A 227712-nucleotide genomic window follows, 5' to 3' on the forward strand; every position below is an offset into this window, starting at 1 on the left:
GATGATCGCCTGGTTGCCGCCGAGGACGCTGTCGGTGCCGTCGGTTTCGACGTCGCCGATCGAGCCGCTGGTGGTGCCGCCGGTGGTGGTGGCGTCTTCGGTGTGGCTGTCGCCGATCACGGAGACGGCGTTGCCGCCAATGGTGACCGGAACCTCGACCGGCGCGACGACCTGGTTGCCGCCCGCGACGCTGTCGGTGCCGTCCGTGGTCGCCCCCGGCGTCTCCTCGACGTACACCGGCATGGTGTGCAGCTCGGGAGCGGCCTCCGGAGCGGGCTCCGGCGCCGCCTCGGGCGCGGGCGTCGAGGTGTCGGCATCCTCGCTGTGGCTGTCTCCGATCACCGAGACGGCGTTGCCGCCGACGGTGACGGGCACGTCGATCGAGATGATGCCCTGGTTTCCCGAGGCCACTCCGTCGCTGCCGTCGGTGGTGGCCACCGGGGCGGCATCCGGCGCGGGGGCCGAGGTGTCGGCATCCTCGCTGTGGCTGTCTCCGATGAGCGAGACGGCGTTGCCGCCGACGGTGACGGGCAGGTCGACCGAGATCGCCGCCTGGTCGCCCGCGAGCAGACCGTCTGCCCCCGAGGTCTCCGCGGCATTGGCGATGCCGCATCCGAGGACGGCCAAGCCGCCCCCGACGAGCGCGCCCAGCAGGGCACGCGAGTAGAACTTGCGCATGAGAGTTTCTCCTGTGTGTGAATGAGGGTGCGCGAACGCGCGGGGTCGTCTGCCGTGCGGGGCGCGGCGCGACCGTCCTCAGTCAGGAGAGACGTCGGTGGCGAAGACGGGGCTCCCCGGCAGGTCGTCGTCGACGCCGCGGTGGAGAGCGAGCAGCAGCAGCCCGGCGCCGAGTACGGCGTCGGCGGGCGTTGCGAAGGGTGTGGCGGCCGTCGGAGTGCTCCCGGATGCCGATGACGAGGCCGGAACACCCGAGACGACGTCTGCGCCGGGAGGCGCGGGTGCGTCGGCGGGAGTCGCGGGGGATGCCGGAGCCGCGGCGGCCTGCGCCGACGGTGCGGAGTGCGCGGCCGCGGTGAAGAACGCGGCGGTCTCGCGCGCCTGCGCGGTGAGCGCACCGGCGGGGGCGGCCGGGGAAGCCGTGGCCGATGCGCTCACCGGCGTCGGGGGCGCGGTGTCGGCGGCGGGAGTCGCGGCCGGGGGAGCGACGTCTCCGCCGAGGTCGACCGGCTCGACCGGGAACGACGGCGCGGGGACGACCGGGACGACGGGGTCGACCGAGGGTAGCTCGCCCACGATGACGGGGACCGTCCCGTCGACGGCGTCTCCGACGTCGGTGACGACCTCGCCGAGGCCCGTGTCGCCCACGACGGGTCCGACCACCGGGAGCGATTCGACGGTGTCGACGATCGGCTCGACGATCGTGCCGACGACGCCGGAGTCGATGACGTCGGAGACGCCCTGCGTCGTGTCGGCGACGACGGTGTCGACCGTGTCGAGGGCCCCTCCGGTCACGTCGTCCACGGTGTCGGCGACGGAGCCGGCCGTGTCGGTGACGGTGTCGGTCACCGTGTCGGTGATCTCGGCGACCGGGGCCGCCACGGGCTCGGGCAGAGCCTCTGAGACGGTGTCGGTGACGGATGCCGCAGTGTCGGCGACGTGATCGGTGACCGGTTCGACGACGTCGGTGATCGGCTGGGCGACCTTCTCGACCGTGTCGGTCGCGTCATCGACCGTCGAGGCGATGCCTCCGAGGAGTCCTGATCCGCTGCCGTCATCGGCGGAAGCCGACGACACCGACAGGGCGAGCGAGAGGAACGCGAGGGCGAATGCCGCGCAGGCGCCGAGGAGGAGCAGTCGCAGCGTGTGCGACACCCCTCGCTTCGCCATGGCATCCATCGATGCACCCCCAAGAGAATCGTCGGCGATTCTGCGCGGGCCACGGTACGCCTGCGGTCGCGGCTCCGAAAGAGGTCGGGTGAAATCCCAGTAGTCGGAGGGTTGCCGCGCGGTGACGGGCGACACGCCGGATGGAAAAAAAGATTTGACAGCGGGGGGCTCGGATCGGTAGTGCTCCGGCGAGTTATCCCCCGAGTTGTGCACATGTGGAGTCCCTAGCGCAGAACCTTCAAGGCGAAGTTCACGCAGGTTTTACGCAGGAAACCTGTGGACAGAGATTGTCCAGATCAACGTTAGTTTTCGGCTCCAAATTGGCATCCATCCACCGAGTTCTCCACAGTAGTTGTGCACAGACGTGGCGGCGTTTCCCGCAAACTCTCCACAGAGTTATCCACAGGCCTGTTTGCATGTGGGGACCGTGGTATCTAGCGTGGGTCCAGCCCGTCGGGCATCCCGCTCACCAGCCGCGCGCGTCGATGTCGGAACTCCCTGATTCCATGCTGACGAGGTCGTCCCACCCGCAGTGTTTCCGATCCCCCTCACGCGCGCGCGTGGGGCGGTGACGGGGCGTCCGAGCACAGAAGGAGAGCACGTGGCCATCGCCGACATCGCCGAAGACCGTCTCGGAAAAGCACCGCGTCCCGAGCGCACGCCGCCGCACGACATGCTGGCCGAGCAGAGCGCACTGGGCGGCATGCTGCTGTCGAAAGACGCCGTCGCCGATGTGATCGAGACCCTCCGCGGCCCCGACTTCTACGTGCCGAAGCACGAGCTGATCTTCGAGGCCATCCTCACGCTCTATTCGCACGGCGAGCCCACCGACGTCGTCGCCGTGACCGACGAGCTCATCAAGACCGGCGAGCTGCAGCGCGCGGGGGGTGCGGACTACCTCCACACGCTCACCTCGATCGTGCCCACGGCGGCCAACGCCGGCTACTACGCCTCGATCGTCTCGGAGCGCGCCATGCTGCGCCGCCTCGTCGAGGCCGGCACGCGCATCGTGCAGATGGGTTACGCCGGCGAGGGCGACCCGGTCGAGCTCGTGAACAGCGCGCAGGCCGAGATCTACAACGTCTCAGGCGACGACAGCGCCGAGGACTACATCCCCCTGACGGTGGCGGTGGATGCCGCGGTCGACGAGATCGAGGCCGCTCGCGGCCGCGACGGGTCGATGACCGGCATCCCCACCGGCTTCGCCGGACTCGACCAACTCACCAACGGCCTGCACCCCGGCCAGATGATCGTGCTCGCCGCGCGTCCCGCGATGGGTAAGTCGACGCTCGCGCTCGACTTCGCCCGCGCCGCCGCGATCAAGTCGAACGCCCCGTGCATCTTCTTCTCGCTCGAGATGGGGCGCAGCGAGATCGCCATGCGTCTGCTGAGCGCCGAGGGGGCCATCCCGCTGCAGAGCATGCGCAAGGGAACCCTCGACTCCCGCGACTGGACGACCGTCGCCGCCACCCGTGGCCGCATCAACGATGCTCCCCTCTACATCGACGACAGCCCGAACATGACGCTGGTCGAGATCCGCGCGAAGTGCCGTCGCCTCAAGCAGCGCGAGGGTCTGAAGATGGTCGTCATCGACTACCTGCAGCTGCTCACGAGCGGTAAGCGCGTCGAGTCGCGCCAGCAGGAGGTCAGTGAGTTCTCGCGTGCCCTGAAGCTGATGGCGAAGGAGCTGCAGGTTCCCGTCATCGCCCTCTCGCAGCTGAACCGTGGTGCCGAGCAGCGCGCCGACAAGAAGCCGGCCCTGTCCGACCTCCGCGAGTCGGGCTCGATCGAGCAGGATGCCGACATGGTGGTGCTGCTGCACCGCGAGGCGGCCTACGAGAAGGACTCCCCGCGCGCCGGCGAGGCCGACCTCATCGTCGCGAAGCACCGTAACGGTCCGACCGACACGATCACGGTGGCGTTCCAGGGTCACTACTCACGCTTCGCCGACATGGCGCCGGGGATGTGAGACCCCACCACGGGTCATTGTAGCCAGGCTTGCTGCCGATCTGTCGATCCGCACCACGAGGAATCGACCTCTCGGCAGACCACCCGCACACGACGCCGACGTACTGTCTCCCTTGCGCCCGCCGGCGCCGAACGGAGGAGAACAGCATGGTCAGTGAGTCGCTCGTCGACGTCGCGGTGGTTTCGCACTGGATCGATGGCGCGGAGCGCCCCTCGACCTCGGGACGCACCGCGCCCGTGTACAACCCCGCCACCGGCGCCGTCCAAGCGGAGGTCGCTCTGGCCGACCAGGCCGAGATCGACGAGGCCATCGCCTCGGCGGAGCGCGGCTTCCGCGAGTGGTCGCAGTACTCGATCGCGAAGCGGCAGTCGGTGCTGTTCGCGTTCCGTGAGCTGCTGAACGCCCGCAAACCCGAGCTCGCCCGCCTCGTCACCAGCGAGCACGGCAAGGTCGTCTCCGACGCGATGGGCGAGATCCTGCGCGGCCAGGAGGTCGTCGAGCTCGCGACCGGTTTCCCGCACCTCATCAAGGGCGCGTACAGCGAGAACGCCTCCACCGGTGTCGACGTCTACTCCCTCAAGCAGCCGCTCGGCGTGGTCGGGGTCATCTCCCCGTTCAACTTCCCGGTGATGGTGCCGCTGTGGTTCGTGCCGATCGCGCTGGCCGCCGGCAACGCGGTCGTGCTCAAGCCGAGCGAGAAGGACCCGTCCGCGGCGCTGTGGATGGCGAAGCTCTGGAAGGAAGCCGGTCTCCCCGACGGCGCCTTCACCGTGCTGCAGGGCGACAAGCTCGCCGTCGACGGTCTGCTCACCAGCCCCGTCGTGCAGTCCATCTCGTTCGTGGGCTCGACGCCCATCGCGCAGTACATCTACGAGACCGCCTCGAAGCACGGCAAGCGCGTGCAGGCGCTGGGTGGCGCGAAGAACCACATGCTCGTCCTCCCGGATGCCGACCTCGACCTCGTGGCCGACTCGGCCGTCAACGCCGGATACGGCGCGGCGGGCGAGCGCTGCATGGCCATCAGCGTCGTGCTCGCGGTCGAGCCCGTCGCCGACGACCTCGTCGCGAAGATCAGTGAGCGCATCGCGAAGCTCCGCATCGGCAACGGCGCCGGGACCGACGGCGCGGAGCCCGACATGGGTCCGCTCATCACCGACGTGCACCGCGACAAGGTGTCGTCGTACGTCGACATCGCCGAGGCCGACGGGGCGAAGATCGTCGTCGACGGCCGCGGCTTCACCGTCGACGGGCACGAGGACGGCTTCTTCTTCGGACCGACCCTCATCGACGGCATGCCCACGACCTCGCGCGCCTACACGGAGGAGATCTTCGGACCCGTCCTCTCGATCGTGCGCGTCTCGTCGTACGAAGAGGGTCTCGAGCTCATCAACAGTGGAGAGTTCGGCAACGGCACCGCGATCTTCACCAACGACGGGGGAGCCGCGCGGCGGTTCCAGAACGAAGTGCAGGTCGGCATGATCGGCATCAACGTGCCCATCCCCGTCCCCGTGGCCTACCACTCGTTCGGCGGGTGGAAGAAGTCGCTCTTCGGCGACGCGAAGGCCTACGGCGTGCACGGCTTCGACTTCTTCACGCGCGAGAAGGCCGTCACGAGCCGCTGGCTCGACCCGGCAACCCACGGCGGCATCAACCTGGGCTTCCCGCAGAACAGCTGAGCTCCCTCTCCTCCCGTGTGAGGGGTCAGAATTCGTCGCCTGGGACGCGCCAGAGCGACAGATCTTGACCCCTCACGCACGAGGGTGTCCGAGTGAACGGCCGCGGCATCCGTCACTCCGCCGTGAGGCGCAGGGCGTTCCAGAGCTCGGAGCGTCCCCCGAAGGTGTCGAGGTCGAGACCGAGGCGGTGCGCCGCCCCGTCGACGCGGTGCCGCAGGGTGTGGCGATGGATGCCGAGGGCCCCCGCCGCCGTTCCCCACGAGCCGTTGTGCTCGAGCCAGACCTCCAGCATGCGCCGCAGTTCGGGGTCGTCGTCGAGGGGGAGCAGCATGCGGCGCGCGACGTCGTGGGCGCGCGTCTGCTCGAGATGGCCGAGGATGCCCGATCCGGCGAGCTCGTCGAAGAAGACGATGGGCTGTCGGGCCGACGCCCGCTCCTGCGCCCGCCGTGCTTCGCCGAGCGCCGCGGCGATCTGGTCCCAGCCCACGCGCGACGACACGCCTCCCGTCGGGCGATGAGGGGCCGCGGCGGCGAACAGTCCCGCGTCATCGCCGTCGGTGTACACCGCGACGACGTGGTCGCCCTGCTGCGCGAAGAAGAGCGCTCCGGGCCGCTTCTCGGCGAGCACCTCGAGGGCGGGAATCAGCGGGTGGGAGTCGAGGGTCCGCTCCGAATCGCGCACGTCGAGCCGGGCGACGCGGAGCGGGGCCGGAGGGAGCCGACCCCAGAGGTGCTTGACCGTGTCGCCGGCGACGTCGGTGTCGCCGGCGGCGAGGAGCTCCAGGATGCCGCTGCGCAGGCGTCGACGCGCGCTGTCGAGGGTGCTGCTCTGCTCGAGTGAGATGCTCGCGAGCGCGATGACGCTGTCGACGAGGTCTTGTCGGGCGCGGTCGAAGGGGCCGTTCGAGATGCCGACGGCCAGCACGCCGCGGAGGGTGCCGTGCTGCCCGAGGGTCTGCAGGGTGACCTCGCCCACCCCGCCGAGGCTCACGCGGGCCGCGGCGGCGCGTCGTCCGGCGAGGGCGGCGGCGACCGCCTCGCGCACCGGCTCGTCGAGCGCGGCGGGGATCCCCGTGGTCTCGGGGACGAGCACGAGGGCACCGGAGGCGTCGAAAAGGGCGACCCAGGTCTCCAGGGCGCGTTCGAGTTCGCGCAGGATGGCGCTGAGCCCGTCGGGTCGGAGCGCGGCGCGCGCGACCCGGCGTTGCGCGAGCAGCGAGCGTTCCAGGCGTGCCCGCTCGTCGGCCGCGGTCGCGTCGGAGACGGCCTTGATCAGGCCCATGAAGGGCGTCTGGCGCGAGACCTCGATCAGCGGCATCCCGAGCCGATCGCACGCGGTGACCAGCTCGGGCGGCACCCGCTCGAGAAGGATGCCGACCGAGACGCCCAGGGCGCGCACGCCGAGGGCGACGAGGCGCTCGACGTAGTCGTCGACCGGGGCATTGTGCGGCGGGAGGAACGGGGCGCCGTCGGTGAGCAGCAGGCCGCCGGGTTCGAGCCAGGGGGTGGGGTCGGGGAGGTCGGAGTTGTGCGCCCACCGCAGGGGCGCGTCGAGGGCGGCGTCGTCGACGGCGGCCAGGGGCGTCAGCCGGAACGACGGCTCGGCCATGAGGGAACGCAGGTCGGCGGGCACGCGAGGCCTTCCTCTCGGGATGCGGTTCGGGATGCCGGATGGTCGAAGAAGCAGTCCTGCGAACGACATACCGGCATCCCATGTTCGCACTCCCGTCGTGATGATGGAGGCAGCCGCATCCGATCACCGGAGGACCCATGACGTTCGTCGCCGACTCCCTCACCGCTCGCAGCAACGCCGACATCTCGCAGGCCGACCGCAGCCGCGTCTTCCACTCGTGGTCGGCGCAGGGGGCGCTCGCGCCGATGCCGATCGTCTCGGGGTCCGGGTCGGTCGTGTGGGACGCCGAGGGCAACGAGTACCTCGACTTCTCGAGCCAGCTCGTGAACGTCAACATCGGTCATCAGCACCCCAAGGTCGTCGCGGCGATCCGCGAGCAGGCCGAGCTGCTCACCACCGTGGCCCCCGCGCACGCCAACGCGACGCGCGCCCGCGCGGCGGAGATGATCTGCGAGCTCGCGCCCGAGGGCTTCGAGAAGGTCTTCTTCACGAACGGCGGGGCGGATGCCAACGAGAACGCGATCCGCATGGCCCGCCTGGTCACCGGTCGAGACAAGGTCATCTCGCGCTACCGCTCCTACCACGGCAACACCGGAGCGGCGATCGTCGCGACGGGCGACTGGCGCCGCATCCCGAACGAGTACGCGCGCGGCCACGTGCACGTGTTCGGCCCCTACCTCTACCGCTCGGAGTTCTGGGCGACCACCGAAGAGGAGGAGTGCGCCCGCGCGCTGCACCACCTCGAGCGCGTCATCCAGGCCGAGGGTGCCTCGACGATCGCGGCGATCCTGCTCGAGACCGTGCCCGGCACGGCGGGCATCATGACGCCGCCGAAGGGCTACCTCGCCGGCGTGCGCGAGATCTGCGACCGGTACGGCATCGTCATGATCCTCGACGAGGTCATGGCCGGATTCGGCCGCACGGGGGAGTGGTTCGCGTTCCACGCGCACGACGTCACGCCCGACCTCATCACCTTCGCCAAGGGCGTCAACTCCGGGTACGTGCCGGTGGGCGGCGTGATCATCTCGGATGCCATCGCCCACCACTTCGACGACACGGTGTTCCCCGGGGGTCTGACGTACTCGGGTCACCCGCTCGCCGCGGCGAGCATCGTCGCCGCCCTCGGCGCGATGCGCGAGGAGGGCATCGTCGACAACGCCAAGCGCATCGGCGCCGAGGTCATCGGACCGCGTCTCGCCGAGCTCGCCGAGCGCCACGAGATCGTCGGAGAGGTGCGCGGCAGCGGCGTGTTCTGGGCGATCGAGCTGGTCTCCGACCGCGAGGCCCGCACCCCCGTCACGCCCGCGACGATGGGCGCCATCAAAGCCGCCCTGCTGAGCCGCGGCCTGCTGCCCTTCATCGCCGACAACCGCATCCACGTGGTGCCGCCGTGCGTGGTGAGTGACGACGAGGCGCGGCGGGGGCTCGAGGTCATTGATGCGGTGCTTGCGGAGGTTGCGTGTGGGTGAGGTGGGAGTGACATTGGGCTGAGCCCTCCGCGCGGTTGGCTCCTTCAGTCATTCTTCGGGCGCGCAGTCGCCGACGTGGCACACCGGTGCAACCCGATGAGTCCCAGAGTGAGGGTCTCGAGATGGTCGTCATCGACTACCTGCAGCTGCTCACGAGCGGTAAGCGCGTCGAGTCGCGCCAGCAGGAGGTCAGTGAGTTCTCGCGCGCGCTGAAGCTGATGGCGAAGGAGCTGCATTTTCCCGTCATGCGCTGTCGCAGCTGAACCGTGGCGCCGAGCAGCGCGCCGACAAGAAGCCGGCGCTGAGCGACCTGCGTGAGTCGGGCTCGATCGAGCAGGATGCCGACATGGTGGTGCTGCTGCACCGCGAGGCGGCCTACGAGAAGGACTCCCCGCGCGCCGGCGAGGCCGACCTCATCGTCGCGAAGCACCGAAACGGGCCGACGGACACGATCACGGTGGCGTTCCAGGGGCACTAGTCGCGATTCGCGGATATGGCGCCGGGATGTAGCTCGGGTTTCACTGTCCCGTGGAACCCCGGGGCGGCGTTCTTTGAGGCGCGGAGGTGAGCATTGCGCAGTCTCGCATCTCGCGACTGTCAGCGGTGGTGACCCCGAAGCACCTGCTGGAATTCCGAGCTGCGACCTGCGGGTGTGCTCGGGGCCCGGGGAATGACACCGCTCGCTCCCAGCGGCTCGTCGAGGGCGAAGAGAGCAGCTGCGAGCGCAAATCCTTCGAGCACGATTCTCGGCAAGTAATCCTGGGCTCGGCGAAGCCGTTTCCGTCCCAGGAGAGCGTGCCTGTACGCGCTGATCCCGAGGGCGAGGACCACTGGAATGAGCGTCCATAGGAGCGTCCACAACACCGACACGAAGTTGGACCCGGACTGAACACTCACGGCCATAGCGAGGACACTTACAACGACTAGACCCGCGCTGCGTTGAGCTTTCGCAAGGCATGTGGCGCAGAGAGCCGCAACAACGGTGAGAAGTCCGTCAGCCCACGCGTGCGCGGACTCCGCCAACCATTCTGGAATTTCTCTGAGCCACTCCGGGACATCGGCCCCGAGACTCATGATTCCCCGGATGAGCCAGTCGCTTGGACCCTCATCGAAGGTGGCGTTCTGGCCAAATACATGCGACGGTACAGTCTTGTGAATCTATCCGGTCGCGGCGTCCTATATGCGCAAGGGCGGACCTCCGACGCAGCCGCGTCGACGGTTTGGGCGGCGGCGAGTGAATGAGCATCAGAGTCGCCCGCGTCCACGGAGCAGGGTCTCGTGCCAGCTCGGAGATAGCTGGAGAGCGGTGGGCCCTGACGCTAGAGGACGAGGAGGGGCTAGCGCCGGCTCCCGAGCTGCCGAGGGGGAAGGCGCGAGCTCCCGTCGCGTGCCGCCGCCGCCTCGACCTACGACTCGAGGGGTAACGGCGGGGTATGACGCCGACGTCGGTGGTCGCACTTACCATCGGTCTATGACGAAATCCCTCCGCATGATTGACCTTTTCGCCGGTTGCGGAGGCATGACAGTCGGGTTCGCGGTCGAGGGGTTCCGTTCAGTGCTGGCGGTTGAGTGGGATCGAGCTGCGGCGGCCACATATGCGGCGAACTTCGGCGAAGAGCATGTGATCGCGGGCGACATCGCAGGCGTACCCAACGAGGCCATCCCTGAGGCCGACATCATCATCGGTGGTCCACCGTGCCAGGGATTCTCGAACCTCGGGCTGAAGGATATCAACGACCCTCGGAATCAGCTCTGGCGCGAGTTCATGCGGTTCGTGAAGCACTCGCGCCCCAAGGTCTTCGTCATCGAGAACGTCGATCGCTTTGCCAAGTCGCCGGAGTTCGCGATGCTGCTGGCGGAGGCCCATCATGGCGCTCTGGCCGAGTACGAACTTCAGCACGCAGTGCTCAATGCTGCAGACTACGGCGTCGCTCAGCGCCGCAAGCGGACCATTGTGATCGGCTCGCGGATCGGTCGAATCGATCTACCCAACGCTACTCACACGAAGGATCCCGCCGAGGGGTCGGGCCTGAAGCCCTGGCGGACGGTGCGGGATGTGATCGGCGCGATCCCTCCGCATCCTTTGACGACGGAGCTTCCGGACACCAGGTCCGCTTTCTTCGGAGAGACGATGCCTGGAGTCTTCCGCGGGCTCGACCTCCACATCCGGCGCACACCGACGAGCAAGAGCCTCGACCGATACAGCTTTATACCACCAGGCGGCGGACGGTTCGACCTTCCGCATGCGCTGCTTCCTAACTGCTGGGCCAACAAGCCGACCGGCACCACGGACGTCATGGGCCGGCTCCGTTGGGACATGCCATCGGTGACGATCCGGACAGAGTTCTTCAAGCCGGAGAAGGGGCAGTACCTGCACCCGCAGTGGGAGGCTGGCGAGTGGGTGGAGGAGTACGGCAAGCATCGCAGCGACCCGGTTCGCTCGGTTGACCGCGTCATCAGCCACTTCGAGGCATCGCTGATCCAGGATTTCCCGGCTGACTATCGATGGGTGGGCACCAAGATCCAAATCGCACGACAGATCGGGAACGCGGTGCCCTCAGGTCTGGCGCAAGCCATCGCACAGCAGATCAAGCCGCACCTAGTCGCCGCACGGATCGCGGACGAACAAGACCTCGACCTCGCCGTCGCCTAACTGCCCGCGCCAGGTATTTGCGGGTCCCACTCGATCTCAAGCTGAGCAGGCGTCACGTCGACGCGGTCGTGAGCCTTTGCAGGACTCACGGCCACCCAGGCATCATCACCTAGATCGAACCCGAGCTCCTTCGCCCGCAGCCGATCGGTGAGCCAGGTCCCGACAAGCACCTCCAGGCCCGACGCGGCGAGAACAGCATCCTTCGCCTGGCGTGCCCGGCGCATCGGATCCTTGTTTCCGAAACACACCGTTTCGATCGAGGACCGAGGAATCACCGTGTCTGGCAGGAACCCGAAGAGCGAAGCCAGCCGAGAGGTCTGACCGACTCTTGGCGCGAAGACGACAGCGAGTTGTGCTGCCGTGAGCTGGATCAATGGCTCCGCGGGAAGCGAGGTCCAATCGATCAGGAGAAGTGAGAACTGCGCGAGCGCATCCGCTGCGACGCCACGCTTTCCGTCCTTGTTGGCACCGTCGTTCAGCCACACCCGGTGGACCCGCATCAGGAACGCCCGGTGACGTCGCCTCGCGACATCCACCTGGATGAGGACGCTGATCTCACATTGGCCCTCTGTCGGGATCATCCAGTTCGACCGGATCGTGGCCTTGAGCTCGACCGGGATCCCGAGGATCAAGGTGTCTAGCGGGGGCTCTTTGTAGAGACCCAGCTCATTCAGCACGCGGTACTGAAGCTTCGTGCCCACCGAGGCTCGCTCGTCGGAATCGACCTCAGGACTCAGCAGGTCGAACCGTCCCGTCCGAGCTCCATCGAGGACGTACTTCACGGCATCGTCGACCGCTCGCGTCAGCTGGACGGGCAGCGGGCGGGCGACAAGCCATGACCACACCTTCTGGAGCTCAGTATCGTCGTCCACCCCATGGACCACGTGGGGAGCGGAGGTGCGCCCGCGTCGCTCGTCGGGTAGGCACAAACTGCCTGGCAACGGGGCCGTCTTTCTCATCGTCGAGACGCTATCGCACGCCCGGCGGGCGGGACGACTGTCGCAGGTCGGCCTCGCCGAACATCCTTCGTTTCTCGTTCACCGCGTCGATGACGCGTGCGGAGGCGGCAGCGACCGATTCGTGCTCCCAGACACGAATGACCGCCCAGCCGTCGGCTTCCAGCGCCCGGGTTGTCTCCACGTCGCGAAGCCGGTTCCGCTCCAGCTTCGGCACCCAGTAGTCGGCGTTCGTCTTAGGCACCGTTCCGTGGACCGGGCATGAGTGCCAGAAGCACCCGTCGACGAAGATCGCGATGCGCAGTCTGGTGAAAACGATGTCTGCGCGTCGGCGCCGATCGGGGCCGGGGGCAAAGTCGACTCTGTATCTGTAACCAGCCGCGTGCAACTCCTTACGAAGTGCACGCTCAGGGCTCGTGTCGCGACCGCGGTTGGAGCGCATCGATCTCGCGACGCCCGGACTGCTCGCCCAGGACGGATTGGAACGGGGTGGGTTCCGTTCAGGGCGAGGTTCAGAGATGTCAACCGCCACTTCCTCGAGTTTCGCTAGCAGGGCTACGGTCTTAGTTTGTGCCCTCTTTCGAAGGAGCGCAGGGGCTGTTTCGCCAACGAAGTGTTCCTGCATCTCGAGACGTCATTGAGGCTCGTTCATGGTTAGGCCGCAGATGTTCTGACTTCCTCCAAAACCCCTTCGAGTAGGCCGGGAACGCTACGACCGCCGAACACGAGCTGACGGTCCAAGAGCCTATTCCCTGACTCGCAGGAGGTCTCGCTAACAAGTGAGCAGCCGTGGCATGCGGACAGATTCAGACTCGAGGAACCCTGGCTGTCGCTTTCAATACACACCGGGTCGTTAGAGCAGACGTCGGCGTCGTCGAGTGCGGCCAGCAGCAGCGGGACCAGCTTGTCCGGCGCTCCGAGGCGGACGAGGCCGCCGAGGGTGCCTTGCGCGTCTCCGGCAGCAGTGTAGATGAGCACGCCCGCCGTCCTGTCTGGTCTTTCGGAGCTGGCGTAGATCCGCTCCTGCAGGGAGGCCGAAGCGTAACCGCTCGCGTATGCGAGTCGCCGGACCAACAGATGAGCAATCGTGTGCAGGGCGATGAATCTTGGTTCCGGGGTTGGTAGCCGGTGAGCCCATTCGGTAGCGTTTCGGCGGCCGATTAGTACATCAGCGCGCGCGAGCACCTCGGGGTGCCGCTCCCACTCAGCCAGGACAGCTTCATTGAATCGCAGGAAAATACCCTCACCGAACATCTCGATCGCTGGGTACACCGGCTTCCGTCGTTGATCAGGTCCGAGGTCTGCCATGATGCGCTCCGCATTCCCGTCGTGGCGTCGAAATCCGAGGAGCGCGCGCACCTCCCTGACACGACGGACTTGACCGATGGAGTCGATGCGGCCTGTCAGCGTGCTCGGCCAGTCGGGACGCGGTGAGAGATCCCACCCGTCGACGACGAAATCCGATCCGCTGTCGTCTCGCCCGCTTCGCTCGAGCTTCTTGACGAATGCCGCCCACTCTCCGTCCTTCAAGTCCATGAGTGGTTCATCGAGATCGGTCCCGTCTTGGCCGGCCACTGCGAGGACGACGTCTTTCGTGGTGTTCAGCTCGGCCGCGATCCATTCGGACACCATGTCGGACTGCGGGCCGCCGTTGTCCGCCACGAGTTTGTCGAAATAGACGTGTCCGCGAATCTTGTCCGCGAGCTGGACGGATGCCGGGCGCTCCTCCGGGATGTCGAGCGCAGAGAGTCGCTCGGCGATGTAGTTGCTTGTCGCTCCGCGCTGAACCGCAGCGAGAGCGTGATCGCATACGGCCGCTGTAGTCGGATCCTGCCACGGCTGTCGACCGCTGCAACGAAGACCGTCGCGACCCAGCGCCGACTTGGCGACGAGGTCCGACAGGGATCGAGATCGTTTGCAACCCCCGCACTCGACTCGCAACGACTTCAGACCTTCACCGGACTTCGCCGATCGTACGAACCTCAGTTCCTTGTACGCGCGACAGAATCTCACAGCGTCGGTTATCCCCGAATCACTTCCGCGATGTGCCCACGTGAACCAGGGAATGTCCTGGGTGTGGCTTCCCTTTTCGCAGACCGCGATGTAGCGCATTGGCACGAGGATGCCTCCGCAGGCGCACTTATTGGTCCACTTGCCTTTATCCTTGCCCGATCGATCCGAAAGCTTCGTGCAGCGTTCGCAAAACCGCCACTCGGGGAATCGCCAGTAGAGGAGGCTGGGGGTGCCTTTCGCAACTCTCCCCGAATGCGTGGGTGGCTCGCGAAGCTCGCCTGCGCCAATACGCTGTAGTAGGCGCTCGCAATGAATCTCGGGCGAGTGCTTCTTGTCCCACCACGACGTATCCGCTGCGATCAGCGACTCCCCTCTCACATCAACAATCGCGCCGACGCCGAAGGGTGAAATGATCTCCGACAGACGGAGATCATGCTTGATTCGTTCCACTTGTCACCTCTTCTCTGGGCTCAACGACTTCGACCGCCACATTCGGTTCGACGGACCTCATGGAGTCGGCCACTAGAAATCCCTCACCGCCTTGACCGAACCGCTTGAGGAGTGACTCATCCTCGGACTTCGCGCGGTCATAGCGGAGAGAGAGTCCAGCCGACCGCGCATCGGACGCGCGCCGATCCCATTCCCTGAGGAGAGCCCAGACCGCGCTCTCCGTATCCGCGGCTTCCATTGGTTCTGACCGCGTGACCGCATCGACGAAGTCCGCGATGAGCGCCTCAAGGGAGGACCGCATCTGAAGGTCCGCAAGATTCAAGTTCCCCGCTGAGTCATTGCTCGCGAGAGCGGGGATCGTGTTCCTCGCTAGCGCGACAAGAGCACCGGCCAAAGAGCGCTCCCTCGACGAAAGCGACCACGGTGTAACGCTCGTAGGCTCGACGCTTCTGTACAACGCCTCGTGATAACTGCGGAATGACTCGAAATGCGATCGGTCGCGAGCGCGATTGGATCGGAACAGCGTCGTGACGATGCCGCTATTGCTGCCTCGGCCGACACGACTCGTCGCCTGGATGTACTCCGCGGTGGTTTTCGGCTGCCCCACCATCAGCATCAGGGCGAGTCGCGGGATGTCAATCCCAACCGACAGCATGTTGGAGGAGAGGACCACGTCCACGGCCTGATCTGAGGTATCCGCGCTACGAGACAACTCGCGAAGGTCGTTCGGGAGCTCCTCAGGTCCTCTTCGGGAAGTCAGTTCGAGGACTTTGTCCGCACGCACTTGGCGCAACGCGAGTCCGAGACGCTCTGCCCGTGTCTCCAGTCGGCCGTTGATGTCGTCAACGACAAGGGTGCCCGTCCGACCAAGCTCGCGAAGGCTGTTGTGGTACATCACGGCGGTCCAATAAGAATCGCGCGTCGCGCCCGATGCAGGATCGTGTTCAAGGATCGCGGGAATCTCTAGGAGCGGCGACGCCGCCGCGATGACGCCCGATGCCTGCGACAAAGATTGCGGCATCAGACCGACGAAGAGCCGGCCCATACCCGACTTTGCAGGTTGTGAGAAGAAGGTTCGATCGTCGTCGAGACCTGCGGGAGGGTAGAGCCCCACCGGCCTACCGTAGAGACCTCTGACCTGATCGTCGGATGCGCGGATGGTGGCAGTCGAAGCGATGATCTTGGGTACGCCTCCCGCATGGCGAAGCAGCAGCCGGATCACGGCATCGAATACGGCCACTGTTGTGCCGAGCGGCCCGGACAGGAGGTGCAGCTCGTCCTGAATAACGATGGAGGGCGGGCGGAAGATCGTGCCCAGTCCTAGTAGCCTTCCAGCCTCGGGTCGAAACTGGATCCGCGCGAATTTGTCGACCGTCGCGAGCAAGATGGTCGGTGGTTCCGCGTAGATCTCATCGTCGACGACCAACACGGGTAGAGAGCTGGAGAACTCACATTCGGCGTTGGTGCAATGAATGTTGAGATCGTTGCCCGAGAACTCGAATCCGTATCGGCTGCGGTTGGTGTCCTTTCGTTCAGGAAGAAGCGATGTGCGACACCACGGACAGCTCTCGACCTGAAATTGGTTTGCTTCTTCGGGACGCGCAGCATTATGCAAACGGCTTAGCGCGTCCTTGGCCTCGCTCTTCGTGCCGGGGGTGACTTCGTTTCCGACCCACAGGCCAATCGTGAACGGCGACATGAGACTTGCTCGAGGATCAGCGTGCGGCCCACCTCGCCGCAGCAGTTCCATGGCGCAAACCAATGCGGCTGTCCGCTGGAACTGTTGTGTGGTGAGAAGCCTCAAGGTGTACCGGGTGAGAATTGCCGTCCCGCCACCCTCGGGCCCATCGGCTATGCGCCGGCGAAAGATCTCGATCGCTGACAAGCCGAGGTATGCCTCTGTCTTGCCGCCACCCGTCGGGAACCAGATCAGGTCGACCAGGTCGCGGTCTTCATGAAGTTCGTCCACGGTCGAGGCGAGAGCGACAAGAATGAACCCGAGTTGGAACGGTCGCCATTTTGGTTCCGGAAGTGGCCACTCAGTCGCAACTTGGTGAGCCGCGGTCTGTCTCATCTGTAGGCGCATGGCGGCCATGCCGAGGGAGAAGGCGGCGCGCAGATCCTTCTTCGTCGGAGAACTGAGAAGCTCGATGCTTTGTCGCATTCGCTCGACGGCGGCCCTCGACCTGGCGACTATCCTGGCGGCGACGTGCGACTCAGTGCCGAAGGTGAGCACCCGACCTTCTTGTGTACCAACCCACTGCTCGAAGGCGTTCACGAACGCATTCAGGTTCGCAGCTACGCCAGATGTGTCTGTGTCGATCTGAGCGAGCCTGCTTAGCTGCAGAGCCTGCGACTCCGGCGCGCCCGGGGCGAATCCCGTGGTTTCTATACCGACAACGACGAGGCTCGGAACCGGTTCGAGAAATACTCGAGTTACTGCGCCGTCGTCGATCTCCCAGTCCGCTGCCATCCCATGACCGACGGCGTAGACCTTTCGGTCGCGATAGCGGAGTCGGATTTCAGCCGACTCCGAATCCACATCGAAGGAGCGTGCTGGGTCGTATTCGAGGAACGCCCCGGCCTCCAGTGGCGTGACGCTCAGCCCGGCTTGGAAGAGCGTGAGGGGGATGTCGAGTCGGTCGTCTCCCGTGCTCTTCGCGAGGACGCGGACATGCACCGTCACTAGGAATGCGGAGCCGTACTGCCTCCACCTTGATCCCACCTCGACCGGAATCCCACCGACACTCAGCTGCCGCATTTTGGCCGTGCTTGATAGATCGAGGACTCCCGACGAGAAGTCCGTTCGCTGCCACCTAGGCGGCCCATCGTCAACGACGCGTTCGTAGGTGCCGCCTGTCAACTGGCAGTGCACGTGCGGAATGCTCGAAACGAACGACAGCGCAACGGATGATGGGCGCCAGTCCTCCGCGACGGGCCCGGTCGCTCCGTCCTCGTCGACGTCTCCGGACTGAACATCTGCATCTTCAACGGGGTAGCTGTCTTCGAGCGACCCAGTGGCATCGGTGGCCTCGGATGGATAGAGCATTCCGACCGAATACTGCCTATTCGGCGGGTTGGTCATCAGTTCGCCCGGTCCTGCTTCCGGCCCGACATACGCGGCGCGGAGGTGGCGAAGGGCAAGACGCTGCGCTGACGTGTATGTCACTTCTCCTCCAGGCGGCTCTTGAGGAGGACTTGCAGACGTCGCTTGTCCGCCGCAGACGCGACGATGGTCAGCGAAACCCGAGCACGCGTGACGGCGACGTAGAACGCGGCCAAGCCGGGTACGTCATACTCAGCTGGGAGGCAGCACACGACGACATGCTCTGCCTCCAGTCCTTTCGCGAAGCGTGGGCTTGTGATCGTGAATCCGCCGGCAGTGAGCGCGGGAGGATCCACTGAATCCGCTCTGATGATCCAGACGCCCGAGCGGCTCGCACCATCCGACACGAGCTCTGATGCCGCGGACTCGCCCTCCTCAACGCCCCCTGAGCCGGTTGGTGTGTGCCACCGCACTTTCTCCCCATGCACTATGCCGGGGTCCCCAACGTCTGCGCCGAGGTACTCCTGCACCACGTGGACGATTGCTCGAGTGTTGCGAACGTTCAGATCCAGATCCAGCGATGTCGCCTCGGCCGCGATGAGCTCTAGCACATCTCCATCAAACGCACCGTCGATGTGAGCCTGGTTATTCGGGTCGAGGAACATTCGCCATCGGCCGCCCGTGCGACCACCCACGAGGAGCGCGTCGATAGCGTCCATTCCGTCCGCTCTCATGAGGTCTTGTGCTTCATCGACGAACACCACGTCATATCTCGTCCCCTGAACAAGGGAATGGAACGGTATGACGTCAACGTCTCTGCCCGCGACTCGGGGCGCGAAGAAGTCGACAAGGCCAGGGGATCCGAACGTGATGAGGACGCGTCGACCTTGGTCTGATTCCTGCTTGGCGCCCTCCGCCAGGACGACGGACTTCCCGGTGCCAGCCCCTCCCTGCACCAGTACTCGTGGATTGCGCGCGAGCGATGCTAATACACGCGCTTGACCCTCGGTTGCGCGATTCTGTTCCTCGAGCACTGCGCCTCGCTGTGCGTCGATCACTGGGACACGGGTGAACTCGCCAAAAAGCCGGGCCCTCAAGTCAGTGATGCGGGCGAGCTTCTGATTCACGGGGGCACTTCGCGCGGCACTTACAACGTCTTGCAGCGCGTGCGCGACGCCATCGACGCTCATCCGGTCTTTCGCAACCCAATGTGTGGGACGCCACTCAACGGAGTGGGGCGGCGAGTCGATGTCCGGAGTCACGACAATGGCTTCATGGGCGAACCAGCCGAGCCCCTCATCCTTCAGGATGTCTCGAAGAGCAAATGCCGCGGACTGCGCCTGCTCCATCGGGGAGGTCGCAAGTTTGTGCCAGTCACCGCGGCGATCGACTGAGTACCAAACACCATCATGCTTCCTCACGCCGCCGCCCTTAACTTCGACGACGACGACGACACCGTGGAAGAGGATGACGAAGTCGGCCTCCGCTTGTTGCTTGTAGGCGTGAGAGCGAAGCCGCACCGAGTAGAACGCCACAGCGTCTGGATCTGAGTCGACTTGTCGGAGGAGCCGCGCGAGTCGGCGTTCGGCGTCGCTGTTAGCGACTCGTTCAATATCAGCGAGGTCTGGAACGAGGATCATGCGCTCTGCTCTTCCCACAGATCTTCGTAGTCCCTGTAGCCGAGGAAGTCATTCATCGCACCCCAGTTGTCGGCAACGTCAACAATCAGACACTCCTCCTTGCCGCCGTTCTCTTTTCCGCGCAACCCTCGACCAGCCATCTGAATGTAGGCGCTTGGGCTGAATGTTGGGCGTGCGATGTAGAGAGCGCGTACACCAGGGGCATCGAAACCCTGTACGAGCAGATCACAGTTGGCGAGTACGCGAATTTTGCCCTCTTGGAACTTCTGGATCACATCTCGTCGCTCCTGGCGGCCGGTCTGTCCACTGACCGAAGCCGCTTCTATGCCGCGGTAGCGCAAGGAGGCCGCGAGTACCTGTGCTGAGAGAACGCTCGGTGTAAAGACCAATATCGGCCAATCGGGGTGCGAGCCGAGGACGCTCAGGATGTGATCGACGAGCACCCGCATTCGCTGCTCGTTGCGTCCGATCCGCTCATAGAGATTGCGGTCGATCAGACGATTTGTCTGCAACGTGGTCTGCTCGGGCTCGCTCAGTTCCACGTTGATGCCGGAGGGGAGTACCTCGTGCCGGACCTTGGCAAGCACCCCCAAAGCGACCAATTGCCGGTAGGCATCCGACTCGAAGGCCGTTAGCCGATTCGATCCGAAACGGGCGACAAGTTCTCTGGTGCCGCTCGAATCGTCCGCGCTTCCCTTGAACGGTGTTGCCGACAGACCGACGAGAGGGCGTTCCCAGCTGCGCCCGTCGACGCCGAGCCAGCTCAGGATCTTCCTGTAGCGTCCCGATCCCCCGGCGCGATGTGCCTCGTCGATGAATACGGCGGCGGGCGTGCTCAACCATGCGTAATCGTCGCGGTCCATGATGGTCGCTATCTTGGCGTCCGTTGCGACGATCACGGCGAACTCGGTGTCCGGCTCGTGGACCATGTTGGTGTCCCAGAGTCGGCCGATAGTCAGCGGACGTTCGTCGCCTAGATAGCGCCACACAGATTGGAAAGTCTGAACGGCCTGCTCGCAAAGCTCGGCAGACTGTGCGATCCAGAGGATAGTGCCGCTAAGTACTTCGTCGACGAACAGTCTCAGAACGGTTTCCGTTGCGACGCGCGTCTTGCCCGCACCGGTCGGCAGTTCGACCATTCCCTTTTGCGAGGGGCCTGCCGCCGACGGCTGGGTGAGGACCGTACGCAGGTCCTCGCTGATTTTCTTCTGAAAGGTATGAAGCTTGTTCAGCCGAACTGCACCCGCGACGACGAATTCTTCGGGGCGGGGCTGATTTCGCTGACCCGCATACGACGACGCGAATCCCATCTTCCGCACCCACGAGATCGCCGCTGGTGAGCCCGCCCAGGTGTCGGGGACGTCTGAGTAACCCTCTTCCCGGAAACGGTCCGCAAGGGTTTTCAGGGAGTCCGACCCGTACACCGTCAGAAAGAGCTCGGACCCGGACGTGTGTTCGCCAACAAGACCCTGCGCTTCGAGCGCGGTCCATAGGCCGGTGGGTAGGGCGTCTTTCAAGTCATCTGGGCCGATGTAGAGATCCAAACGGTCGGCATCCGACTCGATCGTTCGTGCTTGCTGGCGTAGCACTTCGAGCCGATGGTCCTGACCGGCCTGAAGAATGGCGCTCAACTGCGCGTTGTTCAGTCGCAGCTCGAACGCCTCGCTCAAGAGCGACAAGACTCGTCGCTCGTCCGCATCGGCACGGACGACGAGATCGTGACCATCAAGATGCCAGTCCAACGGCTGGTCCTCGACGCCGTCCTCGGTTGTCACACGTTTAGCGATGTGGAGCGCCCTTGCGAATCGAACGCCAGCGAGTCGTACCGAGAACTCTGTGCGTAATCCGGGATACGCGTCGAGGATCCTTTGAAGGTCCTGCTGGCCCTCGATAACCATCGAGAACGAAAAGCTCTCCTCGAATCGTCGGCAACCGACGTCGGCGACGAATTGATCTGCCTGATCCGGTGACACACGTAGGTATGGCCGCTGCTTCGCACGCAGGAACGACTCCTGCTCGTCTGTGGTGGCGAGATACACCGCCCCAGGTGGTCGAGACTCGATCGCGCGGTGCACCCGTGACGGTATAGAGGCGAGCGGTGCCTCGTTCTGGACGATCCTTGCTGCGATGAGAATGAACTCGGCGAGGATGTCGTCCTTCAGTGTGGCGGGATACAGATCCTGCCCCAGGGCGGTTCTCGCGACCTCGAAGGACATGGATTCGAGGTCCTCGGGAAGCCCGAGCGACTCTTCCATTGATCGCGGACCACGGAACAGAGGGACGAGGCCGTCGTACCTCACCAGAGATGCAGAGACGGCCTGTCGGGGCGCGAGATATCCGCGGCTGGAGTTCACGATTCCCACAGCGTCCACTGCCCACCTGACCGGCGACGGAACGGCATACGAGGCTCCGGTGTCGATGTCCTCGCAGTCCCACGCGCTGTCGCCAAACTCCATGAGTCGTCGCGTCCAGAGCTCGCGAGAAGGCGCGCTCGCATCTGAATCGGCGAGCATGAGGAGGACGGAGAACGGTCCCGGCGATGAGTCACGCCTCGGGTAGAGAGTGATGCGTTCGATCGGACGATCGTCGGGGGTAAGGCGCGAGTTCAGCTCCCGCAGCACCCATTTCTCATAATCGGTGGCGGCGAACTCATCCTCGAACGGGTAGTCCGCCTGAGGCGCACGGACGACACCGAGTGCATGTGCGACCGCCGGAAAGCAACGCTCGTGATCGAGCAGCAGGTTGCCATCTGCACCGGGGAGAGTCTCATCGAGGTCGAATGTTTGTTGCGGCCATGCCCACCCGCCGCCCCTCGTGGGCACAAGAATGACTGCTTGCGGGTGAGCTGAGATGACCTTCATCGCGTCGCGAGCGTTTACACCGAGTGCGGCGTCCCAGAACTTGCCCTGTAGAGATGTATCGGCGTTCGAGGTGAGCACCGCGGTGCGAGCGTTGAGGATCGCGATTGGATCTAGATCACGGAATCCACATTCGCGGAGCAGCTTCTCCATCTCGGCATGCGCGAGAAAGTCGGGGTCGACGAAGACGGCACCCTCGATCTCGAGGTCCGCCACCTGGTGCAGGAACACCAGATCCTTATCCTTGAGGGCCTTGCCGCCGCTCGATGTGGGAATGACTTTAGCTTCGATGACGGTCGGATTCGTCCGCCGGTCGAAACAGAAGCGCAATGCGTTGGCGGTGGAAATCAGGTGCGTTCCCTCCGCCCACTCTCGAAGCCAGGACAACATCCCGCGCTTGGGTAGAGATCTGAGAGCCATCTCGATACGGCGCGCCCGCGGCCCGGCGTCCTCGTAGAACAGGTCGGGATCGCTGCTCGCAGCGAAGACCTCGCTAAGACGGAGTACTCGCTGACTGGAGCTATAACACTTCCAGTGAGGGACATCGCCGCCGGTGTTGGGCGATTCGATCCATGCTTTGTGAACCGACTCATCGATTCTCAGATCGTCGATGACGGCGAAGTCAAGCGGAACCAGCTCAGCCGCTGACAGGAGCGTCCCCGCACTGTCGGGTACTAATCCGCCTTGGCCAGCGAGGCGCGGCACGTCTGCGCACAGGATCGAGTCACCGTACGACCGTTCCTCCCGACCGCGAGCAGGGAGGTAGTCGAGGTGAGCCGCCGGATCCTCGGCAGTCCGGACTTGCGGCACAAGCTCGAGGAAGACTTCCGCCATCGTGGCGAGAATCTCTCGGTTGTACTCATTGCGCAGCAATGTCGTGCGATCGTCATTGACACTCCAGGGCGCATTGAAGAAACCGGTGGCTGAGGTGTTGTCCTGCAGCGGAAAATAGCTCCAGAACTGCCCAACCTGCGTACCGCGATCGTCCTTCTCCCTTAGGCCGGCTCGGCGCGGACGCAAAGGTACAGCGACGCTGATCTTGATCTCGTCTCTCGAGACCGCCTCTCCCACCTCTCGGCGTGCCGAAGGCGACGGTGCGTGCATCCGGTCTCCTACGATCCACTCGTCGCCGCTGCCATCGGGTCTTTCGATCTTGAAGCGCCCGAGTCCCATGTCGCGAGAGACATGGCTCGTTTCGAAGCCTTGGTCGCCAAGGACACGGAGGTGGATCTCTCTCACGGCGCCCACGAACAGTAGAAACTCCGAAGCGAAGGTCCTCATCTCGGCCTGAATGCGGTCGACGTGAAGGATGCCGGGAAGTCTGATCACCGTGGTTGCCCAGCTCGCGAGCTCCCCCAGCGTGGCATCGCGCGCGATGGATTCGCCAGCGTCAAGTAACGTTGCCGTTCTCAGCACCGGCAGGCGCCGAGCGCCTGATCCAACCTCTCGAATCGCAGTCTTCGCAATGGGCGAGTTGTACTCGAAAGACACACTCCGGCTCAGCACCTGCGGGGAGTCGGTCAGGGCGAGGACGGACTTGAATCCGAGACCAAATCGCCCGATCTCATCGCCCCGCTTCGCGCTCAAGTAGGCGTGGGCCATCGCTTCAAGCCCTTGCTTCGAAAACCCTCGCCCAGAATTGGCGCAGTACAGGGTCTTCGAGCTTGGGTCGAGCACGATCTCTACGCGACCCAGCTCGTCCGAACCGGGTGTAGTGCCAGCCATCGCATCAGCCGCGTTTTGAACCAGCTCCAGCAGGGTGCGATTCGCGTAGCCCCCAACTCGGATTGACTCCTCGAGGTTCGCGTGCTCGACGATGAGCTTTGGGTCTGCGTGATACGAACCGATGGCTCGCTCGAATTGCTCTTCGATTTCGCGGATGAGAATCGGTTCAGGCGTCCATGCCTGAGCAGTGTCGGTCACCACTTACCCCCAATAAACGGCAGTCTAGACAGCACGCTATCCGGTCAGATCCAGACTCCGGTCGAGGGCCAGCGATTTCCCCGTCGACGTGTCGAGAGCTCGCATAGCTCCCCAGCGGCGCAAGTGCAGAAACAGGTTGTCGACCAGGGCCATAGAGTCGCCTCACGCCCGCAAGTAGATGACGAAGAAGACGACGAAGACGACGAAGACGACGAAGACGAGACAATCCACGAGGAACAGGAAGCAATGCACGCAGGCACCATGGGTGAGTGACGCCCTTTAGCGGCACTCGCCTAGCCACACCTGCACGCCGAGAAAATACCTGGATAAGAGGGAGAACGCACCCTATCCTGAGGGCATGCGCGGAGGCCTCGAGCGATGGAAGCGAGGTGTCGAGTCCAGAGGGGTTCGACAGGCAATCGGCTACGTGCTCAAGGGCACCTGCGATGCTCACCTAGAGCACTCCCCCGGCTTTGACGCGCTCGACGCGTACAGTGCCGCCTCCCGTTCGACCGTCTCGCGGTTCATCGTGGCGAACGGCGTCATCACCTCCGACGAGCTCTCTGCCGGCGGCCTTCGTGTCTGGCTCACCGGCCACGACCCAGTCACCGGGAAGAGCGCGGCCATCGGCGGCTGAGCCCCGACGCCGACCTGCTGCTCGACGGAACGCTCAACCACCCGAAGTCGTACAGCATCGCCGCGGTGCTGCATCCCGAACTAGCCACAGAATTCGAGGCTCTCAAAGACCGGCTGCGTTAACGCATCCTGCTCGCGTGGCAGACGGAGCTCAACGCGCGTCGTTCCGAAGCCAGGTCGGTCTCGAGCTGGTGGAGTGATGGAAGTGCGATGGGGTGCCGCGGTGCAACGGTGCTTGAGTTGTGAGTTAGATATGAATCGGGTGAGCGTTTCCTCATAGACTATGGGGGCTCGTTGGCAGACCGCGAGCGCTCAGATTAGAGGTCACGAATCCAACGTGGCCCTTTCCGTGGGGGAAACAATTTGTCTGACTCGATCACGCCAGCCGCGCCCGCAGGCTGGTTCCCGGCGGGCGTCGAAGGCCAGGAGCGCTACTGGGACGGCGCCGCGTGGACCGATCACGTTCGTCCTGCAGGCACCGAACCGGGCCAGGGCGACGTCGTCGCCGCCGGGCCGACGGCTCCCGAGCCGGAGAAGGGGCCTCGCAACGTGCTCGGAATTGTGGCAGTCGCTCTGGCGGCCGTGGGATTCATCTTCGCGTGCATCCCCGGGGCCCTCATCGTCGGGTGGATTCTGCTGCCGATCTCCTTCATCCTCGGCATCGTGGCGCTCTTCCAGAAAGACAAGCCGAAGTGGCAGGGTGTCACCGCAATCATCGTGTCGGTCGTTGGCACGATCATCGGGGTCATCGTCTTTCTCGTCGTCGCTGCCACGGCCTTCGACAACGCGTTCAGCGACACGGTCACCGGAGAGGTGGGCACTTCCGGCATCGTCGAGGAGGACGCGCCCGCGACCGCTGACGAGCCGGCTCTGGCAGCCGCGCAGGAGCTGGTGCTGGGCGAGACCGCCTTCGGCGTGGACACCGAGAGCGGCATGGGCTGGTACGCCGTACAGTTGACCAACCCGAACGAGAACTACGTCTTCGGCAACGCTGCCATCAAAGTAGAGGCCTACGATGCGAACGGCGTGCTGCTCGACACCGGCATGGACTACAGCACCATCCTCTCGGGCGGTTCATGGTTCGTGGGCCGGTTCTTGCAGGTGGGATCGGCGCAGATCGCCCGCATCGAGGTGCGCGGGCCGACCGCTGACGCAGCGACGTACTCGCCCGCCGCGGAGACCGGATCGTTCACGCTGGGTGAGGTGACCACCGGCTCGGAGTACGACTGGATGACGGTCAACGGCACCGTCACCAGCAACTTCACCGAGGACCAGGACATGGTTCGCATCGACGTGATCGCTCGTGACGGCGGCGGCAAGATCGTGGGCGTCGACTCGGCGTACACGGACCGCGTGCCCGCCGGCGGCACGGCGGCGTGGAACGTGCCGCTCTGGCAGGTGCCGCTGGATAGCAAGGTCGAGGCGTTCCCTCACCTCTGAGGTCTGACCGCTCCACCACTTCGAGGGCCACAGGGGGCCGTCTTTCGGGCGCTCCCTCGTGGCCCTCGCTCGTGTAGTCGGGGGCCTGGCATCCGCCGACATGAGACGCATCGCTCGACGGGGACGCGACGTCACCGCGGGTGATGTGGTCTCCCGCGACCGTGTAGCGCTACGTGCCGGCATGAGAGAAGGGCCTCGCGCGGCGAACGCGCGGGGCCCTTCAGAAATGCGTCAGTCCTGAAGGAACGGGTAGTCCGTGTACCCGCGCTCATCCGGGCCGTAGACCGAGGCCTGGTCGACCTCGTTCTCCTCGGCTCCCTGCTCCCATCTCGTCACCAGGTCGGGGTTGGCGATCGCGGGGCGGCCGACGGCGACCAGATCGGCGATGTTTTCGTCGACGGCGGTGATGGCCTCGTCGCGCGTGGTCATCTTCGAGAAGCCGGAGTTGACGATGAAGGTTCCGCCGAAGGCGCGGCGCAGATCCTGGATGAGGTCGCTCGCGGGGTCGGCGTGCAGCACGCTCAGGTAGGCGAGGCCCAGCGGGGCGAGGCCGGCGATGAGGGCCTCGTAGGTGGCGCGGGTCTCGGCGTCGTCCTTCTCCCAGACGTCCTGGATGTTGTGGGCGGGGGAGATGCGGATGCCGACGCGGTCGGCGCCGACCTCGGCGACGACGGCCTGGGCGACCTCGATGACGAAGCGGGCGCGGGCCTCGGGCGATCCGCCGTAGCCGTCGGTGCGCTGGTTGGAGGCGGGGGAGAGGAACTCGTGCAGCAGGTATCCGTTCGCCGAGTGCAGCTCGACGCCGTCGATGCCGGCATCCACGGCTCGACGGGCGGCCTTCACGAACTCGTCGCGGACGGTCGCGAGCTCCTCGGTCTCGAGGGCGTGGGGCACGGGGTACGCGACCTTCGAGCCGTCGGCGAGGCGGGTGTCGCCCTCGATCGCGATCGCCGAGGGGGCGACGATGCGGTCGGTGCCGGTGATGTCGGTGTGGGTGACGCGTCCGCCGTTCATCAGCTGCATGAACACCACTCCGCCTTCGGCGTGCACGGCATCCGCGACCTTCGCCCAGCCGGCGGCCTGCTCGTCGGTGACGATTCCGGGCTGGCCGGGGTACGCCTTCGACTCCGCGCTCGGGAACACGCCCTCGGTGACGAGGAGTCCGATGCCGGCGCGCTGCTCGTAGTACTTCGCGACGATCGGTCCGGGAACGCCGTCGGCGCTCGCGCGCAGGCGGGTCATGGGGGCGAGCGACACGCGGTTGCGCACGCCGATGCTGCCGACGGTGGTGGGGCTGAACAGGCTCACGGGAGTCCTTTCGTGGGGTCACAGGGCCACGCGAAGGTAACGGAGCGCGGCGACGACCTATTCCACGGGATGCACATCTGTGCAGCGGTGGGTTGACGTCGGCTGCCGCCAGGTGCTGGCATCCACACGTGGGGCTGGCTAGCGTGGCCTTTCGTCCATGGAGCAGCGCCGGGGGAACGGATGCTGATGTCGACCGGGATCGCACGAGTCGGAGCAGAGCAGTGATGGCGCGCGCGCCCTGGAACCGTCCGGGCGAATCCGCCCAGACCCGCCGCCTGCGCATCGCGATGTTCTGGACCGCGGTGGTGCTCGTGGCGGCCGTGGTGGCGACGCTCGTGTACTTCGTCGTGCGGTCGGCGGGGATCGCCGGGCTCTGATTTCGACGACTTCGCACAGCCGTCTCTTGCGGAACGACTCGCGCACGCGTCCGAGCGCGAATCGTCCCGCGCGGAGATCGGTCCGCGGCCGGACTCGGCGCGCATACGATGGTGCCCCCAGCGACGCTTCGGAGGACCGCGCGATGACCGAGAACCCCCTCGCCCACCGCCTCGACTACACGCTCGACGAGCTCGATGACGCCGCGCTGACGGCATCCCCTCTCGCGCTCTTCCAGCGGTGGCTCACGGATGCCGCGGACCTCCCCGAACCGAACGCGATGGTCGTCTCGACGGTGGATGCCGAGCACCGGCCGACCTCGCGGACCGTACTGCTGCGCGGGGTCGACGACGACGGTGCGCTGTGGTTCTTCACCAACCGGGAATCGCGGAAGGGGCAGGCGCTGGCGGGGAACGCGGCGGTGTCGATCCTGTTCCCCTGGTACGCACTCCAGCGGCAGGTGATCGTTCTCGGCACGGCCACGCCCCTCCCCGCTGAGCGGGACGACGCCTACTTCGCGTCACGGCCGCGCAGATCGCAACTGTCGGCCTGGGCGAGCCACCAGTCGGAGCCCGTGGCATCCCGTGCCGCGCTCGAGGAGCAGATGGCGGAGGTGTCGGCCCGCTTCGGCGACGACCAGCCCGTGCCGAGGCCGCCGCACTGGGGCGGGTATCGGGTGGAGCCGCGCGAGATCGAATTCTGGCAGGGGCGTCCGTCGCGGTTGCACGACCGGATCGTGTTCGTGCGGGATGCCGCGGGCGAGTGGAGCGCGGTGCGACGGCAGCCGTGAGCGCCTCGAGCTGCAGGTCGTTCGCCGTGTCAAGCTCTGGCATCCAGGCGGGAGCTGAGATGGTCTGGTGCTCATGGGGATGTCGAGCTTCGAGCTGAAGCGGATTGTTCTGCTCGCGTTTCCGGTGCCGATTCTTCTGGTGTTCCCGGCCGCGTTCGCCTTTCGCGGCTTGTGGGTACCGGCTCTTGCGTGCTCGCTGGGAGCGGCGGTGTACATCGTGCTCATCTGGCGATGGCAACGCGTCCGAGAAGCGGACGAAGCCCTCGCGCGTGCCGCGCTGCACGATGCGGCCGGGGCCGAGGAGAAGGAGGTGCACGTGCAGACCGCTCCTTCCACGGCCTCCGGGCCCGCACAAGGGCCACCCGCTGAAAGCTCCCCCCGCCGCCCCGCCCCGTAGATTCGATCCCATCCGCATCCGCGGGTCGCGAACTGAGTCACCACCCGGGGAGGCGAGACCATGGCGAAGAAGAACACCGACGCGCGGCCGCTCGACGAGAAAGCCTTCGTCGAGGCGACGTCGGAGGCGAAGTCGCGGTACGGCCGGTTCAACCTCGCGATCGTCGGCGCGTCGGGCGTCGGCAAGTCGTCGCTGGTCAACGCGGTGTTCGGGCGCGACTGGGCGAAGGTCGGGCGGGGGCTCCCCGTCACGCGGGGCGTGCACTTCTATAGCGACGACTCGCTCGGCATCTGGGACGTCGAGGGGTTCGAGATCGGCTCGCCCGTTCCGCCGGATCAGCAGCTGCGCAACCACCTGGATGCCATCGCCGCCCACCCCGGCAACCATCAGATCTCCGTCGTCTGGTACTGCGTGCGGGCCGCCGACGACCGTCTCACTCCGGCCGACATCGCCATGATCCGCGAGCTCGACGCGCGGGGGCTGCCGGTGATCCTCGTGCTGACGAAGGTCGACTGGATCAAGAACCCGATCACCGGGCACCAGGGCGTCGCGAAAGACCTGCAGGCGTTCGTCGACTGGCTCAACGACCCCGTCGACCCGTCGACGGGCGAGCGCATCCGCATCCCGTACCGACAGGTCATCCTCACCTCCACCCGCGACCGGCACGGGAAGGGGAAGGGGCACGGCCTCGGTGACCTTGTCACGGAGACCCTCGAACTCGCCCCCGACCGCGACAAGGACGCCTTTCGCATCGCACAGCGACTCAACCTCCCGTGGAAGAGGGAGATGGCGCGGCCGATCATCGCCGCGGCGTCCGCAGCGGCCGCGGGGGCGGCATCCGTTCCGCTTCCTGTGTCGGATGCTGTCACGCTGGCGCCGATCCAGCTGACGATGATGGGACGCATCGCCGCCATCTACGACCTCGAGGTCAAGACGATGCTCTCGGCGGGGGCCCTCGCGCAGTTCGGCGTGCAGGTGGCCGGGCGCGCGCTCGCGACGAGCTTCCTCAAGCTCATCCCGGGCGCGGGGATCGTCGTGAACGCGGCCGTGGCGGCGGCGCTGACGGCAGCGACGGGCGAGAGCTGGCTGAAGATCTGCGAGCTGCTGCACACCGGCAAGATCGACGTGCGCAAACTCGATCAGGAGTGGGCGAAGTACGCCCCGAGCTTCATGGACGTCGCGCGGAAGCTGGTCGAGCGGCGGGTGGGGCGCAAGTAGATCACCGGGGCGGCACGCGGAGCACGCAGCGAGTGGATGCCGGTAGGCCGACGTTCCGCGCATCCCGGTCGGTCACGGCATCCGTCTGACGACCCTCGCCGCCACGGGGCGTGAAACCCTGGAACCACGATGACCGACACCACCCCCGCCGACCGCCTGCGCGCGGCGCTCGCGCACTCCGACGCCTCGGCGCGCCTGCAAGCGGCGCTCGCCGCGGGGACGCGGCCCGACGACAGCTACATCGCCGAACTCGTGGCCCGGTGCGCGGTCGAGCCCGACTTCTTCGTGCGCGACATGCTCACGTGGGCGCTCACGCGTCACGACGCGACCCGGACCGTCGCGGAGCTGCTGCCCGAGGTGGCATCCGAGGTCCCGCAGGCGCGGAGCCAGGCCCTGCACACGCTGTCCAAGATCGGCGACCCCGCTGCGTTCGCCGTGATCACGCCGGTGGTGCTGCGCGATCGGCATCCCGAGGTGGCGCGGGCGGCGTGGCGCACGGCATCCGGGCTCGTTCCCGACGACGCCCACGAGTCGCTCGCCGACGAGCTCGCGACCCAATTCGGACGCGGCGACCACGACACTCAGCGGAGCCTGAGCCGCGCGTTCGCGGCCATCGGGTACCGCGCCGAAGCCGCCGTCGAGCGCGCGGCGGCCTCGCCCTACGACGTCGTGAGCGCGCACGCGCGGGCGACGGCGATCGTCATGGACGACCCCGACACCGAGTTCGCCGAAGCGGTGGTCGAGGCGCGGCGCGTGGTGGCGCAGCGGGCGCTGCCCGAGGAGGACTGACCCGGGTCAGCCCCGGTGCACCTCGACCGCTCTCGAGAACAGGTGGACGAGGAACGCCCCGATCAGCAGGACCGGCGCGACACCGATCATCGACACCAGCGGTGACCCGGTGTCGGTCGACGACGTCGCGAACGCCACGACGAAGCCCACGACCACGCCGAGCGCGGCCACGGCGAGAGCGATCGCGCGCGTCGCGGGGGAGGCGCGGTGGACGGCGACGATCATCAGGATCGCCAGGGCGAACATCGTCGCCGCGGCGACGAGGAAGAGCGGGGATCCGCCGCTGATCGCGAGGAAGCCGGCGCCGCCGACCACGAACAGAACGCCCACCACGTACGCGAAGATCCGTGCGCGCCGCACGCGCGTCTCGGGTGGGAGGTTCCGCAGGGAGCCTGTCGTCATCCGTGTCTCCCGATCGTCATGGAAGCGCCAGGCTACCGGGACGGATGCGGGGCGGGGAAGGGCGGTGCCGGCCCGCATCGGATGCCGGGGGAGGGGGCGGGCGCCGGTCCTCGCGGGCGAACGATCGGCCCCCGCCCGCCGGGGAGGGTGGCCATTTCGTCCCGTGATTCCGCGGAAACCCGCCGCGAGACTTTCCGTCAAGCCCCCACCCCTCTCAGGGATCTCCACAACCCGGTCCAGTACCGTCTCACCCGGTCTGCGCGACTCCACGTGCTCAGGTCGACCCAACGACGTCGTCGACGAGCGCCCGTATCGCGCGCCGGACGAACGACGACGAGACGGGAGGCGACGGCATGACCACGATGGCGACCCCTCGCGTCCAGGCCGTGCCGTCGGCATCCGCTGCTCCGACGGCGGCGCGCCACCTTCCCTCGCTCACGGGCCTTCGCTGGGCGACCGCGATGCTCATCTTCGGTCACCACCTCATGGCGGTCGAGTACTTCGGCGGAACAGCCGGCGACGTGTGGGCCTTCGTCTTCGAGGCCGGAAAGACCGGCGTCACGCTCTTCTTCATCCTCTCGGGGTTCGTGCTGGCCTGGGGCTTCAAGCCGCAGCAGAGCGCGGGCTCGTTCTGGTGGCACCGCTTCGCGCGCATCTACCCGCTGCACCTCGTGGGCGTCGGTCTCGCGCTCGTCGCCGCCGCGACCCTCGTGCCCGAGATCCGCACCGACGGCGCCGCCCCGCTCGCGGCGAATGTGCTGCTGATCAACGGGTGGGTGCCCGACTGGTGGCAGGCCGGCAACCCCGCCAGCTGGTCGCTCGTGTGCGAGGCGTTCTTCTACCTCAGCTTCCCGTTCCTCATCCGCCCGCTCGTGCGGCTCTCCGCCCGTTCCCAGACGATCACCGTCGGCATCGCACTCGCGCTCGTCGCGCTGGCCCCGCAGATCGCCGCGCTCTCGCCGGTGCCGATGTCGGCGGCATCCACTCCCCTCCTGCGGCTGCCGGAGTTCGTCGTCGGCGTCACCCTCGCGCTGCTCGTGAAGCGCGGGGCGTGGATGCCACCTCGGGTGCGCTTCGTGCTGCCGCTCGCGGTCGTCGGCTACGCCCTGTCGGAGGCGCCGACGCTGCCCGGCACCGACGTGCACCCCGGTCTCGCGGTGACCGTCGGGGCCTTCGCTCTGCTCGTGGCCTCGCTGGCCTCGGCCGATGCGCACCGCTCGTCGACGTTCCTCGCGCGTCCGCTCTGGCAGGAACTCGGGCGCGTGTCGTTCGCCTTCTACCTCGTGCATCTGCTGGTGATCGCGTCGGTGTCGTCTGCTTGGCCCGACGGGCACCCGCAGCTGCCGTGGCGCCGTGCGGTTCTGCTCGCGCTCGCCGCGTTCGGGATCGCGCTCGCCCTGGCGTTCGTGATGCACAAGCTGGTCGAGGTGCCCGCGCAGCGGTGGCTGCTGACCTACGACCGATCGAAGAGGAATCACGTAGCCGCGGCCGCGGCCGTTCGCTAGGCTCGCCGGATGTTCGGAGCCCACGCCCTCATCCTTCTGCTCGTGTGGGGTGTCGGCCTCGTCGTCATCGGGGCGGCCCTGTATTTCGTCGTGCGCCTCGCCGTGCTGCACGCGCTGAAGGCGCACACGCGGTGGGTCGACGGGGGGAAGCTGTAGCGCGTCTGCGTGCACACGCCCGGACAGGGGATCGCGGTGGAACGGGGCCGGACCGTCCTGTCCTCGCACGATCGCCTGTTCTCGCGAGGCGCGGGGTCGCGCGCGGGCCCGCAGCGCCCGGCCCACGACACGCCCGGGCCCACCGGTCGTTCAGCAAGGCCTCGATACACTGCCCCGTGCCCGAAACACTGCTGGACCCCGACCGCGATGCCGCGCGGTCGACCACCATCGACCCGTACGAGCTCGAGATCGCGCTGCGCGTCATCGACGCCGCCTCCTCGCTCGACCACGACGACCCCGCCTACATCGCCCTGCGCCGTCAGACCGGCAAGCTCTACAAGGACGTCAAGCGGCAGTCGCGCAAGGAGAAGCGCCAGCGCATCGCCGACGCCGACCGCGCGGTCGTGGCCGCCACCGCCACCGGCGCTCCCGATCGCATCGACGACGAGACCCGTGGCATCCCGCTGCAGGCCCGCACCGAGATGCCGTTCGCGGGCGAGCTGATCAAGGCGCGCGCCTGCTACATCTGCAAAGAGGACTACACCCTCGTCGACGCGTTCTATCACCAGCTCTGCCCCGACTGCGCGTCGATGAGCCACGAGAAGCGCGACGCCCGCACCGACCTCACCGGGCGTCGGGCCCTGCTGACCGGCGGTCGCGCCAAGATCGGCATGTACATCGCCCTGCGCTTGCTGCGCGACGGCGCGCACACGACCATCACCACGCGCTTCCCGCGCGATGCGGTGCGCCGGTTCTCGTCGCTGCCCGACAGTGCGGACTGGCTGCACCGCCTCAAGGTGGTCGGCATCGACCTGCGCGACCCGGCGCAGGTGATCGGGCTCGCCGAGTCGGTGGCATCCGATGGTCCGCTCGACATCCTCATCAACAACGCCGCTCAAACCGTGCGGCGCTCGCCGGGAGCCTACAAACCCCTGGTGGATGCCGAACTGGCACCGCTCCCCGACGGACCGCTGCCCGAGCTCGTCACCTTCGGCCACACGAACGACGCCCACCCGCTCGCGCTCGCGCAGTCGGTGTCGGCGCACCCGATCCTCGCGTCTGCCGCCCGCACGGCCGACGAGCTGACCGCCGAGGCGATGGCGGCGGGCTCGTCGTCGCTCGAGCGGCTGATGACCGGGACGGCGATCGACGCGGGCGGCCTCATCCCGGACGAGGACCGCATCAACAGCTGGACGCAGCACGTCGACCAGGTCGAGCCCCTCGAGATGCTCGAGGTGCAGCTGGCGAACATGACCGCGCCGTTCCTGCTGGTCAGTCGCCTGCGGCCCGCGATGGCGGCATCCACGTTCGACCGAAAGTACATCGTCAACGTCTCGGCGATGGAGGGCGTGTTCGGTCGCGGCTACAAGGGCCCCGGCCACCCGCACACGAACATGGCCAAGGCCGCGCTGAACATGCTCACGCGTACGAGTGCCCGCGAGATGTTCGAGAACGACCGCATCCTGATGACCGCGGTCGACACCGGCTGGATCACCGACGAGCGCCCGCACTTCACCAAGGTGCGCCTGGCCGAGGAGGGCTTCCACGCCCCGCTCGACCTCGTCGACGGCGCGGCGCGCGTGTACGACCCGATCGTGCGCGGCGAGGCCGGCGAAGACCTGTTCGGCATCTTCCTGAAGGACTACAGCAAGAGCAGCTGGTGAGTCGCCGGGCGAACGCCGCGGCGTGAGGACCCTGGGCCTGTCGACGGGACCGGTACGCCCGCGGCGTCAGGCCGGCAGGAAGTACTCCCGCGCGAGCGGGGCGATCTCGATCTCGGATGCCGTCGCGGCGGTGACCCAGCGGAGCTCGGCGATCTCGGCATCCGGGGTCGGCTGCTGGGAGCCGATGTCGACGCGGAACACGTCGGCGACCACCTCGAAGCCGGGCTCGTTGGCCGCGGAGGCGCTGAACTCTCCGAGCGGCTCGAGGGCGTCGGGGGCGACGCGCACGCCGATCTCCTCGGCGAGCTCGCGCACGAGCGTTTCGGCCGGGTTCTCGCCCGGCTCGGGCTTGCCGCCGGGCTGCATGAATGCGGTCGTGCCGGCCTTGCGCACGACGAGCAGGCGACCGTCGGCGTCGGTGATCACCGCGGCCGAGACGCGGATACGGCGTGGGGCGGGGGCATCCGGAAGCACTCCCGCACGGTAGCAGTCGCGCCGGGGGTTCCTCGGTGGGGCCGGGCGTCGAACCGGCGCGGCCGCGGCCGCGCGGGCGCAGCGAGTGTCCACCAAACCCGGGCGCCGGAGAATCCCGTCCGGGTGTCGTGGACACTCGGCGGGATGCCGGGGCCGAGGCGGGTGGCGCGGCCGCACGCCTCGACAGCGGTCCGCCGCGATGTGACCCGCTGCGTCGGCGGACGCCCCGGGCCCACCGAGTGTCCGAGAAACCCGGACGTTCTGAAAACCCGCCCGGGTGTCGTGGACACTCGGCGGGATGTTGGGACTCGTTGCCGGCGCGGCAGAAGCGCCCGCGGCGGGCGGCGACGCACGCGCGGCGGGCGGCGACCCCAACGCGCGGGCGCGCGGCGGCGGGAGGCGCGCGGCTCGGGTCAGTGCGTCGAGCGCGGGACCGCCATCGACGGGATCGCTTCGGCGTCGGGGATGCCGTACGAGGCGATCACGCGCTCGAGGTAGCGGGTGATGACGTCCTGCTCCTCGTCGCTGAACTCGTCGAGCACGGCGTCGACGCTCGCGATCATCGGCATCAGGTGCCCCATCGCGCGGGCCATCGAGGTGTCGGTGGGCACCACGAGGACGCTCCGGCGGTCGGTGGGGTGCGGGGTGCGCGTGACGTGTCCGAGGTCGACGAGGCGGTCGATCGCGGCGGTGGTGGCGGCCGTCGTGAGGTCGAGGCGTCGCGAGAGCTCCCCCGGAGAGAGGGGGCCCGACATGACGAGGTGGCCCATGGCATCCAGGCCCGTCGGATTGACGGCGAGTTCACGCTGCAGCGCTTTCTCGAAGAGCGATCCGGCGGTGAAGAGGTCGCGCACGAGCGCGGTCGGGCGCCGCGTGGGCGGCACGGCGACGCCGCCGACGACGGGGGGTGGGGAGGAAGGGTTCGGCTCTTCCATGACTGGCACTCTACGCGTGATTGGGCTACCTTTCTCGTATCTCGATAATCGAGATACTCCAAAATCTAGCGAAGGCCCCCCATGACCGGCTTCCTCCGTTTCCTCACCTCGGCCCGCACCTCGTGGATCGTGCTCGTCGTGGCGTTCGCGGGCGTCGCGGCGCTGTTCGCCCTCGGCTCGGGCGCGACGAGCGACACGGCACCGGCCACGGGTCTGCCCGACACGGCCGAGTCCGCGCGGGTGCAGAAGGTGCTCGACACCTTCCCCGATGCCGACACCACCTCGGCGCTGGTCGTGTTCGCCTCCGACGACGGCGAGGCTCTCCCCGCCGAGACGGTCGCCGCCATCCAGCAGAAGGCGTTCGGAGACCTCGTCGACCTGACGCCCGAGGGTTTCATTCCGCCGCCGCAGGTGTCGGAAGACGGCACCGTCGCCCTGCTGGTCGTGCCCCTCGCTCCCGAGGCCGACGTCGAGGCCCAGGCCGAGCGCGCCGCTGAGATCCGCACGCTCGCCGCCGACGGCCTCGACGGGGTGCGCACGTACCTCACCGGCCCCGAGGGCTTCGAGGTCGACATCGCCGCGGTGTTCGACGGCGCCGACTTCACCCTCCTGCTGACCACCGTCATCGTCGTCGCCGTCCTGCTGCTCATCACCTACCGCAGCCCGTGGCTCTGGCTCGTTCCGCTCATCGTCATCGGCACCGCCGACGCGTCGGCCGGCATCGTCGCGCGCCGCGTCGCGGCCGCGGTGGGGGTGCAGCTCGACGCGTCGATCACCGGCATCCTGTCGGTGCTCGTGTTCGGCGCGGGCACCAACTACGCCCTTCTGCTCATCGCCCGCTACCGTGACGAGCTGCGATCGGCCGAAGACCGGCGCGAGGCCATGCGTCGCGCCGTCCGCGGCGCCGGCCCGGCGATCATCGCCAGCGGTTCCACGGTGGCGCTGGCCCTCGCAACGCTGCTGCTCGGCGAGCTGTCGGGCAACCGCGCGCTCGGACTGGCGTGCGCGGTCGGCATCATCGTGGCGATGGCGTTCGCCCTGCTCGTGCTGCCGGCCGCCCTCGTGCTGTTCGGTCGCTGGTTGTTCTGGCCCTACGTCCCGCGCTTCGGCTCGCCGGATGCCATCTCGCGCAGCCCGTGGGGGAAGCTCGGTCGCGGGGTCTCGCGTCGCCCTGTCGTGGTCGCGCTGAGCGGGGCGGTCGTGCTCGGAGCGCTCGCGAGCGGACTGTTCTTCGTGCAGACGGGTCTGTCGCAGAACGACCGCTTCCTGCAGAAGCCCGACGCCGTGACGGGTCAGGAGGTGCTCGCGGAGGCGTTCTCGGCCGGCGCCACCTCCCCGGCGACCGTGGTCGCGCCCGTCGTCGATGCCGACGCGGTCGTGGCGGCGGCGAGCGGGATCGAGGGCGTCGACTCCGCCCGCCTCGCCGAGGAGAACGGCGACTGGGCCCGCGTCGACGTCACGCTCTCGTCGTCGGCCGAGACCCCCGAGGCCTTCGCGACCATCGAACGACTGCGCGCCGACCTCGACACGGTCGGCTCCGGCGAGGCGCTCGTCGGCGGGCTCGACGCCCAGGCCCTCGATGTCGCCGGAGCCCAGCAGCGCGATCAAGACCTGATCATCCCGCTGATCCTCGTGTTGGTCTTCATCGTGCTGGTGATCCTGCTGCGCGCCCTCCTGGCGCCGATCCTGCTGCTCCTCGCCGTCGTCGCGAGCTTCTTCTCGGCGGTGGGGGCGGCGTGGTGGCTGTTCCAGACGCCGCTGTTCGGCTTCCCCGCGATCGACACGAACGTGCTGCTGTTCAGCTTCCTGTTCCTGGTCGCCCTCGGCGTCGACTACAGCATCTTCCTCGTCACCCGCGCGCAGGAGGAGAGCCGCACGCTCGGCACCACGCAGGGCATGATCCGCGCGCTCGCCGCGACCGGCGCGGTGATCACGAGCGCCGGCATCCTGCTCGCCGCGGTGTTCGCGGTGCTGGGCGTGCTGCCGCTCATCACGCTCACGCAGATCGGCATCATCGTCTGCATCGGCGTGTTGATCGACACGCTGCTCGTGCGCACGGTCATCGTGCCGGCCATGGCATTCATCGCCGGCGACCGGTTCTGGTGGCCCCGCAAGCCGAAGGTGACGGATGCCGAAGCCGCGGCCGCGCAGACCACAGACGCGCCCGAGAAGGTCGCCGCGCCCGTGACCCGCGCCGAACGCCGGAAGGGCGTCGGCGTTCGATGAGACCCGCGGGCCGGGAGGAGCCCCCAACATACCCTCCCGGTCCGCGGCCTCGCCCGCCCGCTCGCGTGTGCGGCGGGCGGGGGTCTTCGGGCTCAGACCGTCTCGCGGCGGATGCCGTCGACGATCGGCCGGGTCGAGGCCAGCGCCGCGCGCACCAGCGCGAAGCCGCCGGCGAAGGTCGCGACGATGGTCAGCACCGACAGGGGCGCGACGATCAGGCTGATCCCCACGATCGGGAACGCCATCATCAGCCCGAGCGCGGCACCGCCTCCCGCGGCCCACCGCAACGGCACCATGACCGTGAGTCGACGTGCGCGCCGCAGCTCGGCATCCGGGATGCCGAGACGATCGAGCCCGACGATCAGCTCGCGCTCCTCGAGCACCGACGCCGCCTGCGTCACCCCCACGGCGCAGGCGAGCAGGAGGAACGCGATGCCGAGCGTGACCAGCACTCCCGTGCGGATGTCGGTCATCAGCGTCGTCGGTCCGGCGTCGCCCGCGACGTCGACGATCGACAGTCCGCACCCGGCCACGACCGCGATGAAGGCGACGATGGCCATCCCCGACACGCGCCGCCAGGCCGGGCCCGCGTGCGCGGCGAGCTCGCGCCCCGCGATGAGCTCGGACGCGGTGCGCGCGCGACGCGCCAGCGATCGTCCCCGCGCGGCGACGATCGGCGCGCCGATGAGATTGAGCAGGGCGAGCGCGCCCGCGAAGACGCCCAGCAGTAGGGCGATCCCCACAGCCGGGCCGAGCAGCTGCGCGACGACCGAGAAGTTCGACACCAGCAGTACGACGGCGACGATCAGCACCCCACCGACCACCAGGGCGGCCGTGCGCGACGGGGGAGCGGCGCTGCGGGTCCGCACCCCGAGCGGGGTGACGGCGACCCGGCGCAGGCTCGCGGCAGCGCTCGCCGCGCCGACCACGATGACACCGCCGAGCACACCGAGGCCGAGCAGTGGGTCGATCGCCACGGCGGCGACGCCGACGGGAGCGCCGAAGAACGGCAGGAGCCCCACGAGCGGAAGGAGCGCCGCATAGATCGCGACCCCGACGACGGCGCCGACGGCGGCCACGGCCGTCGCCTCGAGGACGGTGAGCGCCCACAGCTCGCGCGTGCTCGCGCCCAGCAGCCGCAGGGTCGCGAGGCGGTCGTTGCGGCGCCGGCTCGTGAGGCGGGCGGCCGCGGCGCCGAGCGTGACGAGCGGGACGGCGAGCAGCAGCAGGGCGAGCACCGCGAGGATGCCGTAGAGGCCGTTCCCGTCCGCGGTGCGCGGGTCGACGAGGAACATCCGCGCTCCTCCGGCGACCACGAGCAGCAGTGAGGTCGTGACGGCGAACGCGACGATCGGCAGCGCGACGGCGGCTCGACCTTGCCGCGCGGGACGCGTGAGCTGCCGCGCCAGGGGCAGGACGACGCTCATCGCGCGCCCCCGGCCGACGCGACCGCGCCGGTGTCGCTGACGACGCGCCCGTCGCTCACCCGCACCGTGCGCGAGCACCGGCGGGCGACGTCGGCGTCGTGCGTGACGACGACGAGCGTGCGCCCCTGACCCGTCGTGGCGTGCAGCAGGGCGTCGAGAACCTCGGCCGAGGTCGCCGAGTCGAGAGCCCCGGTCGGTTCGTCGGCGAAGACGACCGGCGCTCCCGTCACCTGGGCGCGGGCGATCGCGACGCGCTGCGCCTGACCGCCCGACAGCTGGCCGATACGGCGCTCCTCGAGCCCGGCCAGTCCGAGCGCGGCCAGCCACACGGCGGCGTGTCGTTCGGCATCCTGTCGTTTCGTGCCCGTCAGCAGCAGCGGCAGGGCCGCGTTCTCGACCGCGGTCAGTTCGGGCAGCAGCAGGTGCTGCTGGAACACGAAGCCCAGGGCCTCGCGGCGCACGCGGGCGCGCTCGCCCTCCGACAGCCCGACCAGCTCGCGCGAAGCCGCGCCGGGGGCGGACAGCACGATCGAGCCGGAGTCGGGGGCGATGACCGACGCGAGACAGTGCAACAGCGTCGTCTTGCCCGATCCCGACGGACCCATCACGGCGACGGACTCACCGGCGTGGATGGTCAGCGAGACGTCGTCGAGGGCACGCAGGTCTCCGTAGCTCTTGACGAGCCCGTGGGCGGTGAGCACAGCAGAAGAAGTCATGCCTCCATCACAGCGAGCGGCGCCCCGCGCGTCGTCGGCCGGGGGAGGTATCCCCGTCGTCCGAGCGGACGATTCTCCGGGCCGGGACGCTCCACGCGCCCCGGCCCGCCTCCCTCACAATCGCGACAGGTGCGCCTGCGCCAGGATCTCGGCCTTGGGCCGCTCGTTCGCCGCGAGGGCGAGCCACGTCTCGACGACCGTGTCGGGGTTCAGCGACAGCGACTGGATGCCGCGCGCCACGAGCCACTGCGCGAAGTCGGGGTGGTCGCTCGGTCCCTGCCCGCAGATGCCGACGTACTTGCCCTGCCGCCGACACGCGTCGATCGCCAGTCCCAGCAGGTGCAGCACCGCCGGGTCGCGCTCGTCGAAGGCGGATGCCATGAGCGCCGAGTCGCGGTCGAGGCCCAGGGTCAGCTGGGTCATGTCGTTCGAGCCGATCGAGAAGCCGTCGAAGTGCTCGAGGAAGCGCTCCGCGAGGATCGCGTTGGCCGGCAGCTCGCACATCATGACGACCTTCAGGCCGTTCTCGCCGCGGCGCAGACCGTTCTGCGCGAGGAGGTCGACGACGGCCTTCGCTTCGCCGACCGTGCGGACGAAGGGCACCATGATCTGCACGTTGGTCAGGCCCATCTCGTCGCGCACGCGTCGCAGCGCCTCGCACTCCATGTCGAAGCACGCCCGGAACTCCGGCGAGACGTACCGCGCCGCCCCGCGGTACCCGAGCATGGGGTTCTCCTCGTCGGGTTCGTACAGCGTGCCGCCGAGCAGGTTGGCGTACTCGTTCGACTTGAAGTCCGACAGACGCACGATCACGGGTTCGGGAGCGAAGGCCGCGGCGATCATCGAGACGCCCTCGGCGACCCGCCGGATGAAGTACTCCTCGGGCGAGGGGTAGGCCGCGATGCGCGCGCGGATCTCGTCGGCGAGGGCCCCGTCGAGGCGGTCGAGCTCGAGCAGCGCCCGCGGGTGGATCCCGATCTGACGGTTGATGATGAACTCGAGCCGCGCGAGCCCGACGCCCGCGTGCGGCAGCCGCGAGAACGCGAAGGCCTGGTCGGGGGTGCCGACGTTCATCATCATCTTCACGGGGGCGGCCGGCATCCGGTCGAGCTCGGTCTGCTCCTCGGCGAAGTCCAGGATGCCGTCGTACACGAGGCCGTCGTCGCCCTCGGCGCACGAGACGGTGACCTCCTGGCCGTCCGTCAGCGCGTGCGTGGCGACGCCCGTGCCGACGACGGCGGGAATGCCGAGCTCGCGCGCGATGATCGCCGCGTGGCAGGTGCGTCCGCCGCGGTCGGTGACGATCGCCGAGGCGCGCTTCATGATCGGCTCCCAGTCCGGGTCGGTCATGTCGGCCACGAGCACGTCGCCGTGCGCGAAGTCGGCCATCTGATCGATCGAGCTGAGCACACGCACGCGGCCTGCGCCGATGCGCTGGCCGATCGCGCGACCCTCGACGAGCACCGCGCTGCGCTCGGCCAGCACGAAACGGCTCAGGACGTTCGCCGACCGCCGCGACACCACAGTCTCCGGTCGGGCCTGCAGCACGTACACCTGTCCGTCGATTCCGTCCTTGCCCCACTCGATGTCCATCGGGCGGCCGTAGTGCTCCTCGATGACGAGGGCGATGCGGCCGAGCTCCTCGACCTCCGCGTCGGTGATCGAGAAGCGCGTGCGGTCATCGGCATCCACCTCGACGAAGGCCGTGCTGCCGTCGACGTGCTGTCCGTCGGAGTACCGCATCGCGATCGCCTTCTCCCCCACGCTGCGCTTGAGGATCGCGGGGCGGCCGGCGGCCAGGCCCGGCTTGTAGACGTAGAACTCGTCGGGGTTCACCGCGCCCTGCACGACCGCTTCGCCGAGGCCGTAGGAGCTGGTCACGAAGACCGCGTCGTCGAAGCCCGATTCGGTGTCGAGGGTGAACATCACGCCCGAGGCGCCGACATCGGAGCGCACCATGCGCTGCACCCCGGCCGAGAGGGCGACCTCGTGGTGGTCGAAGCCGTGGTGCGCGCGGTACGCGATCGCGCGGTCGTTGTAGAGCGAGGCGTAGACCCGGCGGATCGCCTGGAGGATGTTCTCGATCCCGCCGATGTTGAGGAAGGTCTCCTGCTGCCCCGCGAACGACGCGTCGGGCAGATCCTCCGCGGTGGCGCTGGAGCGGACCGCCCAGGTCACGGCATCCGGGTCGGTCTCGTTCGCGACGAGAGCGGCGTAGGCGGCGCGGATGTCGGCGTCGAGGTCGTCGGGGAAGGGCTGCTCCTCGATCCACGCGCGCACGCGGGCGCCGAGTTGGGCGAGGGCTGCTACATCGTCGACGTCGATGCCCTCGACGGCGGCGCGGATGCGGGCGTCGAGCCCGCCCTCCGCGAGGAACCGTGCGAAGGCGTCGGAGGTGGTCGCGAACCCCGGGGGAACACGGATGCCGGCGGATGCCAGGTGCGACACCATCTCGCCGAGCGAGGCGTTCTTGCCGCCGACCTGGGCGAGGTCGCTCATGCCGATCTCGTCGAAGCGCAGGATGTTGGTCATGGGGTGGGCCTTTCTCGGGGTCGGTCCCGCAGGTTCATGGACTGCAGGATCACGGCGGACATCTCCTCGACGCTCCGGGTCGCGGAGCTGAGGAACGGGATGTGGGTGCGGCGGTAGAGGTCTTCGGCCCGGCGGATCTCGAGGGTGCACTGGGCGAGGCTGGCGTAGGTCGAGTGCGGGCGGCGTTCGTGCCGCACCTGACTGAGACGCAGGGCGGTCGTGGTCAGCCCGAAGCAGCGCTCGGCGTGAGGCGCGACGATGCGGGGCAGCCCGTCGGTCGGGAAGTCGTCGTCGGTGAGCGGGTAGTTCGCCACGAGCAGCCCGTAGTGCAGGGCGAGGTACATCGTGGTGGGGGTCTTCCCGCACCGCGAGGGGGCGACGATGATCACGTCGGCGCTCGCGAGGTCGCGCCCGCTCTGTCCGTCGTCGTGCTCGATCGCGAACTCCACGGCCCGCATGCGGCGGAAGTACTGCTCCAGATCTCCCAGGCCGTGATACTGCCCCGCGCGGGTCTCGGCGGTCGCACCGAGCTCCGCCTCGAGCTCGGTGAGGTGCCCGGCCAGCAGGTCGATGACCACGGCGCCCGCGTCGGCGAGACGTCCCCGGATGCCGGCATCCTTCACCGTCGCGAAGACGATCGGCGCATCGCCCGTCCCCTGGGCCGCGGAACGGGCGAGCCGCGCGACGACCGCGTCGACGGCGGTGACGCTGCCGAGGAAGGGGATGGTGTGCCTCTCGAAGCGCGCCCCCGGGAAGTTCGCGAGCAGGGCGCTGCCGAGCGTCTCGGCGGTGATACCCGTGCTGTCCGACACGAAGAACACGGCGCGCGTGCCGGCGACGAGGCCGGGCTCGGTGCGCTCGCCGGGTGAAGTCGCGGGCGGTGTCATCGCGGCGGAGGGCGCGGCCGTCGCGTCGAAAGGGGGGACCATGCGATGACGCTAGGGGCGTCCGCGCGCATTTTTGCGACCGTTATGAATGAAAGAAGACGCATTCTTGCTGCTGCGCTAAGGGACCGGTTGTGGTCCGACCACCCTCCCGCTTGGAACCCTTTTCGCCCGGCGTTCTCCGGCCGGTCGGTCGGGAAGGGACCGGCGTCCACGTCGACCCGCCACCGTGACAGACGGAAAGGACACCATCATGGTCGTCACGTTCGCGATCGCGCTGACCCTCGCCGGCGCCGGCGCGCCCACCCCGGCCCCCGAGGGCGGTGCGCCGGGGGACTCCCAGATCATCGTCGTCGAGGTCCCCGACGCCGCCCGCGCGACACCGACGGGCGGGCCGACCGATGCGCCGACCTCGCCTCCTCCCGGGCGCCCGTCGCCTTCCGCGACGCCCGACGGGTCCCTTCCCGAGACCGGATGGGATGCCGCGGGTCTCGCCGCCGCGGCCGTCATCGGCTCCGGGGCGCTGGCCGCCGGCATCCTGATCTCCCGTTCGCGTCGTCGCGCGCGCTGAGGTGTCGAGCGGGAGCTGCGCGCCGCCCGAGCCTCGCGCCGGGGCCTCGCCCCCGGGCGTCGCGCCGCCGCCTCGCGCCCTAGCCGCGCCCGCGCCTCGCGCCCTACCCGCGTCTCGTGCGGGGGAGCGCCCGGGCCGTCACTGCATCCAGAGCACGATGCCGCGCTGCCCCGTGAGCACCGACGCCACCCCGGCGCGCACCGCCGCGGCCGCGCGCTCCGGGGTGAACGACGCGGGATCGTAGGCCGCCGCCGTGCCCAGGCCTTCGCCGCGATAGGCGGCTCCGGTCCAGTCGGCCGCGGTGACGTTCTCGGTGGGTTCGGCGAGCTCCGCGCCGACGATGAGGAACTGCCGGTCGAGATGGTTCGCCGTCACCGTGGCCAGCGGGTCGACCAGGGCATCGCCCGCGCTGATGATGAGATCGGGGTTCATCCGCATGGCCGCCACCGCCCCGTCGATCATGTCGTCGTCGGCATGCACGATCTCCAGGTCGGCGCGGGTCTCGTCGGCCCACTCCCTCACCGCGTCGACCAGGACGGCGGTGGGGGCGTCGTCGCCGACGGTCAGCAGAACGACGCGGTACCCCGCGGGCGCGCGCACGCCGCCCCACGACCCGGGCTCGGGGTTCAGCGTCGATTCGGGCGCCGGAGGGGTGAGGGGGAAGAAGCCCTCCGCGGGAGTGCCGATCGGCGCGGGTGCCGCTCGCATCTCGCTCCACCCGGGCTCCGAGCTGCAGCCGGTCAGCATCGCCAGCAGCACGAGCGCCGCCGCGGCCGTCATCCTTCGCTTCACGGTGACACCCTGCGCGACGCGGGTGACCCGCGGGCGAACACCGGGCGCACGTTCCCTTTCCGTTCGCCCCGCCGCGTCCGACCGTTCACGCCGGCGGGACACCCTCGGCGACGGAAGGGACCCCATGTCAGAAACGATCCGCCGCGTGCTCCGCCCCCTGTTCGTCGCAGCGACCGCCGTCGCCCTCCTCGCCGTCGCTGCTCCGGCATCGGCGCACGGCATCCGGTCGGTGGTCTACGCCGACCTGTCGAGCGGGGGACCGGGCGTCGTGCACGCGCAGCTGCAGGTCGAGTACGACCTGCTCGTCGTGTCCGCGGCCGATGCCGCGAAGGACGACGCCCTGTTCCGGGCCGGGACCGACGCCTTCGACGCCCGGGATGCCGACGCGCAGGTCGCCGCCCTCCAGGCGCACCGCAATGACGTGTCGTCGTACGTGGCCGGGAGGTTCCGCGTCGCCGGAGCGGCGGCGTGCACCCCGACCATTGCCGACGACATCGCCATGACGCAGCAGGAGGGCGTGCCCTACGCCGTGCTCGAGGTCGACTACGCCTGCCCGCCGTCCGAGAACGGGCACGAGGTCGTCTCGTCGCTCTTCCCCGACGACGAGGGCTTCGTCACCGACACGAAGACGATCCTCACCTACGCGCTCGACCTGCACGAGGGCAGCACGGTGCTGGATGCCGAGCATCCGTCGTTCTCGACGGCGCAGTCGCCGCTCGAGCGCTTCTGGGAGTTCTTCCGCCTCGGCGCCGAGCATCTGCTGACGGGGATCGACCACATCCTGTTCCTGCTCGCGCTCATCGTCGGGTCACGACGTCTGCGCGAGGTGGTCGTCGCCGCCACCACCTTCACCGTGGCGCACTCGGTCACGTTCATCCTCGCGGCGACGGGCGTCGTCGCCGCTCCTCCTGCGATCGTGGAGCCCACGATCGCCCTGTCGATCGCGGTGGTCGGCGCCTGGTACCTCTGGCGCCTCTGGCGCCGGGGTGAGGTCGATCAGGATCTGTCGCGTGCCCACGGCTTCCTGCGTCTCGATCGCGCGGGGTGGCTGCGCGTCGGCGTGGTCTTCCTGTTCGGACTCGTGCACGGACTCGGCTTCGCGTCGGCGCTCGGGATCGACGAACCGTGGTCGTGGACGCTGCTGTGGTCGCTGCTGGTGTTCAACATCGGCATCGAGGCGGTGCAGATCGGCCTCATCGTCGTCGTCTTCCCGGTGCTCGTGCTGCTGCGCCGGCGGTTCCCCCGCGTCGGGATGTGGGCGAGCGGCCTTCTCGCGGTGGTCGTCACCGTCGCCGGTCTCGTGTGGTTCGTCCAACGCATCCTCGGCGTCGAGTGATGGGCGTTGCTCGACTCGATGGCTGTGCTGCGTCCGCCATTCACGCGCTCGTCACCGAGCGGGCGGAGCGTGGGAACACCCGCCCGATCGCGGGTCCCCACAGAGAGAAACGGATCATCATGCTCCTTTCCGCATCGACGTCGCACGGGACGCGCACGCGTCGCCGCGCCGCGTGGATCGCAACGGCCGCCGTCGGCGTCTCGCTCGTGCTCTCGGGCGCGACGACGGCACCGGCCGCCCTCGCCGACACCACGGCGACGCTCTCCGGCGTCATCCTGGGCGTCGGGGCCGACGAAGCGCAGCGCATCGTCACCTGGTACTCCTCGGCCGACACCGCGCAGTCGGTGCAGGTCGCGCCGACCTCGTCGCTGGTGAACGGCCGGTTCCCGGCGTCGGCCACGACCTTCTCGGCATCCGGTACCGCCAACATCGCCGGCAGCGGCGGCTACAACCGCCACGCGACGATCACGGGTCTCGCCGAGAACACCGCGTATTCGTACCGTGTCGGCTCGGACGGCAACTGGTCGCCGACCGCCGCCTTCTCGACGCAGTCGTTCGACGGGGACTACGACTTCCTGTTCTTCGGCGACCCGCAGATCGGCTCGTCGGGCGACATCGCGAAAGACCAGGCGGGCTGGCAGGACACGATGAACGTCGCCGTCAACGCCAACCCGAAGGCCGAGATGCTCGTCTCGGGCGGCGACCAGGTCGACGCCGCCAACCGCGAGGACCAGTGGAGCGCGTTCCTTGCACCCGACCAGCTGCGACAGATCCCGTGGGTCGCGACGATCGGAAACCACGACGTGGGCGGCAAGGCCTACGAGCAGCACCTCTACACGCCCAACACCGACCGCACCGGCGCGTACTACCGCAAGGGAGCCGCGAGCATCGGCACCGAGTCGGGCGGCGACTACTGGTTCATCTACAAGGACACGCTGTTCATCGACCTCAACAGCAACAGCTACGCCACCTCCCAGGGCGGCGGCGGCGACGACGCGCACGTGGCGTACGTCACCGACGTCGTGAACAAGCACGGCGCCGAGGCGAAGTACACCGTGCTCGTCTACCACCACGCGATCTACTCGCCGGCCGATCACGCGAAGGATGCCGACAACAAGGTGCGCCGCGTGGACTTCCCGACCACCTTCTCCAAGCTCGGCGTCGACCTCGTGCTCCAGGGTCATGACCACAGCTACTCGCGCTCGTACGAGATCAAGAACGGTGCGAAGGCGAACGCCGACGAGAAGCCCGGTCAGGACGAGGTCTTCGAGGGCCCCGGCGGTGTCGTCTACGTCACCGCGAACTCGGCATCCGGATCGAAGTACTACGACATCACCGCTCCCGACAGCAGCGGCACGAGCGGAGCCGGGAACGGCGCCGACCCGCTGAACCCGGCGAACTACTGGTACAACTCCGTGCAGAACCAGGAGCACGTCCGCACCTACGTCAAGGTCCAGGTCAAGAAGGACCAGCTCGTCGTGCAGAACATCCGCTCCGGCGACTGCTCGGCCCCGAACGCGGCCGTGGAGCTGAACAAGGTGCTGTGGTGCGGTCCTGAGAACGGCACCAAGCCGGCCGAGGCCGTGGGGTCGATCCAGGACGAGGTGACCATCCACCCCAACCACGGCGACGGTCAGGACATCCAGGTCGACGTGCCCTCGGGCGCCCCCGGCGAGTTCGGCTGGACGATCAACGGGCACAACGGACTGGTCGACCTCGGCACCGCCGAGGAGAAGAACCTCCAGTACTTCGAGGCGACCGGTCAGATCAATCCGATCTCCGTCACCGACACCCGCGCGAGCAAGGCCGCGTGGTCGGTCTCGGCGTCCGTGGGTGACTTCGTCGACGGTGACAAGACCTTCCAGGGCACGTACCTCGGATGGACGCCGAAGGTCGTCACCCCGGGTGCGGGCGCGGTCGCGGGTGCGGCCGTCGGCTCGGGCTACGACGGCGGTGCCGGCCTGTCGACCTCGCAGGTGCTCAGCTCCGCGCCGATGGGTCACGACCGCGGCGCCGGCGTCGTGGGCGCCGACCTCGACCTGAAGATCCCGAACACCATCAACAAGGGAAGCTACCGCGCGACCCTGACCCTCACCGCGTTGGCCGGCTGACCAGCGATCCGGGCCGGCGGGGAGCACTCCTCCCCGCCGGCCTCTCCCGAAGGACCCTCATGAACCTGTCCCCCCGTCTGCTCGCCCTGACCCTCGCAGCGCTGACGACCGCGTCCGCGCTGCTCGGGGCGTCTCCCGCCTCGGCCGCGACCGACGACGTCAGCTGGACCGTGCGCACCGCCTCGAACGCCCTGGGCGCCGATCGCACGAACTTCTCGTACGCGCTCAACCCCGGCGCGCACCTCGACGACGGTCTCGTGGTCGCCAATCGCGGCACCGAAGCGGTCGAGCTCGACGTCTACGCCGCCGACGGATACACCACGTCGACGGGAGCGGTCGATCTCCGGCTCGCCGCGGAGCAGCCCACCGGGGTGGGCAAGTGGATCGTCGTCCCCCAACGGCACGTGACCGTGCCCGCCGGACAGACCGTCGAGGTGCCCTTCACCGTCGACGTGCCCGCCGACGCGACCCCGGGCGACTACGCCGGCGGTGTCGTGACCTCGCTGACCGTGACCGACCACTCCGCGAACGTCAACGTCGACCGTCGTCTCGGCATCCGTGCCGGCATCCGGGTGGGCGGCGACCTCGTGCCCGCGCTCTCGGTCGACGACGTGCGCGTGGACTGGGACGGCGGCGTCGTCCCGTTCCTGTTCGGCGACGCCACGGTGCATTACGGCCTGCACAACACCGGCAACGTGTCGCTCACCGCCGACGACGGCGCCGCCGTCGCGGGGCCCTTCGACCTCGGACGCATCGAGGCGGCACCGGATGCCGCAGCCCCGGTGATCCTGCCCGGGGAGACGTGGCCGCGCGACGTCCGCGTGTCCGGCGTGGCGGCCATGGGCCTGCTGTGGGCCTCGGTGACGGCGACGCCCACGGTCACCGACGCGTCGGGCTCGATCACCGCCCTCGATCCCGTCGAGGCCTCCGCGGTCGGCGTGGCCGTGCCCTGGCCTCTGCTCGTCCTGCTGGCGCTGGTCGTGCTGGCGGCGGTCTTCGCGCCGCGCTGGCTGCGCGCGCGTCGTCGGCGCCGCCAGGAGGCCGAGGACGCCCGTGTCGCCGAGGCCGTCGCACGCTCGCTGGCGGAGAAGGACGACGCCCTGTCGCACGCGGGGTGAGCGGTCGATATCTCGACGTCGGCGCACACGGAGGCCGCTCAGCCCCCGAGGAATAGACTGGATGCCAACGTCTTTCGCCCGTCGGGAACCCTCCGTGACCACTCCTCCTGCTGAACGCGCCTTCGACCTGCGCCATCTGCAGCTCGCGCGCGCCCTCTTCGCCGCCCTCGCGGCCGCGATGATCACGTTCTCGTCGGACCACTCCGCTGTGCTCGGCCTGAGCGTCTTCAGCGGCTTCGTGCTGGCGACCGGACTCACGCTGGCGCTGTCGGCGTGGCTCGTCTTCCCGGCCGGGCAGCGCGCCGTCCCGGTGACGCTCGCGGCCGTGTCGTTCGCCGCGGGTCTCGTCGCGAGCGTCGGGGTGTGGCGCACCACCGGCATGTTCTTCGGCGTGGTCATCACGTGGGCGATCGTGTCGGGCGTCATCGAGCTCGTCGGCGCGCTCCGCGACCGCTCGGCGGGTCGCACCGCCGGCGTGCGCGACGGCATGCTCATCGGCATCCTGGGCATCGTCCTGGGAGCCGTCCTGCTGCTCACCCCGATGCAGTACGCGCTCGACTACAGCATCACCGGCGCGGGGTCGTTCACCCTCACCGGGATCACCATCGCCGTGGGCCTCTTCGGTGGATACGCGGCGGTCGTCGCCGTGTTCCTCGCGATCGCGGGCTTCTCGCCCCGCCGCACCGAGCCCGTTCCGGCCGTACCCTCCGAGGAGGCCGCGTCATGACCGACAAGCCCACCACCCGCAAAGACCTCATGAAGCCCGTTCAGCTGCTCGGGCTGGCGTTCGTCGCCGCCCTCTTCGCCGGCTTCGTCACGCTCATGTCGATGGGGTTCTTCCAGACGCGCCCCGCCGACCAGATCCAGCGGGCTCTCATCGTGGCCCTCGTGGCGGCCGGAGCGACCTTCATCATCGTGCTCGTGAGCGTCGCGCTCATGCTGCTCGCCGTCGACCCGTCGAAGGTCACCGCGACGGTGGACCGTCCGCTGCTCCTCCCCAAGGACGCTCCGGATGCCACCCCCGCCGCCTCCGCCGAGCCCGAGGCTCCGCGTGCCGCGGACTCCGCGCCGCGGTCGGAGGGCGCCACCCCGCCGCATTCCACCGACGACGGCACCGCTCCCCGCGCCTGACCCCCGGCCCCGTCGCCGTCGCGTCGCCGCGGTCATCGGCCGGCGCCTTGTCGGTCCTCTCGCCCCACCTGCGGCGGTGCGTGTCGCCCTTCTGGTGGGCATGGGCGCCGCGGACCGGCCATGACCGGGACAGGGATGCCGCGCCCCGAGCGCGACCGCGCAGGGCTCAGGCGCGCCGCGGGTCGATCATCGTCATGCCGGCCGGGGAGGCGGCATCCATCCCCGGTAGCAGCGTCGCCGCCTCGCCGAGGCCGATCACGCGCTCGATGAGCTCCTGAGGACGCAGGGCGCCGCTGTCGATGAGCGAGAGCATCTCGGGGTAGTCGACCGCGGCCATGCCGTGGCTGCCGAGCAGGTCGAGCTCCCACGCGATCGCGCGGGCCATCGGCATGGCGGTCATTCCGTCGTCGGTGGGCAGCAGGCCGATCTGCACGTGTCGGCCGCGGCGTCGGAGGCTCAGCACCGCGTCGCGCGCGGTCTGGGCGCTGCCCACGGCGTCGACCGACACGTGACTGCCCCCGCCGGTGATCTCGTGCACCGCCGCGGCGATGTCGGTGTCTCCCGCGGTGAGCGTGTGCTCCGCGCCGAGCCGGCGGGCGGCGTCGAGCGCGGCGGGCGTGCGGTCGACGACGATCACGCGCGCCCCCAGGGCGACGCCGATCATCACGGCGCTCAGCCCCACCCCGCCGGCGCCGACGACCGTGACCCACTCGCCCGCCTGCACGCGGGCGCGGCCGGTGAGGGCGCGATAGGCGGTGGCGAAGCGGCATCCGAGGGCCGCCGCCGCCTCGAACGAGACGCCGTCGGGAATGCGCACCACGTTGGTGTCGGCGGCGCGCAGCACCACGCGCTCGGCGAAGCTGCCCCACTGCGTGAAGCCCGGCTGCTGCTGGTCGGGGCACACCTGCGCGTTCCCGCCGAGGCACCACTCGCACGCGCCGCAGCCCATGACGAAGGGCACCGTCACGCGATCGCCGATGCTCCAGCGCTGCACGCCCTCGCCCACCTCCACGATGACGCCGGCCAGCTCGTGTCCCGGCACGTGGGGGAGGGTGACGTCGTCATGACCCACCCAGGCGTGCCAGTCGCTCTTGCACAGACCGGTCGCGTGCACCTCGACCACCACGCCCCCGGCGGGGGCCGACGGCGCGGCCACCTCGCGCACCTCGAGGGGTTCGGCCAGGGCGTCCATGATCATCGCGCGCATGGCATCCATCTTCTCAAGCGACCGCGGGTGCGGCCCGTGACGACGCCGGGCACGCGATCGCCCCGGGCGCCGTCGAACGGTCCCGGGGCGATCGCGACGCGTCAGGCGCGGCGACGCCGCACGTGCATCATTGCGGCGCCCGCGATCAGCGCAGCGACGGCGAGAACGGTCACGGCGATCGGCGCCTCCGTTCCGGTGAGCGCGAGACCGCCGGTGCCAGTGCCACCCGGCGTCGTGCCCGCGCCGGCGCCGCTCCCGCCTGGCGTCGCGCCCGGGTCGACTCCGCCGGGCGTGGTGCCCGGGTCGGTCCCGCCCTGGGCGGTGACCGTCACCTCGGCGGAGCGGATCTCCTCGACGTTGCCCGCGACATCGGTCGACCGGAACGACAGCGTGTACGTCCCCACCACCGTGAGCGGGATCTCCGTCCCGGTCGTCCACGTCGCGCCCGCATCGAGCGAGTACTCCGTGGAGGCCACACCCGACGCGGCATCGGTCGACACCAGCGTGACCACTTTGCCGCCGGCGATGACCGGAGCCGCGACATCGGGCAGGGCCAGCGCGCGGCTCATCGACGCCGTATCCGAGACATCCGCCCCGGTCACCGGTGCCGTCGTGTCGATACGCACGGTCAGCGACCCGGAGACGCCCTCCTGCTCGACGCCGTCGAGCAGGGCGCGGTAGTCGACGACGTGGGCGCCGTCGCCGGTGACCTCGAACCCCGTGCCGTCGGCCCACTCCCCGCCGTCGATGCGGTGCTGCACGACCACGCCGGCGGAACCGTCGTGCTGCAGCGCCACCGACACCGCAGCGGTGTGCCACCCGGCGGCGTTCGGCTCGGAGTCGAGGACGGGCGTGATGACGCTGATCCCCGCGGCCTCGGGCACCGCGATCTCCGGGATCTTCAGGTACGAGCCCGGCGTGGCGAAGGTCAGGCGCAGGCCCGTGGAGAGCACGGGCGCGAACGACAGCGTCGTCTCGGTTCCGTTGCTGACGGTCGGGGCGGCCCCGGTCGGTGCGACGGGCAGCCAGGTGCCGGACGCGTCGCGATACTCGGCCGTCACCCCCGCGATGGACCCTTCGATGTTCGTGAACGCGACCTGGTTCACGCGGTGGGTGCCGGTGGTCTCGATCGTGAAGGTCGCGGCATCCTTGTATCCCGCGTCGGTCCAGGTCGACCACTGCGTGTCCTGCTTGCCGTCGCACGCGTTCCCGGCGGGCATCGTGGCCCACTTGGTCTGGTGGAAGGATGCCGACACCGTGGCGTCGTCGCCGCGGCACACGTTGGGGATCGAGGCGTTGCCCCACACCGCGACCTCCGCGATCGACTGCCAGGTGTTCGCCTCGCTCGTCAGCCGCAGGCGCAGCGCGCTCGCCGCCGGGAGGGAGCGGGCGTCGATCACGGCCACGGGCGCCGGCTGCGTGGCATCCTGCGACAGGGTCGCCTCCACCTCGGTGTCGACCCAGGCGCCCGAGGCGTCGCGGTACTGCGCCTGGATGCGCGAGGGCCACGTCGCCCTCGATCCGTCCTTGTAGGTGTGCACGACGATGGAGTCGAACGTGCGGGTCACGCCCCAGTCGAACTGCAGCCAGCTGTCGCGCGGGTAGCCGTTGCCGGTCCAGTCGTCCCAGCCCTTGCCGGTGGGGTTGCCGTCGACGATCGTGCCGACGAGGTCGTTGCGGCTGGATGCCGACACCGTCGCCTCGGGGGCGATGTTCGCGATGCCGGGCTCGGTGACGGTGATCGTGCGGTGGAAGGTGCGGCCGACGGTGAAGTCCGCGTCCGCCGCGAGTGTTCCGGTCACGGTCTGCGGTCCGAGCACGCTGGTGTCCAGCGTCGACCACGTCACGCCGACGGGCGCGGAGGTTCCGTCGACATCGACGCTCACCGAGGTGGGCAGCGTCGGCACGGTCCCGCGGCGCACCGTCGTCGGGACGGCGCCGTCGGCGACCTTCCACGTGCCGTGGCCGAAACCCTTGTCATCCCAGTACGAGGCGTCCCAGCCGTCGCCGTAGCGCGCGGGGTCCTCGGCGGCGGGGTTGTGCATCTCGAGGCGGCCGTTCTCGCCGACCGTCAGCGGCAGCCACACGTACGTCGAGTTCGATTCGCCCTCGTTCCAGCGGTCGCCCATGTAGACGAATTTGCCGGGCTCGAGCTCGAAGACGTTGGTGGCCTGCGAGCCGAAGGTCGAACGGTTCGTGTCGCCTACCGAGAGGAGGCCGTCGGCTCCGTCGGGGATGCTGGCGTACCAGGTGTTCTCGTTCGCGTCGCCTGCCTGCACGCCGCGGATCCAGGTGCCCATGAGGCTCTGCGCGGTGTAGTAGGTCTGCGGGTTCGGAGCCCACCCGGTGGCTCCGGAGGCGATGGCGGTATACGTGCCGTCGCGCTCGAAGAGGGCGGGCGCCTCGAGGTAGCCGCACTCCTTGACGATCTGGAAGTCCTGTCCGCGCACCGGCGCGTCGGCCGTGCCGTCGGCGAAGACATACGGGTAGCGGCCGTCCTCGGAGTACTGGTGGACGTCGAGGGTGTCGGAGCCGGTCGTCTTCACGACGTTGGTGTAGCTGTCGTCGAGCTCGGCGATGTAGAGCGAGGAGTTCTCCTCGGACGAGTACGAGATGTACGCCGTGCCGTCGTGGTCCTGGAAGACGGTCATGTCGCGGGCCTGGCCCGGGACGGCGTACTGCGAGCAGCCCTTGTAGTCGGTGCGGTTGGGCATGCGGTAGGCGCCCACCATGCGGAAGGGGCCGGCGGGCGAGTCCGAGACGGCGACCGCGGCCATCGAGCGGGCGTAGGTGCTGCCGCCGGGTTCGGTGCGCCCGTCGGCGTGCCACCACATGACCCACTGACCGGTCTTGTCGTTGTGCAGCACCTTCGGACGCTCGAAGATCGCGGTGTAGTCCGCCGACCGCTGCGAGTCGAGGTGGTACGCGAGCGCGTCGATCTTGTCGGTGCGCGGCTGGCCGTTGTCATCGACCGTGTCGTACAGGTTCTCGAAGTAGGGCGTCAGCAGGTCGTCGCGCGTCGTGATGCTGCGCAGGGCGTCGCCCAGATTGGTCCAGTTCATCGCATCCGTCGAGCGGTACACCGCCACGCCGGGGCTGTTCCAGTACCCGTTCGTGCGGTCTTCGCCGTACCAGTAGTAGACGGTCTGTCCGTCCTCCTGGGTCGTCACGACCTGCCCGCCGTGCGCCTGGATGTGCCGGCCGTCGGTGTCGTACCACTTCGGCTGGAAATAGTCGGCGGAACCGCGTCCCGGATCGGCGAGCGGCTCGAACCTCGCGTAGGCGACCGGAGGGTCGACGCGGGGGACCCCGTCGTTCGGGTCGGTGGGCACGCCCGTCGCCGCGGCCGCGAGGGGGGATGCCAGCGCCCCGGCGAGCACGGCCGCGGTGGCCGCCGCGAGCAGGCGTCGAAGGGGGAGGGGGTGTCGATGCGTCATCGCGTCTGTTCCGTTCCGTGCCGCGACGGTGCGGCACACGTCGGCCGAGGCCGAGGGGGGATGTTGACGTCAACACCCTAGGCGCACGATGCCGCGACGTCCACCGTTTTGCCGTCATCCCGTCGTGCCTTCACCCGGCGCCGTGCCGAGTTCCGGCGCTCTCGCACCCCGCAAAACCCGTCGAGTGTCCACGACATGCCGCGTCGAGGAGCCGCCTGCGGCGTGTCCTGGACCCGTGACGGGGATGCGGGCACCCGCCCTGCGGGGGCGAGCGCGGGCGGCTCGCGACGGGGACGCCGCGGGCCGGCGGCGCTGTGCGACCTGGCGCCGCGCCGCCCCGGCGTGACCGCGGTGCTTACAGCGAGTCGACCACCTGCGACGCGAGACCCGCGTAGGCGGCGGGGGTGAGCGCGAGCAGGCGCTCCTTCGCGGCGTCGCCGATGTCGAGTCCGCGGACGAACTCCGCGAGCTCGGGACCGCCGACGCGGCGTCCGCGCGTGAGGTCCTTGAGCAGCGCGTAGGGGTCGGTGATCTGCGAGCGACCCGCGGCGATCTCGGCGCGCACGACCGTCTGGATCGCCTCGGCGAGCACTTCCCAGTTCGTGTCGAGGTCGGCGAGCAGCACGTCCTCCGCGAGCGAGATCTCGGTGAGGCCGCGCTGCAGGTTGTCGAGCGCGAGCAGCGAGTGCCCGAAGGCGACGCCGATGTTGCGCTGGGTGGTGGAGTCGGTGAGGTCGCGCTGCATGCGGCTCGTGACGAGCGTGGATGCCAAGGTGGCGAACAGTCCGCCGGCGATCTCGAGATTGGCCTCGGCGTTCTCGAAGCGGATCGGGTTGATCTTGTGCGGCATCGTCGACGACCCGGTCGCGCCCGCGACGGGGATCTGCGTGAAGTAGCCGAGCGAGATGTACGTCCAGATGTCCGTCGCCAGGTTGTGCAGGATGCCGCCCGCGTGGCGCGCACGGTCGTACAGCTCGACCTGCCAGTCGTGCGACTCGATCTGCGTCGTGACCGGGTTGAAGCCCAGGCCGAGCGACTCGATGAACGAGCGGGTCAGCTCCGGCCAGTCGACGTCGGGCTCGGCCGCGACGTGCGCCGACCAGGTGCCGGTGGCTCCGGAGAACTTCGCGAGGTACTCCCCGGCATCCAGCTGACGGATGACGCGCTCGAGGCGCCACGCGAAGACGCCGATCTCCTTGCCCATCGTGGTTGGCGTGGCGGGCTGGCCGTGCGTGCGCGAGAGCATCGCGGCGTCGCGGTGCCGCACCGCGAGCTCGGCGAGCGCGGAGGTGACCGAGCGGAGCTTCGGCAGCCACACGCGCTCCACCGCGCGCTGCACGGTGAGCGCGTAGGCGGTGGAGTTGATGTCCTCGCTGGTGCACGCGAAGTGCGTCAGCTCGGCGAGGGCGGTGAGGCCGAGGGTGTCGAGGCGGTCGCGCACGAGGTACTCGACGGCCTTGACGTCGTGGCGCGTCACGGCCTCCTTGTCGGCGAGCCAGGCGATCTCGTCGGCGCCGAACTCCTCGTAGAGCGCGCGGAGCTTCGCGCGGTCGGCGTCCGACACGGGCGAGGTGCCGAAGAGCGAGCGATCGGTGAGGGCGAGGAGCCACTCGACCTCGACCTCGACGCGGGCGCGGTTCAGGCCCGCCTCCGACAGGTAGTCGCCGAGTTCGGACACGGCGCCGAAGTAGCGGCCGTCGAGCGGGCTGAGGGGCTGCGGAGGCAGAGCGGACACGGGTCTCCCGGGGGTCGCGCGAAAGGGTCAGCCCGCGGAACGGATGGCGGGCTCGAGCTGCCGGAACAGGGCGCGGCTGGCGCGTTCGATCATACCGAGCACCTCGTCGAACATCGGCGGTCCGGCGTAGTACGGGTCGGGCACGTCGAGGGTCTCGGCATCGGACAGGAACGACTGCAGCAGAGCGATCTTGTCGGCGTCGTCGTCACTGCGCGCCCACCCGCGCAGCACGCGCTCGTGGCTGCGGTCGAGGGCGACGACGAGGTCGTTGCGGTCGAAGTCGGCGAAGGAGAACTGCCGCGCGCGGTGCGCGGATCCGTCGTAGCCGAGGCGCTCGAGCGCGTGCAGCGTGCGGTGGTCGGCGCGTTCGCCGACGTGCCAGTCGCCCGTGCCGGCCGAACTCGACGACACGCGGGTGCTCAGCCCCGACGTCTCGGCGATGCGCCGGAAGACCACATCGGCCATCGGCGACCGGCAGATGTTGCCGCTGCAGACGAACACGACGCGGAAGGGCGCGTCGGCACTCGCGGTCATCCCTCCATCATGGCGGGGAAGCGGCGCGCGCGCATCAGTGTGCTGCGTGCGACGGCCCTCAGTTTCGCGCCCGATCGTCGCGGCGCGGACGCAGGATGCCGCCGAGCACGGCGTTGATGATGCCGATGAGCAGCGCGGCGACCACCGTCAGCCAGAACTCGCCCGTGCGCAGGCCCCAGTCCCAGTTCTCGGTGATGACGCCCGTCAGCCACAGCAGGAAGCCGTTGATGATCAGCGAGATCAACCCGAGGGTGAGGATGTACAGAGGGATCGCGATGATCTTCACGATGGTGCCGACGACGCTGTTGACGATCGCGAAGATGAGGCCCACCAGGAGCAGGGTCAGCAGCACCTGCAGCCACTCGCCGGGGGCGAACGGGATGAGGCGCACCTGCAGCGCGGGCAGCAGGGTGACGATCCAGAGGGCGAAGGCGTTGACGGCGACGCGGACGACGAAGCGCATGCCCTCATCGTGGCACGCGGGGTCGTGTCGCGGCAGGGATCCCTCCACCGAGGGAGAAGTGGGGTCTGACGCGCGGCGACGTCTCGCGGTTAGGCTCGCGATGTGAGCGAAGACCCGGTCCTGCCCCGTATCCGTCCCGAGATCGCCGCCCTGCCCGCATATCGACAGGGCAAGCAGGCGAGTCCCGACGCGTTCAAGCTGTCGAGCAACGAGAACCCCTTCGAGCCGCTTCCCGGCGTCCTCGACGCGGTCCGGGCGGCCGGGGCCTTCAACCGCTATCCGGATGCCACGGCGGCGCGGCTGCGCGAACGCCTCGCCGCGCGGTACGGCGTCTCGGCCGACGAGGTGCACGTCGCCGCCGGCAGCGTCTCGATCCTCGCCCAGCTGCTGCTGGCCACCTCGGGCCCGGGCGACGAGGTCGTCTACGCCTGGCGCTCGTTCGAGGCGTACCCCTCGCTGGTCGCCGTCGCGGGCGCGACGAGCGTGCAGGTTCCGCTGACCGCCGACTTCCGCCACGACCTGCCCGCGATGGCCGATGCGGTCACCGAGCGCACGCGTCTGGTGATCGTGTGCAGCCCCAACAACCCCACCGGCCCCACGGTCGGTTACGACGAGTTCGTCGCCTTCGTCGACCGGGTGCCGCGCGACGTGCTGGTCGTGCTCGACGAGGCCTACGCCGAGTTCGTCACCGACACCTCCTCGGTCGAAGGCGGTCGCGTGCGTGCCGTGCTGGCGCGCCCGAACGTCGTCGTCCTCCGCACGTTCTCCAAGGCCTACGGCCTCGCGGGCCTTCGCGTCGGCTACGCCGTCGGCCACACCGGCGTGCTCGACGCCGCCCGCAGCACCGCGATCCCGCTGTCAGTCACGGCTGCCGGTGAAGCCGCCGCGTTGGCGAGCCTCGATGCCGAGAGCGAGCTGCTGCACCGCGTCGGGGTCATCGCCGAGCGTCGTGACCGTCTCGTCGCGCGCCTGCGCGAGACCGGGTGGGACGTGCCCGACGCCCAGGGCAATTTCGTGTGGTTCGCGGCCGGAGAGCGCACGGCCGAGGTCGCGGCCGCGTTCGAGGAGGCCGGGCTGATCGTGCGCCCGTTCCCCGGCGACGGCATCCGCGTGTCGATCGGCGAAGAGGAGTCCCTCGATCGCGTCGTCGAGGTCGCCGCAGCCACCGCCCCGCGCTGACGCGCGGCGCCGGCTCGGGCGCAAGGCACGGCGTCCGTTTGTCCCACTTCCACGCCGAATCGCGGCATCCGTTGTGCACCTCATGCGGTCTCGCGCATGGGCCGCGCGTTAGCGTGGGTGCATGACCCCGCTCGACGACCCCGCTCTCGTGCGCGTTCTGGCAGCCGACGGCACGCTGGCCCCCACGCCGGCCGCCGAGCGCTACCTGCCGCTCATCGACGCCCTCACCGACGCCGAGCTCGAGACCTTCTACCGCGACATGGTCTCGATCCGCGCATTCGACGTGCAGGCCACCAACCTGCAGCGCCAGGGCCAGCTCGCCCTCTGGCCGCCGTCCTTCGGGCAGGAGGCCGCCCAGGTCGGCTCCGCCCGTGCCGCGCGCGCGCAGGACCACATCTTCCCCTCGTACCGCGAGCACGTGGTCACCCGTATCCGCGGGGTCGACCCGATCGACATCATCCGGCTGATGCGCGGCCTCACCCACGGCGGGTGGGACCCGACCGACCCGAAGAACGGCAACACGCACATCTACACGCTCGTGCTCGGCGCGCAGACGCTGCACGCCACGGGCCTCGCCATGGGGCTGGTGTTCGACGGCAAGAGCGGAACGGGCGACCCCGAGCGCGACGAGGCCGTCATCGTCTACTACGGCGACGGTGCCTCCAGCCAGGGCGACGTGCACGAGGCGATGGTCTTCGCCGCGAGCTTCCAGACCCCCGAGGTCTTCTTCCTGCAGAACAACCAGTGGGCGATCTCGGTCCCCGTCGCGACGCAGTCGCGCTCGCCGCTGTACAAGCGCGGCGAGGGATACGGCATCCCGAGCCTGCAGGTCGACGGCAACGACGTGCTCGCCAGCTACGCCGTGTCGAAGACCGCCCTCGACGAGGCGCGGGCAGGCTTCGGACCGCGCGCGATCGAGGCCATGACCTACCGCATGGGCGCGCACACGACCAGCGACGACCCCACGAAGTACCGCACCTCCGACGAAGAGAAGGCGTGGGCCGGGCGCGACCCGATCGCCCGCATGCGCGCGTACCTCGAGGGCCGCGGCGCCTCGCAGCAGTTCTTCGACGACGCGGATGCCGAGGGTACCGCCCTCGCCGACGACGTGCGCGTGCGCACGAACGAGCTCGGCACCATCCCGCGGGTGCACATGTTCGAGAGCGTGTACTCCGAGGCGCACGCGTTGATCCAGGAGGAGCAGCGCTGGCTCGACGACTACGAGGCGTCGATGGAAGGGGGAGCGCAGTGACCGAGAACCTGCCCATCAGCCGGGCTCTGAACGCGGGCCTCCGCCGGGCCCTCGAGACGAACGACCGCGTCCTGCTCATGGGCGAGGACATCGGCCCGCTCGGCGGCGTCTTCCGCGTGACCGAGGGTCTGCAGAAGGACTTCGGCCCGCGCCGGGTCATCGACTCCCCGCTCGCGGAGTCGGGCATCGTCGGCACCGCGATCGGTCTCGCCATGGGCGGGTTCCGTCCGGTGCTCGAGATCCAGTTCGACGGCTTCGTCTTCCCCGCGTTCGACCAGATCACCTCGCAGCTGGCGAAGATCACGAACCGTCACGAGGGCGCGGTGCGCATGCCCGTCGTCATCCGCATCCCCTACGGCGGGCACATCGGCGCGGTGGAGCACCACCAGGAGAGCCCCGAGGCGTATTTCACGCACACCGCGGGTCTGCGGGTCGTCAGCCCCTCGAACGCGAACGACGCGTACTGGATGATCCAGCAGGCGATCGATTCGCCCGACCCCGTCGTTTTCCTCGAGCCGAAGGCCAAGTACTGGCAGAAGGGCGAGGTCGACCTCGAGGCCCCGGCGCTTCCGCTGCACGCGAGCCGCATCGTCCGCCGCGGCACCGACGTCACGCTCGTCGGCCATGGCGCGATGGTCACGACGCTGCTGCAGGCGGCCGCGCTCGCCGAGAGCGAGGGCACGAGCTGCGAGGTCATCGACCTGCGTTCGCTCTCACCCGTCGACTACGGCCCGCTGCTCGACTCGGTACGCCGCACCGGACGCCTGGTCTACGCGCAGGAGGCGCCGGGCTTCACGTCCCTCGGCTCCGAGATCGCCGCGACCGTCATGGAGAAGGCGTTCTTCGCTCTCGAGGCGCCCGTGCTGCGCGTGTCGGGCTTCGACGTGCCCTTCCCGCCCGCGAAGCTCGAAGGCACCTACCTGCCCGACGCCGACCGCATCCTCGAGGCCGTCGACCGGTCTCTCGCGTACTGACCCTCCCTCCGGCCGTCAGGCCCTCCCGCCGCCGGAACATTCCGTTGCGGCATCGCCGGTGGCAAGCTGGCTCCCGAGCAAAGGACACACCGTGACCGAGCAGACCTTCGTCCTTCCCGACGTCGGGGAAGGCCTCACCGAGGCCGAGATCGTGCAGTGGCGCGTCGCCCCGGGCGACACCGTCGCCGTCAATGACGTGATCGTCGAGATCGAGACGGCCAAGTCGCTCGTCGAGCTCCCGTCGCCGTACTCCGGCACGGTCGGCGAGCTGCTGGCATCCGAGGGTTCCACCGTCGAGGTCGGTGCGCCGATCATCACGATCGGGGCTGCGGATGCCGGCACTCCGGCGCCCGCGGCCCCCGCCACGGTTCCCGAGCCCAGCGACCCCGGCGGAGCGGTGCTCGTCGGCTACGGCACGGGCGGTGCGGTGTCGTCGCGTCGGCGCAAGCCCGCGGAGCGCCCCGTGAAGGCCTCCGTCGGTGTCGTCGCGAAGCCCCCGATCCGTAAGCTCGCGCGCGACCTCGGCGTCGACCTCTCGGCCGTGACCCCCAGCGGCCCCGCGGGCGAGGTCACCCGCGACGACGTCGTGAAGCACGCCGAGCAGGCGAGCGTGTTCCGCAACATCGAGACGCCCGCGTGGGGCGAGGTGCGCGAGGAGACGATCCCGGTCGCCGCCCCCGTCGCGCCCGCGCCAGCGGCATCCACCCCCGTTGACGACGCCCGCGAGGAGTCGATCCCCGTCCGCGGCGTGCGCAAGGCCACCGCCAACGCGATGACCTCGAGCGCCTACTCGGCCCCGCACGTCTCGGTGTGGGTCGACGTCGACGCCTCGCGCACGATGGAGCTCGTCAAGCGCCTCAAGGCTTCGCCCGACTTCGCCGACGTCAAGATCTCGCCGCTGCTGATCATGGCCCGCGCGGTGATCTGGGCGCTGCGTCGCACGCCGATGATCAACGCCGCCTGGGTCGACACCGAAGACGGCGCGCAGATCCGCGTGCGCCACTACGTCAACCTCGGCATCGCCGCCGCGACCCCCCGCGGCCTGCTCGTTCCGAACATCAAAGACGCGCAGGCGATGAAGACGCGAGAGCTCGCCAAGGCGCTCGAGAACCTCACGCTCACCGCGCGCGAGGGCAGGACGAGCCCCGCTGATCAGACCGGCGGCACGTTCACGATCACCAACATCGGCGTCTTCGGAGTGGATGCCGGAACTCCGATCATCAATCCCGGTGAGGCCGGCATCATCGCCCTGGGCGCCATCCGGCAGAAGCCGTGGGTCGTCGACGGCGAGGTGCGCCCGCGCTGGGTGACCACGGTGTCGGGCTCGTTCGATCACCGCGTGGTCGACGGGGACGGGATCTCGCGGTTCATCGCGGATGTGGCATCCGTTCTGGAGGAGCCGGCGCTGCTGCTGGACTGATGCGGGCCGCGTAGCGTGGACTTCATGGAGCCTGACGCCGAGAGCCCGGAGGAACGGGCCCTGCGTGCGCTGCGCGCGATCGACGAGGGTGCCGACATCGGCGCCGAGGCCCTCGCCTTGTCGAACGAGTTCACCGACCGCCACACCGCGCGTCTGTCGGCGTGGCTTCGACGCAGACGGCGCGCGTCCCGCGACGACTAATCGGGCAGCGATGACCGCTCGGCGCGCGGTGCCGGCCGCGTCGGGATGAGCAGCGCCAGCACGAGCGCGACCGCAGCCGCCCCGATGCCCAGCAGGAACGACACCTGGAACGCCTGCGCCGTCGGCACACGGGTCTCGCCGTCGCCGGTCGAGAGCGTCGCGAGCACCACGCCGACGATCGCGGCGGCCGTGCTGGTTCCGAGGGAGCGCGCGAGGGCGTTCAGGCCGTTGGACGCCCCCGTCTCGGTCGGTGGCACGGCGCGCATGATGAGCATCGGCATGGCCGCGTACCCGAAGCCGATGCCGAAACCGATCAGGACGTTGGCGACGACGAAGTGCCACACCTCGGTCGAGAAGATCAGACTGAATCCGTACGCGAGGATGAGCGAGATCGACCCGGCGACGAGAAGCACCCGCGGCCCGATCGTGCGCGCGAGCGTGCCCGAGATGGGCGAGAGCACCATCATCACCAGCCCCGACGGCATGACGACCAGGCTCGCGGCCAGCAGCGACAGCCCGAGTCCCACTCCGGTCGCCACCGGCAGCTCGAGCATCTGCGGGTAGGCGACGTTCGAGGTGAACAGCGCGAAGCCCATGGCGATGGATGCCAGGTTCGTGAGCAGCACGGGGCGGCGCGCGGCGACCCGCAGGTCGAGCAGTGGGTTCTCGATGCGGAGCTCGAACCAGCCCCACAGCAGCAGCACGACGACTCCACCGATCGCGAGCGACAGCGTGAGCGGTGACGTCCAGCCCCACGTGTTCCCGCGGGAGACGGCCAGCAGCACGCCGATCAGGCCGACCGCCAGGCCCACCGCGCCGAGATAGTCGAAGCGTCCGGCGGTGCGCAGCACGCTGACCGGGACGATCCAGAGGATCAGCCCGAAGACCACCGCGCCGAGTGCTCCGGCGATCCAGAACAGCCAGTGCCAGTCGGTGTTCTCGGCGACCAGAGCGCTGATCGGCAGGCCCAGTGCGCCGCCGACCCCGAGGGTCGCGCTCATCAGCGCGATGGCGCTGTCGACGCGGTTCTCGTGCAGCACGTCGCGCATGATCGAGATGCCCAGAGGGACGACGCCGACGATGGCGCCCTGCAGAGCGCGACCGATGATCATGCCGATGATCCCGGTCGACAAGGCGGCAACGACCGAGCCGAGGATCATGACGACCAGCAGCACGAGCACGATGCGCCGCTTGCCGTACATGTCGCCGAGCCGGCCGGCGATGGGCGTGATCACGGCCGCCGCCAGCAGGGTCGAGGTCACGACCCAGGCGGTGTCGTCTCGGGAGGCGTTCAGCAGCTGCGGAAGCTGCGACTGGATCGGCACCACCAGGGTGAACATGAACGAGGAGCACAGCCCCGCCAGTGCCAGAACCAGGACGACGAGCCCCTGCGGGCTGTTCCGGGAGAGTCTTCTTCGCGCGTTCTCATCCCGTGACATCGTTCTCCAGGCTATCCGTCGTCCGACGCTGCCGGGGTCGGCCTCGGGCCGTTGCTCACCGTGGAAGGAGGATCATCGAGCTGCAACCGCGGACGCCGTCGCGCTGGACCGCCGGGCGCGCAGGACCGGATCCGTCTGGCGGTGGACGGGTCGTGTGCGCCCCGAGATGCGTTCGAGAACGAGGGAGGCGGCGAGAAAACCCATCTTCTCCCCGAATTGGTCGATGGTGGTGAGACCGATCAAGGGGTGGGAGGCGATCGGCACGTCGTCGTAGCCGACCACCGAGAACCGGTCGGGACCGAGGCCGTGCTCCGCACTGGCGCGGAGAGCTCCGAGAGCCAGCTCATCGTGTCCCGCGAAGAGCGCTGTCGGGGGCTCGGGAAGTGCCAGAAGAGCGAGCGTCTCCGCATACGCCGCGTCTTCGGTGAGGGGGATCGCCCGCGTGTCGACCGAGTAGCCGCGTTTTTTCATCATCGCGTCGTAGACGCGCGTGCGAGCGAGGTGGGGATCCGCCGGCGGATCGGAGAGTGCTCGCTGGTCGACGGTGAAGTGCGCGATCCGGCGATGACCGTGATCGAAGAGATGGGTCATGACCAAGCGAGCACCTTCTTCGTCGTCCCCCGTCACGACGTCGTAGTGCTCGGGATCGTCGTGCTGACCGATCTGCACGAGGGGGACGCGAAGACCGAGTTGCTCCAGCCAGGTCTGGTTCACCGCCGGTGCAACGGCGATGATGCCGTCGACCTGCCGGTCGACCAGGCTCTCGAGCGCGGCTTTACCGTTGGCGGCATGCGTCATCGGCGCCAGGATCGTCTGGTACCCGGTCCCTTCCAGATGGTCGAAGACGCCGACCAGGATCCGGGCGAAGAACGAGTTGTCGACCCGAGGGAGCTGCACGCCCACTGTCCGGCTCGACCCGCGCATGGCGCGCGCCGCGACGCGGGGTCGGTAGCCGAGGTCGGCAATGGCCGCCGTGACCCGCTCGCGCATCGCGTCGCTCACGCCGTATGCGTCGCGGATCACTTTCGACACGGCTGCGCGCGACACTCCCGCGGTGCGCGCGACGTCGTCGATGGTCGCCCGCGTGGGCGTGCTGTCGCCTGTTCGGGAAACGTCGTGCGGGGAGGGTGGCGTATCGGCAGTGGTCAAAAGGTCTCCGTCGTCGATGACTGGGTGACCTCAGTGTAGACCGGTTGACATTTTCCCGGAAGCGGGTCTAGCTTGAGCGCGGCGGGAACCTTCACCCGATGTGTAGATCAATCTACAAAGCCCGCTGTCCTGACCCTTACAGAGAGGTAAGTCATGTTGTCCCGCAGCAACACGCTCCGCACGAGCGCCGCCCTCACCGGAACCGTCCTCATGGCAGCGTCCCTCGCCGCCTGCGCCTCGGCCAGCGGCGAGAGCGGCGGTAACGTCGAAGTCACGGTCTCCGTCTACAACGAGGCTGCCGTCGTCAAGACGGTGACGGCTCTGGCCGAGGCCTTCCAGAAGGAGAATCCGAACGTCACCGTCACCGTCAACCCGCGCCCCACGGGGACCGAGGGCGACAACCTCGTCAAGACGCAGCTGTCGACCGGGGAGATGGACAGCGTCCTGCTCTACAACAGCGGCTCCCTGTTCCAGGCGCTCAACCCCGACCAGACCCTCACGGATCTTTCCGACCAGTCGTGGGCCGCGGATGTGGCGAGCGGGTTCAAGCCCGTGGTCTCCACGGACTCCGGCTTCTACGGCGCTCCCCTCGGCACCTCCTACGCGGGGGCGGTGGTGTACAACAAGAAGGTCTTCGCCGACCTCGGCATCGACGTTCCCAAGGATTGGGCCTCCTTCAAGGCGGCCGCGGAGAAGATCAAGGCCGCCGGCATCACGCCCGTCGAGCAGACCTATGGCGACTCGTGGACCTCGCAGCTCTTCGTGCTCGGCGACTTCGGCAACATCCTGACGCAGGACCCGCAGTGGGCCGAGGACTACACCGCGAACAAGGCGAAGTACGCCGATGAGCCGGCTCTGAGCAGCTTCCAGCACCTCCAGGACGCCTTCGACGCGGGGATGTTCAACCAGGATTTCGCCAGCGCCACTCTGGCCGACGGTATCGCCGCGCTCGGTAGCGGCAAGGCGGCCATGTACCCGATGCTGACGCAGGTCGTTCTCGGCCAGCTGGCGCAGGACGCGCCCGATCAGATCGCCGACCTCGGTGTCTTCCCGTTCCCGGCAGACGCGGCCGCCGACACGACGCTGACCGTCTGGCAGCCGTCGGCCATGTACATCCCCAAGACCACCGAGGGCGCTGAGCTGGACGCGGCGAAGAACTTCGTCGCCTTCGCGAACTCCTCCGCGGGATGCGACATCCAGAACGACAACGGGAACGCCGCGGGTCCGTACGTCATCGACACCTGCAAGGTTCCCAGCGACGCCGCGCCGCTCGTCGCGGACATCGCGTCTTACGTGGACGGGGGCGCGTCCGCCTCCGCGCTCGAGTTCCTCTCTCCCATCAAGGGACCGAACCTCGAGAACATCTCCGTCGAGGTCGGATCGGGCATCCGCTCGGCCGCAGACGGTGCCGCGGCCTACGACGAGGACGTGAAGAAGCAGGCGCAGCAGCTCGGCATCGAGGGATGGTGACGCGCCTCACGCGCGCTTTCCACTCGTGACGTACCGGGGAGTCGGCTGCGCCCCCTCGACTCTCGCAGCCGGCTCCCCACCCATCTAGGAGAAAACCCATGGCAAGCACGATGGCGCAGGTCGTTCCCGACCTCGAACGCCGCAGCCGCCGTCGCAGGCGCAGAACCGGCACCGACCCCTTCGCCAGGCGGACGTACCCCCTCTGGTTCCACCTGCCGGCATCCCTGCTCTATGTCGTCCTCTTCGCTGTCCCCACCTTCGCGTCGCTCTACTTCAGCCTCACGCGGTGGACTCTGTTCGACGTCACCTTCATCGGCTTCGACAACTTCGTGCAGTTCTTCCAGGACCCGCAACTGTCGCAGTCGCTGGTCCACACCCTGATCTACGCGGTCGTCACCAGCGGGGCGAAAGTCGTGCTCGGCTTCGCGCTGGCCCTGCTGCTGACCAGCAATCTCATCGGTCGCGGATACCTCCGTGCGGTGACCTTCTTCCCCGTCCTCGTCTCCACCATCGGCGTCGGACTCACCTTCAAGGTCCTCCTCGACCCGTTCGACGGCGTGGTGAACAAGGCGCTGGCGGTTCTCGGCATCACCGGTCCCGGGTGGCTGACCGACCCGAACCTCGCCCTCTTCTCGGTCGCCCTCGTCGACGTGTGGAAGGGCCTCGGCATCGCCACCCTCATCTACATCGCGGGCATCGTCGCCATCCCGCAGGAATACTTCGAGGCGGCCCGGGTCGACGGAGCGGGCGCGTCGACGGTCTTCCGCAACATCATCTTCCCCCTGTCGTGGCCCGCCACCGGAACCGTGATCATCCTCTCCCTCATCGGGGGGCTCCGATCCTTCGACCTCATCTGGGCGATGACCAAGGGCGGGCCGGGCTTCAGCTCCGATGTCGTCGCCTCCGTCATCTACAAGCAGTACCAAGCGGGCTTCTATGGACTCTCGACAGCGGGCAACGTCGTCCTCTTCGTCATCGTGGCGGCGATCATGATCCCCCTCGCCTCGTACATCGGCCGTCGGGGGGTGGAGTCATGAGGGCGGCTCAGCTTCGCCGGTGGATCGTCGGCACCATCGCGATCATCGTCTCGGTGGTCGTCTTCCTGGTGCCGTTCGCCTTCATCCTCATCACGGCCTCGAAGACCACCCAGGGCGCCTCGCTCCTCGGCTTCTCGCTCCCCGAGAAGTGGGTGCTGTGGGACAACATCGTCACCGTCCTGACCGACCGCAACGGCTTGCTCGTGCGGGCTTTCGTCAACAGCATCGTGCTGACGGTGGCGAGCGTGACGGTCATGGTCGTGCTCGCGGCGATGGTCGGGTACATCCTGTCGCGCCGTCAGTCGCGTTGGAACGGCGTCATCAATTTCTTCGTACTGGCCGGGCTCATCGTTCCGCCCGCGGTCGTCCCGACCATCTGGGTGCTTCAGGGCCTCGGCCTCTTCAAGACGTTGCCGGGACTGGTGCTGATCGAGGCCACGTTCGGACTGTCGTTCTGCATCCTGCTCTTCCGTGCGTTCGTGGCGACGATTCCGCGCGAGTTGGATGAGGCGGCGGTCATCGACGGCGCCGGCCCCATCCGACTGTTCTTCCGCGTCGTGCTGCCGCTGTTGAAGCCGGTGATCGTCACGTTGATCGTGGTGCAGTCAGTGGCCGTCTTCAACGACTTCGCCAATCCGCTTTACTTCCTGCCCGGCGATCAGAACGCGACCGTGCAACTGACCCTGTACAACTACGCCGGCGGCATGGCGGCGAACCAGTACAACCTCCTCTTCGCCGACATCCTCCTCATCACGATTCCTCCCCTCATCATGTACATCTTCTTCAACCGTCAGATCGTCGCCGGGATGACCAGTGGGGCGGTGAAGGGATGACCGGGTCGCCGTTCTCCGTCGCTTCTCTGATCGCCCCCGGCGCGCCGCTCGGGTCCGTGCCCGTCCTCCGCGCGCGTGTCCCCATCGCCTCCAACAGCCCCGTCGAGTCAGCCGTCCTCCGGTACTCCGCGCTGGGGATCGTGGAGGCCCGCATCGACGGCGCCGCCATCTCGGAGGACGTCTTGACCCCCGGGTGGTCCAGCTATGAGTGGCGCATCCGGGTCGCGCAGACCGACGTGACCGAGATGGTGCGCGACCGCGGCGACGTCGAGATCGAGCTCGAGCTGGGCAACGGGTGGTACCGCGGCAATCTCACCTGGATGGGAGCTTCCGCGGTCTACGGCGACGAGATCGCCGGCATCGCCGAGCTCGAGGTGCGCTACGAGGACGGCAGCGTCCGCACCCTCGGGACGGATGCCGGGTGGACCGCCCGCGGAAACGCCACGGTCAGTGACGACCTCTACCGCGGCCAGATGATCGACGCGCGGCTCCGCGAGGCCCCGGGGGCCTCCGTTGCCGTGCGCGTCCTCGAGGACGACTTGTCCCGTTTCGAGCCCTACGTCGGCCCGCCCGTCCGTCGGCAGGGGGACGTGTCGCCCAAGGCGACATGGACCTCGCCGTCGGGCGCCCTCATCGTCGACTTCGGACAGAACCTCGTGGGGTGGGTGAGGTGCGAACTGCGGGGCGAACGCGGCTCCGAGATCGTCCTGCGCCATGCCGAGGTGCTCGAGGAGGGCGAGCTGGCGCTCCGCCCGCTGCGTTCGGCGGAGGCGACCGACAGGTTCGTCCTGTCCGGTGGTCGCGACGTCTTCGAACCCACCTTCACCTTCCACGGCTTCCGATACGTGCAGGTCGACGGATGGCCCGGCGGGATCGAGGCCTTCGATCCGTCCGCGCTGACCGCGGTCGTGGTGAGCTCGGAGATGCAGCGGATCGGGACGTTCCAGAGCTCGAACGAAGCGCTCAACGCCCTCCATCGCAACGTCGTCTGGAGTACCCGGGGCAACTTCCTCGACATCCCGTCGGATTGTCCGCAGCGCGACGAGAGGTTGGGATGGACAGGCGACATCGCGGTCTTCGCGCCGACGGCGGCGTTCCTCTTCGACGTCCGCGACTTCCTGCGGGATTGGCTGCGCGACCTCCGTGCAGAACAGCGCCACCAGGACGGGTTGGTTCCGTACGTCGTCCCCGACGTCCTGAAGCACGCCGGCATGCCTGCGGAGTTCACCCCCATGGATTCGACAGCCATCTGGAGCGACGCGGCGGTCTGGGTCCCGTGGGCGGTGTGGCACGCGTCCGGTGATCTCCGGGTCCTCGAGGAATCGTTCGACTCCATGCGGGCCCACGTGCGACGGGTCGAATCGCTGCTCTCGCCCTCCGGGTTGTGGGACGAGGGTTTCCAGTTCGGAGACTGGCTCGATCCGGACGCTCCGCCGGAGTCCCCGGAGAAGGCGAAGGCCGATACGGGTCTGGTCGCCACCGCGAGCTTCTACCGCACGGTCGTTCTGGCGGCGCGCAGCGCATCGCTGCTCGAGCGGCCCGACGACCGCGACGCGCTCGACGCGCTCGCCGGGCGCGTTCGTGACGCCTATCGCGCCGCGTACGTCGATGCATCGCTCGAGCGGCTGCGGAACGACTGCACCACCGCGTACGCCTTGAGCATCGTCTTCGGCCTCCTCGACGAGGAGGAGCGGCACTGGGCGGGAGCGCGTCTGGCAGAACTCGTCGCGGAGAGCGACTACCGGATCTCGACCGGCTTCGCAGGCACCCCGTTCATCCTCGACGCCCTCAGCTCCACGGGCCAGGTGCCGACGGCCGGCCGGTTGCTCCTCCAGCGCGAATGCCCATCGTGGCTCTATCCCGTTCGGATGGGGGCGACGACCATCTGGGAGCGGTGGGATTCGATGCTGCCCGATGGCAGCGTGAACCCGGGGGAGATGACCTCCTTCAACCACTACGCCCTCGGTGCTGTCGCGGACTGGATGCATCGCGTGCTCGGAGGGCTCGCTCCGGCGTCGCCGGGCTACCGGGAGATCCTCGTCGCCCCTCGGCCCGTGGACGGCGTGGACTGGGTCGAGACCGAGGTCGTCACACCCTTTGGGCCCGCTGCCGTGAAGTGGACCCGCGAAGCAGACGGCATCCGGCTCGACGTCGTCGTCCCGGAGGGAGCTGAGGCGCAGGTGGACCTGTTCGACCTCGACGCCAGGGTCGGGGCGGGCACTCATCTCTTCCACGCGGCGTATCCCGCATCGGCCCCGGCGCTGCGCCGATAGGCGGACGACCCGGAGCCGCGACATCGTGCTCTCCGTCCGGTGCATGCCGGGCGGAGAGCCCCTCGCCGGACACACACTGCACATCGATAAAGGAGTCGAAATGACATTGTCGTCATCCATCACGACCGGTCGGGAACGGCCACTCTTCTGGCGCGCGATCATCGCTTTCGGGACGCTGGTGCTCGTGCTCGCGGGATTGATCGCGGCACCGCCCGCGAATGCTCTCAGCGGCGAAACCCGGCTTCACGACCCCTCACTCTTGACCGTGGGCTCGTGCACCTACGCGTACTCCACGGGCTTCGAGAACGACCCGAACAACGCAGCCGGTTCGGTGATGGTGTATCGCACGTGCGATTCGCCCGCGACCTCGAACTGGGTCAAGGTCGGCAACACGTGGTCGAGCACACCCGCGTGGATCACGCAGAAGCTCGGCAAAACCCCTCCCAACATCTGGGCTCCCGACATCAACTACCTGAACGGGAAGTACTACCTCTACTACGGCGCATCCGTGTGGGGGACCTCCTCGGCCGTGATGGGTCTGCTCACGGCGACCGACCCGGCGGGGCCGTGGACGGACGAGGGCATGGTGACGGATGTCAACTACCCGATCGATCCGGACGTCGTCCGGGGCGGAGATGACCGCCTGTACGTGTCCTGGGGTTCCTGGACGGGTGGCGCGGTCTACATGCACGTGTTGGATGAGACCACCGGCAAGCTGTCGACGACCGACAACAATCTCTGGAAGATCGCCACGGGCGTGGAGGGCGTCTCCATCCACCGCAACGGCGACTACTTCTACCTCTACGGGTCGAAGGGCCTGTGCTGCTCGGGGACGAACAGCAACTACTACACCACCGTCGCCCGCTCGACCTCGGTCACCGGGCCGTACACCGACACGAGCGGCAAGACGATGGTCGACGGCGGAGGAACCGTCGTCCTGAAGGGCACCTACCCGCGCGTCGCGGCGGGCGGGGGCGACGTCTTCACGAACGGTTCATCCGCGTTCTTCGGCTACCACTACTACGACGCGGCCAACAGCGGTCGGGAGAGCCTGGACATCCGCCCCCTCTCCTACGCCGACGGCTGGCCCGTTTTCGGCGCACCTCTCGGAAAGACCGAGCTGGCGCTCCAGGTCGCCCATAGCTCGCAATGCCTCGACGTATGGGGTCTGAGCACGAGCGAGGCCGCGCCGGTCAACCAGGGTTCGTGCAACGGGGGCGCGAACCAGCGATGGACGCTGCAGGCCGCGGGGTCGTCGTACAAGATCGTCAACGTCAACAGCGGCAAGTGTCTCGCTCCCAAGGATGCCAGCACGTCGGCCGGAGCGGTGATGGTGCAGTCGACGTGCTCCGACGTCTCCGTGCAGAAGTGGAACATCACGTCGGCCACGGGCGGCTACAAAGCGATCGCCAACGCCGCCAGCGGTCTCTGCCTCGAGGTGTACGGCAACAACACCGGCAACGGCACCGCTGCAAACCTCTGGTGGTGCAACGGAGGCGACAACCAGCGCTGGCTCGAGGGCTGAGCCGGAGACGGAGCGGAGAACCCTCCGTGCGACTCCGCCCGAATCACTTGCTCGCGCAGGGCCGCGGCGAGTCCCGCCTTCTCGCGACGTTCATGACGAAGTGACGACCGGGGCAGGTCGACCGCGACGACGGTCGACCTGTCCCCCCCCCCCCCGGAACGGCGAGCTCGCCACCGGATTCTCGATGAAGAGGAGATGCGACGTGTCCATCAGAAGAAACGCGGCCGTCGGCGCCGTGATCGGCGCCCTGGTGCTGGCGGGGGCGTCCGCGCCGCCCGCGGCGGCGGCCAGTTCCGTCACGTTCACCGCCACATACGGCACCGATGCGGGCCAGCAGCTCGACGACGCCCGGCTGCTCAACGGCTCTCAGGGCGGCTATGCCGTCACGAAGAACCTGCACCTGCTTCCCGAGACGCTCGGTCAGGTCAACTCGACCGGAGTGCGTTCGGTACGCATCGACCACATCTTCGACGACGACTTCTACGGGCTCGTCTCCCGCAACGCGTCGGGAGCGCTGACGTTCGATTTCACCAAGCTCGACGCGGTGGTGCTGCCCCTGTTCGACCAGGGCATGGTCCCGTGGTTCACCCTCAGTTACATGCCCGGGGCGCTGGCGAAGGACAAGTTCACCGCTCCCTCCAGTTACGCCGACTGGTCGACGGTGGTCTCGACCACCGTCAAGCACTATGCCGATCTGGGGCACACCGGACTCAATTGGGAAGTCTGGAACGAGCCCGACTTCGACTTCTGGAAGTCGGGGGCCACCGCGTTCAACGACCTCTACGCCGCGTCGGCGAGCGCCGTGAAGAGCGCCGATTCGACGGCCCAGATCGGCGGGCCCGCGGTCTACAACATCCAAGCGCCCATCATGGGCTCGTTCCTCGACTACATCGCGGCCAACCCGACGGTGGCCTTCGACTTCGTCAGCTGGCACGACTACGGCGGCAACGACTTCTCGAAGTCCGCGACCGTGGCGGGGATGCTGTCGTCGCGCAAGATCCCCGCGAAGAAGCAGTACGTCACCGAGTGGCACACCACGGCGGCGTTCGGCTCCACCCCCGGTGGCGACGCGGACACGAACGTCCTCGCCTCCTACGCGGCCCGTCGCCTGACCTCGGCGCTGCTGGAGCCCACCCTGAACGGGGTGTTCTTCTTCAGCCCGGTCGAGGGGTGGAACCCCACCGCGGACTTCTCCACCGACCTCGGCCTGCTGACCGTGGAAGGACACCGCAAGGCGGTCGGCAACGTCTTCGAGATGGTCGACCTCATGCCGTCCACGGTGCTGACGTCCACCACGTCCGGAGCGCCGACCGATCGATCGGTCGGCGCGATCGCCACGGGCGACACCGGCAGCAAGACGACCGCGTTCCTCGCGTGGAACGACGGCACCGACGCCTCCACCGTGTCGCTGTCGGCGAGCGCGCTGCCGTTCGCGTCGTCGAACTTTTCGGTCACCCGCTACGACGTGAACGCCACGGCGGGCAACTATTACGCCGACTGGTCCGCCGGCACCCGCAACCGCACGACCGGTCCCAACGAGCTGCTGCGGCCGTCCAGCGTGAAGGTCTCCGCGCCGGCATCCACGTGGTCCTCGCAGGTCAGCATGCCCGCGAAGTCCGTGTCGCTGTTCGTCCTCAGCCCCTCGACGCAGGCTGCGGGTGCCGTCTCGCTGAGCACGCCGACCTCGTCGACGAACGTGGCGCGGGCGAGCACTGTGACCAGCTCGAGCAGCTACACCGGTGGCGGTTGGGGCGGAGCGAAGCTCGTCGACGGTCGGCGTCACACGTACAACGCCTCCGACACGGGCGGGATCTCGCAGGGCTTCACCTCGGATGCCACGACGACGGCGCAGGCGACGCAGTGGGTGCAGCTCGACCTCGGCGGCGCCAAGTCTTTCGACACGGCGACCCTCTGGCCGCGCGACGATCAGGATGCCGATGGCTCGAGCTTCCCCGTCGACTTCTCGCTCGCCGGCTCGAACGACGGCTCGACCTGGACCTCGCTGGTGACCAAGACGGGCTACAAGGCGGGACAGAAGGTCGCGGGACCGCAGGTGTTCTCGACCGGGAAGGCGTCGTACCGCTACGTCCGTCTCACGGCGACGAAGCAGGGCCTCCCGGTCGCCGAGGGGACGTCGCAGGTCTACCGTCTGCAGCTCGCGGAGCTGGAGCTCACCAATGCCGGGCTCTCCAACACCGGCTTCGAGACGGGCGACCTGAGCTCGTGGTCGATCGAGGGAGCGGCATCCGTGGTGTCGATGAACGTCTATGACGGTCGCTACGCCGCGACCTTCACCGGTGCGGGCAAGGGTGTGTACCAGGTGGTGTCGGGGCTGACCCCGAACACGACCTACACGTTCAGCGGATTCGCCAAGTCGGCTGCAGGCGAACCCGTCTACATCGGTGCGAAGAACTTCGGGGGCGCCGAGGTCTCGACGCCGGTGACCACCAGTCATTGGAAGCAGGCGTCGGTCACCTTCACCACCGGATCGTCGGCGACGTCGGCGCTGCTGTACTTCTACAAGAACAGCGGCACGGCTCAGGCCTGGGTCGACGGGGCGGTACTCGTCGCACAGTGATCGGTTGTATCAGCCCCTCCGCTCCCGTCTCGGGCGGAGGGGCTGATCCATGTTCTCCCGGACTTCGGGATGCCACCCAGTGCGCCATCCGTCGAATCGATGACGCCGTATGACGACCGGTTACGGGCCGTAACGGTCCGGTTTGAGCCTCGCGCGGGGGCATGTTGACGTGGTGTCATGACTTCGCACCGCAGCCCGCGCCTGGCCACGATCCTCGGCGCCTCCACCGCAGCCCTCCTCCTCGCCCTCACCGGGTGCGCCGGGGGAGCGGCATCCTCCGACGACTCCTCCCGCATCGTGCTGGGCGCCGACGACGGCAACGAGGCGCACTGGACGGTGCTGAAGCAGAAGCTCGCAGGCGAAGGCATCGACCTCGAGGTGCGCACGATCAACGACGGCGTGCAGCTCAACCAGGGCGTGCAGGACGGCGAGCTCGACGTGAACCTCTTCCAGCACCTCATCTACCTCTCGCAGTTCAACGTCGAGAACAACGGCTCGCTCGTGCCGGTCGGCGCCACCGCGGTGTACCCGCTCGCTCTGTACTCGGAGCAGTACACCGACGTGAAAGACCTGCCCGAGGGCGCCAAGGTCGCGATCCCGAACAACCCGACGAACCTCGCTCGCGGTCTGCTCAACCTGCAGACGGCGGGGCTGCTCACGCTGAAGGACGGCGGGACGGCCCTCTCGACCCCGGCCGACATCGTCACCTCCAAGGTCGAACTGCTGCCCGTCGACACGAACCAGACCGTCACCGCGCTCAAGGACGGCAGCGCGCAGGCCGCGATCGTCAACAACACGCAGGCGCAGAAGGGCGGGCTCGGCGACGAGCTCATCATCTTCAAGGAAGACCTGAACAACCCGCAGCTCGCGCCCTACATCAACGCCTTCGTCACCCGCGACGACAAGAAGGACGACCCGCGCTGGGAGAAGCTCGTCGCCGCGTACCACTCGCCCGAGGTCGAGGCGGCGGTCACCGAGCTGAACCAGGGCAACCTGCAGTTCAAGACCGAGTGGACGGGCGCGCAGCTGCAGGACGAGCTCACCAGCCTCGAAGACGCCCTCAAGGCACAGAAGGGATGACCTCGGTCATCGAGCTGCGGGGCGTCACGAAGAGTTTCCGCACCGATCGCCGCTCCTCCACGAACGCCGTCGACGACGTCACGGTGAGCGTGGAGGAGGGGTCGATCGTCGGGGTCATCGGATACTCCGGCGCGGGCAAGTCGACGCTCGTGCGTCTGCTGAACGGTCTCGAGAAGCCCACCTCGGGCACCGTCGAGGTGCTGGGCGTGAACGTCGGGGATGCCACCGAGGCGAAGCTGCGCGACCTGCGGCGCCGCGTGGGCATGATCTTCCAGCAGTTCAACCTCTTCACCTCGCGCACGGTCGCGGCGAACGTCGCCTACCCGCTCAAGGTCGCCGGCTGGAAGAAGGCCGACCGCGACGAGCGCGTGGCCGAGCTGCTCGACTTCGTGGGCATCGGCGACAAGGCGAAGCAGTACCCGCGACGCCTGTCGGGCGGGCAGAAGCAGCGCGTGGGCATCGCGCGCGCGATCGCGACGAACCCGCAGATCCTGCTCGCCGACGAGGCCACGAGCGCCCTCGACCCGCAGACCACGGCCGAGGTGCTCGATCTGTTGCGCGAGATCAACCGGCGCCTGGGCATCACGATCGTCGTCATCACGCATCAGATCTCGATCGTCCACGAGTTGTGCGACCAGGTCATCGTGATGGACGGCGGCCGCGTCGTCGACAGCGGCGACACCTACCGCGTCTTCGCGCACCCCCGCGCCGACCTGACCAAGCGCTTCGTCGCCGCGGTGACGCAGGGCGTGCCGAGCGGAGAGGCCCTGTCCGCGCTCGCCGCGGGAGGCGGCGCGCTCGTGAGCGTCGAGGTCAACGAGTTTTCGAGCGAGGACGTCTCGGCCGTGTTCCACCGCCACGGCGCGCGTCATTCCGTCGTCTACGGCGGGGTCACCGACGTGCTCGGCAAGCAGCTCGGCACCCTCACCTATCGCGTGCACGCCGAGGATCTCGCACCCGTCGTCGCCGAGCTGCGCGCGCACACCGACGTCGTCCTTCCCGCGGCGGAGGTATCCGCATGAACAAGTGGGACACCCTCACCCCGGTGCTGCTGCAGTCGATCGGCGAGACCGTCTACATGGTCGCGGTGTCGCTGCTCATCGCGGGCGTCGCGGGACTCGTCATCGGTGCGCTCCTGTACGCCACGCGGCCGGGCAACCTGTTCGAGAACCGCGTCGTCTTCTTCGTCGCGAATCTCGTGATCAACCTCATCCGTCCGATCCCGTTCATCATCTTCCTCACCGCGGTGGCTCCGGTCACGCGCGCGGTGACGGGCACGACCCTGGGGACGGATGCCGCGATCGTCCCGATCACGATCATGGCGACCGTCGTGATCGCCCGCGTCGTCGAGCAGAACCTCGTCGCGGTCGATCCCGGAACCGTCGAGGCGGCGCGCGCCGTGGGTGCGCGCCGGATCGGCGTCCTGTTTGGGGTCGTCATCCCCGAGGCGCTCGCCCCGCTCATCCTCGGGTACACCTTCATGTTCATCGCGGTCGTCGACATGTCGGCCATGGCGGGGTACATCGGCGGCGGCGGCCTCGGCAACTTCGCGATCATCTACGGCTATCAGCAGTTCAACCAGCAGGCGACCTGGGTGACCGTGGCGATCATCGTCGTGATCGTGCAGGCCGGCCAGCTGCTCGGCAACACCCTGGCCCAGCGCATCCTGCGGCGCTGACGCGGGCGCCAGCGAAGCCCCGACAGCCCCTCACCCTGTCGAGTGTCCAGAAAACGCCGGTGGTACGCCCCGTGCGCGGCATGTCTCGGACACTCAACAGGGGGGAGCGGCCGCGGCGGGTGGTGAGCACGGCGAACCCGGGCACGCCTACCCTCGACAGATGAGCCTGACCCGCACCCTCGCCCGCTGGCTGCTCGGTGCGGCACTCGTGTTCGCCGGCACCGCGCACCTCACGTTCGCGCGCGACGAGTTAGTCGCCCAGGTGCCGTCCTGGCTGCCGCTCCCGGTCGACGTCACGGTCGTGGCATCCGGGATCGTCGAGATCGCGCTCGGACTCGCCCTCGCGATCCTCCGCCGTCGGCGCGTCGCCGTCGGCTGGATCGTGGCAGCCTTCTTCGTCGCGATCTTCCCGGGCAACATCGAGCAGTTCGTCCGCGGTACCGATGCCTTCGGCCTCGACACCGACCTGGCCCGCGGCATCCGACTCCTCTTCCAGCCCCTGCTGGTGATCTGGGCTCTGTGGTCGACCGGGGCGTGGCGGGCCTGGCGGGAGCGCAGGACCCGCGGCCGCTGAGGCGCCCGGGCCGGCCCGGTGCGCGTCGGCCCCGCGCCGCCTCGGCCGGCAGCACCTCGGCCCGCAGCGCTTCGGTCTGCACCTCGGCCCGCAGGTCCGAGACCGCGGTGGGCGCCGCGTCGCCGATCGCGGCGGGTGAGGCGACGTGGCTGCGGTTCTCGGTGGAAGCCGAGCGGGCCCTCTTCGAGCACCGCCGCCGTGGTCTCGCCGACGCGGTTCCTGAAAAGCCGCTATGGCCTGGCCCCTGAGTTTGAGAACGATTATCAGCAGCGATACGGTGTCTTCATGACCCGTCGTCTTCTCGCCCCCGTCGTCCTCGGCGCGGCGTCCGTGCTCGCCCTCGCCGGTTGCGCCGGCACCTCGACCTCGACCGGCTCGACCGCCGACTCCGGCGGCAAGGTCACCGTCGTGGCATCCACCGACGTCTACGGCTCGATCGCCGAGGCCGTCGGCGGCGACTTCGTCGACGTGCAGTCGATCATCACCTCGTCGTCGCAGGACCCCCACGAGTACGAGGCGAGTGCGCAAGACCAGCTCACGCTGAAGAACGCGGGGCTCGTGATCGAGAACGGTGCGGGCTACGACGCCTTCATGGAGTCGCTCATCGAGGCCAGCGGCACCTCGGCTCCCGTGCTCACGGCGGTCGAGTACAACCACGACTACCCCGGCGCCGACGGGCACGACGACAGCGCGACCCCGGCGCCGAGCGAGAGCGCCGACGACCACGCGCACGATGAGGGCGACGGCCACGACCACATCGAGGGCTTCAACGAGCACGTCTGGTACGACCCGCACACGATCGAAGACCTCACCGCGGCCATCGCGGAAGAGCTCGGTACGCTCGCGCCCGACCACGTCGCCGACTTCACCGCCAACGCCCAGGCGTTCACCCAGCAGATCGCCGGGCTCGAGGACTCCCTCTCCCAGATCGAGGCGAAGGATGCCGGGGCGAAGGTGTTCGTGACCGAGCCGGTGCCGGTCTACCTCATCGAGGCGGCGGGGCTCGACAACGCGACCCCGAACGAGTTCAGCGAGTCGGTCGAGGAGGGCCAGGACGTCCCCCGGCGACGCTCCTGGAATCGCTGCAGCTGATCGATTCGGGTGAGGTCCGCGTGATGATCGTCAACCCGCAGACCGGCGGCGCCGAGACGACGCAGGTCGAGGACGAGGCGAAGGCGAAGAACATCCCGGTGATCGAATTCACGGAAACGCTCCCGGAGGGTCAGACTTACATCTCGTGGATGCAGAGCAACATCACGGCGCTGAGCGACGCGCTGGGCGCGTGAGCGCAGCGGCCCCACTGCGCATCCACGGCGCCGCCCTCGAGAGGGGCGGACGCGAGCTCTGGGCCGGGCTCGATCTCGAGGTCGAGCCCGGCGAGCTCGTCGCCGTCCTCGGGCCCAGCGGCTCGGGCAAGACCACCCTGCTGCGCGCGATCCTCGGACTCGAGCGGCTGAGCGCCGGCTCGATCGAGGCGCTGGGCGCGCCGGTGCGCCGCGCCGGCAACCGTCGCATCGGCTACATCCCCCAGCAGCGGCCGCTCCCGCGCGAGACGCCGCTGCGCGGGCGCGACATCGTGGGTCTCGGCGTCGACGGACACCGGCTCGGCCTGCCGCTGTCGCGCAAGAAGGACCGTGCCCGCGTCGACGAGCTGCTCGAAGCCGTCGGGGCGACCGCGTTCGCCGACCGCCCGGTCGGGCTGCTCTCCGGCGGCGAGCAGCAACGGCTGCGCGTGGGCCAGGCCCTCGCCGACGACCCCGCCCTGCTGCTGTGCGATGAGCCGCTCACGAGTCTCGACCTCGCCAACCAGCAGGCCGTCGTCCGCCTCATCGACCGTCACCGACGCGAACGCGACGCCGCCGTGCTCCTGGTCACCCACGACATCAATCCGGTGCTGTCGAGGGTCGACCGCATCCTCTACATCGCCCACGGTCGCTTCACGCTCGGCACCCCCGACGAGGTGCTCACGACCGAGACGCTGAGCGCGCTCTACGGCGCCCCGGTCTACGTGGTGCGGGCGGGCGACCAGCTCATCGTCGTCGGAGCTCCGGATGCCGACGACTCCCACCACCATCACCACGACGAGGACGACGCATGAACTGGTCCGACGTCGGCGACGCCCTGTTCGGCGGGGTGAGCCAGTACGGCGCGATCCTCGAGCTCGTGCAGAACTCCGTCTACGCCGGTGCCGTCCTGGGCCTCGTGGGCGGACTCATCGGCGTCTTCGTGATGCAGCGCGACATGGCCTTCGCCGTGCACGGCATCAGCGAGCTCTCCTTCGCCGGCGCCGCGGTGGCGCTGCTGATCGGCGTCGACGTCGTGTCGGGGTCGATCGTCGGCTCCCTGATCGCTGCTGCGCTCATCGGCCTGCTCGGGGCCCGCGCGCGCGACCGCAACTCGATCATCGGCGTGCTCATGCCGTTCGGCCTGGGCGTCGGCATCCTGTGCCTGTCGCTCTACAACGGGCGAAGCGCGACGCGGTTCAGCCTGCTGACCGGCCAGATCGTGTCGGTGCAGAGCGGACAGCTCGGGTGGCTGGTCGTCATCGGCGTCGCGGTGCTGGTCGCGCTGCTGCTGATCTGGCGCCCGCTGCGCTTCGACTCGCTCGACCCGCAATCGGCCGCCGCCCGCGGCGTCCCCACGACCGCCGTGTCGCTGGGATTCATGCTGCTGCTCGGGTTGATCGTCGCCGTCGCGGTGCACATCATCGGCGCCCTGCTCGTGATGGCGCTGCTGGTCACCCCGGCCGCGGCCGCCATGCGGGTGGCATCCGGGCCCCTGTCGGTGCCGGTGCTCGCGGCGCTGTTCGGATTCGTCTCGGCGGTGGGCGGGGTGCTGCTCGCGGTCGCGGGCACCTTGCCGGTGAGCCCGTACATCACCACCATCTCGTTCGCGATCTACCTCGTGTGCCGCGTGATCGGCGCGCGCCGCGATCGCACAACCCGTGCGCTGTAGCACCCAGCCGATTCACCGAACCCCTCGCTAGACTCGCCGGCATGGTCCAGCGCAACACGTGGCAGCGCGAGCGCGTGCGCGAAGCCCTCTCCGGAGCCGGCGGCTTCGTCAGCGCGCAGTCGCTGCACGCGACCCTGCGCGACGAGAACACCGGCATCGGACTGGCCACCGTCTACCGCACCCTCGCCGGCCTCGCCGCCCGGGGCGACGCGGACTCGCTGCAGAGTCCCGACGGCGAGAACCTGTTCCGCGCGTGCGAGACCCGCGGTCACCACCATCACCTCATCTGCCGATCGTGCGGCAAGGCCGTCGAGATCGCGGCGACCGACGTCGAGGAGTGGGCCCAGCGCACGGCCGCCCAGCACGGCTTCAGCGAGGCCGAGCACGTCGTCGACATCTTCGGCATCTGCACCGACTGCGCCCGCGCCCGGGCTCGTGAGCGTGGCGACGAGTAGTCGCACCGCGCCGTCGACCCGTCGGCGCTCCGCCGCCCCCCGCTCGGGCGGCTCCCGCACCCTCGTCGCGCTCGGCCTGGGTGTCGTCGTGGTCACCGCGCTGTTCCTCGTCGACGCGCTCGCGCCCACCTTCTTCTCGCAGCCCCTGCCCACCCGCGCGCAGGACGGCCTGACCCTCGCGCTGAGCGTGCTCATCGAGTCGCTGCCGTTCGTCATCCTGGGCGTGGTGCTCTCGATCATCGTCCAGGTCTGGGTGCCGCCGGGGGCGATCGAGAGATGGATGCCGCGCGCGCCGTGGGCGCGCCGGGCGGTGCTGTCGCTGCTGGGCATGTTCATCCCCGTGTGCGAGTGCGGCAACGTGCCCTTCGCCCGCGGACTGCTCATGCGCGGCTTCGGGGTGAGTGACACCCTCACCTTCCTCGTGGCGGCGCCGATCGTGAACCCGATCGTGATCATCTCCACGCACGCCGCGTTCGGCTTCAGCGACGGCATCCTCGTCGCGCGCCTCATCGGCGGATACCTCGTCGCCAACCTCATCGGGTGGCTGTACAGCCGGCATCCGGATCCCGACAAGCTGCTCACGGAGCGGTTCCTCGAAACGTGCGAGATCGTCGTGCAGGAGCGCGGCGATCGCGGACGTCGCACGCTCGCCCAGTTCGTCGTCGAGCTGCGGTCGGTCATGCCGGCGCTCATCATCGGGTCGCTCCTCGCCGGGGCGGTGCAGGTGCTCGTGCCGCGGAGCGCGCTGCTGGCCATCGGCTCCGACCCCGCCCTGTCGATCGCCGCGATGATGGTGCTCGCCCTCGTCGTGTCGCTGTGCTCGAACGTCGACGCGTTCTTCGCGCTCTCGTTCGCCTCGACGTTCACCCCGGGGTCGATCGTGGCCTTCCTCGTGGTCGGCCCGATCATCGACCTGAAGATGATGGCGCTGCTGCGCACGACCTTCACCACCCGCGTCCTGGCGGGGATGACGGTGGTCGTCGTGCTCTTCGCCTTCGCGCTCGGAACGGTGGTGAACCTCCTTGTCTAGAACCGGCGCTCTCGCGACCCGCTGGCTCGGCGTGGGCCTGACCGCGTGCCTGTCGGTCACCACCATCACGCTCTGGGTCACCGGCCGCATGTCGCTGTACATCAATCCGGATTCGGCCTGGTTCGCCGTCGGGATGTCGATCGTGGCCCTCGTCGGCGCGATCGCCTCGTTCGCGCTGCCGCTCGGCGCCGAAGCCGACCACGGCCACGACCACGAGCACGGGCACGCGCCGGCGGCCGCCTCCGCGCGCCGCGAGGCCTTCGCGCACGCCGACCACGAGCACAGCGACGCCCTGGACGATCACGACCACGCCGCGCACGACCACCTCGCCGCGCGCCCCCGCCTGACCCCGAGCGGGATCGCCGCGTTCACGGGAGGCGTCCTCGCCTCGGGCGCGGTGATCGCCGTGCTGCTGACCCCGGCCGCGTCTCTGTCGGCCGAGCTCGCCGTCTCGCGCGACGTGGGGGCCCCTCCGCTGTTCGCCGGTTCCGACGTCGTGACCCTCGCCGCCTCGGGGGACACGTCGAAATTCGGCATCGGCGACTGGTCGGCGGTCTTCGCACACGCGACGAACCCGGAGACCTTCGACGGAAAGCCGGTCACCCTCACCGGCTTCATCACCCCGGGCGGCGACGGCGCCACCTTCGACCTCACGCGCCTGGTCATCACGCACTGCGTGATCGACGCGCAGACCGCCCGCCTGCCGATCGCCGCGGCGGTCGACGCGCCCTCGACCGGGCAGTGGGTCACGGTCACGGGCACCGTCCGCTCGAGCGGCGACGGCACGCTCGAGGTGCACGCCGACGAGGTCGCCGCGATCGACGAGCCGGCGGACCCGTATGAGTACTGACGCCCGGCGGGCGGGGGAGTCCCGACGTTCGCGTGCCCGCACGCGCCGGGGCCGCAGGTTCGCGGTCGCCTTCGCGGCGGTGCTGGTGGGCCTGGTCGTGGTCGGCGGGGTGGGCGGGATCTTCGCCGTGGCGCAGGGGCCGCGCGTCACCGACGTGCAGGTGGACCCGGCCGCTGCGGTGGCTGCCTCGGGGTCGCGCGTCATCCTCACCACGACCCAGTCGCTCGAGACGGTCGACCCCTCGCAGGTCGAGGTCGAGCCGGCGACGCCCTTCACCGTCGACACCTCGGGGCGCAGCGTGGGTGTGCGCTTCACGCTCCCGTTGCGCGACGACACCGATTACCGCATCACCGTCAACGGGGTGAACGGACTGGGAGCCGGGCCCGCCTCGACCCTCACCGAGACCTTCCGCACGCCGCCGCTGCAGGCCTACCTGATGCAGCGCGGCACTCCCGAGGGCGACACGATCTTCCGCACCGACCTGGAGGGCGAGGCCGGGCTCCCCGTCTTCGTCCACCCGCACATCGAGGACTTCCGCGCCACCGCCAACCATCTCGTGATCTCGGTGCGCGACGGTGACACCGCCCGGGTGATCGTGACCGATCCCGACGGGAAGAACGAGCGCGACATCGCCCTGCCGGGGCCGGGCTTCGTCACGAACCTGCAGTCGGCCGACCGGGGCGAGCGCATCGGCTTCACCTTCTCGGATGCCGACTTGAGTGCGGCGGGAGGACGCGAGAGCCGCCTGTTCACGGCGTCGGCCGCCGAGGACTCCCCGCCCACCGAGGTGGGGCTGAACGGCGGCGACGTGCGCATCGCCGACTACCGGTTCGTCCCCGACACCGACAGCATGCTCGTGCTCACCTTCGACTCGCGCCTCCTGCTCACCGACGCCCAGGGTGGGAACGCGGCCCCTCTCGGCAGCGCCGTGTCGATCGACGGCATCGCGCGCGGATCGTCGGTGGCGGTCGTCGAGCGGCTCGAGGGCATCCGCGAGATCAACCTCACCGACGGCTCCGAGCAGGGGCTCGTCGACCCCGTCGACCCGCCGGGTCTCGCGGGTCGGGCCACCCCCGTGCCGGGTGCCGGCGCGGGGACCATCCGCTCCTTCGCCGACATCAGCTCCGACGGCGTCTCGCGGTCGACCATCGTGGCGCACGTCGACACCGACGGCGCCGTGCGGCAGCTGCTGGACGTGCCGGGCACCGACACCGTGCTGCAGACCTGCGTCTCGCCGAGCGGGCGCTATGCCGCCGTGCTCATCGCCCCCCGGGCGGTCGACAACCCCTTCGACCGCTACCAGCTGCCGCTCCCGCAGCGTCTTCTCACGCACCTCGTCGAGGTCGACACCGGCCAGGAGGTCGTGGCCCTGCAGGGCTTCGAGTTGTCGTGGTGCCAGGTCCCGCCGCAGTGATGCGTGCGGCGACCCGCGCCGATCTCACCGCCCTGCCGGCCGAGGTCGCTCCGCGGCTGCTCGACGCACGGCTGGAGACCGTCGTCGCGGGGGAGCGGGTCGTCGTGCGTCTCACCGAGGTCGAGGCTTATCACGGACGGGGAACGGGCGACCGTCCCGATCCGGGGTCCCACGCGCGGATGGGGCCCACGCCGCGCAACGCCACCATGTGGGGAGAGCCCGGTCATCTCTACGTCTACCTCAGTCACGGCATCCATTCCTGCGTCAACGTGGTGTGCGGGCCCGACGGTGTGGCCGGTGGAGTGCTGCTGCGCGGCGGCGAGATCGTCGAGGGTGCGGACATCGCCGAGCGGCGCCGTCTCGAACGTCGGGGCGCGGTGCGCACGCCCCGCGACCTCGCGCGGGGTCCCGGTCGTCTCGGCGACGCCGTGGGGCTCCGGCATCCCCTCCACGACGGCATCGACGCGGTCACGGGGCAGGAGCGCGCCGGGGCGCGGGCGCGTCTGTACCTGCCCGAGACCCCGCCGGTGGCCGTGGCGACCGGACCGCGCGTGGGCGTGGCCGGCATCGCCGGTACCGCCGCGTTCCCCTGGCGCTTCTGGATCGAGGGGGATGCCACCGTCTCGGCCTTCCGCTGGGGACGGGGAGCCGCCGAGGCCGCCGCCGGAGGGGGCTGAGAGAGCCGGCGCCCTGTCCGGTCCCTTCGGCGGGCTCAGGGACCTGGGTGGGGCGGGCAGGGGGTCCGGTCGCTGAGACGGGCTCAGGGACCCGGTGAGGTGGCTGAGCCTGTCGAGCCACGGCCCCGCTTCGATGACCGGATCAGGTCAAGGCGACACGCCGTGCTAGACTGACCCCTTGTCTGCGCGCACTCCAGCACGCAGTTCGCATCCCTCCTTCTGATCCCGGCCTTCCGTCGTGTTCAGACGGGGTGCAGACAAGGGATCTTGGGTGGCACCGTCCGGTGTCACGGTACAGAAGGAGACATCACCATGGCAGCAGTGTGCCAGGTGACTGGAGCGGTTCCCGGCTTCGGTCACAACATCTCGCACTCGCACCGCCGGACGAAGCGCCGCTTCGACCCGAACGTGCAGAAGAAGACCTACTTCGTTCCGTCGCTGGGTCGCAACATCAAGCTCAACGTTTCGGCGAAGGGCATCAAGGTCATCGACGCTCGCGGCATCGAGTCCGTCGTCCGTGACCTGCAGGCGAAGGGCGTGAAGCTGTAATGGCGAAGAAGGCTCAGGACGTTCGTCCGATCATCAAGCTGCGTTCGACCGCCGGCACGGGGTACACCTACGTGACGCGCAAGAACCGCCGCAACAACCCCGACCGCATCGTGCTCAAGAAGTACGACCCCGTGGTCCGCAAGCACGTCGACTTCCGAGAGGAGCGCTAAGCACATGGCTAAGAAGAGCAAGATCGCGCGCAACGAGCAGCGCAAGGTCGTCGTCGAGCGCTACGCCGCGAAGCGCGCCGAGCTGAAGAAGACCCTGGTCGACCCCAACGCGACCGACGAGGCCCGCGAGGCCGCCCGCGTGGGTCTGCAGAAGCTGCCCCGCAACGCGTCGCCCGCGCGCGTGCGCAGCCGCGACGTCATCGACGGCCGCCCCCGCGGTGTCCTCACGAAGTTCGGCGTCTCGCGCGTCCGCTTCCGTGACATGGCGCACCGTGGCGAGCTGCCCGGCGTGACCAAGTCGTCCTGGTAAGCACCAGACACACGAACGAAGGGCGGGGTTCCGAGAGGAGCCCCGCCCTTCGTCGTTCTCATGCCAGGATGCGCCGCAGTTCGACGACGGCGGCGCTGCGCGCGCCCACGCCGAGCTTGACGTAGATCGACCGCACCTGGCTCTTCACCGTGTTCAACGACACCCCGCGCGTGCGGGCGATGTCGGCGAGGCCGGCAGGCGTCAGCAGCAGCTCCGCGAGCGCGCGTTCGGTGGGAGTGAAGCCGTGCAGGTGGTCCGCCAACCGGGGCGCCTCGACCGGGGCGCCGACCGAGGCCAGGGCCGTGCGGATGTACGCGGCGGTCTCGGCGAGTTCGGGGTGCGTGCAGACCGCGGCGTCGACGAGCGCGGCGCATTCCTCCGGGGGGAGCATGATGAACGGGGTCATCGAATTCCCCGTGTGCGCGATGAGCAGGAGAGCCGATTCCATGCTCTGGGCGGCGCGGCGGTCGTCACCGAGGCGATGGAACGCGATGGCCCTCCGCAGCAACAGCGGTGTCAGCGTCCGCAGGCAGTGGTCGGAGTCGGAGGCCGCGCACGCTTCGGTCTCCGCGAGCATCTCCCGCTCTCGGCCGAGAAGCAGCAGTGCGCCGCCGCGCTGCATGGCGAAGCAGATACCGTGCCCCTCCGGGCTCTCCGCGGTGGAGAGCGAGGCGAGCGACTCGGCGTACTGCCCCTGCGCGAGCATGATGTCGGAGCGGATGCAGAGCAGGAAGTCGCGGATGAAGCGGTGGCTCATGCTGCGTTCGCTCCCGTGCAGCAGCTGCTGGCAGGCGGCGAGACCGGCGGCGTGCTCGCCGTGGATGAGCCGGCCCATCGCGTCGATCGCCCGGGCCGAGTATCGCGAGTACGGGTCCGTCGGGTGCACGCGCTCGAGCTCTCGTGCCACCCCGCGCAACCGCAGATGGTCCATGCGGGCGGCCGCCACCAGCGAGTCGGCGAGCAGCAGAAGGTACGACGACTCCTCCTCGGCCCATCCGCCTGTTCGGAACAGCGCGGAGGCGGCATCCATGACGGGGTCGGCGGAGGTGTACTCCCCATTGAGGGCGAACCCCAGCGCCGTCACCGTGAGAGCGTAGAAGCGCGTCGCGTCGCTGTCGGCGAAGAGCTGAGCCTCACGGCCGAAGCGCACCGCGACCTGCGGCAGCCCGACGGCGCACAGGTACTCGCCGGCGCCGGCCAGGAGGACCGCGCGCGCCTCCATCGACAGCGAGGCCGGTCGGATCAGCCGGGTGCCGTCGAAGTAGCGCCAGACGAGGGCGGCGCCGTCGCCGAGGGCGTCGCGCCGGGCGCGGGCCGCGAACATGGCCGACAGCGCGCGAGCGCTCGAATCGGCCCAGACGCGGGGAGACGCCGGGGCTTCGACCTCCGACAGGAGGGAGAGGTGGCGCGGATCGGGGAGACCGTGCCCCGGTGCGAGGCGCAACGCGGTGGCGTTCACGGCGGCGCGCAGTGCGGCGCGCGCGTCGATGGACGTCTGCGTGCTCGGCATCCCCACACCCCCGGGCTCAGCTCACCCGACATCTTCATCCGATCGCGCGGTGGCTTCCGCGAATTGGGTCGCTGACATCGTACTTCGCACGTTCCACAGCGAATCCGGGTGACTCGTGAGCGCTCGGGGCGGGCCCGATCGTTCGCACTACAGTTCACCCGAGAAGGTCGGCGGGGTCGCCTCGTCCGTGACGGGGACGGCCTGGCCGCGGCATCGACCGGCTGCGCTCGACGTCGTCGACCGGCCTCCCGCCGTCGGTCGGGAGCCGAACGACGGCGACACGCCGCGCAGATCGGGGCGAAATCCGACAGAATCCGCGTAATTCCGCGGTTCGGTTGATACTGTCGAGGCGGTCTCCCGACCACCGAGGAGGATTCCTCCTCGTCCGCGTAACGAGAGGCGACATCCGTCGTCGCCTGGAGGACAAACCACATGGCCGACAAGTCCATCACCAAGACCGAGCTCGTCGCGAGCATCGCCAGCGCGACCGGGCAGAGCCAGTCCGCCGTGTCGGGCGTGCTCGACTCCCTCTTCTCCACCGTCTCCGAGGCGGTCGCCAAGGGCAGCAAGGTCTCGATCCCCGGCTGGATCGCCTTCGAGCAGGTCGCCACGTCGGCTCGCACGGGCCGCAACCCGCAGACGGGCGAGGAGATCTCCATCCCCGCCGGCAAGCGCGTCAAGGTCACCGCGGGCTCGAAGCTCAAGGCCGCCGTCAAGTAAGACGACACCGAACCATCGAAGGGGGGATGCCAGCGGCATCCCCCCTTCGTCGTCCCCGCGCGACGTAGGCTGGCAAGGTGAATCCCCGACTGCTGCGCGTGGCGGGACCCGTCATCCTGATCGTGGTCTCGCTGATCGCCGTCGTCGTCGGCCTCGCGTACGGCGGGGGAGCGGCGGCACCCCAGCTCGCCGATCCCGGTCCGGTCGTGCGGTGGGGGCTCCCCATCGCCACGGTCGCCGTCAACCTCGCGGCCGCGACCATGGTCGGCTCGCTCGTGCTCGCGCTGTTCGCCCTCAAGGCCGGAGAGCGTCCTTTCGAGATCGCCCTCGACACGGCCTCGATCGGCGCCGCGGTGTTCACGGTCGCGGCCGCCGCGACCGGATACCTGACGTTCCTCAACGTCCTGAACGCCAAGCCCACGCTCGATGCGGTGTTCGGCCAGCAGCTGGGGCGCTTCCTCGTCGAGAGCCCCGTGGGGCAGGCGTGGCTCATCACCACCATCGCCGGTGCGGTGCTCACGGTGCTGACCTTCGCCGTGCGTTCCTGGATCCCGACGATGCTCGTGGCGATCGCCGCGCTCGCGTCGCTCATCCCCATGGGCACGCAGGGCCACACCGGCGCCGAGACGAGCCACGACGCGGCGGTCACCTCCCTCGTGCTGCACATCGTCGCCGCCGCCGTCTGGCTCGGCGGCCTCGTGCTCCTCGTCGTGCTGCGTCCCGCGATGACGCGGCCGCAGCTGCAGACGACGCTGCTGCGCTATTCGTCGCTCGCCCTCGTCGCGTTCATCGTCGTCGCGATCTCGGGCACCGTCCGCGCCTCGATCGGTCTCCAGGGCCTGCAGAACCTGTGGTCGGCGTACGGCGTCCTCGTGCTGGTGAAGGTGGGTGCCCTGATCGCGATGGGCGTGCTCGGCGCGTGGTACCGCCGTCGCCTCATCGCGCGCATGGCCGACGAGCCCGGTTCGCGGCGCTTCTGGGGCGTCGTCTCTCTCGAGCTGGTGTTCATGGGCGTCGCCAGCGGCGTCGCCGCCGCCCTGGCCCGCACCCCTCCTCCCGGGGAGGCGTCGCTGGTCGGCACCTCGCCCGCCGAGGTGCTGACTGGCAGTCCGCTGCCGCCCGACCTGACCCTCGAGCGCTGGTTCACCGCGTACAACGTCGACCTGCTGTGGACGCTCGTCGTGGTGGGCGGGTTGTTCTTCTACCTCGCCGGCGTCTGGCGGCTCCTGCGGCGCGGCGACTCGTGGCCGATCTACCGCACGGTGCTGTGGTGCCTGGGCATGTTCGGGGTGTTCTGGGTGACCTCGGGACCGGTGAACGTCTACCAGGACTACCTGTTCAGCATGCACATGATCGGGCACATGCTGCTGTCGATGGCGATCCCGCTCATGCTGGTCGCCGGGGCGCCGGTCTCGCTGGCGGCTCGCGCCATCCGCAAGCGCGACGACGGCACCCGCGGCGGCCGCGAGTGGATCCTGTGGGCCGTGCACAACCCGGTCGCGACGGTGCTGACCAACCCCTACGTGGCGGCAGGCCTGTTCATCGGGTCGCTGTGGGCGTTCTACTACACCGACCTCTTCCGCTGGTCGCTCTACGACCACGTCGGGCACATCTGGATGGTCGCGCACTTCCTGGTGGTCGGGTACCTCTTCGTGCTCAGCCTCATCGGCATCGACCCCGTCCCCTACCGGCTGCCCTACCCGATGCGTCTGCTCGTGCTCATCGCCGTCATGGCCATGCACGCTTTCTTCGGCATCGCCATCATGATGAACTCCGGCCTCATGGTCGCGGAGTGGTTCGGCGCGATGGGACGCACGTGGGGAGCGACCCCGTTGCAGGACCAGTACGTCGGGGGCGGCGTCGCCTGGTCGGTCGGGGAGATCCCGACGCTGATCCTCGCGATCGCGGTGGCCATCCAGTGGAGTCGCAGCGACGAGCGCCAGCAGCGGCGTCGCGACCGTCACGTCGATCGCGTGGGTGACCTGGAACTCGACGCCTACAACGAAGAGCTCGCCCGCCTCGCGGAGCGCGACGCGCGGGTCGCCGCGCGCGGCGGCAACTGATCCGCACCCGCGGGGTCGGCTCCGCGCGGAGGGTAATCGGTCCGCCTCAGTCGGCGGAGCCGCCGACGAGGATCGACGCGGTGCCGTCGGGGAGCACGGTGATCTGACCGTCGACGCGGAACGGCACGTCCTCCTCCACCGTGCGGACGCTGCCGTCGAAGATCGAGCGGATTTCGACGTCGATGTGTGCGACCGCCTTGGCCGAGGGGATCCGCCATCCGGCACCGTCGGGAACCACGGTCACGACCGGCTGCTCGACGATCGACCACGTCGGCGCCCCGTCGATGCGGTTGCGCACGGTGAAACCGAAGGGGCACCCGGTGGGCTGCAGCACCTTCTGCTCGGCGCAGGCGGTGAGGAATCCTTCGACGCGGTCCTGAACGACGCCGATGAACTCCTCCGTCGGTTCGGCCTGCACCTCGACCGGGATGCCGACGAGCGGCGCGTCGGCGAGCACGGCGACCCCCGGGGTCGCCGAGATCGCGGTGTCGACGGCGACGGAGTAGAGACCGGGTGAGAACACCAGCAGGGGCACGTCGGCGGACGGGTCGGCATCCGCCCCGTCGATGGAGACCTGCCGCTTGTCGACCTCGAAGCCGTTCACCGAGAAGCGCATCGACCCCCCGACGTTCAGTTCCATGACCGACAGGGGACTGCGGGCGAACCGCCAGCGGGGGAGCACGCCTTCGCCGGGGTCGTGCTCGATCGCGAACGTCGTCGTGCCGGAGTACCCGCCGGTCGTGTAGGACACCGTGACCCGCGCCTGGTCTCCATCGACCGTCTCGTCGGTGACGGTGGCATCCGTCACGGTCGTCAGGGCCTCGGGGCGCAGCAGCGCCTCGGATGCGGTGGCCGGGAGTCCGCGCGCCTCCAGTTCGGCGGAGTCCACGGCGACACCCGGCACGGCCAACGCCTCGGCCGTGCGGTGCTCCTGCAGCAGCTCGAGGTAGTGCAGCACGAAGGCGCGTGGGCTGTAGAACTCCCGATAGAGCGAGGCGGCCCCCGCGCCGAGGGCGGCGATCAGGAGGACGGCGACCAGGATCATCGCGGGGATCTCACGGCGCAGGCGCGTGCGCGCGCCGCTGACGCCCCTGGGCGTCGCGGGGCCCCCGCCTGCGTTGTCCACGCCTCCAGTGTAGGAAGCGCGCCTGGGCAGGTGCCGCGCGCGTTACAGTGCGACCCGCGATTGCACCACGGCGACCGCCGCGAGCTGCCCTCCGGCGATCGCCGCCGCCAGCGAGAACAGGGGCCCGGGCAGATGGTCGGGCTGCGCGATGTCGCCCACGGCGTACACGCCCTCGACGCTCGTGCGGCCGAACGGGTCGGTGCGGACGGCGCCGGAGTCCTGGCGCTGCACGCCGATCCGTTCGAGGAGATCACCGCGCGGCCGCCAGGTCGGGGCGACGAACGCCCCCGCGACCTCGAGGGCAGAGCCGTCGTCCAGGTCGAGCCGCAGGCCCCCGGGTCGTCCGACGACCTCGCGCACGGCGGCGGGGTCGACGACGTGGACCTCGGATGCCACGGGCTCGAGCATGCGGGCGAGAGCCGACGCGTGGTCGGACCCGTTCACGACGGCGACCGGGCGCCCCGCGAACTCGTGGCCGTGGCAGAACGGGCAGCTGGCGACGGTGTCGCCCCAGTGCTCCGCGAGTCCCGGGATCGCGGGGAGCTCGTCGGCGACCCCCGTCGCGACGATGACGGCGTGCGTCCGGTGCTCTTCGCCGTCGACGACGACCCGCAGGGCGCCCTCGACCGAGGCGACGTCGGTGGCCACGGCATCCCTCGTCTCGACCGTGTCGTAGGCGGCGATCTCGGCGCGGGCGAGGCGCCGGAGCTCGGCCGGGTCGCGGCCGTCGTTGGTGAGCAGGTTGTGGGCGTGGCGCACGGTGGCGTTGCGATACTCGCCCGAGTCCAGCAGCAGGGTGCGGCGGTGCATGCGCCCCAGGGTCAGAGCCGCCTGCAGTCCCGCGGGGCCGCCTCCGATGATGATCGCGTCGTACACGATGAGCTCCTTCCGCTTGCATTCGGATCCATCGTGTGACTTCATGTCGACATGAAGTCAAGTGGCGAATCCATCGGTGACACGGCGGCGCGGTTCGGGCTCGACACCCACGTGCTCCGCCACTGGGAGGACGAGCGCCTGCTCGAACCCGCGCGCGACGCAGCGGGACGGCGCCGCTTCGACGAGGACGACATCGTGCGCATCGCCGTGATCCTGCGCAACAAGGCGGCGGGGCTCTCGCTCGAGCAGATCCGGGTGCTGCTCGACGAGGGAGCGCCCGACCGGCACCGGGTGCTCGAGGAGCACATCGCCGAGCTCGACCGTCGCGCCGCCGACATCGCCCAGGCGCGCGCGATGACCGAGCACGCTCTGCGGTGCCGTTCGCACGACATCACGCAGTGCCCCCGGTTCCGCAGTCACGTCGGCGACGTGCTGTCGGGACAGGCGCGCTGGCTCCTCGGCCGAACGGAGCCGATGGGCGGGCCCGTCGGCCGCACCGAGCCCGCGGGCGGCCCGGTCGGCGACGCCGGGCCCGCGGGCGGCCCGGTCGCCGTGGCATCCGGATCCGCTCCGGCGTGAACGCGGCGGACGCGCGGGGGTGGGACGGCCGCGTTCCACACCGCGCCCGCCGCCGCGCGCGGCGCGAACTAGCATGAACCGGTGACCACGCCGCCCCTCTCCGCCGAGCAGCAGGCGCTGTTCCGGCTGATCGAGGACACCCGCGAGCACGTCTTCGTCACCGGTCGCGCCGGCACCGGCAAGTCGACGCTGCTGCAGCACCTGGCGTGGAACACCAAGAAGCAGATCGCGGTCTGCGCGCCCACCGGGGTGGCGGCGCTGAACGTCGAGGGCCAGACCATCCACTCGCTCTTCCGCCTGCCGATCGGTCTCATCGCGAACGGCGACATCGACCAGAATGACGCGACCCGCAAGATCCTCAACGCGATCGACACACTCGTCATCGATGAGATCTCGATGGTCAACGCCGACCTGATGGATGCCATCGACCGCTCGCTCCGGCAAGCTCGCGGTCGTCGATCGGAGCCGTTCGGGGGCACGCAGATCGTCATGTTCGGCGATCCCTACCAGCTGGCGCCCGTGCCGCCGCGGGGCGATGAGGCGCGTTACATCCAGGACCACTACCGCTCGTTCTGGTTCTTCGACGCCAAGGTCTGGTCCGGCGAGGCCGCCACCGACGGGCTGATCGACATCGGCCGGCACGGTGCCGACCTGCACGTCAACGAGCTCGTCGAGATCCACCGGCAGTCCGACCCCGGGTTCAAGCAGCTGCTCAACGCCGTGCGCTACGGACGCGTGACGGCCGAGATGGCCGGCATCCTGAACACCGCCGGTGCCCGCACGCCGCCGCACCCGGCCGACGGCGAGCACCCGATCATCACGCTCGCCACCCGCAACGACCGCGTCAACACCATCAACCGCAAGCACCTCGACGAGCTCATCGGGCGCACGCAGACCGCGAACGCCGAGATCTCGGGCGACTTCGGCCGCGGCGAGGCGAACTATCCCGCCGAGATGGAGCTCACGCTCAAGGTCGGGGCTCAGGTGATGTTCCTGCGCAACGACGGTGCGCAGTTCGGCGAGGCCCCCCGGTGGGTCAACGGCACGATCGGCACCGTGACCCGCATCGCGGGCGACAGTGTGCGCGTCGAGGTCGACGGCGTCGAGCACGACGTCGAGCCCGCGGTCTGGGAGAGGTACCGCTATGCGTACGACCCGGGCACCAAGAACCTCTCGCGGGAGATCGTCGCGGAGTTCACGCAGTTCCCGCTGCGTCTCGCCTGGGCCGTGACCATCCACAAGTCCCAGGGCAAGACGTACGACCGGGCCGTCGTCGATCTGGGCGCCGGCGCGTTCGCTCCCGGGCAGACCTACGTCGCCCTCAGCCGCCTCACCTCGCTCGACGGGCTCTACCTGTCGCGGTCGCTGCGCCCGAGCGACATCCGCGTCGACGAAGACGTCCGTCGGTTCATGAAGCAGGCGTGGTTGTCGCGCCAGGAGGCGGCGAAGGCGTGAGCCTCAGGCGACGTGCGCGCTCTTGGCGCGCGTGAGGTCGGCGAAGAGCTCCGTCGTGAACCGATAGGCGACCAGCACCTCGGCGATCACCCGCTCCTTCTCGTCGTCGTCCCAGGGGGCGGTGTCGAGCTGTTCGCGGTAGACGCTCTTGAAGGCGCGCGGGTCGGCGATGTCGCCGAAGAGCAGGAATCCGATGCCGTTGGTCTCGAAGCCGAAGCGGCGCTGCATGAGACGGCCGATCGATGGTCCGCCCGAGAGGTCGCCGAGCAGGCGCGTGTAGTGATGCGCCACGAAACCGCCCGGCCAGGTCGCGGCGACGCGGCGGATGCGCGACACGTAGGCCTGCGTCGTCGGCAGGGGGCGGATGCTCTCGCGCCACTCCGGTCCGATGAGGAACGCCAGATCCGCCTCGAGCGCGGGCAGTCGCGAGGTGCGATCGCGGAGGAAGACGGATGCCACCGGGTCGAGGCGCATGCGCACGGCTGCGTCTTCGAGGGCCGCGTAGATGAACCAGTGCTGGGCGATGAGGGTGATGTAGTCGTCGCGGGTGCCGGCACCGGTGAGCAGGTCGGTCATGAACCCATCGCACTCGCTCGAGGAGTGCGCGCTGCTGGAGCGTTCGCGCAGGGCGAGGGAGAACGGGACCACGGCGTTCATGCGGCCATCATACGCATTCACTTAGGCTGACCTAACCCCTGAGGCGGCCCGAGTTCCGATCAGACCACGCAGTCGTGATGCAGACGTGACGGGCGGGCGGTGCAAGGGGCGATTGCGCTCAGGTGCCGTGTGTTTGAATCGAGGGAGCGTACGCGTGTCCGCGTGCGGAAGTGCTGGGGGTATCCACATGGCCAGATGGCGTCGTTCCGCGGCCATCGCGATCGCGAGCGCGGGAGCACTGGCACTCGCGCTGAGTGGCTGCACGGCGCAGCAGTCGGTGTCGATCGACGTCCCGGCGCAGGTCGACGCGCCTCTGCCCGAGGCTACGGTCGCAGAACTGCAGGATGCCGTCACTTCGGCGATGACCGCGACGGGCTCGACCGGAGCGATCGTCGGGGTGTGGGCGCCGTGGAGCGGCACGTGGGTCTCGGGCGTGGGAACGCAGGGCCCCGGGGGCGCGGAGGTCACCAGCGATCTCTCCTTCCGTGCCACCGAAGTGACCGGCGCGATGACCTGCGACATTCTGTACGGTCTCGCGGCCGACGGGACCGTCGCGATGAGCGACCCGATCAACAAGTGGGTCAGCAATCTCCCCGGCTACGACGACATCACCCTGCGCGAGCTGTGCGACGGAACGTCGGGGCTCGCTTCGTACACCGCCACTCTGGAGGCGACGGTGCTCGCCAACCCCGACCGCGTGTGGAACCCGCGCGAACTCCTGGCCTACGGCATCGCGCGCCCGCGCCTGAACGCGCCCGGAGACGCCTACGGAACCTCGGCGACCAACTACCTCATCGCCGGTCTCGCAGCCGAGCGGGCGACGAACGAGACGCTCTCCACCCTGATCGCGGAGCGTGTGACGCAGCCGCTCGGCCTCTCGTCGACGTCGCTGCCGGCGCCCGCCCCGGCGACCCCCGGCCCGTCCTCGCTGCCGGGGTACTGGTCGCAGCCGAATGCCGAGGGCGCGTGGAACTGCACCGACCCGGCCGAGTTCACCGAGATGTCGTCGAGCTACGGTGGCGCGGCCGCCGGGGCCGTCACCTCCATCGGCGATCTCGGTCGATACGCCCAGGCGCTCGCCACCAAGGCTCTCCTGCCCGCCGACAGCGACCGCTTCGCCGCCCCCGTGCCCGTGGGCCCCGACCAGCCGTCGTGGTTCACCGCCGCCGGCGGCACGTTCCAGGCGGGTTCGCTCATCGGGCAGTTCGGGTGGACGCCGGGCTACATGACTGCCGCCTTCGCCGATCCCCAGACCGGCATGTCGGTCGCGGTGGTGCTGAACAACTCGGGTGGCAACAAGCTCACCAGCGCGTGGCTGGCGTGGGAACTCGCGGCGATCGCCTCGAAGGCGCCCGCCGCGCAGGGACAGACGTTGCCCGAGGCGGGCCTGCCGTGGACCGCCGAGCAGATGCGCGACAGCATCGCCCAGAACGCGATCTGCGCACCTCCCGCCTCGTGACCGAACGATGAGCGCGCGCGGCGGACAGGGCTCGGCCGCCGCTCTCGTGTTCGTCGGCCTGGCCTGCCAGGAGGTGGGTGCGTCGTTCGCGGTGATGCTCTTCCCCCAGACCGGGCCGCTCGGCATCGTCATGCTGCGCCTGGTCTTCTCGGCGCTGCTGCTGCTCGCGATCGCGCGCCCGCGCCTGCGGGGGCACACGGGCGTCGCCTGGCGGTCGGTGGTGGTGTTCGGCGTGGTGCTGGCATCGATGAACGGGCTGTTCTACCTCGCCCTCGAGAGGCTCCCGCTGGGTGTCACCGTGACGATCGAGGTGCTCGGGCCGCTCACCCTCTCGATCCTCACCGCGACGGGGGCGGCCCGCTGGCTGTGGGCGGGGCTCGCCCTGGCCGGAGTGGTCGCGCTCGGCGCCGGCGGATGGGACCGCCTCGACGCCCTCGGCGTGGTCTTCGCTCTCGGCGCGGCCGTCAGCTGGGCCCTGTACATCCTGTCGTCGGCGCGCGTGGGGCGACAGTTCCCGCGTCTGGACGGCCTCGCGCTCGCGATGGCGGTCGGCGCGTGCCTGGCGCTGCCTTTCGGTCTCTGGCAGGCGGGGCCCGCGCTGCTGCGCGTGGACATCCTCGCCCTCGGGGCCGCCGTCGCGCTGCTGTCGTCGACCATCCCCTACGCGCTCGAACTCGTCGCCCTGCGCCGCCTGCCGGCGTCGGCGTTCGCGATCATGATGAGCCTCGGCCCCGCGACGGCTTCGATCGCCGGCTTCGCGCTGCTCGGGCAGAAGCTGTCGCTGCTCGAGGTGGCCGGTATCGCCCTGGTCATCGCGGCCAGCATCGGCGCGGTGCTCGCCGCCGCGCGGCGCGGCGCGGGGTCGCGGCATCCCGGGCCCGACGCCGAGGAGCCGCTCAGCGAGCCCGTCGGCTGACCGGGCGAAGGGGATGCCATGGCCCCGCCATCGGCGCAAGGGGGCCGTCGCGCGCCCGGGCGCTGGCCAGGATGACGACATGAGCGACGACGACGACCAGACCCGCAGCGACTTCGATGACGCGGTCAACATGACCGCGAGCGAGCTGAAGAAGTGGCTCGACACCGACGAGTCGAAGTCCGTGGGGCAGAAGAAGGACGGCGGCGAATCGACCGGTCACGAGAGCGGCCGCCACATCGTGCGCGTCCTCGAGAAGAAGAAGGCCGACCTCACCGACGACGACCTCGCCCACATGCGCAAGGTCGTCGGCTACGTCAAGCGGCACAGTGCGCAGAAGCCGAAGGGCGACGTGACCGACACCGATTGGCGCTACTCGCTGATGAACTGGGGCCACGACCCGAAGAAGTGACCCGCGGCGGGTCGGAGAGGCGGGAGGGCTTCGACGCTATGGTGCAGCTGTGAACCGTGGAAATCTCGCACCCGTGCTCGGCTGGGCTCTCGTCGTCATCGGTCTGTTCAATCTGGTGCTGGCCGTCGTCGACATCTCGTCGGGCGCGAGCGTCGGCAACAACGTGCTGTCGGCCGCTCTGGGCGTCATCCTCGTGATCGCGGGTGTGCTGCAACTCACCACCAAGGGGCGCACGCGGCGGTAGGACGCCGGCGCCGCGGTCAGCGTCATCCCTCGTCCACCTGAGAGGGGTAGAACGGTAGACATGCCCATCATCGACAGCGCGGTCTACGTCGACGGTCACCGCATCGAGAACCCCTCGAGCCTCGACCAGACCTTCGAGTACATGGAGGCGCACGGCGGGATGGCCTGGATCGGCCTGCTGCGCCCGTCTCCCGAAGAACTCGAGCGCGTGGCCATGGAGTTCTCCCTGCATCCGCTCGCCGTCGAGGACGCGCTGACCGGTCACCAGCGCGCGAAGCTCGAGCGCTACGGGCAGAACCTGTTCACGGTGCTGCGTCCCGCGCGCTACATCGACGAGACCGAGACCGTCGAGTTCGGCGAGCTGCACGTGTTCATCGGCGCGGACTTCGTGGTGACCGTGCGCCACGCCGAGGTCCCCGACCTGGCGCGGGTACGCCGGCGCCTCGAGAAGAACCCCGATCTGCTCGCGCGCGGCCCCGAGGCGGTGCTGTACGCGATCCTCGACGAGGTCGTCGACCAGTACGACCCGGTCGCCCGGGGGCTCCAGAACGACGTCGACGAGATCGAGGACGGCCTGTTCAGCGAGGGCGGCGCCGACCTCACCCAGCGCATCTACCAGCTCGCGCGCGAGGTCATCCACTTCCAGCGTGCGGTCGAACCGCTCCGCGACATGCTCGAGGCTCTGCTGCGCGGCGCCGACAAGTACGGCGTCGACATCGAACTGCAGCGCTCGCTGCGCGACGTGCTCGACCACGTGCTGCGTCAGGGCGAGAAGCTCACGGCGCTGCGCGCGATCCTCGACAACGCCCTCACCGTCAACGCGACGCTCGTGACGCAGCGTCAGACCGAGACCTCGCTCGAGCAGAACGACCAGGTGAAGAAGATCTCGGGGTGGGCGGCGATCCTCTTCGGCCCGTCCCTGGTGGGCGCGATCTACGGCATGAACTTCCGGAACATGCCGGAGCTCGACTGGACCTTCGGCTACCCGATGGCGCTCGGCCTCATGGCGGCGACCTCCTTCGGGCTCTGGTTGACGTTCAAGCGCAAGCACTGGCTCTGATCCGGGGCGGGCGCAGACGGCTGCGGATGCCGCGCTTGGCGGCGCGCTTCCTGGACAGTCGCTGCGCGAATCGCACGATGGATAGGTGACTGACACCACCCCGGGCTCCGGCGACGCGGCCGCACCGATCCACACCTCGACCGTGCAGCTCGAGGACAGCGGCTACCACAAGCGACTGACCTCTCGTCAGGTGCAGATGATCGCCATCGGCGGCGCCATCGGCACGGGACTCTTCCTCGGCGCCGGCGGCCGTCTCGCCCAGGCGGGACCCGCGATCGTTCTGTCGTACGCGGTCTGCGGTCTGTTCGCGTTCTTCATCCTGCGCGCGCTCGGGGAGCTCGTGCTCCACCGGCCGACCTCGGGCTCGTTTGTCTCGTACGCGCGCGAGTTCTTCGGAGAGAAGGCCGCATTCGTCTCGGGCTGGTTCTACTGGATCAACTGGGCCACGACCACGATGGTCGACATCACCGCGGCCGCGCTGTACATGAACTTCTTCGGCAAGTACGTGCCGTGGATCGCCGCGGTCCCGCAATGGGTGTGGGCGCTGGCCGCGCTCGTCACCGTGCTCGCCGTCAACCTCGTCTCGGTGAAGGTGTTCGGAGAGCTCGAGTTCTGGTTCGCGCTCATCAAGGTCGCCGCCCTCGTGGCGTTCCTGCTCGTCGGCATCTACTTCGTCGTCTTCGGAACCCCCACGGGCGCGCCCACCGGCTTCTCGTTGATCTCCGACAACGGCGGTTTCTTCCCCAACGGCATCCTTCCCGCGATCATCCTCATGCAGGGCGTCGTCTTCGCGTACGCATCGATCGAGCTCATCGGCACCGCCGCAGGCGAGACGAAGAACCCCGAGAAGGTCATGCCGCGCGCGATCAACTCGGTGATCATCCGCGTCGCGGTGTTCTACGTCGGTTCGGTGCTGCTGCTGTCGCTGCTGCTGCCGTTCACCGCGTACTCGAAGGACGAGAGCCCGTTCGTGACGTTCTTCGCCTCGATCGGCGTACCCGGGGTCGACGTCATCATGAACCTCGTCGTGCTGACGGCGGCGCTGTCGTCGCTGAACGCCGGTCTCTACTCCACCGGACGCATCCTGCGCTCCATGGCGGTCGCGGGGTCGGCGCCGAAGTTCGCCGCCCGCATGAACAAGGCGGGCGTGCCCTACGGCGGCATCGCCATCACCGCGTTCGTGGCCCTCTTCGGCGTGGTGATCAACTACGTCAATCCGAGCGACGCGTTCGAGACGGTGCTGAACGTGGCCGCGGTCGGCATCCTGGTCACCTGGGCGACCATCATCGTGTGCCAGATGCGTCTGAAGCAGCTCGCAGACCGGGGCGAGCTCGTACGCCCCTCGTTCCGGCTGTTCTGGGCGCCGTACACGGGATACCTGACCCTGGTGTTCCTGGCCGTGGTGCTCGTGCTGGTGTTCATCGATTCGCCGGCGACGCTCGTCGTGGCCGTCGTCGCGAGCCTGCTGATCACCGCGGGCTGGTTCGCGTGCCGCAAGCGCATCGCCGAGCTCGCCGCCGAGCGCGAGGGCTACACGGGCACGGTGCCGGTGGTGCCGAGCCCGTTCCCGCAGCCGCGCGACACGAAGGACTGAGCCGGCCGCTCTCCCTCCTCGGCTCGTGGGTACGCGCCTCAGCCCGAGCGGCATCGCCGGGTGCGTTCCGCGGGCTGAGCCGCGGCATCCGTGTCGTGAGGACAGGGGATGCCACCGCGACAGGCCGTCTCGCCGCTGATCGCCCTGTTCTCGCGGTGCAGCCTGTCCCCGTGACGAGTCAGCCCCGGTGGAACGGGCAGCCCGACGGCGCGTCCGCGCGGCGCACGCGACCGCCGGAGCGCGGCTTCGTCGGCATCCGTCGCCGGTTCACGTCGAGACCGCGGCCCGAGATGCGCAGGCGCGGGTCGCTGAGCACCGCGATGGATGCCGCGAGCCCGGCGATCGCGAGCTTCTCGCCCGGGCATCGGTGGCCGGTGCGCACTTCGGCACCGCCGTGGGGGACGAAAGCGCGGATGGCTTCGTAATCGTCGACACCGACGAAGCGCTCCGGGTCGAAGGAGGAGGGGCGCTCCCACTCGCGGGTGTCGGTGTCGGTGCCGAGGATGTCGAGCACGACCCGACCGCCCTTCGCCACGCGCTGCCCGTCGAGCTCGACATCGGTCTCGGCCCACGCCGGCAGCATCGGCACGAAGGGCGCGGTGCGGCGGATCTCCTGCGCGAAGGCCGTCGCCAGCTCCCCGCCGACGAGCGATCCGCGCTCCGCGGTCTCGGCGGCGATGCGCTCGCGCCACTCCGGGCGGTCGTGCAGCTCCTTCGCGGCGAACGCGACGAAGCGCGAGACCGCGATCATCGGGCGGAAGCTGTTCTGCAGCTCGACGCCGGCGCGCTTCGCGGGCAGCAGGTCGCCCGAGCGGTCGCGGTGCCACGCCCAGGCGTGCAGGGCGGTGCCCTCGGCGGGGTCGAGCGTCCCCTCGCGCACGGCGTCGATGAGCGCCGCAGCATGGCGGTCGGACCAGCGGCGGTTGGCCAGGGCCAGCAGGAACTCGGGTGAGTACGGCACACCGAAGCCGTCGACGATCTGCGCCTGACGCTTCGCCCACCGCGTCTGCGCCGCCGCTGTGCCCGGGATGCCGGCCCACCGCATGATCGCGCGCCCCAGTGCTCCCACGGCGGCGTCGTACGCCGACCGGTCGCCACCGCCGACCCAGGCGTCGAGTTCGCCCTGCCACTGCCGCTCGAGCTCGGGGAGCAGGCGCGCGACCTCGACGTCGTCGTAGAGCACGTCGACGAACGTCGCCTTGCGGTGGCGGTGCTCGTCGCCGTCGAGGCTGTGCACCGAGCCGTGGCCGAACAGCGACTCCTGGATGAACGCGGGCATCGCCCCGTGCCGGCGGGTGCGGGACTCGTCGTAGAAGAGCGCCACGCCCTCCTCGCCCCGCACGAAGAGCGCCTCGCGCCCGAGCAGGCGGAACGGGACGGCACGGGCGCCGCGGTCGGCACGCCGCCAGAGGTGCGCGCCGAAACCGTAGCCGCGCACGAGGAGCGAGAGCGAGTCGTCGCGGAGAAGGGCGAGGGGGGATGCCATGTCCCCACGGTTCCATGCCGGCGGGGAGATCGTGGAGGGGGCGGCGTGCGCCCGGTCGGTGTGTTAGTCGTGCCGCGCGCGGCGATGCCCTCCACCTCTGCACGCCCGACGTCGCGGCCGTCGCGGGCCGGTGAGAGGTGGCCGCCACCGATAATGGACCGATGGAACCGTGGGAGATGCGGGAGTGGTTCGCCGACTTCCTCGACGCGCTGAACCGCCACGACATCGAGCGGGTCCGTGAGTTCCTGCACCCGAGCGTGCGACGTGCGCACCTGCCCGCGGGGGCCGACGCGTGGATCGCCGACTACGCGCACCTGCTGCACGGTTTTCCCGACTGGCAGTGGAAGCGCGTTCAGCTCCTCGTCGAGGACGACCGGCTGGCCGTGCATCTGCGGGGCGGGGGGAGTCACACCGGTGCGTACGCGTTCGTCGCGCCGACGCGTACGCGCGTGAGCATCGCGTCGTTCGCGATGTACCGGGTGCAGCACGGATTGATCGTCGAGGCCACCGGCACCGACGACGCCGCGCAGATCCGCTCCGCGATCGCCTGAGCGCGGCCCGGGGAGGGGTCCTTACTGCGACAGCTCTCGATCGAGGCGGTCCAGCAGGGATTCGAGCGAGACTTCGAACTCCTCCTCGGCGCGATCTTCGCTGAGCAGAGCCCGCAGGTGGCGGACGGTGGGGGCGTCGGCGAGCGTGGCGTCGCCGTCGTGGGCCGGGATGTCGGCGTTCCCCTCGTCGAGCGGCTCCTCCACGGGCCCCGTCTCCGCGCCGCGGACGGCGGACTCCAGAAGCAGCTGGCCGAGGAGGAAGCTGCTGAACGCCCGGTAGGCGCTCACGGCCTGGTCGTCGGTGAAACCCTGAGCGAGGAGCGTCGAGAGGAAGATCTCCACGACCTCGACGCTGCGCAGCGGAGGCCGCAGCCAGGGGGCGGCCGGATGCCGCGTGGCGACGAGCGGGAAGGCCCGCGGGTGTTCGACGGCGATGCGCCGCACCTCGTGCGCGGTGATCTGCAGGAAGCCCTGCCACTGCTGCGTCGAGGCGTCCTGGAGGGCCGTCATGAGGTCGCGCATCAGGAGGCGCACGATCGCCTCGAGCAGGTCTTCCTTGCCGTTGACGTAGCGGTAGAGCGACATCGCCTCGACGTCGAGCTCCTGCGCCAAAGTGCGCATCGACAGGCCCGTCGCGCCCCGACCGTCGATCTGCGCGAGAGCGGTGGTGACGATGAGGTCGCGGCTGAGTCGGCGCACGCTCGAACGCGGCACGTTCCGCGCATCTTGGGTCATCGCATCCACCTCCGGGGGTTCAGTTTGACACCCCGGACCGTCCCGGGATGCCGCCGAGGGCGCCGCGACGAGCGGGTGTCGCGGGCTTACGGCGTAAGGGTTTTCCCCCGATCCGCGGCGTTTTCCCTTCCCAGCCAGGACCGGAGCGATGATCGGCGTCCGCTCGCCCGGGCCCCCGGCGGAAGGGGCGGAGCCGCGTGGCTCGATCTGTCAAGGGCGGACGGGTGTCGGAGGGCCCGGGTACGGTCGCTGGTGCCCGGCGCGTCATCCCGGGCGGAAGGAGCGGTGAGCATGGTGTCTCCCGACCGCCCCGGTGCCGGCGTCATCTGGGCCCGCGTCGAAGAGGGCTTCCATGTCGGCAGCCGAAAGGGCATGTTCCTCGGCTACATCGACCGTCAGGCCGACGGGGGCTACCTCGCTTTCGACGGCTCGTCGCGCGTCGTCGGCCGATTCCGCACCCTCACGGCGGCGATGGCCGCGGTGACCAACGGCCAACCCCCGCAGGACGAGGTCATCACCCTTCAGCAGGTCCGCGTCCCGGCGCCCCGCGCCGTCGAGGAGGACACCGCATGAGCGCTCCGCTGGCCGCCGTGTCATACGTCAGTCGGGCCGTCGACACCTTCGATGACGCCCGTCTCGCCGAACTCCTCGCCCAGAGTCGCCGCTCGAACCACGAGCGCGACCTGTCGGGCATGCTGCTCTACCGCCGCGGGCGGTTCTTCCAGGTGCTGGAGGGGCCGAAGGACGCCGTGGACGAGCTGATGGCGAAGATCCGTCGCGATCCGCGCCACGACGAGATTCGGGTGCTGCTGACCGAGGAGATCGAGGAGCGCCGCTTCGAGGAATGGACGATGGGGTACGAACCCATCACCGCGCCCGCGACGCCGGCGCCCGAGGGGTTCCGTGACACGTTCGACGACCTGGAGTCCGACGACGACGAGGCGAGCATCCGCGCGGTCCGCGAACTGACCGTCTGGTTCCGCGCCCGCACGGCCGCGCCCGCCTGAGCTCCCCGAGGGGCGGCCCCGCGCTTGGCGGCCCGAGACCCCGGTTCGGGGCCGCATTCCGGCGTTCGGGGCGTGAATCGCCCGCCCCGAACGGAAGATCGCGCCCCGAAGCTCGGTGATCAGAGCGGCGGATCGAGGGCGCGGAGCGCGGCATCCATCCGCTCCGCCATGACGGCGTAGCCGATGTCGTTCGGGTGCAGACCGTCGCCCGCCATCCAGCTGACCTGCGCGGTGGCATCGTGCCCCTCGAGCCAGCGGCTCGCACCGCTGACGTGATCGGCGCCGATGCGTGCCGCAGCGTCTTCGACCCATCCGGCGATGACGTCGACCGAGGCCGGCCTGTCGTCGGTGTACCAGAACGGCTCGACGACGACGATGCGTGCGTCGGGCAGTCCCTCGCGCAGACGGGTCAGGTCGCTGTCGATCGTCGCGCGGATGTCGTCGGCGCGCGTGTCGTAGCTGAAGTTGTCGTTGAGGCCCATGGTCACGAACACGATGTCGGGGTCGTCAGCGATCACGAGTGCGGGGATGTCGTCGAGTCCTCCGAGCATCGAGTCGCGGCGGTTCACGAAGCCGAGGCCGTTCTCGCTGCGGTTGATCTCCTGCCACCCCCGTTCGGCCGACACGATCGTCGACCAGCGCTTCTCCGACGAGCTCGCGCCGGTACCGCGCGTGTACGAGTCGCCGTAGAACGACACCACCGGCCCGTCGGCCGCACCGGCGGCGGATGACGTGGTCGGGCCCGGGCTCGGGTCGGAGCAGGCGACGAGGCCGAGGAACAGGGATGCCGCGAGCCCGACACCGAGAGACCGTCGCGCGCGCACGGGGTCAGTATTCCCCGGGTGCGGGTCGCTCCGTCGGCTCCGCCGGCTCCGCGGCGAGAGATGCGACGTGGCGAGCGATCCGGGCCGCGCGCGCGGCGTCGGTCGTGGCCGTGACGACCGGGTGCAGCACGGAGTAGCGCTCCGCCTTGGTGAGCGCGGCGAACGCGCGAGCGGCCGCCGGCACGGCATCCAAGGCCGCCTGCAGATCGGCGGGCACCTCGATCGTGGCGGATCCGGCGTAGGCGCGATCCCAGCGTCCGTCCGCCTGGGCGCGGGCGATCTCGTCGGCGCCGCGCGGTCGCATCCGGCCCTCTTCGCTCAGGCGCGCCACGATGTCGACGTTGCGCGCCGACCACATCGACCGCGCTCGCCGAGGGGTGAAGTGCTGGCGGAAGGTCGCGGCATCCCTCGACTGCTTGCGCCCGTCGATCCACCCGCTGCACAGCGCCTCGTCGAGGGCCTGGGCGTAGGTGAGGGTGGTGGGCGAGGTCGTGCCCTTCTTGGCGAGCACGAGCCACACCCCGTCGCTCTCGCTCTCGTGAGCGCCGAGCCAGGCGCGCCAGGCGGCGACGTCGTCGACGGTCAGCTCGGGTGCGTCGGTCATGGTCTCGGCTCCTTCCGCGATGCTTCGGACCCTAGCGCGACCTTCCGACACCGCGCCCCTATCGGATAGGCGCTGCGGGGGCAACCGACCCCCGCGGCGTCGATGCTGCCCCCAGCATGAGGGGATGCGATGTGTGACGTACGCCGGCGAGACCGTGACCACGACCGACGACGTGGCGGAGGCGCTCGTGCAGCTCACCGCATCGATCGCCGCCGACGGGCAGGCGGAGGCAGTCAGCATCCCGATCGTGACCGAGGCGGGCGACACCGAGGAAGCCGAACTCGTCATCGGCGTCGGGAACGACGTGCTCAGCGCCCCGGCGCACGACTGGGCGGGCGAGGAGCCCGACTTCTCCTGGGCCGCCGAGGAGCTGCGTCAGCACAAGCGCTTCCCCCAGGCGCCGGCCATCGCGCACGAGCAGACCATCGACACCGACAACCCCGACGCGTTCTGGGACCCCGACCTCGACGGCTTCACCCGCGCCTGACCGCCGCCGCTCGCGGTCGGTCCTCGGCGCCCGGCGCAGAGGCGACCCCCGCACCCTCGGGGGGAGCTCGTCAACCCCACCTCCGCCGCCGACCGCAGACGTAGCGTGGGCCCTCCACACCGGAAGCGACCGGTCATCGCCCGGTGTGCGAGCCCCGGACAGTCCGGGCGGCGCCGCCGTTTCGCGTGTGCCGCCCGGACGCTCGGTGTCCCGCAGGATGGACGCATGCAGCACTCCCTCGTCAGCGGCGCGTCGCGCGGAATCGGTCGGGCCATCGCGGTGGCCCTCAGCGAGAGGGGCGACCGCGTCGCCGTGCACTACGGGTCCGATCGGGATGCCGCGGAGCAGACGCTCGCCCTCCTGCACGGTGACGGGCATCTCCTCGTGGGCGGCGATCTCTCCGACCCCGCGATCGCACAGCGCGTGGTCGACGAGGTGCTCGCGGCGTTCGGACGCATCGACGTTCTCGTCAACAACGCGGCGATCGCCCCGAGCCCCGAGACCTTGCATCCGATCGACACCGTCGACTACGCGACCTGGCACCAGACGTGGGAGCGGATGGTCGAGGTCGACCTGCGCGCTCCCGCCAACATGACTTACCTGGTCGCGCGGTCGCTGATCGACCGTGGTCTGCCCGGTGCGGTCGTGAACGTCGGCTCGCGCGGAGCGTTCCGCGGCGAGCCGGAGTTCCCCGCCTACGGCGCCGCCAAGGCGGGCCTGCACGCGATGGGCCAATCACTCGCGGTCGCCCTCGCCCCGCACGGCATCGCCGTCACCAGCGTCGCCCCCGGCTTCGTGGGCACCGACAGGCAGCAGCAGAAATTGGACGGGCCCGCCGGAGACGGCATCCGGGATCAGAGTCCGTTCGGCCGTGTCGCCACTCCCGAAGAAGTGGCGGATGCCGTGGTCTACCTCAGCTCGCCGCGCTCGCAGTGGGCGTCGGGCGCCATCCTCGACCTGAACGGCGCCTCGCACCTGCGCAGTTGAACCGGCGCCCGGTCGCCGCGGCGGTGAGAGGGTGGAGGGCATGCAGCCCGTCCTCGTGATCATCGACATCCAGCGCGACTACTTCCCCGGAGGTCGTCACCCCCTGGTGAACCCGGATGCCGCGGCCGAGGCCGCCGCACGCGTGCTGACCCGGCAGCGTGACCTCGGGGCGCCCGTCATCCACGTGCGGCACGAAAGCCCCGCCGGCGGCGGCTTCCTCGAGGTGGACACCGATGGAGCCGAGATCGACCCCCGCGTCGCCCCGGAGCCGGGCGAGACGGTGATCGTGAAGCACGCGCCGAATTCCTTCGTCGGCACCGACCTGCACGAGCGCCTGCGCGAGCTCGGCGCGCGCGAGCTGCTCGTGGTCGGCATGATGACGAGCATGTGCGTGGATGCCACCGTCCGCGCCGCCATCGACCTCGGTTACGCCGTCACGGTCGTCGGTGACGCCTGCGCCGCCCCCGATCTCGCCTACGGCGGAGTCGAGGTGTCCGGCGAGGCCGTGCACGCGGCGTTCCTCGCCGCGTTGGGTGGGGCGGGAGCGCGGGTCGTGAGCGAAGCCGCCGCCTGACGGGGTGGATGACGCTCGTCAGGACCGGTCGCGAAGCGTGTAGAGGCGGACGCTCTCCGACAGCCGTCGCGTGTCGAACCGGCTGAGGAGGATGTCGTTCATCTTCGCCGTGGAAGGTTCGCCGATGACGACCCACGTGTCCGGATCCACTTGGGCGGTGACGTCGGCGGAACCGCACTGGGCGCCGGCGCCGTCGCCCGCACTCGAGAACACGACCACGAGGCACACCTCGCCGGGGACGTCGGGCTGACGCCCGACGTAGACGAGTCCGTTCTCGGTGCTCGCGACGAAGCGGACGGACGCGGGATCGAGCAGGCCCACCGTCTCGGGGAACGGCAGCCTGTCCTCGGAGGTCGCGGCGTAGCTCAGTTCGGGGATGTCGCCGCCGGCGCGCGGCGGGGTGAACGTCGCGCCGATGACCGCGCCGCCCACCAGCCCGGCGACCGCCGCGAGGAGCGGGATGACGGCTGTGCGACGTTCCACGGCGAGGGCCAGGCGACGACGGCGCGATGAGGCCGGACCGGGCTCTGTGCTCTGCCCCGCCTCGGCCGGATCGGTGTCGTCGTCGTCCGTCCGCGCGTACTCCTCGGTCGGCGCGGGGTCGGTCTCGGGCTGCATCCGCGCGCGGTCGTCCAGCTCACGGAGGCGGTTCACGAGCGCCTGGTCCGTGGTCGCGCCCTTGGCGTAGACGCGCGCATACAGGCGCGTGCGTTCCTCCCGCTCGGCGTCGCTCAGCATGGTCCCACCCTGCCGCATGGGCAGGTGGTCTCGGGCGAGGCGCCAGCGCCGGCGTCGGCGCACGAGGCTTCCTGCGGCGTGGGCCCCACGCGACCTCGCTTCGGACGGCACTCACGCGAAAGGCCCGCCCCACCGCCTGCGGCGGTGAGTCGGGCCCGTGGAGGGGCTGACGGGAATCGAACCCGCGCTGTCTGCTTGGGAAGCAGAAGTTCTGCCATTGAACTACAGCCCCGTGCGCCTCGCGGCGACCCGGCCAGCATAACAGCGTCTCCGGCGGCATCCGCGTTCCGTGCCCGCCCGTCCTCGCGTCGGGATCGCGTGCTCGTACCGGACCGACCCGCTGTGACGGGTGCGTGGGGCCGCATCGTCCGACCTCGCGAGAGTGACGCGGTCGGCGCCGTCGAGGCCGCATTGCATCGCCGAGAACGCATCGATGTGCGAACGATCGCGTGCGTCCTCGCGGACCGCGTGCGGTCTCGGCGGTCGCGCGCGGGCGCGCGCGGTCGGGGCGAGCAGAGCCGCCGCGGCCCGACCACACGCCCTAGGCTGATCCCGTGCTGCTCTCCGATCGCGACATCCGGGCCCACCTCGACGACGGTCGCCTCGGCCTCGACCCCTACGACCCCGCGATGGTGCAGCCCTCCAGCGTCGATGTGCGTCTCGACCGGTACTTCCGGTTGTTCGACAACCACAAGTACCCCTTCATCGATCCGGCCGAGGATCAGCCCGAGCTCACGCGCCTCATCGAGGTCGAACCCGACGAGCCGTTCATCCTCCACCCGGGTGAATTCGCGCTCGGGTCGACGTTCGAGCGCGTCACCCTCCCCGACGACGTCGCTGCGCGGCTCGAGGGCAAGTCCTCGCTCGGACGCCTGGGCCTGCTCACCCACTCCACCGCCGGCTTCATCGACCCGGGCTTCTCGGGTCACGTGACCCTCGAGCTCTCGAACGTCGCGACCCTGCCCATCACGCTGTGGCCGGGCATGAAGATCGGGCAGGTCTGCTACTTCCGCCTGACGTCGCCCGCCGAGAACCCCTACGGCTCCGGCCCCTACGGCAACCGCTACCAGGGCCAGCGCGGTCCGACCGCGTCGCGCTCGGCGCTCAACTTCCACCGCACCGACGTCGGCACGACCGACGCGGGGTCGGCCGGCCGCTGACCCGCGCGAGAACGGCCCCGTCGAGGAGACCTCGATGGGGCCGTTCTGTCGCGCTTTCCGGGGATGGCGCGTGCGGTGATAAACGCTGTTTCCGGGTGGAAACGCGTCGTGAGCGCGTTTTTACCCACGGAGAGCGTTTATGCGAGCTCACGCGGACGGCGACGTGTCACCGGACGCCGACGCGTCACCGGATGCCGACGCTTCGCGGCCGCGGCGGAAACCGGCGTCGAACCCGCGTTCGTAGGCGCGCTGCGCCGACCGACGGTCGTGGTGACCGTGCCCGCGGTGGTGTCCGTGCTCGTGTCCGGAGCCGTCACGGCGCGGGTCGCACCCGCGGCCGCGGCCGGCCCGATCGTGCTCGCCGCGGTCCGCGGTGCCGAGGTGCCCGTGACCGGCGTCTTCGTGACCCGTCTCGCCGTGCGCGGAGCCGTGACGACCGTGCGCGCCCCGCCCGGCGTCGCCGTGCGCGAAGCCGCGGTCGCCGTGCGCGAAGCCGCGCCCGTCGCGCTCGCCGTGCTCTCGCGGCCCGAACGGCTGCGGGTCCGCACCGAAGCGGGGGCCGAAGCCGCGCATCCCGGGCCCGAAGCCGCGTCCGACGGGGCCGAAGCCGCGACCGGCGCCGGGTACCGCAGGTTCGACGGGGAGACGGCTGTCGTCGTCGGCCTCGTCGAGGCCGAGGGCGGCCGACACCGCGTCGAGGGCGGTCGTCAGGTGCTCGAGCTCCTCGGCCGGAACGTCGGCGAGCAGCGCCGCGCGGGCGGCATCCACCCGGGCGAGAACCGCGCGGCCCTCGTCGGTGAGCGTCCATCCCGTGTCGCCACGGGCGATCCAGCCCTCGGCGACGAGCGAGTCGATGCGCTTCCCGCCGCGGGCGAGGCGCGCGGCGATCCACGGTGCGTCGACGCGACCGTCGACGGCACTGAGCAGGAAGAGGGTCTTGGGATGGATGCCGCTGTCACGCAGCTGCGCGAAGAGGCGGTGGTGCAGCGCGTGGCCGACCGTCGTGAGGCGGTGGGCGAGGCTGCGGGCGTCCAGAGGTGTGGAGGTGTTCATGGGAAGTCCTTTCGTCGGCGGTCGATCCGCCATTGCATGTCACATGACAACGGATGTACTGTGACATGTATTCCCGATGCTTGTCAAACGACATGTAAAGTCGAGGCATGGCATCCGACCCCGCCGACGACATCGCTGCGGCGCTTGCGCGCTTGCGCGGTCGGCGCCCGCGCCCGCCTTTCCCGCCCGATGCGCACCACCACCCGCACGGTGGGCACGGCGGAGGTCCGTGGGGTCGTGGCGCGCCGCCGTGGGCCGATCCGGCGCGAGGACGCTTCGGGGGTCCCGCGCGACTGCGTCTGCTCGATGCTCTCGTCGCGGCATCCGGTCCGCTGTCGGTGAGCGAGATCGCCGAGGCGGTCGGCGTGGATCAGCCCCGGGCGTCGCGCCTGGTGCAGCAGGCCGAGCAGATGGGGCTGGTCGCGCGCGAGCCCGACCCCGACGACGCGCGCCGCACGCGCGTGCGCCTCACCGCCCAGGGGGAGGGGCTCGTCTCCGGCTTCCGCGGCCGGCGGCGGGATGCCGTGCGCTCCGCGCTCGAATCCTTCAGCGACGCCGAGCGCGCGGAGTTCGCCCGCCTGTTGGCGAAGTTCGCCGACGCCTGGCCGAGCGACTGAGCCGGCGCATCCGCGTCAGCGGATCACGGCCGCCGTGGTCTTCACCGGCAGCATCAGCAGCAGCCCGGCCCCGAGGATCAGCACGATGCCGAGGATGCCGAGGCGGGTGTCGCCCGTGATGCCGACGAAGAGCGCGAACAGGCCCGGGGCCAGGAACGACACCGCGCGACCGGTCGTGGCGTAGAGCCCGAAGATCTCGCCCTCGCGTCCCTCGGGCGCCACGCGCGCGAGGAACGACCGGCTCGCCGACTGCACCGGTCCCACGAAGGCGCACAGACCCAGGCCGACGATCCAGAAGCCGGTCTGCGACGTTCCGATGAAGAGCATCGTCGTGCCGAGCACGATCAAGCAGACCAGGGATGCCAGGATCACGCGCTTCGGGCCGAACAGGTCGTCGAAGCGCCCGGCGACGAAGGTGCTGATGCCCGCCACGACGTTGGCTGCGACGGCGAAGTAGAGCACTTCGGTCGAGCTGAACCCGAAGACCTGGGCCGCGATGATCGCGCCGAACGTGAACACCCCCGTGAGGCCGTCGCGGAAGACGGCGCTCGCGACGAGGAACAGCAGCACCTGGCGGCTGTCGCGCCAGAGCGAGCGGAGCGTCCCCCACAACACGACGTACGAGCGGAAGAAGCCGACGCGCACCCGGCGCCGCTGGGCCGGGATCTCGGGCACCCGAACGAGGACCGGGATCGCGAACACCGCGTACCAGGCGGCGGATGCCAGGATCGCCAGCCGGATGTTCAGACCGCCGTCCTTGCTCACGGCGAGCAGGCCACCGGCATCCGGATCCGCGAAGCTCTGGATGAAGAGCACCAGCAGGAGCAGGAGGAGGACAATTCCGCCGACGTAGCCCATGCCCCAGCCGAAGCCCGAGACGCGGCCGATGTTCTCGCGCGTGGAGACCTGCGTGAGCATCGCGTAGTAGTTGACGCTCGCGAACTCGAAGAACACGTTGCCGACGGCGAGCAGCGTCGCGCCGAGGATCAGGTACGCGGGGGTGCCTTCCACGAAGAACATCGCCGCCATGGCGAGCACCACGACGCCGGTGTTGATGCCGAGCCACAGCTTGCGGCGACCGGTGCCGTCGGAGCGCTGGCCGAGCACGGGGGCCACGAGGGCGACGACGATGCCCGCGATCATGAGGGCGAGGCCGACGAGGCTGGCATTGTCGGCGAGGGCGCGCACGAGCGCGGGGTTCGTGTCGTCGCCCCCGGCGGCGGAGACGACGGCCGGGTCGACGAAGAGCGAGCTGGCGAGATAGGTACTGAAGACGAACGTCGTGACGACGGCGTTGAACGCCGCCGAGCCCCAGTCCCACAGGGCCCATGCCAGCACGGGACGTCGGCCGGCGGCAGGGGCGGAGGCGGTGCCGGGCGCGGACATGTCGGTCACGGTAGGGCCCTTCGGTGAACGCCGGGTGCCCCGGCACGACGCGGCGACGACGACGTCGCGCGGGTTCAGGCTAGACCCCGGCCCGCGCTCGGGCGCGCAGGAGACTACCGTGGAGTCATGGCATCCGAAACCCCCGTCGACTCCGCTGAGGCCGAGACCACCCCCGAAGAGCTCACCTTCGCCGACCTGGGACTGGATGCCGCCGTGCTCAAGGCCCTGAAGGACGTGGGTTACGAGACCCCTTCCGCGATCCAGGCGGCCACCATCCCCGTGCTGCTGCAGGGCCGCGACGTCGTCGGCCTCGCCCAGACCGGAACCGGCAAGACCGCGGCCTTCGCGCTCCCGGTGCTGTCGCAGATGGAGACCGGCCACAAGAACCCGCAGGCCCTCGTGCTCGCCCCCACCCGTGAGCTCGCGCTGCAGGTGTGCGAGGCGTTCGAGAAGTACGCCGCGCACATCAAGGGCGTCTCGGTGCTCCCCGTCTACGGCGGACAGGGGTACGGCCAGCAGCTGTCGGCCCTGCGTCGCGGTGTCGACGTGATCGTCGGAACCCCCGGTCGCATCATGGACCACCTCGACAAGGGCACCCTCGACCTCAGCGAGCTGAAGTTCCTCGTGCTCGACGAGGCCGACGAGATGCTCAAGATGGGCTTCGCGGAGGACGTCGAGACGATCCTCGCCGACACCCCCTCGACCAAGCAGGTCGCGCTGTTCTCGGCCACCATGCCGGCGCAGATCCGCCGCATCTCGGCGCAGTACCTCAACGACCCCGAAGAGATCACGGTCAAGACCAAGACCACGACCTCGGCGAACATCACCCAGCGCTACCTCGTGGTGTCGTACCAGCAGAAGATCGATGCGCTGACCCGCATCCTCGAGGTCGAGAACTTCGAGGGCATGATCGTGTTCACCCGCACGAAGAACGAGACCGAGACGGTCGCCGAGAAGCTCCGCGCCCGCGGCTACACGGCCGCCGCGATCAACGGCGACATCGCCCAGGTGCAGCGCGAGCGGACGGTCAATCAGCTGAAGTCGGGCAAGCTCGACATCCTCGTCGCCACCGACGTCGCCGCGCGCGGTCTGGACGTCGAGCGCATCAGTCACGTCGTCAACTACGACCTGCCGATCGACACCGAGTCGTACGTGCACCGCATCGGCCGCACCGGTCGCGCGGGCCGCACGGGAGACGCGATCAGCTTCGTGACGCCGCGTGAGCGCCGCATGCTCACCGCGATCGAGAAGGCCACGCGTCAGCCGCTGACCGAGATGTCGCTGCCGAGCGTCGACGACGTCAACGCCACGCGTCTCACCCGCTTCGACGACGCCATCACGACCGCCCTCGAGGACACCGCCGCGATCGCGACCTTCCGCGACGTCGTCGCCCATTACGTCGCGCACCACGACGTGCCCGAGGCCGACGTGGCCGCAGCTCTCGCCGTGGTCGCCCAGGGCGACACGCCGCTGCTGCTCGAGGAGGAGACGATCCAGCAGCCGCGCTTCGACCGGGACCGCGACCGTGACCGCCCTGCTCGTGAGGGCGGAGACCGCGGCGATCGCCGCAGCGGCGGCGGACGCTTCGCGACGTACCGCATCGCGGTGGGCCGTCGCCAGCGCGTGGAGCCGCGCCAGATCGTGGGTGCCCTCGCGAACGAGGGCGGCCTGCGTCGCAACGATTTCGGCGCGATCCAGATCCGCCAGGACTTCTCGCTCGTCGAGCTGCCCGCCGACCTCTCGCGCGACACGATCGACCGCCTCGCCGACACCCGCATCTCGGGCCAGCTCATCGACCTGCGCCTCGACCAGGGCGGTCGCTCCGCCAAGCGCAGCGACCGGCCGCAGCGCCGCGATCGCGACCGCGACTGAGCCTCCGCCCGGCCGCCGCGCCGGGCTCGCGGCATCCGTTCGACGCCCCCGCCGACTTCCGGGTCGCGGGGGCGTCGTGGTCGCGGGGCGAAAGGTGAAGATTTGGGGCGCGTTTCTGCGTTTGGGGCGTGGTATTTCGCGCCCCAGACGGAGGAATGCGCCCCAAAACGGTACGTGGGGGTGGGGGTGGGGGTGGGGAGTGATTCGAAAACCGCGGCATCCAGAAGTTGAGCCAATTCATATCAAGTCGCCTTGACCTCCCGACGGGGGTTCGATAACCTTGAGTCATCGCGGCTCAACCCGCGCAGAGACTTTCACCCAGAACCCCGAGTGCGGCATCGGCCGTGCTCACAAGCAAGGAGACACATATGCCCCGTGCAGTGGGAATCGACCTCGGTACGACCAACTCCGTCGTGAGCGTGCTCGAGGGTGGCGAGCCCAAGGTCATCGCGAACGCCGAGGGTTTCCGTACGACCCCCTCGGTCGTCGCCTACACGAAGGACGGCGAGGTGCTCGTCGGCGAGACCGCCAAGCGCCAGGCCGTCACCAACGTCGACCGCACCATCTCGAGCGTCAAGCGCCACATGGGCACCACCTGGAGCTTCGACGTCGACGGCAAGAAGTGGACGCCGCAGGAGATCTCGGCCCGCATCCTGCAGAAGCTGAAGCGCGACGCCGAGGAGTACCTCGGTGACAGCGTGACCGATGCGGTCATCACCGTCCCCGCGTACTTCAACGACGCCGAGCGTCAGGCCACCAAGGAGGCCGGTGAGATCGCGGGCCTCAACGTGCTGCGCATCATCAACGAGCCCACCGCCGCGGCCCTCGCGTACGGCCTCGACAAGGGCAAGGAAGACGAGCTCATCCTGGTCTTCGACCTCGGTGGCGGAACGTTCGACGTCTCGCTGCTCGAGGTGGGCAAGGACGACGACTTCTCGACCATCCAGGTGCGCGCCACCTCCGGTGACAACCGCCTCGGTGGAGACGACTGGGACCAGCGCGTCGTCGACTACCTCATCAAGCAGTTCAAGGACACCACCGGTGTCGACGTCTCGGGCGACAAGATCGCCCTCCAGCGTCTGAAGGAAGCGGCCGAGCAGGCGAAGAAGGAGCTGTCGAGCTCGACCTCGACCTCCATCAACCTGCCCTACCTGTCGCTCACCGACTCGGGCCCTGTCTCCCTCAGCGAGACCCTCTCCCGCGCGAAGTTCGAGGACCTCACCAAGGACCTCCTCGACCGCACCCGCAAGCCCTTCTCCGACGTCATCCGCGAAGCCGGCGTGAAGGTCGACGACATCGCGCACGTGGTGCTCGTCGGCGGCTCGACCCGCATGCCCGCGGTCGCCGAGCTGGTGAAGAAGGAGACCGGGAAGGACGCCAACAAGGGCGTCAACCCCGACGAGGTCGTGGCCGTGGGTGCAGCCCTGCAGGCCGGTGTCCTCAAGGGGGAGCGCAAGGACGTCCTCCTCATCGACGTCACCCCCCTGAGCCTCGGCATCGAGACCAAGGGCGGCATCATGACCAAGCTCATCGAGCGCAACACGGCCATCCCGACCAAGCGCAGCGAGACCTTCACCACCGCCGACGACAACCAGCCGTCGGTCGCGATCCAGGTCTTCCAGGGCGAGCGCGAGTTCACCCGCGACAACAAGCCGCTCGGCACCTTCGAGCTCACCGGCATCGCCCCGGCTCCCCGCGGCATCCCGCAGGTCGAGGTCACCTTCGACATCGACGCCAACGGCATCGTGCACGTGTCCGCGAAGGACAAGGGCACCGGCAAGGAGCAGTCGATGACCATCACGGGCGGCTCGTCGCTGCCGAAGGAGGACATCGAGCGCATGGTGCGCGAGGCCGAGGAGAACGCGGCCGACGACAAGAAGCGCCGCGAGTCCGCCGAGACCCGCAACCAGGCCGAGACCCTGTCGTACTCGATCGAGAAGCTGATCAAGGAGAACGACGACAAGCTCCCCGCCGAGGTCAAGACCGAGGTGCAGGGCGATGTCGACGCGCTCAAGACGGCTCTCGCCGGCGACGACGACGACGCGGTCAAGACCGCGTTCGACAAGCTGAACGCCAGCCAGGGCAAGCTCGGTGAGGCCATCTACGCCTCGTCGCAGGCCGCGGGCGAGCAGGCCGACCCCAACGTGGGTCAGCCGGGCAACGGCGAGACGCCGAACCCCGAGGAAGACGTCATCGACGCCGAGGTCGTCGACGACGAGAACCCCGACGAGAACAAGAAGTAAGCAGAGAACATGGCACACAAGGACGACGAACAGCCCACGGGCTCGGGCGCCGGTCCTGACGAGACGGGGCCGGAGGAGAACACCTCCGGCCCCGCGCCGTCGGGCGACCAGTCCGAGCCTTCGGGGACGGATGCCGATGGCCTGACCATCGACGACATCCTCGGCGCCGAGCAGACGCCCGAGGCGGCCGCAGAAGGTGCGTCCTCCGACAAGGAGGCCTCGCTGCTGATCGACCTCAAGCGCCTGCAGGCCGAGTACGCCAACTACCGTCGGCGCACCGAAGAGCAGCGGGAGCGCGAGATCGAGCGCGCCAAGGGCGAGGCCGTGAAGGGCCTGCTGCCCGTCATGGACGACCTCGACCGCGCCGCCAAGCACGGCGACCTCGTCGAGGGCAGCCCCCTCGCCGCGATCGGCGACAAGGTGCGGGCCGTGGCCGAGCGCCTCGGCGTGGTGTCGTACGGCGCCGTCGGCGACGTGTTCGACCCCCAGCAGCACGAGGCGATCTTCCAGGCGCCGACCCCGGGTGTGACCGAGACGACGATCCTCGAGGTCGTCGAGGTCGGCTACCGCCTCGGTTCGGTCGAGCTGCGACCGGCCAAGGTCGTCGTCGCCGTGCCGGCCTAAGAGGAGGACGCATGGCGAGTCAGGACTGGTTCGACAAGGACTTCTACAAGGTCCTCGGTGTCGACAAGAGCGTCAGCGCTGCCGATCTGAAGAAGACGTATCGCAAGCTCGCGCGCCAGTACCACCCCGACTCGAACCCGGGTGACGCGAAAGCCGAGGGGAAGTTCAAGGAGATCAGCGAGGCCTACTCGGTGCTCAACGACCCCGAGCAGCGCGAGGAGTACGACCAGATCCGGGCCATGGGCTCGGGGGCGCGCTTCTCCGCTCCGGGGGCGAGCGGCGGCGGCGGTTTCGACGACGTCTTCAGTCGGTTCGGTCAGGGTCGCGGCCAGCCCCAGGGCGGCTTCGACGACTTCTTCTCGATGTTCGACCAGCAGGGCGGCGGGGGCTTCGGCTCCGGACGCTTCGGTCAGACGACGGGAGGGTTCCGCGGTTTCGGCGGCCCCCAGCGCGGGTCCGATGTGACGGCGCGGACGACGATCGACTTCGTCACCGCGGCGAAGGGCGAGACCATCACCCTGCAGGGCGAGGACAACGTCCCGTTCAAGGTGAAGATCCCGGCCGGCGTCTCGGACGGGCAGAAGATCCGACTCCGGGGTCGTGGACGCAAGTCCCCCGACGGCGGCGAGAGCGGCGACATCGTCGTGACGGTGGCGGTGCGCCCGCACCCCGTGTTCACGCGCGACGGCCTCAACCTGCGGGTGACGGTCCCCGTCACCTTCACCGAGGCCGCACTCGGCGCCACGATCGAGGTGCCCGCGCTGGGCGGCGAGACCGTTCGCCTGCGCGTGGCCCCGGGAACCCCCTCGGGTCGCGTGCTGCGCGTCAAAGGCCGCGGGATCGCGACCGCCAAGGGCACCGGCGACCTGCTCGCCGAGGTCCAGGTGGCCGTGCCCGCACACCTCGACGACGCGGCCCGCGAAGCCCTCGAGCGCTACCAGGCGCTCGAACCGAAAGAGAACCCCCGCGCCGACCTGATGGCCAAAGCGCGGTAGACGCACGCGCGTCGCCGTGGTTCTCGGCATCCGATGAGTCAGGATGCCGAGAACCCGGTGTCGCACCCGCCACGACGGAAGAAGGTGAGACGTGGCTGAGAGAGAGATCGACGAAGACGCCCCGATCTTCGCCATCGCCGCCGCGGCGGAGCTGTCGAACATGCACCCGCAGACGTTGCGACAGTACGACCGTCTCGGTCTCGTGGTGCCCGCGCGCACCCAGGGCGGATCGCGGCGGTACTCCAGCCGTCACGTGCAGCAGCTGCGCGAGGTCGCGCGGCTCTCCGGTGAGGGCATGAGCCTGCCCGCCATCGCGCGCCTGCTCGCTCTCGAGGAGCGCGTGCACGAGCTCGCGCGTCGTGTGAACGACCTCGAACGACAGCTCTCGGCCGAGCGGCAGTCGCGCCCCGGTGCGCGCGTCTTCGCGGCGGGCGCGACCGGCTCGGTCGTGACGTTGCGCCACGGCGCGCGCGTCCGCCGGGCGACCGACGTCGTGCTCTGGCGCCCGTTGGGCCCGTTCGATCTCGACGACTGAGATTGCGACGCTCGCCTGCGCGGCGGAGGTCCCCGAGCCTGTCGAAGGGACCGGAACGCCGCGCATGCCCGGTGGCTCCGGCGGACGTGCCGACCCCCACCGTGGGTCGCTGCCCGATCAGGCCGGATCGATGCGCAGCACGGTCGGCGACTCCCCGACCTGCAGGTCGTCGACGACGCGGAGCGTGCGGGCGACGTCATCCACCGCGCCGATGACCGTGCCGAAGCGCTGGCGGTCCGCGCAGACCGCGGTGACGGTGACGAAGTGCGAGCCGGTGTCCCACGTGTACGTCGCGAACGGCGGGGTCTTCGGGTCGGCGGGCAGGGGCATCGCCAGCTTCTCGCCGACGCCGAGGTAAGGGTTCCGGAACGACTCGGTGTCGTCGTACTCCATGGGCATCATGGCGCGGGCGGTGCGCAGCTGCGGCGTCGCCTCCTGCAGTTGCGCCATCACCACCAGCAGCTCCGGGTCGCTCTTCCACACCCACACCAGCACGCGACCGGCGGCGCGGCGCATCAGCAACGGGGCCGCCTGGCTGAGGATCCAGGCGAAGGCGCCGCCGCCCGGACGCGGTGTCGCGCCCGTGCCCTGGTTCGCCTGGCTCAGCAGCATGCCGATCGCCGCCTTGCGGTGGCGGCGGCCGCGGAATCCGAGGGAGCCGGTCACCGGCACCCAGAGGTCGGCGGGGGCGTCGGCCTGCAGTCGGGACATGACCCACAGCCTACGAGCCGCCTCCTGGGAGAGGGATGCCGAGTGCCGGCGTTCGCGAGCAGAGAACGCTCCCACGCGGGAAAGCCTCGCCGATGTCGGAGGTCAGTGCCAGGCTGGGACCGCGGTCATCGCGATCGCACTCGAACACCCGGAGGGTCCCGTGCTCGGCAAACTCCTCATGCGTTATCTGTCGCGGTATCGATGGCTGCTCGTCGCGATCCTCGTCTTCCAGGCTGCGTCCGCCCTGGCGACGCTCTACCTGCCGCGCCTCAACGCCGACATCATCAACCTCGGTGTCGCGCAGGGCGACACGGGGTTCATCTGGTCGCGCGGCGCCCTCATGCTCGTCATCTCCCTCGGTCAGATCGTGGCATCCGTCATCGCCACATACTTCGCCGCGCGTGCCGCCATGGCCGCCGGCCGCGACATCCGGCGCGACGTCTTCGAGCGCGTGAGCGGGTTCTCCGAGCGCGAGCTGTCGCAGTTCGGCGCGGGCTCTCTGATCACCCGCAACACCAATGACGTCCAGCAGGTGCAGATGCTGGCGATGATGGGCGCCACCATGCTCGTCAGCGCCCCGCTCCTCGCGGTCGGCGGGGTCATCATGGCCCTCCAGCAAGACGTCGGGCTCAGCTGGCTGATCGCCGTCGCGGTGCCCGTGCTGCTCATCGCGGCGGGGCTCATCATCGCTCGCATGGTGCCCCTGTTCCGCAGCTATCAGTCCAAGCTCGACGGCGTGAACCGGGTCATGCGCGAGCAGCTGACGGGGGTGCGCGTGGTCCGCGCTTTCGTGCGAGAGCGCATCGAAGAAGAGCGCTTCCGCCGGGCCAACACCGACATCCTCGTAGTGGGCCGCAAGGTGGGCTCCCTCTTCGTGCTGCTGTTCCCGCTGGCCATGCTCGTGCTCAACGTGACCGTCGTGGGGGTCATCTGGTTCGGCGGCATCCAGGTCGACGCCGGCGGAGTCGAGATCGGCACCCTCTTCGCGTTCATCCAGTACGTCGCGCAGATCCTCGGCGGCGTGCTGATGGCGAGCTTCATGACCGTGATGATCCCTCGCGCCGCCGTTTCGGCCGAGCGCATCGGCGAGGTCCTCGACAGCCGTTCGACCCTGCAGCGCCCCGAGAACCCGGTCAGCGTCTTCGCCGAGGCCGGCGCGGTGGAGTTCGACGACGTGTCGTTCGCCTACCCGGGCGCCGAGGCGCCGGTCGTGGCGGGTGTGACCTTCCGAGCGGCCCCCGGCGAGACCGTGGCCATCGTCGGATCGACGGGAGCGGGCAAGACCACCCTCGTGTCCTTGATCCCGCGCCTGTTCGACGTCACGGGCGGTGCGGTGCGCGTCGGCGGGGTCGACGTGCGCGAGGCCGACCTCGACGAGCTGTGGAAGGGCATCGGCCTCGTGCCGCAGAGACCCTTCCTCTTCAGCGGCACCGTGGCGTCCAACCTGCGATTCGGGCGCGAAGACGCCACCGACGACGAGTTGTGGCACGCCCTCGAGATCGCGCAGGGCCGCGACTTCGTCGAGGCGATAGACGGAAAGCTCGAGGGGCGCATCGCCCAGGGCGGCACCAACGTCTCGGGCGGTCAGCGCCAGCGCCTCGCGATCGCGCGGGCGATCGTGCATCGGCCCCGCGTGCTGGTCTTCGACGACTCGTTCTCGGCGCTCGACCTCACCACCGACGCGCGCCTGCGGGCCGCACTCTGGCAGGAGCTCCCGGAGGTGACGAAGATCGTCGTCGCGCAGCGCGTGTCCACCATCACCGGGGCCGACCGCATCGTCGTCCTCGAAGACGGGCGCATGGCCGGACTCGGCACGCACGACGAGCTGTTGCGCACGAGTCCCACATATCGAGAGATCGTCGAATCGCAGCTGGGGGTGGAAGCATGAGCGTGCCCGACGCCCTCACCGACGAAGACCGCGCCGAGCTCGAGCTCGCCGAGCAGGCGCGACAGAACTCCGGCGACTGGAACAGCGTCGCGCCCGGCAAGGCCGCTGCCTTCGGGCCGAGCTTCCGACGCCTGATCGGTCTGCTGCGTCCCTACGCGTGGGCGTTCGCCCTCGTCTCCGCACTCGGAGCTCTCGGGGTGGTGCTCGCCGTCCTGGCCCCGCGTGTGCTGGGAGACGCCACCAACATCATCTTCGAGGGCGTCGTCTCGCGCGGGCTGGGCGAGGCCTTCCCCGCCGGCACGTCCAAGGAGGCCGTCGTCGAGGCGCTGCGCGCATCGGGGCAGACCGACGTCGCCAACATCGTCTCCGCGATGAACAGCTTCCAGGTCGGCGCGGGCGTCGACTTCGACGCGCTGCGCGTCGTGATCGTCACCGTCCTCGCGATCTACGTCGGGTCGTCGCTGCTGTCGTGGATCCAGGGCTACGTCATCAACGTCATCATGGTGCGCACGATGTGGCGTCTCCGCGAAGACGTCGAGGCGAAGATCAACCGTCTGCCGCTGTCGTACTTCGACAAGGTCCAACGCGGCGAGCTGATCTCGCGCGTGACGAACGACATCGACAACATCACCCAGACCATGCAGCAGTCGCTCTCGAGCGCGCTGACCTCGGTGCTGACGGTCGTGGGTGTGCTCATCATGATGTTCACGATCTCCTGGCAGCTCGCGCTCGTGGCCCTGGTATCGCTGCCGCTCATGGCGGTCATCTTCGGCGTGATCGGCCCGAAATCGCAGAAGGCGTTCGGCGAGCAGTGGAAGAAGGTGGGCCGCCTGAACGCCCGCGTCGAGGAGTCGTTCTCGGGGCACGCGCTGGTCAAGGTCTACGGGCGCGAGAAAGACGCCCGAGAGAAGTTCGAGGGCGAGAACGAGGAGCTCTACGAGGCGAGCTTCAAGGCGCAGTTCCTCTCCGGCATGATCATGCCGGGCATGATGTTCGTCGGAAACCTCACGTACGTCGGCATCGCCGTGCTCGGTGGCCTCATGGTGGCGGGCGGGCAGATCCGACTCGGTGATGTGCAGGCCTTCATCCAGTACTCGCAGCAGTTCACGCAGCCGCTGTCGCAGCTGGGCGGTATGGCGGCCGTCGTGCAGTCCGGAACCGCATCGGCGGAGCGCGTCTTCGCCCTCCTCGACGCCGACGAGCAGGAGGCCGACGCGGCCGACGCGCCCGCAGCCCCCGAGGGTCGCGGCGTCATCGAGTTCCAGAACGTGCGTTTCTCTTACACGCCCGAGAGGCCCCTCATCACCGACCTGTCGTTCCGTGTCGAGCCCGGGCAGACCGTCGCGATCGTCGGACCCACCGGGGCGGGCAAGACCACTTTGGTCAACCTCATCATGCGCTTCTACGAGCTCGACGGAGGGCGCATCCTGCTCGACGGCCAGGACATCGCCGAGCTGCGTCGCGACGATGTGCGCTCCCGCACCGGAATGGTGCTGCAGGACCCGTGGCTGTTCGCGGGATCGATCCGCGACAACATCCGCTACGGCCGCGAGAGCGCGACCGACGACGAGATCGTCGAGGCGGCGGTGGCGACGCGTGTCGACCAGTTCGTGCACTCTCTCCCCGAGGGATACGACACCGTCCTCGACGAGGATGCCGCCAATGTCTCGGCCGGTGAGAAGCAGCTCATCACCATCGCGCGAGCGTTCGTGGCGCGGCCGTCGGTGCTGATCCTCGACGAGGCGACCTCGTCCGTCGACACGCGCACCGAGCTGCTGCTGCAGCAGGCGATGGCCGCGCTGCGCGAGGGTCGCACCTCGTTCGTCATCGCCCACCGCCTCTCCACGATCCGCGACGCCGACCTCATCCTCGTGATGGAGCACGGCGACATCGTCGAGAAGGGCACGCACGACGAGCTGATCGCCGCGCAGGGCGCGTATTACCGGCTCTACCGGTCGCAGTTCGAACAGGCCGCGGCCGACCTCGACACGGCGGGAGCGGAACAGGAACGCCCGGGCGAGCAGCGGCACGCGCCGATCACCGGCGACAGCGAGGTGGTGTCGGCGATGGCGGCCGCGGCCTCCGAGGTGGTGGTCCCGGCGGGTGTCGACGGGCCGCCGCGGCCGGCGAACGGTTCCCCGTCGCCGGAAGGGCGCTGACAGGGGCGCGTCGTGCGTCGCGGGCGCGGGCCCGCGCCGTGCGACCCCGGGCATCGAGGGGCGCGGGCTCCCGGCCGTCGACGATCCGACTCACCCGGCGCCCGCCTGTGAACGGCTCCCGGGCGGCGGAAACCCGCCCGGGTACAGTGGATGACACGTTCACCGCTGTGAACCGCGCAGTTGCGCACCGCTCCATCCCAGCGACCTTTCCGCCGCACAGATAGGCCTCACCACACGTGACCACTCCTGCGACGCCCGCCGACACCCCCGCGCCCGCCGCCGAGTCACCCGGCTCGTCCGCGTCCGCCGACCGTCCGCTGAAGATCCTCATCGGCGCCGACACCTTCCTGCCCCACGTGAACGGCGCCGCCCGGTTCGCCGAGCGCCTCGCGGCGGGTCTCGTCGCGCGGGGCCACGACGTGCACGTCGCCGCCCCGAGCGTCGGCCACAGCAACGCGGGCACCGCGATCGAGACGATCGAGGGTCAGCCGATGATGATGCACCGGCTGCCGGCCTACCGCTTCCTCCCGCACGACTGGATCACCTACGTGCTGCCGTGGCGCTCGAAGCACTACGCCCGCATCGTGCTCGACGAGGTCAAGCCCGACGTCGTGCACATCCAGTCGCACATCGTGATCGGTCGGGGTCTCGCCCGCGAGGCCCGCAAGCGCGGCATCCCCGTCGTGGCGACGAACCACGTGATGGCCGAGAACATCCTCGACTTCACCACGCTTCCCGACTGGCTCGATCGCGTCTTCGTCAAGCTCGCGTGGGCTGATGCGGAGCGCACCTTCAAGATGACGCGCGCCGTGACCACGCCCACGCGTAAGGCGGCCGACTTCCTCGAGGCGACGATCGACATCGACGGCGTCATCCCGATCTCGTGCGGAATCGACCGCTCGAACTACCGCCCCGACCTGACCCCCCGTGATGCGAATCGCATCCTCTTCGTCGGTCGACTCACCACCGAGAAGCACATCGACGTGGTGCTGGCGGCGCTGGCGAAGCTCGATCCCGCGCTCGACGTCACCTTCGACGTCGTCGGCGGCGGCGACCAGCGTGCCAAGCTCGAGGCGCTGGCCGATCAGCTCGGTGTGGCCGAGCGCGTCACGTTCCACGGGCACGCGTCCGACGACGAGCTCCGCAACCTGTACTCGCGCGCCAGCGTCTTCGCCATCGCCTCGATCGCGGAACTGCAGTCGATCGCCACGATGGAGGCCATGGCATCCGGTCTGCCGATCGTGGCCGCCGACGCCGTCGCCCTCCCGCACCTCGTGCACGAGGGTGAGAACGGCTACCTCTTCACGCCGGGCGATTCCGACGAGCTCGCCGCGCGCCTGACCGATGTGCTCACCGCGTCGCCCGAGGAGCGTCTGCGCATGCAGCAGGCGTCCCTCGACGCCGTCGCCGTGCACGACATCACCCGCACCCTCGACACCTTCGAAGCGCTGTATCGCGGCCGCCCGCTGCCGGAGTGACCGCGTGCACGTGGTGATGTTCGCCGACCAGCACCTCGAGTCGCTGGGCGGTGCGCAGGTGTCGATGCGACTGCAGAAACGGTTCCTCGAACGCGCCGGTCACCTCGTGACGGTCGTCGCTCCGCGCCTGCATCGTCCGGCATCCGACGATCCGGCGTACCTCGACCTCCCGTCGATCGCGATCACCCCCGACCGCGAGTACGCGCTCACGTGGCCCGGTGCGCGCACGGACCGATTCCTGGATGCCGAGATGGGCGCGCGGCTGCCCGCCGACGTCGTGCACGTGCAGGCCGACTTCTGGGGCGCCTTCATCGGCCACCGCTTCGCCGCGCGACACGGACTGCCGGTGGTGCACACGATGCACAATCGCGTCGACGTGGGGATCGCGGCGACGGCGCCTTTTCCGGGGCTGGTGCTGCGTGTGCTCAATGCCTGGGCGCGCCGGGCGCTGCCGGTCGCGGACGCTCCCTTCGCCGCCCGACCGCTCGCCACGCGCAGAGGCGGAAGGTCCTCGCCGGACGCCGGTGAGGGGCTGCGAGCCCCGCGCGATTCCACGGGCTCCGGCGGCCCGGCGTCGCGCGTCGACGGATGGGCGTTCCTGCACCGCCTCGCGCGACTGTCGCGCGCGGTCACGGCACCGTCCGCGCACTTCGCCCGCCGCCTGGAACAGCATGGGGTGGCCCCCTCGGTCGACGTCATCTGGAACGGCATCGACGACGACGTGCTCGACGCCGCCCTGGCCTTCGGCCCCTCCGCGCGCCGCCCCGGTCGTCCGCGCTTCGTGTGGCTCGGGCGCATGAGCCCCGAGAAACGCCTGCTCCCCTTCCTCGAGGCCGTCGTGGCATCCGGAATCGATGCCGAGGTCGAGATCATCGGCGGCGGCGCACAGCTGAACGCCGCGCGGCGTCTCGTCGAGCGCGAACACCCCACCGCCGACGTGACCTTCGCGGGACGACTGCCCTACGCCGAGACCCTCGCCCGTCTCGCCGACGCCGATGCGGTGGTGCAGACCTCCATCGGCTTCGAGACCCAGGGCATGACGGTCTTCGAGGCCGCCTCGCTGGGGACGCCCGCCGTGGTCAGCGACCCCGACATCGCCGCCGAGCTCGGTGGGGGGACCTGGACCGTCGCGGACGCCACGGTCCCGGCACTCGCGGAGTCACTCCGCCGCGCCGCCGCCGATATCGCCGCGGGTTCGCCCGTGCGACCCGAGCCGTCGATCGCGGAGCGCTTCCGCCAGTCGTCCCGCACCGCGGCGATGGTCGCCGTGTACGAACGGGCCGTGGCCGCGGGCCGCTGACGCGTCTCCGCGGCCGGCGTCGGGATTTCGTCGCCACGGTCCGCGCCGGGCTTCTCCGCCGCGCCGTGGGTCATCCGCCCGCGCCGGCGCCGTGAATCGGGCACCGGCGGGGGCGCGGTGTGCACGGCGGCGGGTGGTTCGGGCGACATGCCGGCGTGTCCGGGGGCCGGCGTGTCGGGGGTTCGGCCCGCCGTTGTTCCGTCGGGCGCCCGGGAGTGGGCGGGGAAGAACCGAACGGCGGTCAGGCCAGGCGACCGCCGGGCCGCGGGACGGCGATCGTCGCCGTTATGGGCTTCGCCGATTGCGCGACCTCCGTCGCAGGCGCCGGCTGCCCGACCGCCGTCGCGGGCGTCAGTGGCTGACCGACCTTTGTCGTGGGCACGGCGCGGGCTCGCTCTGTCGACGCGAGGCGTGAGGGGTCGGTGGGGATGCGGCCATAGCCGTCGGTGCGAATGAGCCACACGGTGCCGATGATTCCGGCGAGCGACAGGATGCCGAGAGCGATGAAGTAAGCCATGGCAGGAAAGCTACGGGTAGAGGAATCAGGCCTACGAGTGGCATGATGGACGCACATCGTAAGATTTCTGCCACTTCGGAGGTGCGCATGCGCTCGGTCGCCGTCGTCGTCCAACCCGGGTTCGCCCCGTTCGAGTTCGGCCTCGCCTGCGAGGCCTTCGGTCTCGACCGCAGTGACGACGGCATCCCGAACTTCGACTTCCGCATCGTGGCCCCCGACCCGGGCGCCGTGTCGTCCAACATCGGCTTCTCGATCAACGTCGAGCACGGCCTGGATGCCGCGGAGGACGTCGACATCCTCGTGCTCGCGCCGATCCCGCGTTCGCAGTGGGATCACGTGGATGAGCGGGTCATCGAGGTCGTCCGCGCCGCGCACGCCCGCGGCGCGTGGCTTCTCAGCGTGTGCAGCGGATCGTTCGTCATCGCGGCATCCGGGGTGCTCGACGGCAGGCGCGCGACCACGCACTGGCGCTATGCCGACACGATGGCGCGCATGTATCCGCAGATCGACGTGGATCCCGACGTGCTGTACGTGCAATCGGACAACATCATCACGAGCGCCGGGACGGCGGCGGGGCTCGACGCCTGTCTGCACCTGCTCCGGCAGGAGCTGGGCTCCGAACTCGCCAACCGCATCGCGCGGCGCATGGTCGTCGCCCCCCAGCGCGACGGCGGCCAGGCGCAGTTCATCGCTTCTCCTATTCCGATCGACGCCTCGCTCTCGCTCGCCCCGGTCACCGAATGGATGCTGCAGAACCTGCATGCCGAGCTGTCGGTCGATCGGCTCGCGGCGCGCGCCCACATGTCTCCCCGCACCTTCGCCCGGCGGTTCAAGGCCGACCTCGGTGCCACCCCCGCGGCATGGCTCGCGCGCCAGCGCCTGCTGCATGCGCAGCGACTGCTGGAGGAGACCGACCTCGGGCTCGACCGCATCGCCGCCGAGTGCGGCTTCGGGTCGGCCGCGGTGCTGCGGCAGAACTTCGCCCGCACGATGGGTCTGACGCCGACGGCGTACCGCGCCCGTTTCTCGTGCACAGGGGCCGAGGTTTCGGCGTCCGTCCCGGAGCCGGAGGCGATCCCGGCCTGACCGATAGCCCCCGCCCCGCCACCCCGCGACGTTGCTGCCGCCCCACGGTCGCCCGCACCGGCACGAGGCCTGCCGGTGCGACGTCCGTCGAGATGGCCCCTCTCTGCCCAGATCACGCAATGCCGACGCGAAAGCGGGTGATCTCGTGCACGTGGCGCGCTCTCGGTGTCCGGAATGGGGCGCCGGCGTGCGGGGCGGGCGGTGAGGCCTCGGAGAGCCGGAGCTCCGCCCTCGCCGTGCCGGCGCGAGGGACCGTAGCGCGCGGGAGTCGTGGCATCCATTGCCCTCCGGAGGACGCGCTGCTAAACTTGAGTCAACGCAACTCAACTTTGCGACAGACTTCAGGAGAACACGTGAACGCCACACAACAGCCGGGGCAGGAGGACGCGCGCAGCGCCCTCGAGCAATTCGGCATCAACCTCACCGACCGGGCCCGCCAGGGCAAGCTCGACCCCGTGATCGGGCGCGACGGCGAGATCCGCCGCGTCAGCCAGGTGCTCACCCGGCGCACCAAGAACAACCCCGTGCTCATCGGCGAACCCGGCGTCGGCAAGACCGCCGTCGTCGAGGGGCTCGCTCAGCGCATCGTCGCGGGCGACGTCGCCGAGAGCCTCAAGAACAAAGAGCTCGTCTCGCTCGACATCTCGGCGCTCGTCGCCGGGGCGATGTACCGCGGCCAGTTCGAGGAGCGGCTGAAGAGCGTCCTCAAGGAGATCACCGAATCCGACGGGCGCATCATCACGTTCATCGACGAGCTGCACGTGCTCATGGGTGCGGGAGGCGGCGAGGGCTCGGTCGCGGCCAGCAACATGCTCAAGCCCATGCTCGCCCGCGGTGAGCTGCGCCTGATCGGCGCGACCACGCTGGACGAGTACCGCGAGTTCATCGAGAAGGATGCCGCCCTCGAGCGCCGCTTCCAGCAGGTCTACGTCGGCGAGCCGACGGTCGAAGACACCGTCGCGATCCTCCGCGGCCTCAAGGAGCGCTACGAGGCGCACCACAAGGTCGCGATCGCCGACGCGGCGCTGGTCGCCGCGGCATCCCTGTCCAACCGGTACATCCCCTCGCGTCAGCTGCCCGACAAGGCCATCGACCTGATCGACGAAGCGGCATCCCGCCTGCGCATGGAGATCGACTCGGCCCCGCTGGAGATCGACGAGCTGCGTCGTCACGTCGACCGGCTCAAGCTCGAGGAGCTCGCGCTGAAGAAGGAGAAGGACGCCGCCTCAAAGGAGCGGCTCGCGACGCTCCGCGAGACCCTCGCCGCCGAACAGGCCAAGCTCGACGAGCTGCAGGCCCGATGGGAGCGCGAGCGCGCCTCGCTCAACCGCGTCGGAGACCTCAAGACCCGGCTCGACGCCGCCCGCGTGGATGCCGAACGCGCCCAGCGCGAGGGAAACCTCGAGCGCGCGTCGCGGCTGCTGTACGCCGAGATCCCGGCGCTCGAGCGCGAACTCATGAAGGCCGAGCGCGACGAGCCCGCGGGCGACCGAATGGTGAACGAGCAGGTCACCGACGAAGACATCGCGGCCGTCATCGCCGCGTGGACCGGAATCCCGGTCGGCCGTCTGCTGCAGGGCGAGACCGAGAAGCTGCTGCACCTGGAGCGCGAGCTCGGCAGACGTCTGATCGGGCAGAAGGATGCCGTGAAGGCCGTCTCCGACGCCGTCCGTCGTTCGCGCGCCGGCATCAGCGACCCGAACCGCCCGGTCGGCTCCTTCCTGTTCCTCGGCCCCACGGGCGTCGGCAAGACGGAGCTGGCGAAGTCGCTGGCCGACTTCCTCTTCGACGACGAGCACGCCATGGTGCGCATCGACATGTCGGAGTACGGCGAGAAGCACTCCGTCTCGCGCTTGGTCGGAGCCCCTCCGGGCTACGTCGGGTACGAGGCCGGCGGCCAGCTCACCGAGGCTGTGCGCCGTCGCCCCTACAGCGTGGTGCTGCTGGACGAGGTCGAGAAGGCCCACCCCGAGGTGTTCGACGTGCTGCTGCAGGTCATGGACGACGGTCGCCTGACCGACGGTCAGGGCCGCACGGTCGATTTCACCAATGTCATCCTGATCCTCACCAGCAATCTCGGCTCGCCGATCCTCATCGACCCGACGCTGTCGATGGATGCCAAGCGCGACCAGGTGCAGGCGCTCGTGCGCCAGGCCTTCAAGCCCGAGTTCGTGAACCGTCTCGACGACATCGTGATCTTCCAGGCCCTGAGCCAGGACGACCTCGCCCAGATCGTCGAACTCGCGGTCGACGCGCTGCACAAGCGGCTGCGCGAGCGCCGGCTCACCCTCGCCGTCACCCCCGACGCGCGGTCGTGGCTCGCCGAGCGCGGGTACGACCCGGTGTACGGCGCCCGGCCGCTGCGCCGGCTCATCCAGACCGAGATCCAGAACCGCCTCGCGATGGCGATCCTCGCCGGCACCGTGCGCGACGGCGACGTCGTCCGGGTCGACGTCGCCAGCGACGGCGAGTCGCTCATGCTGGCGAGCGCCGGCCCCGCGGCCGACGACACCGACGACACCGACGACGACGTGATCGAGGCCGAGATCGTGGAGTAGACGAAAGGTCACAAGAGGGGGGATGCCACGTTCAGCGCGAGGCATCCCCCCTCTTCATGCGGGGGTCAGGGGCAGGGCGTCAGCCAGGCTTTGACGAACGCCGCGCTCTGGTACGCGTACTGGAACACCCAGTCGAACAGCGTCAGGTCGGTGTCGACGCCCACCACGGTGACATCGGCGGCGGAGCACTTCGCGAAGATGTACCGGGTTCGGGCCACGTGCGGCGTGAACGTGACGACCACGGTCTTGCCCGACTCGTGCGTCGCGTCGTAGCGGTCGAGGAGCCGGCTCTCGCCGGCGGTGGTGAACGGGTCGGGCGTCTCGCAGGTGACCCCGCGCCGTCGGCACACGTCCAGAGCCGCGGCATCGAAGCGGGCCTCGCCGTGGCCCGTGCCGGAGTCGGACACGGAGATCAGCAGCGGAACGGGTCGATCTGCGTCGCGCAGCGTGCGGGCGAGGTCGAGCCGCTCCTGCTGGGGCGGCCCGATGACGTAGACGAGGCTCGCGTCGCCCGGGTCGCCGGGCGGGGGGAAGACGAACACCGGGAGTCCCGCGATCGCGATCAGGAGGATCGTGGACCCGAGGGCCAGGGCGAGTCGACGCCCGCGTCGACCCGGGAGCAGCCAGGCGACGATGCGTCGGCGTGGTCGCGCGGTGCCGATGCCGGAGGAGGGGGAGGTCGTCACCTCCGCGAGGGTAGGCGGCCGGCCCCCGCGCGGGCTCGCTCGTCCGCGCGCTCGGCCGCGGGTGAGGCGGGCCGTGGCCGTGGAATCCGCGGGCCCGCGGCGACCGCCGCGGAAACGCCGTCCGCCCCCGTCCCGTGAATGACGGGCCGGGGGCGGACGGATGCCGCGGGCCGGCGGGGCGCGGCGGACGCCGCGGGGCCTCAGGCGTCGAGCAGCAGCGACTCGGCGAGCGGACGACGCACGCGGGGCGCGGATTCGCGCGAGCGGACGGCCTCGTCAGCGGCATCGAGGTCGCCGAAGGCGCCGACGGCGATCACGGTCACCGGCGTGAAGCGCTCCTCGATGTCGAACGCGGTGCGCAGGTCGTCGGGGGAGAAGCCGCCCATCGTGTGGGTGGCGAGGCCGCGGGCGTGCGCCTCGACCGTGAAGAAGGCGGCCGTCTGACCGGCGTCGTACGTCGCCCACGGGCGGGCGTTGCCCTCCTCGTCGGCCGTCTCGGCGAGGATGACGAGCAGCGCGCCGGCGGCCGGCGCCCAGCCCTGGTTGAAACCGACGAGCGAGCCCACGATCTGCGCATGCGCGTCGGTTCCGCGGCGGGCGAGCAGGAAGCGCCACGGCTGCGAGTTGTTGGCCGACGGCGACCAGCGAGCAGCCTCGAGGGCGGCGCGCAGGGCGTCTTCGTCGATCGGGGCCTCCGCGTCGAAGACACGGGTGCTCCATCGCTCGGCGAGGACGTCGAGGATCGGGACGTCGGTCTGGGCGGTGCGGTCGAGAACGTGGGACATGGGGACTCCTGAGGGTGAGAACGTTGCCGGGGCTCCGTTGACCCAGTCCATCGAACGCCGTCGAGTCCCCCGATGTTCCCGTGTGACGGAGAAAGTCACAGCCCCCAGGACGCCGGACCCGCGGTGCCCGCCGGGTACTCGTCGAGCGGCACCTCGTCCGCGCGCCACGCGTCGATGACCGGCTGCACGATGCGCCAGCACTGCTCGGCGGCGTCGCCGCGGACGGCGAGCATCGCGTCACCGTCCAGAATGCCGGAGAGCACCTCGCCGTAGGCCTTCAGGCCGCCCTCACCGAGGTCGGCTCCCAGGGTCACGCGCTCGAGCTCGAGCGGGTCGTCGGCGCCGTTGACGTTCAGCCCGAGGCTCATGGTGTCGGGGCCGAGCGAGAACGTCATCACCGTCGGCTCGCTCTCGCCGATGAAGCCGTGCGGGAGGTGGCGCACGGGCTTGAACGTGACGGTCACGGCCGGGTCGCCGGCATCCGGTCCGAGGGCCTTGCCCGAGCGCAGCACGATCGGGACGCCCTCCCAGCGGGCCGTGCGGACCTCGACGGTCATCTCGGCGAAGGTCTCGGTCTGCCGGGACGCGTCGACGCCGGGCTCGTCGGCGTAGGAGGTGAAGTGCCGGTCGCCGATCGTCCCCTCGGTGTAGCGGGCGCGGCGGGAACTCTTCACCGGGTCGTCGCCCCACACGTGGGTCGCGCGCAGCACCGCCGAGGTGGCATCCCGCAGGTCGAGCTGGTCGAGCGAGGACGGCGGTTCCATCGTGACGAACGCCATCACCTGCAGCAGGTGGCTCTGAATCATGTCGACCAGCGCGCCCGCGCGGTCGTAGTAGCCGGCGCGCCCCTCGAGTCCGAGCTTCTCGGGGAAGTCGACCGTGACGGATGCGATGTCGTCAGCCGACCACACGCTTTCGATGAGGCGGTTGGCGAAGCGGACGCCGAGCAGGTTCAGCACCGTCGACCGCCCCAGGAAGTGGTCGATGCGGAAGACCTGGTCCTCCGGAACGAGCTTCGCGACCTGCTGGTTGAGCGCGTGGGCACTCGCCTCGTCGGTGCCGAACGGCTTCTCGAGGGCCAGGACGGTCCCCTCGGGGATCGTCACGTCGGCGAGGGCGACGCACGCCTTCTCGGCGACCGCCGGGGGGACGGCGAAGTACAGCGCGGGTCGGCCCTCCGCGGCATCCAGGAGCTTCTGGAGGTCCGCGGCTCGGGTGATGTCCACCTGGCTGTAGGTCGTCTCGGCCACCCTCTCGAAAGCCCCCTCGGCGCCCATCGTCGCGAACGAGGCCCGCACGGTGTCGCGCCAGTGGTCGTCGGTCCAGTCCTCCATGCCGGCGCCGTGCAGCCGGACCGAGCGGTCCGGTTCGCGCGTGAGCAGCTGGCCGAGGGCCGGCAGGAGCAGTCGAGAGGTGAGGTCGCCCGAAGCGCCCAGGATGATCAGGGTGGTGTCCGCCGCCATGCGGCCACCGTAGCGCCCCGCACCGACGCCGACAGGGTGCTTGCAGCCGGCACAGGGATGCCACTATCGAGATGCTCTGCCGCGGTGCCGGTGCCACCTGACATGATCACGAGGGTGACGACTCCGATCGAGGATTACGCCGTCCTCAGCAACTGCCGCTCCGCCGCCCTGGTGTCACGGGAGGGGAGCGTCGACTGGCTCTGCCTGCCCCGGTACGACAGCGGGTCGATGTTCGGCGCCCTGCTGGGCGACGAGTCGCACGGGGCCTGGTCGCTGCGCCCGAGCGATCCGGATGCCACCGCGACGCGCCACTACGACGGCGACACGTTCGTGCTGGTGACGCGGTGGGAGACGCCGACGGGCGTCGCCGAGGTGCACGACGCCATGCCCGTCGACGAGGGCGTCGAGGCGCTCGTGCGGCGCGTGGTGGGGATCTCGGGCGAGGTCGACTTCGTCAGTGAGGTGCGCCTGCGCTTCGACTATGCGCGCGCCGTGCCGTGGGTCCGGCAGATCGGCGCCGGGGGCGAGCACGCGGTCCTGGCGGTGGCGGGGCCGGATGCCGTCGTCCTGCGCGGTCCGCGCCTGATCGCCGTCGACACCGCCCACCGGGCGCTGTGGACCACCGTCGCCGGAGAGAACGTGGACTCGGTGCTGTCGTGGGGGCCGTCGTGGCAGGAGCCCCCCGCGCCCATCGACGTCGATGCCACCCTCAAGCGCACGAGCGAGTGGTGGACGGCGTGGGCGGCGCGCGTCGCGGCATCCGGGGAGCACGCCGAGCTCGTCACTCGGTCGCTGCTCGTGCTGCGGGCGCTGACCCACGCCGAGACCGGCGGCATCGTGGCGGCCGCGACGACGTCGCTGCCCGAGGCCTTCGGCGGGGGACGCAACTGGGACTACCGGTACGTCTGGCTGCGCGACGCCGCCCTCACGCTCACCGCGTACATCGAGCACGGCTTCCTCGAGGCCGCGCACCGGTGGCGCACCTGGCTGCTGCGCGCGATCGCCGGGGATCCCGCCGACGTGCAGATCATGTACGGCATCGCCGGCGAACGCGATCTGCCCGAGCGCGAGCTGACGAGCCTGCCCGGCTACGACGGCGCGAGCCCCGTGCGCATCGGCAACGGCGCGGTCGACCAGTACCAGGCCGACGTGATCGGCGAGGTGATGGTGGCCCTCGACGCCGCGCGCCGCGCGGGCGTCACCGAGACGTCGTTCTCGTGGGGCCTTCAGCGCGCCCTCCTCACGCAGTCGGTGCAGTGGTTCGATCGTGCGGACAACGGGATCTGGGAGATGCGCGGCGACCCGCACTTCTTCACCCACTCGCGCGCGATGGTGTGGGCGGCGTTCGACCGCGGCATCCGGGCCGTCGAAGAGAACGGTCTCGACGGCGACGTCGAGACGTGGCGCACGCTGCGCGACCGGGTCCGTTCCGACATCGACGCGCACGGCGTGCACGCGGGCGGGTGGTTCACGCAGCACTACGACACCGACGAGGTCGACGCGTCGCTGCTGATCCTGCCGCAGGTGGGGTTCTGCGCCTACGACGATCCCCGCATGCTCGCCACCGTCGCGCGGATGGAGCAGACGCTCATGCCCGACGGCTGGCTGCTGCGCTACCGCACGACCGGCGTCGACGGTCTCGCGGGCGACGAGCATCCGTTCCTGGCGTGTTCGTTCTGGCTCGTCGGGCAGTACGCCCACAGCGGTCGTCGCGACGACGCCGTCGCCCTCATGCGCCGCCTCACGGCGGTCGCGAACGACATCGGCCTGCTGTCGGAGGAGTACGACCCCCGCGATCGCCGGCAGGCGGGCAACACCCCGCAGGCGTTGTCGCACCTCGCCTTGGTCCTCGCCGCCGACGCGCTGGAGGCCACGGCCGCACGCTGAGCCGCCCGGGCCGGCGGGGAGGTGGCTGAGCCCGTCGAGGCCTCCGGTCCCCTCGGCGACCTCCGGGGCTTCGCGCCGCTTGTCGCCGCGCGGCGAGCCCGCCCCGGCCCCGCCGCGCGGTCGTAGAGTCGTCGCATGGACGAGGACGTCGAGCTGGAGGGGCTGCGCGAGCGGGTCTACGGCGTCGACGGCGCGAGCGCGACGCCCGAGATGATCGCCCGGCTCGCGGAGCTCGAAGAACGGCGCCGCGCCGAACCCCTGCTCTCCGTCTCCGACGTCGGGGATCCCCGAGCCGCGGATGCCGCGGCGCCCGACGCCGTCGGTCCGGAGCCGGCGTACACGGAGGCCGGCCCCGCGGCCGGACGTGCTCGTCGGGCGCTGCGATGGGCCGTCGCCGCGGCCGGTGCGGTGGCGCTCGTCGGGCTCGGCATCGCGATCGGCGCGAATCTCGCCCCGCCCGCCGCCTCGGCCGATCCCGCGGCGGCGACCTACCCGGAGCTGACGTTCCCGCAGACGGTGGAAGACGTGATCTCCGCCGACATCCTGCGCGACAGCGGGATCGATCCCTCCAGCACCCGCTACATCGCGACGGTCAGCGACTTCCGTGTCTACCTCGCCCAGCCCGACGACGGCGACGGCGTGTGCATCGCGACGTTCACGTCATCCGACAATCGCCCGTGGTCGGTGGGCTGCGCCTCCGGAAGCGCCGGTCCGTCGGCCGCGTTCGGAATCGACACCGCCCTGACCGTCGCGGTCGGCGACACCGACCCGTCGGCCGTCGAGGGCATCCCCATCCGTCTGTCCGACAGCGTCACGGCGTACGTGGCGCGCTGATGCAAGGAGAACCCACATGTTCCGCCCCGATGGCGCCTTCTCCGGTTTCGCGGTCGACGACCTCGACGCCGCTCATCGCTTCTACGCCGACACCCTCGGCCTGCGGGTGGAGGTGCTCGAGGGATCGGGCTTCCTGCGCCTGCACCTGGCATCCGGGGGCAGCATCCTCGTCTACGGCAAGCCCCACCACGAGCCGGCGTCGTTCACCGTGTTGAACTTCCCCGTAGCCGACGTCGAGGCGGCCGTCGACGACCTTCGGGCCCGGGGCGTCGAGACCAAGATCTACGACGACGCCGACATCCCCACCGACTCGCGCGGGATCATGCACGAGGGCGGTCCGCTCATCGCGTGGTTCCGCGACCCGGCGGGCAACGTCCTCGCCGTCCTCGAGGAATGACGACGGGCGGGATGGATGCCGAAGCCCTCGGCATCCATCCCGCCGGCGTGACCGGACCCGAACCGGTCAGCCCTTCAGCGCCTCCGCGAGCTTGACGCGGCCCCCCATGCGCAGAAGGGAGTTTCGGTAGATGCGGGACGCGAGTCCGATGGCCGCGACGCACGAGGCGAGGAGGATCAGCAGCGACAGCACGGGCTCCCACCACTGGGCGTCGCCGAGGTACATGCGCAGCGGCATGCCCACGGGGGCGGAGAACGGCACGTACGACATCACGGTGAGCACGACGGGGTTGTCGTTGAAGAAGATCACCAGGAAGTACGGCGCCATGATCAGCATCGTGATCGGCGTCGTGGTGGCCCCGATGTCCTCCTGCCGCGACACCATCGCCGCGGCCGCGGCGAACAGCGCCGCCAGCAGCACGAAGCCGAAGAGGAAGAAGATCGCGAACCACGCGATGGGCGCGCCGAGGGCGTCGAGCACCCCCGCCTGATCGGTCACCGCGAGCCCGATGACCGCGACCGCTGCGAGCAGCACGATCTGCGCCATCGCGAGGATCGTGTTGCCCAGCACCTTGCCCGCCAGCAGGGCCCGCACGGGGATGGCCGAGATCAGGATCTCGACGACGCGCGTCTGCTTCTCCTCGACGACGCTCTGCGCGATCGTGCCGCCGAAGGTCGTCGCGGCGATGAGGAACACGATGCCGAAGGCGAGCGCGATGAAGTACCGCAGGATGTCGGCCGCGTTCGACCCGGGCTCGATGCGGTCGACAGGCGGGGTCTCGCTCAGCATCTGCAGCAGCGTCGAGGGCACGCTGTCCTTGACCACGACGGTGAAGTCGAACGACGCCTCCGACGATCCCGAGACCAGGGCGGCATCCACCGTGCCGTCGGCGACGAGCGCGCGAGCGGCGTCATCGCTGTCGGCGACCGTCACCTCCAGGCCGTCGAGGTCCGAGACGGCGCTCTGCGTCTGCGACGTGACGGCGACCGGGATGCCGCTGGACGCGGCGTTGCCGGCCGTGAACCCGCCCCACAGCACGGAGGCGAGGGCGGCGAGGACGAGCACTGCGGTCGAGATGACGAAGGGCTTGCTCCGCAGCTTGGAGCCGATCTCGCGCTCGGCGACGAGCCAGATGCTCAGCGCCTCACCGGGGGCGCGGCGGGTGGGGGTCGTGGTGCTCACTGGATGACCTCCTTGAAGATCTCGGCCAGGGTCGGCCGCTGGGGGGCGAAGCTGGCGACGTCGCCGCGCGAGACGGCACCGTGGAGCACGCGCTGCGCGGTGGTGTCGTCGGCGGTGTCGAACAGGGCGTAGCCGCCGTCGAAGTCGATCACCGTCACTCCGGGCTCGTCGCGCAGCCACCCGGCGTCGCTGCGCGACACCAGTTCGTAGCGATGCGTGGCGTGCTGCGCGCGCAGTTCGTCGCGGGTCCCGGCGGCGCGGATCGTGCCGCCGGCGATGATGACGAGGTCGTCGCACAGGCGCTCGACGACGTCGAGCTGATGGGAGGAGAACAGCACGGCGGCACCGGCCGCGGCCTTCTCCTGCAGGACGCCCGCCACCACGTCGACCGCGAGGGGGTCGAGGCCCGAGAACGGTTCGTCGAGGATGAGCACCTCGGGCTCGTGCACGAGGGATGCCGCGATCTGCGCGCGCTGCTGATTGCCCAGGGAGAGGGTCTCGACGAGGTCGCCGAGGCGCTCGCCGAGTCCGAGGCGCTCGAGCAGCACGGTCGCCTTCTTCGTGGCGTCGGCCTTCGAGAAGCCGTGCAGGCGGGCGAGGTAGGCGATCTGCTCGGCGACCTTCATCTTCGGGTAGAGCCCCCGCTCCTCCGGCATGTAGCCGAAGCGACGACGGTCGGCGGCGGTGACCGGCGAGCCCGTGAGGGTCACCGAACCGGCGTCCTTGCCGAGCACGCCGAGGGCGATGCGCATGGTGGTGGTCTTGCCAGCGCCGTTGCCGCCGACGAAGCCCGTCAGCCGCCCCGCGGCCACGGTGAAGCCCACGTCGTCGAGCACGCGGCGACCGCCGTAGCTCTTGGTGATGCCGTCCAGTTCGAGCACGGTGCATCCCTTCTTCTCGTTGTCTTCCACGCTAGGGAGGCGGGTGCCGTGGCGCCTCCGCCGCGGGTGGGGTCATCGCCTCCGCCCCACGGGGGAGGGGCGGGCGTGCGAGGGGGCGGGTCGTCTCGGGCGGGTGCGAGGTCGCGCAGGGCGGGGTGGACCGGCGAGGGCGTACGCGTGTGTCGAGACCGCACCCGTTTCGCGGCGAAGGCGTGCGTCATCGGCGAACGAGTGCGTCCTCGCCTGCTCTCCCGCGGAACTCGCCGCGCCCTCAGGCCAACCCGTGCCGGTGCGCGAGCACCACGGCCTGCACGCGGTCGCGCGCGCCGAGCTTCTGCAGCACGTTCGACACGTGCGTCTTCACCGTCGCCTCGCCGATGAACAGCCGCGCGGCGATCTCGGCGTTGCTCAGGGCCTCGGCGACGAGCGTCAACACCTCCGCCTCCCGCTCGGTGAGCGGCTCCACGAGAGCGAGCGGGGGAGGAACGGATGCCGCGGGCTCCGGCGACCCTCCCGGGGCGAACCGCGCGATCACCCGGCGGGTGACCTCCGGCGCGAGCAGGGCGTCTCCGGCTCCGACGATGCGCACCGCGGAGACGAGCTCCTCCGGCCCCGCGTTCTTCAGCAGGAACCCGCTCGCCCCGGCGGACAGGGCGGCGAACAGGTAGTCGTCGCGGTCGAAGGTCGTGACGATGAGGATCGCGGCATCCGAGTCGGGGTCCGCCGTCAGCAGTCGCGTCGCTTCCAGGCCGTCCATGTCGGGCATCTGCACGTCCATGCAGATCACGTCGGGGCGGAGCTCCGCCGCGGCGGCGATCGCCTCGCGCCCCGTGGCGGCCTCGCCGACGACGCGGAGGTCGTCTTCGAGCGAGAGGATCGTGCGGAACCCCGCACGCATCATCGCGTGATCGTCGACCAGCAGCACCCGCACCTCAGACATGGGCGACCTCGCTCTCGGCCGCGGGCACGCGGACGCGCACGAGGTACCCGCCTCGCGAGCGTGGGCCGATCTCGATGGTGCCGCCCGACACCGCCGCGCGCTCGCGCATGCCGAGTTGTCCGAGCCCCGGTGTCGTGGAGCCGGAGCGTCCGGTGTTCGCGACCTCGAGTTCGATGGCATCCGGGTCGAACCGGAGGCGCACATCGGCGGTGGCGTGGGGGCCGGCGTGGCGACGCGCGTTCGTGAGCGCCTCCTGGGCGATGCGGTACAGGTTCACCTGCACGAGAGGAGGCGGGTCCTGCATCGGTTCCCCGATGACGGTGAAGGTGGCGGGGAGTCCCGCGGCGGAAGCCTCGTCGACGAGAGCGGCGATCGAGGTCAAGCCGTGCGTGGTCGGAGCGGTGTCGGGATCGCTGTCGTTCCCGGGCGCCCGCAGGGTCTCGAGCAGCTGGCGCAGCTCGTGGAGCGACGTCCGGGCCGAGTCCTCGATGCCCGCGAGCACCTCGCGCGCCTTCTCGGAGTCCTTCGCCAGAACGGCGCGGGCGACTCCGGCCTGCACACCCATGAGCGACACGTGGTGGGCGACGACGTCGTGCAGCTCGCGGGCGATGCGCACGCGGTCGAGTGCCACCGCTTGGGCCGCGGTCACCTCGCGCTCCGATTCCAGCTCGGCGGTTCGCTGTTCGAGTTCGGCGCGCTCGCGCATCTGCTGATACGAGCGGTTGCCGAAGTAGTAGGCGCCGCCGAAATACAGCGCGTTCAGCGCGAGGCTCAGCAGCTGATAGGCCACGAACGGCGAGAACGCGCCGGCGCGCGAGAAGGGCCCCTCGACGCTCGGATCGATCGGCTGCGTGGCCTCCTGGAACATCACGATGAAGAGCCAGGCGAACATGCCGATGACGATCGCGACGCGCACGATCGTGGCTCGGCGTCGGTTCGTCTCCCACGCGCCGACCGTGTAAAGCGCGATGAACATCGCGATGTTCCCCGCGTACACCTCGGGGATGCGGAACGTCACGGCCATGAAGTACGCGAGCGACACCAGCACCGCCGCGACCGACGGCCAGCGTCGACGAAACGCGATCGGCACAGCGAGGAAGGCGACGTAACCGAGGGCTATGGCGAGTGAGCCCTGCTTGTCGCCGTACAGGCCGGAGATCGACGACAGCACGGCGCTCATGAGGCCGCCCAGCAGGAGGGCCGCCGCGAGCACGAGATCGTTGCGCCGCTGGGAACGGGTGAGTCGTGCCATCCCTCCACGCTAAGGGGGACCCCCCACACCTGCATCCCCCGCAGGGCGGAGTCAAGCGGGGGCGGAATACAGGTTGGCGGGTGACGCTTGCACGTGAATGCACCTGGGCACAGTCACTGCGCCCCCGTCAGCACAGAGAGGATCATCGTGACCGACTACACGATCGGCTACATCGTCGGCAGCATCTCCAGCACCTCCATCAACCGCCGCCTGGCCAAGGCGCTCGAGAAGGTGGCGCCCGAGGGCGTGACGCTGAAAGAGATCCCGATCAAGGACCTCCCGTTCTACTCTCCCGACTACGACGGGAACTTCCCCGAGGTCGCGACGGACTTCAAGAACGCGATCCAGGATGCCGACGGCGTCTTCATCGTGACCCCCGAGTACAGCCGCTCCATCCCCGGCGTTCTCAAGAACGCCCTGGACTGGTCCGCCCGCCCCTACGGCGAGGCGTCGTTCAACGACAAGCCCACCGCCGTCATCGGCACGTCGCAGAGCGGCATCGCCACCGCGGCCGGCCAGCAGCACCTGCGCTCGGTGCTCCTGCACTACAACGCTCTCGTCCTGGGCCAGCCCGAGGGCTACATCCAGTCGACCCCCGGCCTGTTCGAGGAGGACGGCACCGTCACGAACGAGGGCACGGCGGAGTTCCTGCGCTCCATCATCGAGGCGCTCGTGACGCTCATCTCGCGCACGGCGCCCGCCGAGGTCCCCGCGGCCTGACGCGCAGTGACGGCGGGGTCGGGTTTCCCCCGGCCCCGCCGCACGTCTCGGTGGCTTCGACAGGCTCAGCCACCTGTGTGGTCGTCGAGGTCCCTGAGCCTGTCGAAGGGACCGGGAGCGGCAGGCCACGAGTCAGGGCGCCAGCGCTTCGGCCTTCCGCCGGAGCAGCGCTGCCTCGCGCTCGTTGCGGGCGAGGTCCGCCGCGTTCAGGAGCTCGTCGTGCGCTTCGCGCGTGCGTCCCAGCCGTGCCAACAGCTCGCCGCGCACCGACGGGATCAAGTGCGACCCCTTCAGCGCGCCGGCGGCGGCGAGACCGTCGGCGATCGCGAGTCCTTCGAGAGGCCCGGATGCCATCGACACCGCCACGGCGCGATTGAGTTCGACGACGGGACTCGGGGCCACCCGGCCGAGCACCTCGTACAGCAGGGCGATGCGATCCCACTCCGTCGCGTCGACGCTCGCCGCCTCCGCGTGACAGAGCGCGATCGCGGCCTGCAGCTGGTACGGCCCGCGCCCGCGCCCGATCGCATCGGCGCGGGCCAGCAGCGCCGACCCGCGGGCGATCGCCGAGCGATCCCAGCGCCGCCGGTCCTGATCGGCGAGGAGCACGGCATCCCCGTTCGCATCCACGCGGGCCGCGAAGCGCGACGCCTGCAGCTCCATGAGGGCGCCGAGCCCCAGCACCTCGGGCTCGTGGGGGAGCAGCCGCGCCAGGACGCGCCCGAGACGGATCGCCTCGTGCGCGAGCTCTGTCCGCAGGACCGCGTCGCCGGAGGTGGCGGCGTAGCCCTCGGTGAAGACGAGGTAGATCACGCTCAGGACGGCGCGGAGCCTGGTCGGCCACTCCGCCGGATCCGGCACCTCGAACGGCACTCGCGCGGCGCTGAGCGTCTTCTTCGCGCGGACGATCCGCTGCTGCATCGTCGGTATCGGAACGAGGAACAGCCGGGCGATCGCTTCTGAGCCGAGGCCGCCGACGACCTTCAACGTCAACGCCACCTGCGCCTCCGGAGCGAGCACGGGATGACACGCCGCGAACACCAGACGCAGCACATCGTCGTCGATCGGATGCCATTCGGCATCCGTCATCTCGTCCGTCTCCGCGCCGATCAGCCGGTACTTCTCGCTGAGGTTCCGCGCCCGCCGCCAGTCGTCGATCGCCCGTCGCTTCGCGACCGTGGTCAGCCAGGCGCCGGGGTTGGCCGGAACGCCGTCGCGAGGCCAGCGCGCGAGCGCCTCGGCGACGGCATCCTGAGCCAGATCCTCCGCGGTCGGGAGGTCTCCCACCACGCGCGCGAGCGTCGCGACGATGCGGGCGCCTTCGATGCGCCAGATCGCCGCGACGCGCCGCGCGACGTCGGCGACGGGGTCGGGGCTCACCGGGAGGACTGCTCCTCGCGCCAGCCCTCCTCCTTCTGGATGTAGGCGTTGTCGGCGAACGCGGCGAAGTCCGTCTCGTCGGTCACGCGACGCACCTCGAGCGTGTTGCCCGCGATGAGCGGCGCTCGCCGCGCCCACTCGACGGCCTCGTCCTTCGACGACACCTCGATGATCCAGAAGCCGTTGAACAGCTCGTGCGTCTCGCCGTAGGGGCCGTCGGTGACGACGGGCTCCTCGCCGCCGAAGGCCACGGTGAAGTTCTGACTCATGTCCTCGGCCAGACCGTCTCCGGCGACCAGCACGCCGGCGGTCATCATCGCCTCGTTGTAGGCGCCCATGTCGTTGATGACCTGCTCGAACGGGATCCGCTTGTACGCCGCGTACGCCTCGTCGGTGCCGCGCATGATCAGCATGTACTTCATCGTGGACTCTTCTCGTCGGTGCTCTCTCGAGCGATCTGAGGGGAGCGAATGCCTGCCCCTACTATCGCGTCGAACGGCACCGAGCGGAATCGACAGGGTGAGGGAAAAATCTTCCGGATGCCGCGATCGTGCGGCGGCGGTCGGTGCGCGTGCTCGCAGGATCGCGTTCTTCTCGGGAGTCTCCGTCGAGGAGGCGGCGAGGAACGTGCGCGTCGACGACGATCCGCCGGCGACCCGGCGCACCGCCCGATGCGGACGAGAAGACCACGGATTCCGGCGGGGCGCGCCGAACCGCGGGGAAGCGCGCGGACGGCGCCGGCGATCAGCCGAAGATCATCGGCAGATCGTCGTCGTCGTCGGCATCCGACAGGTCGAGGTCGGCGACGACGGGGACGTGGTCGCTGGGTACTTCGCCCTTGCGTTCGTCACGGTGGATCTCGGCGCCGTGGACGGCATCGGCGAACGCCTGGGAGCCGAGGATGAAGTCGATGCGCAGACCTTCGTTGCGGGGGAAACGCAACTGCTTGTAGTCCCAGTAGGTGTAGCCGGTGGGGATGAGCGGGCGCACGACGTCGGTCAGCCCCGCGGTCTCGAAGGCGGCGAAGGCGGCGCGCTCGGGAGGGGACACGTGGGTGGTCGCGCCCTCCACGACGGTGGGGTCGCCGTTGTCGTCATCGGTGGGGGCGATGTTGAAGTCGCCGGTCAGGGCGAGCGGCAGGTCGGGGCTCTTCTCGAGAGTGTCGGCCGTGTACTGGCGCAGCTTGTCGAGCCAGTCGAGCTTGTAGACGTAGTGGGGGTCGTCGAGCCCGCGCCCGTTGGGCACGTACAGACTCCACACGCGCACGCCGTTCACGGTCGCCCCGATCGCGCGGGCCTCCTGGGGCAGGTCGGGCCCCTCTTTGCCCTTCTCGAATCCGGGCATGCCGGGGAAGCCGATCTCGACGTCGTCGAGCGGCTCGCGGCTCGCGATCGCGACGCCGTTCCACTGGTTCAGGCCGTGAGCGGCGACGTGGTACCCGGCCTCTTCGAAGGCCGCATACGGGAACTGCTCCGTCTTGCACTTGATCTCCTGCATCGCCAGCACGTCGATGTGCTCGCGCACGCAGAACTCGACGGTGCGGGTCACACGAGCGCGGATGGAGTTGACGTTCCAGGTGGCCAGGCGCATGGCATCCAGCCTACTTTCGGGCGCGGACATCGCCGTCCGCGGCGGCGCCCCTGGGCGTTCCGCGGCGCCCGGCGCCGCCCGTCGGTGTGCACGACGGCGGGAGGGAGGTGCGACAAGCCGGCCGGGGCGCGGGTTCCGCGGCGTGTTCCGCCGCCGGCCCGCCGTTGTGCTCAGGCGGGCTCGAGCGGGCCCGGGTGGGCCGGAGCAATAGACTCGACGCCGTGACCGCCGCCTCTACGCCCGAGCTCGAAGCCGACCGCCAGGCCCTCATCGGCCTCATCAACGCCGAGGCGGTGTTCCACGGCGACTTCACCCTCTCGAGCGGCAAGAAGGCGACGTACTACGTCGACATGCGCAAGCTCACGCTCGACCACCGCGCGGCTCCCGCGATCGGGCGCCTCGTGCTCGACCTCGTGAAGGACCTCGACGGCGTCGTCGCCGTGGGCGGTCTGACGCTGGGCGCCGACCCGATCGCCAACGCCGTCATGCACGAGTCCGTGCACGCCGGTACTCCGCTCGACGCGTTCGTCGTGCGCAAGGAGCCGAAGGACCACGGCCGGGGTCGTCAGATCGAAGGCGCCGACGTGAAGGGCAAGCGCGTCGTCGTGGTCGAAGACACCTCGACGACCGGTCAGTCGGCACTCAAGGCCGTCGAGGCGCTGCGCCGCGAGGGCGCCGACGTCGTCGCCGTCGCCGTGATCGTCGACCGCAAGACCGGCGCGCAGGCCGCGATCGAGGCGGAGGGCCTGCAGTGGCTGGCATCCATCGATCTCGACGACCTGGGGCTGGCGCCGCAGTAAGCGCGACGCGTCACCAGAACAGGCGGGTGCGGCGAGAACAGGCCGATTCCGCGCGAATCGTCCTGTCGCGGTGACGTGCCCTGTTGTCGTGACGGCCGGGGGGTGGATGCCGCCCCTCGCCTCGCCACGTCGAACGGTGCGACAGCCGTGCTCAGGGTGCGCCGTCTCCCGGCCCGTCGAACGGATCGCGGCGTCCGCCCCCGCGCCGTGACCGCCGCCACTGCACGATGAACGCCACGAGCGTGCCGGCGGTGATGAAGAAGGCCGTGATCAACCACAGCGTGGGATCGTCCATGCGTCGTCCTCTCGGTGGCGGGGTCAGAGCCCGGCTTCGAGCCCGTCTTCCCCGTCGGCCAGTTCGGTCTCGAGGGGCTCGTCGCGCACGAGCTCTGCCACCGAGCCGAGGATCTCGTCGGGACGGAAGGGATAGCGCTCGATCTCGCGCTGGTCGCTGATGCCGGTCATCACGAGCACCGTGTGCAGCCCGGCCTCGATGCCGGCGACGATGTCGGTGTCCATGCGGTCGCCGATCATGCCCGTGTTCTCGCTGTGGGCGCCGATGCGGTTGAGCGCCGAGCGGAACATCATCGGGTTCGGTTTGCCCACGATGTAGGGCTCCTTGCCGGTGGCCTTGGTGATGAGCGCCGCGATCGCTCCGGTCGCCGGGAGCACGCCCTCGGTCGAGGGGCCGGTGGCATCCGGGTTGGTCGCGATGAAGCGCGCACCGCCGCGGATGAAGCGGATGGCCTTGGTGATGGCCTCGAAGGAGTAGTTGCGGGTCTCCCCGACCACGACGTAGTCGGGGGTCGTCTCGGTCATGATGAACCCCGCCTCGTGGAGCGCGGTGGTGAGGCCCGCTTCGCCGATGACGAAGGCGGAGCCGCCCGGCATCTGCGACCGGAGGAAGTCGGCGGTGGCCAGGGCCGAGGTCCAGATCGACGATTCCGGCACCTCAAGGCCGGATGCGCGCAGCCGGGCACTCAGATCGCGCGGCGTGAAGATGGAATTGTTCGTGAGCACGAGGAACGGTGTGCCCTCGGACCGCCACTGCGCGAGCAGTTCCGAGGCGCCCGCGATGGGGGTGTTCTCATGGACGAGCACGCCGTCCATGTCGGTGAGCCAGCACTCGATGTCGCCACGGGTCCGCATGCGGCCCAGCCTAGACCCGGCCCCGTACGCGCCCTCCAGAACGCACGAGGGCGGGCGCGATCATGAGGATCGCGACCCGCCCGCGGTGGCGGCGATTTACTTGAAGGTGTCCTTCACGTTCTCGCCGGCCTTCTTGGCATCCGCCTTGACCTGGTCGGCCTTGCCCTCGGCGGCGAGCTTGTCGTTGTCGGTCGCGTTGCCGATGGCTTCCTTCGCCTTGCCCACGATGTCCTGAGCGGCGTTCTTGATCTTGTCGTCCAGACCCATGATCTGACTCCTTCTCGATGTGACGGCGTCGGCGGCGGGGTGTTCGTCGCGACGGAGCGGGGTGCTCACGGGGGAGACGGTGCCCGCGGACGATTCGTCACGTCGATTCCGAAAAAAGTTCCGGGATGCCGATATTCCCCGAACGGAATGAACCCGTGACGTGGGCGCCCGATCTCGTTAGGGTCGAAGGGTGACGCGTCGTGACTGGGACCCCGAGAACCTTCCCGATCTCTCTGGACGCTCCTATCTCGTCACCGGCGCGACCCGCGGTCTCGGGTTCTTCGCGTGCGAGCAGCTCGCCGCGGCGGGTGCCCACGTGCTGCTGACCGGGCGCAACCCCCACAGCCTCTCCGCCGCCAAGGCGGCGGTGAAGCGTTCGACCCCGGATGCCGCGATCGAGACGCTCCTGCTCGACACCAGCAACATGGGGTCGGTGCGTGCGGCCGCGGCGACGGCGCGGGCGCGCGGGCGCCTCGACGGGCTGCTGCTGAACGCCGGCGTGGTCCATCCGCCGAAGCAGCGCGAGACCGTCGGTGGACACGAACTCGTGTTCGCGACCAACGTGCTCGGCCACTTCGCCCTGGCCGGCGAGCTCCTCAAACCGCTCGCGACCGCCCGCGGGCGGATGGTCTGGGTGGGGAGCATGTCGACCTCCCTCTGGCGGCACCTGCCCACCGACCCCGAGCTGCGCGAGGGCTACACGCCCTGGAAGGCCTACGTACAGTCGAAGGCCGCGACGACCGCCCTCGCCCTCGAGGCCGACAAGATGCTGCGGGCCCACGGCGTGCCGGTCGAGAGCCTCGTCGCGCACCCGGGCTACTCCACGAGCGGTCGGACGCGCGGGGTGCGGGGCGTGAACGAGCCGAGCCGTCTCACGCGATTCGTCGACAACCTGCAGGCGCCCATCACCCAGTCCAAGGAGCAGGGCGCGTGGGCGCTCGTGCGTGCTCTCGTCGATCCCCACGCCGAGGGCGGCTCGATGTACGGCCCGGCGCTCGTCGCGCGCGGCGCGCCGCGGCGGGCGACTCCCGCCCGGGGCACGCGGCGAGGAGACCTGGGCACCGAGCTGTGGCGCGCCTGCGAGACCGCCACGCACGTGAAATGGCCGTTCGAGAGGGCTCGGCGAGCGGCATCCTGAACCGGCCCCCGCGGTGTCGGCGGGGGGGCTCTACAGTGAGCGCATGGAGCAGGCGACGAGCGACGGCCGCGCAGACCTCGGCGTCGGCGGACTGAGCGCGGCCGACGTCGCCGAACGGGTGGCGTCGGGGCAGACCAACGCCTTCACGGCCGACACCAGCCGGAGCGCGTGGAACATCGTGCGCGCCAACGTCTTCACGCTCTTCAACGGGATCGTCGGGGCGTGCTTCGTCGTGCTGCTGCTGTTGGGCCGCTGGCAAGACGCGCTGTTCGGGGTCGCTGCGCTCTCGAACGCCGTGATCGGATGCGTGCAGGAGTTCCGCGCCAAGGCCGCGCTCGACCGCCTCGCCCTGCTGAACGCGCCCCGCGCCCGGGTCCGGCGCGACGGCGCGGAGGCCGAGATCGCGCCGCCGGAGGTGGTGCGCGGCGACGTCCTCGTGCTGCGCGCGGGCGATCAGATCGCCGCCGACGCGGTGGTGGTGGCGTCCCGCGGCCTGCAGATCGACGAGTCGATGCTCACCGGCGAGTCGGATGCCGTCGACAAACGCGTCGACGACGAGGTGCTGTCGGGGTCGATCGTGGTGGCCGGCGAAGGTGCGGCACGCGTCGCCCGCGTGGGCGCCGAGTCGTATGCGAACACCTTCGCCGCGGAGGCGAAGCGCTTCCAGCTCGTCTCGAGCGAGCTGCGCACCTCGATCGACCGCGTCCTGCGATGGGTCGGTTGGGGGATCGGGCCGATCGGACTGCTGGTCCTGAACGCGCAGATGATGGTGGCCGGCGGCTGGGTGCAGGCCTGGCAGCAGGGCACGTGGTCGCAAGCGGTCGTGAACACCATCGCCGCCCTCACCGCCATGATCCCGCTCGGGCTCGTGCTCATGACCTCCATCGCCTTCGCGGTCGGTGCGGCGCGGCTCGCCGGGCAGAAGGTGCTCGTCAACGAACTGCCCGCGGTCGAGGGGCTCGCCCGGGTCGACGTGATCTGCCTCGACAAGACCGGCACTCTCACCGCGGGCGAGATCCGCTTCGACGACGCGGTCGCCCTGTCGGAGGCGACCGGCTGGACCGACGTGCTGGCCTGGTACGGGGCCGCCCCCGACGCGAACGCGACGGCGACGTGCCTGCGCGAGCCGTTCCCCGTGGGTGCGGTGCTCACGGCGGCCCGGCGGATCCCGTTCTCATCGGCGCGAAAGTGGAGTGCGGTGTCGTTCGACGGCGGCGCCGACGGCACCTGGGTGGTCGGCGCGCCCGAGATGGTGTTCGGCGATGCCGCGACCGATGCGAGCGGCGAACTGGGCGCCGCGGTCACGCGGCTGGCTTCGTCGGGTCGACGCACCCTCGTGCTGGGGCATGCGGGCACGCCGCTCACCGACGCCGACGTCGATGCGGAGCGGTTGCCGGCGGGTGTCGCGGCCGTCGCGGTGCTGACCTTCGTCGAGGCGGTGCGTCCGGATGCCGCCGAGGCCCTGGCGTACTTCCGCGATCAGGGCGTCGGCGTGCGCGTCATCTCGGGCGACAATCCCCGCACGGTGGCGGCCATCGCACGAGAGGTCGGCCTCGACGTCGACGAGGGGTACGACGCACGTCGGTTGCCCGCCGACGATGACGAGCTGGGCGCCGTGCTCGAGCAGCACACCGTCTTCGGCCGTGTCACGCCCGACCAGAAGAAGCGCATGGTCACCGCGCTGCAGGCGCGCGGGCACGTCGTGGCCATGACCGGCGACGGCGTCAACGACGCCCTCGCCATCAAGACGGCCGACATCGGTATCGCGATGAACTCCGGTGCGGCGGCGACGAAGGCCGTGGCGCGCCTCGTGCTCCTCGACGGGCGCTTCTCGCACCTGCCGTCGGTGGTCGCGGAGGGGCGCCAGGTGATAGCCAACATCGAGCGCGTCTCGATGCTGTTCCTGACCAAGACCGTCTACGCGACGGGGCTCGCGGTGCTGTTCGGCGTCCTCGTGATGGAGTTCCCGTTCCTGCCGCGGCAGTTGTCGATCACCGATGGTCTGACCATCGGCATCCCGGCGTTCTTCCTGGCGCTGCTGCCGAACGCGCAGCGGTACGTGCCGGGGTTCCTCCGCCGCTCGCTCAGCTTCGCGATCCCCGCGGGTCTCGTCATCGCCGTCTCCCTCACCGTCTACACGCGCGTGGCGATGCAGATCGGTCTGGGGACGGCGCCGTTGCGCACGGGCGCGACGATCATCCTCGCGATCGTCGCGATCTGGGTGCTCACGGTGCTGTCGCGTCCGGTCACGCGCGTGAAGGTGGTGGTGATCGGCGCGATGTTCATCGCGCTCACCGCGATCTTCACCGTGCCGCCGTTGGGGGAGTTCTTCCAACTGCAGGATCCGGGCGACGACGGTGCGACCCTGGTGACACTCGTGGTCGTGCTCGCGCTCGGAGCGATCGAAGCGGTGCGGTTCGCGCACCGACGGTTCGTGCGACGCTCCCTGGCCGACGTGTCCGCTGGCGCGGGCGGGGTCGCCGACGAGGTGCGCCGCCGACCCGCTGTGGTCACGGCGGCCATCGTGCTCGTCTACGTCGGCGGACTGCTCAACACCGCTCTGGGCATCGTCGTCCTGTTGGCGCGCTACGCCGTGACGCCCGATCTCGTGCTGCCGGTCTCGCTCGTGGGCGCGGCGACCGTGCTGCTCGGACTGCTCACGATCGCCGGTGGGTCGGCGCTTTCGCGGGGCAGTTCCCTTGCTCGCACGCTGCTGACGGTCTACCTCGCCGTCCTGGTCGCTCTGCAGGCGGCGGCGATGGCGTTGACCGAACTCGACCCGATCCTCGTCGTCGCCCTCGTCGCCGCGCTGGCCGTCATCGCCAGTGTGTGGGTGCCCGCGCGGGCCCGGCGATGGTTCCGCGGTGACGCGGCGTCAGTGCCCGCGGCAGGTCGCGTCAGCAGGTGAGCCGGGCCACCCCGACGGCGGCCGCGCCTTCCCCCACCGGCGGTGTCAGCGAGTGAGCCAGACCGACCCGTCGGCTCCGGCCGGCAGCGACATCTCCACGCCGTCCGCGCGCACCACGCCCTCGGTCACGACCTCGAGCTCGTGACCGACGTCGATCCCGCGATCGACGAGCGCACGCAGCAACTCGGGATCCCGGTCGCTCACCCTCAGCACCCGGCCCGCGTGGCCCACCGGCGCCTCCGCCAGCAGGATGAAGGGCTCGCGGTGCACCGCGCCCTCGGCATCCGGGATCGCGTCTCCGTGCGGGTCGAAGCGGGGGCGCCCCAGGCGCTCGTCGATGCCCTCGAGCAGCCGGTCGCTGAGAGCGTGCTCGAGCACCTCGGCCTCGTCGTGCACCTCATCCCACGCGTAGGCGAACTCGCGCACGAGCCACGTCTCGATGAGGCGATGGCGGCGGATCACGCCGGCGGCGCGGCGCTGCCCGGCCGCGGTGAGCGACACGGGTCCGTACGGGCGGTGGGTGACCAGTCCCTGGGCGGCGAGCTTCTTCACCATCTCGGTGACGCTCGAGGGGGCGAGGCTCAGCACACCGGCGAGCTGCGAGGGCGTGATCGGGGAGTCCTGCCACTCGGTGTGGTGGTAGATCGCCTTGAGATAGTCGTCTGCCACGGGCGATTCCACGCCGTCAGCCTATCCGCCGGTGAAGACGAGCCACAGGAGGACGACGTTGAGCGTGATGAGGAACCCGGATGCCAGCACCCCGGCGACCGTGGTCGCGCGGCGATTGCGGTACCGGCCCAGGACGTCGGAGCGCGCGGTCAGGGCGACCAGCGGCACCAGGGCGAACGGGATGCCGAACGACAGCACCACCTGGCTGAGCACGAGGGCGAGGGTGGGATCGACGCCGAGTGCGAGGATCGCCAGCGCGGGGACGAGGGTGACGAGACGCCGGACGACGAGTGGGATGCGCGCCCGCAGCAGTCCGTGCATGATCTCGGCGCCGGCGTAGGCGCCGACCGAGGTCGAGGCGAGGCCGCTCGCGAGCAGCCCGACGGCGAACAGCGTCGCGACCAGGGGGCCGAGCCCGTCGCGGAGCGCCGCGTAGGCGCCCTCGAGGCTGTCGGTGCCGTCGACGCCCGCCAGGTTGGCGGCGGCCAGGAGCAGGATGGCGAGGTTGACCGTGCCGGCGACGGCGAGGGCGATCGTGACGTCCCACCGGGTGGCCCGGAGCAGCCTCGGGGTCGAGATGCCGCGTGCGTGCTCCAGCGCCGCGCGCGAGGCCGACGTCCCCGTCGCCGGGGGGCCGTCGGCGCCGGCTCCCGCCGAGCGCGCGGATGCCGTGTGGCCGACCTGCGCGAAGGTCGCGGCATCCGGGGCGAAGCGGTCGCGGGCGAGTGCCGAGTGCGCGTAGATGGCGTGCGGCATGATCGTGGCGCCGAGGATGGAGGCGGCCAGCAGTACCGAGTTCGTGCCCTCGAAGCGCGGCACGAGACCGGCGGCGACCCCCGCCGCATCGGGAGGCGCGATCAGCAGGCCGAACGAGAAGCCGACGGCGATGATGACGAGCATCCCGATGAGCACGGTCTCGAAGGCGCGCGCCCCGCGGCGCGTCTGGACGAGCAGCAGACCCATCGACACCACGCCGGTGATCGCTCCTCCCCACACCAGGGGGATGTCGAACAGCAGGTGCAGCGCCACGGCCCCGCCGATGACCTCGGCGACGTCGGTGGCCATCGCCACCGCCTCGGCCTGCAGCCAGTACAGCCGCCGCCCCCAGGGGCGGTGCATCCGGCGGCCGAGGATCTGCGGGAGGCTCTCGCCGGTGACGATGCCGAGCTTGGCGGAGAGGTACTGGATCAGCCACGCCATGACGTTTCCGAGCACCACCACCCACACGAGCAGGTAGCCGAAGGCGGCGCCCGCGGTCATGTTGCTGGCGACGTTGCCGGGGTCGAGGTACGCCACTCCCGCGACCATCGCCGGGCCGAGCAGCCAGAGGGCGCGCCCCGGAGCGTGGCGGCGGACCACGGCATCCTCTGTTTTCGGCATGCCGAAACCTTACTGACTTTTCGGGTGCCCGAAAACTCCTCGCCGCGTCCCCGGAGCACGCGACCGGCGCGGGATCACCGGTTCGACCGTCAGCGCCGGCGCGTGCTCTCGTACCGTTCGTGTGCTCTCGGCCGCCGAATCGTGCGGGGCGTCGACCGCGGATAGCCTGGGTCGGTGACGGATGCCGACGACCCGACGCCGGCGCTCGACCCCCGGTTTCCGGAGGGGGACGCGCCGTCTCCGGCGCGCGACCCGCGGGTCCCGACCCGGGACGCGCCGACCTCGACGCACGACACGGAGTCACCCGCCCCGGGCGAACAGACTCCGACGCACGGGGTCGGGCCGTGGCCCGGCGGCCCCGACGAGTGGCCCGACGACCCGCGCTACGACCCCGAGCTGCTCGCCGACGGCGATCGCCGCAACGTCGTCGACGGCTACCGCTACTGGAGCATGGACGCGATCGTCGCGGACCTGGATGCCAAACGGCATCCGTTCCACGTCGCGATCGAGAACTGGCAGCACGACCTCAACATCGGCACCATCGTGCGCAGCGCCAACGCGTTCCTCGCGGCCGAGGTGCACATCATCGGCAGGCGCCGATGGAACCGCCGCGGCGCCATGGTGACCGACCGGTACCAGCACGTGCGCCATCACGAGGACGTCGCGGCGTTCGTCACGTGGGCGCGCGAGGCGGGCCTGCCGGTGATCGCGGTCGACAACGTCGACGGTTCGGTCCCGATCGATCGGTCCGACCTGCCGGAGGCGTGCGTGCTGCTGTTCGGCCAGGAGGGGCCGGGGCTCTCGCCCGAGGCGATCGAAGCGGCGACGGGTGTCGTCGAGATCACGCAGTACGGCTCGACCCGGTCGATCAACGCGGCCTCCGCCGCCGCGGTCATCATGTACGAGTGGTGCCGCCGCTGGGCCTAGGGGCGTGCGAGGGTGGGGGGATGCCGAAGGCCGTCACCCTCATCCGTTCGGCGTCGCTGTCGGGCGTCGCCGAATACGCCTACGCGGCGACCGCTCCCGCCGAGGCTCGTCTCATCTTTCTGGCCGGCTCCTGCCCCCTGGCCGCGGATGGCGCGACGGTCGGGGTCGGCGACGTCCGCGCGCAGGCGGCCCGGTGCGTCGAGAACCTCGAGACCGCGCTCGCCGACGCCGGGGCGCAGCTCACCGACGTGATCAGCACGCGTGTGCTCGTGGCATCCGCTCGGCAGGACGATCTCGTGGCGGCGTGGGAGGTCGTGCGCGACGCGTTCGGGTCGCACGATGTGCCGAGCACGCTGATGGGGGTCACCGTGCTGGGCTACGACGATCAGCTCGTCGAGCTCGAGGCGGTCGCCGCGGTCGTCGACGACTGACGCCCGCGGAGGGCGCATCGTCGTGGCCGGTGGCACCCGGCTCGGAAGGGGCGCCCGCGGTGGCGGGTCAGCCGCCCGCGGTCATCCACGCCCGACCGCGCACGCGGAGGCCGAGGGTGAGCGCGCGAGCGATCATGTAGACGCCGAAGAACGCGGCGGCGAGCCACGCGAGTCCCGCGGGGCCCCCGCCGGCGAACAGGGCGACGAGGACGAGAGCCGGCGCGTAGGGGACGAGGTTGAGCAGGCCCGCGAGCGCCAGATACCGGGCGTCTCCCGCGCCGATCAGCACGCCGTCGAGCACGAAGACGAAGCCGGCGAGCGGCTGCGCCACGGCCAGCACGATCAGAGCGGGTTGGACGAGGGCGGCGATCTCGGCGTCGCCGGTGAAGAGGAGCCCGATCACGCCCGAGGCCGCGGCGAGCACGGCGCCCACGCCGACGCCGAACCAGATGCCCCAGGCGCTCGTGCGTCGAAGGACCCTCTGCACCGTCTCGGTCTCGTCGGCGCCCAGCGCGTGGCCGATGAGGGCCTGCGCGGCGATCGCGAGCGCGTCGAGGGCGAAGGCGGCCGTCGAGAAGATGGTGAAGGCGATCTGCCACCCGGCCAGTTCGTCGGACCCCAGTCCGGTGGCGACCGCGACGGTGGCGAGGAAGGCCACCCGCAGGCTGAGGGTCCGCAGGAACAGCCACCCCCCGGATCGCGCGGTCCCGCCCCATCCCTCGCGCTGCGGCCGGACGGAGGCGTCGTGCCGACGCGCGAGCGCGCGCACGACGAGGACGTACGCGCCCACCATGCCCCACTGCGCGGCGACCGTGCCGATCGCTGACCCCGCGATGCCCCATCCGAAGCCGTAGATGAACACCGCGTTGAGGGCGGCGTTCGCCCCGAAGCCGACCCCGGCGATCCAGAGCGGGGTGACCGTGTTTTGCAGCCCGCGCAGCAGCCCGGTGGCCGCGAACACCACGAGCATGGCCGGAAGGCCCCACATCGAGATCGAGAGGTAGACGCGGGCGTTCTCGGCCACGTCGGGGGCGGCGCCGAAGAGGTCGACGACCGACGGGGTGACGATCGACCCGACCGCGGCGAGCACCCCGCCCAGCGCGAGAGCCAGCCACATCCCGTCGATGCCCACGGACACCGCGCGTCCCGTCTCGCCCGCCCCGAACCGCCGCGCGACCGCGGGCGTCGTCGAATAGGCGAGGAACACCATGAGCCCGACGATCGTCTGCAGCACGGCGCTCGCGATGCCGAGACCCGCCAGGGGAGCGACACCGAGGTGCCCCACCATCGCGGCATCCACGATCAAGAAGAGCGGCTCGGCGATCAACGCGCCGAGCGCGGGCACCGCGAGCCGCAGGATCGAGCGGTTCAGCGTCGCGGGCTGCGGTGTCGTCACGGTCCGAGCCTAGGCCGGGCCTCCGACGTCGCTCGGCGCGCGGCGCCCTGCGCGCGTGCGGCGCGAGCCGGGCGCGGCGCAGGGTCAGTGATCTGCGCAACCTCCGTCCGATCCGAGGGGGATGCCGCTGAGGTCGCGCCGATCGCGGAGGTTGCGCGATGCGAGGGGGACGGGGCGGGCCCGCCCGGCGCGGGGCGCTCGGGTCGATGCGCGGAACGGCGACGGCTTGCGTTCCGCGTCCACGCGTGGCGCGCCCCGCATTCCGAGCCCGCACGGATGCGGGGCACTTATCCTGTCTCCATGACCGACACCCCCCGCTCCGGTCTCGCGCTCGACGAGCTCAGCGACGAGATCCGCCCGCAGGACGACCTGTTCCGCTACGTGAACGGCCGCTGGCTGGAGCGCACCGAGATCCCCGACGACAAGGCCCGTTGGGGCTCGTTCCACCTCATCGCCGAGCAGGCCGAGGCGGACGTGCGCACCATCGTCCAGGAGTCGCAGGAAGCCGAGCCGGGCAGCGAAGCCCGCAAGATCGGCGACCTCTTCGCGAGCTTCATGGACACCGAACGCATCACCACGCTCGGCGGCGAGCCGCTGGCCCCGCAGCTCGCGGCCGTCGACACCGTCACCGACATCCCCTCCCTGCTCCGGCTCATCGGCGAACTCGAGCGCGACGGCATCAGCGGCCTGCTGACGCTGTTCGTCGAGCCCGATCCGGGCGACCCCACCCGCTACGTGCCGGTGGTCTACCAGGGCGGCATCTCGCTGCCGGACGAGAGCTATTACCGGCTCGACAACTTCGACGAGACCCGCACCGCCTACCGGGCGCACATCGCCCGCGTGCTCGAGCTCGCCGGGGTCGCCGAGGCCGCGGCATCCGCCGATCGCGTGTTCGCGCTCGAGGCCGACCTGGCCGCGCATCACTGGTCGCGCGAAGACAGCCGCGACGCGGTCAAGACGTACAACCTCAAGACGTGGGACGACACGCTCGCCCTCGCCGGAGTCGACCTCGAGCCGTGGCGTGCGGGGGTCGCCCCGGGTCACGAGGACGCGCTCGCCGAGGTCGTCGTGTACCAGCCGAGCTTCATCGAATCGCTCGGCGGTCTGCTCGTGGCCGAGCGTCTCGACGACTGGAAGGCGTGGCTGCGCTTCAAGATCGTGCACGCGGCGGCGGCGTTCCTGTCCGACGAGTTCGTGGCCGAGAACTTCGCGTTCTACGGCACGCAGCTCACGGGCGTGCCCGTGAACCGCGAACGCTGGAAGCGCGGCGTGAGCCTCGTCGAGGCGGCGCTGGGCGAGGCGATCGGCAAGGTCTACGTCGAGCGGCACTTCCCGCCCGCCGCGAAGGAGGCGATGGACGGCCTCGTCGCCCACCTCATCGAGGCGTACCGCCGATCGATCCGCACGCTCGAGTGGATGACCGAGGAGACGCGCGAGCGGGCGCTGGCCAAGCTCGACGCCTTCACGCCCAAGATCGGCTACCCGGTTCGCTGGAAGGACTACTCCGACCTCGAGATCGACGCCGACGACCTGGTCGGCAACGTGCGCCGCGCCCACGTGTGGGAGCACGACCGTCAGCTCGCCAAGGTGGGCCAGCCGATCGACCGCGACGAGTGGTACATGACCCCGCAGACGGTCAACGCGTACTACAACCCGCTCATGAACGAGATCGTGTTCCCCGCGGCGATCCTGCAGTACCCGTTCTTCGACGCCGAGCGCGATGCGGCGGCGAACTACGGCGGCATCGGCGCGGTCATCGGTCATGAGATCGGTCACGGCTTCGACGACCAGGGCAGCCGCTTCGACGGCGACGGATCGCTGCGGGACTGGTGGACGGATGCCGACCGCGCGGCGTTCGAGGAGCGGACGAAGGCCCTCATCGCCCAGTACGAGGCGCTCGTGCCGCAGGGACTGAGCGAGGAGCACCACGTCAACGGCGCCCTCACCATCGGCGAGAACATCGGCGACCTGGGTGGGCTCGGCATCGCGATCGCCGCGTACCGTCTGTTCCTCGAGGAGCAGGGTGAGGCGGAGGGCGAGGGTCCCGTCGTCGACGGGTTCACCGGCATCCAGCGTCTGCTGCTGAGCTGGGCGCAGATCTGGCAGCAGAAGGGTCGGGATGCCGAGACCATCCGCCTTCTCACGATCGATCCGCACTCGCCGAACGAGTTCCGCTGCAACCAGATCGTGCGTAACATCGACGCGTTCTACGAGGCGTTCGAGGTCACCGAGGGCGACGCTCTCTGGCTGGACGCCGACCAGCGCGTCACCATCTGGTGAGACGGCGTTTGTTGTCCTGCTGACCCGGAAGGAGCCACGCTCGTGGGCATGCCCCCGCTTCCCGAGCCCGCCCTGCCCGAGCCCGCCGGAGGGCCGGTGGAGTCGTCGCGACGCGACGCCCCGGCCCTCCGCGGCGCGGGGCGCAAGGGTCCGAAGCGACTGCCCCGGCGGGCGGCGGCCGGCCGCCGCTCCTTCACCGCGACGCTGCGCGCGCTCGACGAGCTCGCCGCCTCGGGGGCGAAGGTGTCGGTGCGCATCGACGATCTCGACGGCGGAACGGCCGTGCTCTCGGGCGACGACTTCGTCACTCTGCCGGTCGGCGGCCTCGGCGTCGTGCCTCTGCTCGTCGAGACGGCCGCGTCGTTCGAGTCGGGTCGCCTGGACGCCCTCGAGATCGTCGATCGCGCGGCGGTCGCCGGCGCCGTCAACGGCGGCACGTGGCAGCACCTCAAGGCTCCGGCACTGCCCCTGACCGATCTCGCGATGCTGGCGGCATCGACGGGCGACGCCCTCGCCGCGAACGCCCTGCTGCACCGGGTGGGCCTGCAATCGGTCCGCGCGCGTCTGGAGCAGCTGGGCCTTCGCCGCACCGCGCTGCTCGACCGGTTCCGCGACGACCGGGGTCCCGACGACGCTCCGCACGTGGCCCTGTCGACCGCCCGCGAGATGGCGCAGGTCTTCGCGGGACTGGTGAACTCGACGATCGTCTCGCCCGGGGTCAGCGCCCAGGTGGCGGAGTGGTTGAGTCTCAACCACGATCTCTCGCTCGTGGCATCCGCCACCGGCCTCGATCCCTTCGCCCACGAGAACGATCAGCACGGGCTGCTGTTCGTCAACAAGACCGGCCGCGCGCCCGGGGTGCGCGCCGAGGCGGGGGTGCTCGGCGGACCGCGCGCGGGCGTCTCGTACGCCCTGATCGTGAACTTCGACGATCTGTCGATCGCACACCGGCTGCGCGCCCACGACGCCTTCCGCGTGCTGGGCGTGGAGCTCATGGAGTACGTGTACTGAGCCTCAGGCGGCGCGGATGCTCCACACGCTCCGCGAGCACGTCGCAGCCGAGGTCGCCACGACGATGATCGCCGCGCAGCCCAGCAGCACCGGGGCCGCCCCCACCCGCTCGGCGAGGGGGCCGACGACGATCTCGCCGACCGGGACCGCGACGAACGATCCGACCATGTCGTAGGAGTACACGCGCGACAGCGCCGCGCGGGGGATGTGCGTCTGCAGCGACTGATCCCACGCGATCGCGAAGAGCTCGATCGCGATCCCGCCGATCGCGAAGGCCGCGATGAGCACCGGCACGACCGGCGCCGCCCCGAGGGCCGCGGCCGGCAGGGCCGCGAGGGCCATCGCCGCGACGCCGATGCCGAGCGCGCGTCGCGGCCGCCAGCGCAGCGCCACGACCGCACCGAGCGCGAGCCCCGCCGTCTGCGCGGCGACGATCAGGCCCCACGCGCCGCGCCCGAAGCTCTCGTCGGCCACGAGCGGTCCGAGCACCGTGGTCGCACCGACGAAGGCGGCGTTCAGCACGGCGAACTGCAGCACGACGATCCAGACCCATCGACGCGCCGCGAACTCGCGCCAGCCCTCGCGGAGGTCGCTCCAGACCGAGGCGGGCTCGCCGGGCGCGGCATCCGGCGTCGACGGCAGTCGCAGGCGTGAGAAGAGCATCGCGGCGACGGCGAAGGCGGCCGCATCGATCGCGAGACCCCACCCCGGTCCGACGGCGGCGACGACCACGGCGCCGACCGACGCGCCCACGATGCTGCCGCCGTTCAGCCCGAGCCGCAGCAGCGCGTTGGCCGGTCGCAGGAGCGGGGCGGGCACCGTGTCGGGCACGAGCGCCGCCGCGGCCGGGAGGCTCACGGCGGCCACGGCACCGTTGACGACGCTCAGGATGACGAGCAGCGGGATGCCGGCGGTCCCGGTGAGCACGAGTGCGGCGATCGCCCCCTGGGTCAGCGCAGCGGCGACGGACGATCCCACGAGAACGGCGCCGCGGGGGAGACGGTCGGCGATCACTCCGCCGAACAGCAGCATCCCGACGTTGGCGATCGAGCGGGCGGCGACCACCAGCCCCAGATCCGCCGCCGACCCGGTGAGGTCGAGCACCGCGAAGGCCAGGGCGAGCGGCGCGACGGCGTTGCCCACGATCGCCGTGGTGCGCGCGGCGAGCAGCCATCGGAACGGCGCGAGGGCGAGGGGGCCGCTCACCGGGGATTCCCGTGACCGGCCGCCGAGCGCGGTGTCGGGACGCGCACGGGGAACAACGCCGCGGTCATCGACACCGGACGCGTGCCCGGCGTGCGCGGCGGACGGGCGGCGGCGTGCAGCAGCGCGGACGCCTCGCCCACGTGCTGCACGATCCGGCGCCAGACGGCGGGGTCCACCCACAGCTCGGCGTCGGTCGATATCGCGGGGCCGTCCGCGCGCAGCGCGGCGCGGCGGCGCAGCTCCTCGACGATCGCTTCGAGGTACTCCGTCTCGCCCTCGGGGGAGCGTTCGCCGTGAGGCGTATCGGGGTCGTACCGCCGTGACGACGACTCGTGGCGGTAGCGCTTCGCCTCGCCGCCGCGCAGCCGCACGACCTCGACCACGCGGACGAGGCGCGCCCGCTCCAGCACGCGCAGATGGTAGCTCGCCGACGCTTGCGACACGCCTAGTTCGCGCCCTGCTTCGGCCGCACTCATCGCCGCTCCGGTGAGCAGCGACAGCAGGCGCAGCCGCAGCGGATGGGCGGTGGCGCGGAGTTCCTCGAGGCGCGACATCCCGCCATCGTGCCGCGGCCGGCCTCGACCGTCAAATGAGTCTTTGGGGGTCGGGGGAATGGTGCCCCAACCGCGGCGTCCGCGCAATCCCTCCCCAACCGGTCCGAGCCGCTGGGACGCTGGTGGCCTCGAAACGAAAGGAAGGACCGAAGCCATGTCCGAGACTCCTGCCACCACCGACCCGTTCGCCGACTCGTCCGGCCCCGAGGGCCACTCGATCACCGATTGGACCGACCTCGGCCGCGAGATGTGGTCGTACCTCACCGGCCGCGGCGCCGCCGTGAACTACTCCTTCGTCGACATGACCGTCGAGGTGCCGCGTGACATCGGCCCCGATGCCCCCCGCGCGACGTGGAAGCTCAACGGCACCCTCCGCGTCACCACGAGCGACGACACCGCGGCCGGGTCCGACCCGTACCGCGGCAACTGAGAGGCGGCGCCGTCATGGTGCGCCTCGACATCGACCTCGCCTTCTCCGAGCAGGAGAGGGGGGATGCCGACTCCCCGCCGTTCGAGGGGACCGTCACGGCCTCCGGCACCGAGGTGCGCATCGTCGTGAACGACCCCTCGCGCCTGCCGGGAAACGGCCGGCGGACGCTCACCGAGCTGTCCACGGTCGCCGACGCCCTGGCATCCCGGGGGATCTCCGTGAAGCTCGAAGGGCCGGACGGGCCCATCCTGCAGCTCGGTGACATCAAGAGCGGCGCGCTGCAGCGGGTGATCACCGGGTCGACGCACATCCGGCTCGGCTCGGTGGCGGCCGTGGCGCCGTTGCTCGTCCGCCGCAACGGGGACCGGACGTTGACGTTCCCGGTTCCCCCCGAGACGCCGCTTCCGCTGGTGCCCACCGTCAACCGCACCGTGCGCCGCCGCGTCACCACCACCCACTACACCCCGGGGTCGGGGCGACCGCGGCTCATCTTCGCGGTGGGTGACTCGTCGTGGGACGGCTCGCGGCCGCGCGAATTCGACCTGCTGCCCACCAAGACCGTCATCGGATCGGGCGACGAGGCCGACCTACGTCTGCCCGGGCTCGCTCCGGTGCACGCCGAGATCCGGCACGAGGGCGATGACGAGTACGTGCTGTACGGCTTCGACGTCGTCGGCGGAGGCGGGGCGCGCGACCAGGGCCCCGGGCGCGACGGCGGGGGGCGCATCCTGCGTACCGGCGCGCGCATCGAGCTGGGCGACTGGCGGCTGGCGTACTTCCGCGCCGAGTTCGCCGACCACGGTCGCCCGTACGGCGGACGGCAGGGCGGCGAGTTCGCGCGTCAGCGCAAGCAGCCCCCGCGCGGCGGTTCGGGCCCGCTCAGCCGCGCGAGCGATCCCGACTGACGGCGTTCGACGAGGTCGGGGCCGGCCGCTGATCTGTCATCCACCGAGACGGCATCCGGCTGACGGAGCCGGTGCACCCTGCAACCGGGATGTCAGCGGGATGCCGTCTCGCCGTGGCCGGGGGCTGATCGCATCGCGTCGGGGGGCGTCGAGCCGCGGGTCCGCCGTGCGGACGGGTGCCGAGCGGGGCGCGGTGGCCTCGCGCTCGGCATCCGCGATCTAGAAGACGATCGTGTGGTTCCCGTGCCGGATGACGCGGTCTTCCGCGTGCCACAGCACGGCGCGCGAGAGCACCTGTCGCTCGACGTCGGCGCCCCGGCGCGCGAGTTCCGCGGCGGAGTCCGCGTGCGTGACGCGCACGGTGTCCTGCTCGATGATCGGGCCCTCGTCGAGGTCGCTCGTGACGTAGTGCGAGGTCGCGCCGATGAGCTTGACGCCGCGCTGCTTCGCCTTCTTGTACGGCTCGGCGCCGATGAAGGCCGGCAGGAACGAGTGGTGGATGTTGATGACGGGCACACCGATCTTCTCGAGGAAGTCGGGCGAGAGGATCTGCATGTAGCGCGCGAGCACGACGAAGTCGACGTTGCCGACCAGCAGCTCGAGGATGCGCGCCTCGGATGCCGACTTGTCGGGCCCGGGCGTCGACGGGACGTGGAAGAAGGGCACGCCGAACGAGCGCACGTCTTCTGCGGCCGTGGTGTGGTTCGACACGACCATCGGGATGCTCACGGGCAGGTCTCCGCGACGGTGACGCCAGAGCAGGTCGAGCAGGCAGTGGTCCTGCTTCGAGGCGAGGATGGCCATGCGCTTCGGCGTGGACAGGTCGGTGAGGGTCCACTCCAGCTCGAAGCCCTCGCCGAGGGTGGTGGCGATGTCGGCCTCGATCTCGGGCAGCGCGACGGTCAGGTTCGGGCGGTGGAAGACCACGCGCTGGAAGTACGCGCCCCCGCGCGGGTCGTCGGAGTACTGGTCGAAGGCGACGATGTTGCCGCCCTGACGCGCGATGAGGGCCGAGACCGCGGCGATGATGCCGGGGGTGTCGCTGCCGTGCATGATGAGGCACGCGTGATCGGGCTGCAGGTGGGGGCTCGCGGAGACCATCGGACCATTCTGCCGTGCGCGGGCGGCGCCGGCTGACCATGGTCGGCGTGTGACGAGGCGCTGCTCCGTCGCGCTCACAGGCGCACGACCACCTTCTGCGCCGAGACGCCGGCGCGCTGCCGATCGAGGGCGCCCTGGACGGCCTCGAGACCGTCGCCGACGACCAGGGGTGACGGCGCGGGGCGCAGCGAGCCGTCGGCCAGCATCCGGGGCACCGTCTCCCTCCACAGTCGTGGGCCCATCTCGTCGTCCCGCAGGCTGCTGCCCCAGACGAACCCGGCATGGATGCCGAGGCGGCGGGCGCGCAGACTCGAGCGCACCGTGGCGAGACCGATGCGGGTGAAGACGGGCAGCATCGCGGGGAACAGGTGGCGGCCCCCGGCGAGGGAGTCGAGCGACACCGGTGTGCTCGCCATCGCCAGGCGGGTTCCCCCCGTACGCGACAGCACGTCGAGGCAGGCGTCCGTCGAGCCGGCCCCGAGAGCGACGGCGCCCGCGACGGGACGTCCGCCGACGGCCGCGACCATGTCGGCCACCGCCGACGGCGATCCGTGGTCGACGACGGCCTCGGCGCCGAGGGCGCTGACCACCTCCGCGTTCTTGGCGGACGCCGTGCTCACCACGGTGTAGCCCGCGGCGCGCGCGAGTTGGATCGCGTTCATCCCCACGCTCGTCGAGCCGCCCCAGACCACGACGACCTCCGGGGCGGCGGCGGATGCCGGGGTCCCCGGCATCCGGAGTCCCAGGTGCTGCGGTTGGAAGAGCGCGCAGGCGGCCGTGGAGAGGCCGAGGGGGAACACGGCGGCCTCCGCGTCGGTGAGGGACTCGGGCGTCGGAGCGGTGAGGCGCTCGAGCAGGATGGAGGAGTGCTGGAATGCTCCCTCGCGCAGGGGGTCGCGCCCGCGATCGGTGCCCGTGGCGAGGCCGAAGACGCGTTGGCCGACGCGGAAGCGCGTGACGTCGGCGCCGACGGCGATGACCTCGCCCGCGATGTCGGAGCCGAGGACCGCGGGCGTCCGCAGCCATCGGTAGGTGATGCGACCGGTGCCCTGGATGACCCAGTCGACGGGGTTGATCGCGGCGGCGCGAACGCGCACCAGGACCTCGTCGGCGGCTGGAGCCGGCGTCTCGACCTCGGTGACGGTCAGCGGGGCGCGGGGTGCGGCGAGCGTCGCGGCGGCGTGCATGGTCATGAGCGGCCCTTCATCGTGATGGCACGGAGTGCCTTCACTATAGTTCGGCATGACACGGAGTGTCATCACGTAGGATCGCCGCATGGCGAGATGGGCCCCCGACACGCGGGAGCGGCTGCGCGCGGCCGCTTTCGAGCTCTTCGGCGAGCGCGGGTTCGAGGCCACGACGGTGCCGGACATCGTCGAGCGCGCCGGGGTGACGCGGCGCACCTTCTTCCGACACTTCGGCGACAAACGCGAGGTGTTCTTCTCCGGCGAGGAGATCCCCCGCCTCGCCGCCGCGATGCTCTCCGCCGCACCCGTCCACCTGTCGCCCTTCGGCGTCGCCTGGACGGGTTTTCAGACCCTCGCCGGCGAGCGGTTCGAGCCGCGCCGCGCCGAGATCGCCGCCGCCCGGCGCATCATCGCGGCCGAGCCCGCGCTCCGCGAGAGGGACCTGCAGAAGCAGGCCGACCTCCGCGAGGTCCTGACCGCGGGGTTCCACGCGCGGGGTGTCGAGGCACGCCGCGCGCGGATCGTCGCCGGGGTCGCCGTCGAGCTGCTGCAGACGGCGCTCGAGCAGTGGGCGGACGACGACACGAACACCTCCCTCGTCGACCACCTCGAGCGTGTCCGGGCGGAGATGGCCGCCGTCTTCGACGCCGACCTGCCCGGGTAGGCCACGCGGGCCAGCGCCACCCCGCCGCCCGTGTCGACGGGCGGGTCTAGCCTTGAAGACGTGACCAGCACCCTCCGCCTCGACCGGCCGGGCTGGCGCACCTGGACGCTGTGGGCCGTCGGCGTGCTCGCCTACGTGGTCTCGATCGTCAACCGCACCTCGCTGTCGGCGGTGGGAGTGGATGCCGCCGTGCGCTTCGGCGCCGACGCGTCGGCGCTGTCGATGTTCGCCGTCATCCAGCTCTTCGTCTACGGCGCGATGCAGATTCCGGTCGGGCTGCTCCTCGACCGCTTCGGCGCGCGCCCGATGATCGCGATCGGCATGGTGCTGATGGCGGTGGGCCAGCTCGTGATGGCCTTCGCGGATGCCGTGGGGATCGGCATCCTGGCCCGCGTGCTCATCGGGGCGGGCGACGCCGCCGTCTTCCCCAGCGTCCTGCGCGTGATCGCGACATGGTTCCCCGCGCAGCGGGCGCCCGTGATGGTGCAGCTGACCGGCATCATCGGACAGCTCGGCCAGATCGTCGCGGTGCTGCCGCTCGCCGCGCTCCTGCACGCGACGAGCTGGACGGTCGCCTTCGGCAGCCTCGCCGGGCTCGGCGTGCTGTTCGGGGTGCTGACCTTCCTGATCATCCGCAACCGCCCGCCCGAACGTCGCGCCGATCCCGTGGACACCTCGGTCGACACCCAGACCGGGGCCATCCGCGTCGTTCGATCCGCGCCCGATCTGCGGCGGGGATTCCGCGAGTCCTGGGCGCACCCCGGTACGCGGCTCGGCTTCTGGTCGCACTTCGCCACCCCCTTCGCGGGGACGGCGTTCATGCTGCTGTGGGGCTTCCCCTTCCTCACGGCGGGCGAGGGCCTCGAGCCGGCGACGGCGTCGCTCGTGATGACCTCGCTCGTGCTCTTCAGCATCCTCAGCGGCCCCGTGATCGGGGCGCTGTCGAGCCGGCATCCCACCCGCCGGTCGCGCTGGCTCGTGCTGCCCACGGTCGTGTTCCAGGCGGTCGCCTGGATCGTCGTCATCGCGTGGCCGGGTCCCGCGCCCGTGTGGCTGCTGATCGTGCTGATGTTCGCCCTGTCGACCGGGGGACCGGCGTCGATGATCGCGTTCGACCACGCGCGCACCTTCACACCCAGTCATCGCCTCAGCACCGCGACGGGCATCGTCAACGGCGGCGGCTTCCTCGCCGCCCTCCTGGCCATCCTCTTCATCGGCATCGCGATGGATGTGCAGGGCGCGGGCAGCCCCGAGAGCTACTCGCTCGACGCGTTCCGCGTGGCCTTCCTCACGCAGGTGCCGCTGTGGCTCATCGGGGGCATCGCGATCGTGGTGGAACGCGGCCGCACCATCCGCCACGTCGGCGGGGTGCTCCCGCGCTGACGCGGCGTACGGCTGACGCGCTGACGCCGACGACCGGGGTCGGCCGTACGCGGGACACGAGCCCCCCGCACCGCGGTGCGAGGATCGAGGCATGAGCTCCATCGACATCCGCACGCTCGACACCGTCGACGCCGTGCACGAGGCCTCCCGCGTGCTGGACCGCGTGTGGGGCGACCGGGGGACGATGCCGGCGAACATCCTGCGAGCACTGGAACACGCCGGTGATTACGTCGTCGGGCTGTATGACGGCGACGCCATGATCGGCGCGTCGGCGGCGTTCTTCGGGCCGCCCGCCGCGCGCACGATGCACTCGCACATCACCGGGATCGTCGACGGCTACCAGGGGCGAGGCCTCGGGCGACAGCTCAAGACCCACCAGCGCGACTGGGCGCTCGAGCGCGGCGTCGGGCACATCACGTGGACGTTCGACCCGCTCATCCCGCGCAACGCCCACTTCAACCTCGCGGTGCTCGGAACACGCGTCACCGACTACCTGGTGAACCAGTACGGCGAGATGGATGACGAGGTCAACCGCGGCGACGAGTCCGATCGGCTCCTGGTGTCGTGGGCGCTCGCCGAGCCGCCCGCGCCCACCCCGACGGATGCCGAGATCGCGGCGGTCGTCCCCGTGCCCGACGACATCGCGGGTCTGCGCCGCAGCGACCCGGCGTCCGCCGCCGTGTGGCGCCGGCGGGTGCGCGACGAGCTGCGCGGGCACGTGGCATCCGGTCGCCGGATCGGCGGATTCGACCGGCGCGGATACCTGATCGTGGAATGACCGCGTCGCCGGGCCGGTCGAGGACCGATCGCCCGGCGACGCGGCGGCTCACTGCTCGGTGATCGGCTGGTCCTTCTCGGCGGCGGGGTCGCCCGGGCCGGGACCCGGCCGCACCGCGGCGTCGTCGCGCACGTCGATGCGCGTGACGCCGTCGTGCTCGCTTACGTCGAAGCGCGGCGCGGCGTCCGCCTCGGTGGCCTTCGGCGCGCTCGTGAGCTGGTCGTGACGGTTCTCTTCGGAGCTCTTCTCGTCGCTCATGGTGTTGTGCTCACTCCTCGCCGGCCGAGCGCCAGGCGTCGGACTTCATGTGCGAGCCCGCCTGCGGGCCCATGTGCAGCATCCCGCCGTCGACGACCCAGCTCGCACCCGTCACGTACGAGCCCGACGGGGAGGCGAGGAACCGGATCACGTCGGCGATCTCCTCGGGCTTGCCGGGGCGGCCGAGGGGGATGCCGGGGCGGTGGACGCGATCCGCATCCTCGGCCGACATGTCGTTGATCGGGGTGGCGATCTCTCCCGGAGCGACGGCGTTGGCCGTGATGCCGTACTGACCGAGCTCGAGGGCCATCGTCTTGATGAGGCCGCCGACGCCGTGCTTCGCGGCGACGTAGGGGGCGGAGCCGACGCGGGGCTGGTGCTCGTGCACGCTCGACACCACGATGAGGCGCCCGCCGTTGCCGGAGGTCACCATCCGCTTCGCCGCGGTGTGCAGGGCGAGGAAGGCGCCGTCGAGGTTCAGTGAGATGTCGGTGCGCCAGGTGTCGAAGTCGAGGTCGAGGAACGAGCCGCCGATCCCGCCGCCGGCGTTGTTGACGAACACGTCGAGGCCGCCGAGCTCGTCGGCCATGGCGTTCACGGCATCCGGGACCGCGTCGAAGTCGGTCGCGTCGAACTGCGCGACGATCGCGCGCACGCCGCGCTCGCGGACGGCCGCGGCGGTCTCTTCGGCGCCGTCCTGGTCGGAGTGGTACGTGACCGCGACGTCCATCCCGGCGTCGGCGAGGGCGAGGGCGGTGGCCGCGCCGATGCCCGAGTCGGAGCCGGTGACGATCGCGTGGCGGGGGGTGAAGTCGTCGCTCATGGGCCCGACCGTACGCGCGCGGAGCCGTGCAGGAGTCGGCCTTGCCAGGCTCGGGCACGGGCGTTACGGTCGCGGACCGGTCGCCCGATACCCTGCCCCCATGTCGCTCCCGCATCCCGCCGCACCCGTGACCCTCGACGCCGTGGAACTCCGCGTGCTGCACATGCCGCTCGTGTCGCCGTTCACCACCTCCTTCGGCACCGAGACGGTGCGCGAGGTCATCATCGTCACCGCGGAGACGGCGGACGGCCGCGGATGGGGCGAGGTGGTCACGCAGTCCGAACCGTCGTACTCCAGCGAGTACACGCAGGGGGCGTGGGACGTCCTGTCGCGTTTCCTCGCCCCGGCGCTGCTCGCGCACCGCTCGTTCGCACCCGAGGAGGTCGCCGGCATCCTGAGCCCCGTCGTCGGGCACCGCATGGCCAAGGCGGGCCTCGAGCTCGCGGTGGTCGACGCCGCGCTCCGCGCCCAGGGGCGGAGCTTCGCGCCGTACCTCGGCGCCGAACGCGACCGGGTGCCCTCGGGGGTCTCGGTGGGCATCCAGCGCGACCCGGGAGCGCTCGTCGACGCGGTCGGCGGCTACCTCGACGAGGGCTACGTGCGCATCAAGATCAAGATCAAACCCGGTCGCGACATCGACGACACCGCGGCGGTGCGCGAGGCGTTCGGCGGCATCCCTCTCCAGGTGGATGCCAACTCGGCCTACACCCTCGCCGACGCGGACACGCTGGCGGGGCTCGACGCCTTCGACCTGCTGCTCATCGAGCAGCCCCTGCAGGAAGACGACCTCGTCGACCACGCCACCCTCGCGAAGCGCCTGCGCACGCCGGTGTGCCTCGACGAGTCGGTCGTCTCGGACAAGGCCGCCGCCGACGCCCTCGCCCTCGGCTCCGCGGCGATCATCAACATCAAAGCCGGTCGGGTCGGCGGCTACCTCGAGGCCGTCGCGATCCACGATCGCGCGCTCGCCGCGGGGATCCCGGTGTGGTGCGGGGGCATGCTCGAGACGGGGATCGGGCGCGCGGCCAACGCCGCCCTCGCGGCCCTGCCGGGGTTCACCCTGCCCGGCGACATCTCGGCATCCGCCCGCTTCTACACCCGCGACATCGTCACGGAGCCCGCGGTGATCGAGGACGGACACGTGCGGGTTCCGACGGGACCCGGCCTCGGCGTCGAGATCGACGCGGCGGCGCTCGAGGAGTTCACCGTGCACCGCGAGCGGATCACGCGATGAGCAGCACACGCTCGGGTCTCTCGGAGACCGACCGCGACGACGTGCCCTGGGGGCGGGCGCCCGTCGACGGCATCCCGATCCCGCCCTTCGCGGATGCCGCGGAGCACCGCACCTACCTCCGTGCCCTTCAGACGTTCCTGCTGCTGCTCGACCGGGGCGAGCCGACGGCCGCGACGATCGCGCTGGCCGCCGCGCTCGAAGCGGAGCTCCCGCGGACCTCGCGCGAGGCGCCGACGCACCTGTCGCCGCTGGCGCTGCGGGTCAGCCTGTCGACTTTCTTCCCGGCCCCGTGGACGCCCGAGGCGCTCGCTTCGGCGCTGAACGGCTTCGGCTACGGCGTGCCCGTCCGCGGTCGGGGCGGGTGGTCCTGGGGCGGGGACCCCGACTACGCCGCCCGGCCCACGCGGCAGGGGTGGGAGATCGAGCGGCACGAGCGCGGCTCGTTCAGCCACGCGACGCTCGCGCACGAGGACGACCTCGTGCTGCTGTGGATGGACATGTTCCGCAACCGCTTCCCGTATCCGATCGCGCACGTCGCCGACCCCGCGGCGCCGGTCCCCGGCTCCCTCGCGGACGCCGCCCGCGCCACCCTGGCCGCCCACGCCGAGAACGTCGCGATGCCGTATCTGCAGAATTGGATGCGCGAGCGCGAGCACGCCCGCGACGGGGGGCCGGGAGAGGCGGGATCGCTTCGATAAACTGGATGCCGCGCCCTCGCGCTCGATCCCCACAGCTTTCCCGACCATTGGAGCCACCGTGGCCGAACAGTCCCGCCTCGACAAGGTCATCGCCCTCGCCCGCCACCGCGGGTTCGTCTTCCAGGCCGGTGAGATCTACGGCGGCTCGCGCTCCGCGTGGGACTACGGTCCCCTCGGCACGGAGCTGAAGGAGAACATCCGTCGCCAGTGGTGGCAGACCTTCGTCCGTGGCCGCGGCGACATGGTGGGTCTGGACTCGAGCATCATCCTCCCCAAGCGCGTGTGGGAGGCCTCGGGTCACGTCGCGACCTTCACCGACCCGCTCGTGGAGTGCCTGAGCTGCCACAAGCGCTTCCGCGCCGACACCCTCATCGAGGACTTCGAGGCCCGCAAGAACCGCAAGGCCGAGAACGGTCTCGCCGACATCCCGTGCCCGAACTGCGGCACCAAGGGGCAGTACACCGAGCCGAAGTCGTTCTCGGGCCTGGTGAAGACCTACCTCGGCGTCGTCGACGACGAGTCGGGCCTGTACTTCCTGCGTCCCGAGACCGCGCAGGGCATCTTCGTGAACTTCTCGAACGTGCTCACGGCATCCCGTCGCAAGCCGCCGTTCGGCGTCGGCCAGGTGGGCAAGGCGTTCCGCAACGAGATCACCCCCGGCAACTTCATCTTCCGCACGCGCGAGTTCGAGCAGATGGAGATCGAGTACTTCACCCCGCCGGCCGAGGCGAACGAGTGGTTCGAGCACTGGGTCGAGGCGTGCTGGAACTGGTTCATCGAGCTCGGCATCGACCCCGAGAACATGAAGCGCTTCGACGTCCCCGAAGACGACCGCGCGCACTACTCCGCCGGCACGATCGACGTCGAGTACCGCTTCGGCTTCCCGGGCAAGGAGTGGGGCGAGCTCATGGGCGTCGCCAACCGCACCGATTACGACCTCAAGAGCCACTCCGAGGCGTCGGGCCAGTCGCTCACGTTCTTCGACCAGGCGTCGGGCGAGAAGTACACGCCCTACGTGATCGAGCCCTCGTTCGGCCTGACGCGCGCCATGATGGCGTTCCTCGTCGACGCGTACCGCGAAGAAGAGGTGCCGAACGCCAAGGGCGGGACCGACACCCGCACGGTGCTCAAGCTCGACCCGCGTCTCGCGCCCGTCAAGGTCGCGGTGCTGCCTCTGTCGCGCAACGAGCGCCTGTCGCCGCTGGCCCGTGAGACCGCCGACGCGCTGCGCGCGGCGGGCTGGAACATCGACTTCGACGACGCCGGCGCGATCGGTCGCCGCTACCGTCGCCAGGACGAGATCGGCACCCCGTTCTGCGTCACGGTCGACTTCGACTCGCTCGACGACAATGCCGTGACCGTGCGCGACCGCGACACGATGGGCCAGGAGCGCATCGGCCTCGACGCGTTGCACGGCTACCTGGCGGAGCGCCTGCGCGGCGCCTGACCTGCGTCACGGGAGACCGGATGCCGGGGCCTCGGGGCCGTGGCATCCGGTCTTCGGCGTTCCGGGCGTGCGGGGTGCCGCGGGTGACGGCGTCGGCGTACCCGGAGCACGGATCGCCCAGCCGGGCCGGCGTGCGCGACGGGGTCTCGGGCGGGGTGGGACGGCGTCCGCGGTGCGGAACGGGGGAGGAGCCGTGCGCCCCCCGCCGTGGACGGTGGCCGAGGGGGCGGCGGGGTCTTCGCTAGCCTGGGGCGACGACCGACGCCGAGGGGGCACGATGGAAGTCGAACACACGGGCGCACGCTCGGGAATCTCCTGGCCCCCGCAGCCGGGGGCGTTCGTCGACACCGGGCGGTGCCCCTCGTGCTTCACCGCGATCACGGTCTCGCCCTGTCCCGCGTGCGGTCTCGACCTCACCGACGCACGCACGGCCCGTGTGCTCGACCTGTCGCAGCGCATCGTCGCCCTCGTCGACGAACGCGCCGAGGCCCTCCTCCTCATCCACCGGGCGAGCGAGGGCGCCGCATCGAGCCCGGTCCGCGCGACCGAGGCCGAACGGCATCCCGTGCGTCCCGCGCCCGCGCCCGCGCTGGTGCCCGCTGCGGCCCCGGCGGAAGCCCCCGCCGCAGCGGTGTTCCCCCCGCCCGGTTCGGCGACCGACATCGCGGCACCGCCGTCCCCACGCCTGCCGGTGCCCGCGGCCTCGGGCGTCCCCCGCACCGCCGCGACCCCGGCCGCCGCGGCCTCCGCCGATGTGCACGTGCCGCCCGGCGACGAACCCCCTGCCGTCGGCTCGACCACGGCCGACCCGGCGAAACCGCGGCGTTCTAGCGTGCAGGTCTTCCTGCTCTCGACCGGCGTGGTGCTGCTGGCAGTGGCAGCGGTGTTCTTCCTCACGGTCGCGTGGATCAGCGGCGGACTCGTCCTGCGCTCGGTCATCATCGGCCTCGTCACCGCGGCCGTGATCGCCACGGCCTCGCTCCTCCGCCGGCGCCGGCTCGAGGCCACGGCCGAGGGCATCTCGCTGCTCGGCATCGCCCTGGTGGCGCTGGATGTCTGGGCCGTGCGCGCCAACGACCTGGGGGGAGCGGCATCCCTCGATGCGGCCGTGTACTGGGGTGCGGCGACCACCGCCGCGGGGGCCGCCTTCGTCGGCTGGTCGCGGCTGTCCCGGTTGCGCGCGCCGCTGTCGACGGCGGTGGTCGCCCTGGCCGTCGGCCCCGCCATCCTGGCCGCGGGGGTGGTCGGATCCGACACGCTGCTCGCCTGGTACGTCTCGGGCCTCGTCGTGGTGGTGCTGGCGATCGCGGCCCCCCTGGCTCCGTTGCTCGGCCGCCCGCCGCGTGCTCCGCTGCGGCCGGAGATCGCCGCGGTGCGTGCCGTCGCCGGCCTGGCGGCGATCGTGGCGCTCGCGGCCGCCCTGTTCCTCGACCCGGAGTCCACGTGGGCGCCGGTCCTGCCGTCCGCGGTGCTCGCCCTGGCCCTCGCGGCCCACGCGTGGACGATGACCCGCCGGGGCGAGTCGCGACTCGCACCGGTCGCCGCGATCGCCGCAGTGCTCTCCCTGGGCGCCGGGGTGGCGGTCGCCGTGGTGCGGGCGGCCGATGCGACGCTCACCGTGACGGTGCCCGTCGTGGTCGCCGCGGTAGTGGCGCTCACCCTCGACGTCGCGGGGCGTCGGGCGGCGCCCGGCCTTGCGCGCACGACGTTCGCCGCCGGCGCGATCACCGCCCTCGCGGTCGCCGGGCTGGCCTCCCTCGCGCCGGTCGGCGCCGCCACGGGCGCGGTGTTCGTCCAGCTCAGCGGCGTCGTCCCGGTCTTCGGGCGGTCCGCCTTCGACGTCCGCCACCCGGATGCCGAGGCCACCGCCGCCGTGATCGCCCTCGCGGCCGTCGTGGCTCTCGCCGCGATCGCCTGGCGCCTCACGGGTGCGTGGGGCAGCCGGCGTCTCGCCGCCCTCGCGGCCGGTGCCGCGATCGCGCTCCTCGCCGGACCCCAGCTGCGGGTCCTGCTGCTCGTCGTCGCGTGGTACCTCGCCCTCACGCTGGTCGCGGTCGTGGTGCTGCTCCGCCGTCGCGGCGTGCTGACCCGCGAGGGGACCACCCCGGTCGGGGCCGCGTCCTCGCCCGTCCCCGGCGGGACGGCGGCGGTTCCTCCGCCGCGCGCCGACGCGCCGCGCGCGGTCGGTCATCCGGACGCTACGGCAGCCATCGCGCCCGGGCCCGTTCCGATCGCCCCCGCTCCCGCTGCGCCGACGCCAGGAGCGGAGCCGATGGTTCCGGCGGATCCCGGGGCGACGCCGCTCGAATCGGCGGTCCCCTCGGCAGCCCCCGTGGTCGCCGGCGGCGTCGTGCTCGCCGTCATCGCGGGGACGACCGCGCTGCTCGGCGGGTGGGTCCTGTCGTTCGCCTCACCGCTGGCGTGGGGTGTCAGCACGGTCGTCGTGACGGGCGTCATCGCCATGGCGGCCGGTGTCCACCGCTCGGTCCGGGTGGCCTCCACCGCCGGAGTCGTCGCCTTCGTCTCGGCCAGCGCGTTGCTCCTCCCCTCCGCTCTGCGCGCGGGCATCGAGGTATCGCTCGCGGGGGGAGCCCCCGCGGCGTCCGCCGGTGTCGTGGCCGCCGGCTGCCTCCTGTTCCTGGTGTCGCCGCTCGCCCGACGGGTGCGACTCGACGTGACCCAGCGTGCGGCCGGTGCGCTCACGGCGACCATCGGCGCGGGGCTCTCGATCGGGGTGGCGCTGCTCACGGCGCCGCCCGCCGCCGACGCCTGGATCGCAGGGGCGGGCCTCGCCGCCGTCGTCGCCACGATCGCCCTCGCGGGGGCGCCGAGCCTGGCCACGTGGCGGATCGTGCGACCCGCGGCCGCGCTGACGGCACCGTTGTTCGCCGCCGCCACCACCGACACGGTGCTTCGCCTCGCCGGCGCGACCGCGTCCGCGAGAACGATCGCCGCCGCCGCCCTCGGGGTGGTCGTGGCGGGGGTCGCTCTGCGCGCCCTCCGATCGGAACCCGCCGTGCGGGCGCTGACCGATGCGGGTACGGCGGTGGTCCTCGTGCTGGCGGTCGCCGCCGCCCCGTCGGAGGGCCTGCGGTGGGTGCCGCTCCTCCTCGCCGCCGTCGCGGTGCTGCTGTGGGCCACCGATTCCGAGGGGCTCTTCTCCTCGAGCGGAGCGCGGCGTCACCTCGTCTGGCTCGCGCTCGCCGTCGGGGCTGCCGCCCTGTGGTCCCGCCTCCTGTGGCAGGGCACCGACACCGTCGAGTTCTTCACCCTCCCGGTCGGTGTCGCGCTGCTCTCCCTCGCGGCCGGTACCGAGCGCGCACGTCGACGCCGTCCGGAGCGCTCGGCCGTGACGCCCGCGGTGATCGCGGCGGCGGGCACGGGGGTCGCCCTCCTCCCCACCGCACTGGCCGACCCCGACGATCTCGTCCGGGCGGTCGTCGCCGGGGGGCTCGCCCTCGTCGCCCTCCTCGCGGGCGCCTGGGTCCGCCCCGCGCGCACGCCCGACGTGCTGCCCGTCGGCGTCGCCGCCGCGGGGGCGTTGACGCTGGTGCTGTGCGTCGCGGTGCGCGTCACCCGCGCGGTCGACCTCGGCGCGGCAGGATCCGCGGCACCGGATGCCGCGCTCGTCACCGCCGCGCTGGCGTTCGCGGTCGCGGCGGTCGGCCTCTCGCGTCGGGCGACGACGTGGGCCGCTCCGGCCTCGCGCGGTGTCGCGATCGCCGCCGTGGCTGTCCTCGCCCTCGGCGAGGCGGTGCTCGTCGCGGCCGCGGTCGGTCCGGTCCTCCGCGTCGTGACGGCCATCGCGGTGCTCGGCGCCGCGGGCGTCGTGCTGCTGCGCCGGCACCTCGGCGCGGGCGATCCGACCGTCGCCGAGATGTCGGTCGGCGGTGCGGCGCTCGGCGGTGCGGCGCTCGTGGCGGCCGCCGCGACGGCCGGGGGCGTGCGCCCGATCGAGTGGGCGACCATTCCCCTCGCGCTCGTCGCCCTGGCGGCGGCGCTGACGCGGTGGTCCCGCCCGCGACCGGAGTCGCTGCCGATGCCCCTGCCCTTCGTCGTCACGGCGGCGGTCGGCCTCGCTGTGGGGCTGCTCCCCTCAGCGGTCCTCGCCGGCGACTCCCCCGCTCGCGCGATCGGCGTCGCCCTGGTCGCCGCGATCGTGCTGGGAACCGCGCCGCGACTGCTGTCCGGCCCACGGACGGTGCTTCTCGTGCCGTCCGTGGCGATCTCCGGCGCGGCCCTCGCCATCGCGACGGCGCTGCGCGCCGTGCATGACGTCCGCGCCGCGTCGTTCGACCTCTGGCTCGTCGTGCTCGTTGTCGTCCTGATGGGCGCGGCCGTCCTGCTCGCGCGCCGACGCACGGGCGTTCCCGTGTGGATGCCGCCCGCTCTCGCCGTCTCCGCGCTCGCTCTGGCGACGGGTCTGTCGGCGGTGCGTCTGATCGCCGTTCCCGGTCAGGACGTCGTGCGGGTGGTCGTCACGCTCGCGGTCGTCTTCGCCGTCGGCGTGCTGTGGCGCGGTCCGCGTGCCGCCCTCGTGCGGTGGACGGCTCTCGGACTCGGCCTGGCCCTCGCGATCGTGGCGGTCGCCGTCGGTGCCGCCGATCCGGTGGAGACCGCGACGCTTCCGCTCGCGGCGGCGTTGCTCGTACACGGCATCCGATCGCTGCGCTCGACGCCCGAGCTCGGCAGCTGGCCCGCGCTCGGTGCGGGTCTCGGCGTGCTCTTGGTCCCCTCGCTGCTGTTCGACTTCTCCGGCGACTCGGCGCTGTGGCGCGTCATCGGCCTCGGCGCGGCAGCCCTCGTCGCCCTGCTCTGGGGTGTGCGCCGGCGCCTCCAGGCTCCGGTGGTGCTCGGTGGCGTGGTGCTGATCGTGCACGCCGTCGCGCAGCTGTGGCCCTGGATCACCGCGCTGTACGAGAGCGCTTCGGGGCTGTGGTGGCTGTGGCTGGGCATCGCGGGTGCGCTGCTCATCGTGGTCGCCGCGACCTACGAGCGTCGCATCCGGGAGGTGAAGGCGGTCGCCCTGGCATTGCGCGCCCTGCGGTGAGAGCCGGTGGAGAACGCCGCGCAGCTCGTGCCTCGACCCGAGCGCCGCGCCGTCGGCCCCTCGCCGTGAGGACGGCGCCCGCCTTCCGTCGTCCGCGGCTCTCGCCTGCCGTGTGCCTCGCCGCCCACTCCACGCCCCGGCGTCGACGCCCGCCCGCCGGCCCCGGTGGCCCGGGCGCGAGGGGACGACGCTGCCCGGCGGCTAGTCCTTCTTCGCCTCTTTCGCCGCCGCCTTCGCGGCGCGCTTGTGCTCGCGCACCTTCGTCAGCGACTCGGGGCTGACGATGTCGGCGACCGAGCGGAACGATCCGTCCTCGCCGTAGGGCGCGGAGGCGTTGCGCCATCCCGCGCCGTCGAAGCCGCGCTGCTTGCCGAGCAGGGCGAGGAAGATCTTCGCCTTCTGCTCGCCGAACCCGGGCAGGGCCTTCAGTCGCTTCAGAACCGTCGCGCCGTCGGGGTCGTCACGGGTCCAGATGTTCGCGGCGTCGCCGTCCCACTCCTGTTCGACCGCGGCGCAGAGGGCCTGCACACGCTTCGCCATCGAACCCGGGTAGCGATGCACGGCCGGCGACTGCGAGAACGCCGCCGCGAAGGCCTCGGGGTCTTCGTGTGCGATGTTCGCGGCATCCATCGACCCGGTTCGCTCCCGGATCTTCAACGGTCCCGCGAAAGCCGTCTCCATCGCCACCTGCTGGTCGAGCAGCATGCCGATCAGCAGCGCGAGGGGGTTGGCCGAGAGCAGCTCGTCGGCGGCGGGATCATCGGTGATGCGCAGGCTCATACGCCCATTCTCCCGCGACCGACCGGCGCCGGCGGTGCGGACGCCCCCATCCTCGGTTCCGCCGGGCGCGGCACGACCCGCCTCACTCCGGAGCGGCGATCCACTTCCGCGCGAAGGGCACGGCATCCATCGAGGTGAGGTCGAGCGTGATCTCGTTCAGCTGCGAGCGGAAGTCATCGACGTCGCCGGGAGGGAGGCGCTTCACGAGCGATCCGTCCACCCGCCGGATGACGACCTCGCTCACCGCCGGCGCGCCCCCGCCCACGTCGAGCAGACCGAGCACCACTGTCGCCGCCCACCGCAGTCCGTTGCGGGCGCGGTCCTCGCCCGCGACGACGTAGACCTCGGATGCCGGTGTGCTCACGGCATCCATCCTGCCCGAGGACAGCAGGCGAGAAGGGGGTCTCAGCCCGCGTCGGCGATGTCGCGACGCGGGGCGGCGGACTCCGGGGAGCCCTCAACCTCGATGCCGAAGAGCGCCGAGAGGGCGTCGATGTACTCGTCGGCCCGGCCCGTCTCGGCCAGCTCGTGCGCACGCGTGGTGGGGGTGTGCAGCAGCACGCCCACGAGGTGCCGCAGGGCCTGCTCGGTCTGGCCGCCCTCGTCGCCGCGGGCGCGCACGCGGGCGACCTCGGCGTCGAGCACGCCGAAGACGTGCGCGCGCAGCGCGACGACCGCGGGGGTGATGTTCTTGCGCTCACCGACGGAGGCGAAGCGGCGGGCGGCGTCGCGCACGAGGTCGCGCGCGGCGTCGGTCGCCTGCAGCTCCTCGAGCGGGGCGTGCAGGCGGATGGTCTCGAGGTCGAGCAGGTCGACGCCCGGCACGGTTGCGACGTCGGGGTCGACGTTGCGCGGGAGGCCGAGGTCGATGACGAGACGGCGGCCCGCGTGGTCGACCGGGCACCCGGCGGCCGCGGTGGTCTCGGCGCCGGTGCGGCCAGCGGCGAAGGTCGCGGCGCTGACGACGTGGTGCTCGCTGGTCGTGCACGTGATGACGAGGTCGGCGTGCGCGACGGCGGAGGGGAACGTCTCGGCCGAGACGGCGCGCAGACCGTGCTTGGCGGCGAACTTCGCGGCGCGACCCGAGGGCGAGTGCACCGAGATGTCTTCGGCGCCCTGGTCGCGCAGGGCGGCGACCGTGGCGGCGGCGTAAGCGCCGGTGCCGACCAGCAGCACGCGCTGCGTCGACCAGTCGGCGATGCGGCTGTCGGCGAGCTCGAGGCCCAGGCGCACGAGGGAGCGACCGGCGCGGCCGATGGCGGTGGAGTTCTTCACGCCGCGCTGCGCCTCGGACGCGCGCTGGAACAGCCGCTCGAGCTCGGCCGAGGTCGTGCCCAGCTGCCGCGACTCGGTGAGCGCGCGACGCACCTGGCCGGCGATCTCGCCTTCGCCGACGACGACGGACTCGAGGCCGGAGGCGACCGAGAAGAGGTGCTCCGCGACGTCGTCGCCGCCGAGCACGGTGTAGGAGCCCTCGAGCTCGCTGGCGGGGACGCCGGTGGCCGCCTCGATGGCGCTCAAGGTGGCGTCGACGCCGAGGGCGACGGCCGCGGTGACGGGCTCGTCCATGTCGACGTAGGCCTCGAAGCGGTTGCACGTGGCGACGACGACCGCGCCCTGCACGAGCTCGGCGTGCTCGGCGATCAGGGGGGCGACCGGGGTGCGGGGTACGCTGAGGCGCTCGAGGAGCTCGAAGGACGCGGTCTTGTGACTCGCGCTGACGCACAGCAACACGCTCATATTCTACGCCCGGGCGCCTCGGGGTATTCCGAGCGGCCTCTCGACGTCAAGGCATCCCCCTCGCGCACAGGGGCGGAATGGGAGGATGGATGCCATGGCATCCGCATCCCCCGACGCTCCGCTCCTCCGCGCCCTCCGAGGCGACCGTCCCGAGCGGCAGCCGGTGTGGTTCATGCGTCAGGCGGGGCGCTCGCTGCCGGAGTACCGGGAGCTGCGCGTCGGTACGCGCATGCTCGACGCGTGCCTGACGCCCGATCTCGCGGCCGAGATCACGCTGCAGCCGATCCGTCGGCATGACGTGGATGCCGCCATCTTCTTCAGCGACATCGTGGTGCCCCTGCGCCTGGCCGGCGTCGACGTCGTGATCGAGCCCGGCCGCGGGCCGGTGTTCGCCGACCCCGTGCGCACCGCCGACGACGTCGCGCGGGTGACGGCGATCGATCCGGCCGACGTGGCCGCGGCGGCGGAGCCCGTGCGCGAGGCCGCCCGGCGCGTGACGGCCGAGCTCAGCGACAGCGTGCCCCTCATCGGCTTCGCCGGGGCGCCGTTCACGCTCGCCGCCTACCTCGTCGAGGGGGGACCGTCGAAGGAGCACCTGCGCGCCCGCGGCATGATGCACGCCGACCCCGCCTCGTGGCACCGTCTGGCCGGCTGGCTCGCGAAGGTGTCGCGCGCCTTCCTCGACGCGCAGATCGAGGGCGGGGCGCAGGCCGTGCAGCTGTTCGACTCGTGGGCGGGCTCGCTGTCACCGGCGACGTTCCGGGAGTTCATCGCCCCGCACTCCACCGAGGCCCTTCAGGGCATCGAGGTCCCCCGCATCCACTTCGGCGTCGGAACCGGGGCGTTCCTCGACGACATGCGTCTGGGCGGGCTCGCCGACGCGGTGGGTGTCGATTGGCGGATGCCGCTCGACGAGGCCGCCGCGCTCGTCGGCCCCGACGTGACCCTGCAGGGCAACATCGACCCGGCCCTTCTCGGAGCGCCCTGGCCCGTCCTCGCGGCGCACGTCGACGACGTGCTCGCCCGCGGACGCGCGGCGCGCGCGCACATCCTCAACCTCGGCCACGGCGTGCCGCCCGACACCGACCCCGACGTGCTGACGCGCATCGTCGCCCACGCGCACCGAGCCTCGGTCGACGCCGCTCCCGCGCAGGGGGCCCCGGCCGACGGGGAGCGGGCGTGAGCGAGCCCCTCGATCGTCTCGTGCAGCACGCGCACGAGACGCGCGTGATCGTGATCGGCGGAGGCGTCTCCGGCCTGGTCGCCGCGCGCGAGTGCGCGAAGGTGGGCCTGCGGGTCACGGTTCTCGAGGCCTCCGACGCGCTCGGCGGCGTGGTGCGCTCCGCCGAGGTGGGCGGGATGACGCTCGACGTGGGAGCCGAGAGCTTCGCCACCCGCGGGGGCGTGGTCCGCGACCTGCTCGACGAACTGGGCCTCGGCGCCGACGTGGTCTCGCCGAATCCGGCGGGAGCCTGGGTGGCGGGCGTCCCCGGCGTGGGCGCCGCGCCCCTGCCGAAGGGCGGCGTGCTCGGCATCCCCGACAACCCCTTCGCCCCCGATGTGCGGCGCGTGATCGGTTGGTCGGGCGCCTGGCGGGCCTACGTCGATCGCGTGCGGCCTCCCCTCACGATCGGCCATGCCCTCAGCCTCGGAAAGCTCGTGCGCTCGCGCCTGGGCGCGCGGGTGCTCGACCGCCTCGTCGCCCCCGTCACGAGCGGGGTGTACTCCGCGCGACCCGACGACATCGACGTCGACCTCGCCGCCCCCGGGCTCAACGCCGCCCTCACCCGCACCGGCTCGCTCACGGGCGCCGTCGCCGAGTTGCGCGCCCGCCGCCCTCCGTCCCGTCCGGCCGATGCCCCGGCATCCGACGTCCCGGTCACCGCCGGCGCCGCCAAGGCCCCGGCGCCGGGGGGAGCCGTGCAGGGGATCGTCGGGGGGATGTCGCGCCTGGTCGACGCGCTCGCGGCGGGCCTGCGCGACGCCGACGTCGAGGTGCGCACCGGCGTGCGAGCCGGAGGGCTCAGGCAGGTCGATGACGGCTGGGCGGTGTCGACGTCGGTCGACGACGAGCCGCTGCGCGCGCAGGCCGTGATCGTCGCGCTGCCCGAGGGGTCGGCCCGACAGCTGCTCGCGCCCGTCGTGCCGGGGCTCGAGGAGGGCGATCCGATCGCCCCCGTGGTCGAGGTCGTGACCCTCGTGCTCGACGCCCCCGTCCTCGACAGCGCGCCGCGGGGGACCGGCGTGCTCACCGTGCCCGGCAGTCACGTGGCCAAGGCCCTCACCCACTCGAGCGCCAAATGGGACTGGGTCCGGGATGCCGCCGACCCCGGTATCCACGTCGTGCGCGTCTCGTTCGGCGCGCAGGGGGAGGAGCCCGCCACCGCTGCCCTCGACGACGACGGCGCGGCGCACCTCGCGCTCTCGGAAGCCGCCGCGATGCTCGGCGTCGAGCTGCCGGCATCCAGCCTCCGGGCCGCGCACCGCGTGCGCTACGTGCAATCGCAGCCGGCCGCCACGATCGGCCGGGCCGCCGTCACGCAGGCGGCGCGCGGCGCGGTCCGCGCCGTCCCCGGGCTCGGTGCGACGGGCGCGTGGCTCTCGGGGACGGGACTCGCGCAGGTCATCCCCGACGCGCGCGACGAGGCCGATCGCGTCCGCAGCGTCGCGCTCTGGCGCAGCTGACCCGCGTCACCGTCGGCCATGCCGCGCCGCCTGTCAAGGCCGGATGCCGGACGCGGCATACATGACTACTGTGAGACTCGACCAGCACTCGATCGAGCGTGAGGAGACCCCATGAGGGGCAAAGCAGCACTCGTCGTCGGACTCGTGGCGGGCTACGTGCTCGGAGCACGCGCCGGCCGCCAGCGGTACGAGCAGATCAAGGAGCAGGCCGACAAGGTCTGGAGCCAGCCCGTCGTTCAGGGACAGGTCGAGAAGGTGAAGGCGCTCGGCGTCTCCGCCCTCAAGTCCGTCCCCGGTGTGGTGTGGAAGGGCGCCAAGTCCGTCACCAGCGCAGCGTCCGGTTCGGGCACGGTGCAGGAGCGCGCCGAGCGCGCGGGCCGTGCCGCCAAGCGCTCCGCGAGCGAGGTGGCCGATGTCGTCGAGGACGCCGTCGACGACGCCGAGCAGGCGGAGAAGTCGGCGACCACGCGCGCTCGCGCGGCCAAGAGCGGCTCCACCTCGTCCGGGAGCTGACCGCATGACCACCCCGCGCGGATTCCGCGACCGTTCCGACGACAGCCTGTTCGAGCTGCTCGGCGACATCCCCGAGCTGGTGCGCAACCTCGTCGTCGCCGAGATCAACGGGGCGAAGGCGTGGGCGCAGCGGACGGCGAAGGATGCCGGTATCGGCGCCGGCTGGTTCGTCGGCGCCCTCATCGTGCTGTTCTGGGCGATTCCGGTGTTCTTCGCCTTCGTCATCGCCGGGCTGTCGTCGTGGTGGCCGGTGTGGCTGTCGGCCCTCGTCGTCTTCGGCGTGATGGTCGTGATCACGGCGATCCTGGCGCTGCTCGGCTACCTGCGGTTCAAGAAGCTCTCGAACCGCGAGAACCCGGGCGAGGCCATCGCCGAAGACGTCCGCATCGTCAAGGAGGACCGCGATGAGTATTGAGCGTCCCGTCCCCGTGCCCCGCACCGCGGTGCCGCTGGGCATCACCGACCCGGTGGAATCGGCACGCGCCGAGCTCAAGGCGGCGCTCGCCGCCATCGAGGTCAAGGCCAACGTGCCGCGCCGTGCGAGCGACGCCGTCGACCGCACGATCCACGACGTCCGCGAGAAGGCTCAGCGCAACCCCGGTGCCGCCGCCGCGGCCGTGGCAGGCGTCGCCGCCCTCGTCGGCTTCGCCGTGTGGGGCATCGTGCGCGCCTACACGCGCTGAACGTCACCGAAGCGGCCCGTCCCTCGCCGGGGTCGGGCCGCTTCGGCGTGTACCGGACGGAGCTGGCCGAGCCCGTCGAAACCACCGGTGGCCGGGCGGGTCCGGACCCTTCGACGGGCTCAGGGTCCTGTCGCGGGCTGACGGGCTGAGGGTCCTCCGACGGGCCCGGGCTTCGCCGGGGACAGGCTCACGGCTCGTTCAGGAACAGGCCGCTCAGCAGGTCTTCGAAGTACTCCGGCGTCACCGCGATCGGACCCGCGTAGGCGTGGTCGAAGCCGGCGATGGCGTACAGCAGCAGCGCCACGAAGAGGGCCAGCAGGCTCGACATCAGCAGGTGCACGCGGAGGTTGCGCACCTCGATGAGGGCGATGAGGATGGCGTTCAGCACGGCGCCCACGCTTAGCACGATCCACAGGACGCTCGGCAGGGCCAGGTGGGTCAGGGCGATGCGGTCGCGGCGGTTCTCCACGAGCAGCTGGAACTGATCCAGCGACTGCTGCACGTACAGGGTCTCGGCCGCCGTCGTCGGCTGCACCTGGCCGATCGCCTGCTGCATGGCCGAGATGTTGGCATCCGTCTCGGCGGGGATCTCCAGTCGCCGCTGCATCGGCCAGTCGAGGTCGATCACGTTGCGGGTGTACTGCACGATCTGGTTCTGCAGTTCGTCACCCTGCGGATCGGGCAGCAGAGCCGCGGTGCGGTAGAGGGATGCCAGCGACGACGACTCCTGCAGCACGACGCCGTCGACCTCGGTGAAGTTGCCGTAGGCGGCCGCGGCGATGAGGGCGAGGGTCACGCCGTAGAAGACGCCGTAGGCGCCGACCGCGTAGCTGAGGACCCGGTCCCATTCCTCGCCCTGCGGGGCGACGCGGAACACCCATTTGCGCAGGATGAGCAGGATCACGCACGATCCGCCCACCACCAGCACGATGAACAACGGCAGACCCACGGACATGGGCAGGTCGTAGAGCCACATCGGGCACCCCTCCGACGGGCGTCCCCCGACGCCGTCAGCGAACGATACCAACGGCCTCGGGCGGGCGGGGGTGCTTCGTCGGCGAGTCAACGGGTTTGGCCCGCCGCCCGGGCGAGACGAGACTAGGAGCCATGTCCCACGACAGCTCCTCCTCCGTGTACACGCTGTGGGCGGTCTTCCGCCGCGACCCCGAGAATCCGGTGACCGCCGCCGAGTCCACCGAGCTCGCCGACCTCGTCTCGCTGATCGAGGCCGACGGCGTCACCGTCCGCGGCTTCTACGACGTCAGCGGTCTGCGCGCCGACGCCGACCTCATGGTCTGGCTGCACGGCGAAGACCCGCAGGCGCTGCAGCGCGACCTGCGGCGCCTTCGTCGCACCGAGCTGCTGAAGAACCTGCTGCCCACCTGGAACGCGATGGGCGTGCACCGCGACGCGGAGTTCAACCGCTCGCACGTCCCCGGATTCCTCCGCGGCATCGAGGCGCAGCAGTGGCTCTGCCTGTACCCGTTCGTGCGCAGCTACGAGTGGTACCTGCTGCCCGAGGAGGAGCGTCGCGAGATGCTCATCGAGCACGGCAAGAAGGGCAGCGCCTACAAGGGCGTCATCGCCAACACCGTGGCATCCTTCGCCCTCGGCGACTACGAGTGGCTCCTGCCCATGGAGGCGGACGTGCTGACCGACCTCGTCGACATGATGCGCGACCTCCGCTACACCGAGGCCCGTCGTCACGTGCGCGAGGAAGTTCCGTTCTACACCGGTCGTCTCGTGACGCTCGACGAGATCCCCGAGATCCTCCAGTGAGCGCGCCTCTGCGGCTCGGAACGCGTCGCAGCACCCTCGCGATGGCGCAGTCGCAGATGGTCGCCGACGCCGTGGCCGCGGCATCCGGTCGGGCGGTCGAACTCGTGCCGATCGTGTCGGAGGGCGACGTCAACCGCGCCTCGCTGTCGCAGCTCGGCGGGCGCGGCGTGTTCGCGAACGGGCTGCGCGAGGCGCTCGCCGCCGACCGCTGCGACTTCCTCGTCCACTCGCTGAAAGACCTGCCGACCGTGCAGCCCGAGGGCCTCGTCATCGCCGCGACGCCGCCGCGGGAGGACGCCCGCGACGTCGTCGTGACGCGCGACGGCACCCCCCTCGGCTCGCTCGCGCCGGGATCGCGGGTCGGAACGGGCTCGCCCCGCCGCATCGCGCAGGCGTTGCGGCACAACCCGCGGCTCGACATCCACGACATCCGCGGCAACGTCGACTCCCGCCTCGCGCGCGTGCGCGACGGAGAGCTGGATGCCGTGATCCTCGCCGCGGCGGGCATCTCGCGTCTCGGCGGCGACCTGGGCGGGCTGCAGGCCGAGGCGCTCGGCCTCGCGGAATGGCCCACCGCGCCCGGCCAGGGCTCGCTCGCGATCGAGACCCGCAGCGACATCGACCCGGAGGTGCACGCCGCCCTCGCCGAGCTCGACGACGAGGACACCCGCGTCGCGATCACGGCGGAACGCGTGGTGTTGAACGCCCTCGACGCCGGGTGCAGCGCGCCGGTCGGCACGCACGCGTCGCTGGCCGGGGGCGACCTGCGGCTGCGCGCCGTGGTCTACGCCCTCGACGGCTCGCAACGGATCGGTATCGACCGGACCGTGCGCCTCGCCCCGGGGTATGGTGGGGAAACGGGCAGTGGCAATGGAGCGGATGCTGCCGACGACGGGGGACCGATCGCGCGAGCGGCGCGAGCGGGCCGAGAAGCCGCGCGTCGGTTGCTCGAACGTGGGGCGGCCGACCTGGTACCACGAGAGTCGACCACATGAATGAAGGCCACTGGAACACGCCGAACCCCTCGACGGGCGGCGTGCCCAAACCTCTGTCCGGTCGTCGCGTGCTCGTGCCGCGCGGGGGTCCGTGGGGCGACGGCGTCGCCGCCAGCCTGCGCCAGCTCGGAGCCGTTCCGGTCATCGCGCCGTTGATCAACTTCGCGCCCACCAACGATCAGGCGACCCTCGACGAGGCGCTCGCCGACCTCGCGGCGGGCGCCTTCGACTGGCTCACGCTCACCAGCGCGACCACGGTCGACGTCCTCTACGCCTACAAGGCCGTCATCCCCGCCGAGACGAAGGTCGCCGTGGTCGGCGAGACCACCGCGGCGGCGATGCAGGCCGTCGGCTACCGCGTCGACCTCGTGCCCGAGCGCGACAACTCGGCCCAGGGCATGGCCGAGCAGATGATCGAGATCGAGACCGAGCCGCGCAAGGTCCTGACCCTGCGCAGCGAGATCGCCAAGCCGGTCCTCACGCGCCTGCTGATCGAGGCCGGGCACGACGTGCGCAGCGTCGTGGCGTACCGCACGGTCGGCGTTCCCGTGACCGAGAAGATCGCCGGCGACGTCCAGTCGGGCCGCATCAACGCCATCCTCGTCACCAGTGGTTCGGTGGCGGAACAGGTGGTCGAGCAGTTCCCCGAGATCCCGGCATCCACGGTCATCGCGGCGATCGGACCCCGCACGGCCAAAGACGCCAAGCGCGCCGGACTCAGCGTCGACGTCGTGGCCGAGCGGCAGACCGTCGACTCCCTCATCGAGGCGGTCGCCCGCTTCCCCCTCACCCCCGACGAATCGACGTCATGAGCTTCCCCGAGCACCGCCCGCGGCGTCTGCGCCGCACCCCCGCCGTCCGTCGTCTCGCCCGCGAGACGCATCTCGTGCCGTCACAGCTCGTGCTGCCGATGTTCGTGCGCGAGGGCATCACCGAACCGAGTCCGATCGGGTCGATGCCCGGGATCGTGCAGCACTCGATGGACTCGCTCCGCCGCGCGGTCGCCGAGGCCGCCGAGCAGCGCATCGGCGGAGTGATGCTCTTCGGCGTTCCCGAGGTGCGCGACGCCGTGGGTTCCGGGGCCGACGACCCGAACGGCATCCTGAACCGCGCGACCGAGGCCGTCGTGGCCGAGGTCGGCGACGCGGTGGTCGTGCAGACCGACCTCTGCCTCGACGAGTTCACGGACCACGGTCACTGCGGCGTGCTCCGCTCCGACGGCGCGGTCGACAACGACGCGACCCTCGACCGCTACACGGCGATGGGTCTGGCGCAGGCCCGCGCGGGCTCGGCGATGCTGGGACTGTCGGGGATGATGGACGGCCAGGTCGGCGCGGTGCGTGAAGCGCTGGATGCCGAGGGCTTCACCGACACGCTGATCCTCGCGTACTCCGCAAAGTACGCCGGCGCGTTCTACGGTCCGTTCCGCGAGGCCGTCGACTCGCAGCTGAAGGGCGACCGTCGCTCGTACCAGCTCGACCCCGGCAACGGCCGTGAGGGCGTGCGTGAGGCGCTGCTCGACGTCGAAGAGGGTGCCGACGTCGTGATGGTCAAGCCCGCGCTGCCGTACCTCGACGTGCTCGCCGACGTGAAGGCGTCGGTCGACGTGCCGGTGTGGGCGTACCAGGTCTCGGGCGAGTACGCGATGGTCGAGGCCGCCGCCGCCCACGGCTGGATCGACCGCCGCGGCGCGATCCTCGAGAGCCTCCTCGGCATCCGTCGCGCCGGCGCCGACGCGATCCTGACGTATTGGGCGGTCGAGGCCGCCCGCTGGCTCCGCGAAGAGCTCTGATCTTCATCGCGTGACGTGCCGAGAATTGTCGCTTCGCGATACGCGGAAGCGACGATTCTCGGCGACTCACGCGTGTCTACCCGGGAGAATTGACGTATGACCGATCTCAACGACCAGTGGTTCGCCCGCGCCAAGGACGTCATCCCCGGCGGCGTCAACTCGCCCGTGCGCGCATACGGCTCCGTCGGCGGGACGCCGCGGTTCGTGCAGTCGGCGTCGGGACCGCGGATCACGGATGCCGCGGGTCGCGAGTACGTCGACCTCGTCGCGTCGTGGGGTCCGGCGCTCCTCGGCCACGCGCATCCCGAGGTGGTCGGCGCGGTGCAGTCCGCGGCATCCCGGGGTCTGTCGTTCGGCGCGCCCACGGGTGCCGAGGTGGAGCTGGCCGACCTCGTCGCCCAGCGCGTCCAGGTCGGCGATCTGAAGCCGATCGAGAAGGTGCGCCTGGTCTCGACCGGCACCGAGGCGACGATGACGGCGATCCGCCTCGCCCGCGGAGTCACCGGACGCGACCTGCTGATCAAGTTCGCCGGGCACTACCACGGGCACTCCGACGGGCTCCTCGCCGCGGCGGGCTCGGGTGTCGCCACCCTCGCGCTCCCCGGATCGGCAGGTGTCCCCGCGCCGATCGCCGCGCAGACTCTCGTGCTGCCCTACAACGACCTCGACGCGGTGCGCGAAGTGTTCGAGGTGCACGGCGAGAACATCGCCGCGATCATCGTCGAGGCGGCCTCGGCGAACATGGGGGTCGTGCCACCGCTGCCCGGCTTCAACGCCGCGCTCGCCGACATCGCGCACAGCCACGGCGCCCTGCTGATCATGGACGAGGTGCTCACCGGATTCCGCGTGCACCCCGCCGGCTTCTGGGGTCTGCAGGCCTCGCAGGGCGAGCGCTACCTGCCCGACATCCTCACCTACGGCAAGGTCATCGGCGGCGGGATGCCGCTGGCCGCCCTCGCCGGCCGCGCCGAGGTCATGGACCACCTCGCCCCCCTCGGCCCGGTGTACCAGGCCGGAACCCTGTCGGGGAACCCGCTGTCGGTGGCCGCGGGCCTGGCGACGCTGCGTCTGGCGACGCCCGAGGTGTACGCGGCCGTCGACGCCGCGGCCGCGCGGATCGCCGACGCGCTCGACGCCGCCCTGACCGCCGAGGGAGTGGTGCACACCGTGCCGCGCGCGGGCTCGTTGTTCGGCGTCGCCTTCCTGCCCGAGGTGCCGCGCGACTACGCCACCGCGCTCACGCAGCAGTCCTACCGCTACGCCCCGTTCTTCCACGCGATGCTGGATGCCGGTGTCTCGCTTCCCCCGAGCGTGTTCGAGGCGTGGTTCCTCACCGCCGCCCACGACGACGTCGCCCTCGAGCGCGTGCTCGAGGCGCTGCCGGTCGCGGCGAAGGCCGCGGCGGAAGCGCTGGATCCGACGCTGCTCGCGCAGTAGTCGACGCCGGCGCTGACACCGTCGGGACCGCTTGATACGGTCGAACGGGGGGTGGGGGATGACCGCATCGAGTTTCTGGCTGGCGCCCGACGCGTTGGAGCACCAGGCCATACCGTTCGACGACTACGCCGCGCAGGCGCAGAGCGCGAAGCAGTACCTCGCGGCGCATCCCTTCGATGACACGGGGGATCACCCGGCCTATCGGTTCGCCGCCGAGCGCGCGCGGGAGCTGCGTTCGTCGCTCATCGACTGGTTCGACCATCTCGCGAGCGTCCTGACGGGCGTGGCGGTCGAGTTGCGGTCGGTGGCGGACGAAGGACGCTCGATCGATGCGGAAGAAGCCGCCCGCATCGATGCGTCGGATCCGTCCGTGTACAACGGGAACTCGTCGTCGGCGAGCGAAGTCGTCTCGGACTCGGCGGGCGGGCGCAGCACCGACCTCATGCCCGTCTGGGGGCCGCCCGCGGGCGGCGCGGCACGGTTCTGCGACTTCGGACCGGCCTACGACCACCTCAACGACCTGACGCTGAACCTCGTGCCCGGAGATCTCCTGAGTCCCGTCGAGTGGATCGACACGATCCTCGGCTGGCTGGGTGCCACGCCGCTCCCCGAGACGGTGATGCGCGAGTTCGGAGGGCGCTGGGGTGACCTGCGGGCCTTCGCCGACACGTTGACAGGGCTCAGCCAGCTCATCGACGACATGCGGGGGCACTTGGGCAGTGCGGCATCCTTCATCAAGGTCGCCTGGCAGGGCTACGCCGCCAGTAGCGCGCAGGACTACTTCGACCGGCTCTCCGCGGTGCTCGGCAACGCCGTGCAGGAATTCCAGGATGCGGGCGACGCCTTCGCGTCGTATGCCGACGGGGTCGAGGGGACGGCGGAGGCCGTCAGCAGTGCGCTCTACGGTCTGCTGGACTCGATCCTCATCGCCGCGGTCGCCGCCGGATTGGGAACGGCGACGATCGAGACGGTCGTGGGCGGAATCCTGGGATGGGGGGCCGCGGGAGTGGCGCTGCTCAACGCGGGCCGCCTCGTGGCCGAAGTCAACGACCAGTTGCAGTTCCTCAACGACCTCGGCAACATCCTGGGGTCCATCAGCAACCTCTCCTCCGACCTCTCGGACTTCTCGTCGGAGCTCCCCGTCCCCGCCATGGAGGTCACGAATTGAGCGACGACGCGCGCCGGCCCACCCCCGCCGAGGTGAGCGAAGCCTTCCGAGCGGATCGGGCGGCTTCCTCCAGCGGTCTCGATTTCGCGACCGTTCCGGGGACGGCGCCCGTTCTCGGCATGCTGCGCACGGAGATGCAGCGTCGCCTGCGCGAGGAGCATCCCGACAGCGACGTCGCCCGTGCGCTGCGCGCCGTGCTCGACGGATCCGCTGGACCGCGGACGCTGCTCGATATGCCGGCCTTCGCGCCACCCTCGGCTCTCAAAGATCCGGCCGTGACAGAATCGGTGCGCGCCGCGATGCGCGGCGGGGAGCGTGATGATGCATCTTGACGAAGACTCGGCGGTGGGCTCGATCGCGATCGTCCGCGAGGCGATCGACCGGATCGACGAGCACCTGACGACGCTCGAGAACGAAGCGGCGCGTCTGCAGGCCTCGTGGGACGGCGACGCGCGCGACGCCTTCGCCACGGCGATGCGCGAATGGGACGAATCCGTCCGCGTGCTGCGCGCCGCCGCCGCGACGGCCGGGGAACGGGCGCACGGCGCCGTTCGGCGCTTCGGCGACTTCGATCGGCGTCGAGCCGGAGCGTGGGCGTGATGCGGCGTCGTCTTCTCGCCGCCGCGGTCGTCGCGGTGGGGTTGGCTCTGGCCGGCTGCGCGCCGGCCGCCTCGCCCTCGACCATCACCGTCACCTGGACCGGACCCGACGGCGAACAGACGGTCACGATGACCCCCGATGTGGTCGAGTGCGACGACACCGGCGCGCGCGGGACGGCGGTGCAGGTGACGCCGCAGGGCACCTTCTCGTTCCGCACGAACGTCGACGAGGGGGCGCGCGGGTCGGTCGGTGTCGGCGCGGACGGCGTGTTGGTCTCCTTCGAATCCGACGACATCGACCTCACCGTCGGCGGTGAGAACGTGTCGGTGGCCTCCAGCGACGGCGAGGCGGCGGTCGTGGAGGGGTGGAAACCCGAGGACGGCATCGTCGAGTCCCCGGACGACGCGACACGCTATCCCGCGACGGTGACCGCGAGTCTGCGCTGCGAGTGACGCGCGGCTCCGCCTGACGCCACCCCTCGGCACGCGGTCTCGGCGCGGGACAGCGAAGTGGAAGACTGGATGGATGCGTCCTCCCCAACCCCGTGTCGTCGTGCTCGCCGGTGGAGTCGGGGGGTCGAAGTTCACGCTCGGCGTGCGCGCTGCCCTGCACCGGCTCGGCGCCCCCGAGGCCACCGTCGTGGTCAACACTGGTGACGACCTCTGGCTCTCCGGTGTGCGACTTCAACCCGATGTCGACTCGATCACCTACGCCCTCGCCGGGGTCAACGACACCGTGCGCGGCTGGGGTCGCGCGGGCGACACCGAGCGCGTCAACGAGGAACTGCAGGCGTGGGGCGCCGGCTGGCCCTGGTTCACCCTCGGCGATCTCGACCTCGGGACCCACCTCGCGCGCACCGGCTGGCTGCGCGAGGGCCTCACCCCGACCCAGGTGCTCGGTCGGATGGCGCAGCGCTGGGCGCTCGGCATCCGGATGCTGCCCATGACCGACAGCGAGGTCGACACGCACGTGCTGCTCGAAGACGGGCGGCGCCTGCACTTCCAGGAGTGGTGGACGCGCCACCGCGCCCAGCTGACCCCCCGTGCGTTCGAGAACCCCGGGATCACGGATGCCGTGCCCGCCCCGGGAGTGACCGATGCCATCGCGGCGGCCGACGTGGTGCTGCTGGCGCCGTCGAACCCGGTCGTGTCGATCGGTCCGATCCTCGCCGTCCCCGGCATCCGGGAGGCCCTGCGCGCCACCTCGGCGCGGGTCGTCGGAATCTCGCCCATCATCGGCGGCCGCGTCGTGCGCGGGATGGCCGACGTGTGCCTGACGGCGATCGGCGTCGAGACCTCGGCCGCGGCCGTCGCGCGGCACTACGGCGCGCGGTCGGCGGATGGGGTGCTGGACGCGTGGGTGCTCGCCGAGGAGGACGCAGCGTCGGCGGCCCAGGTCGAGGCGGCGGGGATCCACGCGGTCGTGCGGCCGCTGTGGATGAGCGACGACGACGCGTCGGCGGCGATCGCCGAGGCGGCGCTGGGGGCCTGAGCCGCCCGGTCGCGCCCATTGGTGAGCGCGGAAGAGGAGATGGCGGCGGATCCGCGGGTGAGTGGCGGCGGCCGAGGCGCAGGGCCGCGGGGCCCTGCGGGGGCGGGTCGGGCCGCGGCGGGCCGTGCGCCCGGGTGAGGCTGCGCCGGGGTCGGGCCGCGCCCGACTCAGGCCGCGGCGGACGCCAGTACGGCCGCGGTCCGCGGACCCACGCCGAGGGCGACGGCCTGCGAGAGTTGCACGGCCGTGTCGACGTCGCGGCGCAGCGTCGAATCGCGGGGGACCGCGAGGTCGGCGCAGCCGAGCAGACGGTGGCGCGCGGCGGAGTCGGCGCCGAACGCCGACACCCACACCGCGTTCGGTCGGGCGGTGACGAGCGTGGAGCCGGTGCCCTCGGCATCCGGGACCAGACCCCGCTCCACGCGGCCGGCGAGCTCTAGGGCGGCGTCGAGGTCGTGCGGGGTGAGCGCGGGCACGTCGCCGAGGAGGGCGGCGCGGGCAGTGCCCCGTCCGGCTTCCTCGGCGCCGAGCGCGACCGCGGCGTCGAGGCCGCGCACGTCTCCCTCGGCGACGACATCGACGGCGGGCCACTGCGCGACGAGGGCCGAGAGCTCGACGTCGTCGGTGACGACGACCACTCGCGAGACGCGCGGGGTCGCTGCGGCGGCCGCGATCGTGTCGAGGGCGAGTGCGCGGGCGAGCGCCTCGCGATCGGAGACGCCCGTCAGGCGCGATTTGCCGATCGCGGCCGGCTTGACCGGCACCACGATCGTCCAGCCGTCACGGATCTCAGGAGTGCTCATCGCATCCATTGTGCGTCGAACCCCGGACATCCGCGGGTGGGGGTAGCGCGGCTCCGCCGATCCGTGCTGCGGATCGCGGTCGCGGCCCGACGCCACCGAGATGACCCCCGTCTCGCGAGACGATGCGGGTGGGGCGCGAATCGCGTGTGATGTCGGCGAACGCGGGCGGTCTCGTTGCCGTCGCCCCGGCGGCGCCCCGGGCCTCAGCCGAAGCGCTTGCGCAGCCGGGGCAGGATCTCCTCGCCGTACATGCGCAGGAACTCCTCCTGGTCGTGTCCGGGATCGTGGAACACGAGGTGGCGGAAGCCGAGGTCGACGTAGCGTGCGATGCGCTCGACGTGCTCGTCGGGGTCGGTGGAGACGATGAAGCGGGATGCCACGCGCTCGATCGGCAGCTCGTTTGCGAGGCGCTGCATCTCGAGGGGGTCGTGCACGCTCATCTTCTCGTCGGCGGTGAGGGCGAGCGGGGCCCAGAAGCGCGTCTTCTCGAGCGCGGTGTCGTGGTCGGGGTGGTACGAGACCTTGACCTCCATGAGCGTGTCGACGTCGTCGCGGGTGCGACCGGCCTTGGCGAGGCCGTCGTCGAGCGCGGGGAGCAGCTTCTCGGTGTAGAGCTCGGGATCCTTGCCGCTGGTGGTGATGTACCCCTCGGCGATCCGGCCGGCGAGCCTCGTGGCGGCGGGTCCGGAGGCGCCGATGTAGATGGGCACCTTCTGCGCGGGGCGGTCGTAGATGGTGGCATCCTTCACCGAGTAGTAGGTGCCCTGGTAGGTGACCCGCTCGCCCGCCCAGAGCTCGTTGATGATCGTGATGGCTTCTTTCAGACGCTGGAAGCGCTCGGGCGGCTCGGGCCAGTCGAGCCCGAGGGTGACCTCGTTCAGCGCCTCGCCGGTGCCCACCCCCAGGACCACGCGCCGCGGGTACATGACCCCGAGGGTGGCGAACACCTGGGCGATGACGCCGGGGTGGTAGCGGAACGTCGGGGTGAGCACGCTCGTTCCGATGATCACCCGCTCGGTGCGGGCGCCGAGGGCGCCGAGCCACGGCAGCGCGTTGGGAGCGTGTCCGCCGTCGTGCATCCAGGGCTGCAGATGATCGGAGAGGAAGACGGAGTCGAAGCCCATCTTCTCCGCGAGCACCCCGAACTCGAGCAGCTCGTTGGGGCCGAACTGCTCGCTCGAGGCCTTGTAACCGAAACGCAGGGGGATGGTCATGGCTGTCTCCTCTAGATGTCGACGCTGGGAAGGGTCGCCCGCACGGGCGCGACGAACTCGGAACCGTCGGTGCCGGCCAGTCTCTCGTGGAACGCCTGCACCGTACCCGGCCACAGCAGTGTCAGGCGCCCCGATCGGTGGTCGACGTACCAGTTGCGGCATCCGCCGGTGAGCCAGGGGGTGGATGCCGCGGCCTCGGCGATCTCGGCGGTGTACGCCGCCTCGGCATCCGGGCGCACTCGCAGCACGCGATCGGTGCGACGGTCGCGCTCGCACAGAGCGCGCACCACGTAGGCGGCCTGCTCCTCGGCCATGAGCACCGCGGAGTTGTGGCCGAGGCTCGCGTTGGGGCCGTTCAAGACGAACAGGTTGGGGAAGCCCGTGACCACCGTGGAGCCGAACGAGGTCATGCCGTCGGACCAGTGCGCCGCGAGCGTGCCCTCCTCGCCGTGCACGAGATCGGCGTAGGGCTGCTGGGCCGAGGCGAAGCCGGTCGCCAGCACGAGCACGTCGGCGTCGTGGCGCGTCCCGCTCGCGGCGGTCAGCGCCGAGCCCTCGACCGACACCAGCGCCGTGGGCTCGAGGGTCACGGCATCCGAGGCGACGGCGGGGTAGAACGCGTCGGACAGCAGGACGCGCTTGCATCCGAAGGCGTAGTCGGGCGTGAGAGCCTCGCGCAGCGCGGGGTCGGCGACCTGCGCGTGCAGGTGCGCGAGAGCGACCTCCCGAGCGGCGGCGGATGCCACGGCGTCGCCCGAGCGGGAGGCGAAGCGCCGCTCGCCCTCGGCGTAGAGCTCCGCCCGCAGGCGCGCGAGGTCACCGGGGTGCGCGGCGAGACGCTCGCGCTCGGCGAGCGGGATCTCGTCGCCGCCGCGCGGCACGATCCACGCCGGGGTGCGCTGGAAGAGCGTGACGTGGGCGGCGCGGCGGGCGAGTTCGGGGACGAGCTGCACGGCGCTCGCGCCGGTGCCGACGACGGCGACGCGTTTTCCGGTGAGGTCGACGTCGTGGTCCCACCGGGCCGAGTGGAACAGGGGACCGTCGAACGACTCGAGTCCGTCGATCGCGGGGACGTGCGGCTCGGTCAGGCGTCCGCAGGCGAGAACCAGGGAGCGGGCGACGACGGGCTCGGCCCCGGTGTCGATCCGCCAGACCGCGTCGGCGGCATCCCACCGCGCCCCGAGGAGGGGGGTGCGCAGTCGCAGGCGATCGCCGAGGTTCTCGCGCTCGGCGACCTCGCGCAGGTACCGCTGGATCTCACCGCCCGCCGCGAACGTGCGGGTCCATCCCGGGTTCGGGTGCGCGGCGAGGCTGTAGAGATGGGCCGGTACATCGCACGCGACACCGGGGTAGGTGTTGTCGCGCCAGGTGCCGCCCACGTCGGACGCGCGTTCGAGCAGCACGATGTCGTCGCGACCGGCCCGCCGCAGAGCGCCGGCCATGGCGAGGCCGGCGAAGCCCGCGCCGACGATCGCGACGTCGACGACTCTCACGCGGGGGCTCCGTCGGGTGCGGGGGTCTCATCGGGCGTCCGGCTCGCGTCGGCGGGGAGGGGGAAGCGCGTGCCGCCGCTGGTCACGACGTACGGCGCCGAGGCATCGGTCACGCGGTAGTCGGTCGTGCGCAGCCGGAACGGCCGCATGAGGCTCCGCGCGAGGCGCTCGGCGGCGGGGACGGGCAGTTCGAGGCCCTGCTCGATCCCGGTGTCGGGCAGCACCCGCCCGTCGTAGAGCGTGCCGCCGAGGTCGTCGCCACCGGAACGCAGCAGCACGGCAGCGGTGTCGCGGCCGACGCGGGTCCACGGGATCTGCACGTGCGCGATGCTGCCCGAGAGCAGCAGCCGCGACAACGCGACCATCGCCCGGTGCTCGTCGACGGGCGCGCGCCCCGCCACCAGCGGCACGTCGCCGCCGGGCAGGGGGATCGGCACGAACTCCGCGAAGCCGCGCGTGCGGTCCTGGATCTCGCGCAGGCGCCGCAGGTGGGCGATGCGCTCCTCAGCCGTCTCGACGTGCCCGTAGAAGAGCACCGAGGTCGACCGGAAACCGCTGAGGTGCGCGGCGGTGATGGTCTCGATCCACGCGTCGATCTCGAGATCGCCCGGGGCGACGAGCCCGCGCACGCGCTCGCTGAGCACCTTCACGCCCGTCCCCGGCACGGTGTCGACCCCCGCGGCGTGCATCGCGGCGAGGGCACCGCCGAGGCCGAGACCGCCTCGGTCGGCGAGGTCGCGCACATCGAGGGGGCGGTAGGCGTGCACGTGGATGCCGGGGGCGGCGCCCTTCACGGCCCGCACGAGGTCGAGGTACCCGGCGGGGTCTTCGTCGCCGGGCAGTGCGCCCTGGATGCAGATCTCGGTCGCACCGAGGTCGACGGCATCCACCGCGATGGCCGCGGCGTCGTCGAGGCCGAACTCGCCCGGTGCCGCGCGGCCGCCACGGCGTAGCCCCGACGAGGTGAGGTTGCGGTTCTGCACGAGCGTGATCGGTTCGCCGACGGTGTAGCGGCGGGCGTCGTCGGCGACCGCGGTCAGATCGTCGAGCTCACCGCCCGTTGCGTGCAGCAGGCGGGTCCAGTCGGCGTCGTCGAGAGCGAGAGGGGCGGATGCCGCCCGCTCGGCGAGGCGGCGCACGCCGGGGTCGGGAGAGACGGCGCCGGTGCGGGGCGTGGGCACGGGGCGGGCGGAGGAGGCCGTGGGGGCCGTGGGAGTCACGTCGGCGGCCAGGCCCGCGGCATCCGCCAGGGCCCGGACGGGCGCACGCAGGGCCGGGTCGATCCAGGTCTCGGCTTCTCGCACGAACTCCGGATGCGCGGTCAGACGCTCGCGCAGTGTGTAGCCGTGGGTCGCGGTGGAGGCGGCCAGGTCGTCGATGTGGGGCCAGGGCCGTTCGGGGTTCACGTGATCGGCGGTGAGCGGTGACACTCCGCCCCAGTCGTCGATGCCGGCGGCGACGAGCAGCCCGAGCTCGCGCGGGTCGGAGAGGTTGGGCGGCACCTGAACGCGCATGTCCGGCCCGAGCACGAGCCGCGCGACCGCGACCGCCGCGAGGTACTCCCGCATGTCGGCGTCGGGGGCGCCCTGCATGGCGGTGCGGGGCTTCGCGCGGAAGTTCTGCACGATCACCTCCTGCACGTGGCCGTGGCGGTCGGCGCTCTCGCGGAGGGCGACCAGCGACTCCGCGCGATCGCGGACGGTCTCACCGATGCCGACGAGGATGCCGGTGGTGAACGGGATGCCGGCGGCCCCGGCGTCGTCGATGACCTTCAGGCGCAGGTCCGGGTCTTTGTCGGGCGAGCCGAAGTGCACCTGCCCGGGCTCCTCGAACAGGCGCCGGGAGGTGGTCTCGAGCATCATGCCCATCGACGGGGAGACCGGTCGAAGCACGGCCAGCTCGTCGGGGTGCATGACTCCCGGGTTGGCGTGCACGAGCATCCCGGTCTCGGTGGTGATGAGGCGGGCGATGTGCACGACGTAGTCGATGGTCGAGGCGAAGCCGTGCTCGTCGAGCCACGCCCGGGCCTCGGGCCAGCGCTCCTCGGGGCGGTCGCCCAGGGTGAGCAGCGCCTCTTTGCACCCGAGGGCCTGGCCTTGCCGCACGACCGTGAGCACCTGCTCGGGCGTCATGTACGCGGGCTTGCGCAGCAGCGCGAGCTGGCCGGGGGTGTCGACGAAGATGCAGTAATGGCACCGATCGCGACAGAGCGTCGTGAGCGGCACGAACACCTTGCGCGAATACGTGATGACGCCCGCTCGGCCGGCCCGGTCGAGACCCTCGTCGCGCAGGGCCGCGGCCACCGGGAGAAGGACGTCCAGATCGGCCCCGAGGAGGGTCTCCGTCTCGTCGACGTCGGGCCGGTGACCGGTGCGCACGCGCGCGAGCAGGTCGTCGATCGAGGTGCCTCGGGCCGGTGCGACTCGCGGCGCAGCGCTGCCCGTGCTCATCGCTCCAGGCTATCCCCCCGCTCCGACATCGGGGCCGAGGGGGAGGGGGACCGCGGCCGTCGCGCGCGTGGCGTCCCGGCGTCCGTTCCGGCGATCGTGGCCGTCCTGTGAGGTGCCCGGCGGGTCGACGCACCACGACGCTGGCAGGATGGATGGCATGGTGACCCTGCTGCTCGATTCGACGCAGCTCGAGGTCGTGCTCTCGCCGACCGAGCGGGCTCTGTCGTTCCGCAAGACCAACATCGTCGTCCCCCGGGAGCACATCGACCGGGTGCAGCTGACCGACGACGCATGGACCTGGATCCGCGGGGTGCCCAACCCCGGGATCAACCTCCCCGTCGCCGTCGGGGCCGGCACGTGGAAGTCCGCCGGCGGCAACGACTTCGTCATCATCCGGGGGCGCAAGCCCAGTGTGGTCGTCGACCTCGTCGGTCACGACGAGTTCGAGCGCCTGGTGCTCACCACCAAGCACGGGGTGGCGCTGGTGAAGGCGCTGCGCCTCGACGTGGCATCCGAGCCCGAGGACGTCGCCGACATCGTCGCCTGAGCATCCCCCGCTCTCGCCGCGCTCCCGCGCTCCCGCGCACATGCGCGCCGAGTGTCCAGAACACCCGGACGATATTTCGTTCCGTCCGGGTTTCCTGGACACTCGGCCGGTGCGGCCGGTGCGGCCGGTGCTGCGCGAAGCGCTGGATCAGCCGGCGAACTGCGCCACGGTGTCCCACGCGAGCTTGACGATCAGGATCGACAACGTCACCAGGAACACGATGCGCACGAAGCCGCTGCCGCGACGCGTGGCCATGTGCGCGCCGATGAAACCCCCGGTGATGTTCATCACGGCCATGGCGAGGCCCAGCGCGAGGATGATCTCGCCGTGCACGCCGTACACCGCGAGGGCCGCGAGATTCGTCGTGAGGTTCGCGATCTTGGCGTTCACGCTGGCCTGCAGGAAGCCGTAGCCGAGCACGCCCACGATGAGGATGACGAAGAACGAGCCCGTGCCCGGACCCAGGATGCCGTCGTAGAACCCGACCAGCAGACCGATCGCCCCCGCCCGCCAGGCGACGGCCGCCCGGGAGTCGTGGCGCGGGGCGTGCTCGAGACCCATCTTCGGCTTGAACAACGTGTACAGCGCGACGGCCACCACGGCCACGAGCACGATCGGTGTGAGCACCTCGCGCGGGACGAAACGCGACAGCGCCGCACCGACCGTCGAACCGGCGTACGCCCCCGCCACCAGCGGCACGAGGAGCACGAGCTGCACCCGGATGCGGCGGAGGTACACCCAGCTGGCCGAGAGCGTCCCGAAGAACGACGACAGCTTGTTCGTGCCCAAAATGAAGGGTGTCGCGACGTCCTTCGGCACGCCGATGACGAGAGCGGGAAGCTGGATCAGGCCGCCGCCGCCGACCACCGCGTCGACCCACCCGGCGACACCCGCCGCCACGAGCAGCAGGATGAGAGCGGCCACCGAGACGGGGAGCCACTCGGCGATCACCGGTCCATCGAGCACGGTTGATTCTCGCCGCTGCGGGCTGGGTCGACAAAAAGCGCAGCTCGGAACGGGTCAGTCGATGTCGCGGCGCCAGGTGGTGAACAGGCCGACCACGAGCAGCACCACGGCGTACCCGAGCAGCACGAGGCCGCCCATCCACCACTCGAGGGCGTCTGCACCCGCCGTGCCCATCGCGCCGAAGATGGTCTGCCCCACGAGCGCGTCGCTCGCGGCGCTGGGGAACCACTTCACGACCTCGCCGAAGCCGTCGACCACTCCGCCCAGGGTGCGGATGATCGGTTCGACGAACAGTGTCACCGCGAGCACGATCACGATCGCGGCGACCTGGTTGCGCACGACCGTGCCGACGCCGATGCCGACCACGGCCCACAGTGCGAACGCCAGCAGCATGCGGCCGACGAGCACCCACGTGTCGGAGGAGGCCAGTTCCGCGTCGATCCCGAAGATGCTCAGCACGCCCGCGCCCGCCGCGATCGCGGCGAGGGAGCCCAGGATGCCGTAGAGCAGGCCGACCAGGATGCCGACGACGAACTTGCCGCCGAGCACGACGCCGCGGCGCGGCGTCGAGAGGAACGTGGGGGTCAGCGTCTTGTGGCGGAACTCGGTGGTCACCATGAGGGTGCCGATGAGCAGGGGGAAGACGTAGCCGACCGCGGAGGCCGTGCTGTAGACGAGCGCGGGGACGCCGTCGGCCGACATCGCGGGACCCGTGCCGCCGGAGAGGCGCCCCGAGGCCACGCCGCCGAAGACGAAGGCGAGCAGGCCCGCGGTGAAGGCGACGTAGACCATGAGCACGATGCCCAGCACCCACCAGCCGGCGGTGGTGAACTGCTTGGTGTACTCGGAGCGCGTGGCGGCGAGGAGCGTCATCGCGACACCTCCTGCTCGTGACGGACGAGGTGGTCGTCGTCGGGCGTCTCGCCGCCGTGCGCGACTCCCACCGGAACGATGTCGATCACCCCGGTGGAGGCGACGGCGTACGAGGGGCGGGGGATGTCGTCAGCCTCGGTGCGGGCGGGAGCGGCCGCGACGGGGGCGATGACCGCGACCAGCGCCGTCGACGGGCGGGGCTCGTCGGCGACGCGGTCCTCGGCGGAGGGCGCCGCGTGCACGGGCACCTCGTGCTCGGGCGCCGGCGCGGTCGTGGGGGCGTCCGCCGGTGTCGGGACGTCCGCGGCCGCGGCGACCGGCTCGGGCGCTGCCCCGTCGCCGGCCGTCGCGGAGGCGGCATCCGTCGTCGGGATCGACGTTCCCCCGGCGCTCGCGTGCACGCGCGCGCCGCTCACGAGTTCGAGGAAGATGTCCTCCAGGCTCGCGCCCTTGCTCTGCAGGTTCGACAGCGCGATGCCCGCAGCGGCGGCCAGGCCGCCGATCTCCACCGGTTCGTGATGGCGGATCGTGAAGCCGTTGCGCAGCAGCTGGTAGTCGATTCCCCGCTCGTCGAGCAGCCGCGACAGCGCGGCGCGATCGGGTGAGTCGACCACCGTGGCGTACTCGTCGGGGTCTGCGAGGTCTTCGATACCGCCCTGGAACACGAGGCGGCCGCGCGAGATGATCAGCAGCGCGTCGACGGTCTGCTGCACCTCGGCGAGCAGGTGCGAGGAGATGAGCACCGTGCGTCCCTCTTCGGCGAGATGGCGCAGCAGGGAGCGCATCCAGCGGATGCCCTCGGGGTCGAGACCGTTCGACGGCTCGTCGAGCACCAGCACGCCGGGGTCGCCCAGCAGTGCCGTCGCCAGCCCCAGACGCTGGCGCATCCCGAGTGAGAAGCCGCCGACGCGGCGCCCGGCCACGTCGGCGAGACCGACGAGTCCCAGCACGTCGTCGATGCGGGTGGTGGGCAGGTTCGCGGCGCGGGCGTAGACCTTGAGGTGGTTCGCGGCCGATCGGCCGGGGTGGAAGCTCGACGCCTCGAGAGCCGCGCCCACCGTCTGCAGGGGGGAATCGAGGTCGGCGAACGCCTTGCCGCCGATCGTGGCGGTCCCCGACGTCGGGCGCACGAGCCCGAGCAGCATGCGCAGCGAGGTGGTCTTGCCGGCGCCGTTCGGCCCGAGGAACCCGGTGACCTGACCCGGCTCGATCCGGGCGGAGAGATCATCGACCGCCGAGACCGCTCCGAAGCGTTTGGTGAGGCCGGCGAGCTCCAGCACCTGTCCGTCGGGCATTCGGCACCTCTCGTTCGGTGGGCGTTCCGTCCATCTTCCCCGATCCGGGGCCGAAAACCCATCCGGCGGCGTGTGTAACGTGGCACCGTGCACGCACAACGATCCGCAGACGACAGCGTCCTCGTGGGGGGGCGTCGCGGCCTCGGCCACCTCACCCTCAACAAGCCCCGCGCGATCAACGCCCTCGACCTGGAGATGATCCGTGCGCTGAACGTCACGCTCGACCGCTGGGAGCGCGACACCGACGTCGACGTCATCCTGCTCGACGGCGCCGGCGACCGGGGCTTCTGCGCGGGTGGTGACGTGCGCGCGCTGCACGAGATGGTCACCGCCGGACGCGTCGACGAGGTGCACGCCTTCTTCCGCGAGGAGTACGCCCTCGACCACCGCATCGCCACGTCGCGCAAGCCCGTGATCGCGATCGCCGACGGCGTCTGCATGGGCGGCGGCATCGGACTGGCCGGTCACGCCGCCATCCGCATCGTCACCGAGCGCTCGCGCCTGGCCATGCCCGAGACGCGCATCGGCTTCACTCCCGACGTGGGCGGCTCGTGGCTGCTCGCCCGCGCCCCCGGCCGCCTCGGCGAGTACCTGGCCCTGACCGGCGGAACGATGGATGCCGCCGACGCGCTGTACGCGGGATTCGCCGACCACATGGTGCCCACCGCCCACCTCGAGGCGCTCTACGAGGCGCTGGAGAACCGGGCCGACCCCTCGAGTCCGACGGAGCTCGTGCTGCTGTTCGACGAGAGTCCGGAGCCGTCGCGCCTGATCGCGGCGCGGGAGTGGATCGACGACGCCTTCGCCGCCGCCGACGTGCCGGCGATCATCGACCGCCTGCGGGCACGGCCCGAGCCCGAGGCGCGCGAGACCGCCGACCTCCTCGCCGCGTCCGCCCCGACGGCGGTGGCGGTGACGCTCGAGGCCGTGCGTCGCGCGCGCGAGCTGCCCTCCCTGCGCGCCGCCCTCGCGCAGGAGTACGGCCTCGTGCTGTGGTTCGCGTTCACGCAACCCGACCTCGTCGAAGGGATCCGCGCGCAGGTCGTCGACAAGGACCGCACGCCGCGATGGACGCCCGCGCGGCTCGAGGAGCTGCCGAGTGGTCGCGTGGCGGAGGCCTTCGCCTATGAGCCGGAGCCGGCGCTGTGGTGACGCGCCGGCGGCCGGGATCGCGCCGGCGATGACCCCTCCGCGGCGCCGCTGGTCGTTCGGTCGAGCCCTCGACGGGTTCTTCTTCGTCTTCGCCGGTCTCGCCGCGTTCTGGCTCGCGTATCTCAGCTTCACCGAGTCGTTCTCGCTCGGATGGGCCGGCATCGCGATGGCGATCGCCTTCTGGGTGCTGCTCGCCTATCTCGTGCTGCCGCGGCTGCATCGCATCCTCACCGCCATCTACGTCCCCGACTACTTCATGGGGCGTACGCGCACGTCCGACGGGCTGTTGGGCGACCCCGTCAACCTGGCTTTCCTGGGCGAACGGGAGCAGATCGAGGACGTGCTGGCGGACGCCGGCTGGATCGCCGCCGATCCGGTCACCCTGCGCTCCTCGTGGCAGATCATCAGCTCGACCCTGCGACGGCGCAGTTATCCCCGTGCGCCGGTGAGCCCGCTGTTCCTCTTCGGGCACGTGCAGGATCTCGCGTATCAGCAGGAGGTCGCCGGATCCCCCGCGCAGCGGCACCACGTGCGCCTGTGGCGATGCCCCGACGGATGGCTCCTCCCGGGTGGACGCCGCGTCGACTGGCTGGCCGCCGGCACCTTCGATCGCGCGGTCGGCCTCTCGCTGTTCACGCTGCAGGTGACCCACCGGATCGATGCCGACACCGACATCGAGAGGGACCACATCGTGGGCAGCGTCGCCGGGGTCCGCGGGGTGGAGGTCGACGTCATCCGGGACTTCTCGACCGGATACCACTCGCGAAACGGCGGCGGAGACAGCATCACCACCGACGGCGACCTGCCCATCATCGACGTGCGAGCCGTCTCGGCGGTCGGTGGGGAGCGGACACCGTGAACGAGCAGCGGCATCCGCGCAAACGCGTGGCCTTCGAGCCGCCTCTGGATCCCACGGCGGGGGATGCCGCGATGCACCGCCCCACCGCGACCGTCGCGGGAGCGGTGCTCGTCCTCCTCCGCGCCATCGCGGGGGCCCTCTGGGCGGTGAGCGTGGCGTTCTCGCTCCCGCCGTGGCTGCAGCAGATCGCCGGCGCCGCCAGCGGCGATGCGAGCGCGTCGACCGACCCGGAGCTCGCCGCGTTCGCCGACCTCGGTATCGGCACCGCGGTCTTCCTGAGCGTCATGGGCGCCCTCTTCGTGGTGCAGGTGGTGCTCGGCATCCGGATCCTGTTCGGGGGCAACCTGTCGCGCGTGCTCGTCATGCTCATCTCGGTCGGTTCGATCAGCGCGAGTTTCGTGGGCTGGTGGGAGCTGGGGCTCGAGATCACCGTGCGCACCACGCTGCTGACGCTGAGCCTCGACATCCTCGTGCTGCTGGCCCTGTCGAGTCGCGACGCGGCGGCGTACGCGCGGCGCCCGCGCCGGAGCCGCCCCCGGGCGCACGGATCCCGCACAGGCGCGGCGCGTTAGCCTGAGAAGCGCCGCGCCCCGCGGCGGAACGGATGACGCACGTGTTCGACAGTCCTATGTCGTCCTCGGCATACGAGGTGCTCCGCGTCGCGGCCGATGTCGACGACGAGGGCCTGCGCCGCGCCTACCGGGTGCGCCTGCGAGAGACGCACCCCGACACCGGCGGCGACGCCGCCCTGTTCGTGCAGGTGCAGCGGGCATGGGAGCTCGTCGGCACGCCCGAGGCGCGCAGCGCCTACGACCGGGGCCAAGGAGCGGCGACGACCGGGGACTGGGGTGGCGCGCCGACGGCATCCACGCCCTCCCGTCCCGCGGACACCCGCCCGCGCGCGCGGTCGCACGGCCAGCCGGGCGGCTGGCGGCGTGAGCGCTACCTCGACCTGATCCGCGAGTGGGTCGGGCGCGGCGTCGACATCGCCGACCCCTACGACCCGGCGCTCGTGCGCTCGGCGCCGCCGGAGATCCGCCACATCCTCGCGGATGCGCTCGCCGAAGAGGAGACCGCGCGCCTGGTGTCGGAGCTCGGCATGGGGTACACCGTGTGGCACGACGTCTTCGCCGACCGCGACGGGGTGGATCCGGAGCAGAAGATCGACCACCTCGTGCTCGGCCCGAGCGGGCTGTACGCCCTGCTCAGCGAAGACTTCGGCGGCCCGGTCGGGGTACGCCGGGGCGAGATCACCGGTCCGAACGTCATCGGGGCGCCGGTCACGGAGCTCGTCTCCCGCGCCCGCGTCATCGCGCGTTCCGCGGGGGTGCGCTTCAGCGGGGCGATCGTCGTCCTGCCCGACGACGACGTGTTCGACGCGATCACCGAGCTCGGCAAGGTGCGGGGAACCCCCGTCGCGCTGGTCACGCGCAGCGCGCTGACGACGCTGCTGCGTCGCGGCATCACGGGCGCGCGCGAGGTGGGCGGTACCGAGCTGTTCGACATCCGCACGCGTCTGCAGCAGCGGGTCCGCCACGTCTGACCGGTGGTCCGTGTCGCGGAGCGTGCCTAGGGTGGGGGCATGAGTACCGATGAGACCTCGGATGCCACGGCATCCGCCGAGATGAAGCGCAAGTTCCAAGAGGCGCTCGCGAAGAAGAACGGTCAGCAGCGGTCGGGCCAGGCGCACCTCGACGGTCATTCCGCCGTCCAGGGCACGCACGCGGCCGTGACGAAGCGCGAGTTCCGTCGCAAGAGCGGCTGACCCTCCGCCGCCGCGCGAGTCGCCGGGAATCGTCGCCACCGGGCCGTCCGAAGCGACAGAACGTGGCGACTCGCGCGAGCGGGGTCAGCGCAGGGGCGCCTCGAAGAACGCCCGCTCGAGGGCCATCGAGCGGTCGTAGGCCGCGGCCATCGCGGAACGGACGGCGGGGGATGCCGCTCGCGCGGCGGCATCCACGATCCCCGCCGCCTCGGCCGACGACGCCGCGAACACCTCGTCGCCGTAGGCGGTGAGCCAATCGGCGTAGGCGTGGTCGGGGCCGAATGTTCCGCGCCAGCGCGCACCGATGTCGGTGTACAGCACGAAGCAGGGGAGGATCGCCGCCACGAGAACCGCGTACGAGCCCGTGCTCGACGCGGCGTGCAGGTGGTCGGTGTAGTCGAGGGTGGATGCCGCGGGCTCGAGACCCGCGGGGTCGACGTGCGAGCGGTGCAGCTCCGCCTCCTCGGCCAGGCACGACACCGACGCCGCGGCCCAGAAGCGCTGCTCGTCGACCGTGGGCGCGAGGGCCGCGGCGCGGGCGAGGACGCGCGCGTACTCGCGGAGGTAGAGCAGATCCTGGCCGAGGTACCAGGCGAACGCCGCGCGATCGAGGGTGCCGGATGCCAGGCCCCGTACGAAGGCGCAGGCGTCGACGTCGGCGCGGATTCGGGCCGTGGCAACCCACCGCTCGGCGCTCCACGACCGGCCGAGGTCGATGTGCGGGCGCAGCTCGTGCAGGTGGTCGATCGGGCCGTTGCCGTGGCCGACGTGCAGCGCCTCGGCGTGCTCGAGCGCGCCGGTCAGCCAGCGCTTCGCGCGGGTCAGGGCGTCCGGCCACGACAGGCCGTGGGCGGCGAGGGTGGCCATGGCCGACGACAGCGAGCAGCCGGTGCCGTGGGTGTGCCGGGTGTCGACGCGGGGTCCGGCGACCGGATGCACGCCCGAGCCGTCGATGATGGCATCCGGGCTCTGCTCTCCGTCGAGGTGGCCGCCCTTGAGCAGGACGGTCGTGCGGGAGCGCTCGGCGAGAAGCTGCGCCTGAGCGACGGCGGCGTCCCAGGACGCGGCGCGCGGCTCCCCCACGAGCACGGCGAGCTCGGGGAGGTTGGGGGTGACGAGGTGCGCTCGGTGGCAGAGGGCGCGCACGGCTTCTTCGGCGTCGGGGTCGAGCAGGCGGTCGCCGCTGGTGGCGACCATGACCGGGTCGAGCACGACGATCGGCGGCTGCACCTCGGCGAGCCAGCCCTCGACGGTCGCCGCGACCTCGACGGAGCCGAGCATGCCGATCTTGACCGCGTCGATCTCGACGTCGTCGCTGACCGCGCGCAGCTGCGCGTCGAGGAACGCGGTGGGCGGCACGTGCACCTCGCGCACGCCTCGGGTGTTCTGCGCCACGAGCGCCGTGACCGCGGCCATGCCGTAGCCGCCGAAGGCGGCGATCGACTTGAGGTCGGCCTGCACGCCGGCGCCGCCCGTCGGGTCGGTGCCGGCGATGCTCAGGACGCGCGGGCTCACGCTCCCGCCTCCCACTCATCGCGGAGGTCGCGGACGACCGCGCCGGGATCGTCGGCGCCGCTCACCGCCGACACGACGGCCACGCCGGCCGCCCCCGCGCCCCGCAGAGCGGCGACGTCGTCGACGCCGATCCCGCCGATCGCCACGCAGGGCACGAGAGTGGATGCCGCGAGCGCGGCGAACCCGTCGACGCCGAGCGGGCGCGGGTGGTCGGGTTTGGTGGCGGTGGCGCGGATGACCCCGACGCCGAGGTAGTCCACGGTGTCGGCGGGGAGCGCGGCGGCGGCCGCGAGATGGGCGGGCGTGTTCGCGGTCCACCCGATGAGGGCGTCGGGGCCGAGCAGCGCGCGGGCGGCGTCGACCGGCAGGTCGCTCTGCCCCAGATGGATGCCGTCGACCCGCGCCCCGCGGTCGCGGGCGGCGAGCACGACGTCGAGGCGGTCGTCGACCACGAACGCGCACCGCCCGGCGACGACGTCGGCCAGGTCGAGGGCGCGCGCGAACAGCTCGCCGCCCGTGGCGATCTTGTCGCGCAGCTGCACGACGGTCACCCCCGCGGTGACCGCAGCATCGACGATGCCGCGCAGTCGCGCGAAGGGCACGCGATGATCGGTGACGAGGTGCAGCGAGAGGTCGCGGGTCATCGTCGGACCCCCGGCTCGACGGTGTCGGCTCGTTCCGTCTCGATGCCGACCGATCGCAGGTCGGACGGCTCGAGCGCGGCCAGCTCGTCGAGGAAGGCGACGGCGAACGACCCCGGACCGCGGGAGACGGATGCCGCCCGCTCCGACGCGATCGCCCAGATCGCGCTCGCGGCGATCGCCGCATCGAACGGTGCGGTCACCGCCGAGAGGGCCGCCATCGCCGCGCCGAGGGCGCAGCCGCCGCCGGTGACCCGGGTGAGCAGGACACTGCCGCCGATCACGCGCACTGTGCGCTCGGCATCCACGATGAGGTCGACCTCTCCCGACACGGCGACGGTCGCTCCCGTCTCCCGCGCCAGGGCTCGGGCGGCTTCGAGGGCGTCGTCGGGCGAGTCGGTCGCGTCGACGCCGCGGCCGCCCGCTCCCGATCCGGCGAGGGCGAGGATCTCGGAGGCGTTGCCGCGGATGATCGCCGGCCGTGCGGCGAGCAGCTCACGGGCGAGGGCGGTGCGGACCGGCAGGGCGCCGACGGCGACGGGGTCGAGCACCCACGGGGTGCCGGCGCCCACGGCCTCGCGGGCGGCATCCCGCTGCTCGGCGGTCGGGGTGCCGAGGTTCACCAGCACTCCGCCCGCGACGCCCGCGAACAGACCCGCCTCGCCGGGGATGTCGCACATGGCGGGGGCGGCGCCGACGGCGAGCAGTGCGTTGGCGGTGAAGTTCGTCACCACCGCGTTCGTGATGCACTGCGTCAGCGGAGCGGTCCGACGAAGGGCCTCGAGGCTTTCGGCGGGGGCGGGCCCCGCGGGGGTGGACGGAGACGACGACGTGCGAACGACCATTCGCGACATCCCTTCGCTAGTACGAACTAGATCAGGTTCGACGGGTGTGTTCTCAGCCCTGGCGGGCACCCCGTGTCACTGCGGGCGACGCTAGCACAGGGGGTGCCGATCCCCGGGGCGAGCGGCAGGGTGAGGGGATGCTCGCGGGCATCCGTCGCCGGAAGTCCCGGGGAGCGCGGCGTCGCGTGTGCGCATGGGGGCCAAGGCGGACGCGTGATGCGTGTGCGAGGGCGAGCGCGAGTCCGGCTGTCCCGGGCGCGCTCACTTCCCCGAGGGTTCGTGAGGGGTTGGTGGACGGTCTCGCAAAGATCAGAACGGCGCGGGAGCCTCATCCGGATCGGGTGGCGCGAGGTCGTCGGGAAGGAAACGGACCGCGGGGGAATAGGGCAACGGTTCGTCGGTGTACGTACGGCCGGTCGGCGAGGTCCACTCGAGGACTCCGCCGGGGAGTTGTCGAACTTTCCAGCGCGTGAACTGTTTCTGCGTGTGATGGCGCTGGCACAGATGGGCGAGATTGGCGACGGCGGTGGGGCCGCCCAGAGCATGGTCGACGGTGTGGTCGACCTCGCAGCGGACGGCGGGCACGATGCAGCCGGGCCACCGGCAGTGCCGGTCACGCGCCCGGAGGTGGCGGTCGATCGCAGACGTGCGGTGATATGTGTCCGTGTGGAGCACGGCGCCGGTGACGGGGTGGGTGAGGACGCGGTCCCACGGGGTGGCTGTGGACTCCGCGAGCGTGCGGGCGGTGTGCGCGTCGACGGGTCCGTGCCCGACCAAGTGAGCAGGATCGGCGTTCTCGGTGCCGGGGTCGAGGATGCTGAGCGCGGGCACCACCACCTGCACGCGCGCGCGAATGGCGCCGAGGGTTCCCGGGCCGTCATCCCCGCGGGTGGGGTCGGCCTCGGGGGCCGCCGTGAGGAGGAGATCGGCGAGGATGTCGGCGCGCAGCTGCGCGGTGGTGCGCTCGTCGGCGGGAGCGGTCGGCACGGGGGCGGTACCCGCATCGCGATGATCGATGACGGCGCGGGCCTGCTGAGTCAGTCGGTCGTGGATGCCGACGGCGAGGACCGTGGGGAGGGTGGCGATGAGATCGGACATGCCGTCGTCCCCCGTGACGACGCGTACGCCGCGGGTCTCTCGCCCGCGCGCGTGACGTTCGGTGAGGGTCGTGGAGTGAAGCTGCTCCGCCAGCACGGCCAGGCGGGAGCGGAGTCGACCGGGGCTGAGCCCGGGTGCAAGTGCGACGGCGAGCCTGTCGAGCTCGCTGCGCGTGTCGGGCGGGATCTCGCCGCCGATGTCGGCGATGACGTGCGCGTGGGTGCGACGGAGGAGGCCCGCCTCCCATGCGGCGAGGGTCGCGGGATAGTCGTCGACCAGGGTCATCGCGCGGATGATCTGACGCTGGAGCGACCGATCGGAGAGGCTCTCGGCCGCGGCGAGTTCCGACGCGATCTCGCGCAGCGCCAACTCGGCCGCACGCGACGAGGCGCGCTGGCCGGCCATCACGTCGAGGGCGAGGTGCCCGGCTTCGGCGAGGGCGCGGGTGCGGGCGACTTCGGCGGCCGCCAGGCTCTTTCCTGCTCGCACGACCTCGTCGAGCACCGCGGACAGGGGCCGCGCCGGCCCGTCCGAGGTCGAGGGGGAGGTCTCATCGTGCATGTGTGCATGCTACCGGGAACCTCCGACATTACCCCAGGTCAAGAGGCTCTTCTGTGGATAGATCGCTCGAGCGCTGGGTTGGGGAGGAGGGGTCGCTGCCCGGCTTCCTCGGCCGTCTACCGCATCGCAGCCTGGACGGACCGCCCACCGATCTCCCGACCGTGTCATCGCCGATCCTCACGCGTCCGGCGACGGCTCCGTCGCCCACCGAGCGCCGCCCGGATGCGCAACCGCCGACCACCCCATCGCCGCGCCGAAACCCGGCGCCCTCACCCCGCGCCGAGGGCCGCGCGCACCAGAGCCACCGCGTCCGTCGGCGAGACGCCCAGACCCCGGACCGTATCGGCGTACGTCTTCGCCGCCTGAGCGGCGCGCGTCGCCGCCGCGTCGCCGCCGCGGACGATCGTGCCGGCGCGACCGCGGGTCTCGACGTACCCGGCCTCCTCGAGCTCGCGGTACGCCCGGGCGACGGTGTTGGCGGCGAGGCCCAGCTCGGCGGCGAGGGTGCGGACCGGCGGCAGGCGCGTCCCCGCGACGAGGGAACCGTCATCGATCGCGGCGATCACCTGCGCCCGCACCTGCTCGTACGGCGGGGTGGGCGATTCGGCATCCACGGAGAACTGCATGGGTCAGTCGTTCACCCCGAACAGGTCGAGCGGGTGGGTCAGACGCCACCACGGGCTCGGCGGCTCGATCTCCGCCGCGAGTCGCACGTCGACGGTGGACGCGTCGACCGGCCCGGTCGCCGTGAAGGCCCCGACCGTCTCGCCCTCGTCGCGTGCTTCGCCGAGATCGAAGCGCGTGGAGGTCTGCGCGCTGGCGCCGTTCCACAGCACCACGGTCGCGTCGTCGGCGGTGACCAGATCGATGTCGTCGCTCCAGAGCGTCTCGACCTTGCCGACGACGGTTCCCGCGGTCACGGACGGGCTCGGCTGCAGCTCCTCCTCGAGGCGCGTGAAGAGGTCGCGAGTGGCCTGGTTGCGCGTGTCGGGTCCGGGCTGGCCGAGCACCGCCGCGTAAGCCCGGACCGTCGTCCCGGCGACCGTGATGTCTTTCGCGGTCAGGAGGTTCCACGCATCGAGGGTGCCGGTCTTGACCCCCACCACGCCGGGATCGCCCAGGAGCGCATTGCCGTTCTTGAAGGTGCCCGCACCCGGCAGGGTCAACTCCGGGGTGCGCACGATCTCCGCGATCACGGGGTTGGCCAGGGCCCGTTCGGCGAGCGCGATGAGGGCCGCGGGCGTCGCGGTGTTCCCCGCTTCGATGCCCGTGGGGTTGACGATCGTGATGCCGTCGATGCCCCGCTCGGTGAGGTAGGTGTTCGCGGCGGCCGAGAACGCGGCATCCGTACCGAAGAGATCGGATGCCAGGCGCTGGGCGTAGTTGTTCGCCGAGGCGATCAGCATGCCCTGTAGCATCTGCAGCTGCGTGAGGCTTCCGTCGACGGGCACGTCGAGGGAGGATTCGCCGCGGGCGCGGTACTGCCAGTAGTCGGCGCTGTCGGCCTGGGTGAAGGCGTACGTCTTGCCCTGCTCACCGGGTGCCAGGGGCAGGCGGTCGAGCACCACGAGCGCGGTGACCACCTTCGTGATGCTCGCGATCGACTCGGGCGCGCTCGCCGCCGACGACAGGGTGCCGGGCACGCCGTCGATCGCGATCGCCGCTTCTCCGTCGGCGGGCCACGCCGGTTGCGCCGCGGGCGCCGCCGCGGGCTCGACCGCCACCGCGCGGGTCGTGGGCTGCACGGCGTTCAGCGGCCACAGCAGGGTCGTGGCGACGTACGCGGCGAGCATGAGCACGAGCAGCACCGGGGGCACGACCGTGGCGGGCCGGAGTCGTCGGCGACGCGCGCCGGAGAGCAGGTCGGCCTGTCGACTCGTCGCGCCCGACACGACGAAGATCGGCGACGGACGCGGCGCCGACGCCTCGCCCGGATCGACCCACGACAGGGCTCCGAGCAGGACGGGGGCGTCAGCGGACGTCGGAGCAGCAGCCGTCGGCGCAGGGGCGGGCATGGTCGCCGGCGCGTCCGGCGCCGGGGCGACTCCCGGGAATGCCGGCGCCGGGTCGGCTCCCGGGACTGCCGGCGCCGGGTCGGCTCCCGGAACGGACGGCGCCGGTGCGGGTTCCGAGGCGGTCGCGGCGTCGGCGCTCGCCGGAGCGTCCGTGACGTCGGCGCCCGCCGGGCTCTCGGCATCCGTCGGGCTCTCGAGCGACGACTCGGCCGGGTCGCGCTGCGCGCGCCTCGCGGCCGGGGTCTGCTCGTGCACCCGCCCACGCTACCCCGGCCGCCTGTCTATACTCTTCAGCACAACCACGGGAGTCCGGTGAGCCGGGCTGAGAGGAAGCGAATCCACGCTTCGACCGTCGAACCTGATCCGGATCATGCCGGCGCAGGGAGGAGATCACATGCACACGTCCACGTCTGCCCGCACGGCCCCCGCTTCAGCCGCGTTCGCCGGGAACCGCTTCCGCTGGCGCGTCGTCGACATCGTCGTCGCCGCCGTCCTGGGCGTCGCGATCGGCCTCGTCTTCTGGGGTTGGAACACCGTCGGCGGGATCTGGTTCGGAGCCATGGATGCCGTGACCCCCGGCCTCGGCGGGATCGCCGTGGGCATCTGGCTCCTCGGCGGCGTCGTCGGTGGCCTCATCATCCGCAAGCCCGGTGCCGCGCTGCTCGTCGAGCTGATCGCGGCGATCGTCTCGGCCCTCATCGGCAACGTCTGGGGCATCACCACGATCTTCTCGGGTCTCGCGCAGGGCCTCGGCGCGGAGCTGATCTTCCTCGCCTTCCTCTACCTGCGCTTCACGCTCCCGGTCGCGATGCTCGCCGGCGCCGGCGCGGGGATCGGCGCGTGGGTGCTGGAGCTGTTCCTGACGCCGAACATCGTCAAGTCGCTCGAGTTCAACCTCATCTACCTCGGCACGCTCGTGGTCTCGGGCGCCGTGCTGGCGGGCGTGGTGGGCTGGTTCCTCGTGCGCGCGCTCGCCGCCACGGGCGCCCTGAGCCGATTCGCCGCGGGGCGGGAAGCACGCCGCGACGTCTGATGGCGCATCCCGCACGCGTCGACGTCGAGGGGTGGGGCTGGCGCTACGCCGGTCGCCGGCTGCCCGCGACGCGCGGGGTCGACCTGCGCATCGAACCGGGGGAGCGGGTGCTGCTGCTCGGTGCCTCGGGCGCCGGCAAGTCGACCCTCCTCGCCGGCCTCGCGGGGCTCCTCGGCGGCAGCGACGAGGGTGAGGCGACCGGTCGCATCGTCGTCGACGGACAGGCGCCCGAGGCCCAGCGCGGCCGCATCGGCCTCGTCCTGCAGGACCCCGAGTCGGGCATCGTCCTGTCGAAGGTCGGTGACGACGTCGCCTTCGGCTGCGAGAACCTGGGTGTGCCCGCGGCCGAGATCCGGGCGCGGGTCGCCGAGGCCGTGGCATCCGTCGGGCTCGCCGTTCCCCTCGACCGCCCGACCAAGGCGCTCTCGGGCGGGCAGAAGCAGCGTCTCGCCCTGGCCGGCGTGCTCGCGATGCGCCCGGGGCTGCTACTGCTCGACGAGCCCACGGCCAACCTCGATCCGGTGGGCGTCGCCGAGGTGCGCACCGCCGTCGAGCGGGTGGTCGAGAGCGAGGGGACGACCCTCGTGCTCATCGAGCACCGCACCGCCGTGTGGGCGGACCTCATGACGCGCGTGGTGGTGCTCGCCCCGGGCGGCGGCGTGCTGGCCGACGGCCCGCCCGACCGCGTCTTCGCCGAGCACGGCGATGCCCTCGCCGGCGCGGGGGTGTGGGTACCGGGGCGCCCGGTCGACCTCCCCGTCCTGCCTCCGGTCGATCGGAGGGATGCCGTGCTCTCGGCCCGCGGACTGTCGATCGGGCGCGAGAGGCGCGCCGTCGTGGCATCCGGGCTCGAGGTCGGGATCCCCGCCGGCGCGGGCACCGTGGTCACGGGACCGAACGGCGTCGGGAAATCGACGCTCGCCCTCACCCTCGCGGGACTGCTGCCGGAACTCGCCGGGGAAGTGATCGCGGCGCCCTCGCTCTCCGTGCGCGGGATCTCCCGGCCGTCCCGGTGGCGGTCCACCGAGCTGCTGACGCGCATCGGCACGGTCTTCCAGGAACCGGAGCACCAGTTCCTCGCCTCGACCCTGCGCGACGAGCTCGCCGTCGCCCCGCGGGCTCTCAAGCGGTCGGCGGCCGAGGTCGATGCGATCGTCGACGAACTGCTCGAGCGGTTGGATCTGGCATCCCTCGCCCTGGCGAACCCCTTCACGCTGTCAGGCGGACAGAAGCGGCGCCTGTCGGTGGCGACCGTGCTCGCGGCGTCTCCCGAGGTCATCGTGCTCGACGAGCCGACGTTCGGCCAGGACCGCCGGGGGTGGACCGAGCTCGTCGCGCTGCTGCAGCGGGAGATCTCGCGGGGACGCACGGTCGTCGCCGTCACCCACGACGCCGACGTGGTGCGCCACCTCGGTCAGCATCGGATCGTCCTGGGGGATGCCGCATGAGCCGCGCCGCGGAGACGGTGCCGGTGCGGGAGCGGTCCGCGTGGCTCGACGGGGTGAACCCGGTCGCCAAGGTGCTCGTCGCGCTGGTGCTGGCCGTGCCGCTGCTGGTCACCCTCGACGCGGTGAGCGCGAGTACCGCCCTCGTGCTCGAACTGCTGTGCGTACCGCTGACCGGACTGTCGTACGCGGTGGTGCTCCGGCGGCTCGTGCCCGTGCTGGTGTTCGCCCCCGTCGCGGCGATCAGCATGCTCCTCTACGCCCGCCCCGAGGGGACCGTCTACGGCACCCTCCTCTTCGCCACGGTGAGCGACGGGTCGATCGCCCTCAGCGTCGCGGTGCTGCTGCGCGTGATCGTGCTGGCGCTGCCGATGATCCTGCTCTTCGCCCGTACCGACCCCACGGAACTCGCCGATGCGCTCGCGCAGGTGGCGAAACTGCCGAGTCGCTTCGTGCTCGGCGTGCTCGCGGGAGCGCGCACGGTGGGGCTGTTCGTCGACGACTGGCGAACGATGGCCCTCGCCCGTCGCGCGCGCGGCGTGGGCGACCGCGGCGCGCTGCGGCGGTTCTTCTCGATGGCCTTCGTGCTGCTGGTGTTCGCGGTGCGCCGCGGAACGAAGCTCGCCACGGCGATGGAGGCCCGGGGATTCGGCGCCGACGTCGAGCGCACGTGGGCGCGGCCCTCGGCCCTCTCGGCTCGGGATGCCGTCGCCGTCGGTTCAGCGGCGCTGCTCGTCGCCGCGGCGCTCGGGGTGGCGGTGGCGACGGGGGCGTTCCGTGTGGTGGGGACGTAACGACCCTGCCCCGTCGAGTGTCCAGGAAACGCCGTGCCCCGCGGAGTCGAGGCGGCGCGTCGTGGACACTCGCCGGGGAGGGGGCCTGCGCCTCAGAACACGTACTCGAAGCACAGCGAGCGCGGCATCGTCTCGACGTAGGGCTCGTACACCGGGATGGGGGTGAAGCCCGACGCGGCGTACATGCGCAGCGACTCGGGTTGCATCCTGCCGCTCTGCAGGATCACGCGGGACGCGCCGCCGCGGCGGGCGAGGTCGACGACCTGGGCGGTCAGTGCTCTCCCGACGCCGCGCCGACGGGCGGTGTCGCGCACGATCAGGCGCTTGAGTTCCCACTCGTCGCCGAGGCGCCGCAGCATCACGTGGCCGATCGGGCTGTCGTCGGCGTCGATCGCGAGCAGTGTCGCGACGATCTGCTCGCGATGCACGGCCAGCGCGGCGGTCCGCTTCGCGGCGAACTCGGGGGTGTCGTCGGCGTCGGCCTCACGGTACCGCTCGTCGAGATCGTCGTCGAGGATGCCACGCAGGTACACGGCACGAGGGTCGTCGACGTCGACGGACTCGAGGTGGAAGGCGGGGGCGTTCACTCGTCGAGCCTAGCTTCGCGCTCGTCGCGGATGGACGCGCCGTGGCCGCGAGGCGACCCGATGGCGGGCCGCCGCACCCGCACGGCGCGTCGCGGACGCCGTCGATGCGGCGAGGCAGAATGAGGAGGGGGGAGGTGCGCAACGTGGAGCTCGCGCTGGGATTGGTGGCGGTGAGCGCGGCCGTCGCGACGGTCGTGTTCTTCGTCGCGATGCCGCGCATCGGAACCCCGGGCCGCACCACGCTCTTCCTGCGCTTCGCCGCCGTCGCCGGAGTGTGCGCCGTCGGATCGAGCGCGATGTACTTCATCTACACGGCGGGCGGTGGCATCCTGAGCCTCGTCCTGGGGGACGTGGCGATGGTGCTCGCGCCGTCGCTCCTGCTCGTCGCGGTGAGCGTCCTCGACGGCCGCAGCGCCCGACGCACCTCGGCGGCCGTCGTCGCCCTGGCGCTGCTCGTGGCGATCGTCACCGCGATCGTGCCGCTGCCCGGATCGCTCGCCGTCAAGGCCCTCGCGCTCGCACTCGCGTGCGGGGCCTGCGCCATCGCCGCGTTCCGTGCCGACATCGACCCGTTCGCGCCGGTGCGACTCATCGCCGTGACGACGGCGGTGTTCGCCGTCTACTACGTCGTCCGGGTCGTCGTCGGAGCTGTCGCGGGATGGGACTCGCTCGTCTACCTCGTGGGCTTCTCCTACGCCCCTTCGACGGTGCTGGGCGCCGCGGCCGTGGTTCTCTGCGGGGCGGCCGTCATCCGCCTGCGTTTCGGTGCACACGCACACGAGAAGGAGGTCGAGTGCCCCAACGGCTCGCTCGTCGTCGTCGGAGACTGGGAGCTGGCCGTCGCGGCGTACGGCGCGGATCGCGTGCACGAACTCGTCGGTCAACTCCGACAGGCGGCTCGCGGCCTCGACCCTCGAGCGCTCGAGGTTCCGCGCGGCGTGGAGCTGACGATCCCCGACCCGCTGTCGACGGTCAGCACCTGCCTGAAGAGCGACTACGGCTGGAAGGCCGAAGACGTGATCCTGCTCGTCGACGGCACCTCGACCGCGGCGATCCGGACGCAGACCGGCACCGTCCAGCGCCGGCGGTGGTGGGGGCTCAGGCGATCCTGAGTCTCGGCTAGGGTGGGACCCGGTTTCAGCTTTCGAAGGAGAACGCATGGATGTCTCAGGAGCCTCCGCCCTCGTCACCGGCGGTGCCTCGGGCTTGGGTCTCGCCACCGCGCGACGCCTCGCAGGTGCCGGCGCGCACGTCACCATCGTCGACCTGCCCTCGTCGTCCGGCGCCGAGATCGCGGACGAGCTGGAAGGCGCCTTCGCCGCGGCCGATGTCACCGACCCGGAACAGATCGCCGCGGCCGCAGCCCGGGCGGCCGAGGCCGGCCCGCTCCGCGTGGTCGTGAACTGCGCCGGGATCGCCCCTCCCGCGAAGGTGCTCGACCGCGACGGAGCGCCCTCGTCGCTCGCCGACTTCGAGCGCGTCATCCGCGTCAACCTCCTCGGCACCTACAACGTCATCGCGCAGGCCTCCGCCGTCATGGCGAAGACCGATCCGACCGAGGGGGGTGACCGGGGCGTCATCGTCAACACCGCGAGCGTCGCCGCGTTCGACGGCCAGATCGGCCAGCCGGCGTACTCGGCGAGCAAGGGCGGCGTGCACGCGATGACGCTGCCGATCGCCCGGGAGCTCGCGCGCCACGGCATCCGGGTGTGCACCATCGCGCCGGGCATCATGGAGACCCCGATGTTGAAGGGGCTGCCGCAGGCCGCGCAGGATTCGCTCGGTCAGCAGGTGCCCTACCCCTCGCGCCTCGGCGCCCCCGACGAGTACGCGCGACTCGTCCTCGCGATCGTCGACAACGGCTACCTCAACGGCGAGACGATCCGCCTCGACGGCGCGATCCGGATGGCGCCGAAATGACCGACGGCATCCTGCTCCACGTCGAGGGCGGGCTCGCCCGGGTCACCTTCGACCGCCCCGCCTCGCTGAACGCGATGGACTTCCCCATGGCCCGCCGCTGGCGCGAGGTCGCGCACGAGGTCACCTCCGACGCGTCGGTCGGGGCGGTGATCCTGGATGCCAACGGCCCCGCGTTCTGCGCCGGCGGCGACGTGGTCGCGATGTCGACGAGCGGATCCTCCGGCGCCGAGGTGACCGAGACCGCCCGGGCCATCCACGACGGCATCCGCACCTTCGCCGAGGCGCCGCTGCCGATGGTCGCGGCCGTGCAGGGCGCCGTCGCGGGCGGCGGCCTCGGCCTCATGCTCACGGCCGATTACGTCGTCGCGAGCGAGAACGCGCGCTTCGTCAGCCGCTACGCCAACATCGGCCTCACCCCCGACCTCGGCGTCTCCACGCTCCTGCCCGCGGCGATCGGGCAGCGCCGCGCGCTGCAGCTGCTGCTGCAGGACCGGATGCTGGATGCCGCGCAGGCTCAGGACTGGGGCCTCGTCGCCGAGGTCGTGGCATCCGCCGACCTCGCGTCGCGGGTCGAGCAGATCGCCCGCTCCTGGCTCGACGGCGCGACCGCCGCCTTCGGGCAGGCGACGCGTCTCGTGCGAGTGGGTGCGGCGCGGACGTTCGCCGAGAACCTCGACGACGAAGCCGCCACGATCGGCGCGGCCTTCGACACCCCCGAGGCGCGGGCGCGGGTCGCCGCGTTCGCCGCCGCCTCCGCGAAAGGACGCTCGTGACACTCTCCGGCAAGACCATCTTGATGTCGGGCGGCAGCCGCGGCATCGGCCTCGCGATCGCGCTGCGCGCGGCCCGCGACGGAGCGAACATCGCCATGCTCGCCAAGACCGACACCCCGCACCCGAAGCTCGAGGGGACCGTGCACACCGCCGCCGAGGCGATCCGCGCGGCGGGCGGTCGCGCGCTGCCCATCGTCGGCGACGTGCGGGACGAGGCATCCATCACCGAAGCCGTGATACGCACGGTGGGGGAGTTCGGCGGCATCGACATCGTCGTCAACAACGCAAGCGTGATCGACCTCTCGGGCTCGCTCGAGCTCGCGACGAAGAAGTACGACCTCATGCAGGACGTCAACGTGCGCGGCACCTTCCTGCTCTCGCGCGCGGCGATCCCGCAGCTGAAGCAGGCCGAGAACCCGCACATCCTCTCGCTGTCGCCGCCCCTGAACGTCTCGGCGAAGTGGCTGGGCGCGCACACGGGGTACAGCCTCGCCAAGTTCGGCATGACGATGGCGACGCTGGGCCTCGCCTCCGAGTTCGCCGGCGACGGGATCGCCGCGAACACCCTCTGGCCGCGCACGACGATCGCGACCGCCGCCGTGCAGAACGTCATCGGCGGGGACCGTCTCATGCGCGTGTCGCGGACACCCGAGATCTACGCGGATGCCGCGTACGAGGTGTTGACCGCGCCGGCGCGCGAGCGGAGCGGGCAGACGCTCATCGTCGAGGACGTGCTTCTCGCCGCCGGGGTCACCGATTTCTCCGGCTACGCCGCGGTGCCCGGGACGCCGGATGAGGCGATGTACCCGGACATCTTCTTGGACTGACGCGGAGTCTGGTCCCTCCGACGGGCTCGGGGGGACCGGGGCTGCGGAGCCGGTCCCTTCGACGGGCTCGGGGACCCGCGCGGGCCTCAGATCAGGCCGAGCTCGGCGAACGCGTTATGGACCCCGTCGTCGAGCACGGCGGTGGTGACGCGACCCGCGAGGCGCTGCAGCTCCGGCACCGCGTTGCCCATCGCGACCGGCGTGCCGACGACCTCGAACATCTCGACGTCGTTCCAGCTGTCGCCGATGCCGATGGCATCCGCGGCCGACAGGCCCAGCTGGGCGAGGACGGACGTGATCGCGGAGCCCTTGGTCACCCCGGCCTGCCCGATCTCGCCGTTCGACCCGCCGGGCAGGGGAATCGACCCCGGGATGACGTGGAACCCGTCGCCGAGCGCCGCGGCAGCGTGGGCGACGGTGTCGGTCGAGGGGCTGACGAACACGGCCTTCGCGACCGCGTCACGGTCGACGTCCGACACGGGGCGCGGTTCGCGCCACAGCGGCTGCTCGGCCGGCAGGCCCTGGGCTTCGAGCTCGGCGGCGCGCTGCGCGTGACGCTCGCGTCGGTATTCCGTCATGACCGGCCCCATGCCGTCGCTGGCATACACCCCGCCGTGGGTCTGGAGGAAGTAATGGATGCCGTGCGCCTCGAAGTAGCGTTCGAGGGCCTCGACGTCGTTGCGCGGCATCGGGCGTTCCACGATGAGCTCATCGTCGCGCATCGCGTAGGCGCCCCCGTTCGTGATGGCTCCGTCGAAGCCGATCGCGAGCACGTCGGGATGGATGTCGCCCGCCGACCGCCCGGTCGAGAGCCACACGAGGTGGCCGTTCTCGCGCGCGCGACGGATCGCCGTCGCGGTCGAGGGGGCGATCACGGAGCCGTGCTCGAGGATCGTGCCGTCGACGTCGAGGAAGGCGATGCGGGTCATGTGCGCTCCAGGGAGGATCGACTGCGGGCCGTGCGGCTCGGGCCGATCCGGTCGGGGGAAGGGGTGCGTGGGGGTGCGCCACCGCGGGGCGCTGCCGTGGTCACCGTATCGCGATCCGTCCCGGGGGAGCGCCGGGTGGTCCGGCATCCACCGCTCATCGTGTACAGTCGCCGGTGGACATGTGACTGGTCATGCAGGCAGGATCCGAACGCAGTGCGAGAGCACCGCCTTCGGGTCCTTTTTTGTTGCCCGGGCGGCATCGGAGTCGATGCCGCGACGCGTGTCCTTCGAACCAAGGAAGGACTTCGATGACCACCCAGGACAGCTCCCGCGCGATCCTCGAGCACGTCGGGGGAGCGGCCAACGTCGCGGCGCTCCACCACTGCTCGACCCGTCTGCGGTTCACCCTCGCCGACGAGAGCCGCGCCGACGAGGCCGCGCTCAAGGCCACTCCCGGCGTCATCGGCGTCGTCACCGGCACGCAGACCCAGGTCATCGTGGGCTCGGGCGTCGCGGACTACTTCCGCGAGATCGAGAAGCTCCGCAGCGGCGGCACCGGCACCCGGGCGGGTGCGCGGGTCGAGGCCGCGAAGCCGAAACCGACGCTCAAGCGCGCCGGGGCGGTGACGATGGACTTCGTCGTCGGCGTGTTCACCCCGATCATCCCCGCCGTCGCGGGTGCGGGCATCTTCAAGTCGTTCCTCATCCTCGCGGTGGCCCTCGGTTGGCTGCAGACGACCGATCAGACCTATCAGGTGCTCACCGCGATCCCCGACGCGGTCTTCTTCTTCCTGCCGCTGCTCGTCACCTACACCGCGGCGAAGAAACTCGACACGAACATCCCGCTCGCCCTGGGCATCGTGGGTCTGCTCGTCTTCCCGACGTTCGCCGGCCTGCTGACGCAGGAGGGCGGTGTGGCCCTCTTCGGACTGACCGTCCCCGCCATCGCCTACAACGCTCAGGTCTTCCCGCCGATCCTCGCCGTGCTGCTGCTGGCGGTGGTCGAGCGTCTCGCGCGCCGCATCAGCCCGAGCGTCATCAGCACGTTCCTCGTCCCGCTGATCTGCTTCATCGTCGTCGCCCCCGCCACGATCTTCCTGCTCGGCCCGCTCGGCTTCTTCCTCGGAACGCTGCTGACGGGTGCGATGCTCTGGCTCTACGGCACGCTCGGCTGGATCGCCGTGGCCCTGATGGCCGCAGCCCTGCCGTTCATCGTCTCGGTGGGCATGCACAAGGCCTTCATCCCGCCGACGGTGGCCACCATGGCATCCGCGGGTCGGGAGAGCTTCTACCTCGTCGCCTCCCTCGCGCACAACCTCGCCGAGGCCGGATCGAGCCTCGCGATCGCCGTGCGCACGAAGAACAAGACGCTGCGGGGAACCGCGATCTCCTCGGGGATCTCGGCCTTCTTCGGTATCACGGAGCCTGCCCTGTACGGCGTCACCCTGCAGAACCGTCGCGCGATCGTCTCGGTCGTCATCGGCGCGTTCGTCGGCGGCGCGTACCTCGGCATCGCCGCGATCTCGGCCTTCGCGCTGGTCAGCCCGGGAGCCGCGTCCATCTCGATGTTCATCGACATGGCCAACCCGTGGAACCTGCTGCACGCCGTCATCGGCGCCCTCGTCGCGATGGTGACCTCCTTCATCGTCTCGCTGGTGATCTGGAAGGACTCCGATTCCGCCACCGTGCGCCTGCTCGAGCAGCAGTCCGGCGCGTCCGTTCCCGCCCCCGACGCCGCAGGCGGGGTGGTCGCACCGATGACCGGCGAGATCGTCGCGCTCGGTGCCGTCGACGACCCGGTGTTCTCGGGCGGCATCCTCGGCCCCGGGATCGCCATCCGTCCCACGGACGGCGAGGTGCGCGCCCCCATCAGCGGCGTCGTGTCGAGCCTCCTTCCCTCGCGCCACGCCCTCGGCATCCTCGGCGACGACGGCCTCGAGGTGCTCGTGCACGTGGGCCTGGACACCGTGCGACTCGAGGGTGCGCCCTTCATCGCCCACGTCGAGCAGGGCGACCGGGTCGAGGCGGGCCAGCGCGTGCTCACCGCCGACCTCGCCGCGATCGAAGCGGCCGGACTCGACATCACGACGCCCGTCGTCGTGCTCAACGGCGACGCGTACGACGTCGCCCCCCTCGCCACCGGACGGGTCGCCGCGGGCGACGCGCTGCTGGCCATCGACGCGAAGGAGACCGCGAATGGGATTGCCTGACGGATTCCTCTGGGGCGGCGCCCTCGCCGCCAACCAGGCCGAAGGGGCCTGGAACGAAGGGGGCCGCGGCCCCGCCGTGTCGGACGTGGCGAAGTACCGCCCGAACGTCGACCCGCGCGAGTACGCCGTGCACCACCAGCACACCCTCGCCAGCATCGCCGCGGCCATGGCGGACGACGACATCTCGCTCTATCCGAAGCGACGCGGTATCGACTTCTACCACCGCTACCGCGAGGATCTGGCGTTGTTCGCCGAGATGGGGTTCTCGGTGCTGCGCGTCTCGATCGCGTGGTCGCGGTTGTACCCCACCGGTGAGGAGCAGGAGCCGAACGAGGAGGGCATCGCCTTCTACCTCGATCTCTTCACGGAGATGCGCCGTCTCGGCATCCGACCGCTGGTGACGCTGTCGCACTACGACCCGCCCCTCGCCCTCGCGCTGAAGAACAACGCCTGGGTGGACCGCGGCACGATCGCGCTGTTCGAGCGGTTCTCGCGCACCTGCTTCGAGCGGTTCGGCCACCTCGTCGACCTGTGGCTGTCGTTCAACGAGATCGACGGGATCATCCGCCACCCCTTCACCTCGGGCGGCATCATCGACGAGACCGTCGAGGGCTCGCTGGAGCAGGCCTGCTACACCGCGCTGCACCACCAGTTCGTGGCGTCGGCATCGGTGACGAGGATCCTCCACGAGCTGTGGCCGGAGTCGGAGATGGGCTGCATGCTCACCATGCTCACCACCTACCCGAACACCTGCCACCCCGACGATGTCGCCGCCACCCAGGCCAAGGAGCGCCTGCTCTACCTGTGCACCGACGTGCAGGCCGGCGGCGCCTACCCGCGCCTGGCGCTGAAGGCCCTGGAGGCGAAGGGCATCGTCATCCCGTTCGAAGAGGGCGATGTCGAGCTGCTGCGCGCGCACCCCGTCGACTACATCTCCTTCTCCTACTACATGACCCTCACCGAGTCGGTGCGACCGGATGCCGAGCGCACCCCGGGCAACACCGTGCTCGGTGTGAAGAACCCGTTCCTGGAGTCCAGCGAGTGGGGCTGGCAGATCGACCCGGTCGGGCTGCGCATCTCGCTCATCGACCTCTACGACCGCTACGGCAAGCCGCTGTTCATCGTCGAGAACGGCCTGGGCATGCGCGACGAGCTGACCGACGACGGCCGGATCCACGATCCGTACCGCATCGACTACTTCCGCTCCCACTTCGCCGAGATGATCCGCGCCGTGGACGAGGGCGTCGACCTGCGGGGGTACGCGAGCTGGGCGCCGATCGACATCATCAGCGCATCGTCGTCGCAGATATCCAAGAGGTACGGTTTCATCCACGTCGACCAGGACGACCTCGGAAACGGCACCGGCGAACGACGTCGCAAGGACTCGTTCTTCTGGTACCGCAAGGTCATCGCCTCGAACGGGGCCGACCTGGCGTGATCGCCACCGCGGCGCATCCGCCGGGGTCGACGGAGACACCCATGCAGATCATCAAGAAGGTGCTGAACTCCAGCGTCGTGCTCGTCGAGGACGAGCGCGGCGTGGAGCGCGTGCTGCTCGGCAAGGGCATCGGCTTCGGTGCCAAGCCGGGCGCCACGGTCGCGCCCGAGGACACCGACCGCGTGTTCGTCGCGCTCGACGACACCGACCAGCGCAACCTCGTCGAGCTGCTGGCCCAGATCCCGGGGGAGTTCGTCGAACTGACCCGTTCGATCGTGATGGATGCCGAGGACGGTGGCATCCAGCTCGATCCGCACATCTATCTGACGCTCACCGATCACCTGCACTTCGCGGTGGAACGGCTGCGTCGGGGGCTGCGTGTCACGAACCGGCTCGCGTGGGAGGTGCGCACGGTCTATCCCGCGGAGTACGAGGTCGGCCTGCGTGCCCTCGCGCTGCTGCGCGAGCGCACGGGGGCGGCCCTCCCCGACGAGGAGGCGGCCAACATCGCGTTCCACCTCGTCAACTCCGAGGTGGGTCGTCCGGCCGTCGATTCGATGCGGGTGGTCGGCCTCATCTCCAACATCACCACAATCGTCACGCACTCCGGGGGAGTGTCCCTGGATGCCGACGACCTGCACACGCGCCGATTCCTCACGCACCTGCAGTTCTTCGCCGAGCGCCTGTTCTCCGACCGGCTCGCGGCGCAGGACGACGACCTGCTGTTCGCGACCATGACGGCCAAGCACCCGCGCGCGGTCGCCACGGCCGAGCGCGTCCGCGCGTTCGTGCTCCGCGAGCATCAGGTCGCGATCTCCGACGAGGAGGTCGGCTATCTCGCCCTCCACATCGCTCGCGCACAGTCGAGCTGAACACCCGAAAGGTCCCTCCCCATGGCACAGCGCACCGCCGTCTTCGGCTCCCCGTCCGGCCTGCATTCCCGCCCGGCCGCCACCTTCGCCCGTGCGGCCGCGGCATCGAAGCACACGGTGACCCTCGCCGCCGGCGACACCTCCGTCGACGCCCGCAGCATCCTCGCGCTGCTGCAGCTGGGTGTGAAGACGGGCGACGAGGTCGCCCTCGAGGTCGACGGGCCCGAGGCCGATCGCGTCGCCGACGAACTCCGGGCGCTGCTCGAGCGGGATCTCGACGCCGCCTGACCCTGACGGCGCGAGGGGTCGGTCGGGAGTCTCCCCCCGACTCCGGTGATCGGCCCCTCGCGCTCTTCTTTTCCGTCCGCCGCTCGAGCGACGCAGACGTACGTCCACCGGGGTCGCCCCCGGGGCTGACCGGGGTCGGCGCCCGGTACCCGTCGCGTGGCAGGGAACCGGTGTTCGCGCCGGTGTCCGGCTCCGCGCCCAGCCGCGTCGCAGCCGCGCCCCGGTACCCTGGAAACCATGACCGATCAGCCCCCCGTGCGCACGACCACGCCGCCGGTGCGCCCCGCGGGGGCGCCGGCCGACACCGGCATCCGCGAAACCCGTCCGAAGGCCGGACGCCAGGTGCGCCCCGCGACCGAAGGATGGCAGCAGGCGAAGGACGACACGGGTCGTCCGCTCCTGCAATTCGCGAG

209 protein-coding genes, 1 tRNA gene, 1 pseudogene and 2 riboswitches (1 of these 213 running past the window's edge) are annotated in these 227712 nt (G+C 70.6%); of the genes and pseudogenes, 131 read left to right on the forward strand and 80 right to left on the reverse strand.

The features are described from left to right. Both AB0N82_RS04140 and AB0N82_RS04145 read right to left on the reverse strand, forming a co-directional pair. Positions 1-678 (reverse strand): chaplin family protein (locus AB0N82_RS04140; RefSeq protein WP_363388462.1); only part of this gene is annotated, 678 nt, incomplete at its 3' end. Between the two features lie 78 nt (positions 679-756). Beyond that, entirely contained in the window at positions 757-1857 is a 1101-nt protein-coding gene (locus tag AB0N82_RS04145; protein ID WP_363388465.1) for a hypothetical protein, read from the reverse strand. Positions 1858-2521: 664 nt separating this feature from the next. Here AB0N82_RS04145 and dnaB point away from each other — a divergent pair. Together dnaB and AB0N82_RS04155 are read left to right on the forward strand one after the other, a co-directional pair. After that, entirely contained in the window at positions 2522-3817 is a 1296-nt protein-coding gene (gene dnaB, locus AB0N82_RS04150) for a replicative DNA helicase (RefSeq protein ID WP_315994599.1), read from the forward strand. A 146-nt stretch (positions 3818-3963) separates the two neighbouring features. Beyond that, complete coding sequence (locus AB0N82_RS04155; protein WP_363388468.1) at positions 3964-5493, forward strand: CoA-acylating methylmalonate-semialdehyde dehydrogenase; 1530 nt, start codon at positions 3964-3966, stop codon at positions 5491-5493. A gap of 112 nt (positions 5494-5605) precedes the next feature. Here the strand turns inward: AB0N82_RS04155 and AB0N82_RS04160 are convergent, their stop codons facing one another. Beyond that, on the reverse strand, positions 5606-7126 hold the full coding sequence (locus tag AB0N82_RS04160; RefSeq protein WP_363388471.1) for a PucR family transcriptional regulator ligand-binding domain-containing protein: 1521 nt from the start codon (positions 7124-7126) through the stop codon (positions 5606-5608). 137 nt (positions 7127-7263) lie between these two features. On the opposite strand from AB0N82_RS04160, the gene AB0N82_RS04165 reads away from it, so the two are divergent. The 3 genes and pseudogenes from AB0N82_RS04165 to AB0N82_RS04175 all read left to right on the forward strand — a co-directional run bounded on the left by AB0N82_RS04165 (position 7264) and on the right by AB0N82_RS04175 (position 11248). Next, on the forward strand, positions 7264-8595 hold the full coding sequence (locus tag AB0N82_RS04165; protein WP_363388474.1) for an aspartate aminotransferase family protein: 1332 nt from the start codon (positions 7264-7266) through the stop codon (positions 8593-8595). A gap of 113 nt (positions 8596-8708) precedes the next feature. Continuing rightward, positions 8709-9073: pseudogene (locus AB0N82_RS04170) on the forward strand (DnaB-like helicase C-terminal domain-containing protein); the annotation flags it as partial. Positions 9074-10066: 993 nt separating this feature from the next. Next, on the forward strand, positions 10067-11248 hold the full coding sequence (locus AB0N82_RS04175; RefSeq protein ID WP_363388476.1) for a DNA cytosine methyltransferase: 1182 nt from the start codon (positions 10067-10069) through the stop codon (positions 11246-11248). On the opposite strand, the gene AB0N82_RS04180 is transcribed toward AB0N82_RS04175, so the two are convergent. From AB0N82_RS04180 to AB0N82_RS04205, 6 genes are all read right to left on the reverse strand, one after another. Next, positions 11245-12120, reverse strand: coding sequence for a NaeI family type II restriction endonuclease (locus AB0N82_RS04180; RefSeq protein ID WP_363388479.1), 876 nt, complete (start codon positions 12118-12120; stop codon positions 11245-11247). The genes AB0N82_RS04175 and AB0N82_RS04180 overlap by 4 nt on opposite strands. 97 nt (positions 12121-12217) lie before the next feature. Next, positions 12218-12829, reverse strand: coding sequence for a very short patch repair endonuclease (locus tag AB0N82_RS04185; protein WP_363388482.1), 612 nt, complete (start codon positions 12827-12829; stop codon positions 12218-12220). Positions 12830-12858: 29 nt separating this feature from the next. Further along, positions 12859-14667 carry a DUF1998 domain-containing protein gene (locus tag AB0N82_RS04190; protein WP_363388485.1) on the reverse strand — a complete coding sequence of 603 codons (1809 nt, stop codon included), beginning with the start codon at positions 14665-14667 and terminating at the stop codon, positions 12859-12861. Continuing rightward, complete coding sequence (locus AB0N82_RS04195) at positions 14648-17752, reverse strand: helicase-related protein (protein ID WP_363388488.1); 3105 nt, start codon at positions 17750-17752, stop codon at positions 14648-14650. The genes AB0N82_RS04190 and AB0N82_RS04195 overlap by 20 nt, the downstream gene beginning before the upstream one ends. 80 nt (positions 17753-17832) lie before the next feature. After that, complete coding sequence (locus tag AB0N82_RS04200) at positions 17833-19353, reverse strand: NERD domain-containing protein (protein WP_363388491.1); 1521 nt, start codon at positions 19351-19353, stop codon at positions 17833-17835. Then, complete coding sequence (locus AB0N82_RS04205) at positions 19350-24134, reverse strand: helicase-related protein (protein ID WP_363388494.1); 4785 nt, start codon at positions 24132-24134, stop codon at positions 19350-19352. The genes AB0N82_RS04200 and AB0N82_RS04205 overlap by 4 nt, the downstream gene beginning before the upstream one ends. A 358-nt stretch (positions 24135-24492) precedes the next feature. On the opposite strand from AB0N82_RS04205, the gene AB0N82_RS04210 reads away from it, so the two are divergent. Together AB0N82_RS04210 and AB0N82_RS04215 are read left to right on the forward strand one after the other, a co-directional pair. After that, the gene (locus AB0N82_RS04210; protein WP_363388497.1) at positions 24493-24771 is read left to right on the forward strand and encodes a hypothetical protein; all 279 of its coding nucleotides are present in this window, start codon (positions 24493-24495) and stop codon (positions 24769-24771) included. 362 nt (positions 24772-25133) lie between these two features. After that, positions 25134-26210: a DUF2510 domain-containing protein gene (locus tag AB0N82_RS04215; protein WP_363388500.1), complete on the forward strand. Its 1077-nt coding sequence runs from the start codon at positions 25134-25136 to the stop codon at positions 26208-26210. 231 nt (positions 26211-26441) lie between these two features. Here the strand turns inward: AB0N82_RS04215 and AB0N82_RS04220 are convergent, their stop codons facing one another. Continuing rightward, positions 26442-27518, reverse strand: coding sequence for an alkene reductase (locus AB0N82_RS04220; RefSeq protein ID WP_363388502.1), 1077 nt, complete (start codon positions 27516-27518; stop codon positions 26442-26444). Between the two features lie 224 nt (positions 27519-27742). Between AB0N82_RS04220 and AB0N82_RS04225 the strand changes: the two genes are divergently transcribed. The 5 genes from AB0N82_RS04225 to AB0N82_RS04245 all read left to right on the forward strand — a co-directional run bounded on the left by AB0N82_RS04225 (position 27743) and on the right by AB0N82_RS04245 (position 31087). Further along, on the forward strand, positions 27743-27895 hold the full coding sequence (locus AB0N82_RS04225; RefSeq protein WP_315994184.1) for a hypothetical protein: 153 nt from the start codon (positions 27743-27745) through the stop codon (positions 27893-27895). 143 nt (positions 27896-28038) lie between these two features. Next, positions 28039-28683 (forward strand): pyridoxamine 5'-phosphate oxidase, encoded by a 645-nt coding sequence (pdxH, locus tag AB0N82_RS04230; protein ID WP_363388506.1) that lies wholly within the window; start codon positions 28039-28041, stop codon positions 28681-28683. A 67-nt stretch (positions 28684-28750) separates the two neighbouring features. Beyond that, a complete protein-coding gene (locus AB0N82_RS04235) occupies positions 28751-29080 on the forward strand; it encodes a hypothetical protein (protein WP_363388509.1) in 330 nt (109 codons plus the stop codon). 60 nt (positions 29081-29140) lie between these two features. Then, positions 29141-30298 (forward strand): GTPase, encoded by a 1158-nt coding sequence (locus AB0N82_RS04240; RefSeq protein WP_363388512.1) that lies wholly within the window; start codon positions 29141-29143, stop codon positions 30296-30298. Positions 30299-30427: 129 nt separating this feature from the next. After that, complete coding sequence (locus AB0N82_RS04245; RefSeq protein ID WP_315994188.1) at positions 30428-31087, forward strand: HEAT repeat domain-containing protein; 660 nt, start codon at positions 30428-30430, stop codon at positions 31085-31087. 6 nt (positions 31088-31093) lie between these two features. Here AB0N82_RS04245 and AB0N82_RS04250 read toward each other — a convergent pair whose 3' ends face one another. Further along, on the reverse strand, positions 31094-31489 hold the full coding sequence (locus AB0N82_RS04250) for a hypothetical protein (protein ID WP_315994189.1): 396 nt from the start codon (positions 31487-31489) through the stop codon (positions 31094-31096). A gap of 353 nt (positions 31490-31842) precedes the next feature. Between AB0N82_RS04250 and AB0N82_RS04255 the strand changes: the two genes are divergently transcribed. The 3 genes from AB0N82_RS04255 (at position 31843) to AB0N82_RS04265 (ending at position 34814) form a co-directional block, all read left to right on the forward strand. Continuing rightward, the gene (locus AB0N82_RS04255; protein ID WP_363388517.1) at positions 31843-32994 is read left to right on the forward strand and encodes an acyltransferase; all 1152 of its coding nucleotides are present in this window, start codon (positions 31843-31845) and stop codon (positions 32992-32994) included. A gap of 9 nt (positions 32995-33003) precedes the next feature. Further along, positions 33004-33150: a hypothetical protein gene (locus AB0N82_RS04260; protein ID WP_315994191.1), complete on the forward strand. Its 147-nt coding sequence runs from the start codon at positions 33004-33006 to the stop codon at positions 33148-33150. 176 nt (positions 33151-33326) lie between these two features. Further along, positions 33327-34814 (forward strand): SDR family NAD(P)-dependent oxidoreductase, encoded by a 1488-nt coding sequence (locus AB0N82_RS04265; protein ID WP_363388521.1) that lies wholly within the window; start codon positions 33327-33329, stop codon positions 34812-34814. 66 nt (positions 34815-34880) lie between these two features. Here the strand turns inward: AB0N82_RS04265 and AB0N82_RS04270 are convergent, their stop codons facing one another. Beyond that, on the reverse strand, positions 34881-35288 hold the full coding sequence (locus AB0N82_RS04270) for an NUDIX domain-containing protein (protein ID WP_363388524.1): 408 nt from the start codon (positions 35286-35288) through the stop codon (positions 34881-34883). A 413-nt stretch (positions 35289-35701) separates the two neighbouring features. Beyond that, positions 35702-36223 carry a MarR family transcriptional regulator gene (locus AB0N82_RS04275; protein WP_363388527.1) on the reverse strand — a complete coding sequence of 174 codons (522 nt, stop codon included), beginning with the start codon at positions 36221-36223 and terminating at the stop codon, positions 35702-35704. 81 nt (positions 36224-36304) lie between these two features. Here AB0N82_RS04275 and AB0N82_RS04280 point away from each other — a divergent pair, with 81 nt between their 5' ends. Further along, complete coding sequence (locus AB0N82_RS04280) at positions 36305-38449, forward strand: MMPL family transporter (protein ID WP_363388530.1); 2145 nt, start codon at positions 36305-36307, stop codon at positions 38447-38449. A gap of 92 nt (positions 38450-38541) precedes the next feature. Here the strand turns inward: AB0N82_RS04280 and AB0N82_RS04285 are convergent, their stop codons facing one another. The 4 genes from AB0N82_RS04285 to AB0N82_RS04300 all read right to left on the reverse strand — a co-directional run bounded on the left by AB0N82_RS04285 (position 38542) and on the right by AB0N82_RS04300 (position 44053). After that, the gene (locus AB0N82_RS04285) at positions 38542-39876 is read right to left on the reverse strand and encodes an FtsX-like permease family protein (protein WP_363388533.1); all 1335 of its coding nucleotides are present in this window, start codon (positions 39874-39876) and stop codon (positions 38542-38544) included. Beyond that, positions 39873-40592: an ABC transporter ATP-binding protein gene (locus AB0N82_RS04290; RefSeq protein WP_363388536.1), complete on the reverse strand. Its 720-nt coding sequence runs from the start codon at positions 40590-40592 to the stop codon at positions 39873-39875. The genes AB0N82_RS04285 and AB0N82_RS04290 overlap by 4 nt, the downstream gene beginning before the upstream one ends. 114 nt (positions 40593-40706) lie before the next feature. Continuing rightward, positions 40707-43124 (reverse strand): phosphoenolpyruvate synthase, encoded by a 2418-nt coding sequence (ppsA, locus tag AB0N82_RS04295; protein ID WP_363388539.1) that lies wholly within the window; start codon positions 43122-43124, stop codon positions 40707-40709. Further along, positions 43121-44053: a pyruvate, water dikinase regulatory protein gene (locus AB0N82_RS04300; RefSeq protein ID WP_363388542.1), complete on the reverse strand. Its 933-nt coding sequence runs from the start codon at positions 44051-44053 to the stop codon at positions 43121-43123. Before AB0N82_RS04300 ends, ppsA begins: the two co-directional genes overlap by 4 nt. 208 nt (positions 44054-44261) lie before the next feature. Here AB0N82_RS04300 and AB0N82_RS04305 point away from each other — a divergent pair, with 208 nt between their 5' ends. Continuing rightward, positions 44262-44579 (forward strand): LPXTG cell wall anchor domain-containing protein, encoded by a 318-nt coding sequence (locus tag AB0N82_RS04305; RefSeq protein WP_363388545.1) that lies wholly within the window; start codon positions 44262-44264, stop codon positions 44577-44579. Between the two features lie 138 nt (positions 44580-44717). Here AB0N82_RS04305 and AB0N82_RS04310 read toward each other — a convergent pair whose 3' ends face one another. Next, positions 44718-45371 (reverse strand): hypothetical protein, encoded by a 654-nt coding sequence (locus AB0N82_RS04310; protein WP_363388548.1) that lies wholly within the window; start codon positions 45369-45371, stop codon positions 44718-44720. Between the two features lie 124 nt (positions 45372-45495). Between AB0N82_RS04310 and AB0N82_RS04315 the strand changes: the two genes are divergently transcribed. The 5 genes from AB0N82_RS04315 to AB0N82_RS04335 all read left to right on the forward strand — a co-directional run bounded on the left by AB0N82_RS04315 (position 45496) and on the right by AB0N82_RS04335 (position 51067). Beyond that, complete coding sequence (locus AB0N82_RS04315; protein ID WP_363388551.1) at positions 45496-46707, forward strand: HupE/UreJ family protein; 1212 nt, start codon at positions 45496-45498, stop codon at positions 46705-46707. Between the two features lie 119 nt (positions 46708-46826). After that, a complete protein-coding gene (locus AB0N82_RS04320; protein ID WP_363388554.1) occupies positions 46827-48818 on the forward strand; it encodes a metallophosphoesterase family protein in 1992 nt (663 codons plus the stop codon). 59 nt (positions 48819-48877) lie between these two features. Continuing rightward, positions 48878-49936: a DUF916 domain-containing protein gene (locus tag AB0N82_RS04325; RefSeq protein ID WP_363388557.1), complete on the forward strand. Its 1059-nt coding sequence runs from the start codon at positions 48878-48880 to the stop codon at positions 49934-49936. Positions 49937-50030: 94 nt separating this feature from the next. Further along, a complete protein-coding gene (locus tag AB0N82_RS04330) occupies positions 50031-50663 on the forward strand; it encodes an acyl-CoA synthetase (RefSeq protein WP_315994205.1) in 633 nt (210 codons plus the stop codon). Further along, positions 50660-51067: an amino acid transporter gene (locus AB0N82_RS04335; RefSeq protein ID WP_363388560.1), complete on the forward strand. Its 408-nt coding sequence runs from the start codon at positions 50660-50662 to the stop codon at positions 51065-51067. The genes AB0N82_RS04330 and AB0N82_RS04335 overlap by 4 nt, the downstream gene beginning before the upstream one ends. 166 nt (positions 51068-51233) lie before the next feature. Here the strand turns inward: AB0N82_RS04335 and AB0N82_RS04340 are convergent, their stop codons facing one another. The 5 genes from AB0N82_RS04340 to AB0N82_RS04360 form a co-directional block, all read right to left on the reverse strand. Further along, complete coding sequence (locus AB0N82_RS04340) at positions 51234-52274, reverse strand: zinc-dependent alcohol dehydrogenase family protein (protein ID WP_315994207.1); 1041 nt, start codon at positions 52272-52274, stop codon at positions 51234-51236. Between the two features lie 101 nt (positions 52275-52375). Beyond that, positions 52376-55711 (reverse strand): discoidin domain-containing protein, encoded by a 3336-nt coding sequence (locus AB0N82_RS04345; RefSeq protein ID WP_363388563.1) that lies wholly within the window; start codon positions 55709-55711, stop codon positions 52376-52378. A 355-nt stretch (positions 55712-56066) separates the two neighbouring features. After that, entirely contained in the window at positions 56067-57446 is a 1380-nt protein-coding gene (gene purB, locus AB0N82_RS04350; protein WP_363388566.1) for an adenylosuccinate lyase, read from the reverse strand. A gap of 27 nt (positions 57447-57473) precedes the next feature. Then, positions 57474-57980, reverse strand: a complete 507-nt coding sequence (locus AB0N82_RS04355; RefSeq protein WP_315994209.1) for a low molecular weight protein-tyrosine-phosphatase — start codon at positions 57978-57980, stop codon at positions 57474-57476. A 58-nt stretch (positions 57981-58038) separates the two neighbouring features. Further along, a complete protein-coding gene (locus AB0N82_RS04360) occupies positions 58039-58443 on the reverse strand; it encodes a phage holin family protein (protein WP_315994210.1) in 405 nt (134 codons plus the stop codon). A 102-nt stretch (positions 58444-58545) separates the two neighbouring features. Between AB0N82_RS04360 and AB0N82_RS04365 the strand changes: the two genes are divergently transcribed. The 5 genes from AB0N82_RS04365 to AB0N82_RS04385 all read left to right on the forward strand — a co-directional run bounded on the left by AB0N82_RS04365 (position 58546) and on the right by AB0N82_RS04385 (position 63469). Continuing rightward, positions 58546-59622: a histidinol-phosphate transaminase gene (locus AB0N82_RS04365; protein ID WP_315994211.1), complete on the forward strand. Its 1077-nt coding sequence runs from the start codon at positions 58546-58548 to the stop codon at positions 59620-59622. A gap of 121 nt (positions 59623-59743) precedes the next feature. Beyond that, positions 59744-60874 (forward strand): thiamine pyrophosphate-dependent enzyme, encoded by a 1131-nt coding sequence (locus AB0N82_RS04370; RefSeq protein WP_363388571.1) that lies wholly within the window; start codon positions 59744-59746, stop codon positions 60872-60874. Further along, a complete protein-coding gene (locus AB0N82_RS04375) occupies positions 60871-61848 on the forward strand; it encodes an alpha-ketoacid dehydrogenase subunit beta (RefSeq protein ID WP_315994213.1) in 978 nt (325 codons plus the stop codon). Before AB0N82_RS04370 ends, AB0N82_RS04375 begins: the two co-directional genes overlap by 4 nt. A 91-nt stretch (positions 61849-61939) precedes the next feature. Continuing rightward, positions 61940-63268, forward strand: coding sequence for a dihydrolipoamide acetyltransferase family protein (locus tag AB0N82_RS04380; RefSeq protein ID WP_363388576.1), 1329 nt, complete (start codon positions 61940-61942; stop codon positions 63266-63268). A gap of 24 nt (positions 63269-63292) precedes the next feature. Further along, a complete protein-coding gene (locus AB0N82_RS04385; RefSeq protein WP_315994215.1) occupies positions 63293-63469 on the forward strand; it encodes a hypothetical protein in 177 nt (58 codons plus the stop codon). Here the strand turns inward: AB0N82_RS04385 and AB0N82_RS04390 are convergent. Further along, on the reverse strand, positions 63466-64908 hold the full coding sequence (locus tag AB0N82_RS04390; RefSeq protein WP_363388580.1) for an MFS transporter: 1443 nt from the start codon (positions 64906-64908) through the stop codon (positions 63466-63468). The two genes, AB0N82_RS04385 and AB0N82_RS04390, sit on opposite strands and share 4 nt — an antisense overlap. A 72-nt stretch (positions 64909-64980) precedes the next feature. Further along, the gene (locus AB0N82_RS04395) at positions 64981-66057 is read right to left on the reverse strand and encodes a LacI family DNA-binding transcriptional regulator (RefSeq protein ID WP_363388583.1); all 1077 of its coding nucleotides are present in this window, start codon (positions 66055-66057) and stop codon (positions 64981-64983) included. Positions 66058-66210: 153 nt separating this feature from the next. Here AB0N82_RS04395 and AB0N82_RS04400 point away from each other — a divergent pair, with 153 nt between their 5' ends. The 22 genes from AB0N82_RS04400 (at position 66211) to rpsN (ending at position 87515) form a co-directional block, all read left to right on the forward strand. After that, positions 66211-67527, forward strand: a complete 1317-nt coding sequence (locus tag AB0N82_RS04400) for an extracellular solute-binding protein (RefSeq protein WP_363388586.1) — start codon at positions 66211-66213, stop codon at positions 67525-67527. A gap of 98 nt (positions 67528-67625) precedes the next feature. Continuing rightward, entirely contained in the window at positions 67626-68564 is a 939-nt protein-coding gene (locus AB0N82_RS04405) for a sugar ABC transporter permease (RefSeq protein ID WP_363388589.1), read from the forward strand. After that, positions 68561-69397, forward strand: coding sequence for a carbohydrate ABC transporter permease (locus AB0N82_RS04410; RefSeq protein WP_363388592.1), 837 nt, complete (start codon positions 68561-68563; stop codon positions 69395-69397). The genes AB0N82_RS04405 and AB0N82_RS04410 overlap by 4 nt, the downstream gene beginning before the upstream one ends. Beyond that, on the forward strand, positions 69394-71670 hold the full coding sequence (locus AB0N82_RS04415) for a family 78 glycoside hydrolase catalytic domain (RefSeq protein ID WP_363388595.1): 2277 nt from the start codon (positions 69394-69396) through the stop codon (positions 71668-71670). Before AB0N82_RS04410 ends, AB0N82_RS04415 begins: the two co-directional genes overlap by 4 nt. 100 nt (positions 71671-71770) lie before the next feature. After that, positions 71771-73195: an RICIN domain-containing protein gene (locus AB0N82_RS04420; protein WP_363388599.1), complete on the forward strand. Its 1425-nt coding sequence runs from the start codon at positions 71771-71773 to the stop codon at positions 73193-73195. A gap of 202 nt (positions 73196-73397) precedes the next feature. Then, positions 73398-75773 carry a carbohydrate binding domain-containing protein gene (locus tag AB0N82_RS04425; RefSeq protein WP_363388602.1) on the forward strand — a complete coding sequence of 792 codons (2376 nt, stop codon included), beginning with the start codon at positions 73398-73400 and terminating at the stop codon, positions 75771-75773. Positions 75774-75950: 177 nt separating this feature from the next. Further along, positions 75951-76853, forward strand: coding sequence for a MetQ/NlpA family ABC transporter substrate-binding protein (locus AB0N82_RS04430; RefSeq protein ID WP_363388607.1), 903 nt, complete (start codon positions 75951-75953; stop codon positions 76851-76853). Next, positions 76850-77875, forward strand: coding sequence for a methionine ABC transporter ATP-binding protein (locus AB0N82_RS04435; protein ID WP_363388611.1), 1026 nt, complete (start codon positions 76850-76852; stop codon positions 77873-77875). Before AB0N82_RS04430 ends, AB0N82_RS04435 begins: the two co-directional genes overlap by 4 nt. Then, positions 77872-78531, forward strand: a complete 660-nt coding sequence (locus AB0N82_RS04440) for a methionine ABC transporter permease (RefSeq protein ID WP_315994224.1) — start codon at positions 77872-77874, stop codon at positions 78529-78531. Before AB0N82_RS04435 ends, AB0N82_RS04440 begins: the two co-directional genes overlap by 4 nt. Before the next feature lie 160 nt (positions 78532-78691). After that, the gene (locus AB0N82_RS04445; protein WP_363388614.1) at positions 78692-79105 is read left to right on the forward strand and encodes a hypothetical protein; all 414 of its coding nucleotides are present in this window, start codon (positions 78692-78694) and stop codon (positions 79103-79105) included. A 285-nt stretch (positions 79106-79390) separates the two neighbouring features. Further along, positions 79391-80197: a zinc ABC transporter substrate-binding protein gene (locus tag AB0N82_RS04450; RefSeq protein WP_363388617.1), complete on the forward strand. Its 807-nt coding sequence runs from the start codon at positions 79391-79393 to the stop codon at positions 80195-80197. Between the two features lie 23 nt (positions 80198-80220). Beyond that, positions 80221-80391, forward strand: coding sequence for a hypothetical protein (locus tag AB0N82_RS04455; protein WP_363388620.1), 171 nt, complete (start codon positions 80221-80223; stop codon positions 80389-80391). Continuing rightward, complete coding sequence (locus AB0N82_RS04460; RefSeq protein ID WP_315994227.1) at positions 80388-81203, forward strand: metal ABC transporter ATP-binding protein; 816 nt, start codon at positions 80388-80390, stop codon at positions 81201-81203. The genes AB0N82_RS04455 and AB0N82_RS04460 overlap by 4 nt, the downstream gene beginning before the upstream one ends. Further along, positions 81200-82060, forward strand: a complete 861-nt coding sequence (locus AB0N82_RS04465) for a metal ABC transporter permease (RefSeq protein WP_363388624.1) — start codon at positions 81200-81202, stop codon at positions 82058-82060. The genes AB0N82_RS04460 and AB0N82_RS04465 overlap by 4 nt, the downstream gene beginning before the upstream one ends. Positions 82061-82101: 41 nt before the next feature. Beyond that, positions 82102-82515, forward strand: a complete 414-nt coding sequence (locus AB0N82_RS04470; RefSeq protein ID WP_076673009.1) for a transcriptional repressor — start codon at positions 82102-82104, stop codon at positions 82513-82515. After that, positions 82496-83545 (forward strand): permease, encoded by a 1050-nt coding sequence (locus tag AB0N82_RS04475; RefSeq protein WP_315994229.1) that lies wholly within the window; start codon positions 82496-82498, stop codon positions 83543-83545. The genes AB0N82_RS04470 and AB0N82_RS04475 overlap by 20 nt, the downstream gene beginning before the upstream one ends. Then, positions 83538-84395 (forward strand): DUF1980 domain-containing protein, encoded by an 858-nt coding sequence (locus AB0N82_RS04480; RefSeq protein ID WP_315994230.1) that lies wholly within the window; start codon positions 83538-83540, stop codon positions 84393-84395. Before AB0N82_RS04475 ends, AB0N82_RS04480 begins: the two co-directional genes overlap by 8 nt. Further along, the gene (locus tag AB0N82_RS04485) at positions 84385-85809 is read left to right on the forward strand and encodes a hypothetical protein (RefSeq protein WP_363388629.1); all 1425 of its coding nucleotides are present in this window, start codon (positions 84385-84387) and stop codon (positions 85807-85809) included. The genes AB0N82_RS04480 and AB0N82_RS04485 overlap by 11 nt, the downstream gene beginning before the upstream one ends. Continuing rightward, positions 85809-86486, forward strand: coding sequence for a DNA-3-methyladenine glycosylase (locus AB0N82_RS04490; protein WP_363389424.1), 678 nt, complete (start codon positions 85809-85811; stop codon positions 86484-86486). The genes AB0N82_RS04485 and AB0N82_RS04490 overlap by 1 nt, the downstream gene beginning before the upstream one ends. 312 nt (positions 86487-86798) lie before the next feature. Next, positions 86799-87035 (forward strand): 50S ribosomal protein L28, encoded by a 237-nt coding sequence (gene rpmB / locus AB0N82_RS04495; protein ID WP_055832508.1) that lies wholly within the window; start codon positions 86799-86801, stop codon positions 87033-87035. After that, positions 87035-87205: a 50S ribosomal protein L33 gene (gene rpmG / locus AB0N82_RS04500; protein ID WP_013584775.1), complete on the forward strand. Its 171-nt coding sequence runs from the start codon at positions 87035-87037 to the stop codon at positions 87203-87205. Before rpmB ends, rpmG begins: the two co-directional genes overlap by 1 nt. A 4-nt stretch (positions 87206-87209) precedes the next feature. After that, on the forward strand, positions 87210-87515 hold the full coding sequence (rpsN, locus tag AB0N82_RS04505; RefSeq protein ID WP_022878196.1) for a 30S ribosomal protein S14: 306 nt from the start codon (positions 87210-87212) through the stop codon (positions 87513-87515). Positions 87516-87573: 58 nt separating this feature from the next. Here the strand turns inward: rpsN and AB0N82_RS04510 are convergent, their stop codons facing one another. Continuing rightward, a complete protein-coding gene (locus AB0N82_RS04510) occupies positions 87574-89025 on the reverse strand; it encodes a hypothetical protein (protein ID WP_363388632.1) in 1452 nt (483 codons plus the stop codon). Between the two features lie 432 nt (positions 89026-89457). Between AB0N82_RS04510 and AB0N82_RS04515 the strand changes: the two genes are divergently transcribed. After that, a complete protein-coding gene (locus tag AB0N82_RS04515) occupies positions 89458-89745 on the forward strand; it encodes an HU family DNA-binding protein (RefSeq protein WP_013584778.1) in 288 nt (95 codons plus the stop codon). 77 nt (positions 89746-89822) lie between these two features. Beyond that, the gene (locus tag AB0N82_RS04520; protein ID WP_363388635.1) at positions 89823-91808 is read left to right on the forward strand and encodes a cytochrome c oxidase assembly protein; all 1986 of its coding nucleotides are present in this window, start codon (positions 89823-89825) and stop codon (positions 91806-91808) included. Between the two features lie 46 nt (positions 91809-91854). Here AB0N82_RS04520 and AB0N82_RS04525 read toward each other — a convergent pair whose 3' ends face one another. Continuing rightward, positions 91855-92934, reverse strand: coding sequence for a hypothetical protein (locus tag AB0N82_RS04525; RefSeq protein WP_363388638.1), 1080 nt, complete (start codon positions 92932-92934; stop codon positions 91855-91857). Positions 92935-92976: 42 nt separating this feature from the next. After that, entirely contained in the window at positions 92977-93855 is an 879-nt protein-coding gene (locus tag AB0N82_RS04530) for an NAD(P)/FAD-dependent oxidoreductase (RefSeq protein ID WP_363388641.1), read from the reverse strand. A gap of 6 nt (positions 93856-93861) precedes the next feature. Between AB0N82_RS04530 and AB0N82_RS04535 the strand changes: the two genes are divergently transcribed. Further along, positions 93862-94389, forward strand: a complete 528-nt coding sequence (locus tag AB0N82_RS04535) for a MerR family transcriptional regulator (protein ID WP_363388644.1) — start codon at positions 93862-93864, stop codon at positions 94387-94389. 81 nt (positions 94390-94470) lie between these two features. Then, on the forward strand, positions 94471-95844 hold the full coding sequence (locus AB0N82_RS04540; protein WP_363388647.1) for a DEAD/DEAH box helicase: 1374 nt from the start codon (positions 94471-94473) through the stop codon (positions 95842-95844). A gap of 3 nt (positions 95845-95847) precedes the next feature. On the opposite strand, the gene AB0N82_RS04545 is transcribed toward AB0N82_RS04540, so the two are convergent. Next, on the reverse strand, positions 95848-96501 hold the full coding sequence (locus tag AB0N82_RS04545) for a biliverdin-producing heme oxygenase (protein WP_363388650.1): 654 nt from the start codon (positions 96499-96501) through the stop codon (positions 95848-95850). A gap of 187 nt (positions 96502-96688) precedes the next feature. Here AB0N82_RS04545 and AB0N82_RS04550 point away from each other — a divergent pair, with 187 nt between their 5' ends. The 6 genes from AB0N82_RS04550 to AB0N82_RS04575 all read left to right on the forward strand — a co-directional run bounded on the left by AB0N82_RS04550 (position 96689) and on the right by AB0N82_RS04575 (position 102182). After that, the gene (locus AB0N82_RS04550; RefSeq protein WP_363388653.1) at positions 96689-97960 is read left to right on the forward strand and encodes a serine hydrolase domain-containing protein; all 1272 of its coding nucleotides are present in this window, start codon (positions 96689-96691) and stop codon (positions 97958-97960) included. 7 nt (positions 97961-97967) lie between these two features. Beyond that, entirely contained in the window at positions 97968-98876 is a 909-nt protein-coding gene (locus AB0N82_RS04555) for an EamA family transporter (protein WP_363388656.1), read from the forward strand. A 79-nt stretch (positions 98877-98955) separates the two neighbouring features. Beyond that, positions 98956-99285: a DUF3140 domain-containing protein gene (locus tag AB0N82_RS04560; RefSeq protein WP_363388659.1), complete on the forward strand. Its 330-nt coding sequence runs from the start codon at positions 98956-98958 to the stop codon at positions 99283-99285. A 49-nt stretch (positions 99286-99334) separates the two neighbouring features. After that, entirely contained in the window at positions 99335-99529 is a 195-nt protein-coding gene (locus AB0N82_RS04565) for a hypothetical protein (protein WP_363388662.1), read from the forward strand. A 60-nt stretch (positions 99530-99589) separates the two neighbouring features. Next, entirely contained in the window at positions 99590-100588 is a 999-nt protein-coding gene (locus AB0N82_RS04570) for a magnesium and cobalt transport protein CorA (protein ID WP_363388665.1), read from the forward strand. Between the two features lie 127 nt (positions 100589-100715). Beyond that, a complete protein-coding gene (locus AB0N82_RS04575) occupies positions 100716-102182 on the forward strand; it encodes an amino acid permease (RefSeq protein ID WP_315994601.1) in 1467 nt (488 codons plus the stop codon). Positions 102183-102360: 178 nt separating this feature from the next. On the opposite strand, the gene AB0N82_RS04580 is transcribed toward AB0N82_RS04575, so the two are convergent. Beyond that, on the reverse strand, positions 102361-103668 hold the full coding sequence (locus AB0N82_RS04580; protein ID WP_363388668.1) for a cytochrome P450: 1308 nt from the start codon (positions 103666-103668) through the stop codon (positions 102361-102363). 161 nt (positions 103669-103829) lie between these two features. Here AB0N82_RS04580 and AB0N82_RS04585 point away from each other — a divergent pair, with 161 nt between their 5' ends. After that, the gene (locus tag AB0N82_RS04585) at positions 103830-104219 is read left to right on the forward strand and encodes an ester cyclase (protein WP_363388671.1); all 390 of its coding nucleotides are present in this window, start codon (positions 103830-103832) and stop codon (positions 104217-104219) included. Between the two features lie 21 nt (positions 104220-104240). Here the strand turns inward: AB0N82_RS04585 and AB0N82_RS04590 are convergent, their stop codons facing one another. Then, the gene (locus AB0N82_RS04590; RefSeq protein WP_363388674.1) at positions 104241-104954 is read right to left on the reverse strand and encodes a TetR/AcrR family transcriptional regulator C-terminal domain-containing protein; all 714 of its coding nucleotides are present in this window, start codon (positions 104952-104954) and stop codon (positions 104241-104243) included. A gap of 291 nt (positions 104955-105245) precedes the next feature. Between AB0N82_RS04590 and AB0N82_RS04595 the strand changes: the two genes are divergently transcribed. After that, positions 105246-105527, forward strand: a complete 282-nt coding sequence (locus AB0N82_RS04595; protein ID WP_315994247.1) for a hypothetical protein — start codon at positions 105246-105248, stop codon at positions 105525-105527. After that, entirely contained in the window at positions 105524-105961 is a 438-nt protein-coding gene (locus AB0N82_RS04600; RefSeq protein ID WP_363388678.1) for a BLUF domain-containing protein, read from the forward strand. Before AB0N82_RS04595 ends, AB0N82_RS04600 begins: the two co-directional genes overlap by 4 nt. Positions 105962-106080: 119 nt before the next feature. Here the strand turns inward: AB0N82_RS04600 and AB0N82_RS04605 are convergent, their stop codons facing one another. After that, positions 106081-106785, reverse strand: coding sequence for an SGNH/GDSL hydrolase family protein (locus tag AB0N82_RS04605; RefSeq protein WP_363388681.1), 705 nt, complete (start codon positions 106783-106785; stop codon positions 106081-106083). Positions 106786-106789: 4 nt separating this feature from the next. Continuing rightward, entirely contained in the window at positions 106790-107389 is a 600-nt protein-coding gene (locus tag AB0N82_RS04610; protein ID WP_363388683.1) for a YdeI/OmpD-associated family protein, read from the reverse strand. 124 nt (positions 107390-107513) lie between these two features. Between AB0N82_RS04610 and AB0N82_RS04615 the strand changes: the two genes are divergently transcribed. The 3 genes from AB0N82_RS04615 (at position 107514) to AB0N82_RS04625 (ending at position 109437) form a co-directional block, all read left to right on the forward strand. Continuing rightward, positions 107514-107876, forward strand: coding sequence for a hypothetical protein (locus tag AB0N82_RS04615; RefSeq protein ID WP_363388686.1), 363 nt, complete (start codon positions 107514-107516; stop codon positions 107874-107876). Between the two features lie 225 nt (positions 107877-108101). Continuing rightward, positions 108102-108863: an SDR family oxidoreductase gene (locus AB0N82_RS04620; protein ID WP_315994252.1), complete on the forward strand. Its 762-nt coding sequence runs from the start codon at positions 108102-108104 to the stop codon at positions 108861-108863. A 40-nt stretch (positions 108864-108903) separates the two neighbouring features. After that, the gene (locus tag AB0N82_RS04625; RefSeq protein WP_363388689.1) at positions 108904-109437 is read left to right on the forward strand and encodes a cysteine hydrolase family protein; all 534 of its coding nucleotides are present in this window, start codon (positions 108904-108906) and stop codon (positions 109435-109437) included. A gap of 18 nt (positions 109438-109455) precedes the next feature. On the opposite strand, the gene AB0N82_RS04630 is transcribed toward AB0N82_RS04625, so the two are convergent. Beyond that, on the reverse strand, positions 109456-110175 hold the full coding sequence (locus tag AB0N82_RS04630; RefSeq protein ID WP_363388692.1) for a hypothetical protein: 720 nt from the start codon (positions 110173-110175) through the stop codon (positions 109456-109458). A gap of 158 nt (positions 110176-110333) precedes the next feature. Next, a tRNA-Gly gene (locus tag AB0N82_RS04635) sits at positions 110334-110407 on the reverse strand. Between the two features lie 322 nt (positions 110408-110729). Between AB0N82_RS04635 and dcd the strand changes: the two genes are divergently transcribed. Further along, a complete protein-coding gene (gene dcd, locus AB0N82_RS04640) occupies positions 110730-111335 on the forward strand; it encodes a dCTP deaminase (protein ID WP_315994255.1) in 606 nt (201 codons plus the stop codon). Positions 111336-111482: 147 nt separating this feature from the next. Here dcd and AB0N82_RS04645 read toward each other — a convergent pair whose 3' ends face one another. After that, positions 111483-112388, reverse strand: a complete 906-nt coding sequence (locus AB0N82_RS04645) for a hypothetical protein (RefSeq protein ID WP_363388697.1) — start codon at positions 112386-112388, stop codon at positions 111483-111485. Between the two features lie 107 nt (positions 112389-112495). On the opposite strand from AB0N82_RS04645, the gene AB0N82_RS04650 reads away from it, so the two are divergent. Further along, on the forward strand, positions 112496-113005 hold the full coding sequence (locus tag AB0N82_RS04650; RefSeq protein WP_363388700.1) for a MarR family transcriptional regulator: 510 nt from the start codon (positions 112496-112498) through the stop codon (positions 113003-113005). 15 nt (positions 113006-113020) lie between these two features. Here AB0N82_RS04650 and AB0N82_RS04655 read toward each other — a convergent pair whose 3' ends face one another. Then, positions 113021-114391, reverse strand: coding sequence for an MFS transporter (locus AB0N82_RS04655; protein ID WP_363389427.1), 1371 nt, complete (start codon positions 114389-114391; stop codon positions 113021-113023). Positions 114392-114517: 126 nt separating this feature from the next. On the opposite strand from AB0N82_RS04655, the gene AB0N82_RS04660 reads away from it, so the two are divergent. The 5 genes from AB0N82_RS04660 (at position 114518) to AB0N82_RS04680 (ending at position 120660) form a co-directional block, all read left to right on the forward strand. Continuing rightward, positions 114518-116263, forward strand: a complete 1746-nt coding sequence (locus AB0N82_RS04660) for a DEAD/DEAH box helicase (RefSeq protein ID WP_363388703.1) — start codon at positions 114518-114520, stop codon at positions 116261-116263. 368 nt (positions 116264-116631) lie between these two features. Next, a complete protein-coding gene (gene dnaK / locus AB0N82_RS04665) occupies positions 116632-118506 on the forward strand; it encodes a molecular chaperone DnaK (protein ID WP_315994259.1) in 1875 nt (624 codons plus the stop codon). Between the two features lie 9 nt (positions 118507-118515). Beyond that, a complete protein-coding gene (gene grpE / locus AB0N82_RS04670; RefSeq protein ID WP_315994260.1) occupies positions 118516-119130 on the forward strand; it encodes a nucleotide exchange factor GrpE in 615 nt (204 codons plus the stop codon). A gap of 11 nt (positions 119131-119141) precedes the next feature. Further along, positions 119142-120125: a DnaJ C-terminal domain-containing protein gene (locus AB0N82_RS04675; protein ID WP_363388708.1), complete on the forward strand. Its 984-nt coding sequence runs from the start codon at positions 119142-119144 to the stop codon at positions 120123-120125. 91 nt (positions 120126-120216) lie between these two features. Next, positions 120217-120660 (forward strand): MerR family transcriptional regulator, encoded by a 444-nt coding sequence (locus AB0N82_RS04680; protein ID WP_315994262.1) that lies wholly within the window; start codon positions 120217-120219, stop codon positions 120658-120660. 117 nt (positions 120661-120777) lie between these two features. Here the strand turns inward: AB0N82_RS04680 and AB0N82_RS04685 are convergent, their stop codons facing one another. After that, the gene (locus AB0N82_RS04685) at positions 120778-121371 is read right to left on the reverse strand and encodes a hypothetical protein (protein ID WP_363388712.1); all 594 of its coding nucleotides are present in this window, start codon (positions 121369-121371) and stop codon (positions 120778-120780) included. 160 nt (positions 121372-121531) lie between these two features. Between AB0N82_RS04685 and AB0N82_RS04690 the strand changes: the two genes are divergently transcribed. The 4 genes from AB0N82_RS04690 (at position 121532) to AB0N82_RS04705 (ending at position 128196) form a co-directional block, all read left to right on the forward strand. Next, the gene (locus tag AB0N82_RS04690) at positions 121532-123259 is read left to right on the forward strand and encodes an ABC transporter ATP-binding protein (RefSeq protein ID WP_363388715.1); all 1728 of its coding nucleotides are present in this window, start codon (positions 121532-121534) and stop codon (positions 123257-123259) included. Next, positions 123256-125418: an ABC transporter ATP-binding protein gene (locus tag AB0N82_RS04695; protein WP_363388718.1), complete on the forward strand. Its 2163-nt coding sequence runs from the start codon at positions 123256-123258 to the stop codon at positions 125416-125418. Before AB0N82_RS04690 ends, AB0N82_RS04695 begins: the two co-directional genes overlap by 4 nt. A 236-nt stretch (positions 125419-125654) precedes the next feature. After that, on the forward strand, positions 125655-126896 hold the full coding sequence (locus AB0N82_RS04700) for a glycosyltransferase (protein WP_363388721.1): 1242 nt from the start codon (positions 125655-125657) through the stop codon (positions 126894-126896). 4 nt (positions 126897-126900) lie between these two features. Then, complete coding sequence (locus AB0N82_RS04705; RefSeq protein WP_363388724.1) at positions 126901-128196, forward strand: glycosyltransferase; 1296 nt, start codon at positions 126901-126903, stop codon at positions 128194-128196. Between the two features lie 241 nt (positions 128197-128437). On the opposite strand, the gene AB0N82_RS04710 is transcribed toward AB0N82_RS04705, so the two are convergent. After that, a complete protein-coding gene (locus AB0N82_RS04710) occupies positions 128438-128713 on the reverse strand; it encodes a hypothetical protein (protein ID WP_315994267.1) in 276 nt (91 codons plus the stop codon). 87 nt (positions 128714-128800) lie between these two features. Here AB0N82_RS04710 and AB0N82_RS04715 point away from each other — a divergent pair, with 87 nt between their 5' ends. Then, a complete protein-coding gene (locus AB0N82_RS04715; RefSeq protein WP_363388727.1) occupies positions 128801-129799 on the forward strand; it encodes a helix-turn-helix domain-containing protein in 999 nt (332 codons plus the stop codon). A gap of 353 nt (positions 129800-130152) precedes the next feature. Then, a complete protein-coding gene (locus AB0N82_RS04720; protein WP_315994269.1) occupies positions 130153-132357 on the forward strand; it encodes an AAA family ATPase in 2205 nt (734 codons plus the stop codon). A gap of 65 nt (positions 132358-132422) precedes the next feature. Here the strand turns inward: AB0N82_RS04720 and AB0N82_RS04725 are convergent, their stop codons facing one another. The 3 genes from AB0N82_RS04725 to AB0N82_RS04735 form a co-directional block, all read right to left on the reverse strand. Next, complete coding sequence (locus AB0N82_RS04725) at positions 132423-133043, reverse strand: YdcF family protein (protein WP_363388731.1); 621 nt, start codon at positions 133041-133043, stop codon at positions 132423-132425. A 200-nt stretch (positions 133044-133243) separates the two neighbouring features. Further along, entirely contained in the window at positions 133244-133828 is a 585-nt protein-coding gene (locus AB0N82_RS04730) for a nitroreductase family protein (RefSeq protein WP_315994271.1), read from the reverse strand. Between the two features lie 95 nt (positions 133829-133923). Continuing rightward, positions 133924-135291: a glucose-6-phosphate dehydrogenase gene (locus AB0N82_RS04735; protein ID WP_363388734.1), complete on the reverse strand. Its 1368-nt coding sequence runs from the start codon at positions 135289-135291 to the stop codon at positions 133924-133926. A gap of 114 nt (positions 135292-135405) precedes the next feature. Here AB0N82_RS04735 and AB0N82_RS04740 point away from each other — a divergent pair, with 114 nt between their 5' ends. From AB0N82_RS04740 to AB0N82_RS04750, 3 genes are all read left to right on the forward strand, one after another. Beyond that, positions 135406-137178, forward strand: coding sequence for a glycoside hydrolase family 15 protein (locus AB0N82_RS04740; RefSeq protein ID WP_363388737.1), 1773 nt, complete (start codon positions 135406-135408; stop codon positions 137176-137178). Positions 137179-137313: 135 nt separating this feature from the next. Then, positions 137314-138012: a hypothetical protein gene (locus tag AB0N82_RS04745; protein ID WP_315994274.1), complete on the forward strand. Its 699-nt coding sequence runs from the start codon at positions 137314-137316 to the stop codon at positions 138010-138012. A 16-nt stretch (positions 138013-138028) separates the two neighbouring features. After that, the gene (locus tag AB0N82_RS04750) at positions 138029-138409 is read left to right on the forward strand and encodes a VOC family protein (protein WP_315994275.1); all 381 of its coding nucleotides are present in this window, start codon (positions 138029-138031) and stop codon (positions 138407-138409) included. A 66-nt stretch (positions 138410-138475) separates the two neighbouring features. On the opposite strand, the gene AB0N82_RS04755 is transcribed toward AB0N82_RS04750, so the two are convergent. From AB0N82_RS04755 to AB0N82_RS04770, 4 genes are all read right to left on the reverse strand, one after another. After that, the gene (locus AB0N82_RS04755) at positions 138476-139591 is read right to left on the reverse strand and encodes an ABC transporter permease (RefSeq protein WP_363388742.1); all 1116 of its coding nucleotides are present in this window, start codon (positions 139589-139591) and stop codon (positions 138476-138478) included. Further along, positions 139588-140472, reverse strand: coding sequence for an ATP-binding cassette domain-containing protein (locus AB0N82_RS04760; RefSeq protein ID WP_315994277.1), 885 nt, complete (start codon positions 140470-140472; stop codon positions 139588-139590). The genes AB0N82_RS04755 and AB0N82_RS04760 overlap by 4 nt, the downstream gene beginning before the upstream one ends. A gap of 271 nt (positions 140473-140743) precedes the next feature. Next, positions 140744-141412 carry a response regulator transcription factor gene (locus AB0N82_RS04765; protein WP_315994278.1) on the reverse strand — a complete coding sequence of 223 codons (669 nt, stop codon included), beginning with the start codon at positions 141410-141412 and terminating at the stop codon, positions 140744-140746. Next, the gene (locus tag AB0N82_RS04770; RefSeq protein ID WP_315994279.1) at positions 141405-142664 is read right to left on the reverse strand and encodes a sensor histidine kinase; all 1260 of its coding nucleotides are present in this window, start codon (positions 142662-142664) and stop codon (positions 141405-141407) included. The genes AB0N82_RS04765 and AB0N82_RS04770 overlap by 8 nt, the downstream gene beginning before the upstream one ends. Before the next feature lie 147 nt (positions 142665-142811). Between AB0N82_RS04770 and AB0N82_RS04775 the strand changes: the two genes are divergently transcribed. Further along, the gene (locus AB0N82_RS04775) at positions 142812-143384 is read left to right on the forward strand and encodes an NADPH-dependent FMN reductase (protein ID WP_315994280.1); all 573 of its coding nucleotides are present in this window, start codon (positions 142812-142814) and stop codon (positions 143382-143384) included. A gap of 132 nt (positions 143385-143516) precedes the next feature. Here AB0N82_RS04775 and AB0N82_RS04780 read toward each other — a convergent pair whose 3' ends face one another. From AB0N82_RS04780 to AB0N82_RS04790, 3 genes are all read right to left on the reverse strand, one after another. Beyond that, a complete protein-coding gene (locus AB0N82_RS04780) occupies positions 143517-144764 on the reverse strand; it encodes an RNA polymerase sigma factor (protein WP_363388747.1) in 1248 nt (415 codons plus the stop codon). After that, positions 144761-145186 carry a YciI family protein gene (locus AB0N82_RS04785; RefSeq protein ID WP_315994282.1) on the reverse strand — a complete coding sequence of 142 codons (426 nt, stop codon included), beginning with the start codon at positions 145184-145186 and terminating at the stop codon, positions 144761-144763. The genes AB0N82_RS04780 and AB0N82_RS04785 overlap by 4 nt, the downstream gene beginning before the upstream one ends. Positions 145187-145508: 322 nt before the next feature. After that, the gene (locus AB0N82_RS04790; RefSeq protein WP_315994283.1) at positions 145509-146354 is read right to left on the reverse strand and encodes an exodeoxyribonuclease III; all 846 of its coding nucleotides are present in this window, start codon (positions 146352-146354) and stop codon (positions 145509-145511) included. 221 nt (positions 146355-146575) lie between these two features. Between AB0N82_RS04790 and pyrE the strand changes: the two genes are divergently transcribed. Beyond that, positions 146576-147154, forward strand: coding sequence for an orotate phosphoribosyltransferase (gene pyrE / locus AB0N82_RS04795; RefSeq protein WP_315994284.1), 579 nt, complete (start codon positions 146576-146578; stop codon positions 147152-147154). 151 nt (positions 147155-147305) lie between these two features. Here pyrE and AB0N82_RS04800 read toward each other — a convergent pair whose 3' ends face one another. From AB0N82_RS04800 to AB0N82_RS04810, 3 genes are all read right to left on the reverse strand, one after another. Further along, positions 147306-147449, reverse strand: coding sequence for a hypothetical protein (locus AB0N82_RS04800; protein WP_363388752.1), 144 nt, complete (start codon positions 147447-147449; stop codon positions 147306-147308). A 23-nt stretch (positions 147450-147472) separates the two neighbouring features. Beyond that, positions 147473-148303: an HAD-IIA family hydrolase gene (locus AB0N82_RS04805; RefSeq protein WP_315994286.1), complete on the reverse strand. Its 831-nt coding sequence runs from the start codon at positions 148301-148303 to the stop codon at positions 147473-147475. Between the two features lie 96 nt (positions 148304-148399). Further along, complete coding sequence (locus AB0N82_RS04810) at positions 148400-148570, reverse strand: CsbD family protein (RefSeq protein WP_055832729.1); 171 nt, start codon at positions 148568-148570, stop codon at positions 148400-148402. A gap of 190 nt (positions 148571-148760) precedes the next feature. On the opposite strand from AB0N82_RS04810, the gene AB0N82_RS04815 reads away from it, so the two are divergent. Further along, a complete protein-coding gene (locus tag AB0N82_RS04815) occupies positions 148761-149708 on the forward strand; it encodes an SDR family NAD(P)-dependent oxidoreductase (RefSeq protein ID WP_363388755.1) in 948 nt (315 codons plus the stop codon). Positions 149709-149751: 43 nt separating this feature from the next. Continuing rightward, positions 149752-152616: an HAD-IC family P-type ATPase gene (locus AB0N82_RS04820; RefSeq protein WP_363388758.1), complete on the forward strand. Its 2865-nt coding sequence runs from the start codon at positions 149752-149754 to the stop codon at positions 152614-152616. Positions 152617-152661: 45 nt separating this feature from the next. Here AB0N82_RS04820 and AB0N82_RS04825 read toward each other — a convergent pair whose 3' ends face one another. After that, the gene (locus AB0N82_RS04825) at positions 152662-153297 is read right to left on the reverse strand and encodes a metal-dependent transcriptional regulator (RefSeq protein WP_363388761.1); all 636 of its coding nucleotides are present in this window, start codon (positions 153295-153297) and stop codon (positions 152662-152664) included. 9 nt (positions 153298-153306) lie between these two features. Beyond that, on the reverse strand, positions 153307-154665 hold the full coding sequence (locus tag AB0N82_RS04830; RefSeq protein ID WP_363388764.1) for an Nramp family divalent metal transporter: 1359 nt from the start codon (positions 154663-154665) through the stop codon (positions 153307-153309). A 174-nt stretch (positions 154666-154839) separates the two neighbouring features. Here AB0N82_RS04830 and AB0N82_RS04835 point away from each other — a divergent pair, with 174 nt between their 5' ends. Together AB0N82_RS04835 and AB0N82_RS04840 are read left to right on the forward strand one after the other, a co-directional pair. Then, positions 154840-155592 (forward strand): TrmH family RNA methyltransferase, encoded by a 753-nt coding sequence (locus tag AB0N82_RS04835; protein WP_363388767.1) that lies wholly within the window; start codon positions 154840-154842, stop codon positions 155590-155592. A 20-nt stretch (positions 155593-155612) separates the two neighbouring features. Next, a complete protein-coding gene (locus AB0N82_RS04840; protein WP_363388770.1) occupies positions 155613-156023 on the forward strand; it encodes a Rid family hydrolase in 411 nt (136 codons plus the stop codon). A gap of 67 nt (positions 156024-156090) precedes the next feature. Here AB0N82_RS04840 and AB0N82_RS04845 read toward each other — a convergent pair whose 3' ends face one another. Further along, positions 156091-157419, reverse strand: coding sequence for an MATE family efflux transporter (locus AB0N82_RS04845; RefSeq protein WP_363388773.1), 1329 nt, complete (start codon positions 157417-157419; stop codon positions 156091-156093). Between the two features lie 300 nt (positions 157420-157719). Between AB0N82_RS04845 and AB0N82_RS04850 the strand changes: the two genes are divergently transcribed. After that, complete coding sequence (locus tag AB0N82_RS04850; RefSeq protein WP_315994294.1) at positions 157720-159699, forward strand: M13-type metalloendopeptidase; 1980 nt, start codon at positions 157720-157722, stop codon at positions 159697-159699. Between the two features lie 42 nt (positions 159700-159741). Next, positions 159742-160710 (forward strand): serine hydrolase, encoded by a 969-nt coding sequence (locus AB0N82_RS04855; protein WP_363388777.1) that lies wholly within the window; start codon positions 159742-159744, stop codon positions 160708-160710. A 3-nt stretch (positions 160711-160713) separates the two neighbouring features. Here the strand turns inward: AB0N82_RS04855 and AB0N82_RS04860 are convergent, their stop codons facing one another. Both AB0N82_RS04860 and AB0N82_RS04865 read right to left on the reverse strand, forming a co-directional pair. Further along, on the reverse strand, positions 160714-161916 hold the full coding sequence (locus AB0N82_RS04860) for an MFS transporter (RefSeq protein WP_315994296.1): 1203 nt from the start codon (positions 161914-161916) through the stop codon (positions 160714-160716). Continuing rightward, entirely contained in the window at positions 161913-162470 is a 558-nt protein-coding gene (locus AB0N82_RS04865) for a helix-turn-helix domain-containing protein (protein ID WP_363388781.1), read from the reverse strand. The genes AB0N82_RS04860 and AB0N82_RS04865 overlap by 4 nt, the downstream gene beginning before the upstream one ends. A 154-nt stretch (positions 162471-162624) precedes the next feature. On the opposite strand from AB0N82_RS04865, the gene AB0N82_RS04870 reads away from it, so the two are divergent. Together AB0N82_RS04870 and AB0N82_RS04875 are read left to right on the forward strand one after the other, a co-directional pair. After that, positions 162625-162900 (forward strand): hypothetical protein, encoded by a 276-nt coding sequence (locus tag AB0N82_RS04870; protein ID WP_315994298.1) that lies wholly within the window; start codon positions 162625-162627, stop codon positions 162898-162900. A gap of 14 nt (positions 162901-162914) precedes the next feature. Then, the gene (locus AB0N82_RS04875; protein ID WP_315994299.1) at positions 162915-163805 is read left to right on the forward strand and encodes an FHA domain-containing protein; all 891 of its coding nucleotides are present in this window, start codon (positions 162915-162917) and stop codon (positions 163803-163805) included. Positions 163806-164024: 219 nt separating this feature from the next. On the opposite strand, the gene purU is transcribed toward AB0N82_RS04875, so the two are convergent. Then, positions 164025-164906: a formyltetrahydrofolate deformylase gene (gene purU / locus AB0N82_RS04880; RefSeq protein WP_315994300.1), complete on the reverse strand. Its 882-nt coding sequence runs from the start codon at positions 164904-164906 to the stop codon at positions 164025-164027. 74 nt (positions 164907-164980) lie between these two features. Beyond that, positions 164981-166099: a zinc-binding alcohol dehydrogenase family protein gene (locus AB0N82_RS04885; protein ID WP_363388786.1), complete on the reverse strand. Its 1119-nt coding sequence runs from the start codon at positions 166097-166099 to the stop codon at positions 164981-164983. An 82-nt stretch (positions 166100-166181) separates the two neighbouring features. Between AB0N82_RS04885 and AB0N82_RS04890 the strand changes: the two genes are divergently transcribed. From AB0N82_RS04890 to AB0N82_RS04900, 3 genes are all read left to right on the forward strand, one after another. Continuing rightward, complete coding sequence (locus AB0N82_RS04890; RefSeq protein ID WP_363388789.1) at positions 166182-166757, forward strand: helix-turn-helix domain-containing protein; 576 nt, start codon at positions 166182-166184, stop codon at positions 166755-166757. 60 nt (positions 166758-166817) lie between these two features. Next, positions 166818-168140: an MFS transporter gene (locus AB0N82_RS04895; RefSeq protein WP_315994303.1), complete on the forward strand. Its 1323-nt coding sequence runs from the start codon at positions 166818-166820 to the stop codon at positions 168138-168140. A 91-nt stretch (positions 168141-168231) separates the two neighbouring features. Beyond that, the gene (locus tag AB0N82_RS04900) at positions 168232-168918 is read left to right on the forward strand and encodes a GNAT family N-acetyltransferase (RefSeq protein ID WP_315994304.1); all 687 of its coding nucleotides are present in this window, start codon (positions 168232-168234) and stop codon (positions 168916-168918) included. A 48-nt stretch (positions 168919-168966) separates the two neighbouring features. Here the strand turns inward: AB0N82_RS04900 and AB0N82_RS04905 are convergent, their stop codons facing one another. Then, positions 168967-169176, reverse strand: a complete 210-nt coding sequence (locus AB0N82_RS04905) for a multidrug transporter (protein ID WP_363388793.1) — start codon at positions 169174-169176, stop codon at positions 168967-168969. 10 nt (positions 169177-169186) lie between these two features. After that, positions 169187-169999 carry an SDR family oxidoreductase gene (locus AB0N82_RS04910; RefSeq protein ID WP_363388796.1) on the reverse strand — a complete coding sequence of 271 codons (813 nt, stop codon included), beginning with the start codon at positions 169997-169999 and terminating at the stop codon, positions 169187-169189. Between the two features lie 100 nt (positions 170000-170099). On the opposite strand from AB0N82_RS04910, the gene menC reads away from it, so the two are divergent. The 4 genes from menC (at position 170100) to AB0N82_RS04930 (ending at position 178428) form a co-directional block, all read left to right on the forward strand. Beyond that, positions 170100-171233, forward strand: coding sequence for an o-succinylbenzoate synthase (gene menC, locus AB0N82_RS04915; protein ID WP_363388800.1), 1134 nt, complete (start codon positions 170100-170102; stop codon positions 171231-171233). Then, positions 171230-171931, forward strand: a complete 702-nt coding sequence (locus AB0N82_RS04920; RefSeq protein WP_363388803.1) for a hypothetical protein — start codon at positions 171230-171232, stop codon at positions 171929-171931. The genes menC and AB0N82_RS04920 overlap by 4 nt, the downstream gene beginning before the upstream one ends. Positions 171932-171989: 58 nt before the next feature. Beyond that, positions 171990-173378: a glycine--tRNA ligase gene (locus AB0N82_RS04925; protein ID WP_315994309.1), complete on the forward strand. Its 1389-nt coding sequence runs from the start codon at positions 171990-171992 to the stop codon at positions 173376-173378. 277 nt (positions 173379-173655) lie between these two features. Beyond that, complete coding sequence (locus AB0N82_RS04930) at positions 173656-178428, forward strand: hypothetical protein (RefSeq protein WP_363388807.1); 4773 nt, start codon at positions 173656-173658, stop codon at positions 178426-178428. 201 nt (positions 178429-178629) lie between these two features. Here the strand turns inward: AB0N82_RS04930 and AB0N82_RS04935 are convergent, their stop codons facing one another. From AB0N82_RS04935 to AB0N82_RS04945, 3 genes are all read right to left on the reverse strand, one after another. Then, on the reverse strand, positions 178630-179208 hold the full coding sequence (locus tag AB0N82_RS04935; protein ID WP_363388810.1) for an HhH-GPD-type base excision DNA repair protein: 579 nt from the start codon (positions 179206-179208) through the stop codon (positions 178630-178632). A gap of 82 nt (positions 179209-179290) precedes the next feature. After that, positions 179291-179572, reverse strand: a complete 282-nt coding sequence (locus AB0N82_RS04940; RefSeq protein ID WP_315994312.1) for a hypothetical protein — start codon at positions 179570-179572, stop codon at positions 179291-179293. 41 nt (positions 179573-179613) lie between these two features. Further along, the gene (locus tag AB0N82_RS04945) at positions 179614-180942 is read right to left on the reverse strand and encodes a glutamyl-tRNA reductase (protein WP_315994313.1); all 1329 of its coding nucleotides are present in this window, start codon (positions 180940-180942) and stop codon (positions 179614-179616) included. Positions 180943-181042: 100 nt separating this feature from the next. On the opposite strand from AB0N82_RS04945, the gene hemE reads away from it, so the two are divergent. The 5 genes from hemE to AB0N82_RS04970 all read left to right on the forward strand — a co-directional run bounded on the left by hemE (position 181043) and on the right by AB0N82_RS04970 (position 184829). Beyond that, positions 181043-182131, forward strand: a complete 1089-nt coding sequence (gene hemE / locus AB0N82_RS04950; protein WP_315994314.1) for a uroporphyrinogen decarboxylase — start codon at positions 181043-181045, stop codon at positions 182129-182131. Further along, positions 182128-183633 carry a protoporphyrinogen oxidase gene (gene hemG, locus AB0N82_RS04955; protein WP_363388815.1) on the forward strand — a complete coding sequence of 502 codons (1506 nt, stop codon included), beginning with the start codon at positions 182128-182130 and terminating at the stop codon, positions 183631-183633. The genes hemE and hemG overlap by 4 nt, the downstream gene beginning before the upstream one ends. 111 nt (positions 183634-183744) lie before the next feature. Further along, positions 183745-184146, forward strand: coding sequence for a hypothetical protein (locus AB0N82_RS04960; protein ID WP_315994316.1), 402 nt, complete (start codon positions 183745-183747; stop codon positions 184144-184146). 4 nt (positions 184147-184150) lie between these two features. Further along, a complete protein-coding gene (locus AB0N82_RS04965) occupies positions 184151-184561 on the forward strand; it encodes a phage holin family protein (protein ID WP_363388818.1) in 411 nt (136 codons plus the stop codon). Continuing rightward, positions 184551-184829 (forward strand): hypothetical protein, encoded by a 279-nt coding sequence (locus AB0N82_RS04970; RefSeq protein WP_315994318.1) that lies wholly within the window; start codon positions 184551-184553, stop codon positions 184827-184829. The genes AB0N82_RS04965 and AB0N82_RS04970 overlap by 11 nt, the downstream gene beginning before the upstream one ends. A 187-nt stretch (positions 184830-185016) precedes the next feature. Here the strand turns inward: AB0N82_RS04970 and AB0N82_RS04975 are convergent, their stop codons facing one another. Further along, positions 185017-185805: a DUF4239 domain-containing protein gene (locus AB0N82_RS04975; RefSeq protein ID WP_315994319.1), complete on the reverse strand. Its 789-nt coding sequence runs from the start codon at positions 185803-185805 to the stop codon at positions 185017-185019. A 131-nt stretch (positions 185806-185936) separates the two neighbouring features. Between AB0N82_RS04975 and hemQ the strand changes: the two genes are divergently transcribed. The 10 genes from hemQ to cofD all read left to right on the forward strand — a co-directional run bounded on the left by hemQ (position 185937) and on the right by cofD (position 194091). Continuing rightward, positions 185937-186608 (forward strand): hydrogen peroxide-dependent heme synthase, encoded by a 672-nt coding sequence (hemQ, locus tag AB0N82_RS04980; RefSeq protein ID WP_363388822.1) that lies wholly within the window; start codon positions 185937-185939, stop codon positions 186606-186608. Further along, entirely contained in the window at positions 186605-187603 is a 999-nt protein-coding gene (hemC, locus tag AB0N82_RS04985) for a hydroxymethylbilane synthase (protein ID WP_315994321.1), read from the forward strand. Before hemQ ends, hemC begins: the two co-directional genes overlap by 4 nt. After that, positions 187600-188415, forward strand: a complete 816-nt coding sequence (locus tag AB0N82_RS04990) for a uroporphyrinogen-III synthase (protein WP_315994322.1) — start codon at positions 187600-187602, stop codon at positions 188413-188415. The genes hemC and AB0N82_RS04990 overlap by 4 nt, the downstream gene beginning before the upstream one ends. Beyond that, positions 188412-189395: a porphobilinogen synthase gene (hemB, locus tag AB0N82_RS04995; RefSeq protein ID WP_315994323.1), complete on the forward strand. Its 984-nt coding sequence runs from the start codon at positions 188412-188414 to the stop codon at positions 189393-189395. The genes AB0N82_RS04990 and hemB overlap by 4 nt, the downstream gene beginning before the upstream one ends. Before the next feature lie 96 nt (positions 189396-189491). Further along, positions 189492-190832: a glutamate-1-semialdehyde 2,1-aminomutase gene (gene hemL / locus AB0N82_RS05000; protein WP_315994324.1), complete on the forward strand. Its 1341-nt coding sequence runs from the start codon at positions 189492-189494 to the stop codon at positions 190830-190832. 58 nt (positions 190833-190890) lie between these two features. Then, a complete protein-coding gene (locus AB0N82_RS05005) occupies positions 190891-192000 on the forward strand; it encodes a hypothetical protein (RefSeq protein WP_315994325.1) in 1110 nt (369 codons plus the stop codon). Beyond that, on the forward strand, positions 191997-192332 hold the full coding sequence (locus AB0N82_RS05010; RefSeq protein WP_363388828.1) for a hypothetical protein: 336 nt from the start codon (positions 191997-191999) through the stop codon (positions 192330-192332). Before AB0N82_RS05005 ends, AB0N82_RS05010 begins: the two co-directional genes overlap by 4 nt. Next, complete coding sequence (locus AB0N82_RS05015; protein WP_315994327.1) at positions 192319-192600, forward strand: WXG100 family type VII secretion target; 282 nt, start codon at positions 192319-192321, stop codon at positions 192598-192600. The genes AB0N82_RS05010 and AB0N82_RS05015 overlap by 14 nt, the downstream gene beginning before the upstream one ends. Beyond that, positions 192600-193052 (forward strand): hypothetical protein, encoded by a 453-nt coding sequence (locus AB0N82_RS05020; protein ID WP_363388831.1) that lies wholly within the window; start codon positions 192600-192602, stop codon positions 193050-193052. The genes AB0N82_RS05015 and AB0N82_RS05020 overlap by 1 nt, the downstream gene beginning before the upstream one ends. A gap of 73 nt (positions 193053-193125) precedes the next feature. After that, complete coding sequence (gene cofD, locus AB0N82_RS05025) at positions 193126-194091, forward strand: 2-phospho-L-lactate transferase (RefSeq protein ID WP_363388834.1); 966 nt, start codon at positions 193126-193128, stop codon at positions 194089-194091. 167 nt (positions 194092-194258) lie between these two features. Here cofD and cofC read toward each other — a convergent pair whose 3' ends face one another. The 4 genes from cofC to cofG all read right to left on the reverse strand — a co-directional run bounded on the left by cofC (position 194259) and on the right by cofG (position 200051). Continuing rightward, the gene (gene cofC / locus AB0N82_RS05030) at positions 194259-194894 is read right to left on the reverse strand and encodes a 2-phospho-L-lactate guanylyltransferase (protein ID WP_315994330.1); all 636 of its coding nucleotides are present in this window, start codon (positions 194892-194894) and stop codon (positions 194259-194261) included. 203 nt (positions 194895-195097) lie between these two features. Then, the gene (gene fgd / locus AB0N82_RS05035; protein WP_363388839.1) at positions 195098-196108 is read right to left on the reverse strand and encodes a glucose-6-phosphate dehydrogenase (coenzyme-F420); all 1011 of its coding nucleotides are present in this window, start codon (positions 196106-196108) and stop codon (positions 195098-195100) included. Between the two features lie 11 nt (positions 196109-196119). Continuing rightward, positions 196120-197601 carry an NAD(P)/FAD-dependent oxidoreductase gene (locus AB0N82_RS05040; protein WP_363388842.1) on the reverse strand — a complete coding sequence of 494 codons (1482 nt, stop codon included), beginning with the start codon at positions 197599-197601 and terminating at the stop codon, positions 196120-196122. Then, entirely contained in the window at positions 197598-200051 is a 2454-nt protein-coding gene (gene cofG, locus AB0N82_RS05045) for a 7,8-didemethyl-8-hydroxy-5-deazariboflavin synthase CofG (RefSeq protein ID WP_363388845.1), read from the reverse strand. Before cofG ends, AB0N82_RS05040 begins: the two co-directional genes overlap by 4 nt. Positions 200052-200199: 148 nt before the next feature. Between cofG and AB0N82_RS05050 the strand changes: the two genes are divergently transcribed. After that, positions 200200-200598 carry a hypothetical protein gene (locus AB0N82_RS05050; RefSeq protein WP_315994334.1) on the forward strand — a complete coding sequence of 133 codons (399 nt, stop codon included), beginning with the start codon at positions 200200-200202 and terminating at the stop codon, positions 200596-200598. 147 nt (positions 200599-200745) lie between these two features. Here the strand turns inward: AB0N82_RS05050 and AB0N82_RS05055 are convergent, their stop codons facing one another. From AB0N82_RS05055 to AB0N82_RS05065, 3 genes are read right to left on the reverse strand one after another with little or no spacing between them, the layout of a single operon-like run. Then, positions 200746-201564 carry a TSUP family transporter gene (locus AB0N82_RS05055; protein ID WP_363388848.1) on the reverse strand — a complete coding sequence of 273 codons (819 nt, stop codon included), beginning with the start codon at positions 201562-201564 and terminating at the stop codon, positions 200746-200748. 54 nt (positions 201565-201618) lie between these two features. Beyond that, positions 201619-202437 carry an ABC transporter permease gene (locus AB0N82_RS05060; protein WP_363388851.1) on the reverse strand — a complete coding sequence of 273 codons (819 nt, stop codon included), beginning with the start codon at positions 202435-202437 and terminating at the stop codon, positions 201619-201621. Then, entirely contained in the window at positions 202434-203732 is a 1299-nt protein-coding gene (locus AB0N82_RS05065; protein ID WP_363388854.1) for an ABC transporter ATP-binding protein, read from the reverse strand. The genes AB0N82_RS05060 and AB0N82_RS05065 overlap by 4 nt, the downstream gene beginning before the upstream one ends. 87 nt (positions 203733-203819) lie before the next feature. Here AB0N82_RS05065 and AB0N82_RS05070 point away from each other — a divergent pair, with 87 nt between their 5' ends. From AB0N82_RS05070 to AB0N82_RS05090, 5 genes are read left to right on the forward strand one after another with little or no spacing between them, the layout of a single operon-like run. Continuing rightward, on the forward strand, positions 203820-204884 hold the full coding sequence (locus AB0N82_RS05070) for an enoyl-CoA hydratase/isomerase family protein (RefSeq protein WP_363388857.1): 1065 nt from the start codon (positions 203820-203822) through the stop codon (positions 204882-204884). 28 nt (positions 204885-204912) lie between these two features. Next, a complete protein-coding gene (locus AB0N82_RS05075) occupies positions 204913-205743 on the forward strand; it encodes an LssY C-terminal domain-containing protein (protein ID WP_315994339.1) in 831 nt (276 codons plus the stop codon). Beyond that, on the forward strand, positions 205740-206315 hold the full coding sequence (locus AB0N82_RS05080; protein WP_315994340.1) for a hypothetical protein: 576 nt from the start codon (positions 205740-205742) through the stop codon (positions 206313-206315). Before AB0N82_RS05075 ends, AB0N82_RS05080 begins: the two co-directional genes overlap by 4 nt. Before the next feature lie 41 nt (positions 206316-206356). After that, positions 206357-207286: a DnaJ domain-containing protein gene (locus AB0N82_RS05085; protein ID WP_315994341.1), complete on the forward strand. Its 930-nt coding sequence runs from the start codon at positions 206357-206359 to the stop codon at positions 207284-207286. A gap of 39 nt (positions 207287-207325) precedes the next feature. Continuing rightward, entirely contained in the window at positions 207326-207508 is a 183-nt protein-coding gene (locus tag AB0N82_RS05090; RefSeq protein WP_315994342.1) for a DUF5302 domain-containing protein, read from the forward strand. A gap of 84 nt (positions 207509-207592) precedes the next feature. On the opposite strand, the gene thiD is transcribed toward AB0N82_RS05090, so the two are convergent. From thiD to AB0N82_RS05120, 6 genes are all read right to left on the reverse strand, one after another. Further along, complete coding sequence (gene thiD, locus AB0N82_RS05095) at positions 207593-209023, reverse strand: bifunctional hydroxymethylpyrimidine kinase/phosphomethylpyrimidine kinase (protein WP_363388863.1); 1431 nt, start codon at positions 209021-209023, stop codon at positions 207593-207595. Then, positions 209020-209667, reverse strand: coding sequence for a thiamine phosphate synthase (thiE, locus tag AB0N82_RS05100; RefSeq protein WP_363388866.1), 648 nt, complete (start codon positions 209665-209667; stop codon positions 209020-209022). Before thiE ends, thiD begins: the two co-directional genes overlap by 4 nt. Beyond that, the gene (thiM, locus tag AB0N82_RS05105; RefSeq protein WP_363388869.1) at positions 209664-210509 is read right to left on the reverse strand and encodes a hydroxyethylthiazole kinase; all 846 of its coding nucleotides are present in this window, start codon (positions 210507-210509) and stop codon (positions 209664-209666) included. The genes thiE and thiM overlap by 4 nt, the downstream gene beginning before the upstream one ends. Then, positions 210501-210592, reverse strand: a riboswitch (TPP riboswitch). Its footprint overlaps the gene before it by 9 nt. A 226-nt stretch (positions 210593-210818) precedes the next feature. Further along, positions 210819-212168, reverse strand: coding sequence for a DUF222 domain-containing protein (locus AB0N82_RS05110; protein WP_363388872.1), 1350 nt, complete (start codon positions 212166-212168; stop codon positions 210819-210821). Between the two features lie 269 nt (positions 212169-212437). Then, positions 212438-212794 carry a GntR family transcriptional regulator gene (locus tag AB0N82_RS05115; protein ID WP_363388875.1) on the reverse strand — a complete coding sequence of 119 codons (357 nt, stop codon included), beginning with the start codon at positions 212792-212794 and terminating at the stop codon, positions 212438-212440. Between the two features lie 3 nt (positions 212795-212797). Then, a complete protein-coding gene (locus AB0N82_RS05120; protein WP_363388878.1) occupies positions 212798-214438 on the reverse strand; it encodes a D-alanyl-D-alanine carboxypeptidase in 1641 nt (546 codons plus the stop codon). A gap of 36 nt (positions 214439-214474) precedes the next feature. Continuing rightward, positions 214475-214585, forward strand: a riboswitch (TPP riboswitch). Here AB0N82_RS05120 and AB0N82_RS05125 point away from each other — a divergent pair. The 3 genes from AB0N82_RS05125 to AB0N82_RS05135 all read left to right on the forward strand — a co-directional run bounded on the left by AB0N82_RS05125 (position 214578) and on the right by AB0N82_RS05135 (position 217455). Continuing rightward, on the forward strand, positions 214578-215216 hold the full coding sequence (locus tag AB0N82_RS05125) for an ECF transporter S component (protein ID WP_315994349.1): 639 nt from the start codon (positions 214578-214580) through the stop codon (positions 215214-215216). (Overlaps the previous riboswitch by 8 nt.) Beyond that, positions 215216-216664, forward strand: a complete 1449-nt coding sequence (locus AB0N82_RS05130; RefSeq protein ID WP_363388882.1) for an ABC transporter ATP-binding protein — start codon at positions 215216-215218, stop codon at positions 216662-216664. The genes AB0N82_RS05125 and AB0N82_RS05130 overlap by 1 nt, the downstream gene beginning before the upstream one ends. Next, positions 216661-217455 carry an energy-coupling factor transporter transmembrane component T gene (locus tag AB0N82_RS05135; protein ID WP_363388885.1) on the forward strand — a complete coding sequence of 265 codons (795 nt, stop codon included), beginning with the start codon at positions 216661-216663 and terminating at the stop codon, positions 217453-217455. The genes AB0N82_RS05130 and AB0N82_RS05135 overlap by 4 nt, the downstream gene beginning before the upstream one ends. 92 nt (positions 217456-217547) lie before the next feature. On the opposite strand, the gene AB0N82_RS05140 is transcribed toward AB0N82_RS05135, so the two are convergent. Further along, complete coding sequence (locus tag AB0N82_RS05140; RefSeq protein WP_315994352.1) at positions 217548-218042, reverse strand: GNAT family N-acetyltransferase; 495 nt, start codon at positions 218040-218042, stop codon at positions 217548-217550. Between the two features lie 143 nt (positions 218043-218185). Here AB0N82_RS05140 and AB0N82_RS05145 point away from each other — a divergent pair, with 143 nt between their 5' ends. From AB0N82_RS05145 to AB0N82_RS05160, 4 genes are read left to right on the forward strand one after another with little or no spacing between them, the layout of a single operon-like run. Continuing rightward, entirely contained in the window at positions 218186-219154 is a 969-nt protein-coding gene (locus AB0N82_RS05145; protein WP_363388889.1) for a hypothetical protein, read from the forward strand. Positions 219155-219200: 46 nt separating this feature from the next. Beyond that, complete coding sequence (locus AB0N82_RS05150; protein ID WP_363388892.1) at positions 219201-219962, forward strand: SDR family NAD(P)-dependent oxidoreductase; 762 nt, start codon at positions 219201-219203, stop codon at positions 219960-219962. Continuing rightward, positions 219959-220735 (forward strand): enoyl-CoA hydratase/isomerase family protein, encoded by a 777-nt coding sequence (locus AB0N82_RS05155; protein ID WP_363388896.1) that lies wholly within the window; start codon positions 219959-219961, stop codon positions 220733-220735. Before AB0N82_RS05150 ends, AB0N82_RS05155 begins: the two co-directional genes overlap by 4 nt. After that, a complete protein-coding gene (locus AB0N82_RS05160) occupies positions 220732-221562 on the forward strand; it encodes an NAD(P)-dependent oxidoreductase (protein ID WP_315994356.1) in 831 nt (276 codons plus the stop codon). Before AB0N82_RS05155 ends, AB0N82_RS05160 begins: the two co-directional genes overlap by 4 nt. Positions 221563-221648: 86 nt before the next feature. On the opposite strand, the gene AB0N82_RS05165 is transcribed toward AB0N82_RS05160, so the two are convergent. Continuing rightward, positions 221649-222491, reverse strand: a complete 843-nt coding sequence (locus tag AB0N82_RS05165) for a Cof-type HAD-IIB family hydrolase (protein ID WP_363388901.1) — start codon at positions 222489-222491, stop codon at positions 221649-221651. Between the two features lie 308 nt (positions 222492-222799). Here AB0N82_RS05165 and AB0N82_RS05170 point away from each other — a divergent pair, with 308 nt between their 5' ends. From AB0N82_RS05170 to rlmN, 5 genes are all read left to right on the forward strand, one after another. Further along, positions 222800-224701 (forward strand): beta-glucoside-specific PTS transporter subunit IIABC, encoded by a 1902-nt coding sequence (locus AB0N82_RS05170; RefSeq protein ID WP_363388904.1) that lies wholly within the window; start codon positions 222800-222802, stop codon positions 224699-224701. After that, positions 224688-226139 carry a family 1 glycosylhydrolase gene (locus tag AB0N82_RS05175; RefSeq protein WP_363388907.1) on the forward strand — a complete coding sequence of 484 codons (1452 nt, stop codon included), beginning with the start codon at positions 224688-224690 and terminating at the stop codon, positions 226137-226139. Before AB0N82_RS05170 ends, AB0N82_RS05175 begins: the two co-directional genes overlap by 14 nt. Positions 226140-226180: 41 nt before the next feature. Beyond that, positions 226181-227011 (forward strand): PRD domain-containing protein, encoded by an 831-nt coding sequence (locus AB0N82_RS05180; protein WP_363388910.1) that lies wholly within the window; start codon positions 226181-226183, stop codon positions 227009-227011. A 21-nt stretch (positions 227012-227032) separates the two neighbouring features. Further along, positions 227033-227299: an HPr family phosphocarrier protein gene (locus AB0N82_RS05185; RefSeq protein WP_315994361.1), complete on the forward strand. Its 267-nt coding sequence runs from the start codon at positions 227033-227035 to the stop codon at positions 227297-227299. Between the two features lie 237 nt (positions 227300-227536). Next, a protein-coding gene (gene rlmN, locus AB0N82_RS05190) for a 23S rRNA (adenine(2503)-C(2))-methyltransferase RlmN (protein WP_363388915.1) crosses the window boundary here: on the forward strand, positions 227537-227712 show its start. 1129 nt of this gene lie beyond the right edge of the window; 176 of the gene's 1305 nt are visible here — the first part of the coding sequence; its start codon is at positions 227537-227539; its stop codon lies beyond the right edge, outside the window.

This window comes from Microbacterium sp. NPDC089186 (assembly GCF_040685115.1).
GTDB lineage: Bacteria > Actinomycetota > Actinomycetes > Actinomycetales > Microbacteriaceae > Microbacterium > Microbacterium galbum.

What these genes read in the sequence shown, in the direction of transcription:
- AB0N82_RS04145 (WP_363388465.1), bottom strand. Translation starts at nt 1,857, where the DNA reads ATGGATGCCATGGCGAAGCGAGGGGTGTCGCACACGCTGCGACTGCTC.
- dnaB (WP_315994599.1), top strand. Translation starts at nt 2,522, where the DNA reads ATGCTGGCCGAGCAGAGCGCACTGGGCGGCATGCTGCTGTCGAAAGAC.
- AB0N82_RS04155 (WP_363388468.1), top strand. Translation starts at nt 3,964, where the DNA reads ATGGTCAGTGAGTCGCTCGTCGACGTCGCGGTGGTTTCGCACTGGATC.
- AB0N82_RS04165 (WP_363388474.1), top strand. Translation starts at nt 7,264, where the DNA reads ATGACGTTCGTCGCCGACTCCCTCACCGCTCGCAGCAACGCCGACATC.
- AB0N82_RS04175 (WP_363388476.1), top strand. Translation starts at nt 10,067, where the DNA reads ATGACGAAATCCCTCCGCATGATTGACCTTTTCGCCGGTTGCGGAGGC.
- AB0N82_RS04185 (WP_363388482.1), bottom strand. Translation starts at nt 12,829, where the DNA reads ATGCAGGAACACTTCGTTGGCGAAACAGCCCCTGCGCTCCTTCGAAAG.
- AB0N82_RS04195 (WP_363388488.1), bottom strand. Translation starts at nt 17,752, where the DNA reads ATGACCAACCCGCCGAATAGGCAGTATTCGGTCGGAATGCTCTATCCA.
- AB0N82_RS04200 (WP_363388491.1), bottom strand. Translation starts at nt 19,353, where the DNA reads ATGATCCTCGTTCCAGACCTCGCTGATATTGAACGAGTCGCTAACAGC.
- AB0N82_RS04210 (WP_363388497.1), top strand. Translation starts at nt 24,493, where the DNA reads ATGCGCGGAGGCCTCGAGCGATGGAAGCGAGGTGTCGAGTCCAGAGGG.
- AB0N82_RS04225 (WP_315994184.1), top strand. Translation starts at nt 27,743, where the DNA reads ATGGCGCGCGCGCCCTGGAACCGTCCGGGCGAATCCGCCCAGACCCGC.
- pdxH (WP_363388506.1), top strand. Translation starts at nt 28,039, where the DNA reads ATGACCGAGAACCCCCTCGCCCACCGCCTCGACTACACGCTCGACGAG.
- AB0N82_RS04240 (WP_363388512.1), top strand. Translation starts at nt 29,141, where the DNA reads ATGGCGAAGAAGAACACCGACGCGCGGCCGCTCGACGAGAAAGCCTTC.
- AB0N82_RS04245 (WP_315994188.1), top strand. Translation starts at nt 30,428, where the DNA reads ATGACCGACACCACCCCCGCCGACCGCCTGCGCGCGGCGCTCGCGCAC.
- AB0N82_RS04250 (WP_315994189.1), bottom strand. Translation starts at nt 31,489, where the DNA reads ATGACGACAGGCTCCCTGCGGAACCTCCCACCCGAGACGCGCGTGCGG.
- AB0N82_RS04255 (WP_363388517.1), top strand. Translation starts at nt 31,843, where the DNA reads ATGACCACGATGGCGACCCCTCGCGTCCAGGCCGTGCCGTCGGCATCC.
- AB0N82_RS04260 (WP_315994191.1), top strand. Translation starts at nt 33,004, where the DNA reads ATGTTCGGAGCCCACGCCCTCATCCTTCTGCTCGTGTGGGGTGTCGGC.
- AB0N82_RS04275 (WP_363388527.1), bottom strand. Translation starts at nt 36,223, where the DNA reads ATGGAAGAGCCGAACCCTTCCTCCCCACCCCCCGTCGTCGGCGGCGTC.
- AB0N82_RS04280 (WP_363388530.1), top strand. Translation starts at nt 36,305, where the DNA reads ATGACCGGCTTCCTCCGTTTCCTCACCTCGGCCCGCACCTCGTGGATC.
- AB0N82_RS04285 (WP_363388533.1), bottom strand. Translation starts at nt 39,876, where the DNA reads ATGAGCGTCGTCCTGCCCCTGGCGCGGCAGCTCACGCGTCCCGCGCGG.
- AB0N82_RS04290 (WP_363388536.1), bottom strand. Translation starts at nt 40,592, where the DNA reads ATGACTTCTTCTGCTGTGCTCACCGCCCACGGGCTCGTCAAGAGCTAC.
- ppsA (WP_363388539.1), bottom strand. Translation starts at nt 43,124, where the DNA reads ATGACCAACATCCTGCGCTTCGACGAGATCGGCATGAGCGACCTCGCC.
- AB0N82_RS04300 (WP_363388542.1), bottom strand. Translation starts at nt 44,053, where the DNA reads ATGGTCCCCCCTTTCGACGCGACGGCCGCGCCCTCCGCCGCGATGACA.
- AB0N82_RS04305 (WP_363388545.1), top strand. Translation starts at nt 44,262, where the DNA reads ATGGTCGTCACGTTCGCGATCGCGCTGACCCTCGCCGGCGCCGGCGCG.
- AB0N82_RS04315 (WP_363388551.1), top strand. Translation starts at nt 45,496, where the DNA reads ATGTCAGAAACGATCCGCCGCGTGCTCCGCCCCCTGTTCGTCGCAGCG.
- AB0N82_RS04320 (WP_363388554.1), top strand. Translation starts at nt 46,827, where the DNA reads ATGCTCCTTTCCGCATCGACGTCGCACGGGACGCGCACGCGTCGCCGC.
- AB0N82_RS04325 (WP_363388557.1), top strand. Translation starts at nt 48,878, where the DNA reads ATGAACCTGTCCCCCCGTCTGCTCGCCCTGACCCTCGCAGCGCTGACG.
- AB0N82_RS04335 (WP_363388560.1), top strand. Translation starts at nt 50,660, where the DNA reads ATGACCGACAAGCCCACCACCCGCAAAGACCTCATGAAGCCCGTTCAG.
- AB0N82_RS04340 (WP_315994207.1), bottom strand. Translation starts at nt 52,274, where the DNA reads ATGCGCGCGATGATCATGGACGCCCTGGCCGAACCCCTCGAGGTGCGC.
- AB0N82_RS04345 (WP_363388563.1), bottom strand. Translation starts at nt 55,711, where the DNA reads ATGACGCATCGACACCCCCTCCCCCTTCGACGCCTGCTCGCGGCGGCC.
- AB0N82_RS04355 (WP_315994209.1), bottom strand. Translation starts at nt 57,980, where the DNA reads ATGACCGCGAGTGCCGACGCGCCCTTCCGCGTCGTGTTCGTCTGCAGC.
- AB0N82_RS04360 (WP_315994210.1), bottom strand. Translation starts at nt 58,443, where the DNA reads ATGCGCTTCGTCGTCCGCGTCGCCGTCAACGCCTTCGCCCTCTGGATC.
- AB0N82_RS04370 (WP_363388571.1), top strand. Translation starts at nt 59,744, where the DNA reads ATGACCCCGCTCGACGACCCCGCTCTCGTGCGCGTTCTGGCAGCCGAC.
- AB0N82_RS04385 (WP_315994215.1), top strand. Translation starts at nt 63,293, where the DNA reads ATGGAGCCTGACGCCGAGAGCCCGGAGGAACGGGCCCTGCGTGCGCTG.
- AB0N82_RS04390 (WP_363388580.1), bottom strand. Translation starts at nt 64,908, where the DNA reads ATGTCACGGGATGAGAACGCGCGAAGAAGACTCTCCCGGAACAGCCCG.
- AB0N82_RS04400 (WP_363388586.1), top strand. Translation starts at nt 66,211, where the DNA reads ATGTTGTCCCGCAGCAACACGCTCCGCACGAGCGCCGCCCTCACCGGA.
- AB0N82_RS04405 (WP_363388589.1), top strand. Translation starts at nt 67,626, where the DNA reads ATGGCAAGCACGATGGCGCAGGTCGTTCCCGACCTCGAACGCCGCAGC.
- AB0N82_RS04410 (WP_363388592.1), top strand. Translation starts at nt 68,561, where the DNA reads ATGAGGGCGGCTCAGCTTCGCCGGTGGATCGTCGGCACCATCGCGATC.
- AB0N82_RS04415 (WP_363388595.1), top strand. Translation starts at nt 69,394, where the DNA reads ATGACCGGGTCGCCGTTCTCCGTCGCTTCTCTGATCGCCCCCGGCGCG.
- AB0N82_RS04420 (WP_363388599.1), top strand. Translation starts at nt 71,771, where the DNA reads ATGACATTGTCGTCATCCATCACGACCGGTCGGGAACGGCCACTCTTC.
- AB0N82_RS04430 (WP_363388607.1), top strand. Translation starts at nt 75,951, where the DNA reads ATGACTTCGCACCGCAGCCCGCGCCTGGCCACGATCCTCGGCGCCTCC.
- AB0N82_RS04435 (WP_363388611.1), top strand. Translation starts at nt 76,850, where the DNA reads ATGACCTCGGTCATCGAGCTGCGGGGCGTCACGAAGAGTTTCCGCACC.
- AB0N82_RS04440 (WP_315994224.1), top strand. Translation starts at nt 77,872, where the DNA reads ATGAACAAGTGGGACACCCTCACCCCGGTGCTGCTGCAGTCGATCGGC.
- AB0N82_RS04445 (WP_363388614.1), top strand. Translation starts at nt 78,692, where the DNA reads ATGAGCCTGACCCGCACCCTCGCCCGCTGGCTGCTCGGTGCGGCACTC.
- AB0N82_RS04450 (WP_363388617.1), top strand. Translation starts at nt 79,391, where the DNA reads ATGACCCGTCGTCTTCTCGCCCCCGTCGTCCTCGGCGCGGCGTCCGTG.
- AB0N82_RS04455 (WP_363388620.1), top strand. Translation starts at nt 80,221, where the DNA reads ATGATCGTCAACCCGCAGACCGGCGGCGCCGAGACGACGCAGGTCGAG.
- AB0N82_RS04465 (WP_363388624.1), top strand. Translation starts at nt 81,200, where the DNA reads ATGAACTGGTCCGACGTCGGCGACGCCCTGTTCGGCGGGGTGAGCCAG.
- AB0N82_RS04470 (WP_076673009.1), top strand. Translation starts at nt 82,102, where the DNA reads ATGGTCCAGCGCAACACGTGGCAGCGCGAGCGCGTGCGCGAAGCCCTC.
- AB0N82_RS04485 (WP_363388629.1), top strand. Translation starts at nt 84,385, where the DNA reads ATGAGTACTGACGCCCGGCGGGCGGGGGAGTCCCGACGTTCGCGTGCC.
- AB0N82_RS04490 (WP_363389424.1), top strand. Translation starts at nt 85,809, where the DNA reads ATGCGTGCGGCGACCCGCGCCGATCTCACCGCCCTGCCGGCCGAGGTC.
- rpmB (WP_055832508.1), top strand. Translation starts at nt 86,799, where the DNA reads ATGGCAGCAGTGTGCCAGGTGACTGGAGCGGTTCCCGGCTTCGGTCAC.
- rpmG (WP_013584775.1), top strand. Translation starts at nt 87,035, where the DNA reads ATGGCGAAGAAGGCTCAGGACGTTCGTCCGATCATCAAGCTGCGTTCG.
- rpsN (WP_022878196.1), top strand. Translation starts at nt 87,210, where the DNA reads ATGGCTAAGAAGAGCAAGATCGCGCGCAACGAGCAGCGCAAGGTCGTC.
- AB0N82_RS04510 (WP_363388632.1), bottom strand. Translation starts at nt 89,025, where the DNA reads ATGCCGAGCACGCAGACGTCCATCGACGCGCGCGCCGCACTGCGCGCC.
- AB0N82_RS04515 (WP_013584778.1), top strand. Translation starts at nt 89,458, where the DNA reads ATGGCCGACAAGTCCATCACCAAGACCGAGCTCGTCGCGAGCATCGCC.
- AB0N82_RS04530 (WP_363388641.1), bottom strand. Translation starts at nt 93,855, where the DNA reads ATGAAGTCACACGATGGATCCGAATGCAAGCGGAAGGAGCTCATCGTG.
- AB0N82_RS04535 (WP_363388644.1), top strand. Translation starts at nt 93,862, where the DNA reads ATGAAGTCAAGTGGCGAATCCATCGGTGACACGGCGGCGCGGTTCGGG.
- AB0N82_RS04545 (WP_363388650.1), bottom strand. Translation starts at nt 96,501, where the DNA reads ATGAACGCCGTGGTCCCGTTCTCCCTCGCCCTGCGCGAACGCTCCAGC.
- AB0N82_RS04550 (WP_363388653.1), top strand. Translation starts at nt 96,689, where the DNA reads ATGGCCAGATGGCGTCGTTCCGCGGCCATCGCGATCGCGAGCGCGGGA.
- AB0N82_RS04555 (WP_363388656.1), top strand. Translation starts at nt 97,968, where the DNA reads ATGAGCGCGCGCGGCGGACAGGGCTCGGCCGCCGCTCTCGTGTTCGTC.
- AB0N82_RS04560 (WP_363388659.1), top strand. Translation starts at nt 98,956, where the DNA reads ATGAGCGACGACGACGACCAGACCCGCAGCGACTTCGATGACGCGGTC.
- AB0N82_RS04570 (WP_363388665.1), top strand. Translation starts at nt 99,590, where the DNA reads ATGCCCATCATCGACAGCGCGGTCTACGTCGACGGTCACCGCATCGAG.
- AB0N82_RS04580 (WP_363388668.1), bottom strand. Translation starts at nt 103,668, where the DNA reads ATGGCATCCCCCCTCGCCCTTCTCCGCGACGACTCGCTCTCGCTCCTC.
- AB0N82_RS04585 (WP_363388671.1), top strand. Translation starts at nt 103,830, where the DNA reads ATGGAACCGTGGGAGATGCGGGAGTGGTTCGCCGACTTCCTCGACGCG.
- AB0N82_RS04590 (WP_363388674.1), bottom strand. Translation starts at nt 104,954, where the DNA reads ATGACCCAAGATGCGCGGAACGTGCCGCGTTCGAGCGTGCGCCGACTC.
- AB0N82_RS04595 (WP_315994247.1), top strand. Translation starts at nt 105,246, where the DNA reads ATGGTGTCTCCCGACCGCCCCGGTGCCGGCGTCATCTGGGCCCGCGTC.
- AB0N82_RS04600 (WP_363388678.1), top strand. Translation starts at nt 105,524, where the DNA reads ATGAGCGCTCCGCTGGCCGCCGTGTCATACGTCAGTCGGGCCGTCGAC.
- AB0N82_RS04610 (WP_363388683.1), bottom strand. Translation starts at nt 107,389, where the DNA reads ATGACCGACGCACCCGAGCTGACCGTCGACGACGTCGCCGCCTGGCGC.
- AB0N82_RS04615 (WP_363388686.1), top strand. Translation starts at nt 107,514, where the DNA reads ATGCGATGTGTGACGTACGCCGGCGAGACCGTGACCACGACCGACGAC.
- AB0N82_RS04620 (WP_315994252.1), top strand. Translation starts at nt 108,102, where the DNA reads ATGCAGCACTCCCTCGTCAGCGGCGCGTCGCGCGGAATCGGTCGGGCC.
- AB0N82_RS04625 (WP_363388689.1), top strand. Translation starts at nt 108,904, where the DNA reads ATGCAGCCCGTCCTCGTGATCATCGACATCCAGCGCGACTACTTCCCC.
- AB0N82_RS04630 (WP_363388692.1), bottom strand. Translation starts at nt 110,175, where the DNA reads ATGCTGAGCGACGCCGAGCGGGAGGAACGCACGCGCCTGTATGCGCGC.
- AB0N82_RS04645 (WP_363388697.1), bottom strand. Translation starts at nt 112,388, where the DNA reads ATGAACACCTCCACACCTCTGGACGCCCGCAGCCTCGCCCACCGCCTC.
- AB0N82_RS04650 (WP_363388700.1), top strand. Translation starts at nt 112,496, where the DNA reads ATGGCATCCGACCCCGCCGACGACATCGCTGCGGCGCTTGCGCGCTTG.
- AB0N82_RS04655 (WP_363389427.1), bottom strand. Translation starts at nt 114,391, where the DNA reads ATGTCCGCGCCCGGCACCGCCTCCGCCCCTGCCGCCGGCCGACGTCCC.
- AB0N82_RS04660 (WP_363388703.1), top strand. Translation starts at nt 114,518, where the DNA reads ATGGCATCCGAAACCCCCGTCGACTCCGCTGAGGCCGAGACCACCCCC.
- dnaK (WP_315994259.1), top strand. Translation starts at nt 116,632, where the DNA reads ATGCCCCGTGCAGTGGGAATCGACCTCGGTACGACCAACTCCGTCGTG.
- grpE (WP_315994260.1), top strand. Translation starts at nt 118,516, where the DNA reads ATGGCACACAAGGACGACGAACAGCCCACGGGCTCGGGCGCCGGTCCT.
- AB0N82_RS04675 (WP_363388708.1), top strand. Translation starts at nt 119,142, where the DNA reads ATGGCGAGTCAGGACTGGTTCGACAAGGACTTCTACAAGGTCCTCGGT.
- AB0N82_RS04685 (WP_363388712.1), bottom strand. Translation starts at nt 121,371, where the DNA reads ATGTCCCGACTGCAGGCCGACGCCCCCGCCGACCTCTGGGTGCCGGTG.
- AB0N82_RS04695 (WP_363388718.1), top strand. Translation starts at nt 123,256, where the DNA reads ATGAGCGTGCCCGACGCCCTCACCGACGAAGACCGCGCCGAGCTCGAG.
- AB0N82_RS04710 (WP_315994267.1), bottom strand. Translation starts at nt 128,713, where the DNA reads ATGGCTTACTTCATCGCTCTCGGCATCCTGTCGCTCGCCGGAATCATC.
- AB0N82_RS04715 (WP_363388727.1), top strand. Translation starts at nt 128,801, where the DNA reads ATGCGCTCGGTCGCCGTCGTCGTCCAACCCGGGTTCGCCCCGTTCGAG.
- AB0N82_RS04730 (WP_315994271.1), bottom strand. Translation starts at nt 133,828, where the DNA reads ATGTCCCACGTTCTCGACCGCACCGCCCAGACCGACGTCCCGATCCTC.
- AB0N82_RS04735 (WP_363388734.1), bottom strand. Translation starts at nt 135,291, where the DNA reads ATGGCGGCGGACACCACCCTGATCATCCTGGGCGCTTCGGGCGACCTC.
- AB0N82_RS04745 (WP_315994274.1), top strand. Translation starts at nt 137,314, where the DNA reads ATGGACGAGGACGTCGAGCTGGAGGGGCTGCGCGAGCGGGTCTACGGC.
- AB0N82_RS04750 (WP_315994275.1), top strand. Translation starts at nt 138,029, where the DNA reads ATGTTCCGCCCCGATGGCGCCTTCTCCGGTTTCGCGGTCGACGACCTC.
- AB0N82_RS04765 (WP_315994278.1), bottom strand. Translation starts at nt 141,412, where the DNA reads ATGTCTGAGGTGCGGGTGCTGCTGGTCGACGATCACGCGATGATGCGT.
- AB0N82_RS04770 (WP_315994279.1), bottom strand. Translation starts at nt 142,664, where the DNA reads ATGGCACGACTCACCCGTTCCCAGCGGCGCAACGATCTCGTGCTCGCG.
- AB0N82_RS04785 (WP_315994282.1), bottom strand. Translation starts at nt 145,186, where the DNA reads ATGAAGTACATGCTGATCATGCGCGGCACCGACGAGGCGTACGCGGCG.
- AB0N82_RS04790 (WP_315994283.1), bottom strand. Translation starts at nt 146,354, where the DNA reads ATGCGCCTGGCCACCTGGAACGTCAACTCCATCCGCGCTCGTGTGACC.
- AB0N82_RS04800 (WP_363388752.1), bottom strand. Translation starts at nt 147,449, where the DNA reads ATGGACGATCCCACGCTGTGGTTGATCACGGCCTTCTTCATCACCGCC.
- AB0N82_RS04805 (WP_315994286.1), bottom strand. Translation starts at nt 148,303, where the DNA reads ATGCGGACCCGTGGCGACATCGAGTGCTGGCTCACCGACATGGACGGC.
- AB0N82_RS04810 (WP_055832729.1), bottom strand. Translation starts at nt 148,570, where the DNA reads ATGGGTCTGGACGACAAGATCAAGAACGCCGCTCAGGACATCGTGGGC.
- AB0N82_RS04820 (WP_363388758.1), top strand. Translation starts at nt 149,752, where the DNA reads ATGGAGCAGGCGACGAGCGACGGCCGCGCAGACCTCGGCGTCGGCGGA.
- AB0N82_RS04830 (WP_363388764.1), bottom strand. Translation starts at nt 154,665, where the DNA reads ATGCCGAAAACAGAGGATGCCGTGGTCCGCCGCCACGCTCCGGGGCGC.
- AB0N82_RS04840 (WP_363388770.1), top strand. Translation starts at nt 155,613, where the DNA reads ATGCCGAAGGCCGTCACCCTCATCCGTTCGGCGTCGCTGTCGGGCGTC.
- AB0N82_RS04850 (WP_315994294.1), top strand. Translation starts at nt 157,720, where the DNA reads ATGACCGACACCCCCCGCTCCGGTCTCGCGCTCGACGAGCTCAGCGAC.
- AB0N82_RS04865 (WP_363388781.1), bottom strand. Translation starts at nt 162,470, where the DNA reads ATGTCGCGCCTCGAGGAACTCCGCGCCACCGCCCATCCGCTGCGGCTG.
- AB0N82_RS04870 (WP_315994298.1), top strand. Translation starts at nt 162,625, where the DNA reads ATGTCCGAGACTCCTGCCACCACCGACCCGTTCGCCGACTCGTCCGGC.
- AB0N82_RS04875 (WP_315994299.1), top strand. Translation starts at nt 162,915, where the DNA reads ATGGTGCGCCTCGACATCGACCTCGCCTTCTCCGAGCAGGAGAGGGGG.
- purU (WP_315994300.1), bottom strand. Translation starts at nt 164,906, where the DNA reads ATGGTCTCCGCGAGCCCCCACCTGCAGCCCGATCACGCGTGCCTCATC.
- AB0N82_RS04885 (WP_363388786.1), bottom strand. Translation starts at nt 166,099, where the DNA reads ATGACCATGCACGCCGCCGCGACGCTCGCCGCACCCCGCGCCCCGCTG.
- AB0N82_RS04890 (WP_363388789.1), top strand. Translation starts at nt 166,182, where the DNA reads ATGGCGAGATGGGCCCCCGACACGCGGGAGCGGCTGCGCGCGGCCGCT.
- AB0N82_RS04900 (WP_315994304.1), top strand. Translation starts at nt 168,232, where the DNA reads ATGAGCTCCATCGACATCCGCACGCTCGACACCGTCGACGCCGTGCAC.
- AB0N82_RS04905 (WP_363388793.1), bottom strand. Translation starts at nt 169,176, where the DNA reads ATGAGCGACGAGAAGAGCTCCGAAGAGAACCGTCACGACCAGCTCACG.
- AB0N82_RS04910 (WP_363388796.1), bottom strand. Translation starts at nt 169,999, where the DNA reads ATGAGCGACGACTTCACCCCCCGCCACGCGATCGTCACCGGCTCCGAC.
- menC (WP_363388800.1), top strand. Translation starts at nt 170,100, where the DNA reads ATGTCGCTCCCGCATCCCGCCGCACCCGTGACCCTCGACGCCGTGGAA.
- AB0N82_RS04920 (WP_363388803.1), top strand. Translation starts at nt 171,230, where the DNA reads ATGAGCAGCACACGCTCGGGTCTCTCGGAGACCGACCGCGACGACGTG.
- AB0N82_RS04930 (WP_363388807.1), top strand. Translation starts at nt 173,656, where the DNA reads ATGGAAGTCGAACACACGGGCGCACGCTCGGGAATCTCCTGGCCCCCG.
- AB0N82_RS04935 (WP_363388810.1), bottom strand. Translation starts at nt 179,208, where the DNA reads ATGAGCCTGCGCATCACCGATGATCCCGCCGCCGACGAGCTGCTCTCG.
- hemE (WP_315994314.1), top strand. Translation starts at nt 181,043, where the DNA reads ATGGCATCCGCATCCCCCGACGCTCCGCTCCTCCGCGCCCTCCGAGGC.
- AB0N82_RS04960 (WP_315994316.1), top strand. Translation starts at nt 183,745, where the DNA reads ATGAGGGGCAAAGCAGCACTCGTCGTCGGACTCGTGGCGGGCTACGTG.
- AB0N82_RS04965 (WP_363388818.1), top strand. Translation starts at nt 184,151, where the DNA reads ATGACCACCCCGCGCGGATTCCGCGACCGTTCCGACGACAGCCTGTTC.
- AB0N82_RS04970 (WP_315994318.1), top strand. Translation starts at nt 184,551, where the DNA reads ATGAGTATTGAGCGTCCCGTCCCCGTGCCCCGCACCGCGGTGCCGCTG.
- AB0N82_RS04975 (WP_315994319.1), bottom strand. Translation starts at nt 185,805, where the DNA reads ATGTGGCTCTACGACCTGCCCATGTCCGTGGGTCTGCCGTTGTTCATC.
- hemQ (WP_363388822.1), top strand. Translation starts at nt 185,937, where the DNA reads ATGTCCCACGACAGCTCCTCCTCCGTGTACACGCTGTGGGCGGTCTTC.
- AB0N82_RS04990 (WP_315994322.1), top strand. Translation starts at nt 187,600, where the DNA reads ATGAATGAAGGCCACTGGAACACGCCGAACCCCTCGACGGGCGGCGTG.
- hemB (WP_315994323.1), top strand. Translation starts at nt 188,412, where the DNA reads ATGAGCTTCCCCGAGCACCGCCCGCGGCGTCTGCGCCGCACCCCCGCC.
- hemL (WP_315994324.1), top strand. Translation starts at nt 189,492, where the DNA reads ATGACCGATCTCAACGACCAGTGGTTCGCCCGCGCCAAGGACGTCATC.
- AB0N82_RS05005 (WP_315994325.1), top strand. Translation starts at nt 190,891, where the DNA reads ATGACCGCATCGAGTTTCTGGCTGGCGCCCGACGCGTTGGAGCACCAG.
- AB0N82_RS05015 (WP_315994327.1), top strand. Translation starts at nt 192,319, where the DNA reads ATGATGCATCTTGACGAAGACTCGGCGGTGGGCTCGATCGCGATCGTC.
- AB0N82_RS05020 (WP_363388831.1), top strand. Translation starts at nt 192,600, where the DNA reads ATGCGGCGTCGTCTTCTCGCCGCCGCGGTCGTCGCGGTGGGGTTGGCT.
- cofD (WP_363388834.1), top strand. Translation starts at nt 193,126, where the DNA reads ATGCGTCCTCCCCAACCCCGTGTCGTCGTGCTCGCCGGTGGAGTCGGG.
- cofC (WP_315994330.1), bottom strand. Translation starts at nt 194,894, where the DNA reads ATGAGCACTCCTGAGATCCGTGACGGCTGGACGATCGTGGTGCCGGTC.
- fgd (WP_363388839.1), bottom strand. Translation starts at nt 196,108, where the DNA reads ATGACCATCCCCCTGCGTTTCGGTTACAAGGCCTCGAGCGAGCAGTTC.
- cofG (WP_363388845.1), bottom strand. Translation starts at nt 200,051, where the DNA reads ATGAGCACGGGCAGCGCTGCGCCGCGAGTCGCACCGGCCCGAGGCACC.
- AB0N82_RS05050 (WP_315994334.1), top strand. Translation starts at nt 200,200, where the DNA reads ATGGATGGCATGGTGACCCTGCTGCTCGATTCGACGCAGCTCGAGGTC.
- AB0N82_RS05060 (WP_363388851.1), bottom strand. Translation starts at nt 202,437, where the DNA reads ATGACGCTCCTCGCCGCCACGCGCTCCGAGTACACCAAGCAGTTCACC.
- AB0N82_RS05065 (WP_363388854.1), bottom strand. Translation starts at nt 203,732, where the DNA reads ATGCCCGACGGACAGGTGCTGGAGCTCGCCGGCCTCACCAAACGCTTC.
- AB0N82_RS05075 (WP_315994339.1), top strand. Translation starts at nt 204,913, where the DNA reads ATGACCCCTCCGCGGCGCCGCTGGTCGTTCGGTCGAGCCCTCGACGGG.
- AB0N82_RS05090 (WP_315994342.1), top strand. Translation starts at nt 207,326, where the DNA reads ATGAGTACCGATGAGACCTCGGATGCCACGGCATCCGCCGAGATGAAG.
- thiE (WP_363388866.1), bottom strand. Translation starts at nt 209,667, where the DNA reads ATGACCCGCGACCTCTCGCTGCACCTCGTCACCGATCATCGCGTGCCC.
- thiM (WP_363388869.1), bottom strand. Translation starts at nt 210,509, where the DNA reads ATGGTCGTTCGCACGTCGTCGTCTCCGTCCACCCCCGCGGGGCCCGCC.
- AB0N82_RS05110 (WP_363388872.1), bottom strand. Translation starts at nt 212,168, where the DNA reads ATGCACGATGAGACCTCCCCCTCGACCTCGGACGGGCCGGCGCGGCCC.
- AB0N82_RS05115 (WP_363388875.1), bottom strand. Translation starts at nt 212,794, where the DNA reads ATGCAGTTCTCCGTGGATGCCGAATCGCCCACCCCGCCGTACGAGCAG.
- AB0N82_RS05125 (WP_315994349.1), top strand. Translation starts at nt 214,578, where the DNA reads ATGCACACGTCCACGTCTGCCCGCACGGCCCCCGCTTCAGCCGCGTTC.
- AB0N82_RS05130 (WP_363388882.1), top strand. Translation starts at nt 215,216, where the DNA reads ATGGCGCATCCCGCACGCGTCGACGTCGAGGGGTGGGGCTGGCGCTAC.
- AB0N82_RS05135 (WP_363388885.1), top strand. Translation starts at nt 216,661, where the DNA reads ATGAGCCGCGCCGCGGAGACGGTGCCGGTGCGGGAGCGGTCCGCGTGG.
- AB0N82_RS05150 (WP_363388892.1), top strand. Translation starts at nt 219,201, where the DNA reads ATGGATGTCTCAGGAGCCTCCGCCCTCGTCACCGGCGGTGCCTCGGGC.
- AB0N82_RS05155 (WP_363388896.1), top strand. Translation starts at nt 219,959, where the DNA reads ATGACCGACGGCATCCTGCTCCACGTCGAGGGCGGGCTCGCCCGGGTC.
- AB0N82_RS05165 (WP_363388901.1), bottom strand. Translation starts at nt 222,491, where the DNA reads ATGACCCGCATCGCCTTCCTCGACGTCGACGGCACGATCCTCGAGCAC.
- AB0N82_RS05170 (WP_363388904.1), top strand. Translation starts at nt 222,800, where the DNA reads ATGACCACCCAGGACAGCTCCCGCGCGATCCTCGAGCACGTCGGGGGA.
- AB0N82_RS05175 (WP_363388907.1), top strand. Translation starts at nt 224,688, where the DNA reads ATGGGATTGCCTGACGGATTCCTCTGGGGCGGCGCCCTCGCCGCCAAC.
- AB0N82_RS05180 (WP_363388910.1), top strand. Translation starts at nt 226,181, where the DNA reads ATGCAGATCATCAAGAAGGTGCTGAACTCCAGCGTCGTGCTCGTCGAG.
- AB0N82_RS05185 (WP_315994361.1), top strand. Translation starts at nt 227,033, where the DNA reads ATGGCACAGCGCACCGCCGTCTTCGGCTCCCCGTCCGGCCTGCATTCC.